General features: G+C 72.2%; 190 protein-coding genes, 6 tRNA genes and 3 pseudogenes (2 of these 199 cut by a window edge). 121 read left to right on the top strand and 78 right to left on the bottom strand.

From position 1 onward, the window contains the following. Positions 1–2,571 carry the 5' portion of a CARDB domain-containing protein gene (locus ACIOC1_RS11220; protein ID WP_391047585.1) on the bottom strand. The gene continues 837 nt to the left of window position 1, outside the view, so 2,571 of the gene's 3,408 nt are visible here — the first part of the coding sequence; its start codon is at positions 2,569–2,571; its stop codon lies beyond the left edge, outside the window. A gap of 544 nt (positions 2,572–3,115) precedes the next feature. Between ACIOC1_RS11220 and ACIOC1_RS11215 the strand changes: the two genes are divergently transcribed. From ACIOC1_RS11215 to obgE, 6 genes are all read left to right on the top strand, one after another. Then, positions 3,116–4,387 carry a hypothetical protein gene (locus ACIOC1_RS11215; protein WP_401853408.1) on the top strand — a complete coding sequence of 424 codons (1,272 nt, stop codon included), beginning with the start codon at positions 3,116–3,118 and terminating at the stop codon, positions 4,385–4,387. Between the two features lie 216 nt (positions 4,388–4,603). Continuing rightward, positions 4,604–5,386, top strand: a complete 783-nt coding sequence (locus ACIOC1_RS11210) for a TIGR03936 family radical SAM-associated protein (RefSeq protein ID WP_355349564.1) — start codon at positions 4,604–4,606, stop codon at positions 5,384–5,386. 216 nt (positions 5,387–5,602) lie between these two features. After that, a complete protein-coding gene (locus ACIOC1_RS11205) occupies positions 5,603–9,799 on the top strand; it encodes a ribonuclease E/G (protein WP_401853405.1) in 4,197 nt (1,398 codons plus the stop codon). 450 nt (positions 9,800–10,249) lie between these two features. Then, the gene (gene rplU, locus ACIOC1_RS11200) at positions 10,250–10,570 is read left to right on the top strand and encodes a 50S ribosomal protein L21 (RefSeq protein WP_355348975.1); all 321 of its coding nucleotides are present in this window, start codon (positions 10,250–10,252) and stop codon (positions 10,568–10,570) included. 14 nt (positions 10,571–10,584) lie between these two features. Further along, the gene (rpmA, locus tag ACIOC1_RS11195; protein ID WP_031514533.1) at positions 10,585–10,839 is read left to right on the top strand and encodes a 50S ribosomal protein L27; all 255 of its coding nucleotides are present in this window, start codon (positions 10,585–10,587) and stop codon (positions 10,837–10,839) included. A 168-nt stretch (positions 10,840–11,007) separates the two neighbouring features. Continuing rightward, positions 11,008–12,450, top strand: coding sequence for a GTPase ObgE (obgE, locus tag ACIOC1_RS11190; protein WP_355348971.1), 1,443 nt, complete (start codon positions 11,008–11,010; stop codon positions 12,448–12,450). A 42-nt stretch (positions 12,451–12,492) separates the two neighbouring features. Here obgE and ACIOC1_RS11185 read toward each other — a convergent pair whose 3' ends face one another. Next, positions 12,493–12,936: a GtrA family protein gene (locus ACIOC1_RS11185; RefSeq protein WP_355348968.1), complete on the bottom strand. Its 444-nt coding sequence runs from the start codon at positions 12,934–12,936 to the stop codon at positions 12,493–12,495. Continuing rightward, the gene (locus tag ACIOC1_RS11180) at positions 12,933–13,928 is read right to left on the bottom strand and encodes a glycosyltransferase family 2 protein (protein ID WP_355348965.1); all 996 of its coding nucleotides are present in this window, start codon (positions 13,926–13,928) and stop codon (positions 12,933–12,935) included. The genes ACIOC1_RS11185 and ACIOC1_RS11180 overlap by 4 nt, the downstream gene beginning before the upstream one ends. 449 nt (positions 13,929–14,377) lie before the next feature. Between ACIOC1_RS11180 and ACIOC1_RS11175 the strand changes: the two genes are divergently transcribed. Further along, complete coding sequence (locus ACIOC1_RS11175; protein WP_401853400.1) at positions 14,378–16,123, top strand: stealth family protein; 1,746 nt, start codon at positions 14,378–14,380, stop codon at positions 16,121–16,123. Between the two features lie 38 nt (positions 16,124–16,161). Here the strand turns inward: ACIOC1_RS11175 and ACIOC1_RS11170 are convergent, their stop codons facing one another. After that, positions 16,162–18,984 carry a stealth conserved region 3 domain-containing protein gene (locus tag ACIOC1_RS11170; protein WP_391160344.1) on the bottom strand — a complete coding sequence of 941 codons (2,823 nt, stop codon included), beginning with the start codon at positions 18,982–18,984 and terminating at the stop codon, positions 16,162–16,164. Then, positions 18,981–19,973 carry a hypothetical protein gene (locus ACIOC1_RS11165; RefSeq protein ID WP_355348956.1) on the bottom strand — a complete coding sequence of 331 codons (993 nt, stop codon included), beginning with the start codon at positions 19,971–19,973 and terminating at the stop codon, positions 18,981–18,983. The genes ACIOC1_RS11170 and ACIOC1_RS11165 overlap by 4 nt, the downstream gene beginning before the upstream one ends. A gap of 334 nt (positions 19,974–20,307) precedes the next feature. On the opposite strand from ACIOC1_RS11165, the gene galE (ACIOC1_RS11160) reads away from it, so the two are divergent. After that, positions 20,308–21,279 carry a UDP-glucose 4-epimerase GalE gene (gene galE / locus ACIOC1_RS11160; RefSeq protein WP_391047568.1) on the top strand — a complete coding sequence of 324 codons (972 nt, stop codon included), beginning with the start codon at positions 20,308–20,310 and terminating at the stop codon, positions 21,277–21,279. A 261-nt stretch (positions 21,280–21,540) separates the two neighbouring features. Further along, the gene (locus ACIOC1_RS11155; RefSeq protein WP_401853397.1) at positions 21,541–23,754 is read left to right on the top strand and encodes a PIG-L family deacetylase; all 2,214 of its coding nucleotides are present in this window, start codon (positions 21,541–21,543) and stop codon (positions 23,752–23,754) included. 98 nt (positions 23,755–23,852) lie between these two features. On the opposite strand, the gene ACIOC1_RS11150 is transcribed toward ACIOC1_RS11155, so the two are convergent. Then, positions 23,853–25,550 carry an FG-GAP repeat domain-containing protein gene (locus tag ACIOC1_RS11150; RefSeq protein WP_401853394.1) on the bottom strand — a complete coding sequence of 566 codons (1,698 nt, stop codon included), beginning with the start codon at positions 25,548–25,550 and terminating at the stop codon, positions 23,853–23,855. Between the two features lie 160 nt (positions 25,551–25,710). On the opposite strand from ACIOC1_RS11150, the gene galE (ACIOC1_RS11145) reads away from it, so the two are divergent. The 6 genes from galE (ACIOC1_RS11145) (at position 25,711) to ACIOC1_RS11120 (ending at position 31,881) form a co-directional block, all read left to right on the top strand. Then, complete coding sequence (gene galE, locus ACIOC1_RS11145) at positions 25,711–26,685, top strand: UDP-glucose 4-epimerase GalE (RefSeq protein WP_355348945.1); 975 nt, start codon at positions 25,711–25,713, stop codon at positions 26,683–26,685. Positions 26,686–26,838: 153 nt separating this feature from the next. After that, the gene (proB, locus tag ACIOC1_RS11140) at positions 26,839–27,999 is read left to right on the top strand and encodes a glutamate 5-kinase (protein ID WP_355348942.1); all 1,161 of its coding nucleotides are present in this window, start codon (positions 26,839–26,841) and stop codon (positions 27,997–27,999) included. Positions 28,000–28,182: 183 nt separating this feature from the next. After that, positions 28,183–28,653 (top strand): hypothetical protein, encoded by a 471-nt coding sequence (locus tag ACIOC1_RS11135; RefSeq protein WP_355348939.1) that lies wholly within the window; start codon positions 28,183–28,185, stop codon positions 28,651–28,653. A 69-nt stretch (positions 28,654–28,722) separates the two neighbouring features. After that, positions 28,723–30,018 carry a glutamate-5-semialdehyde dehydrogenase gene (locus ACIOC1_RS11130; protein ID WP_355348936.1) on the top strand — a complete coding sequence of 432 codons (1,296 nt, stop codon included), beginning with the start codon at positions 28,723–28,725 and terminating at the stop codon, positions 30,016–30,018. 93 nt (positions 30,019–30,111) lie between these two features. Beyond that, positions 30,112–30,546: a hypothetical protein gene (locus tag ACIOC1_RS11125; RefSeq protein ID WP_188283116.1), complete on the top strand. Its 435-nt coding sequence runs from the start codon at positions 30,112–30,114 to the stop codon at positions 30,544–30,546. Positions 30,547–30,612: 66 nt separating this feature from the next. After that, positions 30,613–31,881, top strand: a complete 1,269-nt coding sequence (locus ACIOC1_RS11120; RefSeq protein WP_401853390.1) for a hypothetical protein — start codon at positions 30,613–30,615, stop codon at positions 31,879–31,881. Here the strand turns inward: ACIOC1_RS11120 and ACIOC1_RS11115 are convergent. After that, complete coding sequence (locus tag ACIOC1_RS11115; RefSeq protein ID WP_355348930.1) at positions 31,775–32,908, bottom strand: M48 family metallopeptidase; 1,134 nt, start codon at positions 32,906–32,908, stop codon at positions 31,775–31,777. The two genes, ACIOC1_RS11120 and ACIOC1_RS11115, sit on opposite strands and share 107 nt — an antisense overlap. A 144-nt stretch (positions 32,909–33,052) precedes the next feature. Between ACIOC1_RS11115 and ACIOC1_RS11110 the strand changes: the two genes are divergently transcribed. The 6 genes from ACIOC1_RS11110 to ACIOC1_RS11085 all read left to right on the top strand — a co-directional run bounded on the left by ACIOC1_RS11110 (position 33,053) and on the right by ACIOC1_RS11085 (position 37,268). Further along, positions 33,053–33,199, top strand: a complete 147-nt coding sequence (locus ACIOC1_RS11110) for a hypothetical protein (protein ID WP_401305065.1) — start codon at positions 33,053–33,055, stop codon at positions 33,197–33,199. A 2-nt stretch (positions 33,200–33,201) separates the two neighbouring features. Continuing rightward, positions 33,202–33,804, top strand: a complete 603-nt coding sequence (nadD, locus tag ACIOC1_RS11105; RefSeq protein WP_355348927.1) for a nicotinate-nucleotide adenylyltransferase — start codon at positions 33,202–33,204, stop codon at positions 33,802–33,804. 31 nt (positions 33,805–33,835) lie between these two features. Then, complete coding sequence (locus tag ACIOC1_RS11100) at positions 33,836–35,830, top strand: LCP family protein (RefSeq protein WP_401853386.1); 1,995 nt, start codon at positions 33,836–33,838, stop codon at positions 35,828–35,830. Positions 35,831–35,962: 132 nt separating this feature from the next. Beyond that, entirely contained in the window at positions 35,963–36,397 is a 435-nt protein-coding gene (gene rsfS, locus ACIOC1_RS11095; protein ID WP_355348921.1) for a ribosome silencing factor, read from the top strand. Beyond that, a complete protein-coding gene (locus ACIOC1_RS11090; RefSeq protein ID WP_401715847.1) occupies positions 36,394–37,047 on the top strand; it encodes a histidine phosphatase family protein in 654 nt (217 codons plus the stop codon). Before rsfS ends, ACIOC1_RS11090 begins: the two co-directional genes overlap by 4 nt. Before the next feature lie 148 nt (positions 37,048–37,195). After that, positions 37,196–37,268: transfer RNA gene (locus ACIOC1_RS11085), tRNA-Ala, on the top strand. A 187-nt stretch (positions 37,269–37,455) separates the two neighbouring features. Here ACIOC1_RS11085 and ACIOC1_RS11080 read toward each other — a convergent pair. Beyond that, positions 37,456–37,650 carry a hypothetical protein gene (locus ACIOC1_RS11080; RefSeq protein ID WP_401853383.1) on the bottom strand — a complete coding sequence of 65 codons (195 nt, stop codon included), beginning with the start codon at positions 37,648–37,650 and terminating at the stop codon, positions 37,456–37,458. On the opposite strand from ACIOC1_RS11080, the gene ACIOC1_RS11075 reads away from it, so the two are divergent. Then, a complete protein-coding gene (locus ACIOC1_RS11075; protein WP_401853381.1) occupies positions 37,649–37,870 on the top strand; it encodes a hypothetical protein in 222 nt (73 codons plus the stop codon). The two genes, ACIOC1_RS11080 and ACIOC1_RS11075, sit on opposite strands and share 2 nt — an antisense overlap. A 108-nt stretch (positions 37,871–37,978) precedes the next feature. On the opposite strand, the gene ACIOC1_RS11070 is transcribed toward ACIOC1_RS11075, so the two are convergent. Together ACIOC1_RS11070 and ACIOC1_RS11065 are read right to left on the bottom strand one after the other, a co-directional pair. After that, complete coding sequence (locus ACIOC1_RS11070) at positions 37,979–39,076, bottom strand: alkene reductase (protein ID WP_401853379.1); 1,098 nt, start codon at positions 39,074–39,076, stop codon at positions 37,979–37,981. 87 nt (positions 39,077–39,163) lie between these two features. Then, positions 39,164–40,531: a glycosyltransferase 87 family protein gene (locus tag ACIOC1_RS11065; RefSeq protein WP_401853377.1), complete on the bottom strand. Its 1,368-nt coding sequence runs from the start codon at positions 40,529–40,531 to the stop codon at positions 39,164–39,166. 133 nt (positions 40,532–40,664) lie between these two features. Between ACIOC1_RS11065 and ACIOC1_RS11060 the strand changes: the two genes are divergently transcribed. The 10 genes from ACIOC1_RS11060 (at position 40,665) to ACIOC1_RS11015 (ending at position 55,765) form a co-directional block, all read left to right on the top strand. Beyond that, positions 40,665–40,737: transfer RNA gene (locus ACIOC1_RS11060), tRNA-Ala, on the top strand. A gap of 215 nt (positions 40,738–40,952) precedes the next feature. After that, the gene (locus ACIOC1_RS11055; RefSeq protein WP_355348906.1) at positions 40,953–42,740 is read left to right on the top strand and encodes a hypothetical protein; all 1,788 of its coding nucleotides are present in this window, start codon (positions 40,953–40,955) and stop codon (positions 42,738–42,740) included. A 217-nt stretch (positions 42,741–42,957) separates the two neighbouring features. Continuing rightward, positions 42,958–44,925, top strand: a complete 1,968-nt coding sequence (locus ACIOC1_RS11050; protein ID WP_355348903.1) for a S53 family peptidase — start codon at positions 42,958–42,960, stop codon at positions 44,923–44,925. A gap of 364 nt (positions 44,926–45,289) precedes the next feature. Further along, complete coding sequence (gene leuS / locus ACIOC1_RS11045) at positions 45,290–48,157, top strand: leucine--tRNA ligase (protein ID WP_401853373.1); 2,868 nt, start codon at positions 45,290–45,292, stop codon at positions 48,155–48,157. Positions 48,158–48,319: 162 nt separating this feature from the next. Further along, a complete protein-coding gene (locus ACIOC1_RS11040; RefSeq protein ID WP_355348897.1) occupies positions 48,320–48,886 on the top strand; it encodes a hypothetical protein in 567 nt (188 codons plus the stop codon). Between the two features lie 367 nt (positions 48,887–49,253). After that, positions 49,254–50,099 (top strand): DegV family protein, encoded by an 846-nt coding sequence (locus ACIOC1_RS11035; protein ID WP_401853370.1) that lies wholly within the window; start codon positions 49,254–49,256, stop codon positions 50,097–50,099. A 246-nt stretch (positions 50,100–50,345) separates the two neighbouring features. Beyond that, on the top strand, positions 50,346–51,272 hold the full coding sequence (locus ACIOC1_RS11030; protein WP_401853368.1) for a helix-hairpin-helix domain-containing protein: 927 nt from the start codon (positions 50,346–50,348) through the stop codon (positions 51,270–51,272). Beyond that, on the top strand, positions 51,269–53,782 hold the full coding sequence (locus tag ACIOC1_RS11025) for a ComEC/Rec2 family competence protein (RefSeq protein ID WP_401853365.1): 2,514 nt from the start codon (positions 51,269–51,271) through the stop codon (positions 53,780–53,782). Before ACIOC1_RS11030 ends, ACIOC1_RS11025 begins: the two co-directional genes overlap by 4 nt. A gap of 58 nt (positions 53,783–53,840) precedes the next feature. Then, positions 53,841–54,464 (top strand): helix-turn-helix domain-containing protein, encoded by a 624-nt coding sequence (locus tag ACIOC1_RS11020; protein ID WP_391160306.1) that lies wholly within the window; start codon positions 53,841–53,843, stop codon positions 54,462–54,464. Beyond that, positions 54,461–55,765, top strand: a complete 1,305-nt coding sequence (locus ACIOC1_RS11015; protein ID WP_401715481.1) for an MFS transporter — start codon at positions 54,461–54,463, stop codon at positions 55,763–55,765. Before ACIOC1_RS11020 ends, ACIOC1_RS11015 begins: the two co-directional genes overlap by 4 nt. A 47-nt stretch (positions 55,766–55,812) precedes the next feature. Here ACIOC1_RS11015 and ACIOC1_RS11010 read toward each other — a convergent pair whose 3' ends face one another. Beyond that, on the bottom strand, positions 55,813–56,052 hold the full coding sequence (locus ACIOC1_RS11010; protein ID WP_391047534.1) for a hypothetical protein: 240 nt from the start codon (positions 56,050–56,052) through the stop codon (positions 55,813–55,815). A gap of 60 nt (positions 56,053–56,112) precedes the next feature. On the opposite strand from ACIOC1_RS11010, the gene holA reads away from it, so the two are divergent. Then, on the top strand, positions 56,113–57,099 hold the full coding sequence (gene holA, locus ACIOC1_RS11005; RefSeq protein WP_355348876.1) for a DNA polymerase III subunit delta: 987 nt from the start codon (positions 56,113–56,115) through the stop codon (positions 57,097–57,099). A 284-nt stretch (positions 57,100–57,383) separates the two neighbouring features. Here the strand turns inward: holA and rpsT are convergent, their stop codons facing one another. After that, the gene (gene rpsT, locus ACIOC1_RS11000; RefSeq protein WP_188280821.1) at positions 57,384–57,644 is read right to left on the bottom strand and encodes a 30S ribosomal protein S20; all 261 of its coding nucleotides are present in this window, start codon (positions 57,642–57,644) and stop codon (positions 57,384–57,386) included. A gap of 251 nt (positions 57,645–57,895) precedes the next feature. Between rpsT and lepA the strand changes: the two genes are divergently transcribed. From lepA to hemW, 4 genes are all read left to right on the top strand, one after another. Further along, on the top strand, positions 57,896–59,767 hold the full coding sequence (gene lepA, locus ACIOC1_RS10995; RefSeq protein WP_355348872.1) for a translation elongation factor 4: 1,872 nt from the start codon (positions 57,896–57,898) through the stop codon (positions 59,765–59,767). A 174-nt stretch (positions 59,768–59,941) separates the two neighbouring features. Further along, positions 59,942–61,825, top strand: a complete 1,884-nt coding sequence (locus ACIOC1_RS10990) for an AMP-dependent synthetase/ligase (RefSeq protein ID WP_355348869.1) — start codon at positions 59,942–59,944, stop codon at positions 61,823–61,825. A 161-nt stretch (positions 61,826–61,986) separates the two neighbouring features. Further along, positions 61,987–63,894 carry a SpoIIE family protein phosphatase gene (locus ACIOC1_RS10985; RefSeq protein WP_401853359.1) on the top strand — a complete coding sequence of 636 codons (1,908 nt, stop codon included), beginning with the start codon at positions 61,987–61,989 and terminating at the stop codon, positions 63,892–63,894. Positions 63,895–64,041: 147 nt separating this feature from the next. Then, a complete protein-coding gene (gene hemW, locus ACIOC1_RS10980; protein WP_401853356.1) occupies positions 64,042–65,274 on the top strand; it encodes a radical SAM family heme chaperone HemW in 1,233 nt (410 codons plus the stop codon). Between the two features lie 21 nt (positions 65,275–65,295). On the opposite strand, the gene ACIOC1_RS10975 is transcribed toward hemW, so the two are convergent. Together ACIOC1_RS10975 and ACIOC1_RS10970 are read right to left on the bottom strand one after the other, a co-directional pair. Then, positions 65,296–66,120: a DUF3097 family protein gene (locus ACIOC1_RS10975; RefSeq protein WP_391047525.1), complete on the bottom strand. Its 825-nt coding sequence runs from the start codon at positions 66,118–66,120 to the stop codon at positions 65,296–65,298. A gap of 23 nt (positions 66,121–66,143) precedes the next feature. Then, positions 66,144–66,896 carry an MBL fold metallo-hydrolase gene (locus ACIOC1_RS10970; RefSeq protein ID WP_391047523.1) on the bottom strand — a complete coding sequence of 251 codons (753 nt, stop codon included), beginning with the start codon at positions 66,894–66,896 and terminating at the stop codon, positions 66,144–66,146. 263 nt (positions 66,897–67,159) lie between these two features. Here ACIOC1_RS10970 and hrcA point away from each other — a divergent pair, with 263 nt between their 5' ends. From hrcA to ACIOC1_RS10935, 7 genes are all read left to right on the top strand, one after another. Further along, positions 67,160–68,176 (top strand): heat-inducible transcriptional repressor HrcA, encoded by a 1,017-nt coding sequence (gene hrcA / locus ACIOC1_RS10965; protein ID WP_355348857.1) that lies wholly within the window; start codon positions 67,160–67,162, stop codon positions 68,174–68,176. Continuing rightward, a complete protein-coding gene (gene dnaJ / locus ACIOC1_RS10960; protein ID WP_355348854.1) occupies positions 68,177–69,310 on the top strand; it encodes a molecular chaperone DnaJ in 1,134 nt (377 codons plus the stop codon). Between the two features lie 280 nt (positions 69,311–69,590). Continuing rightward, positions 69,591–70,655 (top strand): nitronate monooxygenase, encoded by a 1,065-nt coding sequence (locus ACIOC1_RS10955; protein WP_391116785.1) that lies wholly within the window; start codon positions 69,591–69,593, stop codon positions 70,653–70,655. Continuing rightward, positions 70,652–71,386, top strand: coding sequence for a 16S rRNA (uracil(1498)-N(3))-methyltransferase (locus ACIOC1_RS10950; RefSeq protein ID WP_391047518.1), 735 nt, complete (start codon positions 70,652–70,654; stop codon positions 71,384–71,386). The genes ACIOC1_RS10955 and ACIOC1_RS10950 overlap by 4 nt, the downstream gene beginning before the upstream one ends. Positions 71,387–71,523: 137 nt before the next feature. Further along, complete coding sequence (locus ACIOC1_RS10945) at positions 71,524–71,868, top strand: hypothetical protein (protein WP_401304461.1); 345 nt, start codon at positions 71,524–71,526, stop codon at positions 71,866–71,868. Between the two features lie 22 nt (positions 71,869–71,890). Next, the gene (locus ACIOC1_RS10940; RefSeq protein ID WP_401853351.1) at positions 71,891–75,229 is read left to right on the top strand and encodes a S41 family peptidase; all 3,339 of its coding nucleotides are present in this window, start codon (positions 71,891–71,893) and stop codon (positions 75,227–75,229) included. A gap of 377 nt (positions 75,230–75,606) precedes the next feature. Next, positions 75,607–76,083 (top strand): NUDIX domain-containing protein, encoded by a 477-nt coding sequence (locus tag ACIOC1_RS10935; protein ID WP_401853348.1) that lies wholly within the window; start codon positions 75,607–75,609, stop codon positions 76,081–76,083. 252 nt (positions 76,084–76,335) lie between these two features. Here the strand turns inward: ACIOC1_RS10935 and ACIOC1_RS10930 are convergent. Together ACIOC1_RS10930 and ACIOC1_RS10925 are read right to left on the bottom strand one after the other, a co-directional pair. Continuing rightward, positions 76,336–77,079, bottom strand: a pseudogene (locus tag ACIOC1_RS10930) (transposase); the annotation flags it as partial. Between the two features lie 116 nt (positions 77,080–77,195). Next, a complete protein-coding gene (locus ACIOC1_RS10925) occupies positions 77,196–77,849 on the bottom strand; it encodes a hypothetical protein (protein WP_355344482.1) in 654 nt (217 codons plus the stop codon). Between the two features lie 243 nt (positions 77,850–78,092). On the opposite strand from ACIOC1_RS10925, the gene ACIOC1_RS10920 reads away from it, so the two are divergent. Continuing rightward, on the top strand, positions 78,093–78,368 hold the full coding sequence (locus ACIOC1_RS10920) for a hypothetical protein (RefSeq protein ID WP_391160286.1): 276 nt from the start codon (positions 78,093–78,095) through the stop codon (positions 78,366–78,368). A 26-nt stretch (positions 78,369–78,394) separates the two neighbouring features. On the opposite strand, the pseudogene ACIOC1_RS10915 reads toward ACIOC1_RS10920, so the two are convergent. Next, positions 78,395–79,371, bottom strand: a pseudogene (locus ACIOC1_RS10915) (transposase); the annotation flags it as partial. 415 nt (positions 79,372–79,786) lie between these two features. Further along, positions 79,787–80,812: a hypothetical protein gene (locus ACIOC1_RS10910; protein WP_401853346.1), complete on the bottom strand. Its 1,026-nt coding sequence runs from the start codon at positions 80,810–80,812 to the stop codon at positions 79,787–79,789. Between the two features lie 620 nt (positions 80,813–81,432). Between ACIOC1_RS10910 and ACIOC1_RS10905 the strand changes: the two genes are divergently transcribed. From ACIOC1_RS10905 to ACIOC1_RS10895, 3 genes are read left to right on the top strand one after another with little or no spacing between them, the layout of a single operon-like run. Then, complete coding sequence (locus ACIOC1_RS10905) at positions 81,433–81,789, top strand: histidine triad nucleotide-binding protein (protein ID WP_355344491.1); 357 nt, start codon at positions 81,433–81,435, stop codon at positions 81,787–81,789. A gap of 10 nt (positions 81,790–81,799) precedes the next feature. Beyond that, entirely contained in the window at positions 81,800–82,705 is a 906-nt protein-coding gene (locus ACIOC1_RS10900; RefSeq protein ID WP_391160282.1) for a ribonuclease Z, read from the top strand. Between the two features lie 29 nt (positions 82,706–82,734). Then, positions 82,735–83,748, top strand: coding sequence for an adenosine deaminase (locus tag ACIOC1_RS10895; RefSeq protein ID WP_355344496.1), 1,014 nt, complete (start codon positions 82,735–82,737; stop codon positions 83,746–83,748). Between the two features lie 14 nt (positions 83,749–83,762). Here the strand turns inward: ACIOC1_RS10895 and ACIOC1_RS10890 are convergent, their stop codons facing one another. Continuing rightward, positions 83,763–84,563 (bottom strand): HAD family acid phosphatase, encoded by an 801-nt coding sequence (locus ACIOC1_RS10890; RefSeq protein ID WP_401304435.1) that lies wholly within the window; start codon positions 84,561–84,563, stop codon positions 83,763–83,765. Positions 84,564–84,785: 222 nt separating this feature from the next. After that, the gene (locus ACIOC1_RS10885; protein WP_401853341.1) at positions 84,786–86,099 is read right to left on the bottom strand and encodes a 6-phospho-beta-glucosidase; all 1,314 of its coding nucleotides are present in this window, start codon (positions 86,097–86,099) and stop codon (positions 84,786–84,788) included. 153 nt (positions 86,100–86,252) lie between these two features. Between ACIOC1_RS10885 and ACIOC1_RS10880 the strand changes: the two genes are divergently transcribed. From ACIOC1_RS10880 to ACIOC1_RS10865, 4 genes are all read left to right on the top strand, one after another. Then, positions 86,253–87,383: a PfkB family carbohydrate kinase gene (locus ACIOC1_RS10880; RefSeq protein ID WP_391047496.1), complete on the top strand. Its 1,131-nt coding sequence runs from the start codon at positions 86,253–86,255 to the stop codon at positions 87,381–87,383. 229 nt (positions 87,384–87,612) lie between these two features. Continuing rightward, a complete protein-coding gene (locus tag ACIOC1_RS10875) occupies positions 87,613–89,736 on the top strand; it encodes a PhoH family protein (protein WP_401853339.1) in 2,124 nt (707 codons plus the stop codon). Between the two features lie 13 nt (positions 89,737–89,749). Then, on the top strand, positions 89,750–90,244 hold the full coding sequence (gene ybeY, locus ACIOC1_RS10870; RefSeq protein ID WP_355344834.1) for an rRNA maturation RNase YbeY: 495 nt from the start codon (positions 89,750–89,752) through the stop codon (positions 90,242–90,244). Positions 90,245–90,263: 19 nt separating this feature from the next. Then, positions 90,264–91,556: a CNNM domain-containing protein gene (locus ACIOC1_RS10865; protein WP_391047492.1), complete on the top strand. Its 1,293-nt coding sequence runs from the start codon at positions 90,264–90,266 to the stop codon at positions 91,554–91,556. 65 nt (positions 91,557–91,621) lie between these two features. On the opposite strand, the gene ACIOC1_RS10860 is transcribed toward ACIOC1_RS10865, so the two are convergent. Beyond that, on the bottom strand, positions 91,622–92,518 hold the full coding sequence (locus ACIOC1_RS10860) for a LysR family transcriptional regulator (RefSeq protein ID WP_401853335.1): 897 nt from the start codon (positions 92,516–92,518) through the stop codon (positions 91,622–91,624). Between the two features lie 107 nt (positions 92,519–92,625). Here ACIOC1_RS10860 and ACIOC1_RS10855 point away from each other — a divergent pair, with 107 nt between their 5' ends. Next, a complete protein-coding gene (locus tag ACIOC1_RS10855; protein WP_401715454.1) occupies positions 92,626–92,979 on the top strand; it encodes a YybH family protein in 354 nt (117 codons plus the stop codon). A gap of 11 nt (positions 92,980–92,990) precedes the next feature. Here ACIOC1_RS10855 and ACIOC1_RS10850 read toward each other — a convergent pair whose 3' ends face one another. Next, positions 92,991–94,472 carry an MFS transporter gene (locus ACIOC1_RS10850; RefSeq protein WP_401853331.1) on the bottom strand — a complete coding sequence of 494 codons (1,482 nt, stop codon included), beginning with the start codon at positions 94,470–94,472 and terminating at the stop codon, positions 92,991–92,993. 163 nt (positions 94,473–94,635) lie between these two features. Between ACIOC1_RS10850 and ACIOC1_RS10845 the strand changes: the two genes are divergently transcribed. Next, positions 94,636–95,460, top strand: coding sequence for a helix-turn-helix domain-containing protein (locus ACIOC1_RS10845; protein WP_391160609.1), 825 nt, complete (start codon positions 94,636–94,638; stop codon positions 95,458–95,460). Between the two features lie 135 nt (positions 95,461–95,595). Here ACIOC1_RS10845 and ACIOC1_RS10840 read toward each other — a convergent pair whose 3' ends face one another. Continuing rightward, positions 95,596–95,790: a hypothetical protein gene (locus ACIOC1_RS10840; RefSeq protein WP_355344517.1), complete on the bottom strand. Its 195-nt coding sequence runs from the start codon at positions 95,788–95,790 to the stop codon at positions 95,596–95,598. A 139-nt stretch (positions 95,791–95,929) separates the two neighbouring features. Between ACIOC1_RS10840 and ACIOC1_RS10835 the strand changes: the two genes are divergently transcribed. Continuing rightward, positions 95,930–96,280, top strand: coding sequence for a cytidine deaminase (locus ACIOC1_RS10835; RefSeq protein WP_355344520.1), 351 nt, complete (start codon positions 95,930–95,932; stop codon positions 96,278–96,280). Between the two features lie 68 nt (positions 96,281–96,348). Here ACIOC1_RS10835 and ACIOC1_RS10830 read toward each other — a convergent pair whose 3' ends face one another. Together ACIOC1_RS10830 and ACIOC1_RS10825 are read right to left on the bottom strand one after the other, a co-directional pair. Beyond that, positions 96,349–96,687: a P-II family nitrogen regulator gene (locus tag ACIOC1_RS10830; protein WP_355344523.1), complete on the bottom strand. Its 339-nt coding sequence runs from the start codon at positions 96,685–96,687 to the stop codon at positions 96,349–96,351. After that, entirely contained in the window at positions 96,684–98,009 is a 1,326-nt protein-coding gene (locus tag ACIOC1_RS10825; RefSeq protein ID WP_391047480.1) for an ammonium transporter, read from the bottom strand. Before ACIOC1_RS10825 ends, ACIOC1_RS10830 begins: the two co-directional genes overlap by 4 nt. 212 nt (positions 98,010–98,221) lie before the next feature. Between ACIOC1_RS10825 and era the strand changes: the two genes are divergently transcribed. Then, entirely contained in the window at positions 98,222–99,163 is a 942-nt protein-coding gene (era, locus tag ACIOC1_RS10820) for a GTPase Era (protein WP_355344525.1), read from the top strand. A 47-nt stretch (positions 99,164–99,210) separates the two neighbouring features. Here era and ACIOC1_RS10815 read toward each other — a convergent pair whose 3' ends face one another. After that, positions 99,211–100,254: an Lrp/AsnC family transcriptional regulator gene (locus ACIOC1_RS10815; protein WP_355344528.1), complete on the bottom strand. Its 1,044-nt coding sequence runs from the start codon at positions 100,252–100,254 to the stop codon at positions 99,211–99,213. A 177-nt stretch (positions 100,255–100,431) separates the two neighbouring features. On the opposite strand from ACIOC1_RS10815, the gene ACIOC1_RS10810 reads away from it, so the two are divergent. Beyond that, positions 100,432–101,907, top strand: a complete 1,476-nt coding sequence (locus ACIOC1_RS10810) for an MFS transporter (RefSeq protein ID WP_355344531.1) — start codon at positions 100,432–100,434, stop codon at positions 101,905–101,907. A 300-nt stretch (positions 101,908–102,207) separates the two neighbouring features. Next, a complete protein-coding gene (locus ACIOC1_RS10805; protein WP_355344534.1) occupies positions 102,208–103,023 on the top strand; it encodes a transglycosylase SLT domain-containing protein in 816 nt (271 codons plus the stop codon). Positions 103,024–103,190: 167 nt separating this feature from the next. On the opposite strand, the gene ACIOC1_RS10800 is transcribed toward ACIOC1_RS10805, so the two are convergent. Both ACIOC1_RS10800 and ACIOC1_RS10795 read right to left on the bottom strand, forming a co-directional pair. Next, on the bottom strand, positions 103,191–103,454 hold the full coding sequence (locus tag ACIOC1_RS10800) for a protealysin inhibitor emfourin (RefSeq protein ID WP_401853658.1): 264 nt from the start codon (positions 103,452–103,454) through the stop codon (positions 103,191–103,193). A gap of 8 nt (positions 103,455–103,462) precedes the next feature. Further along, the gene (locus ACIOC1_RS10795) at positions 103,463–104,581 is read right to left on the bottom strand and encodes a M4 family metallopeptidase (protein ID WP_401853325.1); all 1,119 of its coding nucleotides are present in this window, start codon (positions 104,579–104,581) and stop codon (positions 103,463–103,465) included. A gap of 303 nt (positions 104,582–104,884) precedes the next feature. Here ACIOC1_RS10795 and leuA point away from each other — a divergent pair, with 303 nt between their 5' ends. From leuA to ACIOC1_RS10765, 6 genes are all read left to right on the top strand, one after another. After that, entirely contained in the window at positions 104,885–106,648 is a 1,764-nt protein-coding gene (leuA, locus tag ACIOC1_RS10790) for a 2-isopropylmalate synthase (protein WP_401853322.1), read from the top strand. 173 nt (positions 106,649–106,821) lie between these two features. Further along, positions 106,822–107,538 (top strand): TerB family tellurite resistance protein, encoded by a 717-nt coding sequence (locus ACIOC1_RS10785; protein ID WP_391047470.1) that lies wholly within the window; start codon positions 106,822–106,824, stop codon positions 107,536–107,538. Positions 107,539–107,893: 355 nt separating this feature from the next. Further along, on the top strand, positions 107,894–109,117 hold the full coding sequence (locus ACIOC1_RS10780) for a sensor histidine kinase (protein WP_401853655.1): 1,224 nt from the start codon (positions 107,894–107,896) through the stop codon (positions 109,115–109,117). Further along, complete coding sequence (locus ACIOC1_RS10775) at positions 109,114–109,806, top strand: response regulator transcription factor (RefSeq protein WP_355344548.1); 693 nt, start codon at positions 109,114–109,116, stop codon at positions 109,804–109,806. Before ACIOC1_RS10780 ends, ACIOC1_RS10775 begins: the two co-directional genes overlap by 4 nt. 70 nt (positions 109,807–109,876) lie before the next feature. Continuing rightward, a complete protein-coding gene (gene recO, locus ACIOC1_RS10770) occupies positions 109,877–110,626 on the top strand; it encodes a DNA repair protein RecO (RefSeq protein WP_355344550.1) in 750 nt (249 codons plus the stop codon). 29 nt (positions 110,627–110,655) lie between these two features. Continuing rightward, on the top strand, positions 110,656–111,486 hold the full coding sequence (locus tag ACIOC1_RS10765) for an isoprenyl transferase (RefSeq protein WP_188280782.1): 831 nt from the start codon (positions 110,656–110,658) through the stop codon (positions 111,484–111,486). 382 nt (positions 111,487–111,868) lie between these two features. On the opposite strand, the gene ACIOC1_RS10760 is transcribed toward ACIOC1_RS10765, so the two are convergent. The 4 genes from ACIOC1_RS10760 to ACIOC1_RS10745 form a co-directional block, all read right to left on the bottom strand. Further along, positions 111,869–112,282, bottom strand: a complete 414-nt coding sequence (locus ACIOC1_RS10760) for a Fur family transcriptional regulator (protein ID WP_355344554.1) — start codon at positions 112,280–112,282, stop codon at positions 111,869–111,871. Between the two features lie 65 nt (positions 112,283–112,347). Then, positions 112,348–113,247 (bottom strand): metal ABC transporter permease, encoded by a 900-nt coding sequence (locus tag ACIOC1_RS10755; protein ID WP_355344557.1) that lies wholly within the window; start codon positions 113,245–113,247, stop codon positions 112,348–112,350. Continuing rightward, positions 113,247–114,056, bottom strand: coding sequence for a metal ABC transporter ATP-binding protein (locus ACIOC1_RS10750; RefSeq protein WP_401853316.1), 810 nt, complete (start codon positions 114,054–114,056; stop codon positions 113,247–113,249). The genes ACIOC1_RS10755 and ACIOC1_RS10750 overlap by 1 nt, the downstream gene beginning before the upstream one ends. 14 nt (positions 114,057–114,070) lie before the next feature. Continuing rightward, positions 114,071–115,060 (bottom strand): metal ABC transporter substrate-binding protein, encoded by a 990-nt coding sequence (locus ACIOC1_RS10745; RefSeq protein WP_355344563.1) that lies wholly within the window; start codon positions 115,058–115,060, stop codon positions 114,071–114,073. A 172-nt stretch (positions 115,061–115,232) separates the two neighbouring features. On the opposite strand from ACIOC1_RS10745, the gene ACIOC1_RS10740 reads away from it, so the two are divergent. Continuing rightward, positions 115,233–116,615: a glycine--tRNA ligase gene (locus ACIOC1_RS10740; RefSeq protein WP_355344566.1), complete on the top strand. Its 1,383-nt coding sequence runs from the start codon at positions 115,233–115,235 to the stop codon at positions 116,613–116,615. Between the two features lie 76 nt (positions 116,616–116,691). Here ACIOC1_RS10740 and ACIOC1_RS10735 read toward each other — a convergent pair whose 3' ends face one another. From ACIOC1_RS10735 to ACIOC1_RS10725, 3 genes are all read right to left on the bottom strand, one after another. Further along, positions 116,692–117,276, bottom strand: coding sequence for a TetR family transcriptional regulator (locus ACIOC1_RS10735; RefSeq protein ID WP_401304393.1), 585 nt, complete (start codon positions 117,274–117,276; stop codon positions 116,692–116,694). 106 nt (positions 117,277–117,382) lie between these two features. Beyond that, positions 117,383–118,384 (bottom strand): aldo/keto reductase, encoded by a 1,002-nt coding sequence (locus ACIOC1_RS10730; protein ID WP_391047457.1) that lies wholly within the window; start codon positions 118,382–118,384, stop codon positions 117,383–117,385. 199 nt (positions 118,385–118,583) lie between these two features. Next, positions 118,584–120,062 carry an MFS transporter gene (locus ACIOC1_RS10725; protein WP_401853312.1) on the bottom strand — a complete coding sequence of 493 codons (1,479 nt, stop codon included), beginning with the start codon at positions 120,060–120,062 and terminating at the stop codon, positions 118,584–118,586. Positions 120,063–120,307: 245 nt separating this feature from the next. Here ACIOC1_RS10725 and ACIOC1_RS10720 point away from each other — a divergent pair, with 245 nt between their 5' ends. The 13 genes from ACIOC1_RS10720 to ACIOC1_RS10660 all read left to right on the top strand — a co-directional run bounded on the left by ACIOC1_RS10720 (position 120,308) and on the right by ACIOC1_RS10660 (position 136,846). Next, positions 120,308–121,246 (top strand): helix-turn-helix transcriptional regulator, encoded by a 939-nt coding sequence (locus ACIOC1_RS10720; RefSeq protein ID WP_401853309.1) that lies wholly within the window; start codon positions 120,308–120,310, stop codon positions 121,244–121,246. 349 nt (positions 121,247–121,595) lie between these two features. Then, positions 121,596–122,390, top strand: a complete 795-nt coding sequence (locus ACIOC1_RS10715) for a DeoR/GlpR family DNA-binding transcription regulator (protein WP_355344578.1) — start codon at positions 121,596–121,598, stop codon at positions 122,388–122,390. A gap of 59 nt (positions 122,391–122,449) precedes the next feature. Next, positions 122,450–123,634 carry a sugar ABC transporter substrate-binding protein gene (locus ACIOC1_RS10710; RefSeq protein WP_401853306.1) on the top strand — a complete coding sequence of 395 codons (1,185 nt, stop codon included), beginning with the start codon at positions 122,450–122,452 and terminating at the stop codon, positions 123,632–123,634. Then, on the top strand, positions 123,631–125,205 hold the full coding sequence (locus ACIOC1_RS10705) for a sugar ABC transporter ATP-binding protein (protein WP_401853304.1): 1,575 nt from the start codon (positions 123,631–123,633) through the stop codon (positions 125,203–125,205). The genes ACIOC1_RS10710 and ACIOC1_RS10705 overlap by 4 nt, the downstream gene beginning before the upstream one ends. Next, positions 125,202–126,269, top strand: a complete 1,068-nt coding sequence (locus tag ACIOC1_RS10700; protein WP_401853302.1) for an ABC transporter permease — start codon at positions 125,202–125,204, stop codon at positions 126,267–126,269. Before ACIOC1_RS10705 ends, ACIOC1_RS10700 begins: the two co-directional genes overlap by 4 nt. Before the next feature lie 50 nt (positions 126,270–126,319). Next, the gene (locus tag ACIOC1_RS10695) at positions 126,320–127,264 is read left to right on the top strand and encodes a 2-deoxy-5-keto-D-gluconate 6-phosphate aldolase domain-containing protein (protein ID WP_401304372.1); all 945 of its coding nucleotides are present in this window, start codon (positions 126,320–126,322) and stop codon (positions 127,262–127,264) included. 89 nt (positions 127,265–127,353) lie between these two features. Continuing rightward, complete coding sequence (locus tag ACIOC1_RS10690) at positions 127,354–128,811, top strand: FGGY family carbohydrate kinase (protein WP_391160244.1); 1,458 nt, start codon at positions 127,354–127,356, stop codon at positions 128,809–128,811. After that, positions 128,808–129,695: a shikimate dehydrogenase family protein gene (locus ACIOC1_RS10685; protein ID WP_391047439.1), complete on the top strand. Its 888-nt coding sequence runs from the start codon at positions 128,808–128,810 to the stop codon at positions 129,693–129,695. Before ACIOC1_RS10690 ends, ACIOC1_RS10685 begins: the two co-directional genes overlap by 4 nt. Continuing rightward, complete coding sequence (locus ACIOC1_RS10680) at positions 129,695–130,726, top strand: alcohol dehydrogenase catalytic domain-containing protein (RefSeq protein ID WP_401853298.1); 1,032 nt, start codon at positions 129,695–129,697, stop codon at positions 130,724–130,726. The genes ACIOC1_RS10685 and ACIOC1_RS10680 overlap by 1 nt, the downstream gene beginning before the upstream one ends. Beyond that, positions 130,723–131,775, top strand: coding sequence for a cyclase family protein (locus tag ACIOC1_RS10675; protein ID WP_401853296.1), 1,053 nt, complete (start codon positions 130,723–130,725; stop codon positions 131,773–131,775). The genes ACIOC1_RS10680 and ACIOC1_RS10675 overlap by 4 nt, the downstream gene beginning before the upstream one ends. Positions 131,776–131,924: 149 nt before the next feature. After that, positions 131,925–133,385, top strand: a complete 1,461-nt coding sequence (locus tag ACIOC1_RS10670; protein WP_401853294.1) for an aldehyde dehydrogenase family protein — start codon at positions 131,925–131,927, stop codon at positions 133,383–133,385. Positions 133,386–133,515: 130 nt separating this feature from the next. Beyond that, on the top strand, positions 133,516–133,758 hold the full coding sequence (locus ACIOC1_RS10665; protein ID WP_401853292.1) for a hypothetical protein: 243 nt from the start codon (positions 133,516–133,518) through the stop codon (positions 133,756–133,758). Between the two features lie 172 nt (positions 133,759–133,930). After that, positions 133,931–136,846 (top strand): FAD-binding and (Fe-S)-binding domain-containing protein, encoded by a 2,916-nt coding sequence (locus ACIOC1_RS10660; protein WP_401853289.1) that lies wholly within the window; start codon positions 133,931–133,933, stop codon positions 136,844–136,846. Between the two features lie 73 nt (positions 136,847–136,919). Here ACIOC1_RS10660 and ACIOC1_RS10655 read toward each other — a convergent pair whose 3' ends face one another. The 3 genes from ACIOC1_RS10655 to ACIOC1_RS10645 all read right to left on the bottom strand — a co-directional run bounded on the left by ACIOC1_RS10655 (position 136,920) and on the right by ACIOC1_RS10645 (position 139,868). After that, positions 136,920–137,735 (bottom strand): DeoR family transcriptional regulator, encoded by an 816-nt coding sequence (locus tag ACIOC1_RS10655; protein ID WP_391047428.1) that lies wholly within the window; start codon positions 137,733–137,735, stop codon positions 136,920–136,922. A 121-nt stretch (positions 137,736–137,856) separates the two neighbouring features. Next, positions 137,857–138,450: a MarR family winged helix-turn-helix transcriptional regulator gene (locus ACIOC1_RS10650; protein WP_401853286.1), complete on the bottom strand. Its 594-nt coding sequence runs from the start codon at positions 138,448–138,450 to the stop codon at positions 137,857–137,859. Further along, positions 138,447–139,868 carry an MFS transporter gene (locus ACIOC1_RS10645; RefSeq protein WP_401853284.1) on the bottom strand — a complete coding sequence of 474 codons (1,422 nt, stop codon included), beginning with the start codon at positions 139,866–139,868 and terminating at the stop codon, positions 138,447–138,449. Before ACIOC1_RS10645 ends, ACIOC1_RS10650 begins: the two co-directional genes overlap by 4 nt. 154 nt (positions 139,869–140,022) lie before the next feature. On the opposite strand from ACIOC1_RS10645, the gene dusB reads away from it, so the two are divergent. Then, positions 140,023–141,180, top strand: coding sequence for a tRNA dihydrouridine synthase DusB (gene dusB, locus ACIOC1_RS10640; protein WP_401853281.1), 1,158 nt, complete (start codon positions 140,023–140,025; stop codon positions 141,178–141,180). 412 nt (positions 141,181–141,592) lie between these two features. Further along, on the top strand, positions 141,593–144,316 hold the full coding sequence (gene ppdK / locus ACIOC1_RS10635) for a pyruvate, phosphate dikinase (protein ID WP_355344623.1): 2,724 nt from the start codon (positions 141,593–141,595) through the stop codon (positions 144,314–144,316). Between the two features lie 272 nt (positions 144,317–144,588). Here the strand turns inward: ppdK and ACIOC1_RS10630 are convergent, their stop codons facing one another. From ACIOC1_RS10630 to ACIOC1_RS10605, 6 genes are all read right to left on the bottom strand, one after another. Next, positions 144,589–145,311, bottom strand: coding sequence for a DUF4230 domain-containing protein (locus ACIOC1_RS10630; protein WP_401853279.1), 723 nt, complete (start codon positions 145,309–145,311; stop codon positions 144,589–144,591). Between the two features lie 113 nt (positions 145,312–145,424). Then, the gene (locus ACIOC1_RS10625) at positions 145,425–146,342 is read right to left on the bottom strand and encodes an oxidoreductase (RefSeq protein WP_401853276.1); all 918 of its coding nucleotides are present in this window, start codon (positions 146,340–146,342) and stop codon (positions 145,425–145,427) included. A 400-nt stretch (positions 146,343–146,742) separates the two neighbouring features. Next, a complete protein-coding gene (locus ACIOC1_RS10620; protein WP_355344686.1) occupies positions 146,743–147,669 on the bottom strand; it encodes a DJ-1/PfpI family protein in 927 nt (308 codons plus the stop codon). Then, the gene (locus tag ACIOC1_RS10615) at positions 147,666–148,274 is read right to left on the bottom strand and encodes a cysteine hydrolase family protein (RefSeq protein WP_401853273.1); all 609 of its coding nucleotides are present in this window, start codon (positions 148,272–148,274) and stop codon (positions 147,666–147,668) included. The genes ACIOC1_RS10620 and ACIOC1_RS10615 overlap by 4 nt, the downstream gene beginning before the upstream one ends. A 243-nt stretch (positions 148,275–148,517) precedes the next feature. Beyond that, the gene (locus tag ACIOC1_RS10610; protein WP_401853270.1) at positions 148,518–149,960 is read right to left on the bottom strand and encodes an endo-1,4-beta-xylanase; all 1,443 of its coding nucleotides are present in this window, start codon (positions 149,958–149,960) and stop codon (positions 148,518–148,520) included. 319 nt (positions 149,961–150,279) lie between these two features. Further along, positions 150,280–151,389: a LacI family DNA-binding transcriptional regulator gene (locus ACIOC1_RS10605; RefSeq protein WP_355344695.1), complete on the bottom strand. Its 1,110-nt coding sequence runs from the start codon at positions 151,387–151,389 to the stop codon at positions 150,280–150,282. Positions 151,390–151,628: 239 nt separating this feature from the next. Between ACIOC1_RS10605 and ACIOC1_RS10600 the strand changes: the two genes are divergently transcribed. Next, a complete protein-coding gene (locus tag ACIOC1_RS10600; RefSeq protein ID WP_401853268.1) occupies positions 151,629–152,348 on the top strand; it encodes a hypothetical protein in 720 nt (239 codons plus the stop codon). 8 nt (positions 152,349–152,356) lie between these two features. Here the strand turns inward: ACIOC1_RS10600 and ACIOC1_RS10595 are convergent, their stop codons facing one another. From ACIOC1_RS10595 to ACIOC1_RS10585, 3 genes are all read right to left on the bottom strand, one after another. Beyond that, entirely contained in the window at positions 152,357–152,839 is a 483-nt protein-coding gene (locus ACIOC1_RS10595; RefSeq protein WP_401853266.1) for an OsmC family protein, read from the bottom strand. A 23-nt stretch (positions 152,840–152,862) separates the two neighbouring features. Next, positions 152,863–153,498 (bottom strand): GntR family transcriptional regulator, encoded by a 636-nt coding sequence (locus ACIOC1_RS10590; RefSeq protein WP_401853265.1) that lies wholly within the window; start codon positions 153,496–153,498, stop codon positions 152,863–152,865. A 308-nt stretch (positions 153,499–153,806) separates the two neighbouring features. After that, a complete protein-coding gene (locus ACIOC1_RS10585) occupies positions 153,807–154,532 on the bottom strand; it encodes a vancomycin high temperature exclusion protein (protein WP_401853653.1) in 726 nt (241 codons plus the stop codon). 140 nt (positions 154,533–154,672) lie between these two features. On the opposite strand from ACIOC1_RS10585, the gene ACIOC1_RS10580 reads away from it, so the two are divergent. The 4 genes from ACIOC1_RS10580 to ACIOC1_RS10565 all read left to right on the top strand — a co-directional run bounded on the left by ACIOC1_RS10580 (position 154,673) and on the right by ACIOC1_RS10565 (position 158,933). Next, positions 154,673–155,104 (top strand): gamma-glutamylcyclotransferase, encoded by a 432-nt coding sequence (locus ACIOC1_RS10580; protein ID WP_401853264.1) that lies wholly within the window; start codon positions 154,673–154,675, stop codon positions 155,102–155,104. Positions 155,105–155,536: 432 nt separating this feature from the next. Beyond that, positions 155,537–156,787 (top strand): deoxyguanosinetriphosphate triphosphohydrolase, encoded by a 1,251-nt coding sequence (locus ACIOC1_RS10575; RefSeq protein ID WP_401853652.1) that lies wholly within the window; start codon positions 155,537–155,539, stop codon positions 156,785–156,787. A gap of 341 nt (positions 156,788–157,128) precedes the next feature. Then, positions 157,129–158,391, top strand: a complete 1,263-nt coding sequence (locus ACIOC1_RS10570; protein WP_355344716.1) for an FAD-dependent oxidoreductase — start codon at positions 157,129–157,131, stop codon at positions 158,389–158,391. A 53-nt stretch (positions 158,392–158,444) separates the two neighbouring features. Next, on the top strand, positions 158,445–158,933 hold the full coding sequence (locus ACIOC1_RS10565) for a GNAT family N-acetyltransferase (protein ID WP_401853261.1): 489 nt from the start codon (positions 158,445–158,447) through the stop codon (positions 158,931–158,933). Between the two features lie 36 nt (positions 158,934–158,969). Here ACIOC1_RS10565 and ACIOC1_RS10560 read toward each other — a convergent pair whose 3' ends face one another. After that, on the bottom strand, positions 158,970–160,898 hold the full coding sequence (locus ACIOC1_RS10560; protein ID WP_401853259.1) for a glycoside hydrolase family 9 protein: 1,929 nt from the start codon (positions 160,896–160,898) through the stop codon (positions 158,970–158,972). Positions 160,899–161,049: 151 nt separating this feature from the next. On the opposite strand from ACIOC1_RS10560, the gene dnaG reads away from it, so the two are divergent. Together dnaG and ACIOC1_RS10550 are read left to right on the top strand one after the other, a co-directional pair. After that, entirely contained in the window at positions 161,050–162,993 is a 1,944-nt protein-coding gene (dnaG, locus tag ACIOC1_RS10555; RefSeq protein WP_355344725.1) for a DNA primase, read from the top strand. Positions 162,994–163,113: 120 nt separating this feature from the next. After that, positions 163,114–164,292 (top strand): sigma-70 family RNA polymerase sigma factor, encoded by a 1,179-nt coding sequence (locus ACIOC1_RS10550; RefSeq protein WP_391160217.1) that lies wholly within the window; start codon positions 163,114–163,116, stop codon positions 164,290–164,292. Between the two features lie 23 nt (positions 164,293–164,315). Here ACIOC1_RS10550 and ACIOC1_RS10545 read toward each other — a convergent pair whose 3' ends face one another. From ACIOC1_RS10545 to ACIOC1_RS10525, 5 genes are all read right to left on the bottom strand, one after another. Next, entirely contained in the window at positions 164,316–166,121 is a 1,806-nt protein-coding gene (locus tag ACIOC1_RS10545; RefSeq protein ID WP_401853649.1) for a phosphatidylglycerol lysyltransferase domain-containing protein, read from the bottom strand. 207 nt (positions 166,122–166,328) lie between these two features. Next, a complete protein-coding gene (locus tag ACIOC1_RS10540; protein WP_401853647.1) occupies positions 166,329–168,248 on the bottom strand; it encodes an ABC transporter ATP-binding protein in 1,920 nt (639 codons plus the stop codon). Between the two features lie 50 nt (positions 168,249–168,298). Continuing rightward, positions 168,299–170,032 carry an ABC transporter ATP-binding protein gene (locus ACIOC1_RS10535; protein ID WP_355344731.1) on the bottom strand — a complete coding sequence of 578 codons (1,734 nt, stop codon included), beginning with the start codon at positions 170,030–170,032 and terminating at the stop codon, positions 168,299–168,301. 204 nt (positions 170,033–170,236) lie between these two features. Beyond that, entirely contained in the window at positions 170,237–171,682 is a 1,446-nt protein-coding gene (locus ACIOC1_RS10530) for an FGGY family carbohydrate kinase (RefSeq protein ID WP_355344733.1), read from the bottom strand. A gap of 116 nt (positions 171,683–171,798) precedes the next feature. Beyond that, a complete protein-coding gene (locus tag ACIOC1_RS10525) occupies positions 171,799–172,098 on the bottom strand; it encodes a YtxH domain-containing protein (protein WP_355344861.1) in 300 nt (99 codons plus the stop codon). Positions 172,099–172,308: 210 nt separating this feature from the next. Here ACIOC1_RS10525 and ACIOC1_RS10520 point away from each other — a divergent pair. The 3 genes from ACIOC1_RS10520 to ACIOC1_RS10510 all read left to right on the top strand — a co-directional run bounded on the left by ACIOC1_RS10520 (position 172,309) and on the right by ACIOC1_RS10510 (position 172,689). Beyond that, a tRNA-Asn gene (locus tag ACIOC1_RS10520) sits at positions 172,309–172,381 on the top strand. 5 nt (positions 172,382–172,386) lie between these two features. Then, positions 172,387–172,459 (top strand) — tRNA-Asn (locus ACIOC1_RS10515). Positions 172,460–172,615: 156 nt separating this feature from the next. Continuing rightward, a tRNA-Ile gene (locus ACIOC1_RS10510) sits at positions 172,616–172,689 on the top strand. Positions 172,690–172,926: 237 nt separating this feature from the next. Here ACIOC1_RS10510 and ACIOC1_RS10505 read toward each other — a convergent pair. The 4 genes from ACIOC1_RS10505 to ACIOC1_RS10490 all read right to left on the bottom strand — a co-directional run bounded on the left by ACIOC1_RS10505 (position 172,927) and on the right by ACIOC1_RS10490 (position 175,335). Continuing rightward, positions 172,927–173,193 (bottom strand): DUF4235 domain-containing protein, encoded by a 267-nt coding sequence (locus ACIOC1_RS10505; protein WP_391047392.1) that lies wholly within the window; start codon positions 173,191–173,193, stop codon positions 172,927–172,929. Beyond that, positions 173,190–173,831, bottom strand: a complete 642-nt coding sequence (locus ACIOC1_RS10500; RefSeq protein WP_401853256.1) for a DUF3618 domain-containing protein — start codon at positions 173,829–173,831, stop codon at positions 173,190–173,192. Before ACIOC1_RS10500 ends, ACIOC1_RS10505 begins: the two co-directional genes overlap by 4 nt. Beyond that, complete coding sequence (locus ACIOC1_RS10495) at positions 173,828–174,268, bottom strand: phage holin family protein (RefSeq protein WP_355344864.1); 441 nt, start codon at positions 174,266–174,268, stop codon at positions 173,828–173,830. Before ACIOC1_RS10495 ends, ACIOC1_RS10500 begins: the two co-directional genes overlap by 4 nt. Positions 174,269–174,408: 140 nt before the next feature. Next, entirely contained in the window at positions 174,409–175,335 is a 927-nt protein-coding gene (locus ACIOC1_RS10490) for a hypothetical protein (RefSeq protein ID WP_401853254.1), read from the bottom strand. Here ACIOC1_RS10490 and ACIOC1_RS10485 point away from each other — a divergent pair. Both ACIOC1_RS10485 and ACIOC1_RS10480 read left to right on the top strand, forming a co-directional pair. Beyond that, on the top strand, positions 175,312–175,512 hold the full coding sequence (locus ACIOC1_RS10485; protein WP_401853252.1) for a hypothetical protein: 201 nt from the start codon (positions 175,312–175,314) through the stop codon (positions 175,510–175,512). The genes ACIOC1_RS10490 and ACIOC1_RS10485 overlap by 24 nt on opposite strands. A gap of 175 nt (positions 175,513–175,687) precedes the next feature. Beyond that, complete coding sequence (locus ACIOC1_RS10480; RefSeq protein ID WP_355344748.1) at positions 175,688–175,864, top strand: hypothetical protein; 177 nt, start codon at positions 175,688–175,690, stop codon at positions 175,862–175,864. A 74-nt stretch (positions 175,865–175,938) separates the two neighbouring features. On the opposite strand, the gene ACIOC1_RS10475 is transcribed toward ACIOC1_RS10480, so the two are convergent. The 3 genes and pseudogenes from ACIOC1_RS10475 to ACIOC1_RS10465 all read right to left on the bottom strand — a co-directional run bounded on the left by ACIOC1_RS10475 (position 175,939) and on the right by ACIOC1_RS10465 (position 178,911). Further along, positions 175,939–176,781, bottom strand: a complete 843-nt coding sequence (locus ACIOC1_RS10475; RefSeq protein WP_401853249.1) for a helix-turn-helix transcriptional regulator — start codon at positions 176,779–176,781, stop codon at positions 175,939–175,941. Between the two features lie 140 nt (positions 176,782–176,921). After that, on the bottom strand, positions 176,922–177,890 hold the full coding sequence (locus ACIOC1_RS10470) for an SDR family oxidoreductase (RefSeq protein WP_401853247.1): 969 nt from the start codon (positions 177,888–177,890) through the stop codon (positions 176,922–176,924). A gap of 215 nt (positions 177,891–178,105) precedes the next feature. Next, positions 178,106–178,911, bottom strand: a pseudogene (locus ACIOC1_RS10465) (SDR family NAD(P)-dependent oxidoreductase). Positions 178,912–179,158: 247 nt separating this feature from the next. On the opposite strand from ACIOC1_RS10465, the gene efeU reads away from it, so the two are divergent. From efeU to ACIOC1_RS10445, 4 genes are all read left to right on the top strand, one after another. Then, on the top strand, positions 179,159–181,279 hold the full coding sequence (gene efeU, locus ACIOC1_RS10460; protein WP_401853245.1) for an iron uptake transporter permease EfeU: 2,121 nt from the start codon (positions 179,159–179,161) through the stop codon (positions 181,277–181,279). A gap of 131 nt (positions 181,280–181,410) precedes the next feature. Next, complete coding sequence (efeB, locus tag ACIOC1_RS10455) at positions 181,411–182,661, top strand: iron uptake transporter deferrochelatase/peroxidase subunit (RefSeq protein ID WP_401853644.1); 1,251 nt, start codon at positions 181,411–181,413, stop codon at positions 182,659–182,661. Between the two features lie 149 nt (positions 182,662–182,810). After that, entirely contained in the window at positions 182,811–184,325 is a 1,515-nt protein-coding gene (locus tag ACIOC1_RS10450; protein ID WP_401853242.1) for an aldehyde dehydrogenase family protein, read from the top strand. Between the two features lie 154 nt (positions 184,326–184,479). Further along, positions 184,480–185,493, top strand: coding sequence for a hypothetical protein (locus ACIOC1_RS10445; RefSeq protein WP_401853239.1), 1,014 nt, complete (start codon positions 184,480–184,482; stop codon positions 185,491–185,493). A 28-nt stretch (positions 185,494–185,521) separates the two neighbouring features. On the opposite strand, the gene ACIOC1_RS10440 is transcribed toward ACIOC1_RS10445, so the two are convergent. Beyond that, positions 185,522–186,028, bottom strand: a complete 507-nt coding sequence (locus ACIOC1_RS10440; RefSeq protein WP_401853238.1) for a MarR family winged helix-turn-helix transcriptional regulator — start codon at positions 186,026–186,028, stop codon at positions 185,522–185,524. Between the two features lie 149 nt (positions 186,029–186,177). On the opposite strand from ACIOC1_RS10440, the gene ACIOC1_RS10435 reads away from it, so the two are divergent. Further along, positions 186,178–187,188, top strand: a complete 1,011-nt coding sequence (locus ACIOC1_RS10435; protein ID WP_355344771.1) for an NADP-dependent oxidoreductase — start codon at positions 186,178–186,180, stop codon at positions 187,186–187,188. A 118-nt stretch (positions 187,189–187,306) separates the two neighbouring features. Further along, complete coding sequence (locus tag ACIOC1_RS10430) at positions 187,307–187,735, top strand: organic hydroperoxide resistance protein (protein ID WP_355344774.1); 429 nt, start codon at positions 187,307–187,309, stop codon at positions 187,733–187,735. Positions 187,736–187,794: 59 nt separating this feature from the next. Here the strand turns inward: ACIOC1_RS10430 and ACIOC1_RS10425 are convergent, their stop codons facing one another. Next, a complete protein-coding gene (locus ACIOC1_RS10425; protein ID WP_391047366.1) occupies positions 187,795–188,430 on the bottom strand; it encodes a TetR family transcriptional regulator in 636 nt (211 codons plus the stop codon). Between the two features lie 149 nt (positions 188,431–188,579). Here ACIOC1_RS10425 and ACIOC1_RS10420 point away from each other — a divergent pair, with 149 nt between their 5' ends. Further along, a complete protein-coding gene (locus ACIOC1_RS10420; RefSeq protein ID WP_401853235.1) occupies positions 188,580–191,135 on the top strand; it encodes a beta-glucosidase in 2,556 nt (851 codons plus the stop codon). 549 nt (positions 191,136–191,684) lie between these two features. Further along, positions 191,685–192,455 (top strand): EI24 domain-containing protein, encoded by a 771-nt coding sequence (locus ACIOC1_RS10415; RefSeq protein ID WP_355344783.1) that lies wholly within the window; start codon positions 191,685–191,687, stop codon positions 192,453–192,455. Between the two features lie 79 nt (positions 192,456–192,534). On the opposite strand, the gene ACIOC1_RS10410 is transcribed toward ACIOC1_RS10415, so the two are convergent. Beyond that, on the bottom strand, positions 192,535–193,257 hold the full coding sequence (locus ACIOC1_RS10410; protein ID WP_401304291.1) for an SGNH/GDSL hydrolase family protein: 723 nt from the start codon (positions 193,255–193,257) through the stop codon (positions 192,535–192,537). Between the two features lie 453 nt (positions 193,258–193,710). Between ACIOC1_RS10410 and ACIOC1_RS10405 the strand changes: the two genes are divergently transcribed. Together ACIOC1_RS10405 and ACIOC1_RS10400 are read left to right on the top strand one after the other, a co-directional pair. Further along, positions 193,711–194,205, top strand: coding sequence for a DUF3145 domain-containing protein (locus ACIOC1_RS10405; protein ID WP_188285125.1), 495 nt, complete (start codon positions 193,711–193,713; stop codon positions 194,203–194,205). A 56-nt stretch (positions 194,206–194,261) separates the two neighbouring features. After that, positions 194,262–195,155 carry an NAD(P)-dependent oxidoreductase gene (locus ACIOC1_RS10400; protein ID WP_401853231.1) on the top strand — a complete coding sequence of 298 codons (894 nt, stop codon included), beginning with the start codon at positions 194,262–194,264 and terminating at the stop codon, positions 195,153–195,155. 201 nt (positions 195,156–195,356) lie between these two features. Here the strand turns inward: ACIOC1_RS10400 and fabF are convergent, their stop codons facing one another. From fabF to ACIOC1_RS10375, 5 genes are all read right to left on the bottom strand, one after another. Beyond that, positions 195,357–196,625: a beta-ketoacyl-ACP synthase II gene (fabF, locus tag ACIOC1_RS10395; RefSeq protein ID WP_355344792.1), complete on the bottom strand. Its 1,269-nt coding sequence runs from the start codon at positions 196,623–196,625 to the stop codon at positions 195,357–195,359. Positions 196,626–196,704: 79 nt separating this feature from the next. Further along, entirely contained in the window at positions 196,705–196,953 is a 249-nt protein-coding gene (locus tag ACIOC1_RS10390) for an acyl carrier protein (RefSeq protein ID WP_355344795.1), read from the bottom strand. Positions 196,954–197,023: 70 nt separating this feature from the next. Beyond that, positions 197,024–198,034: a ketoacyl-ACP synthase III gene (locus ACIOC1_RS10385; RefSeq protein ID WP_355344798.1), complete on the bottom strand. Its 1,011-nt coding sequence runs from the start codon at positions 198,032–198,034 to the stop codon at positions 197,024–197,026. A gap of 13 nt (positions 198,035–198,047) precedes the next feature. Then, positions 198,048–198,998, bottom strand: coding sequence for an ACP S-malonyltransferase (locus ACIOC1_RS10380; RefSeq protein WP_355344801.1), 951 nt, complete (start codon positions 198,996–198,998; stop codon positions 198,048–198,050). An 89-nt stretch (positions 198,999–199,087) separates the two neighbouring features. Continuing rightward, positions 199,088–200,293 (bottom strand): helix-turn-helix domain-containing protein, encoded by a 1,206-nt coding sequence (locus ACIOC1_RS10375; protein WP_355344804.1) that lies wholly within the window; start codon positions 200,291–200,293, stop codon positions 199,088–199,090. 368 nt (positions 200,294–200,661) lie between these two features. Here ACIOC1_RS10375 and ACIOC1_RS10370 point away from each other — a divergent pair, with 368 nt between their 5' ends. Beyond that, complete coding sequence (locus tag ACIOC1_RS10370; RefSeq protein WP_401715243.1) at positions 200,662–201,378, top strand: pirin family protein; 717 nt, start codon at positions 200,662–200,664, stop codon at positions 201,376–201,378. 18 nt (positions 201,379–201,396) lie between these two features. Here ACIOC1_RS10370 and ACIOC1_RS10365 read toward each other — a convergent pair whose 3' ends face one another. Beyond that, positions 201,397–202,215 (bottom strand): serine hydrolase, encoded by an 819-nt coding sequence (locus tag ACIOC1_RS10365; protein WP_391160190.1) that lies wholly within the window; start codon positions 202,213–202,215, stop codon positions 201,397–201,399. Positions 202,216–202,359: 144 nt separating this feature from the next. On the opposite strand from ACIOC1_RS10365, the gene ACIOC1_RS10360 reads away from it, so the two are divergent. Together ACIOC1_RS10360 and ACIOC1_RS10355 are read left to right on the top strand one after the other, a co-directional pair. Further along, the gene (locus ACIOC1_RS10360; RefSeq protein ID WP_401853226.1) at positions 202,360–202,869 is read left to right on the top strand and encodes a MerR family transcriptional regulator; all 510 of its coding nucleotides are present in this window, start codon (positions 202,360–202,362) and stop codon (positions 202,867–202,869) included. Continuing rightward, complete coding sequence (locus ACIOC1_RS10355) at positions 202,869–203,891, top strand: aldo/keto reductase (RefSeq protein ID WP_355344816.1); 1,023 nt, start codon at positions 202,869–202,871, stop codon at positions 203,889–203,891. Before ACIOC1_RS10360 ends, ACIOC1_RS10355 begins: the two co-directional genes overlap by 1 nt. Positions 203,892–203,953: 62 nt before the next feature. Here the strand turns inward: ACIOC1_RS10355 and ACIOC1_RS10350 are convergent, their stop codons facing one another. From ACIOC1_RS10350 to ACIOC1_RS10340, 3 genes are all read right to left on the bottom strand, one after another. After that, a complete protein-coding gene (locus tag ACIOC1_RS10350) occupies positions 203,954–204,706 on the bottom strand; it encodes a DUF4429 domain-containing protein (RefSeq protein WP_391047353.1) in 753 nt (250 codons plus the stop codon). 38 nt (positions 204,707–204,744) lie between these two features. Then, a complete protein-coding gene (locus ACIOC1_RS10345; protein WP_355344822.1) occupies positions 204,745–205,098 on the bottom strand; it encodes an MmcQ/YjbR family DNA-binding protein in 354 nt (117 codons plus the stop codon). Positions 205,099–205,175: 77 nt separating this feature from the next. Further along, the gene (locus ACIOC1_RS10340) at positions 205,176–206,342 is read right to left on the bottom strand and encodes an alpha/beta hydrolase (protein ID WP_355344870.1); all 1,167 of its coding nucleotides are present in this window, start codon (positions 206,340–206,342) and stop codon (positions 205,176–205,178) included. A 404-nt stretch (positions 206,343–206,746) separates the two neighbouring features. On the opposite strand from ACIOC1_RS10340, the gene ACIOC1_RS10335 reads away from it, so the two are divergent. Continuing rightward, the gene (locus ACIOC1_RS10335; protein ID WP_355344825.1) at positions 206,747–207,013 is read left to right on the top strand and encodes a small hydrophobic protein; all 267 of its coding nucleotides are present in this window, start codon (positions 206,747–206,749) and stop codon (positions 207,011–207,013) included. Between the two features lie 112 nt (positions 207,014–207,125). Here the strand turns inward: ACIOC1_RS10335 and aceE are convergent, their stop codons facing one another. Continuing rightward, the gene (aceE, locus tag ACIOC1_RS10330; RefSeq protein ID WP_355344828.1) at positions 207,126–209,873 is read right to left on the bottom strand and encodes a pyruvate dehydrogenase (acetyl-transferring), homodimeric type; all 2,748 of its coding nucleotides are present in this window, start codon (positions 209,871–209,873) and stop codon (positions 207,126–207,128) included. 411 nt (positions 209,874–210,284) lie between these two features. Here aceE and ACIOC1_RS10325 point away from each other — a divergent pair, with 411 nt between their 5' ends. From ACIOC1_RS10325 to ACIOC1_RS10300, 6 genes are all read left to right on the top strand, one after another. Then, positions 210,285–210,725 carry a DUF3052 domain-containing protein gene (locus tag ACIOC1_RS10325; protein WP_188285110.1) on the top strand — a complete coding sequence of 147 codons (441 nt, stop codon included), beginning with the start codon at positions 210,285–210,287 and terminating at the stop codon, positions 210,723–210,725. 200 nt (positions 210,726–210,925) lie between these two features. Then, on the top strand, positions 210,926–211,408 hold the full coding sequence (locus ACIOC1_RS10320) for a redoxin domain-containing protein (RefSeq protein ID WP_391047347.1): 483 nt from the start codon (positions 210,926–210,928) through the stop codon (positions 211,406–211,408). Positions 211,409–211,516: 108 nt separating this feature from the next. Next, entirely contained in the window at positions 211,517–212,092 is a 576-nt protein-coding gene (locus ACIOC1_RS10315; protein WP_188285108.1) for a TerD family protein, read from the top strand. A 118-nt stretch (positions 212,093–212,210) separates the two neighbouring features. Further along, entirely contained in the window at positions 212,211–212,786 is a 576-nt protein-coding gene (locus ACIOC1_RS10310) for a TerD family protein (protein WP_355349942.1), read from the top strand. Between the two features lie 55 nt (positions 212,787–212,841). After that, positions 212,842–214,035: a DUF475 domain-containing protein gene (locus ACIOC1_RS10305; protein ID WP_401304272.1), complete on the top strand. Its 1,194-nt coding sequence runs from the start codon at positions 212,842–212,844 to the stop codon at positions 214,033–214,035. 70 nt (positions 214,036–214,105) lie between these two features. Next, positions 214,106–214,837: a Tellurium resistance gene (locus ACIOC1_RS10300; protein ID WP_391047344.1), complete on the top strand. Its 732-nt coding sequence runs from the start codon at positions 214,106–214,108 to the stop codon at positions 214,835–214,837. Positions 214,838–214,864: 27 nt separating this feature from the next. Here the strand turns inward: ACIOC1_RS10300 and ACIOC1_RS10295 are convergent, their stop codons facing one another. Further along, positions 214,865–215,779, bottom strand: a complete 915-nt coding sequence (locus ACIOC1_RS10295; protein WP_355349950.1) for a TerD family protein — start codon at positions 215,777–215,779, stop codon at positions 214,865–214,867. A gap of 163 nt (positions 215,780–215,942) precedes the next feature. Between ACIOC1_RS10295 and ACIOC1_RS10290 the strand changes: the two genes are divergently transcribed. From ACIOC1_RS10290 to ACIOC1_RS10280, 3 genes are all read left to right on the top strand, one after another. Further along, complete coding sequence (locus ACIOC1_RS10290; protein ID WP_401853219.1) at positions 215,943–217,109, top strand: HpcH/HpaI aldolase/citrate lyase family protein; 1,167 nt, start codon at positions 215,943–215,945, stop codon at positions 217,107–217,109. Positions 217,110–217,220: 111 nt separating this feature from the next. After that, positions 217,221–219,824 carry a phosphoribosyltransferase gene (locus tag ACIOC1_RS10285; protein ID WP_401853216.1) on the top strand — a complete coding sequence of 868 codons (2,604 nt, stop codon included), beginning with the start codon at positions 217,221–217,223 and terminating at the stop codon, positions 219,822–219,824. Continuing rightward, the gene (locus ACIOC1_RS10280) at positions 219,821–220,639 is read left to right on the top strand and encodes an HAD family hydrolase (RefSeq protein ID WP_391047340.1); all 819 of its coding nucleotides are present in this window, start codon (positions 219,821–219,823) and stop codon (positions 220,637–220,639) included. Before ACIOC1_RS10285 ends, ACIOC1_RS10280 begins: the two co-directional genes overlap by 4 nt. Before the next feature lie 307 nt (positions 220,640–220,946). On the opposite strand, the gene ACIOC1_RS10275 is transcribed toward ACIOC1_RS10280, so the two are convergent. Beyond that, positions 220,947–221,573, bottom strand: coding sequence for a nucleoside/nucleotide kinase family protein (locus tag ACIOC1_RS10275; protein WP_401853215.1), 627 nt, complete (start codon positions 221,571–221,573; stop codon positions 220,947–220,949). Between the two features lie 54 nt (positions 221,574–221,627). Here ACIOC1_RS10275 and ACIOC1_RS10270 point away from each other — a divergent pair, with 54 nt between their 5' ends. Continuing rightward, entirely contained in the window at positions 221,628–222,287 is a 660-nt protein-coding gene (locus tag ACIOC1_RS10270) for an O-methyltransferase (protein WP_355349965.1), read from the top strand. A gap of 25 nt (positions 222,288–222,312) precedes the next feature. Here ACIOC1_RS10270 and ACIOC1_RS10265 read toward each other — a convergent pair whose 3' ends face one another. After that, the gene (locus tag ACIOC1_RS10265) at positions 222,313–222,849 is read right to left on the bottom strand and encodes a DUF4383 domain-containing protein (RefSeq protein WP_401304258.1); all 537 of its coding nucleotides are present in this window, start codon (positions 222,847–222,849) and stop codon (positions 222,313–222,315) included. A 234-nt stretch (positions 222,850–223,083) separates the two neighbouring features. Here ACIOC1_RS10265 and ACIOC1_RS10260 point away from each other — a divergent pair, with 234 nt between their 5' ends. Continuing rightward, entirely contained in the window at positions 223,084–223,317 is a 234-nt protein-coding gene (locus tag ACIOC1_RS10260) for an FmdB family zinc ribbon protein (RefSeq protein WP_391047336.1), read from the top strand. A 139-nt stretch (positions 223,318–223,456) separates the two neighbouring features. On the opposite strand, the gene ACIOC1_RS10255 is transcribed toward ACIOC1_RS10260, so the two are convergent. After that, positions 223,457–224,698, bottom strand: a complete 1,242-nt coding sequence (locus ACIOC1_RS10255; protein WP_355349974.1) for a hypothetical protein — start codon at positions 224,696–224,698, stop codon at positions 223,457–223,459. Positions 224,699–224,847: 149 nt separating this feature from the next. Between ACIOC1_RS10255 and ACIOC1_RS10250 the strand changes: the two genes are divergently transcribed. The 3 genes from ACIOC1_RS10250 to ACIOC1_RS10240 all read left to right on the top strand — a co-directional run bounded on the left by ACIOC1_RS10250 (position 224,848) and on the right by ACIOC1_RS10240 (position 228,677). Beyond that, a tRNA-Val gene (locus ACIOC1_RS10250) sits at positions 224,848–224,919 on the top strand. Positions 224,920–225,321: 402 nt separating this feature from the next. Further along, the gene (locus ACIOC1_RS10245; protein ID WP_401853641.1) at positions 225,322–227,325 is read left to right on the top strand and encodes an MMPL family transporter; all 2,004 of its coding nucleotides are present in this window, start codon (positions 225,322–225,324) and stop codon (positions 227,323–227,325) included. 17 nt (positions 227,326–227,342) lie between these two features. Beyond that, positions 227,343–228,677, top strand: coding sequence for a sensor histidine kinase (locus ACIOC1_RS10240; RefSeq protein WP_401853212.1), 1,335 nt, complete (start codon positions 227,343–227,345; stop codon positions 228,675–228,677). A 1,079-nt stretch (positions 228,678–229,756) separates the two neighbouring features. Here ACIOC1_RS10240 and ACIOC1_RS10235 read toward each other — a convergent pair. Beyond that, positions 229,757–229,990: a hypothetical protein gene (locus tag ACIOC1_RS10235; RefSeq protein ID WP_355349979.1), complete on the bottom strand. Its 234-nt coding sequence runs from the start codon at positions 229,988–229,990 to the stop codon at positions 229,757–229,759. Positions 229,991–230,096: 106 nt separating this feature from the next. On the opposite strand from ACIOC1_RS10235, the gene ACIOC1_RS10230 reads away from it, so the two are divergent. Then, positions 230,097–230,686, top strand: partial view of a DUF4239 domain-containing protein gene (locus ACIOC1_RS10230; RefSeq protein ID WP_401853209.1) — the 5' portion only. 169 nt of this gene lie beyond the right edge of the window; 590 of the gene's 759 nt are visible here — the first part of the coding sequence; the start codon lies at positions 230,097–230,099; the stop codon falls past the right edge of the window.

Genomic DNA, 230,686 nt, shown 5'->3' with positions numbered 1-230,686 from the left:
GTTGCCGTCACCGCCGCGGATCCGGCCGGAGCCGAAGATCGCGATGTCGGAGATCTGCGTGTTGTTGTCGATGTCGAAGCCGAAGTTGCCCTCGTGCGGGTGGTTGATGCTGCCCACGGCGTCCTGCGGCTGGATCAGCGAGTAGAGCTGCGAGTACCACATGCCCGCGCCGCGGATCGTGACGTTGCTGATGCCGACCTGGTTGTACTGGCCGCGGTGCAGCGGGTCCTCGGTGAGGATCTTCTTCTCCTGGCGCCACTGGCCCGCCGGGATCCACACGCAGTTGATGAGGCCGTTCTGGTTGGCGGTCACGGCCCGCTGGATCGCGGCGGTGTCCTCGATCCCGTCGTCCGGGATCGCGCCGTACTCGGTGATCGACGTGCACTCGGCGGGCTTGGCCTTCGGCGGCGCCACCTGCTCCAGGTCGATCAGGTCGATGACGTAGAACGACGCCGTGTCGGTCGCGTCCCGCTGGAGGCGGAATTTGGTGCCCACCGGATACGTCGTCGACAGCAGCGCGTTGGACTCGTCGAACAGCCGACGGGCGTCCGCCTGCGGCGAGTTGGTCAGCGCCTCGGGGCCGTCGGTGTTGCCGTACAGCCAACTGTGCTTCGAGGACAGGGTGATCTTCCGGTTGAACGTGTTGTTGATGTAGAGGCTGATCGTGGCCTCGATGCCGCCGCCGTTCGCGGCGTCGGGGATCGAGTTGCGCACCACGATCGAGTTGGTCGGGTTGGTGGAGGTGAACTCCACGAACTGACCGGTGGTGTTCAGCCGTACCGACTTGCGGCCCGAGGACTCGGTCGCGAAGTTGGTGTGGCCGAAGGTGCGCAGCGGGTCGGTCTCCAGGAGCGTGCCCTGGTAGGTGGCGGCCTCGGCCTCGTACTCGGTGTACGGGACGGCGGCGCCGCGCCCGACCACGATCGAGCGGGAGAAGGTGTTGTTGGTCTCGTTGGTCTCGGCGACGACGTTGGTGGCGTCCGCGGTCGCGACGAGGGTGGCGCCGCCGCTGGTCGCGGTCCAGGTGCCGGTGACGTTCACGGTGACGGTCGCGCCCGCGGCGATCGCCGGGGTGCTGGTGTCGAGCGTGGTGCCGCCCACGGTGAGGCGGGTGACGGTGGCGACGCCCGTCGAGGTGGTGCCGCGGTTGTGCACCGAGACGGTGAAGGAGACGGCCGCGCCGACCGCGGGGCTGGCCGGGTTGGAGGTGATGCCGAGCACTTCGAGGTCGGGGCCCGGCGCCTGCGCGACGACCAGCTTCGTCGGTGAGGCGAGGCTGTTGTTGTCCTTGCTCTGCTCGATGACGGTGCCATTGGGGTCGACCACGGCCGAGACGGTGTAGCTGCCCACCGCCCGCTTGCCGACGGCGACCTGGACGGTGGCGGACGCACCGGCGGCGAGGGCGGCCACCGGGGCGCTGCCCGCGACGACACCGCCGACGCTGACATTGACGGTGGTCGCGGGCGACGCGGCGCTGCCGATGTTCTTCACGGTGGCGCTGACGTTCACGGTGTCGGTCTCGACCGGGGCGGTCGGGGTCCACGACAGCGCGGTGACGGTCAGGTCGGGGTTGGGCGCGGGTACGCCGATGACCTGCACCTCGGCGACCTGGCCGCCCGGGGCGCCGGAGTTGGAGAAGAACCCGAGCTGGAGGTCGGCGGCCCGGCCGGTGACCGGGATGGTCACGGTGTTCTGGTTGCTCGACGGGCTGAAGGCGTAGTCGGCCCTGGCCTTCAGCGAGGTGAAGCCGGTCGCGCTCTGGCCGCGCCCGAGCACCTGGATGTTCTGCGTGCGCGGACCCCACGCGGCGTCGGGGTTGAGCTTGACGACGACGGAGGTGATGTCGGCGTCGGAGCCGAGCTTGACCGTCAGCGTCGACGGGAAGCCGTTGGACTCCCAGTAGCTGCCGACCTGGCCGTCGTTGGCGTTGGACGCGACGAAGGACTGGGCCGTCGAGGACGCCTCGATCGGCTTGCCGCGCGCCAGGTCCTTGCCCGTGCCGTCACCGGGGCCGGGATCGCCGGGGCCGGGGCCGCCGGGGTCGGTGACCGTCGTGCCGTGGATCTCCAGCTCGGATATCTGCGCGGCCGGCCACGCGGTGTTGGCGGTGATGTTCAGCCGTACGTAGCGGACCGTCGCGGCGCTGAAGTCGACCGTCACGGTGTTGGCGGAAGCCGGGTTGAAGGTGCGGCCCTGCGCGGCGGACAGCGTGCTGAAGGCGGCGCCGTCGGTGCTGCCCTGCACCGCGATGGTCTCGGTGCGCGCCTCCCAGCCGGCCGGCAGCTTGAGCACCACCTGGTCGACGGCGGCACCGCTGCCGCCGAGGTCGATCTGCACCCACTGCGGGAAGGTGTTGTTCGGTCCTTCCCAGTACGTGCCCTGGTTGCCGTCGGTGACCGCGGAGGCGGGGTATCCGCCCACCGCGCCGCTCGACGAAGCGGCCTTCCCCGAGGCGAGGTTGGGCCGGTCGGCCGCGGCGGCGGCCCCGGACAGTGGCAGGAGCCCGATGGCGATCAGACCGGCGGTGACCAGGCCGGTGATCAGCCGACGGCTGAGCTGTTTCCGTTTCATGTGTCCTCTGTTCAGTCGGAACGAGAGAGCGCGGACGACGCGCGGGACGCGCGGGGTTCGCAGGACGCGAGGCGGCTCCTGCCGTGAAGTTGCATACAGATGTGAAGAATTGAGAGAGCATTGACCAGCTTTTTGCGAGTCACATGTTGCGATCGTGTCACCGGCTTGTCAACGGTTTACGCACGTCATTCGATTTGTTGACAAGACCCGCGCATCCCCAACACATGCGCGCCGCCGACGACTTGACGGGGCGGGACCTGCGCAAGGTCCCTGGCCCGCGCCGTGGCGGAGCGTTTTCGCGCGGTGCCGCGAGCCGCGCTTCGAGGCGTGCGTGGAGCCGTACTCGCAGGAGTGCTCGCCGGAGCACGTCGAGCCGCGCCCCGGCCCGTGTGCGCGGCCGTGCCACGCGGCCGTGTCATGCGGCCGTGTCATGCGCCCGGCCGCCGCCGCGCGACGTCTCCGGGCGGTATCCGCCGGGTGCCGATCCGGCTGCGGACACCGCGCGGTACGCCAACCCGCCAAGCCCTGCGGGTAGGTTCACCGCATGGCTCTGGAACACCCGCGGGGGAGCGGCGACGGCTGCCTGACCGTCGCCATACGTATGCCGGTCCGTCTCGTCGCCTTCGCCGTCGTGCTGCCGCTGCGCCTGCTCTGGGACGCGCTCGCGACGGCCGGGCGCGCGACCTCGGCCGGACTGCGCTGGACATGGCGCCGCCTGCTGCTCCCGCCGCTGCGGGTCCTCGGCGCCGCGCTCGCTTGGGCGGTGCGCACCCTGGTGGTGATCCCGGCCGCCTTCCTGACCCGCTACCTGGTCGTCGTCCCGCTCGTCACCCTGTGGCGGTACGTGCTCGTGCCGCTGGGCCACGCCGCCGCCTGGACACTGCGGATGCTCGGCGCCGGCACGGGACTGCTCGCGCACTGGCTGCTCGTCGTCCCCCTGACCGCCCTCTACGCGTACGTCCTCGCGCCCGTCGGCCGCGCCGTCCGCTGGACGCTGCTGACCCTCGGCGCGGGCCTGGGCGCGGGCGCCTCCTGGCTCGGCCACTACCTCCTGGCCGTGCCCGCCCGCTGGCTCTGGCACTCCCTGCTGGTGCCCGTCGCCCTCGCACTCGCCGCGGCCGTCGTCTTCTTCGTGCGGTACGCGCTGGTGTGGCCGCTGGCGGCGCTGTGGCGGTACGTGCTCACGCCCGTCGGCCGCGGCCTCGCGTGGACGCTGCGGATGACGTGGCTCGGCCTGCTCTGGCTGGTCAGAACCCTTGTCGTGCTGCCGGTCGGCTTCGTGTGGCGGCGCGTCGTCGTCCCCGTCGCACGCGAGATCGGCGCGGCGCTCGGCCACGCCTGGCGGGTGACCGGCTATGTCTCGCGCGCCGTCGGCCGCGGCATCGCGTGGCTGGCTCGCGTGCTGATCGCGGTCCCCGCCGCCTGGGTCTGGAGCCGGACCGGCGCTCCCGTACTGCGCGCGGTACGGGCCGCGGGCCGCTGGTACCGGCACGCGGTCTGGCAGCCGGTCAAGGACGCGGTCGCCGACGCCCGCCGCTCGCTGCGCGAGTTGCGCGCCGAGACCCGCAGGGCGCTCTTCGGAGATCCGGTCGGCGCCGCCGAGCGGCGGCTGCCGCCGCGGCGGGCCGGGTACGAGCCGGGGGCGTTCGGCCCGGCACCGGCGACGGACGCGGCCGACGTATCAGAGGCGCCCGATCCCGCCGACGCGCTGGTGGCAAGCGCGCACGCCACGCGAGCGCTGCCCCGGCCGGCGGCCCGCCACCGTAAGCAGCCCGGCCCCGACCTCGCCAAGCGGCGTCCGCCGACCCACCGCTGAGCGGGGGACCGGCACCGGTTCAGGGCGTTCCCCCGAGACTGTCGACCCCGGGTTGTCCACAGGGCGGGGGTCACCCGTCAACAGCAACGCGCGACGCGGCGTAACCTTGTAAAAGACAAGCGGGCCCGGTGACGGGCTCCCGGGACACGAGTACGCACGAGGGACTGAACGACACTGGGCAAGCGACAGCCCGAAGGTCCGCCGCCCGCACCGGCGGTGCAGCGCATTCGACTGCGCTACACCAAGCGTGGCCGCCTCCGGTTCACCAGCCACCGCGACTTCCAGCGCGCCTTCGAGCGGGCCCTGCGCCGCGCCGAGGTGCCGATGGCGTACTCGGCGGGCTTCACCCCGCACCCCAAGGTGTCGTACGCCAACGCCGCACCCACCGGCGTCGGCAGCGAGGCGGAGTATCTGGAGATCGCCCTCGCGCGCAGCGTCGACCCGGAGAAGCTGCGGCTGCTGCTCGACGAGTCGCTGCCCGCGGGACTCGACGTCATCGAGGCGGTCGAGGCCCGGACCTCGGGACTCGCCGAACGCCTCGAGGCGTCCGTCTGGCAGGTCAGGCTCGACGGTGTCGACCCGGCCGAGGCACGACAGGCCGTCGCGGCGTTCCTCGCCGCGGAGACCGTGGAAGTACAGCGCAAGACGAAGAACGGCATCCGCACGTTCGACACCCGCGGCGCCGTCACGCGCCTGGAAGTCGTGGACGACACGCCGGACAACGGCGCCGGGCACGACGCGGACATGTCCGAACAGGGTGCCGATAGGCCGCAGGACCGCGCCTGTGCGATACTGCGGCTGGTTGTACGGCACCTGACACCTGCCGTACGGCCCGACGACGTACTGTCCGGCCTCCATGCGACGGCCGACCTCGCGCCGCCGGTCCCCGCAGCGGTGACCAGGCTGGCGCAGGGGCCGCTCGACGAGGAGTCCGGCACGGTCACCGACCCGCTCGCGCATGATCGCGACGCTGTGACGGTACCTGCCGGGTCCGCGTAGCCACGTCGTCACGCGTCGCCGACGCACCAGGGAGCCACCCGGGTCCGGCGCCGCAGACCACATGAGACTTTCGTCGACCCGCCGACGCGGTGCCGACGAGCGACACAGCAGCTCCCGTGCGGCGCCCGCGCCCCCGGACAGCGGCACCGCGACCAAGCGGCCCGCCGCACCGGACATGGACGCGGCGCCCGGGAGCTCGACGGGAGCATTGCCCGAATGCACGACCAGACCGACTCCAACGAACCCACCCCCACATCCGAGCCCGCCGCCGAGGCCGCGCCGCCGCGCCGCCGCCGGGCCGCCTCCCGCCCCGCGGGCCCCCCGACCGACGCCGCCGGCGGCTCCGCCCCCGCCGAGCCCGCGGCCCAGCCCCCGGCTCCGGCCTCCGACGACGCCTCCGCGTCCGAGGCAGCCGCCCCGCCGCGTGCCCGCCGTCGCGCCACGCGCAAGGTCGCCGCTCCGGCCGTGACCGCCGGTGACGAGGCCGCCTCCGACGGTGCCACGGCCGCCCCCATGAGTTCCGAGACCGCCGAGAGCCTGGCTCCGGCCTCCGACGACGCCTCCGCGTCCGAGGCGGCCGCCCCGCCGCGTGCCCGCCGTCGCGCCACCCGCAAGGTGGCCGCCCCGGCCGCGTCCACCGCCGACGAGACCGCTGCGGGCGATGCCCCTGACGGCGGTACGGACACCGCCGCGGCGTCCGGCCCCGCCGCTGACGACACCGCCGCCTCCGACGAGGCCCCCGCCGCGCCGCCGCGCGCTCGCCGCCGGGCCACGCGCAAGGTGGCGGCCCCGGCCGCCTCGACGGCGGACGAGCCCGCCTCGGGCGATGCCCCTGACGGCGGTACGCCCGCCCCGGTGACCGCCGAGCCCGCCGCCGAGGCCCCCGCTGGGGACGCGGCCCCGCCGCGCGCCCGCCGTCGCGCCACGCGCAAGGTGGCGGCCCCGGCCGCCTCCACCGCCGACGAGACCGCTGCGGGCGATGCCCCTGACGGCGGTACGCCCGCCGCGGTGACCGCCGAGCCCGCCGCCGAGGCCCCCGCCGCCGCCGAGGCCCCCGCTGGGGACGCGGCCCCGCCGCGTGCCCGCCGCCGTGCCACGCGCAAGGTGGCCGCGCCCGCCGAGGCGCCCGCCGCCGACGGCACCGCGGGCGAGATCGCCGAGGCCCCCGCACCCGCGGCGCCCGTGGCGCCGCCCGCCCCGGCCGCCGAGCCGGAGCCGCGCGCCCGGCGGTCGCGCAAGCGCACGGCCGGAGCCCCTGCGGCGACGTTCTCCGCGGGCGACGGCTCCCGGCGGCTGAAGCCGGGCGCGCTGGCACCGCGGGACGAGGCCGAGGCCGAGAGCGACACCGTCACCGCCAGTGCGCACGACACGCCGGAAGAGCGCTTCGAGTACACCGGGAAGGCGCTCCAGGACGGCGACGAGTGGAACGTCGAGGTCGACGACGCGTACGAGATCCGCGGCTACGGCCAGACGGTCGAGGAGGCGAACGCCAACGCGGTGGCCGCCCTCGCCGAGGCGTTCGGCATCCCCGTCGCGTCCATCACCCTTGAGGTCAGGACCGAGGAGCGCCCGGCGCGCGGACGCCGCAGGGCGTCGCGTCCGCCGACGGCCGTCTTCCAGCCGCCGGTCTTCCAGGCGCCCACGGCCGAGCCCGTGGCGGCCGGCGCCGTCGCGGAGGAGCCCGCCGTCGCCGACGAGGACGAGACCGAGGAGCGGGACAGCGGCCCGCGCCGCCGCCGCCGTCGCCGTGGCGGCTCCGCCGCGGAGCCGGTGACCGCCGAGGCGGCCACCGCCGTGGACGTGGACGAGGCCGACACCGACGCGGACGACGAGCAGGACAACGACGCGGACGCCGACGGCGAGCACGACGGCGATGACCGCCCGTCCCGCCGTCGCCGCCGCGGCGGACGCCGCCGTCGCCGGGGCGAGTCCAGCGAGCACGAGGACACCGCGTCCTCCGACGACGAGGACGAGTCGTCCGAGGGCGACGACGAGGAGGACTCCGCCGACGAGTCGGCGCACGACGACGACCACGGCTCGGGTTCCAGCACCAGCCGTCGCCGCAGGCGCCGTCGCCGTCGCGGTTCCGACTCCGGCGCCGACGACTCCGCCAACGGCGGCGACGACCCGGAGCGCACGGTCGTCAAGGTCCGCGAGCCGCGCCAGAAGTCGGAGTCCGGTGGCGGCACCGGCGCCGACGAGGTGCAGTCCATCAAGGGCTCCACGCGCCTGGAGGCCAAGAAGCAGCGCCGCCGGGAGGGCCGCGAGCAGGGCCGCCGCCGCGTGCCGATCATCACCGAGGCGGAGTTCCTGGCGCGCCGCGAGGCCGTCGAGCGCGTCATGGTGGTCCGGCAGAACGGCGAGCGCACCCAGATCGGCGTGCTGGAGGACAACGTCCTCGTCGAGCACTACGTCAACAAGGAGCAGGCCACCAGCTACGTCGGCAACGTCTACCTGGGCAAGGTGCAGAACGTGCTGCCGTCCATGGAGGCCGCGTTCGTCGACATCGGCAAGGGCCGCAACGCCGTCCTGTACGCGGGCGAGGTCAACTTCGAGGCGCTCGGCATGGGCAACGGCCCGCGCCGTATCGAGTCCGCCCTCAAGTCCGGCCAGCCGGTCCTCGTCCAGGTGACGAAGGACCCGATCGGCCACAAGGGCGCCCGCCTGACCAGCCAGGTCTCGCTGCCCGGCCGCTACCTGGTGTACGTGCCCGAGGGCTCGATGACCGGCATCAGCCGCAAGCTCCCCGACACCGAGCGGGCCCGGCTGAAGACCATCCTCAAGAAGATCGTCCCCGAGGACGCGGGCGTCATCGTCCGCACCGCCGCGGAGGGCGCCAGCGAGGACGAGCTGCGCCGCGACGTCGAACGCCTCCAGGCACAGTGGGAGGACATCCAGAAGAAGGCCAAGAGCGGCAACGCGCCGACGCTGCTCTACGGCGAGCCGGACATGACCGTCCGCGTCGTCCGCGACATCTTCAACGAGGACTTCTCGAAGGTCATCGTCAGCGGTGACGAGGCGTGGAGCACGATCCACGAGTACGTCACCCACGTCGCGCCCGACCTGGCGGACCGGCTGTCGCGCTGGACCTCGGAGATCGACGTCTTCGCGACGTACCGCATCGACGAGCAGCTTCTGAAGGCGCTGGACCGCAAGGTGTGGCTGCCGTCCGGCGGTTCGCTGGTGATCGACAAGACCGAGGCGATGGTCGTGGTCGACGTCAACACCGGCAAGTTCACCGGGCAGGGCGGCAACCTGGAGGAGACCGTCACCCGCAACAACCTGGAGGCGGCCGAGGAGATCGTCCGCCAGCTCAGGCTGCGGGACCTCGGCGGCATCGTCGTCATCGACTTCATCGACATGGTCCTGGAGTCCAACCGCGACCTGGTCATGCGGCGGCTGCTGGAGTGCCTGGGCCGGGACCGGACCAAGCACCAGGTGGCCGAGGTCACCTCGCTCGGCCTGGTGCAGATGACCCGCAAGCGGGTCGGCCAGGGCCTGCTGGAGTCCTTCTCCGAGACCTGCGTGCACTGCAACGGGCGCGGCGTCATCGTCCACATGGACCAGGCGACCACCACCGGCGGTGGCGGCGGCAAGCGCAAGCGGCGCGGCAAGTCCGGCAACGGCGGCGCGGCGGGCGACGGTCACGACCACGAGCACGAGAACGAGCACGTGCTGGAGTCGGACGAGGGCGACTCGGTCGACTCGGCCGACGAACTGCCCGAGCTGGAGCCGATCGAGGTCGGCGAGGCCGAGTTGGTGCCGACCGTCGGCGACCCCGAGGAGGAATGGTTCGGCACCGCGGCCGAGGCCGAGGCCGCTGCCCACGGCAGCCGTGGCCGCTCCCGGCGGCGAGGTGCCCGTAAGGCCACCTCGCCCGCGGGCGCACCGCCCGCGGCCGACCACGAGCCGGAACCGGCCGTCGTGGTCGTCCCGGTCAGCGAGCCCGTCATCGAGCAGGCGCCGGCCGTCGAGCCCGAGGTCTCCACGGAGCCCCCGGCCCGCGCCCGTCGTCGCGCCACCCGCAAGGTGACGGCTCCCGCCGGGTCTCCCGCGGTCTCCGAGGACGCCGCCGTCGTGGTCGTCCCCGCCGAGGCCCCCACGGCCCCGGTCGAGGCCGCGCCCGAGCCCGAGGTCTCCACGGAGCCCCCGGCGCGCGCCCGTCGTCGTGCCACGCGCAAGGTGACGGCTCCCGCCGGGTCGCCGTCGGGCGCCGACGACGCGGCCGTCGTGGTCGTCCCGGCCGAGGCGCCGGCCGCCGATGCCGCTGACGCGGAGCCCAAGAAGCGGGCGCCGCGCAAGGCCGCCACGAAGAAGGCTGCCGCCAAGAAGACGGCGACGAAGAAGGCCGCGGCCAAGAAGACGACCACGAAGAAGGCTGCCGCCAAGAAGTCGGCCGCGCCCTCCGAGTAGTCCGGCCCCGCGTGGCCCGCGCCCTGCCCCGGGCGCGGGCCACGCGCGTCCACCCTGCGGGTGGGCTGTGCCCCGCCGGGGGCGCGGGGAACTGCGCGCTCGGCCACCGGCGGTGGCGCGGCCCAGGAACCGGCAGCAGCGGGGCAGATGCGGTGGTCTTCGGGCTGACAGCCCGGTGGGGGCCGGCCGCGCAGTTCCCCGCGCCCCTAAAAACATGCCCTTGCGCGATGGCAGCGCACTTTGCCGGTGCCGTGACGGGGCGCGCGACCGTTCACGGGTGCGGGAGGGCGGATTTGACCGGGCCGGAGGCCCTCCGTAGTCTTGACCTTCGGCGTTTGTGCGCCCACTTCTGAGCAAATCCCTCCCGGTCCGCCGGGAGAGGCCCCCCGCGCACCATCGGGACGGCTGGCATCAGGGGTCCGATTTCAAGAGCGAGAGAGTGAGATCCGCGTGTACGCAATTGTGCGTAGCGGTGGTCGTCAGCACAAGGTGGCTGTCGGCGACATCGTTGAGGTTGACAAGATTCCCACGGGCAAGGTGGGCGACGCGATCGAGCTCTCGACGCTGCTCGTCGTCGACGGCGACGCCGTCACCAGCGACCCGTGGGTGCTGGCCGGTGTCAAGGTCGAGGCCGAAATCGTGGACCACCACAAGGGCCAGAAGATCGACATCCTGCGCTACAAGAACAAGACCGGCTACCGCCGTCGCCAGGGTCACCGCCAGCAGTACACGGCGCTGAAGATCACCGGCATCCCCACGGCTGCGAAGTAAGGGACTGAGGAGAGATGGCACACAAGAAGGGCGCATCGTCCACTCGGAACGGTCGCGACTCCAACGCTCAGCGGCTCGGCGTCAAGCGCTTCGGCGGCCAGGTCGTCAACGCCGGTGAGATCATCGTCCGCCAGCGCGGCACGCACTTCCACCCCGGCTCCGGCGTCGGCATCGGCAAGGACGACACGCTGTTCGCCCTCTCCGCCGGTGCGGTCGAGTTCGGCACCAAGCGTGGGCGTCGTGTAGTGAACATCGTTCCGGCCGCCTGATCCAGGCACCGTAGAGCGACACAGTTTCACCTCCGAGGGCGGACCTCGCTTCCCGACCAGGGAAGCGGGGCCGCCCTCGGCGTGTTACGTCTTGGAACGCGTGAAAGCGCGCGTACCGCACCACCCCGTGCACATCCGCACCACCCCGTACGTATCTGGAGGAATGCCATGACCACCTTCGTGGACCGCGTCGAGCTGCATGTCGCCGCGGGTAACGGAGGCCACGGCTGCGCCTCCGTTCACCGGGAGAAGTTCAAGCCGCTGGGCGGCCCCGACGGCGGGAACGGCGGCCGGGGCGGCGACGTGATCCTCGTCGTCGACCAGGACGTCACGACGCTGCTCGACTACCACCACAGCCCGCACCGCAAGGCGACCAACGGCAAGCCCGGCGAGGGCGGCAACCGGTCGGGCAAGGAGGGTACGGACCTGGTGCTGCCGGTGCCCGACGGCACGGTCGTGCAGGACAAGGACGGCAATGTGCTGGCCGACCTCGTCGGCCAGGGCACCACCTTCATCGCGGGCCAGGGCGGTCGCGGCGGCCTCGGCAACGCGGCGCTGGCCTCGGCCCGCCGCAAGGCGCCCGGCTTCGCGCTGCTCGGCGAGCCCGGTGTGGCGCGGGACATCGTCCTGGAACTGAAGACGGTCGCGGACGTGGCGCTGGTCGGCTACCCGAGCGCGGGCAAGTCCTCGCTGATCTCGGTGCTGTCGGCCGCCAAGCCGAAGATCGCCGACTACCCGTTCACCACGCTGGTGCCCAACCTCGGTGTGGTGACGGCCGGTTCGACCGTCTACACGATCGCGGACGTACCGGGTCTGATCCCCGGCGCCAGCCAGGGCAAGGGCCTCGGCCTGGAGTTCCTGCGGCACGTCGAGCGCTGCTCGGTGCTCGTGCACGTGCTGGACACCGCGACGCTGGAGTCCGACCGCGACCCCGCCAGCGACCTCGACATCATCGAGGAGGAACTGCGGGCGTACGGCGGCGGGTTGGAGGACCGGCCGCGGCTGATCGTGCTCAACAAGATCGACGTGCCCGACGGGCGCGACCTCGCCGAGATCATCAGGCCGGAGCTGGAGAGCCGCGGCTACCAGGTCTTCGAGGTGTCGGCCGTCTCCCACGAGGGGCTGCGCGAGCTGTCGTTCGCCCTGGCGAAGATCGTCGCCGAGACGCGGGCCGCCAAGCCGGTGGAGGAGTCCACCCGCGTCGTCATCCGCCCGCAGGCCGTCGACGACGCCGGGTTCACCGTCACCCACGACGGCGAGAGCCTGTACCGCGTGCACGGCGAGAAGCCCGAACGCTGGGTCCGCCAGACCGACTTCTCCAACGACGAGGCCGTCGGCTACCTCGCCGACCGCCTCAACCGCCTCGGCGTCGAGGACGCCCTCCTCAAGGCCGGCGCCAACGCCGGCGACGCCGTCGCCATCGGCCCCGACGAGGACGCCGTCGTCTTCGACTGGGAGCCCAGCATGGCCGCAGGCGCCGAAATGCTCGGCCGCCGCGGCGAGGACCACCGTTTCGACGCCCCCCGCGCCGCCGTCACCCGCCGCCGCGACAAGCAGGCCGAGCGCGACGACGCCGAAGAGGAGTACCACGGCTTCGACCCGTTCAAGTAAACGCGCGACCGGCCCCCTGGGAAGGGGGCCGGTCGGGGTGGGTCAGGCGTCCGCGTGGGCCGGGGAGGGGCGGTTCGGGTCGGGCTCGGCGAGCGCGGACGGCGGGGTGAGAATCCGGCGGCTCAGCAGGTAGGTGAAGGGGATGGCGGCTGCCGCGGCGGCCAGCGGGGCGATCTTGTCGTTCATGCCCGCCCACTCCACGAGGGCGTAGACGCCGACGCTCGTGACCACGTAATTGGTCAGGTTGGTCAGCGGGAAGAGCAGGAACTTCCGCCAGGTGGGCCGCGTCCGGTACGTGAAGTACGTGTTCAGGAAGAACGACCCGATCATGCTGAGCACGAACGCCAGGGTGTACGCGGCGAAGTACGGCATCCACGGGTGCAGGGCCAGGTAGAAGCCGTAGAAGGTGGCGGTGTTGACCCCGCCCACGAGGGCGAACCGCACGATCTGGAGCAGTTGCGGTGAGCGGGTGCCGGCCAGGCTCAACGGATCTCCATCCGGGGCAGCGACGCGCTCGTCGGTGCGGCGCCGGCCTGCCGTGCCACCCCGAAGGCCCGCGGCGCGTTCGTCTCCTTGACCAGGAAGTGCGGCCGTCGCTTGGTCTCGTAGTAGATGCGCCCAATGTACTCGCCTATCAACCCCAGCATCAGCATCTGGAGCCCGCCCAGACCGACGACGGCGACGAGCAGCGTCACATAACCGGGCGCGTCGGGCCCCTTGATCATCGCCATGACGGTGACGACCACGGCATACGCCGCCGCGACGGCACTGAGCGCCATTCCCAGATAGATGGCCAGCCGCAACGGCCGGTTGTTGAACGAGATCAGCCCGTCCATGCCGTAATTGATGAGCGCGCCGAAGTGCCACTTCGTCTCGCCCGCCTCCCGCGCGGCATTGCGGTAGTCGAAGGTGACGGTGTCGAAGCCGATCCAGGAGAAAAGGCCCTTGGAGAAGCGGTTGTACTCCGGCATCGCGAGCAGCGCGTCGACCGCGCGCCGCGACAGCAGCCGGAAGTCCCCGACGCCGTCGGTCAGTTCGACGTCCACCCACTTGTTGATCATCCGGTAGTAGAGCCGACTGGCGGCCGTGCGCAGCTTCTTGTCGCCCTCGCGGGTGCGCCGCGCGATCACCTGGTCGTGCCCGGCGCGGTGCAGCTCCAGCATGCGCGCGATCAGCTCCGGCGGGTGCTGGAGGTCGGCGTCCATCACGACCACCGCGTCCCCGGTCGTCTCCTTGAGCCCGGCCAGGATGCCCGCCTCCTTGCCGAAGTTCCGGCTGAAGGACACGTATCGGGTGCTCGCCTCGCGGTTCTCGGCCAGGGCCCGCAGCCGCTCCAGGGTCCGGTCGGAGCTGCCGTCGTCGACATAGCACAGCTCGTAATCGACGGAGAGCGCCGTGAGGGTCTCCCGGATGCGTACGTCGAAGAGCTCGATCACGGCTTCTTCGTTGTAGCAGGGAACTACGATCGACAGTCGCATGAGATCACTTTCGGCGCCGTACGCGGATGCAGGGCGGATGCGGTGCGGATTCAGGGCGAGCGCTGGGTAAGTGCTGAGTGAGTGCTGAGTGAGTGCTGGGCGAGTGCGGTCCCGGCGGACGGATCCGCACGTGATCCCGCACGCTCTGCGTCAGCGTAGGACGGCCCGTGGCCCTGCTTTGGGCGCCGAACAAGGCGTCGGAGAAAGTTACGCGAAGCGCCCTTGCGGCTCAATGAAGAATTCACCCAACGATGGGCAACCGAATTCCTGATTCCGCATTACGTGTAACGTCGCACGCGGCCGGAGTTCCGGACAGGTATACCGCACGCGGCCCCTTGGAGAACGCAAGGCATACTTGAGGTATCGGCCCGGACCACCGTACGGGCCGTCGTCGTACGTCAACGGCCCGCGTCGCGGCGGGCCCCGCAATCGATGAGGAGCCGCCCGCCGTGCGTAATCCCGAGGCACCCCGACTGCTGGGGGTCTACCGACGAGCAGTACCGGAGAGCGCCCGACGGAAGATCGCCTCCCGCGTCGACTCGGACTTGCGCAAGCAGGTGAAGCTGCGCATCGCGGGCGCGACCGCCGCCGCCGAGCGGGCCAGGGCGGCCAGGGTCGGCAAGCGCCACCAGGCGCTGGTGGACCGTCCGGACCGCACGGTGATCACGATCAACCGCGAGGCGAAGGTCGCGCTGATCGTCCCCGGCGTGACCCCGCTGGCGGCCCGCAGGGCCAACCTCGACGCGGTCCTCGGCTGCCTGTCCGCCGCCGGTCTCGACCACTTCTGCGTACGGGGCCGCTCGCACACCGCCTCGGCCGTGGCCGTCCACGAGAGCGACCGGGAGGCGGTGCTCGCCGCGCTGACCGCGCTGTGCGCCGAGGAGCCCGGCTACGTGACCGCGGTCAAGGGGAACTCCCCGGTGCCCGAGGAGTCGCTGCCGGGCTACGAGCAGCCGTCCTGGCGCCGTCTGGCGGGCGCCGGGGTCTTCCGCCTCACCTGGTACCGCACCGACGAGAGCAAGGGCCTGGCGCTCGGCACCCGCTACGGCTGCGACATCGAGTTCTGGCGCGAGGAGGACGGCGCGCTCGTGGCGCCGCGCCCCGGCAAATTCGCCGAGGCCATCCCCGCCGACGCCAAGACCGTGCAGGCGCCCGAGGCGTTCTTCACCGACCTCGCGCCGCGCGACACCGGCGCGGGCCCGCGCTTCGAGGTCCGTACCCGCGAGCACTTCGCGATCCACACCACCGACGAGATCCGCTTCCCGGTCGATGTCGTCTACACCTGGGTGGACGGCGCGGACCCGGCGTGGCTGCGCCGCCGCGCGGACTTCACCGGCGCGGCGTACCACGACGAGGCGGCCAACGCGGCGCGCTACCTCAGCCGTGACGAACTGCGGTACTCACTGCGCTCGTTGCACATGTACGCGCCGTGGGTCCGGAAGATCTTCCTGGTCACCGACGACCAGACGCCGTCCTGGCTGAAGACCGAGCACCCCGGCATCGAGGTGGTCAGCCACCGGCAGATCTTCCGCTCGCCCGGCTCGCTGCCGACCTTCAACTCGCACGCCATCGAGAGCCAACTGCACCACATCGAGGGCCTGTCGGAGCACTTCCTGTACTTCAACGACGACGTGCTGCTCGGCAACGAGGTGACGCCGCAGGACTTCTTCCTCGCCAACGGCCTGACGAAGTTCTTCCCCTCACCCGCGCTGGTGCCGCTGGGCGAGAAGACGGAGGCCGACCCGCCGGTCGCGGCGGCCGGGAAGAACAACCGGCGGCTGATCGAGGAGCGCTACGGCGCCGTCCTCGTGCAGAAGATGAAGCACATGCCGCACGCCCTGCGGCGCAGCGTCCTGGACGAGATCGAGGACGAGTTCGCCGCCGAGTACCGGCACACCGAGTCCAGCCACTTCCGCAGCATGGACGACATCTCCGTCGCCTCGTCGCTGCACCACTACTACGCCTTCCACACCAGGCGCGCGATCCCGTCCAACGACCTGCCGTACACCTACCTGGACCTGACCCACCCCTGGACCGAGACCCGGCTCGGCCGGCTGCTCGCCAACCGCGACAAGACCGTCTTCTGCATCAACGACACGGTCTCCACGGAGAACGACGCGACCGGCCAGAAGGACCTGATCACCCCGTTCCTCGACGCGTACTTCCCGGTGCCGAGCCCCTTCGAGAAGGAGTAGCCCGGCACCGGGCGGGCTGTCGCCGGCGCCTGCCCCGTTCAGTCCCGCTCGAAGCGGGACTTCACGGGGTAGTAGGCGTTGAGGAAGGCGTACATCACGCGCGCCTGCTCCTCGGCGGGCACCTCGGCGTCGGGCGACTCGCCGATGCAGAAGACATCGTAGTTGCGGGACGCGAGCAGTCGGCCGAGCACCGAGTGGTGGTCGTAGTTGCCGACGTTGACGTAGCTGCACGAGATCCTGCCGGGCGCGCAGCGGCCGGTCAGGTAGCCGTAGTGGTGGTGCAGCGACGACGTGATCGACAGGTCGCTGTTGCCGCGGAAGGGGTTGGCCGCGGTCCTGGCCACCTCCTCCGGGAACCTCTCGCCGATCTCCGCGAGCACGCTGCGGCGCAGCGCGTGCGGCGTGTGCAGGAAGCTCTGCGTGGCGGTCCGTCCGAAGGCGTCCTCCAGCAGTTTGCGGTTGTTCTTGGCCGCTGCGAAGTAGCCCTCGTCCTCGTCCGACGGCTCGGTCGGCGGTACGGCGGTCGGCGACCGGAAGAAGTTCGCCATGCCGTTGCTGAGGAAGAACAGCTCGGGTGTGACCGGGCGGCCCATGAAGACGTCGTCGTTGAGATAAAGGAAGTGCTCGGACAGGCCCTCGATCCGGTGGATCTGGCTCTCGATGGCGTGCGAGTTGAAGGTGGGCAGGCAACTCGGGTCGGCGAAGATGTCCCGGTGGCTCACCACCTTCACATCGGGGCACGACGTGTCGAGCCAGGGCGGCACCTGGTCGTCGGTCACCAGATAGATGTTGCGCACCCAGGGCGCGTACATCTCCAGCGACCGCAGTGAGTAGCGCAGTTCGTCACGGTTGCGGAACCTCACGTCGCCGTTGTCGACGTCCGTGTTCTCCGAGACCGGCAGTCCGCGTCGGCGGCGCGCCTCGTTGCGGCGGTCCTGCCATGCGGTGTCGTCGCCGTCCACCCAGGTGTAGACGACGTCGATGGGCTGGTCGACATCCCACATCAACTGCTTGGTGAACTGCGAGAGCGTCGGGTAGTCCCGCTCGCCCACCCGCAGCTTCGCGGTGGGTTCGAGGGACGGCAACCGGCGCCCAAGCAGCGTCGTCGCCCGTGGGGTGGAACGCCAGCCGTCTTCCTCGTCGACGGACCAGAACTCCACGCTGCAGCCGTACGCGGGCCCGTAGCGCAGGGTACGGCTGCCGGTGACCACCGGCTTGAAGATCCGCAGCCCGGCCACCTCGCCGACGTCCCGCAGCCGTTCCGCCAGCACCGCTCCGGGCGCGGCGCCACGCGGGGAGATCAGCTCGGCGTAGACCGCCTTGCCGTGCAGGGCGGTGGCCAGCGCCTCAAGCACCCGGGGCCGTTCCTCGACCGGTACCGCGAGCCGGTGCTGGACGCCGTCGGCCCGCAGCAGGACGTACGGAATGCCGACGTCCTCAAGGACGGTGGCGCTGATCTCCAGGTTGGTCGCGAGCATTTGGGGCCCGTTGACGTCGTCGCGGACCTCGGCGAGCCGCCCCGCGGAGCGCACCAGCTTGCGGTCCTGCGCCTGGATCATCACCTCCCGGGCCTTCTGCTCGTCGGTGGAATTCGCCAGCGGCGAGACGGGCGCGGCCACGGTGAAGTTGCGCGTGCCGCCCGCCACCACCCGCAGCGCCGCCCGGTCGGCACGTCGTCCCAGGCGCTGCGGGTTGTCGCGCTCGGCCACCAGCCGGGTGAACAACTCCTCCCAGCGGGCGGTGATGTCCTCACCGCTGAAGCGCTCGTAGACGCCCTCGCGCGCCGCCTTGCCGAAGGCGTGCCGAGTCTGCTCGTCACCGATCAGCCGGGCCATCGCCTCGGCCAGCAGGTCGATCTCACCGGGCGGCACCAGCAGCCCGTCCACGTCGTGCCTGATGATCTCGGCCGGGCCGGTGACGATGTCGTAGGCCACTACCGGCACACCGGCGGCGAACATCTCCAGGAGCACCAGCGGGAAGGCTTCGTTGCGCGAGGGCAGGACACAGAGCCCGGCCTTGGCCCACTCCTCGTCCATCTGCTGCGAGCGGCCCACCAGTTCGACCCGCAGTTGCAGGCCGAATCCTTCGACGAGCTGGCGCAGCCGCACTTCCTGGGGGCCGTCGCCGAATATCCGGAGCTTCCAGTCGGGGAAGTCGCCGGAGATCTGGTGGAACGCCTGGATGGCGTGGTTGAGCTGTTTTTCCGGGGTCATGCGGGCGGCCAGCACGATGACCTTGTTCTGGAGGTCGGAGCGCGGGCGGTAGCCGTCGGACACCGCGTTGGGAATGGTGACGAGCTCGGGCGCCGCGTCGCCGAGCGAGTCGGCGAACCAGTCGTTCGTGCGCTCGGTCAGCGACACCAGGGCGTCGATCCGCGGGCCGTACACCAGCAGCGGTTCACCGGCTACGCCGCGCAGTTGGGAAGCGCGGTGCTCTTCGTGCACGGTCACCACACGGGCCGGAGCCAGTTCCGCGGCGGCGGCCATCAGGGCCGGGGAGGTGGTGATCAGCACATCGCAGTCGAGCGCGGGCAGCGCGGCGGTCATCTCGATGTCGGAGAGCTGGTCGAAGGTGTTCTCCCAGACCGGCTTGATCAGTTCGCTGGGCAGCGACTGCAGCGTCCTGCACGCTTCCTCGTCCAGCGTGCTGCGGCGTACCGGACGCCCGTAGGCGCCGGTCCTGTCCACCAGGTAGCGCCGCTTGATCTGCTTCGCCTCCGCGAAGAACGGCTCCAGGCGGGTCTTGAAGACACTCAGCACTTCGACTTCGTGCCGGGCGGAGAGATGGATCGCCTGGGTGTAGGCGGCCATTTCCGTGCCGCCCATCTCGTCGCCCCAGGTGAGCAGAAATGTGATCTTCATGCGTCCTCGTTGGTTCCGATGGCCGCGCAGGCCACCGCAAGGGCACCGGCAGGCGTGAGATAGACGTGCGCACGGGTCAAGGAACCGTCGTCCAGGGCGATGATGCGAAAGGGAGTCCGGAAGACCTGCTTGGGATGACGCACCTGGGTGAGCCGCTTGGCGACCTTCAGCTTGGCGCGCCCCCCGCGCAGTTGGACGTCCCAGGTGCGCTGGACGCCGGGACCGTCGGTCATGGCTCGCAACGGCAGGTCGAAGGTGAAGTTGTCGCCGTCCCAATCGAGCGCCGCCGAGACGGATTTGTTGGCTCCCCGGCGTACGACCTCGGCGGTGTACTCGGTCACCGGGTGCCGTGCGGCCAGCAGTCGGCCGTGCACGGTCACCCGGTCCCAGAGCAGGTCGAATCTGACGAGTTCGGCCTGGTGGGCGGGGGCTGTGACCTTGAGCATGGCGCGGCCGTCCACCGAGCGCACCGGCCGGAAGACCGCGCCGCTGGACTCGGACGGCGACGTCGGAAGCATCGGGCCGTGCACCGCGGCGAACGCCAGGGCGGCCAGGTCGGATCTGGTCTCACGACCGCCCTCGTCCGTGACGACGACACAGAACCGCCAGAGCCCCGCACTGAGCAGCAGCCCGCGCCCCGTGTCGTTCTCACCTTCGGTGTACCGCAGCGGTACCGTCGCGGTGAGCAGCAGGGACGTGTCGGACTCCGGCTCCAGGGCGAGGTCGACACTGACCCGATGGTTGCCGTGGATCAGTTCGAGGCGGGCCGCGGAGGGGTCGGCGGTGTGCCGGGAGACGGGCACCGCGAGGTTCAGCGTGCGGCCGCCGAGCACTGAGAGGTGGACCGGGGTGATCATCGGTCGCGGTCTGATGCCTGTACCGAGCGCGGGCACAGTGTTCATCCGCTCGACCTTGCGGCGGGCTCGTACCGCCAGGGTGCGGGCGCGCTTTACCGCGCCCACCGCGTAGGGCAGGAGCGAATCACTCACGGCGCACGTGTCTCCCATTCTCATTGGTCAGCCAACGCATCCTGTCAAGGATGCCAAACATCAGCAAGTTGGCCGAATGTTGCAATTCCTGACCATGGCTGTTCACCTGCGGGCCAATCGAATGTGTGAAGTGGATCACTGGTTCCGCCGGAGCCGTGTCTCTGCCACCCGCTGTGAGTCGAGGCGGTGGAAATGATCGCACAGCGGGTGAACGCGGCGGGAACGCCGAGTCGATTCCCGGAGTCGTCCGTGCGGTCCCGCTTGCCGTGCGCGCCCTGAGCGGCGGCTCGGTCCGGCAGGTCTTCCCCGTGGTCGCCGTTGGTAGGGTTCGGCCATGACCTGGATGATTACCGGCGGCGCTGGTTATATCGGTTCGCACGTTGTCAGGGCGCTCGTTGCCGATGGACAGCAGGTGGTCGTCGTCGACGATCTGAGCACCGGAGATCCCGAACGCCTGCCGGCCGGTGTGCCGTTGGTGCGCGGCACCGTCCTGGACCGGGCGCTGCTCGACCGGACGCTGAGCGAACACGACGTCCGGGGCATCGTGCACATCGCGGCGAAGAAGCAGGTCGGAGAGTCCGTCGAGCGCCCGCTGTGGTACTACCGGGAGAACGTCGAGGGTCTGCGGACCGTACTCGAGGCCGCCGTCGAGGCGCGGGTGCAGCGGTTCGTCCTGTCGTCTTCCGCGGCCGTATACGGAATGCCCGACGTGGACCTGGTCACCGAGCAGACCCCGTGCGAGCCGATGAGCCCGTACGGCGAGACCAAGTTGGCCGGCGAGTGGCTGGTCACCGCGGTCGGGCGGGCGCACGGGATGGCCACCGCGTCGTTGCGCTACTTCAACGTCGCGGGCGCGGCCGCGCCCGAGCTGGGCGACCCGGGGATCTTCAACCTGGTGCCGATGGTCTTCGACCGGCTCTCCCGCGGCCGGACTCCGCTGATCTTCGGCGACGACTACCCGACGCCGGACGGCACCTGCATCCGCGACTACATCCACGTCGAGGACATCGCGTCCGCGCACGTCGCCGCCGCCCGCCGGCTCACCGAGGACTCGAAGGCGGCCCTGGTGCTGAACATCGGCCGGGGCGAGGGCGTCTCCGTGGCCGAGATGGTCGGCATCATCCAGGAGATCTCGGGTCACACCGGGATCGCCCCGGAGGTCACCGCGCGTCGGCCCGGCGACCCGGCCAGGGTCGTGGCGTCCGCCGACGCGATCGGCAGGGAACTGGGCTGGAAGGCCGTCTACGACGTGCGCGAGATGGTGGCCTCGGCCTGGGCGGGCTGGCAGTTGCGACACCCGGAGTAACCGGGGCGCGCCATTCCGATTCGGGGAGTCGGACTCACTCACGGTGAGTCCGGCTTCCCTTTTTCATGCGGCTGACCAGCCGGTTCCGCAGGTCAATGCATTCCGGCCTTTTCGGCTTTTGCTTCCGGTACTTGCCTGACCCGGACATGTGATGACGGTCACATCAAAGCGAAGAAACCCCGGCTCGAAATTGTCCCTCTTGTGCAGCGGGTGGTCGAAATGATCACACGAGAGGTGAACGGAGCCGGAACGTTGGACCGAATGCTGGAACAAGCAAGCAGGGGTCCCGGACGCCGGGTCGTGGTGGGTTCGATGGCGGGCGCACTCGCGGCGGCCACGGTCGCGGGTTGTACGGGTCGGAGCACCGCGGCCAAGCCGAGGATGACGGGAGCGCCGGTCGTCTTCGGGCCGCCCCCGACCGGCGGTGTACTGCCCGCCTCCGCGCGGGTCACCTTCGGCGCCCCCGCCGCACCGCTCGTGATGCAGGTGGTCGCGCACCCCGACGACGACCTGTACTTCATGAATCCGGACACCGCCGCCACCATCGACCGTCATGTGCCGGTCGTCACGGTCTACGTGACCAGCGGCGACTCCTTCGGCGTGAACCGCGCCCCCGGCCACCCGCGCCCGCTGGCGAACGTACCCGCGTACGTCTCCGCGCGGCAGCAGGGGCTGCGGCAGGCGTACGCGCGGATGCTCGGCGCGGAGATCTTCACGCCGTGGACGCGTACCGCGCTCGCCCTGCCTCACGGCGGCGCCGCCGAGGTCAACACCCTCGAACACGACGGCAGGCGGGCCGAGTTGGTCTTCCTGCGGATCGACATGCACACTCCGGTGCGCGGCGGCGGCACCTTCGGCATCGACAAGCTCTGGGCCGTGGACGGGACGGTACGGACCGTACCGCTGCCCGACGGCCCGGTACGCGCCGCCCACACCTTCGACCGGCAGACGCTGATCGACGCGCTCGCCTTCCTCTTCACCACCTTCCGGCCGACGCTGATCCGCACCATGGACCCCGACCCGGACATCCAGGTCCACAACGCGCGGTACCCGCGCGACAGCGACCAGGTCGGCTACTCCGACCACCGTGACCACACCGCCACCGCGCTGTTCACCTGGCGGGCCATGGCGCAGTGGACCGAGAAGGCCGCGGCGAGCGGCGGCCCGGTCCCGACCTTCCTCACCGAGGCCTACCGCGGCTACTACAACCAGCGCTGGCCGCACAATCTCCCGCAGGCCACCGTCCGCTTCAAGGCGGACGTGCTCGATGTGTACGGCGGCGCTCCGGGCTGGAAGTGCGGCGACACCGGCGGCTGCGGTGACTACAGCGTCGGCCAGGGCGACGCGCTGAAGTCCCCGCGCGGCTGGGTCCGCAGCACCCACTACCGCTACCCGACCTCTGGTCCGCAGGCGGTGGCCGCCAAGGACGGCAGGCTCACCGTGTACGGCGTGCTCGGCACCCGGGCCGCCCGCTGGACCGAGACCGCGCCGGCAAGCGGACACTGGAATGCGCCTGAGGACCTCGGCGGGGGCCCGCTGACCCCCGCGCTCAGCGTCGTCACCGACAAGCACGGCCACCATCTGCTGTTCGGCCTGCGCTTCTCCGGTCTGTCGGCCGCGCCGGGCGACAACACCCGGGAGGTCGTGGTGCTCGACCAGCAGGTGGGTGCCTCGGGCAAGTCCGCCGGCGAAGACGGCGACCGGGCGATCCGGGGCTGGCGCAGCCTCGGCAGCCCCGAGGCGAATCCGGTCCGCGGCCGCAGGGTCGGGCCGCCGACCGCTGTGATCGGCAAGGACGGCCGGATCCACGTCTTCGTCCGCAACGCCTCCAAGGGTCTGAGCACGCGGGTCCGCGACGCCTCCGGTCAGTGGTCGCCGTGGCAGCAACTCGCCGGCGGCCAGGTCCAGGAGGGACTGACCGCGACCGTCGACCACGACGGCCGGATCCACGTCTTCGCCGCGGGCCACCAAGGGGTCCACCAGTGGACTCAGTCCACCCCGAGCGCCGAACTGGTCGGCCGTCCCCTGCGGCACACCGGCGTGCCCGGCGAAGTGCCCGAAGCGGTGACCGCGGCGGACGGTTCGCTGCTGCTGGCCTTCCGCAGGCCGGAGACCGCCGAGATCGCGGTCGAACGTCTCACCGCGGGACGGCATGGTCGCTGGATTCCGGCCTCCGCCGTGCGCGACGCGGGCTTCGGCCCGGTCGCCCTGCTCAGCGGCCGGGGCGCGGAGACCAACCCGCTGCTGGCCGTACGCGCCGACTTCGGCAACGCGCTGCTGGTGCACGGTGAATACGGCAAGGGACCGGCCGCCGCCACAGCCAGTACCCCGACGGAGCCCTTCGCGGTCGGCCGCCCCGACGTGCTCGTCGCGGGCACCGACCGTACGGCCCTGGTCTCCTTCACCGTGAACGCCACCCCGGGCGTCACCCGCGTCCACGGCACCGGCACGTTCACCCAACTGGCCACGAGATAGCACGGGTTGTCGGCCGTGACGCGCGAGGGCGCCCGCACCTGGAAGGTGCGGGCGCCCTCGTCCGTCCACTCAACAGGCGGCGGACACCACAGGACGTCTCAGAACAGACGGCTGTAGCCGTTCCAGCCGCCGCCCTGCTTCACCGGAGCCTTGAACTGGCCCGTGCCGGTGGAGCTGTAGCTGAACAGATTGCCGCTGGCGTCCACACCGAGCAGGTCGGCGCGGCCGTCACCGTCCATGTCGCCCGGCGACGCCAGCTTGTTGTAGCGGTTCCAGCCCGTGCCGATCTTGACGCGGGTCTCGAACGGGCGGGAGCTGACGCCCGTCCCCTTGTACAGGTAGAGCGTGCCGTCGCCGGTGCGCGCGACGATGTCCGCCAGGCCGTCACCGGTGAAGTCACCGGCGCCCACGATGGCGTTGTACGCACCCCAGCCGGGACCGACCAGCAGGCGGCCGGTCAGCGCCGCGCCGTTGCCCTGGCCCCGGTAGAGGTACAGGTTGCCCGAGGTGTCACGGGCCAGCAGGTCGCCCTTGCCGTCACCGCTGAGGTCACCGGGGCCGACGAAGAGGTTGTAGCCGCCCCAGCCGGTGGCCAGCGGGCTGCTCACGTCGGAATCCAGGTTCCACAGGTTGGTGCCGTCCCGGAACAGCAGGTCGGCGTACCCGTAGTCGCCCAGCGACGAGGCCAGTGCGAAGGTGCTGTACCCCCCCGAGCCGCCCGCCACCTGCTGGCGCGCGGCGAGCGTCCCGTTGTTGTTGGTGTAGTACCAGTAGAAGGTGCCGCCGGTCGACAGACCGTAGAGCTCCTTCTTGCCGTAGGCCGGGTTGGAACCCGCGCCCGCGAACAGCTCCACGTTCCAGTCTTTGTAGCCGCCCTGCTTGGGCGCGAAACCGCCCGCGCCGTTCTGCCGGTAGATGTAGAGAGTGCCATTTGTGGCCCTCGCCAGGACCGAGCCGTCACCGGTGCCGACGAGCTGGTTGTACGCGTTCCAGCCCGTGCCGATGGCGACGCGGGCCGCGTACGGACCGGCGGCGTTGCCCGTACCGGCGTAGAAGTACAGCGTGCCGTCCGTCTTACGGGCGATCAGGTCGCTGATGCCGTCGCCGTTCATGTCACCGGGGCTGGTGAGCTGGTCGTACTGGTTCCAGCCGGAACCGACGAGCACCTTGCCCTTGAACGGAGCGGAAGCGTTGCCGGTGCCCTCGTACAGATAGAGCTGACCGGCCGGCGTGCGCGCGACGATGTCGGGCTTGCCGTCCCCCGTGATGTCGTCGGTCGCGACCAGCTTGTTGTAGACGTACCAGCCGGTGCCGGTCCACCGCGCGGCGCCGTTGGGGAAGCTCCCCGCCCCGAAGTACGACAGGCGGCCCGAGTTGGTCAGCGCGAGGATGCCGGTGCCCTGCCCGTCCAGGCTGCCCGGGGTGAGGACGTCCTTGTACAGGGTGCCGTCGCTGCTGGCGCCGAGGTCGCCGTCGTCGTCGTTGTCCTTGGTGAGCAAGTTGTAGTAGTGCCGGTTGTTGCCCCGGTAGAGCTGGTCGGCGTAGCCGTCCCCGTCCGGGTCGTACCGCAGCGGCCCCGCCGCCGCCTTCGTGGAGTACTGCTTGGCCTGCTTGGGCAGCGTGAGCGTCGGCGCGGGCCCGCTGGGCGCCGTCGGCCGGGTGATCCTGTGCTGCGGGCCGCTGTCGGCCTGCGCGTTCGTGCTCAGCGCCAGAGCGCCGAGAGCGAGGACGCCGGTGGTGCACACCGCGACGAGGCGGCGGCGCTTGGAAAAGCGCACCGGCTGTGCTTCGGACACAATCCCCCCTGGGATGTGAGTGTGATGAATGCCGAACCCGATGCGAAGACCCGTCCGGTTCGGACGCGGCGAGTCTAGGTGAGGGGTCCGACAGACCTTAGACCGCGTGCCGATCAAGCGCCCCTGAATTCACCGCGGCAACGCCGACTAGACTGGGGCGATGACCTGGCTGATCACCGGCGGAGCCGGATACATCGGATCGCATGTCGTCAAATCGATGGTGGACGGCGGAGAAAAGGTGGTCGTCCTCGACGACCTCACCGCCGGTGACACCGAACGGCTGCCGTCCGGAGTTCCGGTGGAGCGCGCCAGCGTCCTGGACCGGGCCGCGCTCGACCGGGTGCTGGCCGCGCACGCGGTCGAGGGCATCGTGCACATCGCCGCCCGCAAGCAGGTCGCCGAGTCCGTCGAGCGACCGCTCTTCTACTACCGGGAGAATCTGACCGGCCTTCAGACCCTGCTGGAGGCGGCGGTCGACGCGCGCGTGCGGCGCTTCGTCTTCTCCTCCTCCGCCGCGGTGTACGGCATGCCGGACGTCGAACTGGTCACCGAGGACACGCCCTGCGCGCCGATGAGCCCGTACGGCGAGAGCAAGCTCGCGGGGGAGTGGCTGATCGCCGCGGCCGGCCGGGCGCACGGCATGGCCACCGCGTCGCTGCGGTACTTCAACGTGGCGGGCACCGCCGCGCCCGAACTGGGCGACCGCGGCGCCGCCAACATCGTCCCGCTGGTCTTCCAGCGGATCTCGCAGGGCCGCCGCCCGCTGATCTTCGGCACCGACTACCCGACGCCCGACGGCACCTGCGTGCGCGACTACGTCCACGTCCAGGACGTGGCCGGCGCGCACCTGGCCGCCGCCCGCCGCCTGACCCGCGACCCCGAGGCGTCGCTGGTGCTGAACATCGGCAGCGGCCAGGGCGTCTCGGTGGCCGAGATGGTCGACCTGATCCGCGAGGTCTCCGGTCACACTGAGCTGGAACCCGAACTGGCCCCGCGCCGCGCGGGCGACCCGGCCCGTGTCGTGGCCTCCGCCGAGGCGATCGGCAGGGAGCTGGGCTGGACCGCCCAGTACGACGTGCGCGCGATGGTCACCTCGGCCTGGGCGGCCTGGCAGCTCCAGCACCCGCCGCGGTAGCCGGTCCTCCGGACGCGATCCGGAAACGGGCCGGAGAGGGACCGGAGACGGACCGGAAACGGACCGGAGACGGCCGGGGGCCGGGGCGCGCGACGGCACCGGCCGGAGCGCCGGTTCGGGACAGGCGTGACAGCGGCGATACGAGGGACGTACGTGACAACGGCACGGCAGGACGTGGTGGAGGCCCGCAGGGTCGTGGTCAAGGTCGGCTCGTCGTCGCTGACCACGGCCGCCGGGGGACTGGACGCCGACCGGGTGGACGCGCTCGTCGACGTCCTGGCCTCGGTCCGCGGCTCGGGCACCGGCGCGAGCGCGGGACCGGGCGGCCGGCCGGACAAGGAGATCGTCCTGGTCTCCTCCGGCGCCATCGCCGCGGGACTCGCCCCGCTCGGCCTGGCCAGCCGCCCCCGCGACCTGGCAAGGCAGCAGGCCGCCGCCAGCGTCGGCCAGGGCCTGCTCGTCGCCCGCTACACCGCCTCCTTCGCCCGGTACGGCGTCCGCGTCGGCCAGGTGCTCCTCACCTCGGACGACGTCAGCCGCCGCGCCCACTACCGCAACGCCTACCGCACCCTCGACCAGCTGCTGGCCATGGGCGCCCTCCCGGTGGTCAACGAGAACGACACCGTCGCCACCGACGAGATCCGCTTCGGCGACAACGACCGGCTCGCCGCCCTCGTCGCCCACCTCGTCCGCGCCGACCTGCTGGTCCTGCTCTCCGACGTCGACGGGCTCTACGACGGCGACCCGCGTACGCCGGGCGCGACCCTGCTCACCGAGGTCGCCGGACCCGAGGACCTGGCGGGCGTCACCATCGGCAGCGCGGGCAAGGCCGGGGTCGGCACCGGCGGCATGGTCACCAAGGTCGAGGCCGCCAGGATCGCCGCCGAGGCGGGCATCCCCGTCGTCCTCACCTCCGCCGTGCACGCCGCCGACGCGCTGGCCGGGCGCCCCACCGGCACCCACTTCCACCGCACCGGCAAACGCTCCGCCGACCGGCTGCTGTGGCTCGCGCACGCCTCCACCCCGCGCGGCGCGCTGCGGCTGGACGCCGGGGCGGTCCGCGCGGTCACCGAGCGGCACAGCTCGCTGCTGCCCGCCGGGGTCACCGCCGTGGACGGCGACTTCGTCGCGGGCGACCCCGTCGACCTGCTCGACGAGGCCGGGCACGCGGTCGCCCGCGGGCTGGTCAACTTCGACGCCCGCGAACTGCCCCGGCTGCTCGGCCGCTCCACCCGCGACCTCGCCGTCGAACTCGGCCCCGCCTACGAACGCGAGGTCGTCCACCGTGACGACCTGGTACTTCTGCGCCCCTGAGCCCCCGGAACCCTCGACTCCCCGGTCAATGTCCGGGGATCTCCTCAGGACCTTGGTTCGGGCCTTCTTGCCGAAAACGCCCCCGCGGCCCGCCGGAGCCTGGTCAACTTTGATGCGGAGGAGTCGTCAGCGCCTACCGGTGCGGACGGCGCTCGCGGAACGCAACCCACAGGGAGGCCGCCGGTGAGACGAGGGCGCCCAGGGCCATTGACCAGGGGTACGGGGGAACGCACGCTGGTCAGCGTCGGCAACGACATCAGTGACGACATCGACGGGGACCCCGAGCGGGAAGCGCTCCCCGCCGAACGGGCGATATCCCGGCTGTGGCACGTCACGCTCAGCGTCTCGGGCCCCGAGACCCCGCTGACCGAGGTCAGACGCGGTCTTGAGCAGCTCGCCCACGACCACCCCTTCCTGCTCACCAGCCGGTACGCCACCGACCACGCGGAGATCCGCTACTGGGAGGAGGCCCGCGACCTGCACGACGCCGCCGCCATCGCGCTGCGGCTGTGGGGCGAGCACCGCTCGACGGCGGGCCTGCCGCCCTGGGAGACCGTCGGCCTGGAAGTCATCGACCGCGCGACCTACCACCAGCGCGTCGCGGAGGGCTACGGACCGCCGCCGGCCGTCCCGGTGGGCGTACACCCGTTCTAGGGCCCGTCCCCGCGGAGCACTGTCGCGGGACCTGCCAACCGGCCGGTGGCGGGCCGGTACCCTGCTTCCATGACCCACCCGCCGCTGCCCTCGCCGCTGCCCAAGTCCCCCGTGCTGCTCGCCGCGTACCGCGCGCGGGCCGCCGCCGCGGACCTGGCCCCGCTGCCGCGGTCCGTCAAGGACGACGCCCTGCTGGCCATCGCGGACGCGCTGATCGTCCGCACGCAGGAGATCGTCGCGGCCAACGCCGAGGACGTGGCGCGGGCCCGCGCGGCCGGGACCGGCGACACCGTCGTGGACCGGCTCACCCTCACCCGTGAGCGGGTCGCGGCCATCGCCGCCGACGTCCGGCACGTGGCGGGGCTGCCCGACCCGGTCGGCGAGGTGCTGCGCGGCTCCACCCTGCCCAACGGCCTGGAGCTGCGGCAGGTCCGCGTCCCGCTCGGCGTCGTCGGCATCATCTATGAGGCCAGGCCCAACGTGACGGTCGACGCCGCCGCGCTCTGCCTGAAGTCGGGGAACGCGGTGCTGCTGCGCGGCTCCTCCTCCGCGTACGCCTCCAACACCGCTCTCATCACCGTGCTGCGCGACGCGGTCGGCGGCGCGGGACTGCCCGCCGACGCCGTCCAGCTCGTGCCCGGCGAGAGCCGCGATTCCGTCACCGAGCTGATGCGCGCCCGCGGCATGGTCGACGTGCTGATCCCGCGCGGCGGCGCCGCCCTGATCCGTACCGTCGTCGAGGGTTCGACCGTTCCGGTGATCGAGACCGGCACCGGCAACTGCCATGTGTACGTGGACGCCGAGGCCGACATCGACATGGCCGTGGAGGTGCTGATCAACTCCAAGGCACAGCGCCCCAGCGTCTGCAACTCGGCGGAGACCCTGCTGGTGCACCGCGACATCGCCGACCGCTTCCTGCCGCGCGCGCTGGACGCGCTCGCCGAGGCCGGGGTCACCGTGCACGGCGACCCGCGGGTGCAGGCGCTGGCCGAGAGCAGCGGCAGCAAGGCCACCGTCGTGCCCGCCACCGCGGAGGACTGGGAGACGGAGTATCTGTCCTACGACATCGCCGCCGGGGTCGTGGAGAGCCTGGACGCGGCCGTGGAGCACATCCGGCTGTGGTCCTCCGGCCACACCGAGGCGATCGTGACGTCCTCGCAGGCCGCCGCGCGCCGCTTCACCCAGCGGGTGGACGCCGCCGCGGTGCTGGTCAACGCCTCGACCCGGTTCACGGACGGCGGCCAGTTCGGCTTCGGCGCCGAAATCGGCATCTCGACCCAGAAACTGCACGCCCGCGGCCCCATGGGACTGCCGGAACTGACCTCCACCAAGTACGTCGTCACGGGTGACGGACACATCCGCTGACACCCGCCGACACGCGGAAGTGTCCTCCGGACGGCCCACAGACAGTCCGGATTCCCCTGCCCAAAGGACCAACTTCCGCATTACTCTGGACAGATGCCGGACGATGACGAGTTCGCCTCCGTAGTCCTCGACGAAGAATTCGTACGGTCCGCTCTGTTCCATGAGCCCTCGGCCAAGGAACGGATGCTTGCCGTCGCCGAAGGTCCCGCGCTACCGCCCGGCTGGCCGGGTCGGAATCGAGCCGGTGCTCACGCCGCTGTCCCCGAACTGGACGAAGCGGGAGTACCGGATTCCGACGACCTCTACCCGGCCGGACGGCCGTACCGCGGGAGCAGTACCCGCTGGCACCGTCCGGTGGCCTGGGCCCTGGCCGTGGTCATGGGCATAGGGGTGGTCGCCCTGACCTTCGCCGCGGTCTACCGCGGCGCGGGCGGCGCGACCCGACCACCGGTGGTCCCCCCGCCGTCCAGCGGCCCGGTCGGCACACAGAGCAGTCTGCCTCCGGTCGCCGCGAACCGGCTTCCCTGATCTCCTGTCATAAGTTGACCGGTACCAGGGCGTTTATTCGCACGCCCAGAGACTTAACCTTGTGATATGAGCGGGCCTGGAAATCCTCCTGAGGGCACGCCCGAGGGCGTTCCCGGAGGCGGTGAGGACGAGTACCGATCCGTCGTGTTCGACGAGTCGTTCGTCCGGGCTGCCCGGATCCAGGAGTTCTCCGCCCAGGAGCGGCTGGACGACGCCGACCGGGCGGTGCGCGTCCGGCACGCGCTGCCGCGCGGCCTCGCCCGGCAGGCGGTCGCCCTCATCACGCTCATCGTCGTCGCCTTCGGCTTCGCCATCTACATGGGCGTCAGGCACCCCTACAAGGGCCGCGGCCAGGACGCCACGGAACAGCTCAGGGCCACCGTCATCCCGCTGGTCCCGTCCGGCAAGGTCGCCTCGGTCTCCGCGACCGAGCCCTTCCGCGGACAGCGCGCGGAGGCGTACCGGGTCGGCGCCGAGGGCATCACGATGCCCGCGATCCACCGGATCGGCGACTACGGCGTGGGCGAGGTGACGCAGGCCTTCAGCACCGCGAAGCTCTATCTGACCGACTCGTCGATCAATCAGGAGACGGTCACCGGCGGCGATGTGAGCAGTGTCCGCGCCCTGCTCGACCCCGGACAGCTCGACCAGTTCGACAGCAGCCTGACCCGGCCGTACACCGACGGCACCCACGAGGCGACCGGCTGGCTGGTCCGCTTCGACCCGGCGGCGCGGGTGCGGCTGGTCCGGGACGGCATCCGCGTGCAGGGCACCCTGGACGCCACCGAGACCGGCGACGACGAGCTGGAGATCGCCGCGGACCACACCTTCGTCTACGCGCTGTACCGGCCGGGATTCGCCGACAACGCCGTGTCGCTGTTCACTGTGCGCCGCCAGATGCGATTCCGCTTCAGCCACGCCGACCTGCGCCAGCGCCAGATCCAGGTCGTCCAGGCCGATGTGGCGGCGGGACCGCTGGCCTGCGGCGCGGCCGTACAGAACTACTTCCGGCCGATACTGGCCGGCCAGTCGGCGCCCGGCGCGGTCGCCGGAGCCGATCCGTACCGCCACGACCGGCCGGTCGGCGCGGTCTGCGCCCCGCTGACCGACGCCACCACCGGGCAGCCGCCGGCCACCGCGAGCACGACGGCGCCGGGCGTGCTGCCGAACGCCACATGGCTGCCGCGGGGCGCCGCGGGCGCGCCCGGCGGGCCGGGAAGCCCCTCGGTCAGCCCATCCCCGGCTGCGGCTCGGACGGCGGCCCCGAGTCCTCGGGCGAGTCGCCCGAGCCTTCTGACGCCCCCGCCGCCCCGTTCGTCGAGCCCGAGCCTGTGAAGCGGTCGCGCAGCTTGCCGCCGATGTCGCCCGCCCCGGACGAGATGTCCCGGATCAGCCCCATCAGCGGGTCCTTGCTGCTCTTCACCGTATCGGCGTAATGCGTCGCGGACTCCTTGAAGGAGTCGTACACCGAGGTGTCCTTGTCCTCCTCGCGCCGCGGGTAGTGGCCGTCCATCAGCCGCTGGTAGTCCCGGCTGCCCGCCCACTTGCGCAACTCGGCGGCGCGCACCGTGGTGAACGGGTGACTGCGCGGCAGCACGTTGAGGATCTTCAGCACCGAGTCGCGCAGATCGCCCGCCGCCTCGAACTCGTCGGCCTGCTTCAAGAACGCGTCCACGTTCATCTCGTGCAGATGGTTGCCGCCCGCGATCTTCATCAGACCGCGCATCGACGCCTGCACGTCCTGACCGACCAGCAGACCGGCGCGGTCCGCGGACAGTTCCGACTTGCGGAACCACTCGCGCAGCGCGGTGACGATCGCCAGGATCGCCAGATTGCCCAGCGGGATCCACGCCACGCGCAGCGCCAGGCTGGTAAGGAAGAGCAGTATCGTCCGGTACACCGAGTGGCCGGACAGCGCGTGGCCCACCTCGTGGCCGACGACCGCCCGCATCTCCTCCTCGTCGAGCAGCTCGACCAGGCCGGTGGTGACCACGATGATCGGCTCGTCCATGCCGATGCACATCGCGTTGGGCTGCGGGTCCTGCGTCACGTACATCGCCGGGACCTTTTCCATGTCCAGGATGTAACAGGCGTCCCGCAGCATCGCGTTGAGATGCGCGAACTGCTCGTCGCTGACCCGCACCGAGTCCGACAGGAACAGCAGCCGCAGCGACCGCTCGGGCAGCAGACCGCTGAGCGCCTTGAAGACCGTGTCGAAGCCGCTGAGCTTGCGGAGCGCCACCAGCGCGGACTTGTCGGCCGGGTGCTCATACGCCCGCGACGAGATGCCGGGGAAGCGCTTGCGGTTGCGCCCCGGCAGGTTCTTCTGACCGTCCTGCGTGTCGTTCGGTCCATTCGGCACGGACATACTGGCCCAACCCCCTGATAGCCAACCGGTACATACTCTGGACGCGCGGAGCCTGCGCGAAGTTCCCTTCCGCCCGCCCGTACGATGTGCCGAGAGTCTTCTCCCCCGTCCCCGATATCGCAAAGGGTCCCGCTGATCATGTCGTCCACCGCAGCCTCCGCCCTGACCACACTCGCCGAGGGGGGCGGCAACCACAACAGCCTCAGCCCGTACGTGACCGGCTTCGGCGCACTGGCCGCCCTGCTGCTCCTGCTGTGGATCGTGACCCGCTTCAACCGGGACTGACCATGCCGGACGCGAAGCACCGCATCGGGGTGATGGGCGGCACCTTCGACCCCATCCACCACGGTCACCTGGTCGCCGCCAGCGAGGTCGTCAGCCTCTTCCACCTCGACGAGGTGGTCTTCGTGCCGACCGGCCAGCCGTGGCAGAAGAGCGACCAGAAGGTGTCGGCCGCCGAGGACCGCTACCTGATGACGGTGATCGCCACCGCGTCCAACCCGCAGTTCTCGGTGAGCCGCAGCGACATCGACCGCGCGGGCAAGACGTACACCATCGACACCCTGCGCGATCTGCGCGCCGAGCACCCGGGCGCCGAGCTGTTCTTCATCACCGGTGCCGACGCGCTCTCCCAGATCTTCTCCTGGCGGGACGCGGAGGAACTGTTCTCTCTCGCGCACTTCATCGGGGTCACACGCCCCGGGCATACGCTGTCGGACCCGGGCTTCCCCGAGGGCGGTGTCTCGCTCGTGGAGGTCCCGGCGCTGGCGATCTCCTCCACGGACTGCCGCCAGCGGGTGGCCAAGGGGGATCCTGTCTGGTACTTGGTTCCGGACGGTGTAGTGCGCTACATCGACAAACGCGCGCTGTACCGGGACGCGACCGGGTAGCTCCGCAACGAACCACGTGAAGGGGTTCCTCGTGAACGACGCAAACCCCCGTTGGCAGCAAGCCGAGGGCGGTCCTGAGAACGAGAGAGACCCTTACGCGCAAGACCCCTACTACCAGCAGCAGTCCTACGGTTACGACCCGTACGCACAGCCCCATCCCGCACAGCAGCAACAGGGGCAGCAGCCGCAGCAGCAGGCCGCTCAGCAGGCACCGCCGCACGTCCCCCAGCAGCAGCCGCACCCCGGTTACCAGGACCCGTACTACGGCGACCCCTCGCAGACCTACGCCGGCCAGCAGCAGGGCTGGATCCCGCAGCAGCCCCAACAGCCGTACTACGAACAGGGACCGGGCCCCGGCGGCTACGGCCAGGGCCAGGGCCACGCGCCGGGCCAGAGCCAGGGACAGGGCCAGGGTTACGGCGCGGGGCAGCCGCAGGCGTACGACACCGGGCAGCACACCGTCTACGAGACCGGCCAGCAGCCCCCCGTGTACGACACCGGCCAGCACGCGGTCCACGACACGGGGCGGCAGCAGCCGGTCTACGACACCGGTCAACAGCAGCCCGTCTACGACACGGGCCAGCAACCGGTCTACGACACCGGCCGGCACGCCGTGTACGAGACCGGGCAGCAGCCGCCGGTGTACGAGACCGGGCAGCAGCCGCCCGTGTACGACACCGGGCAGCAGCCGGTCTTCCACGAGGAGCCCGGGACGCGGCACGCGCCGGGCGCCGCGGGCGGGGCGAAGGGGCCCGACGGGCAGTATCTGACCGAGCAGTTCGCCTTCATCGACGAGGACTCGGAGGAGTCGGAAGAGGTCATCGACTGGCTGAAGTTCTCCGAGTCGCGCACCGAGCGCCGCGAGGAGGCCAAGCGGCGCGGCAAGAACCGCAAGGTCGGCCTGATCCTGCTGGTCGTGCTCGCGATGCTCGGCGGCGTCGGCTATCTGTGGCAGGCGGGCAAGCTGCCCGGCCTCGGCGACTCGAAGGGCCCGGCCGCGGCGGCGGGCGGCGCGCAGAAGCGCGACGTCATAGTCGTGCACCTGATGCCGGTCGACAAGGGCGCGCCCGCCACCGCGCTGCTGGTGGACAACGAGACCAAGGGCCGCGGTACGACGGTCCTGCTGCCCAACTCCCTCAACGTCACCACCGAGGACGGCACGTCGACCACCCTGGACAAGGCGGTCGGCGACGGCGTCGGCCCGACCAGGGACGCCCTCAACTCGCTGCTCGGCTCCGACATCAAGGGCACCTGGCGGCTGGACACCCCGTATCTGGAACTGCTGGTCGACTCGCTCGGCGACGTCTACGTCGACACTGACGCCGAGGTGAAGGGCACCGGCAAGGACAAGGACAAGACGCTGGTCCGGCAGGGCAAGCAGACCGAGCTGACCGGCCAGGCGGCCGTCGCGTACGCCACCTACCTCGCGCCGGGCGAGCCGCAGACCAAGCAGCTCAGCCGCTTCGGGCAGGTCATGCAGGCGCTGCTGAAGAAGATGCCCAGCGACGCGGCGTCCGCGACCAAGACCGTCCAGTCGCTGGCCCAGATCCTCGACCCGTCACTGACCGACCAGCAGCTCGGCGCGTCGCTCGCGCAGCTCGCGGAGCTGGCCAAGACCGGCGCGTACGACACGGCGATGCTGCCGGTGCAGAAGGACGGCACGCTCACCGCGAAGACCAGCGACAGCGTCGTCAAGGACATCCTCGGCGGCACGGTCAAGACCTCCGACGCGACCGCGCAGGCCCGCGTGCAGATCAAGGACGCCACCGGCGACAAGAAGTCGGGCCCGATGGCGCAGGCCGCGATCGTCAACGGCGGCACGTACACCTATGTGCCGGGCGGCACGGCGGACAAGTCCCAGGCCCTCTCGCAGATCATCTACGGCGACGACGCGCGGCTGGCCGCGGCCAAGGACGTCGCGTCCACCCTGGGGCTGCCCGCGAGCGCGGTGAAGAAGGGCACGGTGCCGGCGACCGCGGACATCTCGGTGGTGCTCGGCAAGGACTACAAGCAGACGGGCCAGTGAGCGCCCGCCGCGGGCTCCGGCTGCCGGTGACCGAGCATGGTGACCGGCGCGCGGTGATCGAAAAGGGGTCGGGGGCTGTCCGAGGGTCGTGAGACCCTTGGGTGACCAGCCCCCGACCCGAAAGTCTCCTCAGTGACCGCCACGGACCGTTCCATCGAGCTGACCCGTACCGCCGCCCAGGCCGCGGCCGACAAGCTCGCGCACGACATCATCGCCTACGACGTCAGCGACGTCCTCTCCATCACCGACACCTTCCTGGTGGCCTCCGCGCCCAACGACCGACAGGTCAAGGCCATCGTCGACGGCATCGAGGAGACCCTGGCCAAGGAGCTGGACGCCAAGCCGGTACGGCGCGAGGGCGAGCGGGACGGCCGCTGGGTGCTGCTCGACTACATCGACATCGTGGTGCACGTGCAGCACTCCGAGGAGCGGGTCTTCTACGCCCTGGAGCGGCTGTGGAAGGACTGCCCGGAGATCGAGCTGCCGCAGGACGCGGTCGCGACCCGCGGCAAGGGCGCCGAGCACGCCCAGGCGCAGGAGGCGCAGGACGAGGGAGACCTGAACTGAACGGGAACAAGGGCGGCCGTGGCCGCCGGATCGTGCTCTGGCGGCACGGCCAGACGGCCTGGAATCTCGAACAGCGCTTCCAGGGCAACACCGACATCGAGCTGACCGCCGAGGGCATCGCGCAGGCGCGCCGCGCCGCCCGGCTGCTCGCGGCGCTGCGGCCGGACGCGATCATCGCCTCCGACCTGCGCCGGGCCGCGGGCACCGCCGCGGAGCTTGCCGCGGTGACCCACCTGCCGGTCACGCACTACGAGGGTCTGCGCGAGACCTTCGCCGGAGCCTGGCAGGGCCTGACCCACACCGAGATCGTCGAGCGCTACGGCGAGCAGTACGCGGCCTGGAAGCGCGGTGAGCCGGTGCGGCGCGGCGGCGGCGAGCTGGAGACCGAGGTCGCCGACCGGGCCGCCCCCGTGGTGCTGACCGCCGCCGACAAGCTCGCCGACGACGGCGTCCTCGTCGTCGTCAGCCACGGCGGCACCATCCGCACCACCATCGGACGGCTGCTCGGCCTGGAGTCCACGAGCTGGGAGTCGCTCGGCGGCCTGACGAACTGCTGCTGGTCCGTCCTCGGCGAGGGCGCCCGCGGCTGGCGTCTCCTTGAGCACAACGCGGGCACCCTGCCGGAACCGGTCCTCGGCGACGACACCTGAGCGCGCGCCGGACCGTGCTCGCGGCGGCCTCCGGACGGCCCTCGACCGGGTCCGGGACGCGTCCGCGCGCGGCGGTGCAGCGGATTTCGTTTCCGGCGCGCTCACCGGCTATGCTTCTTCTCGTCGCCGGGGAAACCCGCGCTGACGCGGGGCTGTAGCTCAGTTGGTAGAGCGCTTGCATGGCATGCAAGAGGTCCGGGGTTCAATTCCCCGTAGCTCCACAAGGTTGAGGGCGGAGTGTGCTCGCGGAAAACGCGAGTCACTCCGCCCTCTGTCGTTTCTGCGCGGCTGCGCCTCGCACCGCGGGGGCTTCGCCACCCGGAGCCCCGTGAGGTCGGCCGGGCCGGGCGCCGAGGCGGGAGTACCCGGGGACAGGGTCCACCCGCGACGTACGAGGGTCCTGTTCCCTCACCGGGGGAGCGGGATCTCTCCGTTCCGGCCCTCCCGCGTGGCCTGCTCGGCCTTCTCGCGCAGGATCTCGGAGAGCGGGCGGCCGTGCTCGGGGCAGCCGACGACCGGGTCGGGGATGGCCCGCAGGCGCTCGATCCGGCGGGTGTCCTGCGCGCCGAGCGGGGTGTAGACGACGACGCGGTGCTCGGCCATGCCGTCGATGCTCAGCGAGCTGGACGACAGATTGACGGTGCCGACCGCGTGGTGCCGGAAGACCTTGACCCGCCTGCCCGGCGCGGCCACGGGCGCCGGGACCCCGGGGGCGGCGGGCGCGGTGCGGCGCGGTCTCGACCTGCCGGGCCTGGTCGTGCTCGGCGCCGCGGTGACGCTGCTCACCGTGCCGCTCGTCCTCGGGCCCACGCCTACGCCGTGACGTCGGCGGCCATGGCGGCGGTGTCGTCGGTCGGCGCCGTGGTCGCGGTCGAGTGGCGGCGGAGCGGGCGGCGCCGGGCCTGAGGCCCGGGGCCTGTGCCGGTGCGTCCTACGCGTCCTGCGCGGCCTCCGCGTCCTCCGCGTCCAGGAACGGGTAGTCGGTGTAGCCGCGCTCGTCGCCGCCGTAATACGTGGCCCGGTCCGGGGTGTTGAACGGTCCGCCCGCGCGGAGCCTGCGCGGCAGGTCGGGGTTGGCGAGGAAGAGTGCGCCGTACGAGAGCATGTCGGCGGTGCCGTCCTCGATCAGCGCCAGCTCCTCCGGGCCCGAAGGGCGGCCGACCGTACGGGCGTTGAGGATGAGGGCGCCGGAGAAGCGTTTGCGCAGCTCCAGGGTGAGCGCCCGGTCGTCGTTCTCGATGAGGTGCAGATACGAGGGGCCGACCGCTTCGATCGCCTGGACCAGCGCGACATACGTCGGTCCCGGCTCCGGCTCGTGGAGGTCGCCGAGCGGATTGCCGGGCGAGACGCGCAGGCCCGTACGGTCGGCGCCGATCGCCCCGGCCACCGCCGTGACCAGCTCGACCGCGAACCGTATCCGGCGCTCGGGGGAGCCGCCCCAGTCGTCGGTGCGGACATTGGAGTTGGGCGCGAGGAACTGGTGCGCCAGATAGCCGTTGGCCGCGTGCACCTCGACGCCGTCGAAGCCCGCCGTGATCGCGTTGCGGGCCGCGGCGGCGTGGTCGGCCACGGTCTGCCGGATGCCGTCCTCGGTCAGCTCCTCGGGGACGACGAACTCCTTCGGCCCGTCCCGCGTGTACACCGTGCCCTGGGCGGCGACGGCCGAGGCGCCGACCGGTACGAGGCCGTCGGGCAGCAGGGAGGGGTGGCCGATCCGGCCGGTGTGCATGAGTTGCGCGAAGATCCGGCCGCCCGCCGCGTGCACGGCGTCGGTGACCCGGCGCCAGGCGGCGATCTGCTCGTCGCTGTGCAGACCGGGAGTGTCGGGATAGCCCTGGCCGACGGGGGAGGGCTGGGCGCCCTCGGTGACGATCAGCCCGGCGGAGGCGCGCTGCGCGTAGTAGCGCACGGCGGCGTCGGTCGGGGCGAGTCCGGGACCGTACGCCCTGCTGCGGGTCATCGGTGCCATGACGATACGGTTCGGCAGCCGCACACCGCCGAGGTCGAGGGGGTCGAACGCGGTGGTCAAAGCGGTCTCCAGGCTCGTCCGGCGGCGGGGCTCGTAGTCGGCCGAAAGCCACCGTAACCGCGGATCCGCCCCGGAAATGTTGAGGATTCATGAACTTCCGGCCGGAGCGGCCGGAGCGGCCGGAGCGGGGGCGGGAGCCGTGACCAGGGGCGGCGCGGGGTCGGGAGCCGCCTCCGGAATCGGCGCCGGACGACGGCTTTCGGCGGTTGACACGCGCCTGGAGGGCATGGTGTACAGCGCGCGGACGGCCAGCGTGCCCGCCAGCGCCAGGAACGCCACGGCCGCCAGCGGATAACCGGCCGACAGCAGTATCTGCGGGCCGCTCTGCCGCAGCTCCAGCCGTCCGGGGCCGTGCGGCACCGCCCACAGCGCGAAGGAGCAGAAGAGACCGCAGGCCGCGGCCGTCCCGGCCGCCCACCGCCAGTCCCCGCGGCGCAGCGCCTCAGACCCGAGCAGCACCAGTATCGGCACCGCCCACACCCAGTGGTGCGACCACGACACCGGACTGACCAGCAGCGCCGTCATGGCGCAGGCCACCGCCGCCCACGCGGGCCCGTACGGCAGCCGGTCCCCGGCCAGCAGCGCCGCGACGGCCACCGCGAGCCCGGCCAGACCCGCCACGGCGGCGCCCGCCAGCCAGACCGTCCCCGGGTCCCCGGTGTGCTGGAACCGGGCGACCACCCCGCGCAGCGACTGATTGGCGGTGTCCTCGCCGAAGCCGATCCGGTCCGGCGCGAGCACCACCCCGGTCCAGAACCGCCGCGAGTCGTACGGCAGCGCGAGCGCCGCGACCGCGACCGTACCGGCGAAGGTGCCGCCCGCCACCAGCGCGCGCCGCGCATAGGGCGCGCCGCTTCCCTCCCGGCGCAGCGCCGCCGCCCCCGCCACGGCCAGGAAGACGGCGAAGAGCGCGGGCGTCAGCTTGATCCCGGCGGCGATCCCGATCCCGGCCCCCGCCCAGCGGTGCGCGGCAGGGCGGGTCAGGTCCCACAGCACCAGCACCGCGAGCAGCAGATTGACCTGCCCGTAGCGCAGGGTCGTCCACACCGGCTCGCACCACACCGCCGCCGCGGCCACGGCGAGCACCACTGCGGCCCGCGGCGCGCGTACCGGACGGCCGGCCAGCCGCAGCGACAGCGCGACCAGCGCCACCAGCAGCAGCAGATTCCCGGCCGTCGCCGCCGTCCGCATCGCTCCGGGCCGCAGCCACGTCAGCGGCACGAACAGCAGCGCGGCGAACGGCGGATACGTCGTCGGCAGCCGCGCGTACGTCGCCCGCATCGCGTACAGGTCACCGCCGCCGCGTACCGTCAGGCCCTCGGCCCGGTACACCATGAGGTCGATCATCGACACGTGCGCGCCGCGCTGCGCCGCCCAGAACCCGGCGAAGGACGCGAGGCAGCCGACCCCGGCCGCGGTCACCGCCGCCGCCCGCCGCCGCCGTACCGCGCCCACGCCACCACGCTCCTCCCGCCGTCACAGAACCCCGAGGTCGGAGGCCCGCCACCGGCCGGAAACGAGTTGGCGGTCCCGGCCCGCGGCCGTGTAATGTATCCCGAGTCGCCGGGCCCACCGCCCGACACCACGCGGGGCTGTAGCTCAGTTGGTAGAGCGCTTGCATGGCATGCAAGAGGTCCGGGGTTCAATTCCCCGTAGCTCCACGAGTGAGAGAGCGAGACCTGTCCGCAGAAGGCGGACGGATCTCGCTCTTTTCCGTTGCGCGGCGGCCGGCTCCTGCGGCCCCCGCGGGGCGCGGCTTCGGACCGGCCGCGGGACCGGTCTGCTCTGACCGGCCGCGGGATCCGTCACCCGACCGGCCTGACGGCTGGTCAACTACCCTGGGCGCACAGGGCGGAAGCGACGGGGGAGAGACCTCTTGGACCAGCTGGACTGGCAGTTGATCGACCGTGAGTTCCTCGCCGGTCGGCGCGAGGCCTCGCGGGAGAGTCTGGTCCGCTACTTCGACGGTGCCCTGCCGACCTGGGAGACGGTGCTGGCGGACGTGCCGCGCCGCGAGGCGGTCTCGCGTATCACCGGGAATCTGCTGTACGAGCGCGGCTCGGCGAGCACCGTGCACCTGGTGGTGGGCCCCAGCGGCGAGGGCAAGTCGACGCTGATCCGGCAGGTCGCCGTCGATCTCGCGAGCAGCCACGAGGACTGGCGGGTGTACTGGCGGGACTCCGGCGACACCCTGGACCTGAAGTGGATCGCGGAGCTGGACCCGGACCGCAACACGCTCTTCGTCTCGGACGACGCGGAGAAGATCGCGACCGGCTGCTTCGACGTCCTGCGGCGACTTGAGGGCCGCTCGGACCTGCACTTCCTGCTGGCCGCGCGGGACACCGACTGGCGGGCCGTCAGGGCCGACTCGCTGCCGTGGAACACGCTGAACGTCACGCCGAAGCGGATCGCCCTGCGCGGCCTCGGCAAGGACGGCGTGGACGCGCGGGAGATCGTCGAGGCGTGGACGCGGTCGCAGGCGCTCGGCCAGCTCGCCTCGTACAACCAGGTCGAGGACCGCGTGGCGGCGCTGCTCGCGGCGGTCCGCGGCGAGGAGGCCAGCCTGGAGGACGGCGCGCTGCTCGGCGGCATGCTCCGGGTCCGCGTCGGCGACCGGCTCGACGGCCATGTGCAGCAGATGCTCGGACGCCTGGTCCACTACCCGTTGAGCAACGGCCGCACGCTCGCGTACGCCTTCTTCATGATCGCCGCCCTGCACGGCATCAATGTGCGGGAGATGTCGCCGCGGCTGCTCGCCGAGGCGCTCAACATCGACGTGAGCCGGGTCGAGGAGGAGATCGTCATCCCGCTCGGTGAGGAGGCGGCGGCGGCCCGCGCGGGCGACCGGCTGCTCGTCAGGCACCGCGCGGTCGCCGAGTCGGCGCTGCGCGTCGCCCGCAGCCTCGGCGTCGACATGAAGGACATCTACGCGCGCCTGACCCGCGTCGGCATCCGCGTGGCGACCCGGCCCGGAAGCGGCCTGGACGCCAAGGAGTTCCGGTACATGTCGCAGAAGCTGAGCAGCTCGCCCGAGTACGCGATCGGCTCCGCCCGCGCGGCCGTGGAGGAGGAGCCCGACGACCTGCGCCGGGTGGTCAACCTCGTCGTGGTGCTGCGGCACAACGCCATGAACGACGAGCTGACGGCGGTCGCGCAGGAGCATGTCGGCCGGATCCGTACGATGGTCAACTCCCGTGAGGCGGCCCGGCGGTTCTTCTACGAGTGGTCGATCGCGGAGGGCAAGTCCGGCCGTCCCGAGATCGCCTGCTGGCTCACCGCGGTGTCGCTGGCAGATCTGGCGTGGGCCGATCCGCTGCGCGACGAGCGGGACGTCGAGTGGCGGATGGCCGGTTTCGTACCGGGGTTCAAGGCGCTGGCCGCGCGCACCGGGGACGAGCGGTTCGCGCGCGGGGTGCGCGCGGTCGAGACGCTGCTGCGCGGCTGGCCGGTCAGCCCGCGTACCGAGCGGGACATGGTCATGTACCGCTCCTACGCCAAGAGTCAGGGCGTGCCGGAGATGGACCGCGACACCTGCCGTACGGAGTTGACGGCCGCGGTCGTGGCCGCCTGGCGATTGCGGTCGCGTGAACTTCCCGACGTTCCCGCGGGATCGACCTTGCGCTTCCACCGGCTGTTCCAGAAGCTGGACGAGCACCCCGCCTGACCGGGCGGGCGGCCCCGACGGGCCCCGTGCCCGATCGGGCACGCGACCTGAACGGCCATACGCACGACGGGCGGTGGCTACCGTTCCTTGACCCGCTCTTGGGAAAACCATGCCCCTGACATGAACCGATCAGCGAAAGAGTGTCGCTCTGCGGTACGAGCCGTACGGATAGCGGCGACACCGCACTTCGCGACAACTCGCTTCGCATGGGGGTTTCATGAGATTTGAGCGCAAGAGAACGCGTGTGGGACTGGTGGCGGCCGCCGCGCTGCCCCTGGTCGCCGGCGCGCTCGCGCTTGGCACCCAGTCCGCCACGGCCGACCAGCCCAGCGGACGCCAACTCCTCTCCGGCACCAAGCCGCAGTGGGCCACCACCCAGGCAGACAAGGGCGCGACCGCGAACACCGGCAAGGTGTCCGTCCGCGTCTATCTGGCCGGACGGGACGCGAAGGGCCTCGCGGCCTACGCCAAGTCCGTCTCGGATCCGAACTCGGCTGACTACGGTCACTATCTGACCACCGCGCAGACCCAGTCGCGCTACGGTGCGACGAAGGCCCAGATAGCCGAGGTCACCGACTGGCTGAAGTCCTCCGGCCTGAAGGTGACCGCGACCTCCCAGCACTACATCGCCGTGACCGGTGACGTGGCCGCCGCGGAGAAGGCTTTCGGCACCCAGCTCCACAACTACTCCAAGGCGGGCCACACTTACCACGCCCCGGCGACCACGGCGTCCGCGCCCGCCTCGCTCAAGGGCGCGGTGCTGACCGTCACCGGCCTGGACAACGCACCCAAGAAGTCCAGCCACGACGACACGCTGCCGCCTCCGGACGCGGTCTTCAAGAACGCCGGACCCTTCTCCACGTACTTCGGCTCGAACACCAACAACAAGCTCCCCAACGCGTACGGCACCAAGGCGCCTTACGCGATCAAGGGCTACACCGGTGAGCAGCTCCGTGCCGCGTACGGTGCCGGCAAGTACACCGGCAAGGGCGTGACGGTGGCCATCACCGACGCGTACGCCTCGCCGACCATCGCCGCCGACGCCTCGCAGTACGCCAAGCGCAACGGCGACCAGAAGTACAAGAAGGGCCAGCTCTCGCAGGTCCTGCCGAGCGAGTTCACCAACACCGACGAGTGCGGCGCGTCCGGCTGGTACGGCGAGGAGACGCTCGACGTCGAGGCCGTGCACGCGGTCGCCCCCGACGCGAACATCGTCTACCTCGGCGCGGCCTCCTGCTACGACGACGACTTCCTCGACACCCTCAACAAGGTCGTGGACGGCCACCTGGCCGACATCGTCTCCAACTCGTGGGGCGACGTCGAGGCCAACGAGACCCCGGACGTGGCCGCGGCCTACGACCAGGTCTTCCAGCAGGGCGCTGTCGAGGGCATCGGCTTCTACTTCTCCTCCGGTGACAACGGCGACAACGTCGCCTCCACCGGTGTGAAGCAGGCCGACACCCCCGGAAACTCCGACTGGGCCACCTCCGTCGGCGGCACCTCGCTGGCGGTCGGCAAGAACGACAAGTACAAGTGGGAGACCGGCTGGGGCACCGAGCGCGCCCCGCTGTCGGCCGACGGCAAGTCCTGGGTGGGCTTCCCCGGCCCGTACACCTCGGGCGCGGGCGGCGGCACCAGCAAGCTGTACGCGCAGCCGTACTACCAGCGCGGCGTCGTCCCCGACTCGCTGGCGCTCGCCAACGGCGGCACCGTCAAGCAGCGTGTCGAGCCCGACATCGCCGCGGTCGCCGACCCGAACACCGGCTTCCTCGTCGGTCAGACCCAGACCTTCCCCGACGGGTCGCTCCAGTACAGCGAGTACCGGATCGGCGGCACCTCGCTCGCCGCGCCGGTGATCGCGGGCGTCCAGGCGCTGTCGCAGCAGGCCCGTAACGGCATCGCGATCGGCTTCGCCAACCCGCTCATCTACAACAAGTACGGCACGTCCGCGTACCACGACGTGACCGACCACCCGCTGGGCCAGGGCCAGGGTCTCGCCGTCGTGCGTGTCGACTTCGCGAACGCCTTCGACGCCTCGGACGGCACGATCACCTCGCTCCGTACCCTCGGTGCGGACGCGTCGCTGCACGCCACGGTCGGCTACGACGACGTCACCGGCGTCGGCACCCCGGGTGCCGACTACGTGAAGTCGTACCTGCCGCCGAAGAAGAACGGCAAGCACTGAACGGTGTGACGCGGTTCTGAGAACGGTGTGACGCGGTTCTGGTCCGACGCGCCTCCGCGTTTCGGACATGGTTCTACGCCGATCCGGCGCGGATCCGAGGCGTGCGGACGCGCTTCGGAAGCGTTTCGGACGCGGTGAAGCGGGGCCCGTACCGGGGAGCGATCCTCGGTGCGGGCCCCGCCCCCGCTGCGGTAACCTGATGCCATGCGAGCTGTGAGCCTCCTGCTTAGCGAGCCGCGCTGACCGAGAACCCCGTCAGTGCGGCACCCCTCCTGCGCGAGGGGCTTTTTTGTTTCCGCAGGCAGCGACGGGCAGCAGGCTTCCGGGCCGCAGCCGTCAAGACATCGATGGAGTACCGAGGACGATGAGCGAGATCACCCCGGCCGCCGAGACGGCTGCGCCCCACCGCTACACGGCCGAACTGGCCGCGGACATCGAGGGCCGCTGGCAGGACTTCTGGCAGGCCCACGGCACCTACGAGGCGCCGAACCCCAGCGGCGACCTGGACGGCGACCCCGAGACGGCCGCGCGCCCCAAGAAATTCATCATGGACATGTTCCCGTACCCCTCGGGCGCGGGACTGCACGTCGGCCACCCGCTGGGCTACATCGCGACCGACGTCTACGCCCGCCACCAGCGGATGACCGGCCACAATGTGCTGCACACCCTGGGCTTCGACGCCTTCGGCCTGCCCGCCGAGCAGTACGCCGTACAGACCGGCACCCACCCGCGGGTCACCACCGAGGCCAACATCGTCACGATGACGGCGCAACTGCGGCGGCTGGGCCTGGGCCACGACAAGCGCCGCTCCTTCGCCACGATCGACCCGGAGTACTACCGCTGGACCCAGTGGATCTTCCTGCGGATCTTCAACTCCTGGTACGACGAGGAGGCCGCCCGCGCCCGCCCGATCAGCGAGCTGGTCGAGCAGTACGAGGGCGGCGTCCGCGCGACCCCCGACGGCCGCGCGTGGGCGGAGCTGACCGTCGCCGAGCGCGCCGGTGTCCTGGACGGCCACCGGCTGGCGTACGTCGCCCAGTCGCCGGTCAACTGGTGCCCCGGACTGGGCACCGTGCTGGCCAACGAGGAGGTCACCGCCGACGGCCGTTCCGAGCGCGGCAACTTCCCCGTCTTCAAGGCCAATCTGCGCCAGTGGATGATGCGCATCACCGCGTACGCCGACCGGCTGCTGGACGACCTGGACCTGCTGGACTGGCCCGAGGCCATCAAGCAGCAGCAGCGCAACTGGATCGGGCGCAGCGAAGGCGCGCGCGTCGACTTCCCCGTGGCCGGCGCCGACCGCCCGATCACGGTCTTCACCACCCGTCAGGACACGCTGTTCGGCGCCACCTATATGGTGCTGGCCCCCGAGCACGACCTGGTGGACGCGATCGTCCCCGACGCCTGGCCCGAGGGCACCCACCAGGTGTGGACCGGCGGCCACGCCACGCCCGCCGAGGCCGTCGCCGCCTACCGCAAATTCGCCTCCTCGAAGTCCGACGTGGAGCGGCAGGCCGACGCCAAGGAGAAGACCGGCGTCTTTACCGGCGCCTTCGCCGTAAACCCCGTCAGCGGTGAAAATGTCCCCGTCTTCATCGCGGACTACGTGCTGATGGGCTACGGCACCGGCGCCATCATGGCCGTGCCCGCCCACGACGCCCGCGACTTCGCCTTCGCCCGCGCCTTCGAACTGCCGATGCGCTGCGTCGTGGCCCCCACCGACGGCCGCGGCACCGACCCTGCCCAGTGGGACGACGCCTTCGGGTCGTACGACGCGACGATCGTCAACTCGGCCGGGTCCGGGGTGTCCCTGGACGGCCTGGGCGTGGTCGAGGCGAAGGCCGTGATCACCGCCTGGCTGGCCGAGCGCGGCATCGGCGAGGGCACCGTCAACTACCGGCTGCGCGACTGGCTGTTCAGCCGTCAGCGCTACTGGGGCGAGCCCTTCCCCGTCGTCTACGACGAGGACGGCGTCGTGCACGCGCTGCCCGACTCGATGCTGCCCGTCGCCCTGCCCGAGGTCGACGACTACAGCCCCCGCACCTTCGACCCCGACGACGCGGACACCTCCCCCGAGCCGCCGCTGTCGCGCAACGAGGACTGGGTGACGGTCGAGCTGGACCTGGGCGACGGCGTCCGCACGTACCGCCGCGAGACCAACACCATGCCCAACTGGGCCGGTTCCTGCTGGTACGAGCTGCGCTACCTGGACCCGCACAACAGCGAGCGGCTGGTCGACCCGGCCATCGAGCAGTACTGGATGGGCCCGCGCGAGGGGCAGCCCGCGGGCGGCGTCGACCTGTACGTCGGCGGCGCCGAGCACGCGGTGCTGCACCTGCTGTACGCCCGTTTCTGGCACAAGGTGCTGCACGACCTGGGCCACGTCTCGTCCGTGGAGCCGTTCCACCGGCTGTTCAACCAGGGCATGATCCAGGCGTTCGTCTACCGTGACGCGCGCGGCATCGCGGTGCCCGCCGTCGAGGTCGAGGAGCGGGACGGCGGCTGGTTCTACCAGGGCGAGCCCGTCAGCCGTGTGCTGGGCAAGATGGGCAAGTCCCTGAAGAACGCCGTGACGCCCGACGAGATCTGCGCCGAATACGGCGCCGACACCCTGCGCCTGTACGAGATGGCGATGGGCCCGCTGGACGTCTCCCGCCCCTGGGACACCCGCGCGGTCGTCGGCCAGTACCGGCTGTTGCAGCGCCTGTGGCGCAATGTCGTGGACGAGGGCACCGGCGCGGTGACCGTCTCCGAGGCCGAGCCCGACGAGGCCACGCTGCGCGCGCTGCACAAGGCGATCGACGGTGTCACCGGCGACATGGCGGGCCTGCGCTTCAACACCGCCATCGCCAAGATCACCGAGCTGAACAACCACCTGACGAAGACGGGCGGCCCCGTGCCGCGCGCCATCGCCGAGCCCCTGGTGCTGCTGATCGCGCCCCTGGCGCCGCACATCGCCGAGGAGCTGTGGAGCCGCCTGGGCCACACCTCCTCCCTGGTGCACGAGCCCTTCCCGGTCGCCGACCCCGCCCTGGCGCAGGACGAGGCCGTGGTGTGCGTCGTCCAGATCAAGGGCAAGGTCAGGGCGCGGTTGGAGGTTCCTCCGACCATTTCCGACACCGAGTTGGAGGCCCAGGCGCTGGCCGACCCGGCCGTCGTCGCGGCGCTGGGCGGTGCGGCGGTGCGCAAGGTGATCGTGCGGGCGCCGAAGCTGGTCAACATCGTGGTGTGAGGCGGCGGCTTCTTCGCAGGGGGCGCCGCCTCGCGGAGGGCGACCCTTAAGGGGCAGGTTGGGGGATCGGCCGGATCCCGCGGCCTGCCCCTCCCGTTTACGGTGGAGACGTCTACGGTGGATGGTGGAGTGTCCGCCGTTCGAGGTTGGAGGAGAGCGCCCGTGGAAATCGCAGGCTTCGTCGTCCTGGTGCTCTTCCTCGCTTTCGTCACGCTCGGGGTCGTGGCCACCGTCAAGACGGTGCGCGCCGCGCGCCGCGGTGTCGCCCGCGCCTCGGCCCAGGCGCGCCGCGCCATCGAGGACACCCAGCTCAAGGCCCGCCGCTACACCACCACCGGCCCCGCGGGCCAGGTCGCGCAGCTCCGTATCGACCTGCGCACCGCCATCGACAGCACCTTCCGCGCCCTCGAACACGACCCGTCGCTGACGGAGGCCGCCGGTCTCATGGCCCGCCTCAACGACCACGCCCGCACCCTCGACCGCGAGCTGGCCCTCCTGGAGCGCGAGCCCGACCGCGCCCGCCTCGCCGCGCTCCTCCCCGACCTCTCCACCCGCGCCCACCGCATCACCCACTCCGCGGACTCCCTGCGCTGGGCCGCCCAGGACCGCGCCCACCAGTTCGCCTCCGACGACCTCACCGCACTCCGCCACCAGATCGACATCGAATCGGCCGCCCTCCGCCACTGGGAGCCGGCGGCTCCGCCGAAGCTGAGCCCGACTGCGGAGTAGGCCCTTTGGCGGGGTGCGAGGGGTGAGCTGTTGGCGGGGTGTCAGGGGTGAGCCGTTGGCGGTTGTGGCAGGCGTGAGCCCTCGGAGGGCCGCCAGGGGTGAGCCTTTTTGGCGGGCCGCCAGAAGCCGAATGCGGCCCGTTCGGCGTGTGCGGCCGAGCCCGAGCCTGGCGGGGGTGCCAGAGGCGACGTGTCAGCCCGTCCGGCGTGTGCGGGCGGGCCCCGGGGCTGGGGCGGGGCGCCGGAAGCGAACCATCAGCCCGTCAGGCGTTTGTGGGCACCTCCCGGCGGCAGCCGGGGGAGACCGGCCCGTCCGGCAGTGAGGGCCCGAGTACCGCCCCGACCTGCGCACCGGTAACCTCCCCGTCATGTCCCCGCATGTCGCCATCGTCACGGATTCCACGGCCTACCTCCACCCCGAGGCCGTGCGCCGGCACAACATCTCCGTCGTGCCGCTCACCGTGGTCATCGGCGACGAAGCCCTCGAAGAGGGCACCGGAATCTCCGCCCCCGCCGTGGCACGAGCCCTCCAGCGGCGACATCCGGTCACCACCTCCCGTCCGTCCCCGGCCGAATTCGCCGCCGTCTACGAGGCCGTCGCGGACGCGGGCGCGGAGGCGATCGTCTCGCTCCACCTGTCCGGCGAGTTCTCCGGCACCTACGACGCGGCGCTGCTCGCGGCGAAGGAGGCGGCGGTACCGGTGCGGGTGGTCGACACCGGAATGGTCGCGATGGCGCTCGGCTTCACCGTCCTCGCGGCGGCCGAGACGGCGGAAGCGGGCGGCACCCCGGACGACATCGTCGCCGCCGCCGAGAAGCGGGCCGACGCCACCTCCGCGTACTTCTACGTCGACACGCTCGACTATCTGCGCCGGGGCGGCCGGATCGGCGCCGCCCAGGCGCTGTTCGGTTCCGCACTCGCCGTGAAGCCGCTGCTGCGCCTCGTCGACGGCCGGATCGAGCTGATGGAGAAGGTCAGGACGGCCTCCAAGGCGATCACCCGGCTGGAGGAGATCGTCGTCGAGCAGGCGGGCACCCGCCGCGTGACCCTTGCCGTCCACCACCTCGCCTCCGCCGACCGCGCGGCGGCCCTCGCGGACCGGCTGCGGGAGCGGGTGCCGGGCCTCGACGACCTGGTGGTCAGCGAGGTGGGCGCGGTGATCGGCGCGCACACCGGGCCGGGGCTGCTCGGGGTCGTCATCTCGCCGCACTGAGCGGGGTGGGTGCCCGTTGGGGGCATGGGGCTTCGGCGGCGTGGGCGGCCTGCGCGGTGTGAGCGGTGTGCGCGGCCTGCGAGGTGCGCGGCCTGCGCGATGCGCGCGGTGTGAGCGGTCGGCGGGGCCGTCGGCCGGGGGCCTGAATCACTCTCACGGGTGACGGAGTTATCCACAATCGCCGAGTTGTCCACAGATTCAGACCAAGATCATCTTTCGGCGGTGATCGGGTCCAGCATCGGACCCATGAACTCTCTGGAACCGATCCGCACCGCCATCCGTCCGCAACGAAAGTCCGGCCCCGACCCGGCCGAGGTGCGCGAACGCGCCGCCGCCCTGTTCGGTACGGCGGTGGAGCGCGGCGCGCGGGAAGGGCCGCCGGGGGCGCGGTCGGAACCACCGGAACGGTCGGGGCCGTCGCCTGCGCCCACGCCTGAGCCCTCGGCCAAGCCCTCGCCTGAGCCGCTGCCGCTGCCTCTGTCCGAGCGGCCCGCGGTGGCCGAGGAACCGACCGGTCCGGTACGACGCCTGCGCACCTGGCTCTTCGTCCGCTGCGGGCTGGAGTTCAAGACGGTGCTGGCGTTGGTGGCCGTACTGGTCATCGCGGGTGGCCTCGCGGTGCAGCACTTCGTGGCGGGCCGCCCCCGGACGATCGCGGTGCCGCCGCCGCTGTCGTCGTCGGGGAGGCCGCTGACGGCCATGGGCGCCTCGGCCATGGCGTCGGCGGCCACGACCACCCCCGCGCCGAAACTCACCGTGGACATCGCGGGCAAGGTCGCCAAGCCGGGGCTACGGCGGCTTCCTTCCGGCTCCCGCGTCGCCGACGCCCTCTCCGCCGCCGGCGGCGCCCTCCCCGGCACGGACACCAGCACCCTCAACCTCGCCCGCCCCCTCACCGACGGCGAACAGATCCTGGTCGGCATCGCCCCGGCCCCCGGTGCCCCGGCCGATCCCGGCGACCCCGCAGCCGCCGACCCCGCCTCCCCGGTCAGCCTCAACTCCGCCACCGCCGCCCAACTCGACGCCCTGCCCGGCGTCGGCCCCGTCCTCGCCCAGCACATCCTCGACTTCCGCACCCAGCACGGCTCCTTCACCTCCGTCGACCAACTGCGCCAAGTCCCCGGCATCGGTGACCGCAAATTCACCACCCTCAAGCCCCTGGTCCACCCATGACCCGCCCCGTGCCCGGCAACGACGACCCGGAGGGCGCTGGACCCGCGGCGAGCGAGCGGGCCGCTGTGCACGCGGCGGCGGCTTCGCGGCTCGGGGCCGCGAACCCACGGCAGGAGGGGCCGCCGGACTGGCGGTTGGTGGGCCCCGCGGTCGCGGCGTGGGGCGGGGCGGCGGTCGGGCCGGGGCTGGGGACGCGTGTCGGGATCGGGGTGGTGCTGGTGGCGCTCCTCGCGGGCGCGGCGCTGTTGGTGGCGGCAGGCGTGAGGGGCGGCGGGCGGCGGGAGTTGGGGGCGGCGCTGGCGGCGGTGGTGCTGTGCGGGGCGGTGGGGGCGGGCGCGGCCGTGCTCGGGGAGGCGGACCGATATCGGGGGCCTGTGCCGGGGATGGCCGAGCGCGGGGCGGTGGCGGAGGTCGAGCTGCGGGTGACAGGCGACCCGACGGAGGCCCGCCCACGGGTACGGGGAGCCGCCCAGGCGCCACGGACGGCCGTCGTCGGGGGAGAGGCGTTACGGGTCGGCGGCACGCGCGTCCGGACGCCGGTGGTGGTGCTGGCCGAGGGGGACATCGGGCGGTGGCTGATGCTGCTGCCGTCCACGACGATCGCGGTCACGGCCCGGCTGGCCCCGGCGGACCGGCCGGGGGACAGGGCCGCCGCCCTGCTCAAGGCGCAGGGACCGCCGCGCGTCCTGGCACCGCCGAGCCTGCCGCAGCGCGTCGCGGGCCGACTCCGCGCGGGCCTGCGGGAGGCGAGCCGCCCACTGCCCGCGGACGCCAGAGCGCTGCTGCCGGGGCTGGTCGTGGGCGACACCACGGGCCTCACACCCGACCTGAAGGCCGCCTTCCGGGCCACCGACCTCACCCACCTCACGGCCGTCTCCGGAGGCAACCTCACGATCGTCCTGATCCTGCTGATCGGACCGCCGGGTGTGGCGATCAGGGCCGAACGACGCGGCCTGGCCTCCTCCTTGGGGCTGCCGCTCCGGCTGACGGCGCTGCTCGGCACGGGCCTGACGCTCGGATTCGTACTGGTCTGCCGACCGGACCCGAGCGTGTTGCGGGCCGCCGCCTGCGGGCTGATCACGCTGCTGGCCATCGGCACCGGCCGCCGCCGGTCCCTGCTCCCGGCGCTGGCCGCGGCGGTGCTGCTGCTGGTGCTGTACGAGCCGGAGCTGGCCCGCTCCTACGGCTTCGCGCTGTCGGTGCTCGCCACGGGCGCGCTGTTGACGCTGGCGCCCCGCTGGAGCGAGGCGTTACGGGCCAGGGGGGTGCCGCCGAGGCTGGCGGAGGCGCTGGCGGCGGCGGGGGCCGCGCAGGCGGTGTGCGGCCCGGTGATCGTGCTGCTGTCGGCTCGCCTCAGCCTGGTCGCGGTGCCGTGCAATCTGCTGGCGGAACCGGCGGTGGGTCCGGCCACGGTCCTCGGGTTCGGGGCGCTGGCGCTCGCCCCGGTCGCGTTGCCCGCCGCCCGCGCGCTGGCGTGGCTCGCGGGCTGGCCGACCGGCTGGATCGCGGCGGTGGCCCGGCACGGCGCGGCGCTGCCGGGCGCCGAGGTCGCCTGGCCGGGCGGCTGGGCGGGCGCGGCGCTGCTGGCGGTGCTGACGGCGGCCGTCGTGGTCGGCGGCGGGGTGCTGCGGCGCAGGCCGTGGCTGTGCGTGGTGTGCGCGTTCCTGCTGCTGCTCGCGCTGGTGCGGCCGGTGGAGCTGCCGAGGTTCGTGGCGGGCTGGCCGCCGGGCGGCTGGCGGTTCGCGATGTGCGACGTCGGGCAGGGCGACGCCCTGGCGCTGTCGGCGGGTCCGGGCGCGGCGGTTGTGGTGGACGCGGGGCCGGAGCCGGACAAGGTCGACCGCTGCCTGCGCGATCTGCGCGTCACCTCCGTGCCGCTGCTGATCCTGACGCACTTCCACGCCGACCACGTGGACGGTCTGCCGGGGGTGCTGCGGGGCCGCAGGGTGGGCGCGATCGAGACGACGGTGCTGGGCGAGCCGCCGCGGCAGGCCGTGGCCGTACGGCGGGAAGCGGCGGCGGCCGGGGTGCCGATGGTGCTCGCGGCGGCGGGGGAGCGGCGCGGTCTCGGCCCGCTGGAGTGGCGGGTGCTGTGGCCGCCGCCCAGTGCGGCGGCGCTGCCCGACAACGGGCCGAACGACGCCAGTGTGGCGCTGCTGGTCCGCACCGGAGGTCTGACGCTGCTGCTGATGGGCGACCTGGAACCGGCCGCGCAGGAGCGGCTGTTGGCGCAGGCGCCGGATCTGCCGCGGGTCGATGTCCTGAAGGTGGCGCACCACGGTTCGGCGTATCAGGACGAGGAGCTGTTCGACCGGGTGCGGCCGCGGCTCGCGGTGATCTCGGTCGGCGCGGACAACCCCTACGGTCATCCGGCGGCCCGGACGGTCGCGGCGCTGCGGGCGCTGGGGGCGGTGGTGCTGCGGACGGACACCGACGGGTCGATCGCGGTGGCCGAGGACGGGCGGGGGGAGCTGCGGACGAGCGTGGCCGGGAAGGGGGCAGGGATGTAAAGGATTCTTTGTAAAGGAGTGCTTGTAAGGGAAGCTTTCTAAAGATAGCTTTAGATACATGGAGGACAAGCCGATGGAGTCCAAGGTCCAGCTCACCGACCCGCGCGCCCTGCGCGCCTACGCGCACCCCACGCGGATGTCGCTCGTCGGGCTGCTCCGCCGCGAGGGGCCGTTCACGGCGACGCGGGCCGCGGAGCTGACCGGCGAATCCGTCGCCAGTTGCTCGTACCACCTGCGGATACTCGCCAAATACGGCCTGGTGGAAGAGGCACCGCCAGGACCCGGGCGGGAGAAGCCGTGGCGGGCGACGGCCGAGTTCACGAGTTGGCCCGGCTACTCCGAGGACACGGCGGTCGCGTCGGCGGCCGAGGCGCTGACGGTGGCCGTCGCCGAGAACTACTTCCACCGGATGACGCGGGCCATCGAGACGCGCGGCGCACTGCCCCGGAAGTGGCAGGAGGCCGAGCGCTTCACGGACACGTCCCTGTATGTGACGCCCGACGAACTGACCGCGCTCGGCGAGGAGATCGACGCGCTCCTGGCCCGGTACGCCGACCGGATCAACGACCCGGCCCGCCGCCCCGAGGGCGCCCGGCGGGTGCCCTACCTCCAGATCGGCTACGTCGACCCCGAGCACCCCGAGGACGGCCGCCCTCCGGAACCCGACCCCGAGGAGAGGTGAGCGCCGTGGTGCCGGAACTGCTCAGGCAGCGCCCCTTCCGGCGGTACTGGACGGGCCAGACCGTCTCGCTGCTCGGCGACCAGATCACCTTCCTGGCCATTCCGCTCGCCGCCGTCCTCGTGCTGCACGCCGACGCGGCCCAGATGGGCTGGCTGTCGATGGCGGGCCTGCTGCCCGCGCTGCTGTTCTCGCTCCCGGCCGGGGCCTGGGCCGACCGACGCGGTCGCCGCAGGCAGACCATGATCGCCGTCGACCTGCTGAGGGCGGCCCTGATGGTCTCGCTCCCGGTGGGTTACGCCCTCGGGGTGCTCACCCTGGCGCAGCTCTACGCGGTCGCCTTCGCCGTCGGCACGCTCGCCGTCGTCTTCGACGTCTGCAACGCCACGCTGTTCGTGTCGCTGGTGCGCCCCGAGGAGTATGTGCGGGGCAATTCGCTGACCAGCGGCAGCCGGGCCTTCTCGTTCGTGGCGGGCCCCAGCGTCGGCGGCCTGCTCGTGCAGGTGCTCGCCGCACCGCTCGCGCTGCTCGCCGACGCCTGCTCGTATCTGGTCTCGGCCGTGCTGCTCGCGCGGATAGACCCGGTGGAACCACCGGCCGCGCCGCCGCGCAAAGGGCACTTCACGGCGGGGCTGCGCTTCATCGTCCGCTCCCGCGTGCTGCGCCCGCTCGCGGCGGCGGCTGCGACGGTGAACTTCTTCAACTTCGTCTTCCACACCCTGGTGATCCTCTACGCCGTCGAACAACTCGGCCTGAACGCGGGGCTGTTGGGCATGGCCATCGGGGCCGGCGCGGTCGGCAGCGTGATCGGCGCGGTGCTCACCGGACGGATCGCCCGGTCGATCGGGGTCGGGCCGACCCTGGTCCTGGGATTCATAGGGTTCCCCGCGCCGCTGATCCTGATCCCGTTGGCGACCGGGCCGACACCGATGCTGCTCGCCGCCTTCTTCGCCGCCGAATTCGCCTCCGGCTTCGGCCTGATGCTGCTCGACATCGCCAGCGGCTCCTTGCAGAGCGCCGTCATACCCGACGCCCTGCGCTCACGGGTCAGCGGCGCCTTCCGCACCGTCAACTACGGTGTCCGCCCGCTCGGCGCGCTCGTCGGCGGCACCCTCGGCAGCGCGATCGGACTGCGCCCGACGCTGTGGATCGCCACCGTCGGCGGCCTGCTCAGCGTGCTGTGGCTGCTGCCCTCGCCGATACCGCGCATACGCGAACTCCCCGACGAGGAGCCCGACCCGGCGGCGGAAGCGCAAGCGGAGACGGAAGCGGCGGCGGATCGGAAGGCGGCGGCAGCGACGTAGGCCCGCGCACGCCGCCCCGCGCAGGCCGCCCCGCGTACCCCGCCCCGCTACTCCAGCCAGCCCTCGAACTGCGCGGCCAGCGCGTCCAGCGCCGACGTGTCGAGACGGGCGTCGCTGTCCTCGACGACCACCAGCCACTGGGCGTCCTCGGCGTCGTCCTCGCCCGCGAGGGCGTCCCGGACCAGGTGCGGCTCCTCGCGCAGGGCGAAGCGCGCGGTCAGCAGCTCGGCGACCTCCTCCGCGGCGTCGCGGTCGGGCAGCACCAGCACATGTCGTACGTCGCTCACCGCACCAGTGTCCCCGACGCGGTGCGGCGATGTCCGACCCCCGTGGGATGCTGGGCGGCGATGGCCAGGAAGACTGCTTCAGACGACCCGCTCGCTCCGCTCACGCTCGCCGTGGGCCAGGAGGACCTGCTGCTCGACCGCGCCGTGCGCGAGGTGGTCATGGCGGCCCGCGCGGCCGACGCGGACACCGATGTGCGGGACCTGGCCCCCGAGGCGCTCCAGCCGGGCACACTGGCGGAGCTGACCAGCCCGTCGCTGTTCGCCGAGCGCAAGGTCGTGGTGGTGCGCAACGCGCAGGACCTGTCGGCGGACACGGTCAAGGACGTCAAGGCGTATCTGGCCGCGCCCGTCGAGGAGATCACGCTGGTCCTGCTGCACGCGGGCGGCGCCAAGGGCAAGGCGCTGCTGGACGCGGCGCGCAAGGCCGGGGCGCGCGAGGTGGCCTGCCCGAAGATGACGAAGCCCGCGGACCGGCTGGCGTTCGTGCGCGGCGAGTTCCGTACGCTGGGCCGCTCCGCGACGCCCGAGGCCACCCAGGCCCTGGTCGACTCGATCGGCAGCGACCTGCGGGAGCTGGCGAGCGCCTGCGCGCAGCTCGTCGCCGACATCGAAGGCACCATCGACGCGGCCGTGGTCGCCCGCTACTACACCGGCCGCGCCGAGGCCACCGGCTTCGAGGTCGCCGACCTCGCCGTCACCGGCCGTACCGCGGAGGCGCTGGAGCGGCTGCGCTGGGCGCTGTCCGTCGGCCAGCCGCTGCCCGGCATCACCTTCGCGCTGGCCTCCGGCGTCCGCGCCATCGGCAAGCTCGCCTCCGCGCCGCGCGGCGCCAACCCCGGCCAGCTCGCCAGGGACCTCGGCATGCCGCCGTGGAAGATCGACCGGGTCAGGCAGCAGATCCGCGGCTGGTCCGCGGACGGCGTCTCGACCGCCCTGCGGGCCGTCGCCGAGGCCGACGCCGCCGTCAAGGGCGGCAGCGCCGACCCCGCCTACGCCCTGGAGAAGGCCGTCGTCACCATCGCCCAGGCGTCCCGCGCCCGCTCCTGACCGGAGACCGGACCGCGCGCCCCTCGGACAGCGGCCCTCGGACAGCGACCCTCGTGGAGCGGCAGCACCCCTCCGACAGCACCCCTCCGACAGCGGCCCTCGGACAACAGAACCGCCCGTCCGGGACTCCCGGACGGGCGGTTCACGTCAGTGCTCTCACTGAGTGCGGTCGCGCCCGCGTGGCGAACGCAGATCGTGCGCGACCGCGGTGGTGCGAAGTGCGGGTCCGGGCGGTAGAGGGGCCGCTGGGTCCGGTTGCCCGCGATGAATCGAAAGAGCGGAGATCAGAGAGCGGAGACCGACTGAGCCAGCGCCGACTTCTTGTTGGCGGCCTGGTTCTTGTGGATGACGCCCTTGCTGACGGCCTTGTCGAGCTTCTTGGCGGCGAGACGAGCGGCCTCGGTGGCCTTCTCGGCGTCACCGGCGGCCACGGCCTCGCGGGTGCGACGGATCGCGGTCTTCAGCTCGGACTTGACGGCCTTGTTGCGCAGGCGCGCCTTCTCGTTGGTCTTGTTCCGCTTGATCTGGGACTTGATGTTCGCCACGAAAGAGCCTTCTCAGGTTCGATTGATACTTGGGTTGCTGCTTGGGGTGTGCTGCTCGGGGTTTGCCGCTTGGTACTGAAACGAGCAGATGCCTCGGGTTAGAGGGCACGAGGCACAGTGCTCCAGGCTACCAGCCGTTCACAGGACGGCCCAAACCGGTGCCGGTGCCGCAACCATGGGACGATAGCCCTTACGCCAGCCCCGCTCGCCCCGAGCAACCAGCCCGCCCGACCCGAGAAAATGGACCCTGCGTGCCCGCGACCCCTTCCCATGTGCCGGAGCCGAGCCGTACCGACCCGGCGTTGATCCGCAACTTCTGCATCATCGCGCACATCGACCACGGCAAGTCCACCCTCGCCGACCGGATGCTCCAGCTCACCGGCGTCGTCGACGCACGCCAGATGCGCGCCCAGTACCTCGACCGGATGGACATCGAGCGCGAGCGGGGCATCACGATCAAGTCGCAGGCCGTCCGGCTGCCCTGGGCGCCGACCACGGGCGACGGCACCGGCAGCACGCACATCCTGAACATGATCGACACCCCGGGCCACGTCGACTTCACCTACGAGGTCTCGCGGTCGCTCGCCGCCTGCGAGGGCACGGTCCTGCTGGTCGACGCGGCGCAGGGCATCGAGGCGCAGACCCTCGCCAACCTCTACCTGGCGATGGAGAACGACCTGACGATCGTTCCCGTGCTGAACAAGATCGACCTGCCGGCCGCCCAGCCGGAGAAGTTCTCCGAGGAGCTGGCCAACCTCATCGGCTGCGACCCCTCCGATGTGCTCAAGGTCTCGGCGAAGACCGGCGTCGGCGTGGACGCGCTGCTCGACCGGGTGGTCCAGGACGTGCCGCCGCCGGTCGGCGTCGCCGACGCGCCCGCCCGCGCGATGATCTTCGACTCGGTCTACGACTCCTACCGGGGCGTGGTCACCTACGTCCGTGTCATCGACGGCCAGCTCACCAAGCGTGAGCGGATCAAGATGATGTCCACCGGCGCCACCCACGAACTGCTGGAGATCGGCGTCTCGTCGCCCGAGATGAAGCCGCACGACGGCCTCGGCGTCGGCGAGGTCGGCTATCTGATCACGGGTGTGAAGGACGTACGGCAGTCCAAGGTCGGTGACACCATCACCACCTTGAACCGCGGCGCGACCGAGGCGCTGGGCGGCTACAAGGACCCCAAGCCCATGGTGTTCTCCGGCCTCTACCCGCTGGACGGCTCCGACTACCCCGAGCTGCGCGAGGCGCTGGACAAGCTCCAGCTCAACGACGCGGCGCTGGTCTACGAGCCGGAGACGTCCGCCGCCCTCGGCTTCGGCTTCCGCGTCGGCTTCCTCGGCCTGCTGCACCTCGACGTGATCCGCGAGCGCCTGGAGCGCGAATTCGGACTCGACCTGATCGCGACCGCGCCCAACGTGGTCTACCGCGTCGTCATGGAGGACCGCACCGAGCACACGGTCACCAACCCCAGCGAGTTCCCCGAGGGCAAGATCGCCGAGGTCTACGAGCCGGTGGTCAGGGCGACGGTGCTGGCGCCCACCGAGTTCATCGGCGCGATCATGGAGCTGTGCCAGAACCGGCGCGGCTCGCTGCTCGGCATGGACTACCTCTCCGAGGACCGGGTCGAGATCCGCTACACCCTGCCGCTGGCCGAGATCGTCTTCGACTTCTTCGACAACCTGAAGTCCAAGACCCGCGGCTACGCCTCGCTCGACTACGAGCCCACCGGCGAGCAGAGCGCCGACCTGGTCAAGGTCGACATCCTGCTGCACGGCGACAAGGTGGACGCCTTCTCCGCGATCACCCACAAGGACAAGGCGTACGCGTACGGCGTCCGGCTGGTGGCCAAGCTGCGCGAGCTGATCCCGCGGCAGAACTTCGAGGTGCCGATCCAGGCCGCCATCGGCGCCCGCGTGATCGCCCGCGAGACCGTCCGCGCCATCCGCAAGGACGTGCTGGCCAAGTGCTACGGCGGTGACATCTCGCGTAAGCGCAAGCTGCTGGAGAAGCAGAAGGAAGGCAAGAAGCGGATGAAGATGGTCGGCAACGTGGAGGTGCCGCAGGAGGCGTTCATCGCCGTCCTGTCGACCGACTCCGAGGGCGAGTCGAAGGCGAAGAAGTAGAAGAAGCAGGTGAGGGGCGGGGTCCGGGGCCGAAGCGGCAGGGGATGAGGCGAACGGGGCATCCGGGGCAACCGGCGGGCCTTCCCCTCTTACGCGCCGGGCGTCGGCCCTCTACCCTGATCCGACGTAGGTTACTGGTGAGTTAAGAACACAGGCGCGGGCCCGGAGGTTGTCGTGACCGACACACAGACGTTGATCGAGAATCGGCCGCCCTCCGTGGCGACGCTCTTTCTGGAGCGCGTGACGGCGACCCCCGACGCGGAGGCGTACCGCTTCCCCGTCCCGTCCGAGAGCGGCCAGGGCCCCGACACCTGGCAGGCGCTCACCTGGGGCGCCGCCGCCGAGCGGGTCTACGCCATCGCCGCCGGCCTGATGGACCTCGGCATCCGGCCCGAGGAGCGGGTGGCGATCTCGTCCAACACCTCGGTCGACTGGATCCTCGCCGACCTGGGCATCCTGTGCGCGGGCGCGGCCACCACCACCGTCTACCCGAGCACCAACGCCGACGAGACCGCGTTCATCCTCGCCGACTCCGGCAGCCGCGTCCTGATCGCGGAGAACGCGGCGCAGCTCGCCAAGGCCCGCGAGCGCCGCGCGGAGCTGCCCGAGCTGACGCATGTCGTGGTCATGGACGCGGCCGGGGCGGCCGACACGGACGGCGACGGCTGGGTGCTGTCGCTCGACGAGCTGATCAAGCGCGGCGCCGCCTACCTGGAGCGGCACCCGGCCGCCGTCACCGACGCCGTCGCCGCCATCACCAAGGACCAGCTCGCCACCCTCATCTACACCTCCGGCACCACGGGCCGCCCCAAGGGCGTCCGGCTGCCGCAGGACTGCTGGGCGTACATGGCGCGCGCCATCGAGGCGATCGGGCTGCTCGACGAGAACGACGTGCAGTACCTGTGGCTGCCCCTCGCGCACGTCTTCGGCAAGGTGCTGACCGCCGGGCACATCACCGTCGGCCACGTCACCGCCGTCGACGGCCGCGTCGACAAGATCATCGAGAATCTGCCGGTCGTCCAGCCGACCTACATGGCCGCCGTGCCGAGGATCTTCGAGAAGGTCTACAACGGGGTCGCCGCCAAGGCCAGGGCGGGCGGCGGCGCCAAGTACAAGATCTTCCTGTGGGCGGCCGAGGTCGCCCGCGAGTACGCCAAGGCCGCGCAGAACAGCATGCGGCTGACCGGCGTCCCGACCGTGCCGGTCGGCCTGCGCACCAAGCACGCGATCGCCGACAAGCTCGTCTACGCCAAGATCCGCGAGGCGTTCGGCGGGAAGCTGCGCGCCTGCGTGTCCGGCTCGGCCGCGCTCGCCCCCGAGATCGGCTACTTCTTCTCCGGCGCCGGAATCCACATCCTGGAGGGCTACGGCCTCACCGAGTCCAGCGCCGCCAGCTTCGTCAACCCCGGCGAGTCCTACCGCACCGGCACCGTCGGCAAGGCGCTGCCCGGCCTGGAGGTCCGGATCGCCGAGGACGGCGAGATCCTGCTGCGCGGCCCCGGCATCATGCAGGGCTACCACGGGCTGCCGGAGAAGACCGCCGAGGTGCTGGAGTCCGACGGCTGGTTCCACACCGGCGACATTGGCGAACTGTCGCCCGACGGCTTCCTGAAGATCACCGACCGCAAGAAGGACCTGATCAAGACCTCGGGCGGCAAGTACATCGCGCCCGCCGAGGTCGAGGGACAGTTCAAGGCGGTGTGCCCCTTCGTCAGCAACGTCCTGGTCGTCGGCGGCGGCCGGAATTTCTGTACGGCGCTGCTCGCCCTCGACGAGCCCACCATCCTCGTCTGGGCCGCGGAGCACGGCCTCGAAGGCCGCTCGTACGCCGATGTCGTCGGCACTGACGAGGTCCGCGAACTCATCGCCGGCTACGTCCAGCGCGTCAACGACAACCTCCAGCGCTGGCAGCAGATCCGCGAATTCCGCGTCCTGCCGCGCGACCTCGACATCGAGCACGGCGACCTCACCCCGAGCCTGAAGCTCAAGCGCCCGGTCGTCGAGCGCGAATTCGCCCCGCTGATCGAGGAGATGTACGCCGGAGCGCGCGAGGCGTAAGCCTCCGCGAGCGGCGCGCAGGGTACCCCTCGCGGGCGCGCCGCGCCCGGAGTTGGCCGGGCGGGGACCGATTCGGGGGACCCCGGGGGTCACGCGGCGCGTTCGGACGGGTTCGGTGTGTCACGGTGTGTGCGTTGTCGCCGCATCCTCGGGAGCCGCCTGTGAGGCTCGACCCGCCACGCCCCCGCGAGGGCACCGGCACCCGTACCGCCAGCACCCGTACCGGCGCCGGTATCAGCACCGGCACCGCTGCCGGGACCACGCTGCCCGGCAATCAGCTCGCGGCGGGCGCCGCCCGGCGCTTCCTGCGGGCCGCGCTCGCCGACTGGACGAGCCAGGGCCTGCCGGAGGCCGCCGCGTTCACCGAACAGGTCGTGGACGACGCGATCCTGCTGGTCAGCGAGCTGGTGACCAACGCGGTGATCCACGCGGGCACCACCGTGGACGTCCTGTGCCGACTGGAGACGAGAGCGCAGGCGGCGGCGGAGGCGTTCGGGGACAGCGGGTCGCGGGAGCCCGGTCTGGTGATCGAGGTGTCCGACCAGTACCCGGCACGGGTGCTGCGCGGCGACGACCGGCCGGACCCCGGCGACCACAGGGAAGGCGGTCGCGGCCTGCAACTCGTCGCCGCCCTGTCCGACGCCTGGGGCATCAGCTACCGCCGCGACCGTAAAACCGTCTGGTGCCGCCTCGACCTCACCGGCCCGCCCCCGCCTGACGGGAGCGAAGATGAGAGCGAGGAACCGCTACGGCGCGGCCTGCGGGCCGCCGAGATCCTGGCGCCCGCGCCCTCCGGCTCCGCCCGGAAAGCGGACTCCGACTGGATCAACCGCGGCTCCCTGTCCTTCCTCGCCGAGGCGTCCGACCTGCTCGCGGGCCAGCTCGACGAGGACAACGTGGCCGTGCTGGCGACCCAGCTCCTCGTGCCGCGGCTCGCGGACTGGTGCGCGGTCTGGCTCTACGGGACCGGCGGCCGGCCACGGCTGTCCAGCGTCTGGCACGGCGCGGAGCACCGTATCGACGGCCTGCGCGCCGTACTGGAGAAAACCCCGCCCCCGCCGGGCCTGCGTTCCGGCACCCGCCTCGGCGGCGCCATGCCGTGGCCCTGGCCGGCCACCGACGACATGTGGGAGCACGGCGGCGCGCTGGCCGTACCGCTGGTCGCCGCCGGGCGCTGGCACGGCACGCTGCTGCTCGGCCGCACCGGCCTGCTCGGTCTGCCGGGCGAGGTCGTCGGCCTGGTCGAGGACTTCGGGCGCCGGGTCGCGCTCGCCGTGGACACCGCGCGGCAGTACGCCCGCCAGGCGATGATCAGCACCGTCCTGCAACGCGGCCTGCTGCCGCCCGCCGCGGGCCGCATCCCCGGCGTCGACCACGCCGTGGTGTACGAGCCCACGGCCGGCGACTGGGTCGGCGGCGACTTCTACGACCTGTTCCCCGCGGGCGACGGCCGCTGGTGCTTCGCCCTCGGCGACGTCTGCGGCAACGGCCCCGAGGCCGCCTCGCTGACCGGTATCGCCCGCCCGGTCCTGCGGCTGCTGGCCCGCGAGGGCTACGGCGTCCCCGATGTCCTCGACCGCCTCAACAAGGCGCTCGCCGACGAGGCCGCCACCGCCCTGATCGGCGAGACCGGCGACTGGGAGGGCGGCCAGGCCCGCTTCCTGTCGCTGCTCTACGGCGAGATCGTGCCGTACGCCACAGGCCGCGGCGCCCGCTGCACGCTCGCCTCGGCAGGCCACCCGCTGCCGCTGGTCCTCACCCCGGACGGGCGGGTACGCGAGGCCGCGAGCCCGCAGATGCTGCTCGGCATCGGCGACGACTCGCGGTACGACTGCGAGTCCTTCGACCTCACCCCCGGCGAGACACTGCTGTGCGTCACCGACGGCGTCACCGAACGCCGCCGCGGGCACCGGCAGTTCGACGACGACGACGGCCTGGCGGCGGCGCTCGGCGGCTGCGTGGGGCTGAACGCCGTCGCCGTCGCGGAACGCATCCGGCGCGCGGTCCACGAGTACGACGACGCGCCGCCCGCCGACGACCTGGCGCTGCTGGTCCTCCAGGCGAGGTGAGCGCGCCGGGACCGGCGTCCGAGCGGGGCCGGGACCGGGACCCGAGCGGGGCCGCAACCGGCATCCGAGCGGGATCGGGACCGCGACCCGAGCGAGGCCGGCGACCGTGCGGATTCGGGCACCTCGCGCGTACCGGATACTGGACAGATGCCTTCCGTACTGCCTGATGGTGAGCCCGTGCCCGCGGACGGGACGCTGCCCGCGCACGCGCTCGACGGGGCGGCGGACCGGCCGCTCGGCTTCTACCTGCACGTGCCGTACTGCGCGACGCGCTGCGGCTACTGCGACTTCAACACCTACACCGCCACCGAATTGCGCGGCTCGGGCGGCGCCCTGGCCTCCCGCGAGAACTACGCGGACGTGCTCACCGACGAGATCCGGCTGGCCAGGAAGGTCCTGGGCGACGACCCGCGCCCGGTCGAGACGGTCTTCGTCGGCGGCGGCACCCCGACGCTGCTGCCCGCCGCCGACCTCGTCCGCGCCCTGGCCGCGATCCGCGACGAATTCGGCCTCGCCGACGGCGCCGAGATCACCACCGAGGCCAACCCGGAGTCCGTCGACCCCGGCTACCTCGCGGAACTGCGCGCGGGCGGCTTCAACCGGGTGTCGTTCGGGATGCAGAGCGCGCGGCAGCACGTACTGAAGGTGCTGGACCGCACCCATACCCCTGGGCGGCCCGAGGCATGCGTCGCCGAGGCGCGCGCCGCCGGATTCGAGCACGTCAACCTCGACCTGATCTACGGCACGCCGGGGGAGTCCGACGACGACTGGCGCGCCTCCCTGGACGCGGCCGTCGCCGCGGGTCCCGACCACGTGTCCGCGTACGCGCTGATCGTCGAGGAGGGCACGCGGCTCGCCCGGCGGATCCGGCGCGGCGAGGTGCCCATGACCGACGACGACGTGCACGCCGACCGCTACCTCATCGCGGACGAGCGGCTGGCCGCCGCGGGCTTCACCTGGTACGAGGTCTCCAACTGGGCCACCACCCCCGCCGGGCGCTGCACCCACAACGAGCTGTACTGGACCGGCGCCGACTGGTGGGGCGCGGGGCCCGGCGCCCACAGCCACGTCGGCGGCGTGCGCTGGTGGAACGTCAAGCACCCCGGCGCCTACGCGCAGGCCCTCGGCGAAGGACGCTCACCCGGCGCCGGGCGGGAGATCCTCACCGCGGAGGACCGCCGCGTCGAGCGCGTCCTGCTGGAACTGCGCCTCGCCGACGGCTGCCCCCTCGCCCTCCTCGCCGAGGAGGGCGCCCGCGCCGCCGCCCGCGCGGTAACGGACGGCCTCCTGGAGGCCGGTCCTTACGCGGACGGCCGCGCCGTCCTCACCCTGCGCGGCCGACTCCTGGCCGACGCCGTCGTCAGGGACCTGGTCGACTAGGAGCCGCCCCGGGGCGGCTCCTTACGGCGCCGCCACGAAGTCGATCAAGTGCTCCACCGCGCCCAGCAGCTCCGGCTGGAGGTCCTTGTAGGTGTGGACCGAGGCCAGGATTCGCTGCCACGCCTCACCCGTCGTCATGTTCCAGCCGAGGCTGCGGCAGACCCCCGTCTTCCAGTCCTCGCCGCGCGGGACGCGCGGCCACTCCCGGATGCCGACGGAGGACGGCTTCACGGCCTCCCACACGTCGATATAGGGGTGGCCGACGATCAGGACGTCCGCCCCGGTGACCGCCGCCGCGATACGGGACTCCTTGGAGCCCGGCACCAGGTGGTCGACCAGGACGCCCAGGCGGGCGTCGGGCCCCGGCGAGAAGGACTCGACGATGGCCGGGAGGTCGTCCACCCCCTCCAGGTACTCGACCACGACGCCCTCGACGCGCAGGTCGTGCCCCCAGACGCGTTCGACCAGCTCGGCGTCGTGCCGGCCCTCGACGTAGATCCGTCCGGCGCGCGCCACCCGCGCCTTCGCGCCGGTGACCGCGATCGAGCCGGAGGCGGACAGCAGGGGCCCGCGCGGGCCGGGCGCCTGCGGGCGGACGAGGGTGACCTGCTTGCCGTCGATGAGGAAGCCGCGCGGCTCCATCGGGAAGACGCGGTGCTTGCCGAAGCGGTCCTCCAGCGTGACCGTCAGCCCCTCGGCGGTCTTCTCCACCCGCACCACGGCCCCGCAGAAACCGGTGCCGACCTCCTCGACCACCAGATCCCGCTCCGCGGCCACCTCGGGCGCGGGCGTACTCCGCTTCCACGGGGGAGTGAGGTCGGGGTCGTCGTAACTCCTGCTGCGCATGAGGGAGATCGTAACCAGGGCGGCTACGCGACGGACCCGAAGCGGGCCGCCAGCGCGTCGCGCTGGGCCCGTACGAAGCGGGCGTCGACCACCGCGCCGTGGCCGGGCACGTAACGGGCCGTCTCGCCGCCGAGGGCGAGCAGCGCGTCCAGGGTGCCGGGCCAGCGGTCGGGCGCCGCGTCGTCGTCGGCCTGCGGCTCGCCCGACTCCTCGACCAGGTCGCCGCAGAAGACCACGGCGGGATCGCTCGGGGTGGCGCCCGGCACGACCACGACCAGGTCATTGCGGGTGTGGCCGGGGCCGGGGTGGACCAGCAGCACCGGACGGTCGCGGCCCAGGTCCAGGGCGTACTCACCGCTGACCGGGTGGCCGGGCAGCACCAGGGCCTCGGCGGCCCGCGCCGCCTCCGCCGGGTCGGTGCCGAAGGCGACCGCCGACTCGCGCAGCGCCTCCCGCTCGCGCCGCAGCAGCGCGGCCAGCGACGTCTGCCCGTACACCTCGGCGCCGGGGAAGGCCGCCGTGCCGAAGACGTGGTCGAAATGGCCGTGGGTGAGCGCGACATGGGTGACGGTCCGGCCGGTCAGCGCCTCGACCTGGGCCCGCAGCTCGGCGCCCTCCCGCAGCGTGGAGCCGGTGTCGACCAGCAGCACACCGTCGTCGCCGACCACCAGTCCGATGGTCACATCCAGATGCGGCAGCCGCCGCCGCGCGACACCGGGAGCCAGCTGCTCCCACCCCGTGCCCTCCACCGGCTCCGCCGGTTCCGCAGATCTCACGTGACCGACGCTATCGCCGCCGCGCCCGCGCCGCCCGTCGTCCGCCGCCGTCCCCTGCCGCCCGTCGCCGACCGCCGCTCCGTCGCCTCGTACCGCCGCCCATCCCGCCACACTTCGCCCACCCGTACGGTGCCCTTGCCTCGCCCTCGCTACCTCGCCGTACACTTGCTGCGGGGCGGCTGGCACTCGAAACGCAGGAGTGCCAGGCCAGGGCGGTTTTAAGGACCGGTAGACGGACGAGGCCATACGGCTGGAGGTGCGCGATGCTGAGCGAACGCAGGCTCGAAGTGCTGCGTGCCATCGTCCAGGACTATGTCGGGACCGAGGAGCCGGTCGGCTCCAAGGCGCTCACCGAACGGCACCGGCTGGGCGTCTCGCCCGCCACCGTGCGCAACGACATGGCGGTCCTGGAGGACGAGGGATACATCGCCCAGCCGCACACCAGCGCTGGCCGCATTCCCACCGACAAGGGCTACCGGCTCTTCGTCGACAAGCTCGCGGGCGTCAAACCGCTGTCGTCGGCCGAGCGCCGCGCGATCCAGAACTTCCTGGACGGCGCGGTCGACCTCGACGACGTCGTGGGCCGTACGGTACGGCTGCTCGCGCAGCTCACCCGGCAGGTCGCCGTCGTGCAGTACCCGTCGCTGACCCGCTCGTCGGTCCGGCACGTGGAACTGCTGCCGCTGGCGCCCGCCCGCGTGATGCTCGTGCTGATCACCGACACCGGCCGCGTCGAACAGCGGCTCATCGACTGCTCCGCGCCGATCGGCGAGACCGTGCTCGGCGACCTGCGCGCCCGGCTCAACAGCCGGGTCGTCGGCCGCCGCTTCGCGGACGTGCCCCCGCTGGTCCAGGACCTGCCGGACGGCTTCGACCCGGACGACCGCCCCGCGGTCACCGCCGTGCTCGCCACGCTCCTCGAAACGCTCGTCGAGGAGACCGAGGAGCGGATCATGCTCGGCGGCGCGGCGAATCTCACCCGGTTCAACCACGACTTCCCGCTGACGATCCGGCCGGTGCTCGAAGCCCTCGAAGAGCAGATGGTGCTCCTCAAACTGCTCGGCGAGGCCAAGGATTCGGGCATGACCGTACGGATCGGTCATGAGAATTTTCACGAGGGGCTCAATTCCACTTCGGTGGTGGCGGTCGGCTACGGTTCGGGCGACGAGGCAGTCGCCAAACTCGGCGTGGTCGGACCGACCCGCATGGACTACCCCGGAACGATGGGAGCGGTACGCGCAGTGGCACGTTACGTCGGACAGATCCTGGCGGAGTCGTAAGTGGCCACGGACTACTACGCCGTTCTCGGCGTGCGCCGCGACGCAGGCCCGGACGAGATCAAGAAGGCGTTCCGCCGGCTCGCCCGTGAGCTGCACCCGGACGTCAATCCGGACCCCAAGACGCAGGAGCGGTTCAAGGAGATCAACGCCGCCTACGAGGTGCTCTCCGACCCGCAGAAGAAGCAGGTCTACGACCTCGGCGGCGATCCGCTGGCCGCCGGTGGCGGAGGCGGCGCGGGCGGCTTCGGCGCGGGCTTCGGCAACTTCAGCGACATCATGGACGCCTTCTTCGGGCAGTCGCAGCAGCGCGGGCCGCGCTCGCGCACCCGGCGCGGCCAGGACGCGATGATCCGGCTGGAGATCGAGCTGGACGAGGCCGCGTTCGGCACCACCAAGGACATCCAGGTCGACACCGCCGTGACCTGCGGCACCTGCAACGGCGAGGGGGCCGCGCCCGGCACCGCCGCGCAGACCTGCGACATGTGCCGCGGTCGCGGCGAGGTCTCCCAGGTCACCCGGTCCTTCCTCGGCCAGGTCATGACGTCCAGGCCCTGCCCGCAGTGCCAGGGCTTCGGCACCGTCGTGCCCACCCCCTGCCCCGAGTGCGCGGGCGACGGCCGGGTCCGCTCCCGCCGTACGCTCACCGTCAAGATCCCCGCGGGTGTCGACAACGGCACACGTATCCAGCTCGCGGGCGAGGGCGAGGTCGGCCCCGGCGGCGGCCCGGCCGGTGACCTCTACGTCGAGATCCGCGAGGTCCCGCACCCGGTCTTCCAGCGGCGCGGCGACGACCTGCACTGCACGGTCACCATCCCGATGACGGCCGCGTCCCTCGGCACCAAGTGCCCGCTGGAGACGCTGGACGGCCTGGAGGAGATCGACATCAGGCCCGGCACGCAGTCCGGCCAGTCCATCCCGCTCCACCAGCGCGGTGTCACGCACCTGCGCGGCGGCGGGCGCGGCGACCTCGTCGTGCACGTCGAAGTCCTCACCCCCAGCAAGCTCGACGCCGAGCAGGAGAATCTGCTGCGGCAGCTCGCCGTGCTGCGCGGCGAGGAGCGGCCCCTGGGGCAGTTCGCGCCGGGCCAGCAGGGCCTCTTCTCCCGTCTCAAGGACGCCTTCAACGGGCGGTAGCGCGCCCGCGCTCCGCGCGAGGATTCCCCTGCGGGGGGGGTGAGCCGGTCTTTTCAGGGGCGCGGGGAACCGCGGACCGGCCGAATGGCTCCCGCGGGTCACCACCGGCCCCAGAGGGGCGGATCGGCATGTCCTCGGACCACCGGCCCGGCGGGGGCTTGTCGCGCGGTTCCCCGCGCCCTGAAAAACGAGGCACCGCCTCACGTGAGGCGGACGCGGGGGCCACGCCCCGCACGGGGTACCGCACCTCGCCGGGAGGCGGCATGGCACGATGAACGGCATGTCCGCGTTGACCGATCTCTCGTCGTTCTCGGCGTATCCGATCATTCAGGCGCCGATGGCCGGAGGCGCGTCGAATCCGCAGCTCGCCGCGGCCGTGGGGGCGGCGGGCGGCCTGGGCTTTCTGGCCGCCGGGTACAAGACCTCCGAGGCGATGTACGAGGAGATCCGGCAGGTCCGGCATCTCAGCTCGCACCCGTTCGGGGTGAATCTGTTCATGCCGCAGCCCGCGACGGCCGATCCGTCCGCGGTCGCGGTGTACGCCGAGCAGCTGGCGGGGGAGTCCGCCTGGTACGGGACGCCGCTGGGCGACCCGGACAGCGGGACCGACGACGCGTACGACGCGAAGGTCGCGATCCTGCTGGAGGACCCGGTCCCGATGGTGAGCTTCACCTTCGGGTGCCCGGAGCGCTCGGTGCTCGACGCCTTCGCGAAGGCCGGTACGTACACCGTCGTGACGGTGACCTCGCCGTCCGAGGCGCTGGCCGCGCAGTGGTCGGGGGCGGACGCGGTGTGCGTCCAGGGCGTGGAGGCGGGCGGCCACCAGGGCACGCACCGCGACGACCCGCAGCTCGACGGCGCGGGTTTCGGGCTGCTGTCGCTGGTGCCGCAGGTACGCGAGGCCGTGCAGCTGCCGCTGATCGCGGCGGGCGGGCTGATGCGCGGCGGGCAGGTCGCGGCGGTGCTCGCGGCGGGCGCGGACGCGGCGCAGCTCGGCACGGCGTTCCTGGTCTGCCCGGAGTCCGGGGCGAGTCCGCTGCACAAGCGGGCCGTCACCGATCCGGTCTTCGCCCGCACCGAACTGACCCGCGCCTTCTCCGGGCGGCCCGCGCGCGGGCTGCTCAACCGCTTCATCCGCGAGCACGGGCCGTACGCGCCGCCCGGATACCCGCAGATCCACCACCTCACCTCCGGGCTGCGCAAGGCCGCCGCCGCGGCGGGCGATCCGCAGGGCATGGCCCTGTGGGCCGGTCAGGGCCATCGGCTGGCCCGTGACGTCTCCGCCGGGCGCCTGGTCGAACTCCTCGTCGAAGAACTCCACGCCGCCCGGGAGGCGCTCGCATGACGGCCCCCGTCTTCCTCGTCGAACCCGCCGCGCTGGACGGCTCCCCGTCCACCGTCACCCTCACCGGGCCCGAGGGGCGGCACGCGGTCTCCGTGCGCCGCCTCACGCCCGGCGAGGCGATCGTCCTCACGGACGGGGGCGGGCGCGGTGCCTACGGGGTGGTCGCCGCCGTCTCCGGCAAGGACGTGCTCGACGTCGAGGTACGCGAGACGCGGGTCGAACCCGAGCCCGCCGTGCGGATCACCGTCGTCCAGGCGCTGCCCAAGGGGGACCGCGGGGAGCTGGCCGTCGAGACCATGACGGAGGCCGGGGTCGACGCCGTCGTTCCCTGGGCGGCGGCCCGCTGTGTCACCCAGTGGCGCGGTGACCGGGGCGCCAAGGCCCTGGCGAAGTGGCGGTCCACCGCGCGGGAGGCCGCCAAGCAGGCGCGGCGCCTGCGATTTCCCTCCGTGGCGGACCTGATGACGACCCGTCAGGTCGCCGGGCTGTTGGCCGGCGCCGAATTCGCCGGGGTCCTCCATGAGGAGGGCTCGGCCGCGCTGGCCTCCGCCGCGCTGCCCGCGTCCGGGTCCGTCGTACTCGTCGTCGGGCCGGAAGGCGGGGTCTCCGCCGAGGAGATCGCCACGCTCGCCGCCACCGCCTACCGCCTGGGCCCCACCGTCCTGCGCACCTCCACCGCCGGGGTGGCCGCCGCCTCCGTCCTCCTCGCCCGCACCGGCCGCTGGTCCTGACCTTCCGACCCACCCGGCCTTACGGGCGGGGCAGCCACCCGTAAGGGGAAGGTCCTGCCTTCGGGGGATTTACGGGAGGGCGGTCGCGGGCGGAGGTTGGGGGGATGGGACGAATGGGGACATGGGGAGCCGGGGGGATGGCCGTGACGGCCGCCCTCATGGCGATGACGATCAGCGGATGCGACCCGGCGGACGGGCTGGGGGCGAGCGCGGTGTCGGCGACGACCGACCAGTTGGCGACGCGGGCGCTCAAGAAGGACAACATTGACGTGAGTTGGCTGTCGTGCAGCGCGACGACGGGCAGGACCGAGGACGACGTCGACTGCCTCGGCCGGACCGACCACGACGAGAAGATCACCGTAAAGGGCACGGTGACCAAGCAGTTGGACGACAAGTGCGTCCAGGGCCACCTGACCGCGGTGGTCGGAAAGAAGACCGTCTTCGACGTACGAGGTCTCGGAAACTGCTCGGCGAAGACATGATCGCCGTCGCTAGGCTGGCGTGGTGACCGACCACGACCAGCACGTGACGCGGCAGCCGCGCCCGAGCGCGCCGCAGCCCTCCTACCTCCGACACCCGCACCCGCACGGCGACTTCCTCGCGTTCGCCGCCGAGGACGACGTGTGGGTCGCGCCGCTGGACGGCGGCCGGGCGTGGCGGGTGAGCGCGGACAACATGCCGGTCGGACGGCCCAGGGTCTCGCCCGACGGCGAGTGGGTGGCGTGGACGTCGACCAGGGACGGGGCGCCCGAGGTGCACGCCGCGCCCCTGGAGGGCGGCCAGGCCAGCCGGTTGACGTACTGGGGCAACGTACGGACGGCCGTGCGGACGTGGACGCCGGACGGCGAGCTGGTCGCGGTCACGCCGTACGGCGAGGCGTCCTCGCGGCGGACATGGGCGCGGGCGGTGCCGCTGGACGGCGGGCCCGCGCGGACCCTGCCGTACGGCCCGGTCGGCGATCTCGCGTACGGCCCGGACGGCGCGGTGCTGATCCAGTCGCCGACGATGAGCAGGGAAGCCGCGCACTGGAAGCGCTACCGCGGCGGCACGGCGGGCAAGTTGTGGATCGACCGCGCGGGCGACGGCGCCTTCGAGCGGGTGCACCAGGACCTCGACGGCAACATCGAGTGCCCGATGTGGGTCGGCGACCGCATCGCGTTCCTGTCCGACCACGAGGGCGCCGGAGCGCTCTATTCGAGCCTGCCCGACGGCACCGGCCTGCGCCGCCACACCCCCGCGGACGGCATCGACGGCTTCTACGCCCGGCAGGCCGCCACCGACGGCGCCCGCGTGGCGTACATGGCCGGGGGCCGCGTCCACCTGCTGGACGACCTGACCGACGCCGACGCGGCACCGCGCGAGATCGAGGTACGCCTCGGCGGCCAGCGCGCCGACCTGCGGCCGTACCCCGTACGCGCCGCCCGGTACCTCGGGGACGCGCGCCCCGACCACACCGGCCGGGGCAGCGCCCTGGAGATCCGCGGCACCACGCACTGGCTGACCCACCGCGGCGGCCCGGCAAGGGCGTTGGCGGCCGACCCCGGCGTCCGTACCCGGCTGCCGCGGGTGTTCGGGCAGGGCGGCGCCGACGGCGAGCAGCAGGTGGTGTGGGTCACCGACGCGGACGGCGAGGACGCCCTGGAGGTCGCCCCCGCCGTCGGCCTGCCGGCCGGCGCCGCGCCGCGCAGGCTCGCCGCGGGCCGCCTGGGCCGGGTGCGGCACATGGAGGTCTCGCCGGACGGCCACCGCATCGCCGTCGCCTCGCACGACGGCCGGGTGCTGCTGGTCGAGACGCAGACCGGCGAGGTGCGCGAGGTGATCGCGGGCGACTCGGGCGACGCGTCCGGCCTCGCCTTCTCACCCGACTCGGCCTGGCTCGCCTGGTCGCAGCCGGGCCCCGGCGAACTGCGGCAGTTGAAGATCGCCGCCACCGCCGACCTGTCGGTGGCCGACGCGACCCCGCTGCGGTTCAACGACTTCGCGCCCGCCTTCACCGCCGACGGCCGCCACCTGGCGTTCCTGTCCGAGCGCGCCTTCGACCCTGTCTACGACGCGCACGTCTTCGACCTGTCCTTCCCCAACGCCTGCCGCCCGCACCTGATCACGCTGTGCGCGACGACGCCCTCGCCGTTCGGCCCGCAGCGCCACGGCCGCCCGTACGACGCCGACGAGGACGACCAGGACGGCCCGGCCAAGGAGGAGCAGGACGGCGCGGGGAAGGAGAGCGGCGGCGAGGGCAAGAAGGACGACCGGCCGCGTACGCCCGTCACCCGCGTCGACCTGGAGGGCCTGGCCGACCGGATCGTGCCCTTCCCCGTCGAGGCCGGGCACTACTCGGGGCTGCGCGCCGCCAAGGGCGGTGTGCTGTGGCTGCGCCACCCGCTGGTCGGCGCGCTCGGCGCGGCCCTGGCCACCCCGGACGCCCAGCCGCCCAACACCGTGCTGGAGCGGTACGACCTGGCGCAGCTCCGTATCGAGGAGATCGCCGACGACGCCGACGCCTTCGCGGTCACCGGCGACGGCGCCAAAGTGCTGCTCACCAACGGATCGCGGCTGCGGATCACGCCCGCCGACAGCAAGTCCGACGCGGACGACGAATCCGGCGGCTCCGTCACCGTCGACCTGACCCGGGTCCGGGTCACCGTCCGCCCGCAGGACGAGTGGCGGCAGATGTACGACGAGACGCACCGGCTCATGCGCGACAACTTCTGGCGCGCCGACATGGGCGGCGTCGACTGGGCGGCAGCGGGCGAGCGCTACCGGCCGCTGCTCGACCGGATCGCCACCCACGACGACCTGATCGACCTGCTGTGGGAGCTGCACGGCGAGCTGGGCACCTCGCACGCCTACGTCATCCCGTCCGGTGGCCACTTCGACCCGCTGCACCGGCAGGGTCTGCTCGGCGCGGACATCTCCCGTACGGAGGACGGCGGTTGGCGGATCGACCGGGTGCTGCCCGGCGAGTCCTCCGACCCGTACGCCCGCTCCCCGCTGGCCGCGCCGGGCGTCGCCGTCCGCGCGGGCGACCTCCTGCTGGCGGTGGACGGCCACCGGGTCGACCCGGTGACGGGACCGGGGCCGCTGCTGGTCGGCACCGCGGGCAAGCCGGTGGAACTGACCGTCGCCCCCGCCGCGGGCGGCCCCGCACGCCATGTCGTGGCCGTACCGCTCGCCGACGAGGAACCGCTGCGCTACCACGACTGGGTCGCCGACCGCCGCGCCCACGTCCACCGCGCGTCCGGCGGGCGGCTGGGCTATCTGCACGTGCCCGACATGGTCGGCAGCGGCTGGGCGCAGCTCCACCGCGACCTGCGCGTCGAGGTCGCCCGCGAGGGCCTGGTCGTGGACGTCCGCGAGAACCGCGGCGGCCATACGTCGCAGCTCGTCGTGGAGAAGCTGGCGCGCCGGGTCGTCGGCTGGGACCTGCCGCGCGACGCGCACCCGGTCAGCTATCCGCAGGATGCCCCGCGGGGGCCGATTGTGGCTGTCGCCAACGAGTTCTCCGGGTCCGACGGGGATATCGTCAACGCCGCGATTCGGGCTCTCGGCATCGGGCCTGTGGTCGGTACCCGCACCTGGGGCGGGGTCATCGGTATCGACAACCGATACCACCTGGTCGACGGGACGGCTGTCACGCAGCCGAAGTACGCCTTCTGGTTGGAGGGGTACGGCTGGGGCGTCGAGAACCATGGGGTTGATCCGGACGTCGAGGTTGTTCACGCTCCGCAGGATTCGGTTGGCGGGCGGGATCCGCAGCTTGACACTGCCGTGGGCATGGCGCTTGCCGCGCTGGAGGAGTCTCCGGCCAAGAGGCCGCCGGCGCTGCCGGGTATGGGCGGTTGATCGGGTCGGCGGTGGTTGGCCCTTCGGGCCTGGTTTTTCCCGCCCGCCCACCCGTGCGGGTGTTTTCTTCGTCTGCGGGTGCCGCTTGTGCCTGGGTCGGTGCCGGTCCGGGGCACCTCCTCGAAATGCGGCTGCCTGGCCCTGTGTATCCGGTGCCGTTCTTGTCACCGCATTTCTGCGGGGGCACCCCGGCCCGTCCCCTCCCGGTACGTCGGCGTCCGACGGTCCGGTGGGGGTTGCCGGGGAAGGGGGTGGCCCAGGAGCGGAGGACCCGAGGTCCCCGCATGCCTCATCTGTCCGTGTCGGTCCGTACGAAGGGAACCCCGATGTCCCGGCCTGGAGACCGACCCCCGGCGCTGCCGCCCGCTGTCGACTCCATGACGTTGCTCGTCGCGGCCGTCATCGTCCACGACACCGTTGCCGACCGGGTCCTGCTGCTCCAGCGCGGTGAGCGGTCCAAATTCGGCCAGGGCATGTGGGACCTCCCGGTCGGCAAGAGCGACCCGGGGGAGCCGGTCACCGCCACGGCCGTGCGCGAGCTGTACGAGGAGACCGGCCTCACCGTCGACCCCGGCGACCTGACCCTCGCCCACGTCGTGCACGGCGCGTGGGGCGTGGAGTCCCCGGCCGGATTCCTCACCGTGGTCTTCGCCACCCGCACCTGGCACGGCCAGCCGGAGAACCGCGAGCCCGGCAAGCACAGCCAGGTCCGCTGGACGCCCGTCACCGACCTCCCCACCCCCATGGTCCCGTCCACCGACCTCGCCCTCCGCTCCTACCTCGACGGCGGCCTGGCCATCTCCCTCCACGGCTGGCCCCCGACACCCCCACCCGATCCCCGTCCTCCCTCATAACCCTCCACCCCTCCCCGCCCGGCCCGCACCCCCCGCCTGCCCTGGGCGGACGGCCAGTCGCGCAGGGCCCGGACCCCACCCAGAGGTACCGACGAAATGGGCCTTACCGAGTGACGAAACGCAGGCATGGGCCGGTCGTTGGTGCGGCTCGCCGGTTGCGAGGACTCTTCCCACGTCGTGGCGGGTGGCGATGGTGCTGTTCTTCGAGGCAGGAGGGCGTCCTGGTCCTGGTCGGGTCGGTTTGGGTGCACGGGGCAGCTCGCCGTCGTGGTCGAGCCAGGCCGCCCGTTTCGTGAGGCGGGGATGGAGCCGGTCCCAGGCCCGGGCGGTGGCCTTCCCGTAGAGTCGGGTCTCGGTGACGGTCACCGCGTGTTCCTGGCCCCAGGTGTCGGGCTGTCCGAAGACGAACTCACCACCATGTTTGGGCGGTCGCCCGGCTGTGACCAGTTCCTCCACGACTCGGCGGAGCTGGGCGACCGTGACGGCGCAGACGTCGGCGCCGGGTTCGAGGCGGACCGCGTCCAGAGGTGCGGTCCACGAGGTCCGGCCGCTCTCCAGGGCGACGACGATCGAGTAGCCAGCCGGGGATCATCCGGTGCTCGTCCTTGCCCCGTCCGTAGGTGTGGCAGAACGAACGGTCCGGCGCGGTGCCGGCGTCCGGCCGCAGCCACGGGCTCACGTCCACCGCCAAGATCAGGCGGCCGTCGGCCGCCCGCGGCAGCTCGGCCAACCGCCGTCGCAGCCGGTCCCGTCGACTGCACCGTTGTTCAGCGCGGCATAGGGGGAGCCGTGTCCGCGTCGGTGCTCGGGCGCCAATGACAGGTCCACCAAGGTCTTGACCGGTCCGTCCGTGCACAGCAACGCGTCCGCCAGCTCGAACAGCGCGTCACCCCGCGCGGTGAGGGAGTCGTAGAAATCGCCCCGAAAGCGTGACAGTCTCGCGAATGCCTGCTGGCGGGCGTCCTGGTGGAGCAGACCCGGCACTGCGGCCTCCATGTCGAACCCTGTTCCCCGTAGCTGAGTTCAGGATTATGCGAAGGCCGACCTTTCGTCCGGAGAATCGCCGTTTGGGTGGAAGCCGCCCCTCTTGAAGCGCTCAGGCGCTGACGTCCTCAACCACCTCGCAGTCCCCAGTCGTCCAGGCCCGAATAGATCAGCGCGGTGCGTGCTCTGGGAAAGGAGAGGGATTCAGCCTCACCCGTGTACATCGCCACCAACGATTCGCTTCCCCGCCACCACGTGTCGGCCAGGCCCCGCACCTCTATTACCGGCTCGTAGGCGTCCAGGTCGATGCCGTCGACATCATCGCCCGTGACCTTGGTGATCTGCTTTGCCCACATGGATGCGTGGTGAGTCAGCGCGAGCGACTCCACCCAGCCCTCGACGGTCGCGTGGAGTGGCGTCCAACGGTCCGCATGGATGCCGAACTCATCATTTGGTCCGATCATGAACGAGTAGGGGACGGCGGTACGCTGCGGTCCGGCTTCGAACCACCACCCTTCGGAGGCAGAGCCTTCCGGCGAGTCCGGATCGAAGAACTTGGGGCCGCCGTCGTACTGCGATGCAGGCGGCAGGAGCAGACCGCCCCAACGTTCTTGACACGCCGCCATCCGGTCGATCGTCGCTGCTGGAATAGCTCGCTCCAGCCACCACTGCCTGTGCGCCTCGACGGATCGGAGGTCTACTTTGACGCCGTGCGAGCTGACGAACGACCGGGCGCGTGGCGTCAGGCCATTGGGCACGCTGTTGAAAAGATTAAGGTCCACCAGGGTGACGCTACCGAGCCGCGATACAGGATCCGGGCCCAGGGCCCGCCCGCCAGCAGTAGCGATGCCCACTGGCGTGACCACAACACTCTCGGGCACACCGCAATACCGGTTCGAGCTTCCGGGACACCGACTCGATGATCCCCCGGACATTAAATGGCAAGCTCAGCTTGTTCTTTATGGTCTGAGCCGCTTTGAGAGTGCGTGACACGACTCGTTCAGCTGCTGAGTAGGGTTGTGGTCATGGCCAAGGGGATGGGGCGGCGGCCCAAGGCGGATCTGGACAGCGGCATCGAGGACGTGACGCTGTCCATCCTGGAGTGGCTTGGCGAGCAGGGAGTCGGTGCCATGATCCGGGTCGACGCGGAGCGCATGCGTGACGGTCAGCCGGCGTGGACGTTCGCTGCTTCAGGTGGGCCGCTGGGCGGTGGGATGAGGGCGGACGGGGCCTCGGTCGCCGAGTGCATGGACGTGGCACTGCTTCGATTGCGCGAGGCCGGGCTGGCTGTTCCATTCTGACGTTGTACTCCGTCTCTGAGCTGATCGCGTTCGATGATGCTTTCGGGGCGTCTGGTGGTCTTGCCCACGTCGTAGCGGGTGGTGGGGTGCCGGTTTTTCGAGCCGGGTGGCCTGCCGGGGCCCGGCTGGCTTGGTTTGGGTGCACGCGCCGGGCAGGGCAGGTTCGGGCGGAGGTTCCTGAACCCCCGGCGGACTCGGGCCGGGGTGAGTCGGCCGGGCCCGGCGGGCTTCTCCCAGGGGTGGCGTAAGTCGGCGGCGGCCTCGCGCAGGAGGCGGATCTGGGTGTGGGCGGCGATGATCAGCCAGGTCCAGCGCTCGCCGGCCTCGGGGGTTCGCAGCTTCGGACGGGTCCACCCGAGGGTCTGTTTCATCAGCCTGAGGAGGTGCTCGATGTCGAACCTCCTCAAGAACGCCTGCCAGCGCACGTCGACGTCCTCGCTGTTCAGGCCAGTGGCGGACGACCAGAGCCAGAGCGGGAGTGGGTCGCCTCCGCCGGGCAGGCGGTCGACCTGGAGGCGGATCAATGTGCCTTCGATGACGGGGAGTTCGCCGGTGTGGTCGATCCGGGCGGGGCGGGTGGTCAGACGGGGGTGGATGCCGGCTTGGCGAAGCGGAACTCCTTGCCGTGCTTCGGGGGTCGCCCGCCCTGGGGGTAGGACAGGGCGTACTTCTTGAGCGAGGGCGTCGGCCGTCGCATGACGCGGTCGGAGCGCATCCGCCCCAGCACCTCGACCGGGAGGCCGGCCAGGAGGTGGGCCATGCGCGGGGCGTCGTAAGCGGCGTCGAAGACGATGAGGATGTCGCGATCGCCGAAGTGCCAGCGGCCTATCTCGATCAGGTCCGTGACGACCCGGCGGAGTTGGGCGGCGATGACCTCGGCGACGTCGTCCTCGGGTCCGAGACGGACGGCGTCCAGGAGCTGGCACCAAGACGTCCGGCCCGATTCGAGGGCGGCGACGAAGGAGTACGGCCAGCCGGGGATGAACTGGTCCGAGGACCGTCCCACGCCGGTGTTCGGCCGTCAGCGTCAGATTCACCGGCGTGGTCACCGGCCCGTCCGCGCACAGCACCGCGTCGGCCCGCCCTCAGCCCGGTCGGCCCCGCTCAACTCCGCGGCCACACGCTTCCGAAACCGCTGATCCTGCCGCCACTTCCTACCGCGGCAGGCCGACGAACGGAACCTCGTCCAAGCCGGAGCCACCGACGGCAACCGTCTCCCGCAGCCCCAGCCCAGGACCCAGAGCTACCCAAAACCGAGGCTCAGACACAAGCGCTCACCTGCGCGGAACTCCATGCGTCGGAGGTCACGTTCCTGCAGGTCAACAAATCTGTCGGGTGTCCGGGACCGCGAGCTTCGCGGACATCCTGCATCACGGTATGCCCCCACGGTGACGCACCGGCAGCACGCTGCGGGCGGGCTACGTCATCAACTCGATGTGCGGATGTTCGGCATTCGCCGTGCAGACGAACAGATGCTGCCGGTAGCCGCTGCCTATCTGGACCCCGGTCGCGTTGTAGCCGCGGTGGCCCGGGTACGGTCCGGCACCGGGGTGGGGGTGCGGAGACCAGCTGTTCCCGGCGTCGTCCCCTTCCTCGAACGTGGCGACGGTCATCAGGACCTCCATACGGGTACCGCACTCGGAGCAGCGTTCCGGGTCGGGGTCGGTGGAGTCCCAGGCGGGCCAGCCGCCGACCTTCCAGCCGGGTGCGTTGGACAGCGCGCAGTCGTAGTACGTGTCCGGGTCCATGTCCTCCTCCGCCGCCTGCGGCACGTCCCACTGCCTGATCCGCTCCCGCAGTTCTTCGCTCAGCTCCAGATGGTCGGGATACTCGGTGATCTGCTCCGGTTCGAGCACGCTCGGCTCCGGCAGATAGCCGTCGAACTGCACTGCGGGCGGCTCGGGGGGCGTGTCGAGGACGTCGGTGACAGCGGCTGCCGAACGCCAGACGAGCAGGGTCCTGGGCATGATCGGATGATCGAAGGGGCACCACAGCACCTGCAGAAGGTCCTTGCCCTCCGGCGGCCGCAGATCGGGCACGTCGCGTGCGTACAGTTGCGCGACGGGCAGCATCTCTATGGGGCCGTCGTACGACTGGACCGCCAGCCACATTGGACGCGTCCGAGGGGGCCGGATCCGTTCAAGGGCTTCCCGTTCCTCGGCGTTCAGGTCCCGGCCGTACGCGCCGGCGAAGATCCGGCGTTCCTGCCGCAGATCCGCTGGGGACCGGACCGGGTTGACGCCGTCCACCACATGCGGTTCCTCGCAGTACGGCCACGGCTCGTCGGCGGGCCACAGCAGCGGCCCGCCGATCGAGCTGTCGTGCCGCGTCGGCGCACCGGGACGGGGGTGCAGGCGGGTCGCCGTGCGGGCCAGTGGGGCCAGTTCGGGAAAGACCGCGACAACGTCGATCGGCCGTGGCGGAGTGACGGGAGTGACATTCATGGCCGCAATCTTGCCAATCTCCTCTGACAACGGCCTTCGTGGCCCGCCCCGCGAAGAGCTCCGGCACGGGTGCCACCCGGGAGAAGCCCTACCACCGGTCCGCCGCCGGAAGATGGCCCGCGAACAGGTCCACGATCGCCGCGTGGCTGTCCGTCCACGCGCGCGATTCGTCGCCACGTACCACTTCCATTCGGGTGCTATGAGATACCTTGGCGCGCCGCAAACCCGGCCGGGAGCTGCATCCACAGAGCTCGGGCTCCCATCCACCCCCTCGGCCCACCCCCGCCGGACCGTTGGACGCCGACGTACCCGAGCCCACCCCCCTTCCCCGGCCACCCCCACCGGACAGGCGGGCGCCGACGGACCGGAGGGGTCGGTGCGGGGTGCCCCCGCAGGGGGACGAACGGGCAGGGGCAGAAGCAGGCGCAGGTGGCCGCAGGTTCGTCGCCCGAGGAGGTGCCCCGGGCCGGGACCGACCAGGCACAGGCGGCACCCGCAGACGAAGAAAGCACCCGCACGGGTGGGCGGGTGGGCGGGAAAGACAAGCCGCACAGCGGCGACCCGCAAGCGGCGGATAGCATGCACACGACCCGTATCCGTACGAAAAGGGGGCCGCCACCATGGCGGGAGAGCCGCAGGCCAACTGCCTGTTCTGCAAGATCGTGGCCGGCGAAATCCCCGCGACGATCGTGCGTGAGACCGAGACCACCGTCGCCTTCCGCGACATCAGCCCCCAGGCCCCGACCCACGTCCTGGTGATCCCCCGCGTGCACTACCCGGACGGCGCCGCCCTGGCGGCGGCCGAACCCCTGGTGGCCGCCGACGTGCTGCGCGAGGCGGGCGAGGTCGCGGCGCAGGAGAAGGTCGACACGACGGGCTACCGGATCGTCTTCAACACCGGCCCCGGCGCCGGACAGACCGTCTTCCACGCGCACGCCCACGTGCTCGGCGGGCGCGACCTCCAGCGGCTGGTCTGAGGTCCGGCCTTTGTCGGTACGCGAACTGGTCGTCCTCGGCACCGCCAGCCAGGTGCCGACCCGGCACCGCAATCACAACGGGTACGTCCTGCGCTGGGACGGCGAGGCGATCCTCTTCGATCCCGGCGAGGGCACCCAGCGGCAGATGCTGCACGCGGGCGTCGCGGCGCACGACCTCACCAGGATCTGCGTCACGCACTTCCACGGCGACCACTCGCTGGGCCTGGCGGGTGTGCTCCAGCGGATCAGCCTCGACCGCGTCCCGCACCCGGTCACCGCGCACTACCCGGCCAGTGGGCAGCGCTTCTTCGAGCGGCTGCGGTACGCCACCGCCTACCACGAGGCCGCCGACCTGCGCGAGGCGCCGGTCGCGGCCGACGGGGTGCTCGCGACGACCCCCGCCTTCACGCTGGAGGCGCGCCGACTCTCCCACCCGGTCGAGTCGTACGGCTACCGGCTCGTCGAACCCGACGGCCGCCGGATGCTCCCCGAGCGGCTGGCCGAGCACGGTGTCGCGGGTCCCGACATCGCCCGGCTGCAACGCGACGGCGGTCTCAACGGCGTCACGCTCGACCAGGTCAGCGAGGTGCGGCGCGGCCAGCGCTTCGCCTTCGTCATGGACACCCGGCTGTGCGACGGGGTCCACGCCCTCGCCGAGGGCTGCGACCTGCTGGTCATCGAGTCGACCTTCCTGGACGAGGACGCGGGACTGGCCGCCGACTACGGCCATCTGACGGCCGGTCAGGCCGCCGCCGTCGCACGGGACGCGGGCGTACGGCACCTCGTCCTCACCCACTTCTCGCAGCGCTACGGCGATCCCGCCGTCTTCGAACGGCAGGCGAGGACGGCCGGTTACCAGGGCGAGCTGACCGTCGCCCACGACCTGATCCGCGTCCCGGTCCCGCGCCGCCGCTGAGCCCGAACCCCCTGAAAGCGAACCCCGCCATGCCCCCCATCCCCAAGGCCGAACTGCACCTGCACATCGAGGGCACCCTGGAGCCCGAGCTGGCCTTCGAACTCGCCGCGCGCAACCGGGTCGCGCTGCCGTACCCGACGGCCCAGGCACTGCGGCAGGCGTACTCCTTCACCGACCTCCAGTCCTTCCTCGACCTGTACTACGCGCTGATGGCCGTCCTGCGCACCGAGGAGGACTTCGCCGAGCTGATGGGCGCGTATCTGGCGCGGGCGGCGGAGCAGGGCGTACGGCACGCGGAGGTGTTCTTCGACCCGCAGGCGCACATCGCGCGCGGGGTGCCGATCGGGACGGTCGTGGAGGGCCTGGCCGGGGCGCTGGAGCGCGAGGGGCGGCGGCACGGGATCAGCGGCGGCCTGATCATGTGCTTCCTGCGGGACGAGTCCGAGCGGTCGGCGCTGGACACCTTCGAGGCGGCGCGCCCGTACTTCGGCTCGGGCGCCGGCCCCGGCCTCATCACCGGCGTCGGCCTGGACTCGGCGGAGGTCGGGCACCCGCCCGCGAAGTTCCGCGAGGTGTACGAGCGGGCTGCGGCGGCCGGGCTGCGGCGGGTCGCGCACGCGGGGGAGGAGGGGCCGCCCGCGTACATCGGCGAGGCCCTCGACGTGCTGGGCGTGGAGCGGATCGACCATGGCATCCGCTGCCTTGAGGACCCGGCGCTGGTGGCCAGGCTGGTCCGCGAACAGGTGCCGCTGACGGTCTGCCCGCTGTCCAACGTCCGGCTGCGCTGCGTCGGTTCACTGGCCGCCCACCCGCTGCCGCGCATGCTCGCGGAGGGCCTGCGCGTCACCGTCAACTCCGACGACCCCGCCTACTTCGGCGGCTACGCGGACGACAACTTCGCGGCGGTGCGCGCCGCCCTCGCTCTCACCGAGGAGGACGAGCGCACCCTGGCCCGCAATTCGTTCCTCGCCGCCTTCCTCGACCACGACGAGCCGCGCAGGGCGGCGTGCCTGGCCGAGGTGGAGGCGTACGCGTTCGGCTGACGCCTCTTCGCGTCCTACGGCAGGAAGTACATCGGGTTCGGCAGCTTGAAGGACTTGTCCGCGTAGCCGCCGGTCAGGTCGCTGTACTGGTCGCCGAAGTTGCCGACGATGTTGTAGCCGAGCGACTCGATGTGCTTGCGGGTACCGGACTTGTACTCGATGGTCGTGCACGTCGAGCCGCACGGCAGGTACGACGGCGGGCTGGCCGCGTTCTTCAGGTAGAGGTGTGCGGCGTCGGCGGCCGGCTTGTAGCCGACGGCGGCCAGATTCCGTACGGTGTCGGCGCGTTGGGCCTCCGGGCGGCCGGTGACCCAGAAGACCGTGATGCCCTGGTCCGCCGCCCAGTTGGTCAGCTTCTCCATGCCGAAGACGGCGTCCATGTTCTTGTTCGCGATGTACGCCGAGTTGCTGGCGGGCGTGTAGGCGAAGCCCACCTCCAGCTCGTAGTTGTACGTGTTCAGGCTGGTGTCGTCGACGTCCAGCACGATGGCGGGCTTGGCCGCGTGGCCGCCGTGGCCGCCGTGGCCGACCTCGTGGGCCAGATACTGCTTGGCCTTGGCCTCGATGCCCGCGACCTGCTTGGCGTAGTTGCTGCTCGGCGACGCGAAGTGCTCGCCCGAGGCGTCCACGGTGTCGCCGTAGTACGCCTTGATCTCACTGACCACGTCGGTGAGGTTGGGGATCTGCTTGTCGCTGCGCGGCACGGAATCGTGGGCGCCGGCGACGCCGACTCCGTAGACCGTGGCGCCCAGCGACGCCGCGACCACGGCGACGGCCAAGGTGCGGGTGCGGGCGGAGAGTCGGGCTCGGGGCATGACGGTGCTCCTTCAACGCTCGGTTGGTGCCGGTGAACCTAGACCCGTCGATCCTGGCTGGTCAAGGGAGGTCTACGCGCGTGGCACCGAGCGCGGGTTCCGTCAACTCGTTTCCCTTGAGTTAACCCGCAGTTCAGAGGCCGTTGCGCCGGGCGGGCCGGGCGGGCCGGATGGGCCGGATGGGCCGGGCGGCCCGGATGGGGCCGGCCGGGCGCCCGCCCGTCAGCGTCGGCCGTCGTCGGGGAGCGCCGCCGCCAGGATTCGCGCCGCGACCGCCGGGGAGTCCACCAGCGGGTGCAGCGCGAGCGCCCGCAGCGCGGCCCGGCGCGAACCGGTGGCCGCCGCCTCGATCGCCGCCCGCTCCACGGCCTTCAGCTCCAGCATCAGCCCCGCCTGGTGCTCGTCCGGCGCCGCCACCGGCAGCGGCCTCGCCCCGAACGCCCCGACCTCGCACGGCACTTCGACCACGGCCTCCGGGTCGAGGAACGGCACCGCCCCGCCGCCCGGCACATTGAGGATCAGCGTCGTCCGCTCGTCCCGCGCGATGGCCCGCATCAGCGCGAGCGCCACCCGGTCGTAACCGCCGCCGTCCAGATCGTGCGGGTCGCGCTCCCAACCGCCGGACGCGGCACGGCTGTCCGCCATGTACGTCTCCTCGCGCTCCAGCCGGGTCCGCTCCCACAACTCCTGCGCCCGGCCCGGCTGTTCATCGGCCGCGACGAAGAACGCGCCCTGCTGCCGGTCCAGGAACTCACCGCGCGTGGCGTCCGCGGCGCGCACCGCGGCCAGCGACTCGCGCCGGAAGTAGTAGTAGTGCAGATACTCGTTGGGCAGCGCGCCCAGCGCGCCCAGCCACTCGGGGCCGAAGAGCCGGCCCTCCTCGAAGGTGCCGAGTGCCGCCGGGTCGGCCAGCAGGCCCGGCAGCAGGTCCGTACCGTCGACCGTCAACTTCCGCAGCCAGCCGAGGTGGTTGAGGCCCACGTAGTCGTAGCCGAAGCCCGGTCCGTCCGGGTCCGCGCCAGCCGCCCGCGCCGCCCGCCGCACCAGCCCCACCGGCGAGTCGCAGATCCCGATCACCCGCGGGCCCAGCACCCGGCTCATCGCCTCGGTCACCATCCCGGCCGGATTCGTGAAGTTGATGACCCACGCGTCCGGCGCCACCGCCTTGACCCGTTCCGCCACCGCCGTCGCGACCGGCAGCGTCCGCAGCCCGTACAGCACCCCGCCCGCGCCGACCGTCTCCTGGCCCAGCACGCCCTCGGCCAGCGGCACCCGCTCGTCCGAGACGCGGCCCGCGGTACCGCCGACGCGGATCGCCGAGAAGACGAACCGCGCTCCGCGCAGGGCGTCGTCCAGGTCCGTCGTCGCCCGCACCGGCGGGCCGCCCGGCATCGTCGCCAGCACCGCCGTGATCACCCGCAGCCGCCGCGGGTCCGTGTCGTACAGCACGACGTCACTGACCGTGGGGTCGTCGAGCAGGGCTCGGTACACGAGGGGGACGCGGAAGCCGCCGCCTCCCAGAATCGTCAGGCGCATGCGCGGTGACCTTCCGTCCTGCCTGGCTGATGTCGTCCCCCGGATCTTCCCCCGGCGGGGGCTCGCCGCGCCCACCGGCCCCGCGGTGCGGCAACCGACATCAGGTGGCGGTACGTGCAGCCCCGGGCGCGGACGCCGTGGCACAGTGACGGGATGGACGACATGCCCGTTCTCGACCCCCTCGGCACGCTCCGCGCGGCGGGCGACCCGGCGACCGACGTCTACCTGACCGGCACCGTGTTCCTGGACATCATCTTCACGGGACTGGACAGCGCGCCCGTACGCGGCACCGAGTCGTGGGCGCGGGGGATGGGTTCGAGCCCCGGCGGGATCGCGAACATGGCGACGGCGCTGGCGAGGCTCGGGCTGCGGACGACGCTGGCGGCGGCGTTCGGGGACGACGTGTACGGCGACTACTGCTGGGACAGCCTGTCGTCGGGCGAGGGCATCGACCTGGCGCCGTCGCGGCGCATCCCCGGCTGGCACTCGCCGGTGACGGTGTCGATGGCGTACGAGGGCGAGCGGACGATGGTCAGCCACGGGCACGAGGCGCCGCCCGCGCAGGAGTCGGTTCCCGCCTGCCCGCCGCCCGCGCGGGCGGCGGTGGCGTCGCTCGGGCACCACGGCAGGGCGGGCGACCAGGAGCGGGACCAGGAGTGGATCGGGGCCGCCGCCGCCTCGGGGACGAAGGTCTTCGCGGACGTCGGCTGGGACGAGACCGGCCGCTGGGACCCGGCAGACCTGGATGGGCTACGGCACTGCGCCGCGTTTCTGCCGAACGCCGAGGAGGCCATGCGGTACACCCGGACGGCCTGCCCGCGCGAGGCCGCCAGGGCCCTGGCCGAACGGGTGCCGCTCGCGGTGGTGACCCTCGGCTCCGAGGGCGCCTTCGCCGTGGACTCCGGCAGCGGAGAGACGGCCGAGGTGCCCGCCCTGATCGTGGAGGCCCTGGACCCCACGGGCGCGGGCGACGTCTTCGTCGCCGGATTCGTGACCGGCACGCTCGCCGCCTGGCCGCTGGCCGACCGGCTGGCCTTCGCGTCGCTGTGCGCGGCGCTGTCCGTGCAGGAGTTCGGCGGCTCGCTGTCCGCGCCCGGCTGGGCCGAGATCGCCGCCTGGTGGCAGCAGACGAAGGCGCGGGCGCGGGCCGCCGCGGACCCGGGCCCCTGCGACCCCGCCTCCCCGCTCGGCCGCTACGCCTTCCTCGACGCCCTGCTGCCCACCGACCCCCGGCCCTGGCCGCTGCGCCGCGCGGTCCCCACCGTCGGCTTCCGCCCCGCCTGAGCCCCGGCCCGCGGGCCGCTCCCCGCACCCCCGCGAGCCGCTCCCCGCACCCCCGCCCGGACCCTCGCCCGCGCTCCTGCCCACGCGGCTCCCCGTGCCCCTTCCGCCGCGGGCACACCGCCAAATCCCCTCGGCGGGCGCGGCGCGGCGTCGTACGCTTGGAACCCCCAGGCCCCTCCGGGCCTGCCGATCAGCAGAAAGCGGGATGAGCAGGCCCTAGCGCCGGCCCATGACTCAGACACCGACCAAGCAGCAGCCGCAGCCGCCGCAGCAGGCGCGCGCCCACTTCGTCGTACCGGCCAAGCACCCCATGGTGACCGTCCTGGGATCGGGAGACGCTCTCCTCCGCGTGATCGAGCAGGCGTTCCCGGCCGTCGACATCCACGTCCGAGGCAACGAGATCAGCGCCGTCGGCGAAGCCCCCGAGGTGGCCCTGGTCCAGCGGCTCTTCGACGAGATGATGCTGGTGCTGCGCACCGGCCAGCCGATGACCGAGGACGGGGTGGAACGCTCCATCGCCATGCTCAGGGCCAACGGCACGGCGGTCGACCCGGACGCGGAGACGCCCGCCCAGGTCCTCACGCAGAACATCCTGTCCAGCCGCGGCCGCACGATCCGCCCCAAGACGCTCAACCAGAAGCGGTACGTGGACGCGATCGACACCCACACCATCGTCTTCGGCATCGGCCCCGCGGGCACCGGCAAGACCTACCTGGCCATGGCCAAGGCCGTCCAGGCCCTCCAGTCCAAGCAGGTCAGCCGGATCATCCTCACCCGCCCCGCGGTCGAGGCCGGCGAACGCCTCGGCTTCCTGCCCGGCACCCTCTACGAGAAGATCGACCCGTACCTGCGCCCGCTCTACGACGCCCTGCACGACATGCTCGACGCCGACTCCATCCCCCGCCTGATGGCAGCGGGCACGATCGAGGTCGCCCCGCTGGCATACATGCGCGGCAGGGCGCAGCCGGTCTTCACGAAGGTGCTGACACCGGACGGTTGGCGTCCGATCGGCGACCTCCAGGTCGGTGACCTCGTCGTCGGATCCGACGGCGAACCGACCCCGGTTCTCGGTGTCTACCCGCAGGGCGAGAAGGACATCTACCGTGTCACGGCCCAGGACGGGGCTTCGACACTGGCCTGCGGGGACCACTTGTGGACGGTCAGGACGGCTTCGGACAAGCGCCGCGACAAGCCGTGGCGAGTCCTGGAGACCAAGGAGATGATCGGCAGCCTCCGCGCGGCCCACGCCCGCCGGTATGAGCTTCCGTTGCTCACGGCGCCGGTGTGCTTCCCGGAGCGCGACGTCCCGATGGACCCGTACGCCCTCGGTCTCCTACTCGGAGACGGGTGCCTCACCGGCTCCACCACACCGTCGTTCGCCACCGCCGACCCGGAACTCGTCACCGCTCTGGAAGCCGCGTTGCCCGGCGTGACCGTCCGGCACATGGGCGGGCCTGACTACACGCTCAACCGTGTCAGGACACCCGGCGATGTCATCACCACCGTGAACCCGGTGACCGCGGCGCTGCGCACCCTTGACCTCCTCGGCAACACGTCGGGCTCGAAGTTCGTGCCGGACAGTTATCTCAACAACTCCGCCGAGATCCGGCTGGCCCTGCTCCAAGGTCTGCTGGACTCCGACGGAGGGCCGGTCACTCAGTCGGATCGCACCTGCCGTATCCAGTACACGACGACATCGATCCTGCTCAGGGACGATGTCATCGCGCTGGTCCAGTCGCTCGGCGGAGTCGCGTACACCCGTCGACGTGCGGCCGAGGGCCGGAAGCCCGGAAGGGCCGGGGGACGGGACATCCAGCACCGCCGGGACGCCCACATCATCGACATCCGGCTCCCCGAGGGCATCGAGCCCTTTCGGCTGGCCCGCAAGCGCGACACGTATGACGCGGCCGGCGGGGGTGGCCGCCCCATGCGGTTCATCGACAGCATCGAGCCCGCGGGCCGTGAGGAAGCGGTGTGCATCCAGGTGGCGGCGGCCGACTCGCTCTACGTCACCGAGGACTATCTGCTGACGCACAACACGCTCAATGACGCGTTCATCATCCTCGACGAGGCGCAGAACACCAGCGCCGAGCAGATGAAGATGTTCCTCACCCGGCTCGGCTTCGACTCGAAGATCGTCATCACCGGTGACGTGACGCAGGTCGACCTGCCGAACGGGACGAAGAGCGGGCTGCGGCAGATCCAGGACATCCTCACCGATATCGAGGACATCCACTTCTCCCGGCTGACGAGCACGGACGTGGTGCGCCATAAGCTGGTCGGACGCATCGTGGACGCCTACGAGCGCTACGACGACAGCATCGCCGGCGCGACCGGTGCCAACGGAAAGTAACCACTTCACCATCATGGCGATCGACGTCAACAACGAGTCCGGCTGGGAGATCGACGAGCGGGCGGTCCTGGACGCCGCCCGCTACGCCCTTCAGCGCATGCGAATCCACCCGCTCTCCGAACTGTCGGTGATCGTGGTGGACGCCGACGCCATGGAGCAGCTCCACATGCAGTGGATGGACCTGCCGGGGCCGACGGATGTCATGTCCTTCCCGATGGACGAGCTGCGTCCGGGGAAAGAGGACGAGGAGCCGTCGCAGGGGCTGCTCGGCGACATCGTGCTCTGCCCCGAGGTCGCCAAGAAGCAGGCGGAGGAGGCGCCGACGAAGCACTCCATGGACGAGGAGCTGCAACTGCTCACCGTCCACGGCGTCCTCCACCTGCTGGGCTACGACCACGAGGAAGCCGACGAGAAGGCCGAGATGTTCGGTCTGCAGAAGGCCATTCTGGACGGCTGGCGCGACGAGCAAGGGGCCGAGGGCCCGTCGCCCGCGCCCACCACCCACTGACGCCGACGGTGACTTCCGCATGATCGTCTCCGCTGTTGTCCTGGTCGTCGTCGCCTGGCTCGCCGCCTGCGCCGAGACCGCCATCGCCCGCGTGTCCCGCTTCCGCGCCGAGGACGCGCTGCGTTCCGGCCGCAAGGGCGCCGCCAATCTGCTGGCCGTGGCCTCCGACCCGACCCGTTACCTCAATGTCGCCCTGCTGCTGCGGGTCGGCTGCGAGACGGCCGCGGCCGTCCTGATCACCGTCGTGTGCGACCGGCACTTCGACAGCACCTGGGAAGTCCTCGCCGTCGCGATCGGCGTCATGGTGCTCGTGTCGTACGTGGCCGTCGGCGTCTCGCCGCGCACCATCGGCCGCCAGCACCCGATGAACACCGCGACCGCCGCCTCGTACGTCCTGCTGCCGCTGGCCCGCGTCATGGGCCCGGTGCCGGGGCTGCTGATCCTGCTGGGCAACGCGGTGACGCCCGGCAAGGGCTTCAAGCGCGGCCCGTTCGCGAGCGAGGCCGAGCTGCGCGCGATGGTGGACCTCGCGGAGTCCGAGTCGCTGATCGAGGACGAGGAGCGCCGCATGGTGCACTCGGTCTTCGAACTGGGTGACACCATCGTCCGCGAGGTGATGGTGCCGCGGCCCGAACTGGTCATGATCGAACGGTTCAAGACGATCCGTCAGGCCATGACGCTGGCGCTGCGCAGCGGCTTCTCCCGTATCCCGGTGACCGGGGAGAGCGAGGACGACGTCGTCGGCTTCGTCTACCTCAAGGACCTGGCGCGCCGGGTGCACATCAACCGGGAGTCGGAGTCCGAGCCGGTCTCGACGCTGATCAGGCCCGCGTCCTTCGTGCCCGACACCAAGAACGCCGGGGACCTGCTGCGCGAGATGCAGCAGGAGCGCAACCACGTGGCCGTGGTGATCGACGAGTACGGCGGGACCGCCGGGATCGTCACCATCGAGGACATCCTGGAGGAGATCGTCGGCGAGATCACCGACGAGTACGACCGCGAGACGCCCCCGGTCGAGGAGTTGGGCGAGGGCTCGTACCGCGTCACGGCCCGCCTGGACATCGGCGACCTCGGTGACCTGTACGGGGTGGAACTCGACGACGACGACGTCGAGACGGTGGGCGGGCTGCTCGCCAAGTCCCTCGGCCGGGTCCCGATCCCCGGTGCCACCACGGTGGTGCCGCTGCCGGAGGACGGGTCGGGCGACCGCGGTACGGCCGCGCTGCGGCTGACGGCCGAGGCGCCCGCGGGCCGCCGCAACCGTATCCACACCGTCCGGGTCGACCCGGTCGCGGAGGTCCCGGCCTCCTGAGATCCCCGGGCTCCTGAGACCCCCGGGCTCCTGAAACCCCCGGGCTCCTGAGGACGGTCGGCCGGTCAGGGGCGGGTGCGCTCGGCGAGGAAGCGGCGGGCGTGGGCGAGGAACGCCTTGGCGGCGGGGGACGCGCCCGCGTGCTCCCGCCAGGCCAGCGCCAGCCGGGAGCGGACCGCGGGCCGGGTCAGCGGCAGGACGCGCAGGCCGGGGCGTGAGGCGGCGAGACCGGCCGGCAGGAGCGCGACGCCGAGGCCGCGCTCCGCGAGGGCGGCGAGGACTTCCGGGTTACCCGCCTCGAAGGCGATCCGGGGCGTGAAGCCCGCCGCCGCGCACGCGGTGTCGACGGCGGCCCGCAGCCCGGTGCCGGTGGGCAGGACGATCAGGGGCCGCCCGTCGAGCGCCTTGACGGGCATGGCCCGGCGCCCGGCCAGCGGGTCGCCGGGCGCGACGGCCGCCACCAGCGCGTCGTCGATGACCGTCTGCGTCCCGATGCCCTCGGGCGGTTCCCCGGCGATCCCGGCGAAGGCCAGGTCGTAGCGCCCGTCGCGCAGCCCGGCCAGCAGCCGGTCCGAGGTGTCCTCGCCGAGCGTGATCTCCACGCCCGGATACGCGTCGTGGAAACCGGCGAGCATCCCCGGCACGTCCATGTCGGCGCCCAGCGAGGTGACGGTGCCGATCGCGACCCGGCCGCGTACCAGCCCGGTCAGCTCCTGCGCCGCCAGCCGCGCCCCGGCGACGGCGTCGAGCGCGGCCCGCGCGTACGGCAGCACCGCACGCCCGGCCTCGGTGAGCCGCACGGTACGGCCCGAGCGGTCGAACAGCGGCTGCCCCAGCTCCCGTTCGAGCTGTCTGACCTGCGCGCTGATCCCCGGTTGCGCCACGTGCAAGGCGGTCGCCGCCCGGGTGAATCCCGCCTCGTCGGCCACCGTCACGAAGTATTCGAGCTGCCGCAGTTCCATAACCGGACATGCTAGCTCGCAGAAGATCCAGATCTTGGAATTATGGACGGGGGCCGTCGAGAATGGACAGCGGGGGAACCGAGGAGCACACGAGGGAGCGCCACACCATGACCGAGAACCGCGCTTGCGCCACCCACCCGGAGGACATCGCCCGGCTGTTCGTGGAGCGGGTCAACTCCGGTGACCTGGAAGGGATTCTGGAGCTCTTCGAACCGGACGCGGTGGTCGCCTTCCCGATCGACCGCCCGTCGCGGGGCACGGCGGCGCTGCGCGAGCTGTACGCGGGGCTGCTCGCCGCCGAGCCGGTCTTCGAGGTCGAGGAGCCGCTGCCCACCTTGATCAGCGGTGACCTCGCGCTGACCTCCACCCGCCCGAAGGACGGCACGGGTGGCCGGGTCCAGGTCGCCCGCCGCCAGCCGGACGGCCGCTGGCTGCGCGTCCTGGACCGCCCGGAGAGCTGAGCCCTGGCCGCTCAGACCCCGGCGGTACGGCTTCGGCCGAGCCCCACCGCGACCATGACCGCCACCGCGAGCAGCACGGCCGCGTCCACCGCCAGCGCCAGGTGGATACCGGACAGCAGGTGCGCCCGGCTGGACGCCAGCGCGGAGAGCAGCGGGATGCCGACCGTCAGACCGATCTGCTGACTGCTCGTCACCAGTCCGGTGGCCAGGCCCTGTTCGTGGTCCGGCAGCCCGGACGTCGCGGTGATCCCGTACGAGACGATCACCCACAGGTGGCCGACGCACGCCAGCGTGACCCCGGCCATCGCCAGCCACGTGCAGGAGGAGCCGGGGCCGAGCAGGACCAGCACGGCGGTCAGCGCGCCCTGCACGACCAGACCGGCCAGCAGCGTGCCGCGGGTGCCGATCCGGCCGATCACCCGCGCCGCGGTCATCCCCGTGACGGCCGCGGCCACGCCCTGGACACCGAAGACCAGGCCGGTGCGGAACGCCGACAGGCCGCGGATCTCCTGGAGGTAGAGGGTGAGCAGGAAGACCACCGTGCTCATCATCGAGAAGGTGGCGAGCCCGGCCAGATTGCCCCAGGCCACCGTGCGTCGGCGCAGCATCGGCAGCGACACCAGCGGCTCGGCGGCCCGCGACTCCACCGCCACGAAGGCGGCCAGCAGCGCGACGCCCAGCACCAGGGCGGCGATCACGTCGGCGCCGCCGAAGCCGCGCTGCGCGGCCGTGGACAGCGCGTAGATCACCGCGAGCAGCCCGCCGGTCACGGTGACCGCGCCGGGTACGTCGATCCGCGGGCGGCGCGGGTGCCGCGACTCGGTGAGCAGCGCGGGCGCGGCGGCCAGGACGAGGACGCCCGCGGCGGCCAGCAGCGCCATCGTGGACCGCCAGCCGAAGGCGTCGGTGAGCGTGCCGCCCATCACCATGCCGATGGTGAAGCCCAGCGACAGCAGCGTGCCGCTGATCCCCAACGCCCGCTCCCGCAGCGGCCCTTCGGGGAAGGTCGTGGTCAGCAGCGACATGCCGGTCGGCACCACGGCCGCCGCGCCCAGGCCCTGAACGGCCCGCGCGGCCAGGAAGGCCGCCGGGTTCCAGGCGAGGGTGGCCAGCAGCGAGGCGGCGGCGAAGACCGCGAGACCGGTCAGGAACAGCCGGCGCCGCCCGTACAGGTCGGCGATCCGGCCGAAGAGCAGCAGGAATCCGCCGGACGGCAGCGCGAAGGCGGTCACCGCCCACTGGAGATTGGCCCTGCTCATACCGAGGTCGGAGCCGAGGACGGGCAGCGACACGTTCAGGATGGAGAAGTCCAGGGAGATCATGAACTGGGCGGCGCAGAGCACGAGGAGCACCAGCTTGGCGCGTATGCCGAGGTGTTGGGGAGCCGGGGCGCGCAGGGCGCCCGTCGTGCCCGAGGCGGGGCCCGAGGCGGGGCCCGTGCCGGGGCCCGAGGCGGACGTGCTCGAAGGGGACGCGGTGGTGTCGGTTGCCATGCGACCACCTTCCGGCGATCCCCGGGCCGGTGGGGAGCCGCCCTTTATGCTGGTGGCCGGACCACCAGCCAGGCCGCAGGCCGAGGGGGAGCGAGTGGAACAGACCGTGTCCGCGCCGTTGTCGTCGAAGCCGCACCGCCGCCGGGAACTGCGGGACTTCCTGATGGCCCGCAGGGCCCGGATCTCGCCCGCGCAGGCCGGACTCCCGGACGGCGGCGCCCGGCGCCGCACACCGGGGCTGCGCCGCGAGGAGGTCGCCGTGCTGGCCGGGGTCGGCGCGTCCTGGTACCAGTGGCTCGAACAGGGACGCGACATCACCGTCTCCCCGCAGGTCCTCGACGCGGTCGCGCGCGTGCTGCGCCTGACCGGTCCGGAGCGGCGCCATCTGTACGTGCTCGCCGGGCTCAATCCGCCGCTGCCGGAAGCGGTGCCCGACGCCGACTTCTGCGAGGGGCTCTACCGGCTGATCGAGTCCTGGTCGCCGTTCCCCGCGCACATCATGGACGCCTACTGGAACATCCTGGCGTTCAACGAGCCGGCCCGGCAGACCTTCGCCTTCACCGCGCGCGACACCAACTGCCTGGTCAGCTTCTTCACCGACCCCGTCTACCGGGGCCGCGCCGACCGGCACGCGACGCTGGCGGCGACCATCGTCGCCCAGTACCGTGCCGCCGCCTCGGAGTACCCGGACGACGAGGGCTTCCACCGGATCGTCTCCGAACTGGCGGCGGTCAGCACGGAATTCGCCGAGCTGTGGGCGCTCGGCGACGTCCAGCCCAGCGGTCAGCTCATCAAGGAGCTGAGCCACCCGCTCGTGGGCGACCTCCACTTCGAGAGCACCCAACTGCGCATCCCGGCCCGCCCCGACCTCACCATCGTGATGCACAATCCGCTGCCGGACACCGAAACCGCCGCCAAGCTCCAGTGGCTGGCGTCACCGGAGCAGCGGCGCGGGTCGTTCCGCTCGGTGGACGAGCGGGCGAGCTGACCGCTGGGGCCTGAGGATTTCCGGGCCCGCGGGTCCCTCGGACGGCTCCGGATCGTCGGGGTCTCGGGCACTCGGGACCTCGGGCTCTCGGGCACTCGGGACCTCAGGCTCTCGGGACCTCGGGCACTCGGGACCTCAGGTGCCGAAGGTGCCGATCATCGAGACCAGGTTGGCGCTGGCCGCCTGGATCGACGTGGCCAGGCTCGTGTCCGCCAGATAGAACCCGAAGGCACCGCAGACGAGAGCGTGGGTCGCCTTCATCGAGCCCTTCCGCTTCAGGAAGAAGGCCGCGACGGCGAGGACGATGACGAAGGGCAGGTGCAGAAGCATCGAATCACCTCAGACGAGGAGGACTGCACGACCCACGCTAAGGGCGGTTCGCTGTCCGCGCATCTTCGGCCACCCAGGGTGACGACACCGGGGCCCACCTCCGCGAAGGCGCGTGCGGGGCGGCGGATAAGGTCGGCGCATGAGCGATGCGACCGTGGACCCGGAAGACCGGAAACTCATCACGTTGGCCCGGTCGGTCCGTGCCCGTAACGGTGCGCCGGAAGGCGCGGCGGTACGGGACGAGATGGGCCGGACCTATGTGGCGGGCCCCGTGGCGCTGGCGTCGCTGAATCTCAGCGCGCTCCAGACGGCGGTGGCGATGGCGGTGGCGAGCGGGGCGACCTCGCTGGAGGCGGCCGTCGTGGTCACGGCGGAGACCGCCGCCGCGGACCGGGACCGCGCCGTCGTCGGGGACCTGGGCGGCCCGGCCACGCCGGTGATCCTCGCGGCCCCGGACGGCACGGTCCGGAGCACGGTCACCGCGGGCTAGGGGTCGAAGGGGCCGTTCGTGATCCGCCGGACAGGCCCTGGGGCCTGTCCGGCGCGCCGGGACGCACGCTAGAGCGCGTCGGGTCCGCGCTCCCCGGTCCTGACCCGTACGGCCGTCTCGACCGGCACCGCCCACACCTTGCCGTCACCGATCTTGCCGGTGCGGGCCGCGGCCACGAGCGTCTCGATGACGGCCTCGACGTCGGCGTCCTCGACCAGCACCTCCACCCGGGCCTTGGGGACGAGGTCGACCCGGTACTCGGCGCCGCGGTAGACCTCGGTGTGGCCGCGCTGGCGCCCGTAGCCGCTGGCCTCGGTGACGGTGAGGCCGTGCACGCCCATCTCCTGGAGTGCGGTCTTCACGTCGTCCAGTTTGAACGGCTTGATGACCGCGGTGACCAGCTTCATCCGAGGGTGCTCCTGTCCGGGACGTGAGCAGCGGCCTTGTGCGCGGGGAGCGACGTGCCGTGCGTCAGTACGCCGTGATCGTAGGCGGTCTCGGCGTGCACGGTCAGGTCGAGGCCGGTCCGTTCTTCCTCCTCGCTCGCCCGGAAGCCCATCAGCCGGTCGATCGCCCGCCCGATGCCGTACGTCACGGCGAAGGCGTACGCCCCGACCGCCGCGACCGCGACGGCCTGTCTGCCGAGCTGGCCGAGGCCGCCGCCGTACAGCAGGCCCTCGGGGCCGCCGGTCATGGTGGCGGTGGCGAGCAGGCCGATGAGCAGGGTGCCGACCACGCCGCCGACGAGGTGGACGCCGACCACGTCGAGCGAGTCGTCCACGCCCCAGCGGAACTTCCAGCTCACGGCGTACGAGCAGAGCACCCCGGCGCAGAGCCCGACGACCAGCGCGCCCACCATGTCGACGCTGCCGCAGGACGGGGTGATGGCGACGAGACCGGCGACCGCGCCGGACGCGGCGCCCAGGGTGGTGGCGTGCCCGTCCCTGCGCTTCTCGACCAGCAGCCAGCCGAGCAGCCCGGCGCAGCCCGCCGCCTGGGTGTTGACGAAGGCGGCGGCGGCCAGGCCGTTGGCGCCGAGCGCGGACCCGGCGTTGAAGCCGAACCAGCCGAACCAGAGCAGGCCCGCGCCGAGCAGCACCAGCGGCAGATTGTGCGGGCGCATCGAGTCCTTGCGGAAGCCGAGCCGGGGCCCGAGCACGATCGCCAGCGCGAGCCCGGAGGAGCCCGAGCACACCTCCACGACGGTGCCGCCCGCGAAGTCCAGCGCGCCCAGTTCGCCGACGATCCACCCGCCGGTGCCGAACACCCAGTGCGCGACGGGTACGTATACGGCCAGCGTCCACACCAGGACGAACACCACCCACGCGCCGAACCGCGCGCGGTCCGCGACGGCGCCGCTGATCAGCGCGGCGGTGACGATCGCGAAGGTGAGCTGGAAGGCGGCGAAGAGCAGGGTCGGCACATGGCCGGTGACGGTCGTCGGGGTGATGCCGTGCATCCCGAGGTGGTCCAGGCCGCCGATCAGGCCGAGGCCGCCCGCGTCGGGGCCGAAGGCGAGGGTGTAACCGGCGGTCAGCCAGACCACGGTGACCAGCGCGATCGACACGAAGCTCATCATGAACATGTTGAGGACGCTCTTGCTGCGGACCATGCCGCCGTAGAAGAGCGCGAGGCCGGGGGTCATCAGCAGGACCAGCGCGGTGGCGGCCAGCAGCCAGGCGGTGTCGCCCGCGTCGACCGCGGGTTGACCGGCGGACAGGAGCAGCACGGGGGAGTCCCTTCCATGGACGGCTGGGGAAGAGCGTCACGGGCGCGTATTTCCGGTTGTGGGCATACGTGTTTCCGCCGTGTTTCGTGTTGCGCGAGGGTTTCCGGCGGATCACCGTGCCGTCACCCGCGGGCCGCCGGAGAAGGGCCCCGGCGGGTGCCGTACGGGCGGGGGCGGGCTCAGGCACCCCCGTCTTCGGGGAGAATGGGCGCATGAGCGCTCGTACCCAGCCCGCAGACACCCCGCACCGGTCCGGTTTCGCCTGTTTCGTCGGCCGCCCCAACGCCGGGAAGTCCACCCTCACGAACGCTCTGGTCGGCCAGAAGGTGGCGATCACCTCCAACCGGCCGCAGACCACCCGGCACACCGTGCGCGGCATCGTGCACCGGCCGGACGCCCAGCTCGTGCTGGTCGACACCCCGGGGCTGCACAAGCCGCGCACGCTGCTCGGCGAGCGGCTCAACGACGTGGTGCGCACCACCTGGTCGGAGGTCGACGTGATCGGCTTCTGCCTGCCCGCCGACCAGAAGCTCGGCCCCGGCGACACCTTCATCGCGCGCGAGCTGGCCGGGATCAAGAAGACGCCGAAGGTCGCCATCGTCACCAAGACCGACCTGGTCGACGGACAGACGCTGCGCGAGCAGCTGCTCGCCGTGGACAAGCTCGGCCGCGACATCGGCATCGAGTGGGCCGAGATCGTGCCGGTCTCCGCGACCGGCGGCGACCAGGTCGAGCTGCTGGCCGACCTGCTGGTGCCGCTGCTGCCGGAGGGCCCGCTGCTCTACCCCGAGGGCGACCTCACCGACGAGCCCGAGCAGGTCATGGTCGCCGAGCTGATCCGCGAGGCCGCGCTCGAAGGCGTACGCGACGAACTGCCGCACTCCATCGCGGTCGTCGTCGAGGAGATGCTGCCGCGCGAGGGCCGCCCCGAGAACCGGCCGCTGCTCGACATCCACGCCAACCTCTACATCGAGCGGCCCAGCCAGAAGGGCATCATCATCGGCCCCAAGGGCGCCCGCCTGAAGGAGGTCGGCATGAAGTCCCGCACCCAGATCGAGGCCCTGCTGGGCACCCCGGTCTTCCTCGACCTCCACGTGAAGGTCGCCAAGGACTGGCAGCGCGACCCGAAGCAGCTCCGCAAGCTCGGCTTCTGACCCGCGGCCGGCTCGCGGTTCGCCGACCGTGGGCCGCCCGCGGCGGGTCAGGTGCGGTCGGCGTCCGCCAGGCGGGTCCTGGCGCTGGGGGCGGGCAGGGGGCTCGCGCCCTTGATCGTGCGGTGCAGGGGTGAGGTCTCGGTGCGCCGGATGCCGGGCAGCTCGGCGACGGGCCCGGTCAGATAGCGGTAGAGCGCGCTGGCGTCCTGGCAGTTCACGGAGGCGTAGACGTTGGCCGTGCCGGTGGTCGCCGCCGCGAAGGCGATCTCGTGGTGGGCGGCGAGCGCCGCCCCCACCTCGGCCAGACGGGCGGGCTCGACCTCCAGCCACAGCCCCGTCCGCAGCGCGGGCTGGAGCGCGCGCCGGTCGAAGTCCAGGTCGTAGTAGAGGACCCCGGCCGCCCGCAGCTCCGACATGCGCCGCCGTACCGTCGTCTGCGACCAGCCGGTGACCTCGGCCAGTTCGGCGGCGGGCGTCCGGCCGTCCACCGCGAGCGCGTCGAGCAGCGGCTGGTCGTCGGGGGCCAGCGGATACGGCGCCGTGCTCTCCGGGGCCGGGGCCTGCGCGTCCGCCACGACCAGCGCCCGCGCCTCGTCCGCGCTCAGCCAGCCCGCCTTGGTCACCGGGCTCAGATCCTGCCCGAAGAAGACGTGCAGCATCGCCTGCGCGGTCACCTGCACCACGCGCGGTGTGCGCGGCAGCTTCTGGAGCAGCAGCGAGTCGTCCCCCTGGGGGAGCGCGGCCTGCACCAGGCAGAAGATCTCGGTGCCGCCCGAGATGAGGCTGACCCAGCGGGTGTCGGTACGCCGGGCCAGCGCCTCGCTGACCGAGGCCGCCGCGTCCGGGGTGCACCGCACCCGTACGAACCACGGCGTCACACCGATCCGGTGCGGGTCGGTCAGGCCCACCACCCGCAGCAGTCCGCTGGAGCGGAGGCGGCCGTAGCGGCGGGCCACGGTCTGGTCGGAGACGCCGAGCACCTCGCCGATCCGGCGGAACGGCGCCCGGCCGTCGATCTGGAGGGCGTGCACGACCCGGTGGTCCAGCTCGTCGAGTCCCTCCAGCATGTCCCATGTCGTGTCGGATTCCATCGGGCAAGGCTAGGGGATGTCGGATTCCGCCGCCAAGGCGTCGCTGACTGTGGCGCGGACCGGGCGTCACGGATCGTGGGAACCGCTGCACCCCACGATCCGCACGATCCGCCGGACTCGCGGACCCCTTGAGGTCCGCCAGGCCCGCGAGGTCCGCTCCCGAACGGAGTTCCACCCATGCGCAAATGGCTGCCCCTCGTGGCGATCTGCCTGGGCGCCTTCATCCTGCTGGTCGACGTCACCATCGTGAACGTCGCCCTGCCGAGCATGGCGTCCGACCTCGACGCGTCCTTCACCTCCTTGCAGTGGGTGATGGACATCTACGCGCTCGCCCTCGCCGCCCTGCTGATGGTGGCGGGCTCGCTCGCCGACCTCTTCGGACACCGGCGGATCTACGCGGCCGGGCTCGTCGTCTTCGCCCTCGCCTCGCTGGCGGCTGCCCTGTCGCCGAACACCGCCGCGCTGATCACCGCGCGGGCCGTGCAGGGCGTGGGCGGCGCCGCGATGTTCGCCACCTCGGCCGCGCTGGTGTCCGCGACCTACCACGGCCGCGACCGCGGCACCGCCTTCGGCGTCTGGGGCGCGGTCAACGGCGCCGCCGCCGCTGCCGGGCCCATCCTCGGCGGCCTGCTCACCCAGGGTTTCGGCTGGCAGGCGATCTTCCTGGTCAACCTGCCGATCGCGGTCGTCGCCGTCGCGCTCACGCTGAAGGTGCTGCCCGCCGGGCGGCGCGGCGCCGGACGCCTGGACCTGCCGGGCGCCGCCGCCTTCACCCTCGCGGCGGCCTCGCTCACGTACGCGCTGATCCGCGGCGGCGAGCACGGCTGGACCGAGTCGCTGACCCTGACCGCCTTCGCGGTCGCAGCCCTGGCCGTCGTCGGCTTCGTCGTCGCCGAGGCCAGGTCCGCGCACCCCATGCTCGACCTGGCGCTGCTGCGCCGCGCCAGCTTCTCCGGCCTGCTCGGCGGCGCCCTGCTCTACCAGGCGGCGGCCTTCAGCGGCCTGGTCTACCTCTCGCTGTGGCTCCAGAACGTCCTCGGCCTCAGCCCGATCCGCGGCGGTCTGGCCCTGATGCCGCTGGCCGGGGCGTCCTTCCTGGCAGCCGCCGTCGCGGGCCGGCACATGCACCGCGTCGCGCCCCGGCTGCCGATCGCCGGCGGTCTCGTCCTGATCGCGGCGGGCTGCGCGGTGCTGTGGCTGTCCGTGCACGCCTCGTCCGGGCAGTCCGCCCTCTTCGCGGGCCTGGCGGTCGTCGGTGTGGGCGCGGGGCTGGCCACCCCCGTCCTGGTCTCGGCCGCCGTGGAGGCCGTGCCCCCGCAGCGCGCGGGCATGGCGGGCGCCGCCGTGAACACCTTCCGCCAGCTCGGAATGACGCTCGGCATCGCGGTATTCGGCGCCGTCTTCACCTCGCGGCTGCGCGACACGACCGCGGGCGGCGGCTCGCTGCGGGCCGGATACGCCTCGGGCCTGGACCGCATTTCCCTTTACGCGGCGGTCGCCGCGCTGGCCGGAGCCGTGCTCGTCCTGGCCACGCTCCGCCCCGCCGCTGCCGCCTCTGCTCCCGCTCCGGCCGCTGACGGTGACGCCTCGGCCGAGGCTGAGGGAAAGCCCCAGGTCAGCGCGGTGGAGGAGGTCGCCACCGGCCGGAAATGACGGCTGGCGACCGCTTCATCCGATTCACCCGCTTTTGAGTGACCGGCGCCACATATGACGGACACATAAAGTGCCCCCTCTTTCACGCACCGCGACAGAGGGGGCACCCCCTTGTGATCCCCTCGATAGGACGCAGGTCACATACGAAGCCGCTTAGTACACCGCGCCTCCCGTATTGACGGGAAAACGCCTCCTCCCGACCCCGTCTACGAATGCAATCCGTAGACGGGGTCTTTGACCTCTGAATTGCCCGCCTCTAACAATTCACTGGTCCGCTACGGAGGAAGAGGTAATTCCCGAATGCAGCTCCCCACGATCCCGAAGAAGCTCCCTACGTTCACCGCGTTCAACCGGATGCCGAAGAAGCACAAGATCACGGCCGCCGGCGCTGTCGCCGCTGCCGCGGTCGTGCTGACCGTGACCGGTCTGGAAGCGACCGCAGGTGCCGGTTCGGCGACCGCGGCGAGCAACCCGGCCGGGTTCTCGGTCTCCACCGGTACGCAGGTCAAGGACCTGAACGCGCAGACCGGCCTCGCGTCGCAGAAGTCCATCAGGGACGCCGCGCAGAAGAAGACCGACCAGGCCAACGCGGCGAAGAAGGCCGAGGCCGCCAAGCAGGCCGACGCCGCGAAGAAGAAGGCGGACGCCGAGGCCGCCAAGAAGAAGGCCGCGGCCGACGCCGCCGACCGCGCGAAGCAGAAGTCCGCCGCGAACCGCTCGACCAAGCGCGCTCCCGTCGCCGCGCCGAAGAAGGCCGCCGCCGCCACGCCCGTGAAGGCCGCCGCCAAGTCCTACTCGAACAACCTCGACGGCTGGATCAAGCAGTCGCTGGACATCCTGCACTCCAAGGGAATTCCCGCCAGCTACAACGGGATTCACAAGAACATCATCCGCGAGTCCAGCGGTAACCCGAAGGCCATCAACAACTGGGACATCAATGCCCGGAACGGCATTCCCTCCAAGGGCCTGCTCCAGGTGATCGACCCGACCTTCAAGACCTACCACGTGTCCGGTACTTCGTGGGACATCTACGACCCGGTCGCCAACATCACCGCCGCCTGCAACTACGCGGCCGACCGCTACGGCTCGATGGACAACGTGAATTCCGCGTACTGATCGCGCACTTCACCACCCACCGCACCCCGGAAGGGCGGCGAGGCCCCACGGCCCCGCCGCCCTTCCGGCGTCAGCGGCGCCCGCCGGTCCGGCCGGCCAGGTGCCTAGACGCCCGTGAGAAGCAGCGGGTCGGTCACCGGGATTCCAGGTCTTCGGACGGGGGCGGCCTACGCGCCCTCGCCCAGGACCGCCTCGATCAATTCGCGTTGGGCGGGGGTCAGGTGGGGGTCGGCGCAGTGGGCGGTGCGGCCGTCGGCGGTGATGGCGTAGGTGAAGCCGTCGGGGACCGGGGGGCCCGAGGGCGGGGGAGCGGCCAGGACGGCCTCGGCCAGGGAGGTGAGGCGGGCCGCGTCGGGGCGGCCCGCCGTGTCGAGGGCGGCGTGGCGGGGGATGCCCGCGAAGCCGCCGGAGCGGACCACCTCGATACGCATGGGCTGTGTCACGCCTCCTGCGGCTGGCCGGGCTGCTGGCGGGGGACCTCGGCCGCGGGGGCGGCGGCCGGAGCGACGCCCACCCGGGACCAGGACGAGAGCACCGCTTGGTGCTGCTCGCCTTCACCGTAGCGGGCCTTGGCCGCCGCGGCGGTGGCCGCGGCGAAGTCCGCGAACTGGGCGTGCGGCGACAGCGAGCCGCCGGTGAGGGTGTCGTACCAGATCTGCCCGGCCTGCTCCCAGGCGTTGCCGCCCAGCTCGGCCGCCAGGAGGTAGAAGGCGTGGTTGGGGATGCCCGAGTTGATGTGCACGCCGCCGTTGTCGCGCGAGGTGGTGACGTAGCCGTCCATCGTGCCGGGCTGCGGGTCCTTGCCGAGCCGCGGGTCGTCGTAGGCGGTGCCGGGCTCCTTCATCGAGCGCAGCGCGTGGCCGTCGACGCCCGGTGCGAGCAGCCCGGCGCCGATCAGCCAGTCGGCCTGCTCCGTGCTCTGCCCGAGCGTGAACTGCTTGATGAGGCTGCCGAAGACATCGGAGACGGACTCGTTGAGCGCGCCGGACTGCCCGAAATAGTCCAGGTTGGCGCTGTACTGGGTGACGCCGTGCGTCAACTCGTGGCCGATCACGTCCAGCGGAAGGGTGAAGTCCAGGAAGATCTCGCCGTCGCCGTCCCCGAAGACCATCTGCTGGCCGTTCCAGAAGGCGTTGTTGTAGCCCTGGAGGTAGTGGACGCTGGCCACCAGCGGCAGGCCCGCGTCGTCGATCGAGTGACGCCCGTACGCCTTCAGATACGTCTCGAAGGTCGCGCCGAGCGCGTCGTACGCCCGGTTGACGCTCGCGTCCTTGGACGGCTTGGCGCCCTCGGCGCGCACCTTGCGGCCCGGCAGCGTGTCCTGGTGCTTGGCGTCGTGAACGGTCCGTCGCGGCTGGTCGGAGGCGGCGGCCCCGGTGACGGCGGTGGCGCCGATCACCGTGGTCAGGCGGCGCCTGGTGCGTTGCAGCGCGTCCTGCTCCAGGGTGCGGCGGGCGGGTCCCGAGACCCCGGAGTCCTCGGAACGGGACAGCTTGTCGAGCACGTGCGGCGGCACGATCGTGCAGAAGACGGCGTTGGGCGCATGCGTGGCAGTCATGGCGGCAATGTGGCACGCGTCACAGTCGCTGTCACGGGTTGCGACGATGATTGACGAAAAGGAGCGAAGGATCATGGTTTGAGTGGACAGAACCGTGCATCTTGCATGCTGAGAGGATCTTCGTACCGGCTACGTGATTCCGTCCGCCTCGGTTATGGTCGTCCCATCATGCGTTTCGGGCTGCTTCTCCTTAGCTGCCGCGGCGAGGGCCTGTAGTCGTAGGCCGACCCCCTCCCCGCGGAGTTCAGGCGTGCCATCGCCGTCGGCCGACACTCAGCCGGACCCCCGAGGAGCCAGAGCCCCATGACAACCCCCAATCGCGTCGGCCGTCCCACGCCCATTACCACGGCCACCGCGCGCCAGCGCCCCAGTGTGATGCCGGTCCACAAGTACGGCCACTACGAGGCCGTGGACATCGCCGACCGCACCTGGCCGAACGCCCGCATCACCCAGGCGCCCCGCTGGCTCTCCACGGACCTGCGCGACGGCAACCAGGCGCTGATCGACCCCATGTCGCCCACCCGCAAGCGCGAGATGTTCGACCTGCTGGTCCGCATGGGCTACAAGGAGATCGAGATCGGCTTCCCGTCCTCGGGCCAGACCGACTTCGACTTCGTACGCTCCCTGATCGAGGGCGACGCGATCCCCGAGGACGTGACGGTCTCCGTCCTGACCCAGGCGCGCGAGGAACTGATCGAGCGCACCGTCGAGGCCCTGCGCGGCGTACCCCGCGCCACCGTCCACCTGTACAACGCGACCGCGCCGGTCTTCCGCCGCGTCGTCTTCCGCGGCAGCCGTGACCAGGTCAAGGCGATCGCGGTGGACGGCACCCGGCTGGTGATGGAGTACGCCGAGAAGATCCTGGGCGACGACACCGTCTTCGGCTACCAGTACAGCCCGGAGATCTTCACCGACACCGAGCTGGACTTCGCCCTGGAGGTCTGCGAGGGCGTGATGGACGTCTGGCAGCCCGAGCCGGGCCGCGAGATCATCCTCAACCTGCCCGCCACCGTGGAGCGTTCCACCCCCTCCACGCACGCCGACCGCTTCGAGTGGATGTCGCGGAACCTGTCCCGCCGCGAGTACGTGTGCCTGTCCGTGCACCCGCACAACGACCGCGGTACGGCCGTGGCCGCCGCCGAACTGGCGCTCATGGCCGGCGCCGACCGGGTCGAGGGCTGCCTGTTCGGGCAGGGCGAGCGCACCGGCAACGTCGACCTGGTGACGCTGGGCATGAACCTGTTCAGCCAGGGCGTCGACCCGCAGATCGACTTCTCGCAGATCGACGAGATCCGTCGCACCGCCGAGTACTGCAACCAGATGGAGGTCCACCCGCGCCACCCCTACGCGGGCGACCTGGTCTACACCTCCTTCTCCGGCTCCCACCAGGACGCCATCAAGAAGGGCTTCGAGGCGATGGAGGCCACCGCCGCCGCCGAGGGCAAGACCGTCGACGACATCGAGTGGGCGGTGCCGTACCTGCCGATCGACCCCAAGGACGTCGGCCGCTCGTACGAGGCCGTCATCCGCGTCAACTCGCAGTCCGGCAAGGGCGGCGTCGCGTACGTGCTGAAGAACGGCCACAAGCTGGACCTGCCGCGGCGCATGCAGATCGAGTTCTCCCGGATCATCCAGGCCAAGACCGACAGCGAGGGCGGCGAGGTCACCCCCGCGCAGATCTGGTCGGTCTTCCAGGACGAGTACCTGCCCACCAGCGACAACCCGTGGGGCCGGGTCGCCCTGCGCTCCGCCCAGACGTCCACCTCCAGCGACGGCACCGACGCCCTCACCGTCGAGGCCGTGGTCGACGGCGTCGAGACCACCCTGAGCGGTACGGGCAACGGCCCGATCTCGGCCTTCGTCGACGCGCTGGCCGGGGTGGGCATCGACGCCCGCGTCCTGGACTACTCCGAGCACACCATGAGCGAGGGCGCCTCCGCGCGGGCCGCCTCGTACATCGAGTGCGCGATCGACGGAAAGGTGCTGTGGGGGATCGGCGTCGACCCCAACACCACCCGCGCGTCGTTGCAGGCGCTGGTCTCGGCCGTCAACCGGGCCGCGCGCTGACGGGATTGACCCGGTTCACCCGGTCCGTCCGAGGGGCGAAAACCCCCGGGCGGACCGGTTCGAGCACCCTCGCAAGGCAATTGCCCCTTACGCGGTACTGACTGCGACCGCCGACTGTGGCTAACATCACGGCAGTGCGGCAGCGTTGCCGAACGGCCGGAGGGTGCAGCGTGATGAAGCTGAGGCTGTGTATCTGGGGTGTGCGAACGGCGTGGCACACCGAGGACGACGGTGAGTTCTTCTGCCCTGATTGCGGCGGCGACCGTGCCTACCACCGCAGAACCGGCACCCGCAGACTGACCGTGCTCAATGTGCCGGTCCTGCGCCGGGGCCCCGCGGGCACCGTCATCGAGTGCACCGCCTGCCACCGGCAGTACGCCTCCGACGTCCTGCTGCGGCCCACCACCACCCGCTTCTCCGCGATGCTGCGGGACGCCGTGCACACCATCGCGCTCGCCGTCCTCACCGCGGGCGGCGCCACCGGCCGCCCGGCCCGCGAGGCCGCCGTCGGCGCCGTGCGCTCCGCCGGGTTCTCCGACTGCACCGAGGACCAGTTGCTCGGGCTGCTCGCCGCCATCGTCGCCGACGAGGGCCGGTACGGCGCCTCGGGCTCGGGGGGTGCCCCACTCGGGCCCGACTCCTTCGCCGACGAGGTCGACGGGTGCGGGAGCTGGCTGTCCATCGAGCTCCACGAGGCGCTCGAGCCGCTGGCCGACCACCTCGAGCCGCTCGGGCGCGAGCGGGTTCTCCTCCAGGGCGCGCACATCGCCCTCGCCGACGGGCCCTACCTCCCTGCGGAACGCGAAGTCCTCGAAGCCGTCGGCCGCTGTCTCTCCCTGCCCCTCACCGACATCGACCGCCTCCTCGCCGGAGCCGCCGCGGCCCTCTGACCTGCGGTCCGCCCGCGCGTGGGCGCCCTGGCGCAGGGCCTGTCCTCAAGGTGCCCCTTCTCAAGGTGCCCCCCAGCGCCCCTGGCAGGGCACAGGCCCTGCGTGAAGAGGGGCGTACTCCTGGGGGAGTAGCCCCCGGATCGGTCCTGGGCGGGACGAGGAAGGCGAGCCCGGCGGAGGAAGCTGACGGTAGGAGAAGACCTCGGCTTTCGGAGGAGCCCATGAACGTCACCACACGTCCGTGGGCGGTACCGCGGCTCAGGGCCGTACCGCTGGCCCGTCTGCGCCCCGCCGCGACCCCGTGACCTGGCTCGGCGCACCCCGCGTCCGGGAGGATGGGTCCGTGGCGCTCACCATGGACCTTCTGCGCGCCCCGCGCATCCCGGCGGCGCCGGGACCGCGGGTCGCCCCCGCCGACGTGGCGTTCGCCGCGCTCGTGTTCGCCGTGGAGGCGTTCCTGGCGTGCTGTCTGCCGGAGGAGCCGGCCAGCGGGCGGCCGGACCTGGCGGGCTGGGCGCTGCTGGTGGGCAGCGCGCTGGTGCTGGTGTGGCGGCGGCGTTCGCCGCTGGTGTGCATGCTCGGGATGCTGGCGTTCGTGGCGCCGTACCACTACCTGGAGAACATCCAGGTGGCGCCGATCCCGTCGAGCATGGTGGCGCTGTACGCGCTGGCGGTCGCGGGGCCGCCCCTGCGTACGTTCCTGCTGCTGCCGACGGTGATCGCGCTGATGGCGGCCATCATGTCGACGATCAGCGCGCCGCACGCGGGCACCGACATGCTCAAGAGCGCCGGCTGGATCGTGGCGGTCGCGGTGGCGGGCGAGGTGGTGCGGATGCACCGCAACTACGTGGCCGCGATCGTCGGGCGGGCCGAGCGCGCCGAGCGCACCCGCGAGGAGGAGGCGGCCCGCCGGGTCGCGGAGGAGCGGCTGCGGATCGCCCGCGACCTGCACGACCTGCTCGCGCACAGCATCACCCTGATCGGCGTGCAGACGTCGGTGGCCGCGCACATCCTGGTCGCCGACCCCGACCGGCTCGACCGTACGGCGGTGGCCGCCGCGCTCGACACGATCGCCGACACCTGCCGGGAGGCCCGCGCCGAGCTGCGGACCACGCTGCGGGTGCTGCGCGCGGACGGCGACGGCCCGCTGCCCGACCTCGCGGGGATACCGGCGCTCGCCAAGGCCGCCGAGGCGGCGGGGGCCAGGGTGGACCTGGGCGACGCCGTGGGCGTCGCGCCGGTGCCGCCCGCGGTGGGCGCCGCGGCCTTCCGGATCGTCCAGGAGTCGCTCACCAACGCGGTACGGCACGCGGGGGTCCCGAGCCCGCTGATCACCGTACGGGTGGACCGCCGGGAGACGGCCCTGCACCTGCTGATCGAGGACGACGGCTCCTGCGGCGGCCCCGCGCCCGCGAACCGCGCCGAGGGGCGTACCGAGGGCTTCGGCATCGCCGGGATGCGCGAGCGCGCCCGCAGCGTCGGCGGCACCCTCACCGCGGGGCCGCGCCAGGACCGTACGGGCTTCGCGGTCAGCGCCGTGCTGCCGCTCGCCGTCGATCACCAGGGAGACCACAGATGACCTCGCCGCCGCCGATCCGCGTGCTGCTCGCCGACGACCAGACGCTGGTGCGGGCCGCGTTCGCGATGCTGGTGGAGTCCGCCCGCGACATGGAGGTGGTCGGGCAGGCGGCGAACGGCCTGGAGGCGGTCGAGCAGGCCCGCAGCGCCCGCGCCGACGTCATCGTGATGGACATCCGCATGCCGGAGCTCGACGGCATCGAGGCCACCCGGCGGATCGCCGCCGACGACGACCTGGCGGGTGTGCGCATCCTCGTACTGACCACCTACGACGACGACCAGCACGTGGTGTCGGCGCTGCGCGCGGGCGCGTCCGGCTTCCTGGTCAAGGACACCAGGCCCGCGGAGCTGCTGGACGCGATCCGTACCGTGGCGGCCGGGGACTCGCTGCTGTCACCCGGCCCCACCGCGCGGCTGATCGCCCGGGTGCTGCGGCTGCCGGACCGGCCGCTGGTCAGCGCCCCGGCCCCGGCCGGGCTCGGCGGGCTGTCCGAGCGCGAGCGCGAAGTCCTCACGCTGGTCGCGCGCGGCCTGAACAACGCGGAGACCGGTGAGGCGCTGGGCCTGAGCCCGCTCACCGCCAAGACGCACGTGAGCCGGATCATGGGCAAGCTCGGCGCCCGCGACCGCGCCCAACTCGTCATCACCGCCTACGAGTCCGGCCTGGTCGCGCCCGGCGCCGACCGCTGAGCCGGGGCCCGGCGGCGGCCGGTCGGCCGTCCGTCGCCGTACCGCTCCCGCCGTACGCGAGAATGGGCCCATGAGTCTGTTCCGCGACGACGGCATCGTGCTGCGCACCCAGAAGCTGGGTGAGGCGGACCGGATCATCACGCTGCTCACCCGGCGGCACGGACGGGTACGGGCGGTGGCCCGCGGTGTGCGCAGGACGAAGTCGAAGTTCGGCGCGCGCCTGGAGCCGTTCAGCCACGTCGACGTGCAGTTCTTCGTCCGCGGCGGGGAACTGGTCGGCCGCGGTCTGCCGCTGTGCACACAGGGCGAGACGATCGCGCCGTACGGCGGCTCGATCGTCACCGACTACGACCGCTACACCGCGGGCACCGCGATGCTGGAGACCGCGGAGCGCTTCACCGACCACGAGGGCGAGCCCGCCGTGCAGCAGTATCTGCTGCTGGTCGGCGCGCTGCGGACGCTCGCGGCGGGCGACCACGAGCCCCGGCTGGTGCTCGACGCCTTCCTGCTGCGGTCGCTGGCCGTCAACGGATACGCGCCCAGCTTCGACGACTGTGCCAAATGCGGTATGACCGGTCCCAACCGGTTCTTTTCGGTCGGCGCGGGAGGAGTCGTCTGCGGCGACTGCCGGGTGCCGGGAAGCGTCGTACCCTCACGGGAGTCACTGGAACTGCTCGGCGCGCTGCTGGGCGGCGACTGGGAGACCGCGGACGCCTGCGAGCCGCGCCACTGCCGTGAGGGCAGCGGGCTGGTGGCGGCCTACCTCCAGTGGCACCTGGAGCGCGGACTGCGCTCCCTGCGGTTCGTCGAGAAGACCTGAGCCGAGAAGGCATGAGGAGAAGTACCACCATGGCACGTCACGGGATTCTGGCCCGTTCCCGAAGCTCGTACCGGACACCCGACCCGCACCCGTCGGGGGCGCGTCCGCCGAAGCTCCAGAGCGAGCTGGTGCCCAAGCACGTGGCCGTCGTCATGGACGGCAACGGCCGCTGGGCCAAGGAGCGCGGCCTGCCGCGCACCGAGGGCCACCGGGTCGGCGAGGGCGTCGTCCTGGACGTGCTGAAGGGCTGCCTGGAGATCGGCGTCAAGAACCTCTCGCTGTACGCCTTCTCGACCGAGAACTGGAAGCGCTCGCCCGAGGAGGTGCGCTTCCTGATGAACTTCAACCGGGACGTGATCCGGCGGCGCCGCGACGAGATGGACGAACTCGGCATCCGCATCCGGTGGGTCGGGCGCATGCCCAAGATGTGGAAGTCCGTCGTGCAGGAGCTCCAGGTCGCCCAGGAGCAGACCGTCGACAATGACGCGATGACGCTGTATTTCTGCGTCAACTACGGGGGGCGCGCCGAGATCGCCGATGCGGCGCAGGCCATCGCCCGTGATGTCGCCGACGGGCGGCTCGACCCGTCCAAGGTCAACGAGAAGACCTTCGCCAAGTATCTCTACTACGCCGACATGCCCGACGTGGATCTCTTCCTGCGTCCCAGTGGTGAGCAGCGCACCTCCAACTATCTGCTCTGGCAGAGCAGTTACGCCGAGATGGTCTTCCAGGACGTGCTGTGGCCCGATTTCGACCGGCGCGATCTGTGGCGGGCCTGCGTCGAATACGCCTCGCGCGACCGTCGCTTCGGCGGGGCCATCCCCAACGAGGCCCAGCTCGCCGGCGACCAACGCGCCTAGCCCTTCCCGGGCGGGGTGACCCGATCCTTCCCGGGGCCGCCCCCGGACGGTTCCTCCGCCCCGGACGGCGGCCCGGCATTCCCGGCCGCGCGGTGCCCTTGCGCAGGGCCTGCTTGTGGGGGCGCGGGGAACTGCGCGACCAGCCACGGCGGTGGCGCGCCGTTGAAAACCGGCCCCAGCGGGGCAGTTGCTGTGTGTTTTCGGGCTGAAAGCCCGGTGGGGGCTGAGCGCGCAGTTCCCCGCGCCCCTAAAGACACGTGGCCGGCGCCCCGGTGGAAGAGCCGTCCGGGGGCCGCGCCCGGGAAAGACCGGCCTACCGCCCCGGTGGAAGAGCCGTCCGGGCGGGGTCGGGGAAGGGCGGGGGAGGCCCTTGGGGGGTGGGCTAGGGCTGGGGGTGCTCGACGCAGTCGGAGCAGGTGCCGAAGATCTCCATGGTGTGGGCGACATCGGCGAAGCCGTGCTCGGCGGCGACGGCGTCGGCCCACTTCTCGACGGCGGGCCCCTCGACTTCGACGGCCTTGCCGCAGACGCGGCAGACGAGGTGGTGGTGGTGGCCGCCGCCGGAGCAGCGGCGGTAGACGGACTCGCCCTCACCGGTCCGGAGGACATCGATCTCGCCCGCGTCGGCCAGCGACTGAAGGGTCCGGTAGACCGTGGTGAGCCCGACGGAGTCGCCGCGGTGCTTCAGGATGTCGTGCAGATCCTGCGCGCTGCGGAATTCGTCGACCTCCGAGAGAGCGGCCGACACGGCGGCCCGTTGCCGGGTGGAGCGGCCACGTACGGGATGGGTGGTCACCGGTGCCTCCTTCTGGGTCGCTTCGTGCACCTGTCCGGACGGCCCATTGTGCCAGGCCGTTCCGTTCAGGCGGGTACCTCGTCGGCGGCGCCGCGGGCGGCGGGCACCTCCACCTCCAGGGTGCACCGTTCCCGCTCCGCCGCGGCCCGCCTGGCGCGTTTCCTGGCCAGCGGAGTGGCGAGCGCGGTGAGCACGATGAAGAGCCCGATGGTGATCAGGACGATCGTCGCACCGGACGGCACGTCCACGTAGTACGAGGTGACGGTGCCGGACAGTGTCACGGTGACGCCGATGGCCACCGCGCTGACGAAGGTGACCAGGAAGCTGCGGGTGACCTGCTGCGCCGCCGCGACGGGGATCACCATCAGCGCGCTGACCAGCAGCAGCCCGACCACGCGCATCGCGACCGTGACGGTGAGCGCGGCCGTGACCGCGACCAGCAGATTCAGCAGCCGCACCGGCAGCCCGGTGACCCGCGCGAACTCCTCGTCCTGCGACACCGCGAAGAGCTGCCGCCGCAGGCCCACGGTCACCAGCATGACGAAGCCCGCCAGCAGGCACATCGTGGTGATGTCGGACGGCGAGACGGTGGTGATCGAACCGAACAGGTACGTCTCCAGGTTGGCGTTGGAGCCGTTCGGCGCGAGGCTGGTCAGCATCACACCGCCCGCCATGCCGCCGTAGAAGAGCATGGCCAGCGCGATGTCGCCGCGCGTCTTGCCGTACCAGCGGATCAGCTCCATCGCGACGGCGCCCGCCACCGAGACGGCGGTGGCCATCCAGACCGGGTTGGACTGGAGGAGGAAGCCGAGGCCGACGCCGGTCAGCGCGACATGGCCGATACCGTCGCCCATCAGGGCCTGCCGTCGCTGCACGAGGTAGATCCCGATGGCCGGCGCGGTGAGGCCGACCAGCGCGGCGGCGATCAGGGCCCGTTGCATGAAGGCGTAGTCGAGGAATTCCATCAGCTCAGCAGTCCCGTCCTGACCGGCGCGGCCGAGGTGTCCGCGTGCGGGTGTACGTGGTCGTGGCCCGGCAGGGCGTGCTGTCCCAGTGCCCGCGGCGGCGCGCCCTCGTACGTCACGCAGCCGTCGCGCAGCACGACCGCGCGGTCGATCAGCGGTTCCAGCGGCCCCAGTTCGTGCAGGACCAGCAGGACGGTGGTGCCCGCCGCGACCTGGGCGCGCAGGGTCGCCGCGAGGATGCGCTGGCTGTCGAGGTCCACGCCCGCCATCGGCTCGTCCATGATGAGCAGGTCCGGCTCCCCGGCCAGCGCGCGGGCGATCAGCACCCGCTGGTGCTGGCCGCCGGAGAGCGCGTCCACGGAGTCGCCCGCGCGGTCGGTGAGGTCCACGACGGCGATGGCCCGGTCCACGGCCGCCCGGTCGGCGCGGCGCATCGGCCGCAGCCGGGTACGGGCCAGCCGCCCGGCCGAGACCACCTCGCGTACGGTCGCGGGCACGCCGCCGGCCGCCGTGGTGCGCTGCGGCACGTACCCGATCCGCGCCCACTGCCGGAAGCGGCGCAGCGGCGTACCGAACAGCTCCAGCGAGCCGCCGGTCAGCGGCACCTGGCCGATGACCGCGCGCACCGCCGTGGACTTGCCCGAGCCGTTGGCGCCGAGGAGCGCCACGACCTCGCCGCGCCCGACGGTCAGGTCGATGCCGCGCAGTACGGGGCGAGCGCCGAGGGCGGCGGTGGCGCCGCTGAGCGCGATGACCGGGTCCGTGACCGCGCCGGTGTCCCCGGCCGCTTCGACGGCTTGCTGGTCCATGGCGGTGACCTCCGTCACTTCGCGCCGAGCGCCGCGCGCAGGGCCGTCAGATTGCTCCGCTGCACCTGGAAGTAGTCGGTGCCCTTGGACTTGTCGGTGATGCCCTCGATCGGGTCGAGGACGTCGGTGCGCAGCCTCAGGTCGCCCGCGAGGGTCTTCGCGGTGGCGTCGCTGACCAGCGTCTCGAAGAAGACGGTCGACACGTGCTTGCTCTTCACCAGGTCGTGCAGCGCCTTGACCCGCGCCGCGCTGGGCTCGCTCTCCGGGTCGATGCCGTTGATGGCCTCCTCGACCAGCCCGTACCGCTCGGCGAGGTAGCCGAAGGCGGCGTGCGTGGTGACGAAGGTGTCGGAGGCGCGGTTCTTCAGGCCGTCGCGGAATGCGGTGTCCAGGGCGGTGAGCCGGGCGACCAGCGCGTCGGTGTTCTTGCCGTACGCCGCCGCGTTCGCCGGGTCGGCCTGCTCCAGCGCCTTGCCGACGCCCTTGGCGACCTCGGCGTACTTCACCGGGTCCAGCCAGATGTGCGGGTCGGCGCCCGCGCCTTCCTCGCTGCCGCCGCCGGTGCCGTTGTCGCCGGTCGTGTGGTGCGTGCCGTCCACCTCGGTGCCGTGGGACTCCAGCGGGGTCAGCGACGCGGCGTCGACCTTGTGCTTGACGCCGGAGAGCTTCACAGCGTCGTCCACGGCGGGCTGGAGGCCCTTGAGGTAGACGATCACATCGGACTGGCCGAGCCTGCCGGTCTCCTTCGGCGTCAGCTCCAGGTCGTGCGGCTCCACACCCGGCTTGGTGAGGTCGGTCACCGCGACATGGTCGGCGCCGATCTGCGCCGCCAGGTACTCCAGCGGGTAGAAAGCGGCCGTGACCTTGAGTTTTCCGCCGCTCTTGGAGTCACCCGAGGTGTTCTCGGAGGCGTCGGCGCCGGAGCAGGCCGACAGTGCCAGCAGGCCGAGCACGGCCGCGGCGGCGACGGAGACGGCGGATATCGGGCGGCGATGGATGTTCATGACTGTCATTTTCATCTGATGTGGAAACGATTGTCAATATCCGTAGGGCGGGGTCCGCGATCCGCTCCCGGCCGGGTTCCTGGAGCCGGGTTCCGGAACGGATTTGATAAGGGGACCGCACCCGCCGGTAATCTGAGGCAACTGACCGCTTCGTCGTACTGAAGAGAGCACCGTGGCCGCCGACAAGATCGACACCATCGTCAGCCTGAGCAAGCGCCGTGGCTTCGTTTTCCCGAGCAGTGAGATCTACGGCGGCTCCAAGGCCGCCTGGGACTACGGGCCGCTGGGCGTCGAGCTGAAGGAGAACATCAAGCGCCAGTGGTGGCGCGCCATGGTGACCTCCCGTGAGGACGTGGTGGGAATCGACTCGTCGGTGATCCTCGCCCCCGAGGTCTGGGTGGCCTCCGGCCACGTCGCCACGTTCTCCGACCCGCTCACCGAGTGCACCTCCTGTCACAAGCGCTACCGCGCGGACCACCTGGAGGAGGCGTACGAGGCCAAGCACGGCAAGCCCCCGGCCAACGGCCTCGCCGACATCAACTGCCCGCACTGCGGCACCAAGGGCGCCTTCACCGAGCCCAAGCAGTTCTCCGGCATGCTCCAGACCCACCTCGGCCCGACCCAGGACGCGGGCTCGGTGGCGTACCTGCGGCCCGAGACCGCGCAGGGCATCTTCACCAACTTCGCCCAGGTGCAGACCACTTCGCGCAAGAAGCCGCCGTTCGGCATCGCCCAGATGGGCAAGTCGTTCCGCAACGAGATCACGCCGGGCAACTTCATCTTCCGCACCCGCGAGTTCGAGCAGATGGAGATGGAGTTCTTCGTCAAGCCCGGCGAGGACGAGAAGTGGCACGAGTACTGGATGCAGGAGCGCTGGAACTGGTACACGGGCCTGGGCATCCGGGAGGAGAACATCCGGTGGTTCGACCACCCCAAGGAGAAGCTCTCCCACTACTCCAAGCGCACCGCCGACATCGAGTACCGCTTCAACTTCGGCGGCCAGGAGTTCAGTGAGCTGGAGGGCGTCGCCAACCGCACCGACTACGACCTCTCCTCGCACTCCAAGGCGTCCGGCCAGGACCTCTCCTACTTCGACCAGGAGGCGGGCGAGCGCTGGTTCCCGTACGTCATCGAGCCCGCGGCCGGTGTCAACCGCGCGATGCTGGCCTTCATGCTCGACGCGTACAACGAGGACGAGGCGCCCAACGCCAAGGGCGTCATGGAGAAGCGCACCGTGATGCGCCTCGACCCGCGCCTCGCGCCGGTCAAGGTCGCCGTCCTGCCGCTCTCCCGCAACCCCGAGCTGTCCCCGAAGGCCAAGGGCCTGGCCACCGCGCTGCGCGCCAACTGGAACATCGAGTTCGACGACGCGGGCGCCATCGGCCGCCGCTACCGCCGCCAGGACGAGATCGGCACGCCGTTCTGCGTGACCGTCGACTTCGACACGCTCGAGGACAACGCGGTGACGGTCCGCGAGCGCGACACGATGAAGCAGGAGCGCGTGTCGCTCGACCAGGTGGAGACCTACCTGGGCAGCCGACTGCTGGGCTGCTGACGCCGGTTGCACACGGGCGGGGCCGCGCGATCCGGACGGACCGGATCGCGCGGCCCCGCCCTCGTCGTCCCGTGCGTCAGTCCGCGCGCAGTCCGCGCAGCACCAGCTCGCACACCGCCGTGAACTCGGCGTCGACGCCCGGCAGGGTCCACTCGGCCGCGTGCGCCGGGTCGTGGAAGCGGCAGGTGGCGTCCCAGACGGCGCGGGCGGTGGCCGCCCGGTCGCAGGGGGCGAACTCACCGCGCCTGACGCCGTCCGCGACGATCCCGGCGAGCTGGTCGATCGTCTCCTGCACGTGGCGGCTGACGGCGCCGCTGTTGTCGCGCGCCAACACCTGGAAGGTGGCGAAGAGTTCCGGGTCGAGCCCGGCCTTGCGCCGCTTGGCCGCGAAGAGTTCGGCGAGCCAGCGCGGCAGCCGCTCGGGCGCCGGCCCGTCCTCCGCGGCGATGTCCGCGAGCGCCGCGTGCGCCTCGGCCAGCCACTTCTGGGTGACCGCCTCGCGCAGCTCCGCCTTGCTGCGGAAGTGCCGGTAGACGCTGCCGTGGCTGACCCCGAGCGCCCGCGCCACATCGACCACCGTGGCCTTCGCGGGGCCGTAGCGGCGCAGCACGTCCTCGGTGGCTTCGAGGACGCGGTCACGGGTCAGGGGCTCCGGCGGCATGGGAGAGGCGGCCTTTCGGCGGGTCGGGACACGGCTTCTGCGACGGCGACGGCCGCCGTGATCGCCGGGGCCGTCGCCGTCCAGTGTGCGGCAGGGCGCCGCCGGCTCAGCGCTCGCTGTCCAGATGGGTCATCTGCCGGGGGTCGTAGCGGGTGCCCGCGACCTCCGCGGCCGGGACGGCCCGCTCGATGTCGGCGATGTCCGCGGCGTCCAGCGTCAGGTCGAGCGCGGAGAGCGCCTCGGTGAGCCGGTCCCTGCGGCGGGCGCCGATCAGCGGCACGATGTCGTCGCCGCGGGACAGCACCCAGGCGATGGCGGCCTGCGCGACCGTGACGCCCTTGCCGTCCGCGACCTCGCGCAGCGCCTCGACCAGGCCGAGGTTGCGCTCCAGATTCTCCCCGGAAAAGCGCGGGTTGTAGCTGCGGAAGTCGCCCGCCTCCGTGCCGCTGCCCCGGGTCCAGTGCCCGCTGAGCAGCCCGCGCGAGAGCACGCCGTACGCCGTCACGCCGATGCCGAGATCGCGGGCGGTGGGCAGGATCCGGTCCTCGATGCCGCGCGAGAAGAGGCTGTACTCGATCTGGAGGTCGGCGATCGGGGCGACGGAGGCGGCCCTGCGCAGCGTCTCCGCGCCGACCTCGGACAGCCCGATGTGCCGGACGTGCCCGGCCTGGACCAGCTCGGCGATGGCGCCGACGGTCTCCTCGATCGGCACGTCCGGGTCGACGCGGGCGATCCGGTAGATGTCGATGTGGTCGGTGCCGAGCCGGTTCAGGGAGTACGCGAGGAAGTTGCGGATCGCGACCGGGCGGCCGTCGTAGCCGCCGAAGCCGCCCTCGACATCGCGCAGCGCGCCGAATTTGACGCTGATGACGGCCTGGTCGCGGCTGCCGGGGCGGGCCCGCAGGGCGTCGCGGATCAGCAGTTCGTTCAGGCCCATGCCGTAGAAGTCGCCGGTGTCGAGCAGGGTCACGCCCGCGTCCAGCGCGGCGTGGATGGTGGCGACGGACTCGGCGTCGTCGGAGGCGCCGTACGCGCCGGACATGCCCATGCAGCCGAGGCCGAGGGCGGAGACGACGGGTCCTGTGGTGCCGAGGGTGCGGGTGCGCATCGGTGGGGGTCCCCTTCGGGGTCGTCGGCGGGACGGGTGTGCGCCTCCACCGTCACATGTGGACTGACAGATATCAACATCTGTCAGTCCACATGTCGTGCGACCGTGCCCCTGGGGGCCGTCCTCGGCCCGGGGCGGTGGGCCGGTCCTCTCGGGGGCGCGGGGCCCGGCGCCCCCGTTCGGGCCGGTGTGCCCGCCGCTAGACGATCCTGCGCGGCAGCCGGGTGCTCAGCGCGACCGTCGCGACCACCGCCGCGAGCTGCGCGACCAGCGCCCAGACCAGGGCGTCCCGTACGCCGATCGAACCGGACAGGGTCAGGAACAGGGTGCCGAGAGTGGCCACGCCCAGCGCGAGGCTGGACTGCTGGGTGGTCGCCATCGCGCCGCTGCCGACCCCGGCCTGCGCGGCCGGCACCTCGCTGAGCACGATCCGGAGCACCACCGGCAGGACGAAGCCCTGGCCGAAGCCGATCACGGCCATGCTCGGCGCCAGCTCCGCGATGCCCAGACCCGTACCGCCGTAGTGGAAGGTCGCGGCCAGCGCCACCAGGCCGACGCCCTGGACCAGCGAGCCCGCGGTCACCACACGGCGGCCGAAGCGGGCCACCATCCGCGGACCGAGCAGCGAGGCTGCGAAGAAGGCGGCGCACAGCGGGGCCAGCGCGGCCCCCGCCTCCAGCGCCCCGAAGCGCAGCCCGTCCTGCATGGCCACCGCCACGACGAACATGAAGCCGCCGAAGCCGAGGCAGAAGGGCACGATGAGCAGCAGACCGCTGCGCACGCTGTGGACGCGCAGCAGCGACGGCGGGATCAGCGGATTGCCGCCGTCGCGCTCACCGCGCCGCTCGACCGCCACGAAGGCCGCCGCGGCGAGCGGGAAGACCGCGAGCAGCACCCACGACCACAGCGGCCAGCCGGCCGCCCGGCCCTCGGTGAGCGGCAGCAGCAGGGTGATCAGCGTGACCGCGAGCAGTGCGGTGCCGGGCTTGTCGATACGGGCCGGGTGCGCGGACCGCGTCTCCGGCACCGACTTCAGCGCCAGCGCCAGCGCGACGGCCGCCACAGGCACGTTCACCAGGAAGATCGCCCGCCAGCCGCTGCCCGCGATGTCCGCGGAGACCAGCACGCCGCCGAGCACCTGGCCGACGACGCTGGCGATGCCCGCGGTCGCGCCGTAGTAGCTCAGCGCCTTGCCGCGGGCGCCGCCCGAGGTCGCGGACTGGATGGTGGCCAGCGCCTGCGGCAGCAGCAGCGCGGAGGCGGCGCCCTGGGCGACGCGGGCCGCCACCAGGGTCCAGGCGGAGGGGGCGACACCGCAGGCCAGCGAGGTGACGGCGAACAGGCCGAGGCCCCACAGGAAGAGATTGCGGCGGCCGAACATGTCGCCGAGCCGCCCGCCGAGCACGAGCAGCACCGCGTAGGCGACGCCGTAGCCCGCGACGACCATCTCCAGGACCGCGGGTCCGGCGTGCAGGTCGCGGTCGATGGTGGGCAGGGCCACGTTGACGATGAAGAAGTCCACCATCGGCAGCGCCGCGCCGAGCAGCACGGTCAGCAGGCCGAGGGAGCTGAGGCCGGGGGCCGGGGCGGGGGAGTGCGAGCGGGTGGGGACGGAAGAGTTCCGGGCGGGCGCCCCGATGCGGGTCACGCGGGGGAGCACCTGAGCCCGGGAGGTCATGGTGGGTTCCATTCGGTCGGTCACATGGTCCACACTGGACCCGTTCTCAGGGTGGTACCAGAGAGCGTTTATCCAGGTATACGCACCACCTGGCAACCGGCTGCCGGATCGGGCACTCTGGGAATATGACCGCAGACGCCAGCGCTTTCCCGCCGAGCACCGTGACCCCGGGCCCGGGCACTGTCGCCCCGGATTCGGGCGCCGTTTCCCCGGATTCGGTCCCCGTTCCCGCGCGGACGGGGACCGTGTCGCCGGACTCGGCCGCCGCCCCGTCGGGTCAGGGGAACGTCTCGCTGGACGTCTCCGGGGCCGATGTGCCCGAGGCCGCCGCCGCGGAGAGCCGCCGCCAGGAGCTGGCGTCCTTTCTGCGCAGCCGCCGGGAGCGGATCTCGCCGGACCAGGTCGGGCTGCCGCCCGGCCGTCGGCGCCGGACGCCCGGACTGCGCCGCGAGGAGGTCGCACAGCTCGCCGCCGTCGGGGTCACCTGGTACACGTGGCTGGAGCAGGCGCGGGAGATCCAGGTCTCCGGGCAGGTCGCCGACGCCATCGCGCGCGCCCTGATGCTCGACCACAACGAGCGCAAGCACCTGTTCACTCTCGCCGGGACCGCCGACCCGCACCCGCACCTGGAATGCCCCGGCATGTCACCCGCGCTGCTCGCCATGGTCGACCAGCTCGCGCCGCTGCCCGCCGCGGTCGTCAACAGCCGGTACGACGTGATCGCGTACAACCGCACCTACGGCCGGCTGGTCAGCGACCTGGACGCGCTGCCCGTCGAGGACCGCAACGTCATGTGGCTGTCGTTCACCGACCCGTTGTGGCGCGAGCGGATGGTCGACCGCGAGGAGAGCATCCGGCTGATGGCCGCCAAATTCCGCGTCTCGATGGCCCAGCACCTGGCGGAGCCCGCCTGGCGCGAGCTGCTCAAGCGGCTCCAGCAGAGCTCGCCCGACTTCCGCGAGATGTGGGAACGGCACGAGGTGCTCCAGCCCGACGGCCACATCAAGCGCTATCTGAACCCCGAAGTCGGCCTGCTCTCCTTCGACTTCACCCACCTGTGGCTCGGCCCGCAGCAGGGCCCCCGCCTGACCACGTACACCCCGGCCGACGACCTCACCCGCGAGCGCCTCAACCGGCTGCACGCGCTGGTCTCCGCGCGGGAGCGGCAGCCGATCGCGGGCTGATCCGCGAGCGAGCCCCGGCCTTCCGGCCGCCGGCAGATCCGCTTTCCGGCCCCCCTTCCGGCCCCCCGTGCCTCCTCGGCACGGGGGGCCGGACGCGTCTGCGGATTTGGAATATCCACACAGATCCATGCTGGGTGTGGCGTTTCCATAGGGAGCCTATGGGAGGGAATGCCCGCTTCACGCTCCTCCAGGTAATCAACTCGTCACTCTATGGTCATGTTTGGTCGCTCATCGGCCACGGAATGTCTCATTCGGACACTCTTCCTCGCGCAGCCTCTTGTGGCATTGCGTGGATACAGGTATGAATTCCACACGAAGCAAAAGTGAGGTTGGCACGGAAGGGCCCGCGATGAGCGTTAACGGCACATCCGCGCACTTCGCGGAGGAACGTCGGCGAGCGCTGCTCGACCAGCTCAAGGCCAACGGGCGGCTCGAAGTCGTCGCCGCGGCCGACCGGCTGGAGGTGACGTCGGAGACGATCCGCCGCGATCTGGTGCTGCTGGAGCGCCGCGGTCTCGTCCAGCGGGTGCACGGCGGAGCGATCCTCCTCGACCGTGAGCACCTCGTCCCCGACCTCCAGTCGCGCAGGCGGCTGATGGCGGTGGCGAAGGACCTGATCGCCCACGCCGCGGTCAAGCACATGCCCGACGAGGGCGCGGTGATCATCGACGCCGGGACCACCACCGGCCGGATGGCCGAGATATTTCCCGGCGGTCCCTCGCTGGTCGTCATGACCAACAGCCTCCAGGCGGCGATCGCGCTCGCGGGCAAACAAGGACTCAGCGTCCACACCCTCGGCGGCCGCGTCCGGGCCAACACCCTGGCCGAGGTCGACGCCCCCGCGCTCGGCGCCATCGCGCGCGTCCACGTCGACGTCGCCTTCATCGGCACCTACGGGGTCTCGCCCCGGCACGGCTTCTCCACCCCCGACCCGGCCGAGGCCGCGGTCAAGGAGGCGATGATCCGCGCCGCCAAGCGGACCGTCGTCCTCTGCGACAGCAGCAAGATCGGCAAGGACCACTTCGCCCGGTTCGCCGACACCTCCCAGCCCGATCTCCTGATCACCGACGCCGACGCCCCACCGGAACTGCTGCGGGCCCTGGAGACCTCCGGGCTGGCGATCGAAGTGGTTCCGATCCCATGACAAGCGATCCCGCAGACACCGCCGCCACGGCGACGTGTACCACCGCAAAGGAGCGAGGTATGCCTTCCACAGTCCTCACGTCAAGGGCGAGGGCAGCGGTCATCGCTGCCGCGTGCATCGGGCTCGGGCTCGCCACCGCGTGCGCGCCCTCCAACGACGGCTCCGGCGGTGACAGCGGCGCGGCCGACTCCGGGCAGAGCCAGGACGTCAGCCAGTTCGTCACCGCGGTGCAGGCCGCGCAGAAGGGTCCCGAGTCCTTCGCGGGACCGACCGACAAGCCGGTCACCGTACCCAAGGACATCAAGGTCGCGATCATCCCGTGCGGTGTCGCCATCGGCGGCTGCAACACCCCCGCCGAAGCGGTCAAGGGCATCGTGAAGACCCTCGGCTGGAAGCCCACGATCTACGACGGCCAGTCCAACGCCCGTACCCAGAACAACATGATCCTCAACGCCGTCTCCAACCGGGCCGATGTGATCGCCACGGTCTCCATCGACTCCAAGCTCGTCCAGCAGGGCCTGGAGGCAGCCAAGAAGGCCGGGATTCCGGTGATCTCGATGAACAACGGCACCGGCTCCCCCAACCCCAAGCCCGAACTGGAGCCCGGCCAGATCGACTTCGACCTCGACGTGGCACCCGACTACGGCGCCAACGGCCGGATGCAGGCGGACTGGGTGATCGCCGACTCCAAGGGCACCGCCGTGGTCCAGCCGGTCATCACCAGCGAGTACCTGTCCAACACGGTCACGTACAACGCCTTCGTCGCCGAGATGAAGAAGTGCGCGGCGTGCAAGGTGCTCAAGCCGGTCAACTTCACCACCGACGAGATCGCCTCGGGCGCCCTGGGCACCCGTACCGTCTCGACCCTCCAGCAGCACGCGAACGCCACCTACGTCTACACCGGCTTCGACGCCGCCGCCGCGGCGGAGGTCAACGCGATCAGGCAGGCCGGTCTCGGCGCCAAGGTCAAGCTGGTCAGCGCGGTCGGCGACCCGATCAACCGGCAGTTCATCCGCGAGGGCGACATCCAGGGCGCGACCGTCATCGAGATCCCCTCGCTGTACGGCTACGCGACCGTCGACCAGATGATCCGCACGGTGCAGAAGCAGCCCGCCGTCGAACCGGCCAACGAGGGCGCGATCACGGTCCTGCTCACCAAGGACAACATGATCGGCAACAACGACCAGTGGAAGCTGCCGTTCGACGTCGCCGCCGAGTACCACAAGCTCTGGGGCACGAAGTGACCACCCGGGCAACCGATGAGGTCATGGCGGCGCGCTCGCTGTGCAAGACCTTCGGTGCCACCCAGGCCCTGTGGGACGTCTCACTCGGCCTGGTCCCCGGCGCGGTGCACGCGCTGGCCGGGGCGAACGGCTCGGGCAAGTCCACCCTGATCAAGATCATGAGCGGGGTGTTCGGCCCGGACAGCGGCCACCTGCTGGTGGACGGCGCCCCGCAGGAGTGGTCGTCGCCGATGGACTCCCGCGCGGCGGGCGTCGGCGTCGTCCACCAGGAGGCGCCGCTGGTCGACACGCTCAGGGTCGCGGACTGCGTCGCGCTGCTCGGCGGCTTCGAGGGCGTCCCCGCCCTCGGGCTCAGCCACCGGGCGCTGGTACGGCGCGCGCAGCGGCTGCTCGACGAGCACGAGGTGCCGGTCGACGCCCGTACCACCTGCGCCGAACTCGGCCCCGCCGAACGGGCGATGGTGTCCCTCGCCGTCGCCACCGGACAGGGCAGCCGCATCCTCGTCCTCGACGAGGTCACCGCCTCGCTGCGGCAGGACGACGCGGAACAGGTCCTCGGCCTGGTCCGCAGGCTCGCCGACCGGGGCACGGCGGTCCTCATGGTCACCCACCGGATCGGCGAGATCACCCAGTACGCCGACCGCCTCACCGTGCTGGCGGCCGGCCGTACGCAGTACGAGGGACCGTCCGCCGAGGTCAGCGCGGCCCGGATCATCGAGTACATGCTCCCTGAGCAGCGGCTGGCCGCCGAGCAGGCGGCCGGGGCCGGGCACCGCAAGGAGCCCGCCGCCCCCGGCTCCCGCGAGGCGTACGGCGCGGGGGTGCCGGCCGCGTACGGCGCGGACCGGACTCTGATGGAGATCCGCGGGCTGACCGGCCACCGGCTCGACCCGCTGGACCTCGACATCCGCGCGGGCGAGATCGTCGGCGTCACCGGCCTGCCCGACTCCGGCGTGGACGAACTGCCGTATCTCCTCGCGGGCGGCGTGCCGCCCCGCTCGGGCACCGTCCGCTTGCGGGGGTTCGAACCCACCCGCGCCTGGACCGCTTCCACCGCCCGCAGGCAGGGCGTGGCGCTGCTGCCCAGGGACCGGCTCTCGCACGGCGGCGTCGCCGTGCTGAGCGTCGCCGACAACATCGCGCTCCCCTCGCTGCGCCGCTTCTGGCACCGCGGGTCGGCGCTGCGCGAGGCGATCGGCCGGGTGATCCGCGAACTCGACGTACGGCCGCGCGACCCCTCCGCCTCCCTCGGCAGCCTCAGCGGCGGCAACCAGCAGAAGGTGCTGCTCGGCAAGTGGCTGTCGACCGACCCGAAGGTCCTGGTGCTCGACGAACCGACCAACGGCGTCGACCCGGGCGCGCGGCTCCTGATGTTCGAAGCGGTCAGGAAACGCGTGGACCAGGGCATGGGCGCGGTCCTGTTCTCCTCGGAGTTCGAGCAGCTCACCGCGTACTGCGACCGGATGGTGGTGCTGCGCCCCGGCGCCGGGGCGCAGGAGATCCCCGTCCCCGACAACCCCGTCAAGCTGGCCAGGATCGTGGCGAGTCCACAGGAGGACGGTCCGAGATGAGCAGAGAAGATCTCGACACAGTGAAGCCCGACGCGCTGACCGGGGGCGCCGTGACCGCCGACCGGCAGCCGACCGCCGGGCGGTCCCACGGCGCCGGCCTCCTGCGTACGATCGGCGAAGCCCTCATCCAGCGCTACGCCCAGATCGTGCTGCTGGTGGTGCTGATCGTGGTGTTCAGCATGGCCACCCCCAACTTCGCCACCCGGCAGAACTGGACCTCGCTGCTGGTCAGCCAGTCCGTGATCGCGCTGATGACGCTGGCGGTGCTCTTCCCGCTGATCGTCGGCGAGTTCGACCTGTCGGTCGGCTATCTGCTCGGCTTCTGCGCGATGCTCGGCGCCTATCTGACCGGCCAGGGCTGGCCGGTGACCGCGGTGTTCCTCGCGATGGCCGGCTGCGGGGTGGTGGCCGGTGCCTGGAACGGTGTGCTCAACGTGGTGTTCGGCATCAACTCGTTCATCGCGACCCTGGGCATGGGCATCGTGCTCTCCGCGATGACCCTGATGCTCAGCAACGGCGCCATCCTCACCACCGTTCCCGGCCTGGCCAAGACCCTCGGCCGCGGCTACGCGGTGCAGGTCGCCTGGGCGGTGTGGATCGTCGCGATCGTGGCCGTCATCTGCTTCTACCTGCTCCAGCACACCCCGGTCGGCGCCCGGCTGTACGCGATCGGCGGCTCCGAGCGCGTGGCGTTCCTGGCCGGTGTGCGCACCGGCCGGTACAAGATCCTCGCCTTCGGCTGCGCCGGCGGGCTGGTCTCGCTGGCCGCCGTGCTCCAGCTCGGCCAGGCCGGTTCCGTGACCCCCAGTCTCGGCCCCGACCTGCTGCTGCCCGCCTACGCCGCCGCGTTCCTGGGCGTCACCACCTACCGTCCGGGCTTCTACAACGTGCCCGGTGTGATCGTCGCGATCCTGCTGCTCGCCGTCGGTTTCAACGGCTTGAGCCTGCTCGGCGTCCCGTTCTGGGTGCAGCCGCTCTTCAACGGCCTCGCCCTGCTGGTCGCCGTCCTCGCCGCGCGCTTCGTCGCCCGCCGCAGGACCGGTGAACGCCGGGGTCCGGCATGACCCGCCCGCCCGGTCGGCCGCTGCCCCACCCCCTCTCGAAAGGACACACGATGACTGACGTCCCCCATCCGCTCCTGGTCCTGGCCATGGACCACCGGGCGGTGATGCGCGGGCTGTTCGGTGACGCGGTGCCGGCCGCCGAACGCCGGGAGGCGTTCGGCCGGGTGAAGGACCTGGCCTTCGACGCGCTGGTCCGCACGATCGCCGAAGGCGGCACCGACCCGGCCAACCTCGGGGTGCTGATAGACGAGGAGTACGGCGAACGGACCATCCCCCGCGTACGGGAGGCCGGTTGCTGCCTGGTGCTGCCCGTTGAGGAGAGCCGGTCCCCGGTCTTCGACATCAACACCGGCGAGTTCGTCCTCACCGGCGGCGACGACTTCGCCGCCCGCCTGGACGCGCTCGGCCCGGACATGGTCAAGGCGCTCATCGTGCACAACCCCGAACTGCCCGCCGGGCGCAGGGCCCGGCAGACCGCCCGCGCCCGCCAGGTGCTCGACTGGTGCCTGGCCAACCGGCGGCCCTTCATGCTGGAGATGCTGGTCCCGCCGACCGACGCGCAACTCGCCGCGGAAGGCGGCGACAAGGAGCGCTGGCAGCGCGCGCACCACACGGAACTGCTGCTGCGGACGGTCTCGGAGTACCAGGACGCGGGCGTGTGGCCGCACGTGTGGAAGCTGGAGCCGCTGGCCGCCGAGGCCGACTACGCGGTGGTCGCCGACCACTGCCGGGCCGGGGCGCCGTACCCGACCTCCCTGGTGCTGCTCGGCGGCGGCGCGGACATGGACGCGGTGGCGGAGTGGGTGCGGCAGATCCGCGGGGTGGACGGCTACATCGGCTTCGCCATCGGCCGCAGCCTGTGGATCGACGCCTTCGACGGCTATCTCCGCGGGGACCTCGACGAGGAGCAGGTGGTCGCCTCGATCGCCGGCCGGCTGCGACGGCTGGTCACCGCGTACTCCCTCGGAGAGGACGTGCCGAGCGCGGCGCGCTGACCGGACCGTGCCGTGGCCGTACGGACGGGTGCGCGACCGGTAGACAGGACAAAGCGGCGGATTCCGGATCTTCGGCTGAGGAGGCTGTGATGGCAAGGACGGCATGCGTCGTCGGCGTGGACATCGGCACCACCACGGTGAAGGTGTGCGCCACCGACGAGCGCGGCCACGAGCTGGCGGTGGTCAGGGCCGACACCCCGTGGCGGCTCGCCGCCGGGACGACGGTGCTCGGGCACGAGGACCTGTCCGGCGCGCTGGACGGCCTCTTCCGGCAGCTCGCCGACCGCCTGCCCGGCCGCCACGCGCTCGCCGTCGGCTTCGCGGGCATGGCCGAGGCGGGGTACGCGCTCGCCGCCGACGGCACACCCGTCGCACCGGCCGTGGCCTGGTTCGACACCAGCGGGGCGGACGAACTGGCCGCTCTCCTCGCCGAACAGGGCGACGGCTTCACCGCCACCACCGGCCTGCGGCCCACCACCCGCGCCTCGGCCGTCAAGGTGGCGTGGCTGCTGCCCCGACTGGACGGACGGTCGGCGTCGTCCGCCGGGCCCCGGACGGTTACGTCCACCGCTTCCGGTACGAGGTCCGGCCCGACCGGCAAGGCCGTGAGCTGGCTGAACGTACCGGAGTGGGCCGCCCATTGGGCGGGCGGCCGGGCCACCGCCGAGTGGTCGCTCGCCGCGCGCAGCGGCTTCATGGACGTCACCGCCCGCGAGTGGTGGAAGCACGGCGTGGACCGGGCGGGGCTCGACCCCGCCGCGATGCCGGAACTGCTGCCCGCCGGGTCGCCCACCGGCACCGCGCGGGCCGGTCTGCCGCTGGTCGGCGGCGCGGTCGTCACCGTCGCTGGCCACGACCACCTGGCGGGCGCGATCGGCGCCGGGGCCGTACACCCCGACGACTGCTTCGACAGCCTCGGCACCGGGGAGGCGCTGATCCGCTCCCGGCCCGCCGCCAAGGACCCCGGCCCGCTGACCCGGGCGGTGGCCGCCGGATTCGAGCGCGGCCCGCACATCGTCCCCGGCCGCGACTACCTCTTCGGCGTCCTCGGCACCGGACGCCTGCTGCGCGCCCTGCTCGACGACCGGCTCGGCGCCGAACGGACCCTCGCCGACGTCGACGCGCTCGGCAGGGCCGCGGCCCGCCTGCCCGCGACCGGCCGCGCGGCCGAATTCGCCGTCACCCTCGGCAGCGCGGCCCGGCCGATGGCCCCGCTCGACCCGGCCGCCGTGGTGGCCGCCCTCCACGGACTGCCGGACGCCGAGGCGTGGGCCGTACTGGTCGAACTGACCTCCTGGCGCTGCCGCGACGCGATCGGCCTGCTCGACGCGCTCGGCGGCCCCGGCAACGCGCTGATCGCCGCGGGCGGCTGGTACACGTCCGGCTACATCAGGGCCGTCCGCGCCCGCGTGCTCGGCTCGGTCCGGCTGCCCGTCGGCGCCGAGGCCGGCGCCTGCGGCGCCGCCCGGATGGCGGCGCTGGCCTGCGGACTCATCCCCGACCTCGGCACCTGGATCGACGACTGGACGGAGTTCACCGCATCATGACGTCCCACCCCATCACCGGGCACACCCGGATCTACGCGCACTTCGCCGACCCGGTGGCCCATGTGCGCACGCCCGAGGTGATGAACCGCTTCTTCCGCCAGCGCGGCATCGACGCGGCCGTGGTGCCGTACCAGGTCGGGGTCGAGGACCTGGCGCAGGCGGTCGCCGCGGCGCGCGCCTGGAAGAACCTGGCGGGCATCGGGGTCACCATGCCGCACAAGGAGCACATCGCCGGGCTGCTCGACGACCTCACCGAGGACGCCGTCAGGGCCGGGGCGAGCAACGTCATCCGCAGGCTGCCCGACGGGCGGCTGCTCGGCGGGCAGTACGACGGCCCCGGCCTGGTCGCGGGGCTGCGCGCGCACGGGGTGCGGCTGGAGGGCGCGCGGGTGCTGCTGCTCGGCGCGGGCGGCAGCGCGCGCGCCGTCGCCATGGCGCTGGCCGCCGCGGGCGTCTCGCACCTGGCCGTCCGCAACCGGACCACCGCCCGCGCCGTCGCCCTGGCCGAGCAGGTCGGCCGCCACTACCCGGCCGTGCGCTGCGAGGTGCGCGAGCGGGACTCCGCCGCCGACGTCGACGTCCTGGTCAACACCACCTCGGTCGGCATGCGCGCCGCCGATCCGCTGCCCGTCGACCTCGCCGCGCTCAGCCCCGCCACGGCCGTCAGCGACATCATCATGAAGCCCGCCAGGACCCGGCTGCTCGACCACGCGCGGCGCGCGGGATGCACGGTCGTGCCCGGCGTCCACATGCTCCTCCACCAACTCGGGCCGACCGCGGACTTCCTCGGCCTCGAACCGACCCTCGAACCCTCCGGCGAACCCGATCCGCCGGACCTCGCCGATCCGCTCGCGCACGCGAGCGATGCCGCGGAGGTGGCGTGATGCGTGCTCTCACCCTGCGGGGCGCCCATGACGCGGCGCTCGGCGAGACCGACGAGGAAGCGCTCGACGCCGACGACGTACGCGTCGCGGTCGCGCGGGTCGGCCTCTGCGGCTCGGACACCCACTTCTACGCGCACGGGCGGATCGGTGCCTTCCGGCTCACCGGGCCGCACGTGCTCGGCCACGAGGCGTCCGGCACCGTCCTGGAGACCGGTGACCGGGTGACCGACCTCGCCCCCGGCGACCTGGTCGCCGTCGAACCCGGCCTCTGGTGCGGCCGGTGCCGCGAGTGCCTGGCCGGTACGTACAACCTCTGCGCGCGGATGCGCTTCCTCGGGATGCCGCCGCACGCCGGGCTGGCGCGCGAGCGCGTGGTGCTGCCGCGCCGCGCGGTGCACGCCGTCCCCGCCGCGATGACCGCCACGCGGGCGGCCCTGCTCGAACCGCTGTCGGTGGCCGTATGGGCCGTCGGACGGGCCGCCGTACTCCCCGGCGAGCAGGTGCTCATCGCGGGCGCGGGCCCGATCGGCACCCTGGTGGCGCGGGTGGCCCTGGCCGAGAAGGCGGGCCGGGTGATCGTCGCGGACGTCGACGAGCGCCGACTGGCCCGGCTCGCGCACTCCACGCCCGGCGTGGAGACCGCTCACGTCGGCGCCGACCCCGGCACCGCCTTCCAGGACGTGGCCGCCGACCTCGACTGCTACCTGGAGTGCTCGGGCGCGCCCACCGCGCTGGACGACGGGATGACCCGGCTGCGGCCGCGCGGCCGGGCCGTACTGGTCGGAGTGCCCGCCGCGCCGACGATCACGCTGTCGTCCACCCTCATCCGCTACCGCGAACTCACCCTCACCACCGTCCACCGCTACGCCCACACCTGGCCGCGCGCCATCGAGCTGGTCTCCAGCGGCGCGGTCGAGGTCGACGACCTGGTCTCCGACCACTACGCGCTGGAGGAGGGGCCGAAGGCGCTGGCCGACGCGGCGGCGGGCAAGGTGGCCATGAAGGCCATGATCTCGGTGGACGCGTCATGACCGGCACGCGGGGCGAGGAGCCCGACGGGGGCCGGGAGGACGGGACATCCGGTGCGGCCTCGGCTTCGACGGCCGGGGTTTCCGGTGCGTCGGCCGTGCACGACTCGGCTTCGGGTACGTCGGCCGTGCACGACTCGGCTTCGGGTGCGTCGGCCCTCACCGGCACCACCGGCACCACTGGGGCCGTCGTCGGCGAACTGGGCGCCGTGGCGCGGCAGACGCCCGAGCGGGTCAGGGACGCCGCCGCGCTGGTGACCCGGGGCCGGGTCTTCTCGCTCAACTGGGACCTGGCCCTGCCCGACCCGCCGATCCTCGGCAGGGGCCGCCACACGCACACCCGTATCGACCTCGGCAACGGCTTCGACGACCGCCTCGACTCCTTCTACCCGCAGGGGTCCTCGCAGTGGGACGGGCTGGCGCACGTGCGCGGCCCCGACGGCACCTATTACGGCGGCCACCGGGCCGCCGACATCGCGGCGGCGGCGGGGCCGCTGGGCATCGAGCACTGGGCGCGGCGCGGCATCGCGGGCCGCTTCGTCCTGGCCGACCTGGTCGGACATGGGCGGCACGGCGGCGACTGCTCCCGCCGGGTCGCCTACACCGCGGCCGACGTGACGGCCGCGCTCGCCGCGCAGGGCACCCAACCGCGGCCCGGCGACGTCCTGTTGCTGCACTTCGGCTGGACGCGCTGGTACGAGGGGCTGGACCGGGCGGCGCGCGAGGCGCTGGCGGCGGAGGGCTTCTTCGCCTCGCCGGGCCTGGCCGTCGATCAGGAGACCAGACGGTGGCTGCGCGGCCTGGAGCTGTCCGCGGTCGCGGCCGACTGCCCCGCGGTGGAGGCCATGCCGTTCGACATGAGCGGGCCCGAGACCTTCCTGCACCACACGCTGATCGCCGAACTAGGGCTCGCGGTGGGCGAGTTGTTCGACCTCGCCGCCCTGGCCGAGGACTGCGCCCAGGACGGCGTCCACGAGGGGCTGTTCACCGCGGCCCCGCTCCACCTCACCGGCGCGGCGGGCTCCACTGCCAACGCCCTCGCGCTGAAGTGACGCGGGGACCCGTACGACCCGAAGGAGCTGACGGCGCCGGGGCCACCGAGGCCACCGAGGACCCTACGCCACCGACGACCCGACGCCACCGAGGACCCGACGCCACCGACGACTTCCGACGGCCCCAACGGCCTTGAGAACCACAGGAGATGACCGACAGCATGGACGTCCTGGAGATTCAGTCCCTGGTGGGCGGGCGATGGACCGGCGCCCCGACGGCGGTACGGGACAATCCGGCCGTCCCCGGTCAGCGGGTCAGCCTCAGCGCGGACCTCGACGCCGCCACCGTGGAGCGCGCGCTGGACGCCGCCCACGCCGCCGCCCGCGACTGGGGACGCACCCCGGCCCCCGCCCGCGGCCGGATTCTGGAGCGGGCCGCCGCGCTCCTCGACGACCGCGCGGACGAGGCCGCCCGGGACATCACCCGCGAGGAGGGCAAGACCCTCGCGGAGGCGCGCGGCGAGGTCGCGCGGGCCGCCGACATCCTGCGCTTCCACGGCAGCGAGGGCTGGCGGATCGGCGGCACGACGTACCCCTCGGCCGCGGGCACCGACCTGGTCTACAGCCGACGCGAACCGCTGGGCGCGGTCGCGGTCATCACCCCCTGGAACTTCCCGATCGCCATCCCCGCCTGGAAGTCCGCGCCCGCCCTGGTCAGCGGCAACGCGGTGGTGCTCAAACCCGCCCAGATAGCCCCCGCGGGCGCCTGGCACCTGGCCAGGGTGCTCCAGGAAGCCGGCCTGCCCGACGGGGTGTTCACCCTGCTGACCGGCTCCGGCGCCCGGATCGGCGCCCAACTCGTCGCGTCGCCGCGGATCGACGCGGTCACCTTCACCGGCTCGGTGGGCGTCGGCGCGGGCATCTACACCGCCGCCGCGCCGCGCCGCATCCGGGTGCAGCTCGAACTCGGCGGCAAGAACGCCGTCGTGGTCTGCGACGACGCCGACGCCGCGGTGGCCGCGCGCATCGTCGCGGCGGGCGGCTTCGGCCTCACCGGCCAGGCGTGCACCGCGACCAGCCGGGTGATCTGCCTGCCGGGCGTCAAGGACGCCTTCCTCGACGCCCTGCGGGAGGAGGCCGCGGCCTACCGGCCCGGCGACGGACTGACCGACGGCGTACGGATGGGCCCTGTGGTCAGCGGCGCCCAACTCGCCACCGATCTGGGCTACGTGGACAAGGCCCTGGCCGAGGGGGCCAGGACCGTGGTCGGCGGCGCGGACCCGGACGGCCTGCTGTTCGGCCCCACGGTGCTGACCGGCGTGCGGCCCGCCGACACCGTCGCCCAGGAGGAGGTCTTCGGCCCGGTGGTCGCGGTGCTCGACGCCACGGGCCTCGACCAGGCCATCGACCTGGTCAACGACTCCCGCTTCGGCCTGACGGCCGGTGTGGTCACCAACAACCTGGACACCGTGCACCGGTTCAGCTCCGAGGTGCGGGCCGGAGTGATCAAGGTGAACCGGCCGACCAGCGGGGTCGAGCTGAACGTCCCCTTCGGCGGGGTCGGCGACTCCTCCACCAACACCTACCGCGAGCAGGGACAGACCGCCGTGGACTTCTTCACCTGGACCAAGAGCGTGTACCAGGCGTCAGCGCCCGGCAGCGCGTCATGACCGGCCCGCGGGCGGACGCGGAGGGGAAGCCGCCACGTCCGCGGGCCCGGGGGGGAGGCCGACCGGCCGCACCAAGGGGGGAGCGGCCGGTCGGCCCGATGTCCTGGCCGACGAATGTCCTGGCCGACGAATGTCCTGGCCGACGAGTGACCGGACGCGCGTGCGCCGCCGCGCCCGACACGGCGCGCACCGGCGAAAACGCCCGGCCGACCGCGCAGGCGACGGCGCGCGGGCGCCGTACATCCACCCGGACGAGCGGGTGGACCGCGGCGCGGGGGAGCCGGTCTGCCCGGCCGAGGCGGTCTACTACGGGGACGGCCCGCCCGACGACCGGCGCGGGCACCTCGCCGCCGACCGGGACTCCGCCGCGTGACGGGGTCGCCGGGCGGCGCCGAAGAGGTGGGCGGGACCGGTACCGACGCCCCGCCGGCCGCGGGGTGCCGCCGTCGTGGTGACGGCGGCGGGACACGACCTCGCGGCGACGACCTCGTGGCCCCGCCGTCCGGACGCGGCGGGGAAGCGACGACAGGAACGGAACGAACGCGATGGACAAGCCGAACGCACCCCACGGGCCGGGCGACGCGGCGGGCGGCGCCCGCCGCCTGCGCGAACTGCTCGGCCCCAGCGTGCGGTTGGACGCGGGCACCCGTGCGCTGTACTCCTCCGACGCGTCCAACTACCGGGTGCCCCCGGTCGCCGTCGTGCGCGCGGAGTCGGCGGCGCACGCCGTCGACACCGTCGCCCACTGCCACCGGCTCGGGCTGTCCGTGGTGGCACGCGGCGCCGGAACCTCGGTCGCGGGCAACGCGATCGGCCCCGGCGTGGTCCTCGACCTCACCGCGCTCGACGCGGTCGCCGAGATCGACCCCGAGCGCCGTACCGCGACCGTGGGCGCCGGTACCGTCCAGGCCCGCCTCCAGCGCGAGGCCGCGCCGCACGGCCTGCTGCTCGGGCCCGACCCGTCGACCGCGGACCGCTGCACCATCGGCGGGATGATCGGCAACAACGCCTGCGGCGCGCACGCCGTGGCCTGGGGCAACACCCGTGACAATGTGGTGTCCGCCCGGCTGCTGCTGGCCGACGGCCGCCAGGTGACGGCCGATCAGCACGGCACGTCGGACGCGGAGTTGAACACCCGGCTGCGGCAGACGGCCGACGCGCACCTCGCCGTCCTGCGGACCGAGTACGGCCGCTTCCCGCGCCAGGCGTCCGGCTACGCGCTGGACGCGCTGCTGCCCGAGCGCGGCTTCGACGTGATGAGTTCGCTCGTCGGCTCGGAAGGCACCCTGGCGCTGGTGCTCGACGCCACCGTACGGCTGGTGCCCGGGCCCGCCGCCCGCGCGCTTGCGGTGCTCGGCTTCCCCGACATGCCCTCCGCCGCCGACGCGACCCCGGCGCTGGTGGCCCTGGGCCCGCTGGCCGTCGAGGGCATGGACCGGCGGCTGGTCGAGGTCGTGGTCCGCCGTAAGGGGGCCGCCGCCGTGCCCGCGCTGCCGCGCGGCGCGGGCTGGCTGCTGGTGGAGACCGGCGGCGCGAGCCTCGCGGAGGCGGAGCACGCGGCCCGCGCCGTACTGGCCGCGTCCGGCGCGGTGGACGGCCAGGTGGTGACCGACCCCGGCCGGATCGCCGCGCTGTGGCGGATTCGTACCGACGGGGTGGGCCTGGCGGGCCGCACGCCCGGCGGGGCCGACGCCTGGCCCGGCTGGGAGGACGCCGCCGTACCGCCGGAACGGCTCGGGGCCTACCTGCGGGACCTGGACGCGCTGCTCGGGCAGCACCACTACGACGGCCTGCTGTACGGGCACTTCGGCGACGGCTGTGTGCACGGCCGCTTCGACTTCGGTCTGCGGGACGAGGGCGGCGCGGCCCGGATGCGGGCGTTCCTCGAGGACGCCGCCGACCTGGTGGCCGCGCACGGCGGCTCGATGTCGGGCGAGCACGGCGACGGCCGCGCCCGCGGCGAACTGCTCGCCCGGATGTACTCGCCCGCCGCGCTGGGCGCCGCCGCCGCGGTCAAGGCGGTCTGGGACCCCGGCGCCCTGCTCAACCCCGGTGTGCTGGTCGACCCGGCGCCGCTCGACGCCGACCTGCGGGTCCGGCCGCAACTGCCCGTCGTCACCGGCGCGTTCGCGTACCCGCACGACTCCGGCGACCTCACCCGCGCCGTCCACCGCTGCGTCGGGGTCGGCAAGTGCCGCGCCGACCTCACGACCTCGGGCGGCGCGATGTGCCCGTCGTACCTCGCGACGGGGGAGGAGCGGCACTCCACCCGCGGCCGGGCCCGGCTGCTCCAGGAGATGATCAGGGGCGACCTGGTGGACGGCGGCTGGGCCGACCCGGCGGTGCACGAGGCACTGGACCTGTGCCTGTCGTGCAAGGCGTGTTCGAGCGACTGCCCGGCGGGCGTCGACATGGCCACGTACAAGGCGGAGGTGCTGCACCAGCGCTACCGGCGCAGGCTCCGCCCGGTGACGCACTACTCGCTGGGCTGGCTGCCGCGCACCGCCGGGCTCGCCACCCGGCTGGCCGGTGTCAGCAACGCGCTGCTCGGCAACCGGTGGGTCGGCGCGCTGGTCAAGCGGCTCGGCGGAATCGACGGACGGCGCGGGCTGCCCCGCTTCGCCCGCCGCACCTTCCGGGCGTCCTTCCGCGCCGACCGCGCCGACCGCGCCGCCCGAGACGCCCGAGACGCCCAAGGCCCGCGCACGTCCCGCCCCCGCGTGCTGCTGTGGGTGGACAGCTTCACCCAGTCGTTCTCGCCCGAGGTCGGCACGGCGGCCGTTCGCGTACTGGAACAGGCCGGATACGCCGTCGAGTTGACCGGCCGTCAGGTCTGCTGCGGGCTGACCTGGATCTCCACCGGCCAGCTCGACGGCGCGCGCCGACAACTGCGCCGTACGTACACGGCACTTGAACCGGCCGTCGCCGACGGTGTGCCCATCGTCGGCCTCGAACCGTCGTGCACGTCCGTGCTGCGCCGGGACGGCGTCGAGCTGCTGCCCGACGACCCCAGGGCGCGGCGGGTGGCCGATCTCACCGTCACCCTGGCCGAGTTGCTGATCCGTACGCCCGGCTGGAGCCCCCCGGACCTGTCGGGCGTCCGGACCGTCGCCCAACCGCACTGCCACCAGCGGGCGGTGATGGGCTGGCGGGCGGACGAGGAACTGCTGCGCACGGCGGGCGCCGACGTCACGGCGGTCGGCGGCTGCTGCGGGCTCGCGGGCAACTTCGGTGTGGAGCGCGGCCATTACGACGTCTCGGTGGCCGTCGCGCGGACCGCGCTGCTGCCCGCGCTGGAGACGGCGGAGCGCACCGGCCCGGTGCTGGCCGACGGATTCTCCTGCCGCACCCAGATCGACGACCTCGCGGCCGGCGCCGGAGCGGTCCATCTGGCCCAACTGCTCGCGTCCGCGCTCGACGCGTCCGACGGCCGGGCGGTGAAGGACGGCGACGACGGTTAAGACGGTTAAGGGGGGACGGTCAGGGGGCGACGGTTCGGCGGCCGACGGCTGTGCGGGCGACGCCGTGACGACGTCAGACCGGCTCGGCCACCTGCACCTCAAGGCCGGCGCCGCGCAGTTCCGCGAGCTGCGTGGCGCTGATTCCCGAGTCGGTGATCAGCAGGTCGGGGCCGTCCACGGGCGCGAAACGGGAGAACAGCGCGGTGCCGATCTTCGAGTGGTCGCACAGCACCACGACCCGCCGGGCGGAGGCCATCATCGTCCGCTTGACGGCGCTCTCGGAGACGTCCGAGGTGGAGAAGCCGTGGTCCACCGTTATCCCCGAGGTGCCCAGGAACGCGACGTCGACCTTGACCTCGTCCAGCGCCCGCAGCGTCAGCATCTCGACCTCGGCGAGCGTGTCGTTGCGGACGCGCCCGCCGGTCGTGTAGACGGCCGCGCCCGGCTTGCCGGTCATCGTGACGGCGATGGGCAGTGAGTTGGTCATCACCACCAACTGCGGCCCGCCTGCGTAGAGATCGGCGAGCCGTCCGGTGGTGCTGCCCGCGTCGATGAGCACCGCGCCGCCGGTCGGCATGTGCGCGAGCGCCGCCGCGCCGATCGCCGTCTTCTCCTCGGCCATGATCCGGGTGCGCTGGGCGAGACCGGGGATGCCGTGCTCGTTGTCCAGCAGGATCGCGCCGCCGTGCACCCGGCGCAGCGCGCCGGTCTGCTCCAGCTCCACCAGGTCCCTGCGCACCGTCTCCGCGGTGACCTGGAACCGCTCCGAGATCTCGACGACGGTCAGCCTGCGCCGCTCCCTGAGCAGCTCCACCAGGGCCCGTCGGCGCTCGGTGGGGAACGCGGGCCTGGCCTCCTCGGCAGCGCGGTCATCGGCTTCTGGCGTCACCGTCCAGACCTTAGACCATCACCCCCTCGGGGACAGGGACAGTCGGCCGGTCGAGGCGGCGGCTGAAACGGTGGCCGCGGCGGCGGCTGAAGCCGCGGTCGAAGCGGTGGTCGAGGCGGGCTCAGTCCTGGGCCGCCAGGGCCGCCACGATGCGGTCGAGCGCCGTCAGATCGGCGGCCGACAGGGCGCTCAGCGACTCCGGCGGGGCGCCCATGATGGCGTTGGCGCGGTCCGCGGCGGCGTGGCCCTCGGCGGTGGCCGTCACGATCTTGGAGCGCCGGTCCGCGGGGTGTTCGTGCCGCTCGACCAGACCGCGCTTGGCGAGGTCGTCCACCACCAACGTCGTGTACGGGCGGTCGGAGGAGAGCTCGGCCGCCAACTCGCTGAGCCGGGCGGGAGAAGCGGCGACCCGGCGCAGCACCTTGACCCGGAAGAAGCTCATGCCCAGCGCTTCCGAGGTCTCCTTGCGGCGCTCGTTGCGCTCCAGTACATAGGTGCGCAGATTGCGCCAGATCCGCTCCGCGGTGGCATCGGCCGTGTCCGCCGGGCCGGTCGCGTCCGTGCGGCCGGTCTCCCCGCCGCCGGAGACAGCGTCAACGGAGACAGCGTCGGCGGAGGCCGTACGACCGGCGGAGACCGTAGGACCGGAGACCGTACCGACGGAAGGACCGGAGACCGTACCGACGGAACTCGTGGCTTCTGGCGTCGTCGTCATGAGGTGCTCACCGGGATTCGGGGGGTGTCGTCTTCTTCGGGCACGAGCAGATCGGCCGCGCGTTCGGCCGTACCACGGGCCCAGCGTCCGGTGGTGAGCGTACCGATGAGCAGGACGGAGGCGCCGCAGCCCGAGATGATCCACCAGGCGGTGGTCTGCATTCCGGCGGCCAGCGCGGCGCCGATCACGGCGACGCCCAGCGACTGGCCGATCTGGCGGCTGGTGGACGCCACGGCCGCCGCGACCCCGGCCTGGGCGCGGGGCATGCCGGACACGGCGGTGTTGGTGATCGGGGCGTTGACCAGGCCGAAGCCGATGCCGAACAGGACGTAGGAGGTGAACAGCAGGGCGTTGGACGACTCGGCGTCCAGCACCGCGAAGATCACGCCGCTGGCCGTCATGGTGAGACCGGCGAGCATCAGCGGCAGGCGCGGGCCGCGCGAGGCGACCAACCGCCCGGACAGCGGCGCGAAGACCAGGCACATCACGGCCATCGGCAGCATGTAGAGCCCGGCGTCGAGGGCGGACAGGCCCCGGTCGTCCTGGAGGTAGAGGGTGTTGAGGAAGAGGAAGCCGCCGAGCGCGGCGAAGCCGCTGACCGCGATGAGGGTCGCGCCGCTGAAGGGCGCGCTGCGGAAGAAGCGCACGTCGATCAGCGGGTCGGTGCGCCGCTTCTCGTACCGCGTCAGGCCGAGCAGCGCGAGCACCGTGACGACGAAGCAGCCGACGATCAGCGGGGAGGTCCAGCCCGCGCCCGAGCCCTCGATGATGCCGTAGGTGAGCGAGCCCAGCAGCGCGATGACCAGCACCTGGCCGACCGGGTCGACGCGGCGCGGCCGGGGCGCGCGGGACTCGGGGATGTAGCGCGAGGTGAGGATCAGGGCGAGCACGCCCACCGGCAGGTTGATCCAGAAGATCGACCGCCAGCCGACGGTCTCCACCAGCGCGCCGCCGACGATCGGTCCGGCCGCCATGCTGATCCCGACGACACCGCCCCACACGCCGATGGCGCGGGCCCGTTCGCGGGCGTCGGTGAAGGTGTTGGTGATGATCGACATCGCCACCGGGTTGAGCATCGAGCCGCCGACCGCCTGGATCATCCGGAAGGCGATCAGCCAGCCGAGACCGGGCGCGAGGCTGCACAGAAGCGAACCGAGCGTGAAGAAGACCAGCCCGATCCGGAAGATCTTCTTCCGGCCGAGCCGGTCGGCCGTGGAGCCGGAGAGCAGCAGCAGTGAGGCGATCACCACCAGATACGCGTCGATCGTCCACTGGAGGCCGGAGACGGAGGCGTGGAAGTCCCGCCTCATCGACGGCAGCGCCACGTTCAGGATCGTGTTGTCCAGGCTGACGATCAGCAGGCTCATGCAGCAGATCCCCAGGATGAGCATCCGACGCCGGTGCGTCAGCTCAGGCATGCGTCCGGGCTCCTCTTGTCGGTTCTTGGCGCTCGTCGCCGGTACGGGGGCGGCGTCATAGGTGCTGACACCAACGATTGTACGACCAGAATCATTTTGATCGTACAACCAATCTCGGCCGAGGGCCGTGCGCGAGTACGCGACAATGGACGGCATGACCGCTGACGCCGCCACGCTCACCCGCCCGGAAACCCTCCGGATCGGCCCGCACGCCGTGTGGCCGCCGGTCGTGCTCGCCCCGATGGCGGGCATCACCAACGCGCCCTTCCGCACGCTCTGCCGCGAGTTCAGCGGCGGCAAGGGGCTGTTCGTCAGCGAGATGATCACGACGCGCGCGCTGGTCGAGCGCAATGAGAAGACCATGCACCTCATCCACTTCGACGCCTCGGAGACACCGCGCTCCATCCAGCTCTACGGTGTCGACCCGGCGACCGTCGGCAAGGCCGTGCGGATGATCGTGGACGAGGATCTGGCCGACCACATCGACCTCAACTTCGGCTGCCCGGTGCCGAAGGTGACCCGCAAGGGCGGCGGGTCCGCGCTGCCGTTCAAGCGCAATCTGCTGCGGGCGATCCTGCGCGAGGCGGTTGGCAACGCGGGCGACCTGCCGGTCACCATCAAGATGCGCAAGGGCATCGACGACGACCACCTCACGTATCTCGACGCGGGCCGGATCGCGGTCGAGGAGGGCGTGACGGCGGTCGCGCTGCACGGCCGCACCGCCGTCCAGCACTACGGCGGCACCGCCGACTGGGACGCCATCGCGCGGCTCAAGGAGCACGTGCCCGAGATCCCGGTGCTCGGCAACGGCGACATCTGGTGCGCGGACGACGCGGTACGGATGATGCGGGAGACCGGCTGCGACGGCGTCGTGGTCGGCCGGGGGTGCCTCGGGCGGCCCTGGCTCTTCGGCGACCTGGTCGCCGCCTTCGAGGGCGGCGCCGCGCCCGCCACCCCCGACTTCGGGCAGGTCGCGCGGGTGATGCGGCGGCACGCGGAGCTGCTGGGGGAGTGGATCGGGGACGAGGCACGCGGTGTCGTCGACTTCCGCAAGCACGTGCCCTGGTACACCAAGGGCTTCTCGGTCGGCTCGGACGCGCGCCGGGCGCTGGCCACGGCCTCGTCGCTGGCCGAGATGGACGAGCACCTCGGCGGCCTCGACCTCACCCAGCCCTGGCCCGCGCACGCCGACGGCCCGCGCGGCCGTACCGCCCCCGGCAAGCGGGTCGTCCTCCCGGACGGCTGGCTCAACGACCCGTACGACTGCGCCGTGCTCACGGAGGACGCCGAATCCGACACCTCGGGCGGCTAACCGTCCGGGAACGCCGGCCGCGCACGGCCGGAGCGGGCCCTGGCCGCCGTCCAGCATGTGAGACGCGAGGCGTGATTCGCGCCACGGTTGATAGGGCTTGCGCTCAAATGAGCGTGAAGTGGGGTGTCGCACCTTCCGAAAGCATGGCACGCGGTGCCACCCCCGCTGTGTCCACGCGGCACGGCGCCACGTGACGCTCCGTAGACCGAGTCGCCGAAGCGACCACCGGAGTGAAACCGTCCGTTCGACTCGTGAACGGAGCGCGAACACCGGTCGGCGGGCCCCCCGCCCGGGAGACACCGGCAGACGGGCGGTTACCGCCGTGTGTCGAGGTCATGGACGCACTGCGGCGCCTTCGACCTGGGTACGCTCCCCGCCGTCAGGGCATCCCGGTCGCGAGGAGTCGAGTCCCGTGTCGGCACGACAGAAGAAGCAGAAGTTCGTCTACGACTTCACTGAGGGCAACAAAGACCTCAAGGACCTGCTCGGCGGCAAGGGAGCGAACCTCGCCGAGATGACCAACCTCGGCCTGCCCGTCCCTCCGGGTTTCACCATCACCACCGAGGCGTGCAGGGTCTATCTGGAAACCGGCGCGGAACCCTCCGCGCTGCGCGACGAGGTGAGTGCGCACCTCGACGCGCTGGAACAGCGGATGGGCAAGAAGCTCGGCCAGCCGGACGACCCGCTGCTGGTCTCGGTCCGCTCGGGCGCGAAGTTCTCCATGCCCGGCATGATGGACACCGTCCTCAACATCGGCCTGTCCGACGCGTCGGTCGCCGGGCTCGCCCAGCAGGCGGGCAACGAGCGCTTCGCGTGGGACTCCTACCGGCGTCTTGTGCAGATGTTCGGCAAGACCGTGCTCGGTGTGGACGGCGACCTCTTCGAGGACGCGCTGGACGAGGCCAAGCGGCACAAGGGCGCGGACAGCGACCTCGGTCTGGACGCGGCCGATCTGCGACAGCTCGTGGACGACTTCAAGGCGATCGTCGCCAAGGAGGCCGGCCGGGACTTCCCGCAGGAGCCGCGCGAGCAGATGGACCTCGCCGTGCGCGCGGTCTTCGACTCCTGGAACACCGAGCGCGCCAAGCTCTACCGCCGCCAGGAACGTATCCCCGGCGACCTGGGCACCGCCGTCACCGTCTGCTCGATGGTCTTCGGCAACCTCGGCCCTGACTCCGGCACCGGCGTCGCCTTCACCCGCGACCCGGCCAGCGGCCACCAGGGCACGTACGGCGACTACTTGCAGAACGCCCAGGGCGAGGACGTCGTCGCCGGTATCCGCAACACCGTGCCGCTCGCCGACCTCGAAGGCATCGACAAGGCGTCGTACGACCAGCTCATCTCGATCATGGAGACGCTGGAGACGCACTACCGCGACCTGTGCGACATCGAGTTCACCATCGAGCGCGGCAAGCTGTGGATGCTCCAGACCCGGGTCGGCAAGCGGACCGCGGCGGCGGCCTTCAGGATCGCCACCCAGCTCGTCGACCAGGGCCTGATCAGCGAGGCGGAGGCGCTGCAACGGGTCAACGGCGCGCAGTTGGCGCAGCTCATGTTCCCGCGCTTCGACGACACGGTCGCCGACAGCGGGAACGTACGCCGGATCGGCTGGGGCATCGCGGCCTCGCCCGGCGCCGCCGTCGGCAAGGCGGTCTTCGACTCGTACACCGCCGTCAAGTGGTCGCGGTCCGGCGAGAAGGTCATCCTGATCCGCCGCGAGACCAACCCCGACGACCTCAACGGCATGATCGCCGCCGAGGGCATCCTCACCAGCCGCGGCGGCAAGACCTCGCACGCCGCCGTCGTCGCCCGCGGGATGGGCAAGACCTGCGTGTGCGGCGCAGAGGAGCTGGAGGTCGACACCAAGCGGCGACGGCTGACCGCGCCGGGGGGCGTGGTGATAGAGGAGGGCGACCTCATCTCGATCGACGGCTCCTCGGGCAAGGTGTACGTCGGCGAGGTGCCCGTCGTACCGTCCCCAGTGGTCGAGTACTTCGAGGGCCGCATGCACGCGGGGGCCGACGAGGCCGACGGACTCGTCCAGGCGGTGCACCGGATCATGGCGTACGCCGACCGGGTCCGCCGGCTGCAAGTACGCGCCAACGCCGACAACGCCGAGGACGCCAACCGCGCCCGCCGCTTCGGCGCGCAGGGCATCGGCCTGTGCCGTACCGAGCACATGTTCCTCGGCGAGCGCCGCGAGCTGGTCGAGCGGCTGGTCCTCGCCGACACCGACACCGAGCGGGAAGAGGCGCTCGGCGCGCTGCTGCCGCTGCAAAAGGCCGACTTCATCGAGCTGTTCGAGTCGATGGACGGACTGCCGGTGACCGTACGGCTGCTGGATCCGCCGCTGCACGAATTCCTGCCCGACATCACGGAGTTGTCGGTACGGGTCGCGCTCGCCGAGTCCCGCAGGGACGCCAACGAGAACGACCTGCGGCTGCTCCAGGCCGTTCACAAGCTCCATGAGCAGAACCCGATGCTGGGCCTGCGTGGCGTACGCCTCGGCCTGGTCATCCCCGGCCTGTTCGCCATGCAGGTACGGGCCATCGCGGAGGCGGCGGCGCACCGCAAGTCCGTCAAGGGCGACCCGCGTCCCGAGGTGATGATCCCGCTGGTCGGCACCGTGCAGGAACTGGAGATCGTCCGTGAGGAGGCGGACCGCGTCATCGCCGAGGTCGAGGCGGCCACCGGCGCCTCGCTCGGCATGGCCATCGGCACGATGATCGAGCTGCCGCGCGCCGCGCTGACGGCCGGTCAGATCGCGGAGGCCGCCGAGTTCTTCTCCTTCGGCACCAACGACCTCACCCAGACCGTGTGGGGCTTCTCCCGCGACGACGTCGAGGCGTCCTTCTTCACCGCCTACCTGGAGAAGGGCATCTTCGGCGTCTCCCCGTTCGAGACCATCGACCGCGACGGCGTCGGCGCGCTGGTCCGCTCCGCCTGCGAGGCCGGCCGCGCCACCCGCCCCGGCCTCAAGCTCGGCATCTGCGGCGAGCACGGCGGCGACCCCGAGTCCGTCCACTTCTTCCACGACGTCGGGCTCGACTACGTCTCCTGCTCGCCCTTCCGCATCCCCGTCGCCCGCCTGGAGGCCGGCCGCGCCGCCGCCCGTCCCCCCACGCCGACCACCTGACCGGGCCGGGCCCGGACCGCCGCCGGACGCCCCTTGCCCTGGGGGCACCCTCACCGACCGGCGACCCGATCCCGACCCCACCCCGCCGGGGGCGACGCTTCGTGCGGAAGCGCCGCCCCCGGCGCTTTCACGTACGCCGGGGCACGGCCCGGCCATGCCGGCACCGCGGCGTCCCACGCCCACGATCCGAGGCGCGCACCCGCGATGAGCACAAAGAAGGTCGCCTGGGCCGCACCGTAGCGGTGCGGCCCAGGCGACCGTTTGAGACGGGGTCAGGAGGACGTGGGGCCGGCCGTGGTGGGAGTCGCGCTGCCGCTGGGCGTCGGGGCGGCCTTCGGGGGCGGGCCGAAGACGACGTTCACGTGCTCGAAGCCGAGCGAGGTCAGCAGGTGCTCCAGCATGAATTTGGTGTTGGTCTCGGCCCGCGCGCCCAACTCGGTCTGCTTGGCGGCGTCCTGGATCTTCTGCGCGGCCAGCTCGTTGAGCTGCTGGGCGTTGCCCGGATTGTCGCCGAAGAAGTCGCCGATCCGGTCGAAGAAGCCGCGCTGCTGCGAGACGACGTAGGAATGCTTGGTGTCCAGCGAGGTCCGCTCAAGTGCCGCGTGCGGCAGGCGGATCGTCGCGGACTTGCGGTCGGCGGAGACCTTCACCGCGTCGTTGCCGACGGAACCGAGATCGACGTACGCGTCGACGCTGCCCGCGCCGACGTACAGCGTGCGCTTGCCGCGCACCGCGGACGGCAGGAATTTGGCGTCCTTCTCCAGGTCGACGACGACCTCGAAGTTGCCGCTCGCGCCCTCGAAGCGGTTCATGTCCTGGATGGACTTCAACAGGACGGGACCGCTGCGGTCCTTGTCCTTCTCCGCGAACGGATTCGGTATACCGGGCAGCAGATTGGCCTTGCCGAGCAACAGGAACAGCAGCGCGAGTACGACCACTCCGATAGCTGTCCGCGCCCACCAGGGCATACGTCCCGCAGCACCACTGATCGCCATGACCGCGTCACCTCCTGAAGTGCCGGGTACCCGCGCTCGGCGATTCCATGAGCCGAACGTGCGCTCGACATAGGTGAGTTGGTACGGCCGGTCCGGGGGTCGCGCCCGGCGGCTCACAGGGCGTACGTGACCCCTGTCAGCCGCTCCGACGCCTCCCACAGCAGCTCGCCGGTCACGTCGTCACGGGTCCTGGGCAGCCGCCAGGCGCGGGCGGGCGCGCCGCGCAGGCCCGGCGCGCGCGGGCCGGTGAAGGAGTCGGGGGCGACACCGGGCGCCGTCGCCGCGTAGAGCGTGGGCAGCGCCCCCCGCTCGGCCGACTGCGCCAGCAGCCGGTTGCCGAAGACGTAGACACGCTCCACGCCCTTGCGGCCCTCCATCAGCGCCCCGCGCGTGTGCAGGTCCGTCGCCGCGTAACCGGGGTGCGCCGCCGCGGCCACGATCCCCGAACCGGCCGCCGCGAGCCGCCGCGACAGCTCGTGCACGAAGAGCAGATTCGCGCTCTTCGACTGGCCGTACGCCGTCCAACGGCGGTACCCGCGGGTCGCGTTGAGGTCGCCGAGACGCACCCCGGCCAGCACGTGCGCCACGCTCGACACCACGACGATCCGGGCCCCGCGGTCCGCCGCCCGCAGCCGTGGCAGCAGCAGGCCCGTCAGCGCGAAGTGCCCCAGGTGGTTCACCCCGAACTGCTTCTCGAAGCCGTCGTACGTCAGGCCGTACGGCAGTGCCATCACCCCGGCGTTGTTGACCAGCAGGTCCAGCGACGGCTCCTCGTACGCCTCCGCGAACGCCCGCACGCTTCCCAGGTCGGCCAGGTCCAGCGGCCTGAACACCGCCTGAGCGTTGGGCACTTCGGCCTGGAGGCGCTTCAGCGCCGCCGTCGCGCGCTCCGCGTCCCGGCACGCCAGCGTCACGCGGGCGCCGCGGCGGGCCAGTTCCCTGGCCGTGCAGTAACCGATGCCGGTGTTCGCCCCCGTCACCACGGCCGTCCTTCCGGACTGGTCCGGAACGCTTTCCGCCGTCCAGCTCATGACGTCCCCCTCCCTCGCACCTGACTACCCGTCAGGGTAGGGCCCTTGGCGGCGTACGGTGCCCCGTAGGGTCCCGTCCTGGACGGTTCCTTCGCGATGGGCGGTGGGCCGGTCTTCAGGGGCGCGGCCCCGGGGCGGTTCCTCTGCGGCGGGCGGCGCGCCGGTCTTTCCGGGGGCGCGGCCCCGGGGCGGTTCCTCTGCGGCGGGCGGTGGGCCGATCTTTTAAGGGGCGCGGGGAACTGCGCGACCAGCCACCGTGTTGCCGCAGGTCACCACCCGCCCCGGCGGGGCAGTTCGGTTGGTCCCGGACCACCGGCGGGTGGGGGTGGGCCGCGCAGTTCCCCGCGCCCCTAACGGGGCACGAGCCGTGCGCAAGGTGAGCGCGAAAGGGGCCACCGCCTCACGCGGAGGCGAGGTCCGGGCGCCGACGGGCGCGGAGGCGCCGGAGCATGCGGGCGTCCTGGAAACCAACGGCGCGGGCCGCGGCTTCGAGCGTGGCCCCCTGCCCGATGAGATGCTCGGCGCGCTCGATGCGCAGCTCCTGTTGGTAGCGGAGCGGCGTGAGCCCGGTGGAGGCGGTGAAGCGCCGCGTGAGGGTGCGCTCGCTGAGCCCGGTGGAGGCGGCGAGGTCGGCGAGGGCGAGGTGGTGGGCGAAGCGGGCGTCGATCAGATCCTGGGCCCGGTGCACGGCGTCGCTGAGGTGCCCGCGGTGCCGGAGCATGGCGCTGGTCTGGAGCTCGTCGCCGTTGCGCCGGGCGTAGACGACCATCTGCCGGGCGACGCGGGCAGCGGCGCCCGGCCCGTGGCGGACGGCGACCAGGTGCAGCGCGAGGTCGATGCCGCTGGCGATCCCGGCGGAGCTGACGACGCGGTCGTCCACGACGTAGAGGACGTCGCGTACGACGGTGGCCCGCGGATAGTCGCGGGCGAGTTCGTCCTGCACGTCGTGGTGGGTGGTGCAGCGGCGGCCGTCGAGCAGCCCGGCCCGGCCGAGCGCGTCCGCCCCCGCGCACACGCTCGCGACGGTGCCGCCGCCCGCGTGGTGCGCGCGCAGCCACTCCAGGGTCGCGGGCGTGAGCGCGCCGTTCTCGTGCAGCGTGTGGGCCCGCCAGCCCGGTACGACGATCAGGTCGTCGGCCGTCAGCGCGGGCGGCTCGGTGGCCGCGCGCAGCGCGACCCCTTGGGCGGTGGGGACGTCTTCCCGCTCGGCGACGTAGTCCAGCCGGTACCCGAGGCCGTAGTCGGCGGCCGTCGAGAACACCTGGGCGGGACCCGCGAGGTCGAGCAGATGCAGGTGGGGCACGAGCAGGAAGACGACCCGGGTCACGATCCGGTCAGCTCCTTGACGGTCGAGACGGTGGCGAAGCGGCCCGCGAGAGCGTACTCGGTGCGCGCGATGATGTCCGCCGGGAGCAGCGTGCGCGGGTCGGCCAGCACCTCGGCGAGCGGGCGGCCCGCCGGTGCGTCGCGGTGCTCGATCGGCTCGGTGGCGGTCGCGTCCACCACGAAGGTGACGTCGTAGCCGAGGTCGGAGGCCAGCCGCGTCGTGGTCTCCACGCACTGCTCGGTGCGGATGCCGCAGGTGATCAGCGAGCGGATGCCGCGCGCGGTGAGGATCTGCTGGAGATTCGTGGTCGTGAAGGCGTTGTGCGCGGTCTTGACGAGCAGCGGCTCGCCCTCGGCTTGGGTCAGCCCGTCGATCAGCCGTACGTGGCCGCTCGCCGGGTCGAAGACCGTGTTCGAGCCCGGCTCGGAGTGCAGCACCCAGATCACCGGGTGCCCCTGCTCGCGGGCGTGGTCGACCAGCCGTGCCACCCGCGTGGCCACCTCGGGGTCGGACGCGGCCTGCCAGCTCTCCCGCTGCCGGAAGGACTCCTGGACGTCGATGACGATGAGCGCGGTCGCGCTCGCGGGGTTCGTGTTGTCAGCCATGACTCGATCGTGCCTCCGGCGCGGGCCCGCGGGTAGACCCGATCATGCCCCGCTGCGGAACGATCCGGTCACCCGGCGGGGCACCGGGGTACGCCCCCGCGTCGGACTCGCCCGCGGACCGCCCGACGCCGCCCCGCCCCTCGACATCGCCGCGTTCGGCGAGCGGGCGGTGTCTCGACGACGACGCGGTGGCGGTGCCGGTGCATCACGTCGTCGAGGAGTAGCCGCCCGCTCGCCTGGCTCTCAACTCACCGTGCAGGCGGCGCCGTTGAGAGTGAAGCCGGTCGGCTTCGGGTTACTGCCCGACCAGTTGGCGTTGAAGCCGAAGTCCACCGTGCCGCCTGCCGCGATCGTCCCGTTGTAGGACAGATTCGTGGCCGTCGCCGCGGTGCCGCTCTGGGTGACCGTCGCGTTCCACGCCTGCGTGACCGTCTGGCCCGGCGCGAAAGTCCACTTCAGCGTCCAGCCGTTGACCGGCGCGGAGCCGTTGTTCTTCACCGTCAGATTCGCGGTGAAGCCGGTGTTCCACTGGTTGACCCCGTATGACACCGCGCAGCCGCCACCGCCGGGCGGTGTGGTGGGCGGAGTGGTCGGGGGCGTGGTGGGCGGTGTGGTCGGCGGTGTGGTGGTCGTGCTGCCGCCGAGCGCCGTACGGACCGCGGTGTAGGCGGGCTTGGGCTGGTAGTTGTCGTCGTACAGCAGAGCCGCGCCCTGGCCGGGGAAGACACCCGGGATCCACGAGGTCGCGTCGGAGACGCCCCACACCGTGATGCCCACACAACGCGACACGCCCAGGCAGGCGTTGACCACCGAGGTGTAGTCATTGGCCTGCTGTTGGAGCCTGGCGGCGTCCGACGGGGTCTGCATCCGGATGTCCAGCTCGGTGATGGCCACGTCCACGCCGAGGTCGGCGAAGCGCTGGAGGTTGGCCTTGAAGGTCGACGGCACCTGGCCGAGGATCAGGTGCGCCTGGAAGCCGACGCCGTCGATCGGAACGCCCTGCTGCTTCAGCGACTTGACCAGGTTGTACATGCCGTCGCTCTTGGGGCCCGTGCCCTCGACGTTGTAGTCGTTGAGGTAGAGCTTGGCGCCCGGGTCGGCGGCGCGGGCGGCCGTGAACGCGTCCGCGATGTACGACGAGCCGAGCTGGTTGTACCAGAGGTCCTGGCGGAAGGTGCCGTCCTCGTTGAACGGCTCGTTGACCACGTCCCAGTGGACGACCTTGCCCTTGTAGTGCGTGGCCTCGTCGGTGACGTGCTTGATCAGGATGTTGTGCAGCTCGGTGTTGCTGAAGCTGCCGGAGGTCAGCCAGTTGGGGAGCTGGCTGTGCCACACCAGATTGTGGCCGCGGACCTGCATGTTGTGCGCCTGCGCGAAGTTGACGATCGAGTCGCCCGGCGCCCAGTTGTACGTGCCGCGGCTCGGCTCGACGGTGTCCCACTTCATCTCGTTGCCGGGAGTGACCATGCCGAACTGGGCGCCCGCGATGGGCCCGCTGGCACCCGTGGCCTCGCTCGCGGTCAGGGCGGTGCCCATGTAGATGCCCTTGGCCGCGGCCAGGTCGCGCAGCGGCGGGTCCGCGGCGTGCGCCGACGGCACGGTGACGGCGATCAGCGCCGCCGTCGCCGCCAGCAGCGCCGCGCCGGATCCGCCGATGGCGGATCTGAGGGCTCGCTTGGAGAACATGTGTGAATACCTCTTCCAAGTGGGGGATTGGAGCAGGCAGTTCGGTACGCGTGGTTGCGAGCGATGCGCGTGGGACGAGGGAGGAACGCATCGAATGTTTCGATACGAATTCCGACTGCGGCGCAGACCCTACGGGCACCCCACCCGGCCGTCAACACCCCCGGCAATCACCGCACTTCGGACGGGGGCGGTGCGCGTACGCCTCGGCGTGCGGGCGTGCGGGCGTGCGGGCGTGCGGGCGTGCGGGCGTGCATGCGGGCATGCGGGCGTGTGAGTGTGCGGGCTCGCGGGTGGTGAGCGCGCGGGCGCGCGAGGACGCCTAGGCGGGGGACTGCGTGCTGCTGCGCTCCACCAGCCGGGTCGCCAGATCCACCCGCAGGGTGCTCGGCTGCTTGCCGCGGCTCAGGTCGAGCACCAGCCGGGCGGCGGCCTCCGCCATCTCGGTCAGCGGCTGCCTGACCGTGGTCAGCGGCGGGCTGATCCAGCGCGACAGCGGCAGGTCGTCGAAGCCGATCACGCTCACGTCGCCCGGAATGCTCAGCCCCAGCTCGCGCGCCGCCTCGTACAGTCCGAGCGCCTGGAGGTCGTTGCCGGTGAAGACGGCCGTGGGCCGCTCCGGCAGCCGCAGCAGTTCGAGTCCCGCGGTGTAACCGGCCTCGTGGTGGAAGTCGCCCGCCCTGACCAGCGCCGGGTCGAAGGCGACCCCCGCGGTCTCCAGCGCGGCGCGGTACCCGTCGATCCTCGCCCGGCTGCACATCATCCCCGCCGGGCCGCCGATCACACCGATCCGCCGGTGCCCCAGCTCCAGCAGGTGCCGGGTGGCGGCCACCCCGCCCTGCCAGTTGGTCGCCCCGATCGCGGGCACGTCCTCGCCGGGGTCGCCCGCCGGGTCCATCACCACGAACGGGATGTCCCGGCTGGTGAGCTGCGCCCGCTGGGCCGGGTCGAGCCCGGACAGTACGAGGATGACGCCGGTCGGACGCCGGGCCAGCACCCCGTCCACCCACGTCTGACCGGGGCTCAGGCGGCCCGCCGACTCCGAGAGCACCACGCTCAGGCCCTCGACCCGCGCCACGTTCTCCACACCCCGGATGACCTCCATCGCCCACGCGCTCTCCAGCTCGTGGAAGACCAGGTCGAGCAGCGGCGCGGGCTGCGCGTTGCCGCGCCGCCGCTGGTAGCCGTGGAGGCGCAGCAGCTCCTCCACCCTGCTCCGCGTGGCGGGCGCGACATCGCCGCGGCCGTTGAGCACCTTCGAAACAGTCGGAGCCGAGACGCCCGCGGCCCGGGCGATCTCGGCGAGGGTGGCCGCGCCGGCGCTGCCGCCCGCGTTTCCGCCCGCGCTCGCGCGGCCCGCCGCTCCCGCCGCGCCGTTCGACGGCGTGTCGGGCTGGTCGGCTGTCCTGGACGGTACGTCTGCGGCGCTCATGCCTGCGATCGTAGCCCGCCGCCGCCCCATCCGTCCGACCCCGGGGTGCCCCCTGTTTCCCCGGCAACAATCGGTAACCGACTCGAATCATTCTCCGTGTCGTCTCTCACCGCTTACCTGTGCCCCTCGGGGCGCGGGGGAGCCGCACGGCCAGCCGTGACGCCGCGCGGCCGGAAACGGGGGTGGCATGGCCGATTCCGGGCGGGCGGCAGGGGGAGGCAGGGTGCGACGGTGACGGGATGAGCTTCTTCCAGGACGTGCCAGAACCGCCGACCGCGCCGGAGCCGGAGCCCCGGCCGCGTCCCCCGTGGGAACGGTCCGTCTACGTGCTTCCCGCGTCGGTGCCGGGTGACGTGGTGCTGCTGCGCTCGGACCGGGCGGCGGTCTGGATCGGCGGGCTGCGGGCGTACCCCAACGGCTTCGTGTTCCACCTGCGCGCGGTCCTGCGAAGGACCCCGGCCAACGGAGCCTGGTTGGGCAATCCCCTCGACGGCCGGTCCAACCCGCTGCGTGCGCCCGAGCCGCAGAGCAATCTGCGGCTCGGCCTGCGGTACGCGGACGGCCGACGCGTCGCGACGCAGGGCGGGATGCCGGTGCCCTGGCCGGGCGACGACGACACGGAGGCGATCCGCCTGATCAGCCAGGGCGGCGGCGGCAGCGGTCTGACATGGGAGGCGACCTTCTGGACGTATCCGCTGCCGCCGGACGGCCCGGTGACCGTCTTCACCTCGTGGCTCGACGCCGGGGTGCGTGAAGCGTCGGTGGAACTGGACGGCGCGGCGATCCGGGCGGCGGGCGGCCGGGCGGTCCGCCTGTGGCCGCAGGACGAGGACCCCGAGGACGAGGACGGCTACAGCTACGTGACGAGGACGCTGACGGTCGGCGACGCCGAAGCGGACGGGGACGACGACCCCGAGACCGCCCCCGAGGCCGCACCCGGCACCGCACCGGGCGCGTAACCGGACGCTCATGGGGCCGAGACCGTCACCGACGGCTCGTGCCGCACCGGGAAGTTCACCGAGTTGGCGATGAAGCACAGCCGTTGGGCCTCCGCGTGGAGGGCCTGGGCGGCGGCGGCCATCGCGGGGGAGGCGACCTCGACGGCGGGCCGGAGCACGGCTTCGGTGAAGTGGCCGCCGCCGTCGCCGGTCTCCCGCATCGTGCCGGTCGCGTGGTCGGTGTAGCCGGTGACGACCACGCCGTTGACGGCGCAGACGTGGAGGTACGACAGCAGGTGGCACTGGGAGAGCGCGGCGAGGAGCAGCTGCTCGGGGTTCCAGCGGTCGGCGTCACCGCGGAAGGCGCGGTCGGCGGAGCCGGAGATGGCGGGGAGTCCGGCCGCGGTGACCTCGTGCGTACGGTCGTAGTCGCGGTAGGAGCTGGTGCCCGTGCCGCGGTTGCCGGTCCAGACGACCTCGGTCTCGTAGGAGTGCTGACGGGCTGACGGCATGGCTCGACGTCCCTTCGGGTCGCTCAGTCGGTGAATCGGGCGCCGCAGGTGTCCAGGACATGGCGGCGGGCCGCCTCGGCCGCCTCGCGCGCCCGGCCCCCGGTGATCGCGGCCAGCAGCTCCCGGTGCTGGGCGTTGACCTGGGCGGGCCGGTGGGGCGGGTCGAGGGAGGCGCGGGTGGAGACGAGGATCTGGTCCCACAGCCGGTCGAGCGAGGCGAGCGCCACGGGGTTCGCGGCGAGTACGGCGATCCGGCCGTGGAAGCGGCGGTTGTGGGCGACGGCCTCGGCGAGGTGCCCGGCCAGCGTGGCCTCTTCCGTACGGTCCGCCTCGCGGACCAGCTCGGCCAGGTCGGCGGGGGCGATCCGGCCCTCGGCCTGGCGCCCGGCGGCCAGCTCGGCGGTGAGCGCCTCCAGGGCGGCCCGCACCTGGTAGGCGTGGCGCAGCGCCTCCGCGTCCAGCGCGACCACGCGCACACCGCGCCCCGCCGAGTGGACCAGCCCGTCGGCGACCAGCGCGCGGAACGCCTCGCGCACCGGCGTCCTGCTCATCTCCAGCGACAGCGCGACCTCGGTCTCGGTGAGCCGCTGGCCCGGCGCGTAAGCGCCGTCCAGGATCAGGTCACGCAGCCGCGCGCGGGCGGCATCGGTCTGCTGCACCCGGCCGAGGCTAGCCTCTGTATGCATTGCATGCAATGCATACAGAGGGCCGGGGCGTACTTCTCCGCCCGGACCCGCAGCGGCCCCGCCGCGACCCGGTCCAGCGCCTCTTCCCAGTTCGCGGGCGCCGACTCGCCGTCCGCGCCCCGTACCAGCGGCCCGGTCAGCCGCACCGCCGTGGACAGCACCTCGGTCGAGGCGCGGCCCTCGCCGCACAACGCCCCCCGGTCGAGGCGCGGCCCTTGCCGCACAACGCCCCCCGGTTCACCGCGAACGCCGTCCGCTCCGCCACCTCCGGCCCGTCCGCCTCAGCGCACGGCGCCGCCCGCGGTGAGGGCGCGTGCGACCCCCGGCTCGCGCGGCCCCAGGAAGTGCGGGTTCGGGCGAATCACCACGTCCGCCGCCGCCTTGCCCGCGGCCAGCAACTCCCGTACGCCGCCCGCGTACCAGGTGGCGTCGTGCGGCTCGTCGACGGCGATCCCGTAGGCGTCGATCCCGGCGGCCTCGCAGAGCGCCAGGGCCCTGCGTATGTGGAAGTCCTGGCTGACCAGGACGGCCCGGTCGACCCCGAAGACGCGCTTGGCGCGGCTGCACGAGTCCCAGGTGTCGAAGCCCGCGTAGTCCAGGACGACCTTGTCGGCGGGCACGCCGTGCGCGGCCAGGTAGGTGCGCATGGCACCCGGCTCGTTGTACGACGTACGGCTGTTGTCGCCGGTGACCAGCACCACGCGTATCCGGCCCGTGCGGTACAGCGTCGCCGCCGCGTCCAGCCGGTGCGCCAGATACGGCGACGGCTTACCGTCCCAGAGCCCGGCGCCGAAGACCACGGCCACCGGCTCCTTCGGCACGTCGTCAAGCGTGCGGACGCGCCCGCCGTCGGCCAGCCGCAGCCACGTCGCGGGCAGCAGCGCCAGCACGCACACGGCCACGCTCCACCGCAGCAGCCGCCGCCACCCCCGCCGCGTGCGCGGCAACCGCGCCCATGACGGCTTCCACCCCCGGACCCGCGCCCCCCACGTCCGCGCCCACGTCATACCGTCCACCCCCTGACCCGCCATCGCCCCCGCCCCTCGCCGACCCGTGCCCCCTCCGTGACCGACGCCGGACACCCCCGCCCGGTTGCGTCATGGATCACAGTAGGACCCACCACTGACAACACCCCCGGAGCGCCCGCGTGACCGACCCCCGCCTTCCCTTCTTCCTCTACGGCACGCTGCTACCCGGCGGGCGCAACCACGGCGTGCTGCGCGGCCGGGCCCTGACCTGGACACCGGCCGAACTGCCCGGCGCGCTGCTCTTCCACGGCCCCGGCTACCCGTACGCCGTCCCCGACCCGGCGGGCGAGGGCGTCGTCCACGGGGCGCTGACGGCGGTCGGCCCCGAGGCGTACGCGGACGTCCTCGCCGACCTCGACCGGCTGGAGGAGTACGCGCCGGGCGCCCCCGCCAACCTCTACGAGCGCCGCCGTACGCACGTGCTCACGGCGGGCGGACCGACCCCCGCCTGGGTGTACTTCGCGGCCGACCGCACCGCCCGTGAGCTGCTGCTCTCCGGCGAGCGGGTCTCCGGCGGCCGGTGGCCGCACAGCGGACCCGCGGCCGGGTGAGAGCACCGAAACCGGCTGTCGCGCCCGCGCGAACGACGAGGCAATCCGGCGCGCGCCTCGTACTTCACCGCACCCGGCCGCTTCGCCGCGCAGACCTCGGCCGCCGCGCCCTGGATCGCCGCGGCCCCGCTCGGCGCGCACGACGTGATGGCCGAACTCGTACTGCGCCGGTACGACGAAGCCCTCCGGTACGACGAAGCCCTCCGCTACGACGGAACGTTCCTGGGCGCCGACGCCCGCCGTCGGGGCAGGTCAGCGCGGGCCACGGCGGCCCGGGCGCCGGTCGCGCGCCCGGTCCGCCACCCGCGCGTACGCCGCCGGTCACCGGGGCCGGTTACCGTCACGGGTATGGAAGAGAAGGACCGGTCACAGCGGGCGGCATCCGCGCACCTGGGCCCGTACGAGCGGTACGGGCCCTACGGCGAGGCCGATATGGGGCGGTATGTCGCGGAACCGGACAAGAGGCCGGGCCGTACGGCGTTCCAGCGCGACCGGGCGCGGGTGCTGCACTCGGCGGCGCTGCGCAGGCTGGCCGGGAAGACGCAGGTCGTGGACCCGGGCGTCAACAGCGCGGCGGCGATCGACACCAGCCCGCGCACCCGGCTGACGCACTCGCTGGAGTGCGCGCAGGTCGGCAGGGAACTGGGCGCGGCGCTCGGCTGCGACCCCGACCTGGTGGAGACGGCGTGCCTGGCGCACGACCTCGGGCACCCGCCGTTCGGGCACAACGGCGAGCTGGTCCTGGCCGAATTCGCCGAGGACTGCGGCGGGTTCGAGGGCAACGCGCAGAGCCTGCGGCTGCTGACCCGGATCGAGCCGAAGAAATTCGTGCCGGACCCGGCGGGCGGCGACGCGCTGGTCAGCGTCGGCCTCAATCTCACCCGCGCCGCGCTGGACGCGGCGACCAAGTACCCGTGGGCGCGCGGCGGCCACCCCACCACGCCCGGCAGCCCCAAATTCGGCGCGTACGAGGACGACCTGCCGGTCTTCGGCTGGCTGCGGAAGGACGCGCCCGACGGCCGCCAGTGCTTCGAGGCGCAGGTCATGGACTGGGCCGACGACGTCGCGTATTCGGTGCACGACGTGGAGGACGGCCTCCAGGCCGGGCACATCGACCCCGGCGCGCTGACCTCTGCCCCCGAGCGCGCCGAGGTGTTCGGCTGCGCCGCCGCCCGCTATGTGCCGCCCGGCACCGACCCGGCCGAGCTGGCCGCGGCCCTCGACCGGCTGCTCGACCAACCCTGGTGGCCGCACGGCTACGACGGCACCGCGCTCGCCCAGGCGCGGCTCAAGGACGCCGCCTCCCAGCTCATCGGCCGCTTCTGCCTGGCGGCCGAGAGCGCCACCCGCGAGCGCTACGGCACCGGCCGCCTCACCCGCTACCGCGCGGAGCTGGTCGTGCCGCGCGAGCAGCGGCTCGAATGCGCCGTTCTCAAGGCGGTCGCCGACCGGTACGTCATGCAGCGCGCCGCGCAGGCCAAGCGCCGGGCCGAGCAGCGCGTGGTGATCGGCGAGCTGGCGCAGCGGCTGCTGGAGCGGGCCCCCGAGGGCCTTGACCCGCAGTTCCGCGGGATCTTCGACGCCGCCCCCGACGACCGCGCCCGCCGCCGCGCCGTCGTCGACCAGATCGCCTCCCTCACCGACGCGGCGGCCACCGCCCTGCACGCCCGGCTGCACGCGTAACCGCCGGAAACGGGGCGTCCGGTACGCCGGGATACCCGCCCGGCATATGGCCGGATGCCCACTGGGCAGAAGAAGCACGAGGGGATGGACGGCGCGGCGCTCTTCCGGACGGCCCTGACGTGCGGGACGCTCGTATGTACGCACAAGCAGGACGCACAGGCAGGACGCACGAGCACGACGCGCCCTTAGACGCACCGCACGACGCACGAACAGAACGCACAAGCACCACGCACAAGCACCACGCACAAGCACCACGCACAAGCACCACGCACGCAGCACCGCACGACACGTACCCGTACGCTCGCACACGTACCGATCGCCGACCCGCCTGGAGGGCCACCGTGGTGGACGCACACGAAACCTTCGTGATCGTCGGAGCAGGGCTCGCCGGGGCGAAGGCGGCCGAAACGCTCCGGGCCGAGGGTTTCACCGGCCGGGTGATACTGATCGGCGACGAGCGCGACCACCCCTATGAACGCCCGCCCCTGTCCAAGGGCTATCTGACCGGCGCCGACGAGCGCGACTCGGTCTTCGTGCAGAACACCTCCTGGTACGCCGAGCACGACATCGAGCTGCACCTGGGCCAGCCGGTCGTGCACCTGGACCCGGCCGCCAAATTCGTCCGCCTCGGCGACGGCACTACGCTGATGTACGACAAGCTGCTGCTCGCCACCGGCTCCGAGCCGCGCCGCCTGGACATCCCGGGCACCGACCTGGCCGGGGTGCACCACCTGCGCAGGCTCGCGCACGCCGACCGGCTCAAGCACGTGCTGACCAGCCTCGGCCGGGAGAACGGCCACCTGGTGGTGGCGGGCGCGGGCTGGATCGGCCTGGAGGTCGCCGCCGCGGCCCGCGGCTACGGCGCCGAGGTCACCGTCGTGGAGTCCGCGCCGACCCCGCTGCACTCGGTGCTCGGCCCCGAACTGGGCGCGGTCTTCACCGACCTGCACGCCGAGCACGGCGTCCGCTTCCACTTCGGCGCCCGGCTCACCGAGATCACCGGCCAGGACGGCATGGTGCTCGCCGCCCTCACCGACGACGGCGAGGAGCACCCGGCGCACGACGTGCTCGCCGCGATCGGTGCCGCCCCGCGCACCGCGCTGGCCGAGAGCGCGGGACTCGACCTGGTCGACCCGGCCGAGGGCGGCGGCATCGCCGTGGACGCCTCGCTGCGCACCTCGAACCCCGACATCTTCGCTGCGGGCGATGTCGCCAACGCCGAACACCCGCTGCTCGGCGGCCGGTTGCGCGTCGAGCACTGGGCGAACGCGCTGAACGGCGGCCCCGCCGCGGCCCGCGCCATGCTCGGCCGCCCGGTGTCGTACGACCGGGTTCCGTACTTCTTCTCCGACCAGTACGACCTGGGCATGGAGTTCTCGGGGAACGCGGCGCCCGGCTCGTACGACCAGGTGGTGTGCCGCGGCGATGTGGGCAAGCGGCAGTTCATCGCCTTCTGGCTGAACGAGGGGCGGGTGCTGGCGGGGATGAACGTCAATGTGTGGGACGTCACCGAGCCGATCCAGCAGCTCATCCGCTCCGGCCGCGCGGTCGACCCCGAGCGGCTGTCCGACCCGGCGGTGCCACTAACCTCGTTCCTGGACTGACCAGGAGCTTCCTTCCTGGACCGGCCGGACCGACCAGGAAGGGACACCCCGCCGTGCCCGTCACCCGTACCGCCGTCGTGCCCGTCGAGGAGATCTTCGCCCTGCGCTGGGCGGTGCTGCGGACCGGCCTGCCGCGCGAGACCGCCGTCTATCCGGAGGACTCGCGCGACGGCACGTTCCACATCGCCGCCTACGACGAGGAAGGCGCGGTACGGGGCTGCGCCACCTTCTTCCCCGAGCCGCTGTCGGGGGACGACGCCCTCGCGGACGCGGATACGGCCGGGGCGTCCGCGTACCGCTTCCGCGGCATGGGCAGCGCGCCCGAGGTCCGCGGCCAGGGGTTCGGCGGCGCGGCCCTGATCGCGGGCCTGCGCGAGGCCGCGGCCCGCGGCGCCGAACTGGCCTGGTGCAACGGCCGTACGTCCGCCGCCGGTTTCTACGAGCACTTCGGCTTCACGGCGATCGGCGAGGAATTCGTCGTGGAACCGATCCGCCCGCACTACGTGTTCGTCACCAAGGACCTCGCGCGGGGTCCCGCGTAGGCCGTCGCCCAGCGCCTCTCCGCCTGTTACCGAACGCTACTTCGACAGGTAGAAGGCCAGCAGCCCCGACGCGTCCATGTCCAGCGCCGGCTCCGAGCTCTGCCACGACCGCACGTCGTCCACGTACCGGCTGCCGCGCCCGTTGAAGGCGCTGTACGGGTCCGCGCCGCCGGGCGGGCACGGCCGCATGCCGTCCAGGTAGTCGCCGAGGCCGTCGCTGAACTGCTCCGCGCCGTTGGGCCCGTTGACGATCGCGCCCACCTCCAGCGGTCGTGAACCGGTCAGGCTCCCCGCGAGGTTGCCCAACTCGCCCGCCGTGCAGCGCGGGAAGGTCTGCCCCTGGCCGACCATGAAGGACGTGCCCCAGGCGTTCGCCCCCAGCAGCCAGTCGAGTTGCTGCACCGCGAAGCGGTCGAACGAGGTGTCGCCGGTCACCGAGCGGTACAGCCGCGTGGTGGCCGCGAGACCCAGCGTGTGCGAGTCCGCGTCGAAGTCGTCGTAGACCGCGCCCGCGTGGAACGGATCGGCCGCCGCCCGCCGTTGCCCGGAGGCGATCTGGCCCTTCACGTAACCGACCAGGTCGGCGTACGTCACCGCGAGGCCGCGCGGGTGCCCGGCCGCCCTGATCGCCCGCGCCAGGTCGAGGTCGGCGAGCGCGCTGGTGTCGTACATGTTCAGCGTGTCGGCGCCCGCCTCGCTCTGGTGCGCCTTCGCCCAACTCGCCGCCTGCTTCAGCCAGTCCGCGCCGCGCCGGTCGTGCAGCCGCTGCGCCGCCAGCGCCAACTCGGCCCCGCCGAAGGCCAGATCGTCCTTCCAGCTCGTCTCGGGGTAGTAGCCGTACGGCACGGTGGTGACGAGCGTGCCAGGGCGGGTGTCGGCCAGGCCGTAGATCTGCGCCGCGGTGTTCAGATACGCGCGGGCCTTGGCGGGCGCGGTGGCCGCGTACCGCTGGGCGGCGAGCGCGAAGTCCGCGGCGAGCCGGCCCGCCTGGTTGGGGCTGAGCTTCGCGCCGGGGGCGCCCGCCCTGAACACCGGGCGGTTCTTCAGGAACGGGTGCGCGGAGTCCTTGTCGTCCTTCTCCGGCAGCCGCCACACGTCGTGGTCGCCGACGACGCTGCCGCTGTCCGTACCGGAACCGAGGCCGACCTGGATGTACAGCGTCTTCGTTGTGCCGTCCCACATCTTGTCGAGCCAGTCCAGGCCGTGCTGCGCCTCGCCGCCGAGGGCCGAGGCGGGGCCCGCGCCGGTCTGCCGGGCGGCGATCTGGAGCGCGGCGACGGCGTACGAGGTGGTCTCGGTGAACTTCAGGTAGTCGCCCGCGTCGAACCAGCCGCCGGAGACGTCCACCGGGGCCGCGCCCGCGATCTTCTTCGGGGCGGCCTTGATCGTGTCGCCGTCGGGGTCGGTGAACGACGGCCACGCGTAGACGGCGGCGTGCGCGTCGTTGAGATGCGACGGCTTGCGCCGCAGCTGCCCGGGGATCGTCCTCGCGCCGTCGCGCTGGGCCTGGAAGAAGGCGGTGGCGTCGGCGGCGGGACGGCCGAAGACGGCCTTCGCCGAGCCGATGGTGAAGGCGGGGGAGGAGGCGGTGGCGGTGCCGCCGACCACCAGCCGGTAGGTGCCGGGCGTGCGCACCGCGCTGAAGTCGATCAGGTAGACGGCCGGATACGCGCTGTTCCAGCGGCCCAGGCTCGCCCCCGTGCTGCCGTGCGCGACGACCCGGCCGCCACGCCCCACCAGCTTCCACGACGCCTCGCCGACCGCGCTCTTGGCCAGCAGGAACGCTTCTTTGGCGCCGCTTCCCGCGTAGCCGACCTGGTTCACCCGGACCTCGCCGGTGGTCGCGGCCTGGGCGGTGTCCGCGCCGCCCGCCAGCGACAGCGCCGCCAGCACGGCGGTCGCGGTGACAGCCGTCGCCGCGGCGGTGGTCCATCTGCGGAGCGGCCTTCTGCGAAGCTCGGGCATGCGGCTGTGTCTCCCCACGACTTCGGAACCCCAATAGGAAAGGTTCCTAACGATTGGCGAAGCTAGTCCTCACCCCCGCCCGGGTCAAGACCTTCGTCGCCACCCACCGCCCGGCGCTCCGCTGTCCCACCAGCGCCGTAGACTTGCGCGAGTGGCGGGCAGGATCAGAGACGAAGACGTGAAGGCGGTACGGGACGCGGTCCCGATCGACGCCGTCGTCTCCGAATACCTCCAGCTCAAGAACGCCGGCGGCGGCAATCTCAAGGGCCTGTGCCCCTTCCACGACGAGAAATCCCCCTCCTTCCAGGTCAGCCCCTCCAAGGGCCTCTACCACTGCTTCGGCTGCGGGGAAGGCGGGGACACCCTCGCGTTCGTCATGAAGCTCGACCATCTGTCGTTCACCGAGGCCGTCGAGCGCTTGGCCGGGCAGGCCGGGATCACGCTGCGGTACGAGGAGGGCAGCCATGTCCCCGGGCGGCAGCAGGGCGAGCGGATCCGGCTGGTCGAGGCGCACAAGGCCGCCGCGCAGTTCTATGTGGAGCAACTGGGCGGGGCGGAGGCGGAGATCGGCCGGAGGTTCCTGGCCGAGCGCGGCTTCGACCAGGCGGCGGCGGAGCACTTCGGGGTGGGGTACGCGCCCGCCGGGTGGGACCACCTGGTGCGGTATCTGCGGGGGAAGGGCTTCACCGACAAGGAGCTGATCACCGCGGGACTGGCCTCCGAGAGCCGCAGGGGCGGGGCGATCGACCGCTTCAGGGGGCGGCTGATCTGGCCGATCCGGGACATCACCGGCGAGGTCATCGGCTTCGGCGCGCGCAAGCTGCGCGAGGACGACCAGGGGCCGAAGTACCTGAACACCTCCGAGACGCCGCTCTACAAGAAGTCCCAGGTGCTGTACGGCATCGACCTGGCCAAGAAGGAGATCGCCAAGACCGGGCGGGCGGTGGTCGTCGAGGGGTACACCGATGTGATGGCCTGCCATCTCGCCGGGGTCACCACGGCCATCGCCACCTGCGGCACCTCCTTCGGCGGCGACCACATCAAGATCCTGCGCCGGCTGCTGATGGACAATTCGACCGCCGAGGTGGTCTTCACCTTCGACGGCGACGAGGCGGGCCAGAAGGCCGCGCTGCGGGCGTTCGAGGACGACCAGAAATTCGCCGCCGAGACGTCGATCGCGATCACGCCCGGCGGGATGGACCCGTGCGAACTGCGGCTCGCCGAGGGCGACGCGGCCATCCAGCGGCTGATCGACGGCCGCACCCCGCTGTTCGCCTTCGCGCTGCGCTCCATCGTGTCCCGCTACAACCTGGACACCGACGAGGGCCGGGTCGCGGCCGTGGACGCGGGGGTCGCCGTGGTCGCCGCGATCAAGAACCAGGCGCTGCGCGACCGTTACGCGATCCGGCTGGTCGGCATGGCCGGGATCGGCACGCAGTCCGAGGAGCAGTCGATCATCCGCCGGGTCCGCGCGATGGCCAGGGCCCGCGCGGCGGGCGGCGGCAGCACCGACAACCGCCCGCAGTACGGCCGCCAGGGCCAGGGCGGTCCGTACGCGGGCGGCGACCGGCAGTCCTCCGGCGTCCCCGCGCAGAACGCGCCGCGCGGCCCCCGCCTGGACCTGCGCAGCCCCGCCCACCGCGTCGAGCGCGAGCTGCTCAAGCTCGCCCTCCAGTACCCGAAGCTGGTCTCCCCGGCCTTCGACGCGTACGGCGAGGACGAGTTCACCGGACCGCCCTACGCCGCCGTGCGCCGGGTGATCGCCGAGGCGGGCGGCGTCGAGGCGGCCGACGGCGACTATCTCGTACGGGTCCGCGAGGCCGCGCCCGACGACACCGTACGGATGATGGTCACCGAACTGGCCGTCGAGCCGGTGATGCACAAGTCGCCCGAGTTCTACGCGGGCGAGGTGCTGGTCCGGGTGCGGATCAACGCGGTGGAGCGGCGCGTGGCCCAGGTGCACGCCACGCAGGCGCGGTTCGCCGCCCAGGGCGTCCCGCAGGACTCGCCCGAGGTCACCGCGTCGCTGGGCGAGCTGTGGGCGCTCCAGCAGTACGGCCAGCGGCTGCGCGAACAGGGCGCGGCGGGGCTGTAGCCGCCGCGGGCGTACACCCGGGCATATGCCTTGCGTCACCGCACGGACCTGAGCGGTGACCTTGTGTGAAAAAGGGAGCGCACGCCCCTCGTAGCGGAGCCGCGTCGTGGGCCACACTGGGTGACGGCGCCCAGGGCCTGTCCGGCAAGACGCGCTGCGAGCCCGAGGACGCGCTCACTTCTGGAGGTCGCTTCCGTGCAGACCCAGACCCAGATCCACACCCAGATCCAGACCCTCACGACCGCGGCCGAGGTGGTGGCGATGGAGCCCCAGGCGGAACCGCCAGGGAACCTCACGGGGTCGCGGGTGCCGGAGCAACGCGTGGTCACCGACGAGCGGGACGACGAGGACGCGGTGCCGGTACGGCCGCCGCGCGAGGAGTCCGCGGGCCCGTCCGCCGACCTCTTCCGGCAGTATCTGCGCGAGATCGGCCGTATCCCGCTGCTCACGGCGGCCGAAGAGGTGGACCTGGCCCGCCGGGTGGAGGCCGGACTCTTCGCCGAGGAGAAGCTCGGCGCCTTTCCCGACCTGGACTCGCAGCTCGCCGTCGACCTCGACCGCCTGGTGGTGCTCGGCCGGATGGCCAAGCGCCGCCTCATCGAGGCCAATCTGCGGCTGGTCGTCTCGGTCGCCAAGCGGTACATCGGCCGCGGCCTGACCATGCTCGACCTGGTCCAGGAGGGCAATCTCGGGCTGATCCGGGCGGTGGAGAAGTTCGACTACGCGCGCGGCTACAAGTTCTCGACGTACGCGACCTGGTGGATCCGCCAGGCGATGTCGCGGGCGCTGGCCGACCAGGCCAGGACGATACGGGTCCCCGTGCACGTGGTGGAGCTGATCAACCGGGTGGTGCGGGTGCAGCGGCGGCTGCTCCAGGAGCGCGGCTACGAGCCGAGCACCGAGGAGGTCGCCGCCCAGCTCGACCTGCCGGAGGAGCGGGTCAGCGAGGTGCTGCGGCTGGCCCAGGAGCCGGTGTCGCTGCACGCGCCGGTCGGCGAGGAGGAGGACGTCGCGCTCGGCGACCTCATCGAGGACGGCGACGCCGCCTCGCCCGTGGAGTCCGCGGCCTTCCTGCTGCTGCGCGAGCACCTGGAAGCGGTGCTGTCCACGCTCGGCGAGCGCGAGCGCAAGGTCGTCCAGCTCCGCTACGGCCTCGCCGACGGCCGCCCCCGCACCCTGGAGGAGATCGGCCGCATCTTCGGCGTGACCCGCGAACGCATCCGCCAGATCGAGTCCAAGACCCTCAACAAGCTCCGCGACCACGCCTTCGCCGACCAGCTCCGCGGCTACCTCGACTGAGACCCCCCGGAGCCCCCCGGGCCTTAGCCGTCCCTGCGCAGCCGCGCCAGCGGCCTCGGCGCCACCACGAACCCCTCGGCGCGCGCGCTCGCCAGCCCGATCCGCGGCAGATGCGCGCTCTTGGCGAAGAGCAGGAAGCGCGGCTCCCAGATGGGCCGGTACTTGGCGTTCGCGCGGTACAGCGACTCCAGTTGCCACCAGCGGGAGAAGAACATCAGGGCCGAGCGCCACAGCCGCAGCACCGGGCCCGCGCCCAGCCGGGCGCCGTCCTCGAACACCGACCGGAACATCGCGAAGTTGAGCGACACCCGCTCCACGCCGACGTCGGCGGCGCGTTCGATCAGGTCGAGGACCATGAACTCGACCAGGCCGTTCTCGCTGTCCCGGTCGCGCCGCATCAAGTCCAGCGACAGCCCCTTCGGGCCCCACGGCACGAAGCTGAGCAGCGCCTTCAACTCGCCCTCGCCGTCGAGGCATTCGATCATCACGCAGTCGCCGTCGGCCGGGTCGCCGAGCCTGCCGAGCGCCATCGAGAAGCCGCGCTCGGTGGCGCCGTCCCGCCAGCGGTCCGCCGCCTCGATCAGTGCGGCCGTCTCGTCGGCCGGGATGTCGCGGTGCCGCCGGATACGGGTGGTGTAACCGGCGCGCCGCACCCGGTTGTACGCCTGCCGCACGCCGCGCATCGCCCGGCCGTCCAGGGTGAACTCGTCGGTCTCCACGATGGCTTCGTCGCCCAGTTCCAGCGCGTCCAGGCCGTGCCGGGCGTAGACGGTGCCGCCCTCCTCGCTGGCGCCCATCACCGCGGGGATCCAGGCGTGGTCGCGGGTCTCCACCAGCCAGGCGTCGATGGCGCCCGGCCATGCCTCGACGTCGCCGATCGGGTCGCCGGAGGCCAGGGCCACACCGCCGACCACGCGGTAGGCGACGGCGGCCTTGCCGCTGGGCGAGAAGATGACGGACTTGTCGCGGCGCAGCGCGAAGTAGCCGAGCGAGTCGCGGGCGCCGTGCCGGGCGAGCAGTTCGCGCAGCCGGTCCTCGTCGTCGCGGCTCTGGAGGTCCCGGCCGCGCGGGGAGCGGAAGAGCGCGTAGAGCACGGCGAGCAGCAGGCCGAGGCCCGCCAGGTTGAGGCCGCTGCTGACCCACGGGCTGATGTGCAGATTCGGCTCGATGTCGGAGTCGCGGCTCAGCGTCGTCAGCCGCAGCGCCACGTACCAGACGCGGTCGCCGACGCTGGCGCGCTCCGGGCCGACCGCCGTGACCAGGGTCGTGCCGACCAGGACCGACAGCAGCGCGCCGACGCCGAGGACGGCGAGCGCGAGCTGCGGGTTGGTGCGGTCGCCCTTGCCGTGGAATTCGCGGCGGCCGAGCGCGCCGAAGCACAGCACGGTCAAAGTGAGCGCGGTGGAGACCCAGTTGAACGGGTGCCGCCGCAGGTCGTCGTAGCACAGCGCCCACACCGACAGGGCCGCGTAGCCGCCGCACAGCGCCATGAAGACGATCCAGGCCACGCGCTTGTGCCGGGCCAGCATCATGGCCATGAAGAGCGTCGCGGCGGCCGAGCCGAAGCCGGCGAAGAGCATGAACGGCGTGAACAGCTCACCGGTGTTGTGGTTCGACATCTCCTGACGGATCGTCAGGGACACGGCGGACAGCAGATCGACGACGCCGATCACCCGCAGGTACCAGATCGGCACCCGCGCGCTGCGCCGCGCCAGCGTCGAGGTCTCGCGCCGCGCGGGGCAGCGCACCGGGTCGGAACCGCCCGGTCGCCCCTGCCGCGGCCCCTCGCCCGTACTCGTACCCGTACCCGAATCCGTGCTCGTACCCATACGGGTACTCGTACCCGCCCGCGTGCCGGTACCCGCGACCGACGCCGCGGTGGTGGCGCTGCTCATCACTTCTGCCCTTCCGGAGGTACGGCGGCACAGGCTACCAACGCCGCGCGCCGCCGTACCCGCTGGCTCCTCGGGTTTTCCGGCCCCCCGCTCCGGCCGGTCGGCCGGGACGGAACACCCGTCCCGGCCGGCCCTCGTACCTCAGTCGACCTCCGCCACGGCCTGCGCGAACTGCGCCGCGTACAGCCGCGCGTACGCGCCCTTGGCCGCCAACAGCTCCTCGTGCGTGCCCTGTTCGACGATCGCGCCGGACTCCATCACCAAGATGACGTCGGCGTCGCGGATCGTGGACAGCCGGTGCGCGATCACGAAGCTGGTACGGCCGTGGCTGAGCTTGGCCATCGCCCGCTGGATCAGCACCTCGGTACGGGTGTCGACGGAGCTGGTCGCCTCGTCCAGTACCAGGATCGTCGGATCGGACAGGAACGCCCGCGCGATGGTGATGAGTTGTTTCTCACCCGCGCTGACCCCCGCGCCCTCGTCGTCGATCACCGTGTCGTAGCCCTCGGGCAGCGTGCGGATGAAGCGGTCCGCGTGCGCGGCGCGCGCCGCCTCCTCGATCTGCTCGGCGGTCGCCCCCTCGCTGCCGTAGCCGATGTTCTCCGCGATCGTGCCGCCGAACAGCCAGGTGTCCTGGAGGACCATGCCGATCGAGGAGCGCAGCTCCTCGCGGGAGAGCGTGGCCACATCGGTGCCGTCCAGGGTGATCCGGCCGCCGGACACCTCGTAGAACCGCATCAGCAGATTGACCAGCGTGGTCTTGCCCGCGCCGGTCGGGCCGACGATCGCGACGGTGTGGCCCGGCTCCACCTTCAGCGACAGGTGGTCGATCAGCGGCTTGTCCGGGTCGTAGCGGAAGCTCACGTCCTCCAGCGCTACCCGGCCCCGCACCGGCACCCGGGGGACGTCCCGCTTCGCCGGCTCCGCCGACTGCTCCTCGGCGTCGAGGAGTTCGAAGACCCGCTCGGCCGACGCGATGCCGGACTGGATCAGGTTCGACATGCTCGCCACCTGCGTCAGCGGCTGGCTGAACTGCCGCGAGTACTGCACGAACGCCTGGACGTCACCGATGGACAGCGCGCCCGACGCGACCCGCAGGCCACCGACGACGGCCACCAGCACGTAGTTCAGATTGCCGATGAACATCATCATCGGCTGGATCGTGCCGGAGATGAACTGCGCCTTGAAGCCCGAGCGGTACAGCGCCTCGTTCTGCTCCTCGAAGGCCGCCGCCGACTCCTCCGCGCGCCCGAAGACCTTCACCAGCGAGTGGCCGGTGTACATCTCCTCGATGTGCGCGTTGAGCTTGCCGGTGGTCTTCCACTGCTGGATGAACTGCGGCTGCGCGCGCTTGCCCACCCGCGTGGCCACCAGCAGCGTCACCGGCACGGTGACCAGCGCGATCAGCGCCAGCAGCCAGGAGATCCAGAACATCATGGCCAGCACGCCCACGATGGTCAGCAGCGAGTTCACCAGCTGGCCCATGGTCTGCTGCATCGTCTGGCCGATGTTGTCGATGTCGTTGGTGGCCCGGCTCAGCACCTCGCCGCGCGGCTGCCGGTCGAAGTACGACAGCGGCAGCTTCGCCAGCTTGTCCTCGACGTCGGAGCGCATCCGGAACATCGCCCGGTTGATCACCTTGGTCGCGGTGCGCATCTGGAAGACGCTGAAGACGGCCGCGGCCACGTACACCGCGAGGACCACCAGCAGCACCTTGCCGATGGCGTCGAAGTCCATGCCCTGGCCCGGCGTGAAACCGATGCCCTTGAGCATGTCGGCGACCCGGCCGTCACCGTGCGCGCGCAGCGTGTCGAGCGCCTGCTGCTTGGTGCCGCCGGGGAACCGCCGGCCGATCACCCCGGCGAAGATCAGGTCGGTGGCGTGACCGAGGATGCGCGGCCCGGTCACCGCGAGCGCGACGCTCGCCGTGCCGAGGACCAGCACCAGGCAGAGCAGGAAACGGTCGGGACGCATCAGACCCAGCAGCCGCTTCAGCGACCCGCCGAAGTCCATCGGCTTCTCGACCGGGCCGCCGCTCATGAAGCGCGCGGGCCCGCCCATCGGCCGCGGCGGGCGCTGCGCGGCGGCGGGCTTGTGCTCGTCGTCGCTCATCAGGCGGCCTCGGCTTCCGTGAGCTGGGACAGGACGATCTCCCGGTAGGTCTCGTTGTCGGTCATCAGCTCGGTGTGCGTGCCGGTGCCGACGACCCGGCCCTCGTCCAGGACGACGATCCGGTCCGCGTCACGGATGGTGGACACCCGCTGGGCGACGATCAGCACGGTCGCGGCGGCGGTCTCGTGCAGCAGCGCACGGCGCAGCGCCGCGTCCGTCGCGTAGTCCAGCGCCGAGAAGGAGTCGTCGAAGAGGTAGATCTCCGGCTTGCGGACCAGGACCCGCGCGATGGCCAGGCGCTGCCGCTGCCCGCCGGAGACATTGCTGCCGCCCTGCGCGATGGGCGCGTCGAGCCCGCCGTCGAGCCGCTCCACGAAGTCCTTGGCCTGCGCCACCTCCAGCGCGTGCCACAGCTCCTCGTCGGTGGCGTCCGGTTTGCCGTACCGCAGGTTGGTCGCGACGGTGCCGGAGAACAGATACGGCTTCTGCGGTACGAGGCCGACGGTCTCGGCCAGCAGCGCGGGGGCCAGCTCCGCGACGTCCTCGCCGTCGACCAGCACCCGGCCGCCGGTCGCGTCGTACAGCCGCGGGATCAGGCCGAGCAGCGTCGACTTGCCGCTGCCGGTGGAGCCGATGATCGCGGTCACCTCACCGGGCCTGGCGACCAGGTCGACCCCGCGCAGGACGGCCGCCTCCGCGCCGGGGTAGGCGAACTCCACGCCGGTCAGCTCCAGGTCGCCGTGGCGGCGCAGAGTCAGCACGGGCGCGGTCGGCGGGACGACGCTGGACTCGGTGCCCAGCACCTCCTCGATGCGCTCGGCGCAGACCTCGGCGCGCGGCACCATCATGAACATGAAGGTGGCCATCATGACCGACATCAGGATCTGCATCAGATAGCTCAGGAACGCCGTCAGGGCGCCGATCTGCATCCCGCCGCTGTCGATGCGGTGCGCGCCGAACCACAGCACGGCGACGCTGGAGATGTTCACCACGCCCATCACCAGCGGGAACATCAGCGCCATCAGCTTTCCGGTGGCCAGCGACACATCGGTCAGACTGTCGTTGGCCTCGGCGAAGCGGCGCTGCTCGTAGTCGTCCTTGACGAAGGCGCGGATCACGCGGATACCGGTGATCTGCTCGCGCAGCACCCGGTTCACGGTGTCCACGCGGGTCTGCATCGTGCGGAACAGCGGGCGCATCCTGCGGATGATCAGGCTGATCACGATGCCGAGCAGCGGCACCACGGCCAGCAGCAGCGACGACAGCGGCACGTCCTGGCCGAGCGCCATGATGATGCCGCCGACGCACATGATCGGCGCGGACACCATCAGCGTGAACGTCAGCAGCACCAGCATCTGCACCTGCTGCACGTCATTGGTGGTGCGGGTGATCAGCGACGGCGCCCCGAACTGCCCGACCTCGCGGGCCGAGAAGCTCTGCACCCGGTCGAAGACCGACGCGCGGATGTCACGGCCGACCGCCATCGAGGTCCGGGCGCCGAAGAAGACCGCGCCGATCGCGCAGCAGACCTGGACGACGGTCACCCCGATCATGACGCCGCCCAGCCCCACGATGTAGCCGGTGTCGCCCTTCACCACTCCGTTGTCGATGATGTCGGCGTTGAGCGTGGGCAGGTAGAGCGTGGCTATGGTCTGCACGAGTTGGAGCAGTACCAAGAGACCGATGGGTCGCTTGTACGGGCCCAGGTGGGCCCGCAGGAGTCTGATCAGCACACTGAAACCTCGGTGTCGGCGGTACGGGCGCCGCGTACCCGGCGGGACGTACGCAGGCGGCGGAAGGCGCGTACGGAGACGCAGCGCGGGGGAGGGGACGTTGCCCCGGCCCGCCGAGCTTTGCCCGCCCTTTGCCCGTCTTGATCGGCGGAGGATCTTATCTTCCGACACCGCCGGGCCGCATGGGATTAAAGCGAGATGGGATTAAAGCGAGGCAAAGGCCCCCGGGTGAGTCTGCTCGCGCACCGCGACGTACTGCTGACGCACCGCTGACCCCACGGCCGAGTCGTCGCCCGGCTCCAGCAGTTGCGTGGCCGCCTCGGCCCACGGCGGCGGCTCGGTCTGCGACTGCGAGCCGAGCACCGCGCCCAGCGACCAGGCGGCCTGCCGCGCCGCGCCCAGCGCCGCGTACTCGGCGGCCGGCGGTACGACGACCTGCGTGCCGAACAGCGCGGGCGCGATGGCGCGCACCGCGGGCAGCTCGCCCGCCGCGCCCAGCAGGAACACCCGGCGCACCTCGACGCCCTTGTTGCGCAGCACGTCCAGCGCGTCCGTCAGCCCGCACAGCATGCCCTCGAAGGCGGCCCGCGCCAGGTGCTCCGGCTTCATCGAGTCGCGCCGCAGCCCGGCCAGCGTCCCCGCGGTGTGCGGCAGATCGGGCGTCCGCTCGCCCTCCAGATACGGCAGCAGCACCAGTCCGTACGCGCCGGGCGTGGACTGGAGCGCCAGTTCGGACAGCCCGGCCAGGTCGGTGCCCAGCAGATCGGCGGTGCCGCGCAGCGTACGGACGGCGTTGCGCACCTGCACCACCGGCAGATGGCGGCCGGTCGCGTCGGCGAAGGCGGTGACCGTACCCGTCGGGTCCTTCAGCGCCTCGTGGTGCACGGCGAAGACGGTGCCCGCCGCGCCCAGGGAGACCACCGCGTCGCCGGGGCCGAGGCCCAGGCCCAGGGCGGCGGCCATGTTGTCGCCGGTGCCCGCGGAGATCAGCAGGCCCTCGGGGGTCTGTCCCGCGGGTTCGGCGGGGGCCAGTACGTCGGGGAGCGCCACCTGGTGGCCGAGCGCCCGCTCGACCAGATCCGTGCGGTACTCGCCGGTGGCCGCGGACCAGTAGCCGGTGCCCGAGGCGTCGCCGCGGTCGGTCGTACGGCGCGCGGGCCGCCCCAGCAACTGCCACACCAGCCAGTCGTGCGGGAGCATCACCTGGGCTATGCGCGTGGCCGTCTGCGGTTCGTGCTGCGCGATCCAGCGCAGCTTCGCCACCGGATACGCGGCCTGCGGCACCGAGCCGACCGCCTCGGCCCACCCGGCCGCCCCGCCCAGCTCGTCGGTGAGGTCCACGGCCTGCGCCTGCGCCCGCTTGTCGCCGCGCAACAGGGCTGGGCGTACGGCCACCCCGCCCGCGTCCAGGGCCAGCAGCCCGTGCTGCTGCCCGGAGATGCCTATCGCCTGCACCCCTTCGAGGACGCCGTCCTTGGCCGCCTCGCCCAGCGACAGCAGCCACGCCTGCGGGTCGATCTCGGTCGGCTTCTCGCCGTCGTCCAGAGGGTGCGGCGCATGGCCCTGCCTGAGTACCGCCCCGGTCTCGCTGTCGCACACGACGACGGTCGTACCGGTGGTGGAGCTGTCTATGCCCGCGACTTTCCCCATGGACGAGATGATGCCCCACGGGGGGCGGGTACGGGGTGACAGCTGTGCATCAGGTTGCGTCAGGTGTTCGAGAAACGGGCGGGGTGCGGGCGGGATGCGGGCGGGGATGCCCTTCCTCAGGTGTTGGAGGTGCCCCAGTCGTCCTCGGGCGGCGCGCTGCGGTCGCGCAGTGCCTTCACCCGCTCGGTCACCGACTCCGGCAGCCGGTCGCCGACCTTCGCCGTCACCGTGTCCGCGGCCTTCACCGCGGCGTTCCTGCCGGTCTGCGCGGCGCTCTCCGCCGCGTTGCGCACCGCCGGGTTCTGCGCGACGCGCTGCGCGCTCTTGCGCAACTGCTCGTACCGCTCGCGCCCGGCGCGCGCGCCGAGCACATAGCCGACGACGGCTCCACTGATGAACGTCAGCCGGTAGCGCATGGGCTCCACCCTCTTTCCGTCGGACACGTCAGGCATAGGACAAGTCGGGCCAAGGTGCCGTGTGCTGCGCGCCTACCCTGTGCACCCGGGTGACAACCCTGGCGCAACTGGTTGGCGGAGCACCCCCTCACTTGCGCTAATGTATGTGTCGCAGCGAACGCGCGCCGTCCGGGGACACCCTGACGAGTGCATTCGGTGCACGCAGAGCGATCCCCTGTAGCTCAATTGGCAGAGCAGCCGGCTGTTAACCGGCAGGTTACTGGTTCGAGTCCAGTCGGGGGAGCTCGGTCCCCTGTAGCTCAATTGGCAGAGCAGCCGGCTGTTAACCGGCAGGTTACTGGTTCGAGTCCAGTCGGGGGAGCGCCGGATCAGGACCCCGTTGGGGTCCTTTTTCATGTCCCGGGGAACCAACTCCCCGCCCCCGCGAGTCCACCCAATGACGCGTCTGTGACCCGCGAGGGCGACAGATCGTATGAGCAGCTATGCTGCGGCAGACGGCGCGCGAGGCGCACCGTACGGGGCGGTAGCTCAGCCGGTTAGAGCAGCGGACTCATAATCCGTCGGTCGTGGGTTCGAGTCCCACCCGCCCCACCCTGCGCCGTGCCGCGAAGCCGGCACTTCGCGGACGGTCTCCGGGGGCGGCGATCATGGCGCCGACACCCCCGCGCGAGCATCCGTCCGAGTGGCGTCCGCGGCACGTCCTTGACGGGGCCGGGTGTGGTCGCCCTGGCGGCCTTGTGGCACAACTCGGCGGGGGACAGGGCTGATCGGCGTGAGACCGCGCGGGCGCGGCCCCGCTTTCCGCGTGCGCGGGGCGCGGGTCGCGGGTCAGGCCGGCCAGGTGCCGGTGAGCCGCCGGGTGGCGGTGGCGCCGCTCCGGCTGACCGCCGCCTTCACGACGGCGAAGATCAGCCCGTGCAGCGCGGCCGCGATCAGGACCTCCTTCCAGGCGCGCTCCTCGTCCAGCGCGTCCGGGGTGTCGTCGTCGTGCCCGACCACCTTCCACATCTGCTTGAAGGCGGCTCCGGCCAACGCGCCACTGGCCACGCTGAGCAGCAGGCCGACCGGGCGGTAGACGATCTTCGCGGCGTTCACTTGCGGCCCCTCTTCCAGCGGACGGTGAAGAACACCACGGCGGCGCCGATCGCCGCGGCGACGGCCGCGCCGGGGCGGCGCTTGACGGCGTCGGCGGCCTGCTGGGTCTTCTCGGCCAGGGGCTCGGGGGTCTTCTCGCTGACCTTGGCGGCCACCGCCGCGGTGCCCTCAGCGATCTTGGCCGACGCGGCGGCGGCCTTCTCCCGCACCGGTTCCGGCGTCTTGTCCCGGACCAGCGCGCCGACTTCGGCCGCCTTCGCCCGGGCCGAGGCCGACGCGTCTGCCGCCGTGTCCTGAGCGGTGTCCTGGGCCTCGTCCTTCGTGGTCTGGGCGCGGTCCTTCAGCTCGGCGACCTTGCTCTGGACCTTGTCCTTGACCTCGGCGGCCTTGTCCTTCGCCTGGGCGGCCTTGTCGCCGACCTCGTCCTTGATGTCGGCGGCCTTGTCCTTCGCCTGGGCGGCCTTGTCGCCGACCTCGTCCTTGATGTCGGCGGCCTTGTCCTTGGCGCGGGCCTTCACGTCGGCCTTGGCGGCCAGTTCCTCCACCGTCTCGCCGAGCTGCTCACGGGTGCTCTCCACCTGGGCGCGCAGTTCCTCGGGGGTGGACGGGTCCTTCTCGTCATGCGGGTCGATGGTCATCGCTTCGTCTTTTCCTTGATGGTGGCGACATCGGCCTTGACACCGGCGATCGCCTGCTCGGGAGCCGGCGGCGTCGCGCGGCTCACTTCCTTCTTCCCCGCCAGCGCCAGCGTGGCGGCGAGCGCCAGCAGCGCCACCGCGACGATCAGCGCCGACAGCCACACCGAGAACGTGAGGGCGAGCGCCGCGACCGCCGTGGCGGCCAGCGCCTCCAGACCGATGAAGGCCAGCAGCCCCGCACCGCCGAACAGCCCGCCGCCCATGCCGAACCGTTTGCCCTTCTGGGCCATCTCGGCCTGGGCGAGCCGCATTTCCTCGCGCACGAGCTGCGACATCTGCTGTGTCGCGCGCGACACCAGCTCACCGACCGACGGCTCGCCCGAGCCGTCCGCCGCTCCGGAGCCGTCCCCTGCCGCCCGAGTTCCGACGGGATCCATCACCACTCACCGGTCCTTCCGTCTCCTATGCGCCCGGCTACCCGGGCCGGACGGGCGCACACGCGCTTCGGCAGGCGGCCGCGTGCCGGGCACATCGGTTCGGCTCAGGCGGGGGACGTACGGGGAAGGCGCGGGCACCCTCAGGCGAAGGTGTTCTTGTAGAAGAGGCTCGCGTCGAAGCTGGGGTCGGTCGTGGTGCCGGTCTTGCCGGAGAAGCCGAAGGCGAGGCGGGGCTGGCCGTCGGCCACCCAGATCGCGCAGCCCTGCGGCTCGCGGCCCGGGATCGTCGCCCCCGCGGTGGTGTGGAAGACCTCGCCGTGCCCGCCCCCGGCGTCGTTCATGCTCACGGCGGCGAGGTAGGACGGGCCGCCCGACCTGCCGTAGAGGAGGTAGGCGTACTCGCCGTACAGGGTGACGCCCTGGAAGGCGGCGTCGTCCGGGATCTTCAGTTGGGCGTTGGTGGGCAGCGCGCGTTCGGCCTTCCTGTCGTCCTGGGAGAGCCGTCCCGCCACCGCGTCCGCCAGCGGGAAGACCACCAGCCGCCAGGGGTTGGGTGAGGTGGACTGGGTGGCGTAGCGGACCAGCAGCATGTTGTTGACCGGGTCGATCGCGGGGCGCGGCAGGCCCGCGTAGGTGTTGATGGTGGGCGTACGGTCCTGGATCGGGATCACCGACGGGTTGCCGTAGGTGAGGGTGATGCCCTCGGTGTAACGGAACCGGGTGAGCCGGTAGCCGCTGTCCTCGTACGCCCCCTTGGCGACGTTGTAGTTGTCGCCCTCGATCCACAGGTACGGCGCGGAACCGGCGCCGGTGGGTTCGACGGCCATCGAGGAGCCGTGGCCGAACTGGTGCAGCGCCATGGTGCCGAGCACGTTGCCCGCCTGGTCGGTGCGGACGATCCAGATGTCGCCGTAGTGGATGTGCGCCTTTGACGGGTCCCCGTCGTCGGAGTCGTTCTCGTTGTCCCCGGGGCGGTGCTGGGCGAAGTAGATGTGGCCGTTGACGTTGTCGTAGGCGAAGGACTGCATGGCCCAGGACGTCTCGTGCAGCGGCTTGCGCCAGGACACCTGGTCCCCGCCGCCCTCCAGCGAGAAGGGCGGGGTGACCGGCAGGTCGGCGGCGGCCGGTCCCGCGGCGGCGAGGACTCCGGCCGCGCCGAGCGCCCCGGCGGCCGTGAGGCCCGCCCCCGCGCGCAGCCCCCGGCGGCTCTCACGCTGCGCTACACGCTCTGCCCCGAACGCTGACCGGCGCTGACCGAACGCCGACCGAGGGCTGACCGGCGCTGAAAGGCGCTGACCGGGGGCGCGGAGGGGCCGGCCGCGCGTCTGCCCCGGAGTGGGATGGATTACACCCGGGGGGTCCGGGGGATGGGCTCGGCGTATACCGGGCGTTTATCGGATCGTGGATATGTTTGCGCCCATGCCCAGCACGCCTCCGGCTCCCGATTCCGCGTTCGCCGACGCGGCCGAGCTCAATGCCCGGATACGTCGGCTCAGCGCGGGTCGCACCTCGTGGACCCCGGACGAGCTGACGGAACTGGCCCGCCTCCAGGCGGAGTGGCAGCTCGCGGTGGAAGGCGAGTCGGAACAGGTCTGACCCCGGACCGCGGCGGTACGGGGCCGGACCCGTACCCGTACCCGTACGTGACGTACCCGTACGTGACTCCCTGACTACGCCGTCGCGCCGCGCTCGCCCAGCGACGACAGCAGCTGGAGCTTCTCGTAGGAGTCGGTGCCGGGGGTGGCGGTGAAGACCAGGAGGGTCTGGGACTGGGCGGGGTCCTGGAGGACCTGGCAGTGCAGGTGGAGGATGCCGACCTCGGGGTGACGGATCCGCTTGAGGTCGTCGGGGTGGCGGACGCCGATCTCGTGGGCGCTCCAGAGGGTGGCGAATTCGGGGCTCACGGCGAGCAGGGCGTCGACGAGGGCGGCGGCCCGCGAGCCGGGGCCCTGGCGGGAAAGCGTCTCGCGCAGCCCGGCGGTGAAGATCCGGCTGTGGGTGGGGTGGTCGGCCTCGGGGTAGATGCGGCGGGTGACGGGGTCGGTGAACCAGCGGTAGCCGAAGCTGCGGGCCATCCCGGTGTGCCCGGTCTCGTCGCCCAGCAGGGCGAGCGCCATCCGGGTCTGCGTCAGTGTCTCGCCGAGATCCGTCATGACCTGCGCGGGAGTGTCGTCCAGACGCCCGAGAATCCGCATCAGGCCGGGGCTGACGTGGTCGCTGCCCGATCCGCGCTCCGGGGCGCTGTGCCCCGCCATCCGGAAGAGGTGGTCGCGCTCGTCGAGCGAGAGATGCAGGCCGCGCGCGATGGCGCCCAGCATCGGCGCGGACGGCTGCGGGCCGCGGGCCTGCTCGATCCGGCCGTAGTAGTCGGTCGACATGCCGGACAGCGCGGCGACCTCCTCGCGCCGCAGCCCCCGCGTACGCCGCCGCGGCCCGCGCGGCAGCCCCACGTCCTCGGGTTGCAGCGCCTCACGCCGGGTGCGCAGGAAGTCCGCCAGCTGTTCTCGGTCCATGACCCCAGTCTCCCGCCTGTCCGGTCGCGGTCTTCCGCCTGTACGTCCCCGGTCTTCCGCCTGTCCGGTCCCGGTCTCCCGCCTGTACGTCCGCGCCCTCCCGCCCGTACGGCCACGGCTTCCCCCCGTACGTCCGCGGCTCAGCTCTCGGCGGCCACGCCGTCCGGGAAGCGCACCCCGGCCAGCTCCTCCGACACCTGCCAGACCCGCCGCGCCTCCTCCTCGCTCCGCGCCGACCGGTACAGCGGCTGCTCCACCACGGGGCCGGTCAGATGCCCGAGGCCGCCGGGACCGTAGAAGGCGCCGCCGACCGCCCCCGGCGCGGTCGCCGCGTACAGCACCGGCCGCAGCCCGTCGTCCACGGTCTGCACGAACAGCCCGAGCCTGGACTGCCAGCGGAAGGCGCGGTCCATCCAGGTCGTCCGCTTCGCGCGGCCCAGATTCGGCCCGGCCGTCTGGAGATTGGTCGAGGTCAGGCCCGGATGCGCGAGGGTGCTGGTGATGCCCCAGCCGCCCGCGACGCTGCGCCGGTGCAGTTCCAGGCCGAACATCAGCACCGCCAGCTTCGACTGGCTGTAGACTTTCATCGGCGCGTAGCCGCGCTCCGCCTGGAGGTCGTCCCAGGCCAGCGCCCCCTGGCGGGCGCCGATGCTCGACTGGGTCGCCACCCGCGCGCCGCCCGCGGCGCGCAGCAGCGGGAGCAGACGCGCGGTCAGCGCGAAATGCCCGAGGTGATTCGTCGCGAACTGCAACTCCAGGCCGTCCGCGGAGGTCTGCCGGGTCGCCGGGGTCATCACCGCCGCGTGGTTGACGAGGATGTCGACCGGCCTGCCCTCGGCGACCAGCGTCCGGCCGAGCGCGGCGACCGACTCCAGCGACGCCAGGTCCAGCTCCCGCGTCGACACCCGCGCGCCGGGCACCTCGGCCCGGATCCGCTCCACGGCCGCCGCGCCCTTCGCCGCGTTCCGCACCGGCAGCACGACCTCCGCGCCCGCCCGCGCCAGCCGCCCGCCGAGCCCCCGCCCGATCCCGTCGCTCCCGCCCGTGACGACGGCGAGTTTTCCGCTGAGATCGGGCACCGCGGTGTCCAGCGCGTTCTTACGTGTCATGACGGTTCGCTCCTGACGGTGAGTGGGGGCGGGCGATGCCGCATTCGCGGGGGCGGGCGAGCGCTTTCCAGCGGAGGGGGGAGGGGGGAGAGGAACACAAAGGGACGGCGTGCGGATACGTATCCCGTGCGGCGGGCGAGGGAACCGCCCGGTCGGAGGAGCAACCCGCCCGGCTGGAACGGGAACCCGTCGGGTCAGAGCGGGAACCCGTCGGGTCAGAGCAGGAACCCGCCCGACGCCTCGATCCGCTGTCCCGTGATCCACCCGGTCCCGTCGGACAGCACCGCGGCGATCACCCCGCCGATGTCCTCGGCGGTCCCGACCCGGCCGAGCGCTGCCTGGCCGGAGAGCGCGGCCCTGACGCCTTCGTCGTCCCGCATGAAGCCCCCGCCGAAGTCGGTGCCGGTGGGGCCGGGCGCGACGGCGTTCACGGTGATGCCGCGCGGACCCAACTCCTTGGCCAGATAGCGGGTGAACACCTCCACGGCGCCCTTCATCGACGCGTACGCCGACAGTCCCTCGCTGGTGAAGCGGGTCAGCCCGGTGGAGAGGTTGACGATCCGGCCGCCGTCGGCGAGCAGCGGGACCAGCCGCTGGGTGAGGAAGTACACGCCCTTGAAGTGGACGTTCAGCATCGTGTCGAAGCCCTCCTCGGGGCTTCGAGGAAGGGTTCCGTCACGGCGGAGCCCGCGTTGTTGACGAGGTAGTCGAAGTCCGACCGCCCCCAGCCCTCCTTGAGCAGCCGCCGCACCTCGTCGGCGAAGTCCGCGAATCCGGCGGTCCGCGCGGTGTCCAGGCGGAGCGCGTACGCGGTGCGGCCGAGCGCCCTCGCCTCGGCGACCACGGCCGCCGCCTCGTCCTCGTGCGACCGGAAGGTGATGATCGGATCGACGCCGTCCGCGGCGAGCCGCAGCGCGGTGGCGCGGCCGAGCCCGCGGTTGGCGCCGGTGACGATCGCGATCCTGGCCGGTGCGGCGCTGTCCGTGGTCGTGCCGGTGGTCGTGTCCGTGTGCGTGGTCATGACTCCAGCGTGGGCGGCGGCGACGGCCGGATGAAGGCCCCACTTGTCCAGGGATCGCCGATCCCACCTTGAGCGGGGAGCGGCCCGCGCGGCCCGCGCACATTCGGTGTCACCTGGTGTCACCTGGTGTCCTTTTTACCCAATACGGAACCGGAGCATAGAGACTTCGCGGGCCCCGATCCGCAGGATAGGTATGCCTAAGTCAGGCCAGGCACACCTAAGCACGGGTCCGGGAGGACGAACATCGATGTGGGACGACGCGTTTCCGAGCTTCCTGATCGGACTCAGGGAAGGTCTCGAAGCCGGGCTGATCGTCTCGATCCTTGTGGCCACCCTGGTGCGCGGCGACGCCAAGTCCCGGCTCCCGCAGGTGTGGACGGGCGTCCTGGCCGCCATCGCCCTGTCGATGAGCTTCGGGGCGGTCCTCACCTTCACCGCCGCGAATCTGTCGGCGACCGCGCAGGAGGCGTTCGGCGGCACGCTCAGCGTCGTGGCCGTCGCCTTCGTCACCGCGATGGTCTTCTGGATGCGCCGCTCGGCCCGCAATCTGTCCGGTGAGATCCGGGAGAAGGTGACGGCCGCGCTCGCCATGGGCGGCGGCATGCTGATCCTCACCTCCTTCCTCGCGGTCGGCCGCGAGGGCCTGGAGACCGCGCTCTTCCTGTGGACCACCGCCCGCGCCGCGGGGGAGTCCGGCGGCCCGCTGGCCGGCGCCGCGATCGGCCTGGTGCTGGCCGCGGGGCTCTGCTGGGGCCTGTACCGGCGGGTGCTCAAGATCAATCTGAGCCGCTTCTTCACCGTGACCGGCGCCGTCCTGATCGTCATCGCCTCGGGCGTCCTCGGCTACGGCCTGCGCGACCTCCAGGAGGGCGGCGTGATCGCCGGGAAGACGGCGTACGCCTTCGACCTCAGCGCGCACATCGACGCCGGTTCCTGGTACGCCGCCCTCCTCCAGGGCGTCCTCAACCTCACCCCGGCCATGACCTGGCTCCAGGTCGCCGCCTACGTCGGCTACCTCGCGATCGTCATGACGCTGTTCGTACGCGGCCTGCGCAAGCCCGCGCCCGCGCCCGTATCCAAGAGGGCGGCCGAGGCACCGGCGTCCGAGCCGACCGCGGCGGAGACGGCGCCCGCTTCCGCACCGGACCCCGCTTCCGCACCGGCCCCCGCCCCTGTGCCCGCTGTCACGGCGGCGCCCGCCCGCACCCGCTCCCGTCCCGTATGGCTGCTCCCGGCCGCCGTCGTCGCGATCCCCGCCGTGATCGGCGGCCTGGTCGTGGCCTTCGGCGACGGCAAGCCCGCGGGAGCGCAGACCGTCGCCGTCTCGCCGACCGAGTGCGGCAAGGGCTTCAGCGCCCCCAAGCCCGGCCGCCGGACCTTCTCGATGCGCAACACCGGCGACAAGGCGTCCGAGGTCTATCTGATCAACCCCGCCACCAACGCCGTCTACGGCGAGATCGAGGGCCTGGCCCCCGGCACCACCCGCGACCTGGTCGCCACCGTCGGCAGCGGCGAATACGCCTGGCGCTGCGTGCCGACCAGCGGCAAGGCGGTCACCTCGACGTCCGTACGGGTCTCCGGCGGCAGCACCACCAAGGCCGTCCTGCCGCTGGCCGCGTCCGAACTCCAGCCGCCGCTCGCGTCGTACCGCGCCTATGTGAACACCGGGCTCGGCACGCTGGTCGGCCAGACCGGCACACTGACGGCCGACCTCGCGGCGGGCGACCTCACCGCGGCGCGCGCCGAGTGGCTCACCGCGCACGACACGTACTCCGCGCTCGGCGCCGCCTACGGGACCTTCGCCGACTTCGACGCGAGGATCAACGGCCGCAAGGACGGGCTGCCCGGCGGCGAGAAGGACCCGTCCTTCACCGGCTTCCACCGCATCGAGTACGGGCTGTGGCACGGCGAGTCCGCGGCCTCGCTCAGGCCGCTCGCCGTCCGGCTCGGCGCCGACGTGGCGGGCCTGCGCAAGGCGTTCCCCACGCAGGACTTCGACCCGTCCGACCTGCCGCTGCGCAGCCACGAGATCCTGGAGAACACCCTCCAGTTCGAGCTGACCGGCGACACCGACGAGGGCAGCGGGACGAATCTGGCGACCGCGAACGCCAACCTGGCCGGTACGAAAGAGCTGTTGGCGGTGCTGCGGCCGCTGATCACCCGGCGGGACCCGCGGCAACTGGCCCTGATCGACGCGGACATCGCCCGCCTCCAGAGGCTGCTCGACGGCGCGCACAAGGGCGCCGCCTGGACCCCGGTCGGCTCGCTCGACGCGGCGGCCCGCGCGACGATCGACGGCGCGACCGGTCAGCTCCTGGAAGACCTCGCGCCCGTCCCCGACCTGCTCGAAATCCGGAAGTCCGCATGAGGCGCGAGGACCGTACGGCGCCAGGACCCGAACAACTCCCCGAAGGGAAGCAGCAGATGCCCGCCGACTCCACCCGACCCGAAGGCCACGAGGGCTACGGGGGTGACGCGGCGGGCGGCGGCACCTGCCCGATGGGCGCGGGCCGCAGGTCCTTCGTGAAGACCGCGCTCGGCGCGGGCGCGGGCGCGGCGGCGCTGGCGGGCGGCGGCCTCGCGCTGAGCACGGCGGCCGGCGGGAGCAGCGCCCAGGCGGCCGACGCGGGTCAGCGCGGCCAGGCCGCTGCGGTGGACTTCCACGGCGCGCACCAGGCGGGCGTCATCACCCCGCAGCCCGCCGCGGCGACCTTCGTCTCGCTGAACGTCATCGCGGACACCAGGGCCGAACTCGCCGACCTGTTCAGGACGATCACCGAGCGGGCCCGCTTCCTCACCGCGGGCGGCACCCCCGACGACCTGGGCGTCGGCGCGCCGCCGTCCGACAACGGCATCCTCGGCCCGACCGTCCCCGCCGACGCGCTCACCGTCACCGTCGGCGTCGGCTCCTCGCTCTTCGACGACCGCTACGGCCTCGCGGGCGCCAAGCCGCGCCGCCTCACCCCGATGAGGACCTTCCCCAACGACAACCTCCAGGCCGCGCAGTGCCACGGCGACCTGTCGTTGCAGATCTGCGCGGGCAGCACGGACACCGTCCTGCACGCGCTGCGCGACATCGCCCGGCACACCCGCGGCGGCATGCAGATCAAGTGGCGCATGGACGGCTTCCAGAACGCGCCCCGGCCGACCGGCGCGCAGCGCAATCTGCTCGGCTTCAAGGACGGCATCGCCAACCCGGACGTCCGCTCCGGCCGGGAGATGGACCGGCTGGTGTGGGTGACGGACGCGCTCGGCGAGCCCGCGTGGGCGGCGGGCGGCAGCTACCAGGCGATCCGGATCATCCGGATGCTGGTCGAGTTCTGGGACCGGGTCTCGCTCACCGAGCAGGAGTTGATGTTCGGCCGCCGCAAGGACACCGGCGCGCCGCTGGACGGCGCGAAGGAGACCGACACCCCGCGCTACGCCAAGGACCCGCAGGGCAACGCGATCCCGCTGGACGCGCACATCAGGATGGCCAACCCGCGCACCGCCAGGACCGACGACTCCCGCATCCTGCGCCGCGGTTACAACTACGACCGGGGCGTGGACGCGGTCGGCAACCTCGACATGGGGCTGGTCTTCTGCTGCTACCAGCAGGACGTACAGCGGCAGTTCGAGGCCACCCAGACCCGGCTGATCGACGAGCCGCTGGTCGACTACATCTCCCCGGTCGGCGGCGGCTACTTCTTCGTGCTGCCCGGCGTCCGCGACACCAAGGACTGGCTCGGCCGCGGCCTGCTCTCCGCCTGAGCCTCCGCCCGACCCTCCGCCTGACATTCCGTCAGCACGCCGTCGGGCCGGGCGGATCAGGTGCCGTCCGCCTCTCCTCATCTGACGGTCCGTCAGGCATGCTGTGCCCGTGCCGGATTCCGGTGGGACCGGCGGCCGAGGAGGCGGGCATGGCGGTGGACAGGGCGGCGGACGGGCCGACGGATACGTCAACAGGTACGGACGGGACGGCGATCGAGGACGCGCTGTTCATCGGCGGGCGGTGGACCGCCCCGGAGCGCGGGCACTACGACGTCCTGAACCCGGCCACCGAGCGCGTGGTCGGGCGGGCGCCGGAAGCGAGCCCGGAACAGGCGCTCGCGGCCACCGCCGCCGCCCGGCAGGCGCTCGACGGCTGGTCGCGCACCCGCCCCGAGGAGCGCGGCCGGATACTGGAGCGCGCCGGGCGGATCATCCTGCGCGAACTGAAGCCGTACGCGGCCCTGGCGGGCGCCGAGAGCGGCGCCACCGCCGCGACCGCCCGCGGCATGCAGGTCGGCGTGGCCGCCGCCCGCTTCCTGCGATACGCGCGCGGCGCGCTCGAACCCACCGAGACCGCGCTGCTCCCGCAGCTCAACGAGGCGTCCGCGATGGGCGCGGGCGGCGTCTTCGGCGCGCTGGCGGTCCGGCAGCCGGTCGGCGTCGTCGCCTGCGTCACGTCCTACAACAACCCCTGGGCGAATCCGGCGGGCAAGGTCGCGCCCGCGCTCGCGATGGGCAACACCGTCGTGGTCAAACCCGCCCCGCAGGACCCGCTGTCGGTCTACCGGATGGCGGAGGCGCTGACCGAGGCCGGGCTGCCGCCGGGTGTGCTCAACGTGGTGACCGGCTCGGGCGCCGACGTCGGCGAGGCGGTCGTCGGGTCGCCCGACACCGACATGGTGAGCTTCACCGGCTCCACGGCCGTCGGGCAGCGCATCGCGGAGACCTGCGGGCGCGGTATGAAACGGCAGTTGATGGAACTCGGCGGCAAGGGCGCCGCGCTGGTCTTCGACGACGCCGACCTCGACTCGGCCGTCGCCGGGATCGGCACCACCTTCAGCTTCTACAGCGGCCAGATCTGCACCGCCCCCACCCGCGTACTGGCCCAACGCGCGGTCTACCCACGGCTGGTGGAGCGACTGGCCGAGTACGCGCGACGGCTCGTCGTCGGCGACCCCGCCCAACCCGCCACCGTCGTCGGCCCGGTCATCTCCGCCGCCCACCGCGACCGCGTCGAGGCGTATGTCGCGCTCGGCCGCAAGGAGGGCGCCACCCTGCTGGCGGGCGGTGAACGCCCGCCGCTGGAAAGGGGGTTCTACGTCGCCCCCACACTGCTGGCCGACTGCGCGCCCGACATGCGGGTGGTCCGCGAGGAGATCTTCGGGCCCGTCGTCGTGGTGCTGCCGTTCGACGACGAGGACGAGGGCGTCGCGCTCGCCAACGACAGCGACTACGGCCTGATCGACTACGTGTGGTCCGCCGACGTGCCCCGCGCCTTCCGGGTCGCGCGGCGGCTGCGCGCGGGCGGCGTCGGGATCAACACCGTGGGCCGCAACATGGAGGCGCCCTTCGGCGGCTTCAAGCGCAGCGGCGTCGGCCGGGACGTGGGGTCGTACGCGCTGCACGCCTACAGCGAGACGCAGAGTCTCGTCTGGCCCGGCTGAGCCGCCGCCGGGCATCGGCCCGACGCTGTACAGACCGCCCCGACCTGGCCTGAGCTGCGGCGACTTGTCCGCAGGGGAGTTTCCCGGCGAAGCCGGGACAAGCGGAACTCCGGGGTTCCGCCGCACCGCGACGGTCCCTTACAGTCCATCCGCCATGAACTACTGCCACACGTGCCGACGACACCTCAACGGCGCCTTCTCCTGCCCCGGATGCGGCGCGATCGCGGACCGGTCGGGGCTGCCCGACGAGGCCGACACGGCGCAACTGCCGCCGGTCACCGAGGAGGCCGCCGCAGCGGACGGCGCCGACCCGGCGCCGCCCGCGAGCGCGGCGACACCGGAGGCCCCCGTCGAGGGCTCCCTCGTGGACGACCTCCTCAGGGACTCGGGCCTCGGCCCGGACGCGGGCCCCGCCGCCGTCCCGGCCGCCCCCGCCCCGACCGCCGCCGAGCCCGAGCCCGGCGGCGCGGGCACGGGTACCGGCAGTGCCGTCGCAGTCGGCCCCGGCGTCGGCGAGGGCCCGGACACGGACCCCGGCACGGCGGGCGACGACAGCGCGTACGGCGGGACGTACACCGCCCCGTACGCCGACCCGTACGTCCCCGCGTACGGCGAAGCCCCGCGACGGGACGCCCCCACTGCCCTGGCCGACAGCCTGCTCGGAGCCGGTGGCGGCGGCTACCGCGAGGACCACGACCTGCGCGGGACCGCCAGGCGCCGCCGCGGCCGTCACCAGCGGGCGGCGATCCTCGGCGTCGGCGCGGTCGCGGTCGTCGGCTCGCTGACGATGTTCGGCGTCGCGGCCTTCTCCGGCGGCTCGCCGAGCCCGTCCACCGATCCCGGCCCCGGCGTCTCCGCGGTCTCCCCCTCGCCCGACGCGCCCCGGCCGTCCACCGGCGTGAGCGGCACCCCCGGCGTCCCGAAGGGCGGCGGCCGAACCAGCGGCAGCGCGTCGCCCTCGGCGTCCGACAAGGCGTCCGGCTCGCCGTCGGCGTCGGCCTCGCGTTCCGAGAGCGCGCCCGCGTCCAGCCCGGCGGGGAAGCCCTCGCGCACCGCGAGCGCGTCGCCGACGAGGACGACCGCCGCGCCGCCGACCACGACCGCGCCGCCGTCCTCGCCCGCGACACCGTCGCCGACGTGCACGCATGTGCTCTGGTGGTGCCAGTAGGGTCCCCGCGGGGACGGATCAGCGGGCCTCAGCCGTCGCCCTCGCCCGGCTCGCGGCCCGTGCCCGGGGCGTCACCGAGACTGTGGTCGCGGTGCGCGCCGTCCGCCGGGTCGTCGCCCAGCATCTGCCGCAACAGGTCGCGCAGCATGGTGCGTTCCTGTTCGGAGAGCCCGGCGAGCGGTTCACGGGCGAAGTCCAGGGAGTCGCGGAGTTTGTCGGCGACGGCGTGGCCCTCGGCGGTGGCCGCGGCCAGCTTGATCCGGCGGTCGGCCGGGTCGGTACGGCGCTCGGCCAGCCCCCTGACCTCCAGCCGGTCGATGATGCCGGTCACATTGGACGGCTCGCACTTCAGCCAGCGGGCGATCCGCCGCATGGGCAGCGGCCCCGAATTGAGCAGCGCGAGCACCTTGGCCTGCGCGCCGGTCAGCCGGTGGCGGGCGGCGGCCGACTCGTACTCCTGGTGGTAGCGGGCGGCGACGGTGCCGATCAGGCCGACGACCTCGACGGTCAGGGGATCGCTTCGGCGACGTGTCATGACCAACAGTTTACCCAAATGTTTGACATCATGAAACATCAAGGTCCATGGTTAGTTCAGCACCTGAATCATTTCCATGGTTGATCAGCGGTTGATCAGTGATCGACGCCGACCAGTGGTCGAACCGTCGCCGAAGGAGGACTTCCCCCATGCCGAAGAGCCGTGAATGGCACCTGGTCGCCCGCCCCAAGGGCTGGCCGGTGCCGGAAGACTTCGCGCTGGTCGAGACCGACGTCCCCGAGCCGGGCCCCGGCCAGATCCTGGTCCGCAATCTGCACCTGTCGGTCGACCCGTACATGCGCGGCCGGATGAACGAGGCGAAGTCGTACGCGCCGCCGTACGAGCTGAACCAGCCGATGCACGGCGGCGCCGTCGGCCGGGTCGTGGCCTCGCGGGCCGAGGACTTCGCGGTCGGCGACCATGTGCTGCACGGCCTCGCCTGGCGGGAGTACGCCCTGGTGGACGCCGCGCGCGCCGTCCGGGTCGACCCGGACCAGGCGCCGCTCACCGCGTATCTCGGAGTCCTCGGCATGACCGGGCTCACCGCCTACGCGGGTCTGCTGAGGGTCGCCGAATTCGCGCCGGGCGAGGTCGTCTTCGTCTCGGGCGCGGCGGGCGCCGTCGGCGGCCAGGCCGGACAGATCGCCCGGCTCAAGGGCGCCTCGCGGGTCATCGGCAGCGCGGGCTCCGCGGAGAAGGTCCGGATGCTGGTGGAGGAGTACGGCTTCGACGCCGCCTTCAACTACAAGGACGGCCCGGTGGCCGGGCAGTTGAAGGCCGCCGCGCCCGATGGCATCGACGTGTACTTCGACAACGTCGGCGGGGAGCACCTGGAGGCCGCGGTCGGCGCGATGCGGGTGCACGGCAGGGCCGCCCTGTGCGGGGCCATCGCGCAGTACAACGCGACGGAGCCGGTGGCGGGGCCGCGCAATCTCGGCCTGATGGTCGGCAGGCGGCTCACCCTGCGCGGCTTCCTCGTCACCGACCACGAGGACCTTCGCCCCGAGTTCGTCCGCGAGGCCGCCGGCTGGCTGCGTGACGGCCGGCTGCGGTACCGCGAGACGGTGGTGGAGGGAATCGAGAACAATCTGGAAGCGTTCTTGGGCGTGCTGCGCGGTGACAACACCGGAAAGATGATCGTCTCTCTTCCGGCGGAGTGACCCGCCGTCCGGCCGCCGACCGACCGGCCGGGCTCGACACCCGGCCGGAAATTCAACAAAATGTTGCAGGCGTGCTCGCGTGCCTTGCGGGCCGCCCGCCCCTCAGGAGGACACTTTCATGAGCATCCAGCCCGTAGACGTCCTGTACACCGCCGTCGCCACCGCGGAGAACGGCCGTGACGGCCGCGTCGCCACCGACGACGGCAAGCTCGACGTCATCGTGAACCCGCCGACCGAGATGGGCGGCGCGGGCAACGGCACCAACCCCGAGCAGCTCTTCGCCGCCGGGTACAGCGCCTGCTTCCAGGGCGCGCTGGGCGTCGTCGCCCGCCAGGCCAAGGCCGACATCAGCGGCTCCCGCGTGACCGCCAAGGTCGGCATCGGCAAAATCGCCTCCGGCGGCTTCGGCCTCACCGTCGAACTGGCCGTCTCCATCCCCAACGTGGACGACGTCACCGCCAAGGACCTGGTGGAGAAGGCGCACCAGGTGTGCCCGTACTCCAACGCCACGCGCGGCAACATCACGGTGGACCTGAGCGTCGTCTGAGTTCTCCGCCGCTCACCCGGTCGGCCCCGGTAAGGACCGCGCTCCCAGGAGCGCGGTCCTTACGGCTGTCCGGCCGTCCCCGGCTCGGACGGCGACGGCTGTCCGGCCGTCCCCGGCTCCGACGGCGGGGCCAGCAGCGCCAGGAAGTCGCGGAAGGCCGCCGACATGTCGACCGCGCCGGGGTCGAGGAGCCACTGCACCTGGAGGCCGTCCATAACCGCCGCCAGCAAGGTGGCCGCCCGCTCGGGGGTGAGGCCGCCCGGCAGCCGGTCGCCGTACTCGGCGCGCAGCGCCTGCGCGCCGCCCTCGCGGACCCGCGCGTAGCGCTCGCGGAAATACTCCTGCGCCGGGTGCCCCTCGGTGACGCTGTCGCCGACCAGCACCGTGAACGCCTGGACGATACCGGGCCTGGTCGCGTTGTACTCGACCAGCTCCGCCACCACCTCCAGCGGCCACGACCGGCCGTGCAGCGCCGCCGACGCCATGTCCCACTGGTCGCGCGCCTCCAGCACGGACACCAACAGGGCGTCCTTGGTGGGGAAGTAGTGCATCAGCCCCTGCTGCGTCAGCCCCACCCGCTCGGCCACCGCCACCAATGTGGCACCCCGGTAGCCGCGCTCGGCGATCACCTCCGTCGCGGCCTGGATGATCTCCGCCCGCCGGTCGCCCCGCCGTTCACTCCTGGTTCCCGCCACGCCACCCCGCCCCCTTCCCCTGCCGCTCGGGAGCCTTTGCCGCTCGGGAGCCTACAAGATTACGAAATGGCATCTATCCCTACCGTACGACAGGTAGCGTGGGCGCGGTGGGACGGGAGCGGTACGGGACAGGCGGAAGGGGACGGAAGATGACGGCGATCAGCGGGGCGGCGGCCGGAGCAGGGGACGAGGGCGTACGCGCGGACGCGCGCGGGGACGCGGAGCGCGAGCGGGCGGTCGACGCGGCGCTCGGCAAGCTCGACCTCGACGCCAAGGCGCGGCTGCTGGCGGGCCAGGACATGTGGACGCTGCCCGCGCTGCCGCAGATCGGCCTCGGCTCGCTGGTGATGTCCGACGGCCCGATCGGCGTACGCGGCAAGCGCTGGACGGCGGGCGACCCGTCGACCGCGCTGCCCAGCCCCACCGCGCTCGCCGCGTCCTGGGACCCCGAACTGGCCCGCCGCGCAGGCCGGTTGCTCGCCCAGGAGGCGCATCGCAAGGGCGTCCACGTCCTGCTCGCGCCGACCGTCAACCTGCACAGGTCGCCGCTGGGCGGACGGCACTTCGAGGCGTACAGCGAGGACCCGTATCTCACCGGCGCCATCGGCACCGGTTATGTGCGCGGTGTCCAGGACGGCGGAGTCGGCGTCACCGTCAAGCACTTCGTCGGCAACGACGCGGAGACCGAGCGCTTCACCGTCGACAACCGGATCGCGCCCCGGCCGCTGCGCGAGCTGTACCTCGCGCCCTTCGAGGCGATCGTCGCGGGCGCCCGCCCCTGGGGCGTCATGGCCGCCTACAACGCCGTCAACGGCACGACGATGACCGAGCACGACCCGCTGGTCAACGGCGTGCTGCGCGGCGAGTGGGGCTTCGACGGCGTCGTCGTCTCCGACTGGCTGGCCGCCCGCGACACCGTCGGCGCGCTCCTGGGCGGCCTCGACATCGCCATGCCGGGACCGGTCACCGTCTACGGCGAGGCGCTGGCCGCCGCCGTACGCGCGGGGGCCGTCGAGGAGGCGGCCGTCGACACCGCCGCCCGCCGGGTCCTGCTGCTCGCCGCCCGCACCGGCCTGCTGGAGGGCGCGCCGCCCGCCGTCGCCGTGGCCGACCGGCCCGCCCCGGCCGACGGCGACGCGCTGGCCCGCGAGATCGCCCGCCGCGGCTTCGTGCTCGTACGCAACGAGGTACGCGGCAACGCGCCCGTGCTGCCGCTCGCGCCGACCCCGCTCGGCGGCGGCATCGCCCTCATCGGCGCCGCCGCCCGCGACCCGCGCGTCCTGGGCGGCGGCTCCGCGCAGGTCTTCCCCGACCACGTCGTCTCGCCGCTCGACGGCCTGCGGGCCGCGCTGCACGCGGGCGTCGCCCTCAGCCACAGCGTCGGCGCCGACCCCACCGAGGAACTGCCCGTCGCCGGGCCCGGATTCGCCCTCACCGCCGTCGCCCGCGACGAACACGGAGCCGAACTGGGCTCGGAGGAGCTGCCCAACGGCCAGCTCCAGTGGCTCGGCGAACTGCCGGAAGGCGTCGCGTACGAGGCGCTGCACACCGTCGAGACCCGCGGCTGGTTCACCCCGCGGGTCAGCGGCGCGCACCGCTTCGGCACCCGCGGCACCGGCGGCTTCACCCTGACCGTCGGCGGACACGTGCTGTTCGACGGCGTCGAGGGCAGTGAGCACGAGGACCCGTTCGAGGCGTTCCTCGGCACGCCCGCCGAGCACGGGACCGTCGAACTGGCGGCGGGGGAGCGGGTCGAGATCAGCCTCGTGCACGCCGTGCCCAAGAGCGTCGAACTCCCCATCCTCGCCGTCGGGTTCGCCCTGCTGCACGGCGAACCGGCCCGCGACCCGGAGGAGTTGCTGGCCGAGGCCGTCGAGACCGCGCGGGCCGCGCACACCGCCGTCGTCGTGGTCGCCACCACGGAACGCGTCGAGTCCGAGGGCTTCGACCGGCGCGATCTGCGGCTGCCCGGCCGCCAGGACGAACTCGTCGCCCGCGTCGCCGCTGTCAATCCGCGGACCGTGGTCGTGGTCAACTCCGGCTCCCCGGTGGAGCTTCCGTGGCGCGAGGACGTGGCCGCCGTGCTCCTCGGCTGGTTCCCCGGGCAGGAGGCCGGGGCCGCCCTCGCCGACGTCCTGCTCGGCGTGGAGGAGCCGGGCGGGCGGCTGCCCACGACCTGGCCGGTACGGCTCGCCGACGCGCCCGTCAGCCGGGTCACGCCGCAGGATGGCGTACTCGCCTACGACGAAGGGGTGTTCATCGGGTACCGCGCGTGGGAGCGGCAGGCCGTCGCGCCCGCCTATCCGTTCGGGCACGGGCTCGGGTACACCGACTGGGAGTACGAGTCGCTGGTCGTCGCCGAGAGTTCGGAGCCGGACGTGCTGGTCACCGCGACCGTGCGGGTGCGGAACGCCGGGGCGCGGGCCGGACGTGAGGTCGTCCAGCTCTACCTCGACGGGGCGTCGTCCGAGGGGGCGACCTCGGACGTCGCGCGGCCCGGGCGGTGGCTGGCCGGATTCGCTTCCGTCGCCGCCGAGGCGGGGGAGGCCGTCGAGGTGACCGTCCGGGTGCCCCGGCGGGCCGCCGAGGTCTGGGACGAGGACACCGCCGCGTGGCGGCTCGTGCCCGGTGCCTACGCCGTGGTCGCCGGCCGCTCCATCGCCTCGCCCCGTCTCACGGCCCCGCTCTCCGTCCCCGCCCCCTGACCCCGCCCTCCCCCTGCCTTCGCCGGGGGGACCCCCACCCGTGCAGGCGGGCAATTCGGCTGCCGGCCTCCCTGCGGGGGTCCCCACCGTCGCCGACCGCGCGCCGTGCGATTCGGGCTGCGGCCAACGGCCGCCCCGCAGGGGCTCTCGTTGTTGGCGACCGCGCGCCGTGCGATCCGAGGTTCGGCGGTTGGCCGTCCCGTGGGGATCTCGCCTTCGGCGACGGCGGTCCGTGTGGTTCGGGCTACGGCCAACGGCCGCCCCGCAGGGGCCCCCACCGTCGCCGACCGCGGCCCGTGCGATCCGAGATTCGGCGGATGGCCGTCCCGCAGGGATCTCCCGTCCGGCGACCGCGCCCCGTGTGATTCGGGCAGCGGCGCGGATGGCCGTCCCGCAGGGGATCTCGCCTTCGGCGAAGGCGAGTTGGGCGCTGCGCGTGGTGGCTGGCGGGCGGGTTGGGCCGAAGGCTGACCCGGCGGCGGTGGGTGTCGGGTCGCGCTTGTATGCCTCGCGGCGGCGGCCGACGTGCTTGTCCTCTAAGCTCCGCGCATGCGGGAGATCTGGGGTGGAGTGCGGCTGCTGTATCTGGGCCAGAAGTGGGCCGCAGGCCACGGGCGGGAGTGGCGGCTGGGGATGGTGCCCGCGCTGATCACGTTGGTCGGGTACGCGGCGGCGCTCGTGGCGCTGCTGGTGTGGACGGACGACATGGTCGCGTGGGCGACGCCCTTCGCGGATCACTGGGCGTCGCCGTGGTCCGGGGCGTTCCGGGGGCTGTTGGACGCGGTCGTGGTCGGGGGCGGGCTGCTGCTGGCGGTGATCTCGTTCACGGCGGTGACGCTGCTGGTCGGGCAGCCGTTCTACGAGACGGTCGCGGCGCGGGTGGACCGGGCCGAGGGCGGGGCGCCCGAGGGGCCCGAGCTGGGGCTGTGGCGGGAGTTGTGGGTCTCGACGGTGGACAGCGTCCGGGTCCTGGTGCGCGTCGCGGCCTTCGGGATCGTGCTGTTCGCGCTCGGCTTCGTGCCGGTCCTCGGCCAGACCGTGGTGCCCGCCGTCGGCTTCTGCGTCTCCGGCTTCTTCCTCACCCTGGAACTCGCCGCGGTCGCGATGCAGCGCCGCGACGTACCGCTGCGCGAACGCATCCGCGTCCTGCGGGCCCGGCTGCCGCTGGTCCTCGGCTTCGGCGTGCCGCTCGTCCTGGCCTTCCTCGTTCCGCTGGTGGCGGTCTTCCTGATGCCCGGCGCCGTCGCGGGCGCGACGCTGCTGGCCAGGGAAGTGCTGCCGCCGGGCGAGCCCGCCGAGGAGGGCCGGCCCGACGACTGAGGGCCGCCCCCCCCGCACCGTCCCCGCCCCCCCGCCGCCGAAAAGGCCGGATCCCTCCGTGAAATGACCGGTTCCGCCCCTACGCCGGACTCGCGCCGAAGGCGACTCGGGCCAGAATCCTGGCCAGTTGGGCCTGCCCCCGCTCGTTGGGGTGGAACCAGTCCCAGCGGCTCAGGTCGTCCGTGCCGAAGGGGTACGCGAAGACCGCGCCACCGTCGTACCGGCAGCGCTCGTACTGTCCGCAGACCTGCCCGAGCACCTTGTTGTACGCGATCACGCGGTCCCGTACGGTGTCGCGGCGCTGTTCGGCCGCCGCGCTGTGCGAGTCCGCGTCGCGCAGCATCGAGGGGCACAGGCCGAGCTTCCAGACCTGCTTGCCCAGGACGTTGGTCCGCCCGACCGACCACAGCCGTTTGAGGTCGGGGATGCTGGCCACCAGCACCTGCGTTCCGGGCAGCACGCGGTGCAGATACGACAGCGCGCGGGCGAAGTCGGCCCGGAAGTCGGCGATCGAGGTCATCGCGGCGGCGGTGGCGGTGCACGCGTCGTTCGCGCCGATCAGCACGGTGACCATGGCGGGCCGGTGGGCCGCCGCGGCCTCGGCCTGGGCGGGCAGGTCGGCGACCAGGGCGCCGGACTGGGCGAGATTCCAGCTCCTGGTGGCGGGCACGGTCGCGGCCAGCCGGTGCGTCACGCTGTCGACCTTGTCGCGGTCGCCGGTGGACCACGACACGTCGGGGCAGTCCGACAGCGGCGAACAGGCGTCGAAACCGCGGGTGATGGAGTCACCGAGCGCGGCCACCGACGGCGGACGGACGTTCCAGGGGCGGGTCGGCGAGGGCTTCGGGGACGGGTCGCGCGGCCCCGAAGCGGAATGCGAGGTGTGTGCGGAGGGTTCACCCCGACCGCCGTCGGGCGGAGACCCGCTGACGGTGCATCCGCCCAGGAGAACGGCCCCTACGGCCAGTGCGAGGCCACGGCGCAGCATCGGTCGCATCCGGTGCTCCCCTCCGACGAGTGGGTGACATCTCGTACCAGCACGACGGTACGTGACTCCCTCAAGGACGCCGCACGGTAGCTTTTTCCCTGACACCCGGGCGAAAAGACGGGAGATCGGCGACTGCCGGGCGTCAAACGTAGATTGTTGTCCTGATTGTGGTGAATAGTGCAGAATGTCTAATGTTGCCCCGAGAGCAGCCAGTTCGGGTGTGAGGCCGCTGGGGAAGGCGAACCTCGTCCCACACTGGAGGTACCGGTGACGACACGTGGAGTTCTGTACGTGCACGCCGCACCGCGCGCGCTCTGCCCACACGTCGAATGGGCAGTCGCGGGCGTCCTAGGCGTGCGCGTCACACTGGACTGGATCCGGCAGCCCGCCTCGCCGGGTACCTGGCGCGCCGAATTCTCCTGGCAGGGAGAGCCCGGCACCGCGTCCAAACTGGCGTCCGCGCTGCGCGGCTGGCACCAACTGCGCTTCGAGGTCACGGCGGAGCCCTGCGCGACCGCCGAGGGCGAGCGCTACAGCGCCACCCCCGAGCTGGGCATCTTCCACGCCGTCATCGGCATGCACGGCGACATCCTGATCCCCGAGGACCGGCTGCGCGCCGCGATGCAGCGCGCCCGCATGGGCGAGGCCGACCTGGAGAGCGAGCTGTCCGGGCTGCTCGGCAAGCCCTGGGACGACGAGTTGGAGCCCTTCCGCTACGCGGGCGAGGGCGCCCCCGTCCGCTGGCTCCACCAAGTGGTCTAATCCCGTCGGCGGTACGTCGGCGCCCCGAGCGGGGTCGCGCGGCATAGCCTGCCGGTATGTCCGACACTCTCACCGTCGCGGTCCTCGGCACCGGAATCATGGGCGCCGGGATGGCCCGCAATCTGTCCGCCGCCGGGCACGAGGTCCGTGCCTGGAACCGCACCCGCTCCCGCGCCCAGCCGCTCGAAGCCGACGGCATCCGCGTCACCGACGACCCGGCCGACGCCGTACGCGACGCCGACGCCGTGATCACCATGCTCTTCGACGGGCCCTCCGTCCTGGAGGTGATGCGCGCCGCCGCGCCCGCCCTGCGCGAGGGCGTCGTATGGGTCCAGAGCAGCACCGTGGGGCCCGACGCGCTGGCCGAACTGGGCGCGCTGGCGGCCGAGACCGGGGCGCACTTCCTCGACGCGCCCGTCCTCGGCACCCGGCCGGTCGCCGAAGCCGGGGAGCTGACCGTACTGGCCGCGGGCCCCGCCGCCGCCCGCCCGGTCGCGGAACGGGTCTTCGACGCGGTCGGCCGCACCACCATCTGGCTCGGCGACGACGGTACGGCCGGGGCCGCCAGCAGCCTCAAGCTCGTCCTCAACACCTGGGTGCTGGCCGTCACCCACGGCACCGCCGAAGTCATGGCGCTTGCCAAGGGGCTCGGCGTCGACCGCGACCACATCCTCGAAGCCATCGGGGGCGGCCCCCTCGACCTGCCCTACCTCCGCGCCAAGTCCGCCGTCATCCTCAGCGGCGACTTCGCCCCCAACTTCACCGTGGACGCCGCCGCCAAGGACGCCGGACTCATCCTCGGCGCCGCCGACCGGCACGGCATCCGCCTCGACCTCACCGCCGCCGGGGCCGACCGCTTCCACCGCGCCTCCGCCCAGGGCCACGGCGACGAGGACATGGCCGCCTCGTACTTCGCGAGCTTCCCCGCCCCCGACCCCGAAGCGAAGTAGCGGACCTCTTTTTTGCCGCCGTCTCGCCTCCGGGCGCTTGGATCCGCCCTTTGCTCGCCGGCGAACCCCACCGCGCCCTGTGGCTCGCCGGCTACCGGCGGGCCCCGCCGCGCCAGTGCGCCCGGCGGTCCGACCTCACACGTGTGCCCCTGCCGGACCGACCGGCAGGGGCACACGCGTCACAGCTCAGCGGGCAGCGCCTCAGCGGTTCCAGGAGCGGAGCGCCAGCACCACGTTGTGGCCGCCGAAGCCGAAGGAGTCGTTGAGGGCGGCGATGGTGCCCTCGGGCAGCGGGCGGGCCTCGGCGCGGACGATGTCGGCGTCGGCCTCCGGGTCCGGGTCGTTGAGGTTGATCGTCGGCGGGGCGATGCGGTGGTACAGCGCGAGAACGGTCGCGACCGTCTCGATACCGCCCGCGCCGCCCAGCAGGTGACCGGTCATGGACTTGGTGGCGGAGATCGCCATGTGGTCCACGTCGTCGCCGAAGACCTGGCGCAGCGCCTTGATCTCCGCGACGTCACCCTGCGGGGTGGAGGTCGCGTGCGCGTTGACGTGCACGATCTCGGCCGGCTTCAGGTCGGAGTTGTGCAGCAGATTGGTCAGCGCGGCGGCGATGCCACGGCCCGACGGCTCCGGCTGGGTGATGTGGTGCGCGTCGGCCGAGATGCCCTGGCCGACCGCCTCGCAGTACACCCGGGCGCCGCGCGCGGTGGCGTGCTCCTCGGACTCCAGGATGATCACGCCCGCGCCCTCACCGAGGACGAAGCCGTCCCGCCCGGAGTCGTACGGCCGCGACGCGCCCTGCGGGTCGTCGTTGTTCTTGGACATCGCCATCATGTTGCCGAAGGCGACGATGGGCAGCGGGTGGATGGCCGCCTCGGTACCGCCCGCGACGACCACGTCGGCACGGCCGGTGCGGATCATCTCGATGGCGTAACCGATGGCCTCCGCGCCCGAGGCGCAGGCGCTGACCGGGGTGTGCACACCGGCCCGCGCGTTGACCTCGATGCCGACGTTCGCCGACGGGCTGTTCGGCATGAGCATCGGCACGGTGTGCGGGGAGACCTTGCGGACGCCCTGCTCCTTGAGCACGTCGTACTGGCCGAGGAGCGTGGTCACGCCGCCGATGCCGGAGGCGACGACCGTACCGAGCCGGTCGGGGTCGACCGCCGGGTCCTCGCCCGCCTTCGCGGTGAAGCCCGCGTCCGCCCACGCCTCACGGGCCGCGATCAGCGCGAACTGCGCGCTGCGGTCCAGCTTGCGGGCCAGCGGGCGGGGCAGCACCTCACCCGGTTCGACGGCGATCTGCGCGGCGATCCGCACCGGCAGATCCGCCGCCCAGTCCTGGTCGAGCGTGCGGACGCCGGACCGGCCGGCCAGCAACGCCTCCCAGGTCGACGCGCTGTCGCCACCCAGCGGTGTGGTTGCTCCGATACCGGTGACGACCACGGTGCGATTGGTCGGACTCACAGGAATTGTCTCTCCACGTCTAGAAGGGCGGGCGACAGTCGCGTCGTCCCGGTAGGGCTTTCTGGCGGGCGGGGCCCGGTCAGACCTGGGCGGCCAGGATGTAGTCGACGGCGTTGCCGACGGTCTTGAGGTTCTTGACGTCGTCGTCCGGGATCTTCACACCGAACTGCTCCTCGGCCGCCACGACGACCTCGACCATGGACAGCGAGTCGACGTCCAGGTCGTCGGTGAAGGACTTGTCGAGCTGGACGTCCTCCTGCGGGATACCGGCGATCTCGTTGACGATGTCGGCGAGACCGCTGACGATCTCTTCCTTGGTGGCTGCCATTGACGGCGCTCCTTGATGTGTTGCTGGGTGAGCGGCGTGCGGGACTGCGGCGCCGCGAGGGTGTGTGTGACTAAGGGAGAGTAACCACAGTTGCCGCGTAGACCAGACCCGCCCCGAAGCCGATGACCAGCGCGGTGTCGCCGCTCTTGGACTTGCCCGTGGCGAGCAGCCGTTCCATCGCGAGCGGGATCGAGGCGGCCGAGGTGTTGCCCGTGGTCTCCACGTCACGGGCGACCGCGACGTGGTCCGGCAGCTTCAGAGCCTTGATCATCGAGTCGATGATCCGCATGTTCGCCTGGTGCGGGATGAACGCGTCGAGCTGGTCGGCGGTGATCCCGGCGGCGTCCAGCGCCTCCTGGGCGACCTTGGCCATCTCGAACACGGCCCACCGGAAGACCGACTGGCCCTCCTGCGTGATCGCCGGAAAACGGACTTCCCCGGCGGGCGTGTCCCGGTAGACCTCCCAGGAGACGGTCTGCTTGATCGTCTCGGACTTCTCGCCGTCGGAACCCCACACCGTGGGGCCTATGGCGGGTACGTCCGAAGGGCCGACGATGACCGCGCCCGCGCCGTCGCCGAACAGGAAGGCCGTGGCACGGTCCTCCTTGTCGGTGAGGTCGCTGAGCCGCTCCACGCCGATCACCAGGACGTGCTTGGCGGTGCCGTCGGTGACCATGCCCTTGGCCAGCGTCAGGCCGTAGGTGAAGCCCGCGCAGCCCGCCGAGATATCGAAGGCGGGCGGCATGCCCGCGCCGATCCGGTGGGCGATCTCGGTCGCGATGGCGGGGGTCTGCTTGAAGTGCGAGACGGTGGCGACGATCACGCCGTCGATGTCGGACGCGCTGATCCCGGCGTCCGCGATGGCCTTGCCGCCCGCGGCCAGCGACATCTCGGCGACGGTCTCGTCCGGACCCGCCCAGTGCCGGGTGGCGATCCCGGACCGGGACCTGATCCACTCGTCCGTCGAGTCGATGTGCTCCAGAATGACCTCGTTGGGCACCACGCGGGTCGGCCGGTAGCCGCCGACACCGAGGATCCGCGCGTACGGCGCGCCCTTGCTCGGCCTGATCTTCGCTGTCATCTCTGCACGGCTCCTATTCGGCTGCGTCTACGGCTTCGGCGGGGGTGCCGTATTCGGCGACGAGGGCGCGGGCCGCTTCCAGATCGTCCGGCGTCTTCAGCGCGAGGGTTCGCACCCCGGGCAGCGCCCGCTTGGCGAGGCCGACGAGCGTGCCACCGGGCGATACCTCGATCATCGCAGTGACGCCGCGTTCCTTGAAGGTCTCCATGCACAGATCCCACCGAACCGGGTTGGACACCTGCGCGACGAGCCGCCGTACGATGTCCGCGCCGGACGCCACGAACCGGCCGTCGGCGTTCGACACATAGGGCAGCGCCGGGTCCGTGACGGCCAGCGAGGGCGCGAGCGCCTCCAGGGTCGCCACGGCCGGGGCCATGTGCTCGGTGTGGAAGGCGCCCGCCACCTTCAGCGCGATGACGCGGGCCTTCTCCGGCTTGTCCGCGGCCAGCGCCGCGAGCTGTGGCATGGTGCCGGCCGCCACGATCTGGCCGGCGCCGTTGATGTTCGCCGGGGTCAGACCGAGACCGGCGAGGTGGGCGAGGACCGTGTCCGGGTCGCCGCCGAGCACCGCGGACATGCCCGTCTCGGTGACCGCGGCGGCGTCCGCCATGGCCCGGCCGCGGGCCGCGACGAAGGTCATCGCGTCCTCGGCGGACAGCACCCCGGCCAGTACGGCCGCGGTGATCTCACCGACGCTGTGACCCGCCACCGCGTCCGGGGTCAGCGGGGAGGCCCCGCCGGTCAGTTCGCCCGCGGACAGCAGACCCGCGGCGACCAGCAGCGGCTGTGCCACCTTGGTGTCGCGGATCTCGTCCGCGTCCGCCTTCGTGCCGTAGTGGGCGAGGTCGAGGTTCGCCGCGGCGGACCAGCCGGACAGGCGGTCGGCGGCACCGGGGAGTTCGAGCCAGGGGGCCAGGAAGCCGGGCGTCTGCGCGCCCTGGCCGGGAGCGACGAGTACGAGCACCTTCACACTCTCTCTCGCGGACGGGGATGACCGCCCGTGGGGACAGGGACCAAGAACTGTCAGGCGATTTGTATGTGTCCAACAAAAGCTCAGTGCGTCCGGTCGGCGTCGGACAGTCGCCCCAGGATGAGCGCGATGCGCAGGGTGAACGCGGAGCGTACATCGGAGGGTGACCAGCCGGTGACATCGGTCACACGTCGGAGCCGGTAGCGAACGGTATTGGGGTGCACGAAGAGCATGCGGGCCGCACCTTCGAGGGATGACGCCTGCTCCAGATAGACACTCAGCGTCTCCAGCAGCGCCGAGCCCGCTTCCTCCAGCGGTCTGTAGATCTCCTCCACCAACTGTTCACGAGCGTAGCGGTCGCCCGCCATCGCCCGCTCCGGCAGCAAGTCGTCCGAGAGCACCGGGCGCGGCGCGTCCGGCCACGCCGCGCACGCCTTGAGTCCGGCCGCCGCCGCCTGCGCGGAACGCGTCGCCGTCAGCAGGTCGCCGACGACCGGGCCCGCGACGACCGGGCCCGCCGCGAACGGGCCGATCAGCGCCTTCGCCACCCGGATCGGGTCGTCGTCGCCGCCGGCGACCACGACCAGGCGCTCGCCGAGCACCCCGGTCAGCACCTGGAGCTTCGCGTGCCGGGAGGCCCGCCGGATGGCCTCGACCGTCAACTCGCTGTCCCCGGTGGGCGCGGTGCCGAGCACCACCACGATCTTGTCCGGCGAATTCCAGCCCAGCGCGGCGGCCCTGGACAGCACGCCCTCGTCCGCCTCGCCCGACAGCACCGCGTTGACCACCAGCGACTCCAGCCGCGCGTCCCACGCGCCGCGCGCCTCCGCGGCCTGCGCGTACACCTGCGCCGTCGCGAAGGCGATCTCCCGCGCGTACACCAGCAACGCCTCGCGCAGTACGCCCTCGTCGCCCGGGGCGGCGACCTCGTCGATCGCCGCCTCCATCACCTCGATGGTGGTCCGCACCATCTCCACGGTCTGCCGCAGCGAGATCGCCCGGGTCAGCTCGCGCGGCGCCGTGCCGAACACGTCGGTGCTGATCGCCTGCGGCGCCTCGGGGTGCCGGAACCACTCCGTGAACGCGGCGATGCCGGCCTGGGCCACCAGGCCGATCCACGACCGGTTCTCCGGTGGCATCGCCCGGTACCACGGCAACTGCGCGTCCATCCGCGCGATGGCGTTCGCGGCGAGCCTTCCGGCGGATTTCTCCAGCCGCCGGAGCGTGGCGGCATGGCTGCCGCGGCCTGTCTCTGCGGGAGGTTGCGGGCTTTGCGAGGGCTCGGGCACGAGGACAAGCCTGCCTTATCCCCTGCGGGGCGCGCTCCAGGGGTACGGCGATCACCCCCACCGTCCTCGCCCCGGCCCCGGTCCCGTACGTCCACCTTGCGCAGGGCGTGGCTTTTAGGGGCGCGGGGAACTGCGCGACAAGCCCCCACCGGCGGGTGGTCCGGAGACATCCGAACTGCCCCGCCGGGGCGGGTGGTGACCTGCGGGAGCGCGGCGGCTGGCCGCGCAGTTCCTCCCCCAACCTCCGGCCGGGGGTGCCACCAGCGCCCCAGACGGGGCACAGGTCGTGCGGACAGCGGGCCCACGCGGCGGCAGCCGCACGGGCAGGCCCACGGCCCGGCGGGGTGGGGTCTGGGTATCGTGGGGCGGTGATCGACGTGCGGCGGGCCGCGAGCAGGATGCGATCGGTGCCGGAGAAGGGCATCGTGACGCGGCACGCGTTCTCGTTCGGGGGTCACTACGACCCCGGGAACGTCCGGTTCGGCCTGCTGCTGGCGTGCAATGAGGAGAGCCTGGAACCGGCCGCGGGGTTCGGGGAACACCCGCACCGGGACACGGAGATCGTCACCTGGGTGGTGGAAGGCGAGCTGGAGCACCGGGACGAGGGCGGCGCGCCGCACCGCCTCGGCCCCGGCGGGCTCCAGCGGCTGAGCGCGGGCGGCGGCGTACGCCATGTCGAGCGCAACGCGGGCGGGACGCGGCTGACGTTCGTTCAGATGTGGCTGCACCCCGACACGTTCGGGGAAGCCCCGGCCTACGCGAGCGTGAGCGACCCGGCCCCGCCGGGCCCCGGTCTGACGCTGCTGGCCACGGGCGCCCCGGACGCGCCCCCGCGGGCGCTGCGGCTGCGGCAGCGCGCCGCCGCGCTGTACGTGGGCCGCCCGGTGACGGCGGACAGCGCGCCGCTGCCGTCGGCCCCGTACCGCTATGTGCATGTCGTCCGCGGTGGTGTGCGGCTCGGTGACGAGCTGCTGACGGCGGGGGACGCGGCCCGGATCACCGGCGCGGACGCGCTCACGGCGCGGTGCGAGGGCCCGGCGGAGTACCTGGTGTGGGAGATGCACGCCGAGCCGTCGTACGGCTGACCGCCCTCCCCGAAAGCCCTAGCGCAGCTCGGTGAGGACGGCGTCGGTGAAGCGCGGCCACAGCGGCACCGCCCACTCCCCGAAGTCGCGGTCGGTGAGCGCGACGCAGGCGGCTCCGGCGACCGGGTCGACCCACAGGAAGGTGCCGGACTGGCCGAAGTGGCCGAAGGTCGCGGGGGAGGAGAGGGCTCCGGTCCAGTGCGGGGACTTGGCGGCGCGGATCTCGTAGCCCAGGCCCCAGTCGTTGGGATTCTGGTGGCCGTAGCCCGGCAGGACGCCCTTGAGGCCGGGGAAGACCACCGAGGTGGCGGTGGCCACGGTGGAGGGGTGCAGCAGCCGCGGGGCCTGGAGCTCGGCGGCGAAACGGACGAGGTCGTCGACCGTGGAGACACCGTCGGCGGCGGGGGAGCCCGCGCCGGACAGACCGGTGGCGGTCATGCCCAGCGGTTCGAGCACGGCCTGCCGCAGATACTCCGCGAAGGGGATGCCCGCGGCCTTGGCCAGGTGCTCGCCGAGCACGTCGAAGCCCGCGTTGGAGTACAGCCGCCGGGTTCCGGGCGGCGCCGTCACCCGGTCCTCGTCGAAGGCGAGCCCGGACGCGTGCGCGAGCAGGTGCCGCACAGTGGAGCCCTCGGGACCCGCCGGGTCGTCCAGTTCGAAGACGCCCTCCTCGTACGCCACCAGCGCCGCGTACGCGGTCAGCGGCTTGGTGACCGAGGCGAGCCGGAACCGCTGTCCCGTCGGCCCGTGCGACCCGGCCACCGTCCCGTCCTGCCGCACCACGGCCGCCGCCGCGTTCGTCACCGGCCACTGCTCGATCAGGCGCAAGCTCTCCATGCGTGCGAGCTTAAAGCGTGTCCGTGCCGCGCTTCTGGGCGGGACCGGAGCGAGGCCGGGGCGGGGCAGGAGCGGGACCAGAGCGGGCCCGGCGCGCGGAGCCCACTTGCTTGGAGTGCACTCCAAGGTCTTAGCGTGGAGGGTATGACGGTCGTGCAGGTGGCGAAGAGCAAACCGAGTAATACGACGAGCTGCGCGGATGACGACGGGCACCTGCGGCCCGACGGCCAGGACCAGTACACGATCAGCGAGGTGGCCGCCTTCACCGGCCTCAGCGCGCACACCCTGCGCTGGTACGAGCGGATCGGCCTGATGCCGCACGTGGACCGCTCGCACACCGGCCAGCGCCGGTTCACCAACCGCGATCTGGACTGGCTGGCCTTCGTCGGCAAGCTGCGGCTGACCGGGATGCCGGTCGCCGACATGGTCCGGTACGCCGAGCTGGTGCGCAGCGGCGACCACACGTTCCCCGACCGGCAGGCGCTGCTGGAGTCCACCCGGCTGGACGTGCTCCAGCGGATCGCCGAGCTCCAGGACACCCTGACGGTCCTCGACTTCAAGATCAGCACGTACGCGTGCTCCACCGTGCAGGACCCCGCGCCGCGGACCCCCGCCGTGCGGCACCCCGCAGCGCAGGAAAGGACAGGCGCCTGATGAGCGACGACACCTCACGTATCGCCACCACGACCCTCGGCACCGGAGGACCCGCGGTCGGTGTCCAGGGGCTGGGCTGCATGGGCATGAGCGAGTTCTACGGCGACACCGACGAGGCCGCGGCCCGCGAGACGCTGGAGACGGCGCTGGGCGTCGGCGTCACCCTCTACGACACCGCCGACATGTACGGGATCGGCGACAACGAGGAGTTCCTGGCCCCCTTCGTCAAGGCGCACCGCGACGAGATCGTCCTGGCGACGAAGTTCGCCAACGAGCGCAAGCGCGACGACTCCTCGTACCGGGCGATCCGCAACGACCCGCCGTACATCCGGCAGGCCGTCGAGGGCAGCCTGCGCCGCCTCGGCACGGACGTCATCGACCTGTACTACATGCACCGGCGCGACCCGGCGGTCCCGCTGAGCGAGTCGGTCGGCGCGATGGGCGAGCTGGTCACGGAGGGCAAGGTCCGCTGGCTGGGGCTGTCCGAGGTGACCGGCGCGGAACTGCGCGAGGCGCACGCGGTGCACCCGATCAGCGCGATCCAGTCGGAGTGGTCGCTGTTCAGCCGGGACGTGGAGCAGTCCGCGGTCGGCGCGGCGGCCGAACTGGGCATCGCCTTCGTGCCGTACTCGCCGCTCGGCCGCGGCTTCCTGACCGGTTCGTTCACCGACGCGGCCACCGAGCTGGGCAGCGGCGACTTCCGGCAGAGCCAGCCGCGCTTCACCGGCGAGAACGCCCGGCGCAACGCGGACCTGCTGGCCCCGGTCCGCGCCGTCGCCGAGGCGCACGGCGCGACCCTCGGCCAGATCGCGCTGGCCTGGGTGCAGCAGCGCGCCGCCGTGCACGGCCTGCCGGTGGTGCCGATCCCGGGCACCCGCAAGTCCGCGCGCGTGCTGGAGAACACCGCGGCCACCCGGATCACGCTCACCCCGGCCGAGCTGGAACTGCTCGAACCGATCGCCGCACAGGTGGCGGGCGACCGCTACCCGGACATGAGCAGTACGTCGGCGGCGCGCGAGTAGCCGTACGGATCCAGCCACACACGGCGCCCCCTCGGCGCCTCCCGCCCGCGTACGACCGCGCCCTACGGCTGCGGCCGTACGCGGGCGGACTTGATCGCGGCGAGCACCGCCGCGGCGAAGGGCAGCGACTCGTGCACGGGTCCGTAGCCGAGGCCGAAGACGACGGCGGCCGGGTCCTGGTCGGCCTCGCCGGGCTGCTCCTGCCGGTCGGCGTCGCGGCGCAGCAGCCGCAGATGGCCGTGGAGGAGTTCGGGCGAGCGCCAGTCGAGGCCGCTGAGCTGTTCCACCGGGAAGCTCTGGTCGCCCGCTTTCCACTTCGCGGACGACGCGCCCGTCCAGAACCAGCGGAAACTGACGGTGCGGCCGTCGAACAGCGCCTTCGCGTCGTACGCCTTGAAGGAGCGCGGCGCCGCAGGTGGGGCCACGAGGAAACGTTCCGCCGGGCCGTCGTCGAGGCTGTGCCGCACCTGGGGGCCGAGCAGGGGGCGCAGCTCGTCCCGGTAGTACTCCGCGAGCGTCCGCGACTGCGCGGGCAGCACCAGACGGTACGGGTCCGCGCTCTCCTTGAGCTGGCCGCCGGCCGCCTCGATCACCGGATCGGCGCCGGGCCTGGGCAGCGCCCGCAGGACGACGGTGCCGCGCCGCCCGTCCAGCAGTTCGATCCCGTCCAGCGCCTCATGCGGAATCCGGCGTTCCCCGAGGGCCTGGAGAAACCTCACGCCCCGTACGCCTCTGCTGTACCGGATCACCACCGCTTCTGGTTCGAACTCCCATTCAGCGTTGTTTCCGGCCAGCACATCACCCATACGGGCCATCGTAAGCGGCCTCCCGCTTGGCGGTACCCCGTCAGGAACTATGCGCGTCCCGCGGCCTCGTCGAACTCCTTGACCAGGCGGCGCGGAGCCGTGCGGCGCCAGGCCTCGGTGAGGAGTTCCGCGAGCTCGTCCGGGTCGACGGAGTCCAGGGCGGCGCGCACCCAGCCGAAGCGGCCGACGTAGGGGGCGGGCGAGAAGGTGCCGGGGTCGGCGGCGATCAGCTCGGTCTGATCCTCCTTGGACGCCTTCAGCGACACATGGGCGCCGTCGGGGTTGCCCATGGCGAAGATCTTCTCGCCGACCCGGAAGGTGTGCTCGCTGCCCCAGGTGATCTGCCGGTGCGCCCGCGGCAGCGCCAGGGCGCTGTCCGCGAACTCCTCGAAGGTGGCCATGCGGCCAGCGTAGGGCGGCCCTGTGACAGCCCGCCCCCGCAGCCCGCCACCGGACGGGCCGAGGCCCGGCCCGGCCCTCAGGCGAGCCCCGAGGTGCAGCCCTCGTCCGCGTCCTGGCAGGCGACCGCCGCGTAGTTGCCCAGGGCGATCTGCGTGAAGTTGGCCAGGCTGGTGGTGCCGGGTGCGAAGTAGCCGGGGTGCCCGCTGGCTCCGGCGGCGCTGATCACCCGGGCGCCGAAGGAGTCGTTGACCGGGTCGGCGCCGTGGCCGAGCCCGGCGATCTCCAGGTGCGGCACATCGCTGATCCAGTCGGAGCTGTCCCGCGCCGCCCACACGTGCGCCGACGTGTGGAGCTGCGAGGCGCGCTGCACGCGCATGCCGGGACTGCCGAAGACCGTGATGTCGGAGACCGAGCGGCCCGGCAGGTCGGGGGCGGCCACCCCGCACAGCACCGAGCCGTAGGAGTGGCAGAAGAGCGACACCTCGGCGTGCTGCGGCAAGGCGCTGAGCAGCGCGTTCAATCGGGTGGCGCCGCGCTCGGCCATGTTGCCCGTCGAGGCGTCCAGGCCGAGCCCCGTCGGCGTGGTGTAGTCCGCCCACGCGATCACGGCCGTCCGCACGCCGGGGTCGGCGGCGCGCTCCGCGTCGTACAGCGCCGTCGCCATGCCGACCGGGGCCGCGTACGACTTGGTGGCGCGCTCGAACGTGAGCAGGTTGGTGTCGACGCCGGGGACGACGACGGAGACCCGCTTGGCGGCCTTCAGGTCGCCGAAGACCTCCGCGACCCGGCCGGAGCCCGTCGGGTCGAAGGAGAGGATCTGCCGGTGGCCGCTGAGCAGCGAGGTGTAGCGCGCGGCCCGCCGCGCCGCGTCGATCCGGCCCGCCACGGTGAACTGGTCGCTGTGCGAGCGCGCGGTCTCCGCGGTGCGGGCCTGCTCGATGGCCGCGTGGTTGGCCCGGTAGCGCAAGGTGAGCGGCGCGCCGTTGAGATTGCCGACGATCAGCGGGTACCGCTCGGTGAGCGCGAGCCGCTGGCCGCCGGTGAGCGACGCGAAGAAGCGCGCGATCGTCCGGGCGCCGCTGTCGGGGTCCGGCAGCTTGTGCGAGGCGATGGTGCCGTGCCGCCAGGACGACAGGGCGGCGGCCCGCGGGTCGCCGGCCCCGCCGGGGCGCAGCGCCGTCCAGCCGGTGGTCGCCAGCATGATGAAGACGACCGACAGGGCCAGCAGGGCGCGGATCGACATGGGGCTCAGTCGCGCTTCGAGAAGGCTCACTCGCAGATGCCTCGCGGATTCGTCCCGGGTTCAACCGGGCGGCGGGGATATGGGGGCGGGAGGTGGGGCGTCAGGTGCTGTGGGGCAGTACGTGCGGACAACGGCGTCCCTGGGCGCGGCTCCGCGGTCCAGCGTAGAAGACCCGGACGGGTGGCCGGGTCAAGGGTGAGTCAGATCACGTTTGGAAACGGAATGATCTGACCGGAGGTTACGCGGCTGCCGCCAGTCGGACGCACCCCCCGGTGACCGCCTCCCGCCGGAAGGCACTCACAAGGCGATACGCGGCCGGTAGGCGGCCTCCGCGCGGCATAGCGGTGCCCGCAGCGGGCAATCGAACCGGCAGGACCCGAGGACGGGACCCCGAGGAGGGAACCATGGCTCGACGTTTCGCCACGACCGAACGCTCCCGCGGCACCCGAGTCGAAGTGGAGCGCACCGGCGGCAGGCTCGGCATCATCGGAGTCATCAGCGCGGTCGTGGGCTTCTTCGTCCTGGGCATCGTGTTCGGCCCCGTGGCGGTCGTCTGCGGCTGGCTCGCGATGGGCCGCCGCTGGAGTGGCCGCAAACCCCTGCTGGCCCTGATCGCGCTGTTCCTCGGCGCGCTCGACACACTCATCGCGCTGCTCTACGTGGCCCAGTAGCCCCGCCCGCGCCGCGCGGGCGTACGAACGGCCTCCGGGCCGAGAGGGAGAGCCCTCTCGGCCCGGAGGCCGTTGTCGTGCGGAGCCCGGGCGAACCCGAGGCGGAGCCGAACTACGCGTCGCCGCCCGCCGCGCCCGGGTCGGCCGAGGCCACGTCCAGGAGCTGGTAGCGGTCGACGGCCTGCTTCAGCACGGACCGGTCGACCTTGCCGTCGCGGGCCAGCTCGGTGAGGACCGCCAGGACCACCGACTGCGCGTCGATGTGGAAGAAGCGACGGGCCGCGCCACGGGTGTCCGCGAAGCCGAAGCCGTCCGCGCCCAGCGAGGAGTACGTGCCGGGCACCCAGCGCGAGATCTGGTCGGGCACCGCCCGCATCCAGTCCGAGACGGCCACGAACGGCCCCTCGGCCCCGGACAGCTTGCGCGTCACGTACGGCACGCGCTGCTCCTCCTCCGGGTGCAGCAGATTGTGCTCCTCGATCGCGACGGCCTCGCGCCGCAGCTCGTTCCAGGACGTCGCGGACCATACGTCGGCCCGTACGTTCCAGTCCTCGGCGAGGATGCGCTGCGCCTCGACCGCCCACGGCACCGCGACACCCGACGCCATGATCTGCGCGGGGATCGTACCGGCCTCGCCGGTCTTGAAGCGGTAGATGCCCTTGAGGATGCCGTCCACGTCGACGTCCGCGGGCTCGGCCGGGTGCTGGATCGGCTCGTTGTAGACGGTGAGGTAGTAGAAGACGTCCTCGCCCGGCTTGCCGTCCGCGGTCTCGCCGTACATCCGGCGCAGACCGTCCTGCACGATGTGCGCGATCTCGTAGCCGAAGGCGGGGTCGTACGCGACGCAGCCGGGGTTGGTGGAGGCCAGGAGCTGCGAGTGGCCGTCCGCGTGCTGGAGGCCCTCACCGGTCAGCGTGGTGCGGCCCGCGGTCGCGCCCAGCACGAAGCCGCGCGAGAGCTGGTCGGCCATCTGCCAGAACTGGTCGCCGGTGCGCTGGAACCCGAACATCGAGTAGAAGACGTAGACCGGGATCAGCGGCTCGCCGTGCGTGGCGTACGCCGAGCCCGCCGCGATCAGCGACGCCGTACAGCCCGCCTCGGAGATGCCGTCGTGCAGCATCTGCCCGGTCGGCGACTCCTTGTACGCCAGCAGCAGCTCGCGGTCGACCGACTCGTACTGCTGACCCATCGGGTTGTAGATCTTCGCGCTCGGGAAGAACGCGTCCATGCCGAAGGTGCGGTACTCGTCGGGGGCGATCAGCACGAAGCGCTTGCCGATCTCCTTGTCCCGCATCAGGTCCTTCAGGACGCGGACGAACGCCATGGTGGTGGCGATCGACTGCTGGCCCGAGCCCTTCTTCGCGGTCGCGTACGTCTTCTCCGGCGGCAGCGGCAGCGGCTTGGCCCGCACCACGCGCGTGGGCACGTAACCGCCGCACGCCTTGCGGTGGTCGTGCATGTACTGGATCTCTTCGGAGTCCCGGCCGGGGTGGTAGTACGGCGGGTAGCCCTCGTCGAGCCGCTGGTCGGTGATCGGCAGGTGCAGCCGGTCGCGGAAGCGCTTGAGGTCGTCGACCGTCAGCTTCTTCATCTGGTGCGTCGCGTTGCGGCCCTCGAAGTTCGGACCCAGCGTCCAGCCCTTGATGGTCTGCGCGAGGATCACCGTCGGCTGGCCCTTGTGCTCCTTGGCCGCCGTGTAGGCCGCGAAGACCTTGCGGTGGTCGTGGCCGCCGCGCCCGAGGTGCAGGATCTGCTCGTCGGACATGCCTTCGACCATCTTGCGCAGCCGCTGGTCGTCGCCGAAGAAGTGCTCACGGATGTACGAACCGGTCTCGGTCGCGTACGTCTGGAACTGGCCGTCCGGGGTGGTGTTCATCTTGTTGACCAGCAGACCGTCGCGGTCCTGGGCCAGCAGCGGGTCCCAGGAGCGGTCCCAGATCAGCTTGATGACGTTCCAGCCGGCGCCGCGGAACTGCGACTCCAGCTCCTGGATGATCTTGCCGTTGCCGCGCACCGGGCCGTCGAGGCGCTGGAGGTTGCAGTTGACGACGAAGGTCAGGTTGTCCAGGCCCTCGCGGGCGGCGATCGAGAGCTGGCCGAGCGACTCCGGCTCGTCCATCTCGCCGTCGCCGAGGAACGCCCACACGTGCGACGTGGAGGTGTCGGCGATGCCGCGCGCCTCCATGTAGCGGTTCATCCGGGCCTGGTAGATCGCGCCCAGCGGGCCGAGGCCCATCGAGACGGTCGGGAACTCCCAGAAGTCCGGCATCAGCCGCGGGTGCGGGTAGCTGGAAAGGCCGTTCGGCGCCTTCGACTTCTCCTGGCGGAAGGCGTCGAGCTGCGCCTCGCTCAACCGGTCGAGCAGGAAGGCGCGGGCGTAGATGCCGGGGGAGGCGTGGCCCTGGAAGAAGATCTGGTCGCCGCCGAGGCCGTCGTCCTTGCCGCGGAAGAAGTGGTTGAAGCCCACGTCGTAGAGCGAGGCGGAGGAGGCGAAGGTGGCGATGTGGCCGCCGACGCCGATCCCGGGACGCTGGGCGCGGGAGACCATGACCGCCGCGTTCCACCGGGTGGCGTTGAGGATCTTGCGCTCGATCTCCTCGTTGCCCGGGAAGAACGGCTCGTCCTTGGTGGCGATGGTGTTCACGTAGTCGGTGCTGCGCATCTCGGGCACCGCGACGCGCTTCTCGCGCGCGCGCTCGATGAGGCGGAGCATCAGATAGCGGGCCCGCTCACGGCCGCGCTCGTCGATGGCCGCATCGAGCGAGTCGAGCCATTCCGCCGTCTCCTCGGGATCGAAATCCGGGACCTGGCTGGGAAGGCCGCCAATGATGATCGGGTTGCGATCGGATCCGGAAGCCACGCTGTTCCTTCGCTGCTAGGTGGAGCTCTGCTGGGTCGCGCCGCCTCCATCGTGTACCGCGTCGTTCGATACGTCATCTCTACCGAGCGGTAACCGCAGCTCATGAGCCGCGCGGCCCCAGGGCCGGTGGTCGGCCGGGAGCCTCCCGGCCTGAGGTTGGGGGAGGCCAAACCTGAACTCTACGCCCAGTCGCTCGTACGACCGACTCGCGGCTCCAATCACGCACAACACCGGCAAACCGCCGTGATGTGCGTCACCATTGAGTGTGCGGGTTGCGGTGACACGGTCGAATCGTCACCGTTTCGACGGTCTCGTACGCCGGGTACTTGCGCGATCCGCCCAGCCCGTGTGGACTACCGCCAATAACCCGCACAGGCGCGGGCAGATTTTCCCCATGACAGGAGGCAAAGCGTGAGCGCGACCGCGGACCACGCGGAGGAGCGGACCAACCCGGCGAGCCGGCTTGGTTTCGAGCCCGGACAGGTGGTCCAGGAGCTCGGGTACGACGAGGATTGCGACCAGGAGCTTCGAGAGGGTATCGAGGAGCTCACGGGCGAGGAGCTCGCCGATGAGGAGTACGACGACGTGCCCGACGCCGTCCTGCTGTGGTTCCGCGAGGACGACGGCGACCTCACCGACGCACTCGTCGACGCCACGTCGACGGTCGACCCCGGCGCCCCGATCTGGCTCATGACCCCGAAGACCGGGCGTGACGGCCACGTCGAGCCCAGCGAGATCGGAGAGGCCGCGCAGACCGCGGGCCTCGCCCAGACCAGCAGCGTCAACGCCGCCAAGGACTGGACCGGCAGCCGTCTCGTGACACCCAAGACGGCCCGCGCGGGGAAGCGGTAGCTTTCCCGGCACCGGCGGCCCGCCGCAGGGGTTGCGCCCCGCGGCCGTCCGCCGCCCGTCACACGCTGGCCGCGCGGTTCCCCGCGCCCCCTCGGGGGAGCGGGGAACCGCGCGCTTGGCCCACCCTGTGTCGCGGCCCTGCGGCGGTCGCGACGGCCGCGCCGGGTCCCGCGCCTCCCCCGAGAAGGGACGCCCGCGCGATGAGCGAGATCAGCGCAGCCCACGAGATCCCCGCGGTCGGCGCCCCGGCACCCGACTTCGCCCTGCCCGACCAGCACGGCCGTACCGTGCGCCTGGCCGACTTCCGCGGCCGGAAGAACGTCGTGCTGCTCTTCTACCCCTTCGCCTTCACCGGCGTGTGCACCGGCGAGCTGTGCGCGCTGCGCGACGAGCTGCCCGCGTTCCAGAACGCGGACGTGCAACTGCTCGCCGTCTCCTGCGACTCGATGCACTCGCTGCGGGTCTTCGCCGACCAGGAGGGCCTGGACTACCCGCTGCTGTCCGACTTCTGGCCGCACGGCGCGGTCTCCCGCGCCTACGGCGTCTTCGCCGAGGACAAGGGCTGCGCCCTGCGCGGCACCTTCGTCATCGACAAGGAGGGCACCGTGCGCTGGACCGTCGTCAACGGGCTGCCGGACGCCCGCGATCTTCACGACTACGCAAAGGCGCTCGAATCGCTGTAGACCTCGGGAACCCGTCACTAAGCTCGGCACGTTGATCCGGCACCAGCGCAGGATCTGTGCACGCGTACGCCACGCACACAGCACGCACGAACCGATTTGGGAGGACTCGTGGGAGTCAGCCTCAGCAAGGGTGGCAACGTCTCGCTGACCAAGGAGGCGCCGAATCTCACGGCCGTCGTCGTCGGTCTGGGCTGGGACGCCCGCACCACCACCGGCAACGACTTCGACCTCGACGCGAGCGCGCTGCTCACCAGCGACCAGGGCAAGGTGCTCTCCGACGCGCACTTCGTCTTCTTCAACAACCTCACCAGCCCCGACGGCTCCGTGGTGCACACCGGTGACAACCTCACCGGTGAGGGCGAGGGCGACGACGAGGTCATCAACGTGAATCTGGCCGGTGTCCCGGCCGATGTCGCGAAGATCGTCTTCCCCGTCTCCATCTACGAGGCCGAGAGCCGCCAGCAGAGCTTCGGCCAGGTGCGCAACGCCTACATCCGGGTGCTCAACGCGGCGGACCAGCGCGAGCTGGCCCGCTACGACCTGACCGAGGACGCCTCGACCGAGACCGCCATGGTCTTCGGCGAGCTGTACCGGCACGGCGCGGAGTGGAAGTTCCGCGCCATCGGCCAGGGCTACGCCTCGGGACTGCGCGGCATCGCCCAGGACTTCGGCGTCAACGTCTGATCGCGGTGCGGCGCCCGGCCACCGGGCGCCGCCCGTCCCTGGCGGACCCAGGACCCAGGGCCCACCCAGCACCCAGGACCCACCCAGCACACCCTGCGACGGGGAGGAACGAAACACGATGGGCGTCACGCTCGCCAAGGGAGGCAATGTCTCCCTCTCCAAGGCCGCGCCGAATCTCACCAAGGTGCAGATCGGTCTCGGCTGGAGTTCCCGCTCGACCACCGGAGCCGACTTCGACCTGGACGCCAGCGCGCTGCTCTGCGGCAACGGCCGGGTCCTGGGAGACGAGTTCTTCGTCTTCTACAACAACCTCAAGAGCCCGGAGGGCTCTGTCGAGCACACCGGCGACGAACTGGTCGGCGGCACCGGCGGTGACGACGAGACGATCCTGGTGGACCTGAGCCTCGTCCCCGAGCGCGTCGACAAGATCGTCTTCCCGGTCTCGATCTACGACGCCGACGCCCGTTCCCAGACCTTCGGCCAGGTCAGCAACGCGTACATCCGGGTGCTCAACCAGGCGGACGGCGCCGAACTGGCCCGTTACGACCTGACCGAGGACGCCTCGACCGAGACCGCGATGATCTTCGGCGAGCTCTACCGCTACAGCGGCGAGTGGAAGTTCCGTGCGGTAGGTCAGGGGTACGCCTCCGGACTGCGCGGCATCGCCCTAGACTTCGGGGTCAACGTTTCGTAAAGCCGCGTACCTCGCGGGGGTCCTCGTGATCATCAGGGAAATAGGTAGGTAGCTCGTGCTCCTCAGAACATTCGGCTGGTCGTTCGGCATCACTGCCGCCGGCCTCGCCCTGGCCGGCGTCCTCTGGGGCTGGAAGGGCCTGGCCATTGTCGCGATCCTGTCGGTCCTCGAGATCTCACTCTCGTTCGACAACGCGGTGATCAACGCGGGCATCCTCCGCAAGATGAATGCCTTCTGGCAGAAGATGTTCCTCACCATCGGCGTGCTGATCGCCGTCTTCGGCATGAGGCTCGTCTTCCCGATCATCATCGTCGCCATCACGGCCAAGCTCAGTCCGTGGGAAGCGGTCAGGGTCGCGATCAACGACCACGACCGCTACGAGGCGCTGGTCACCGGCGCGCACCCGGCGATCGCCGCCTTCGGCGGCATGTTCCTGCTGATGATCTTCCTCGACTTCATCTTCGAGGAGCGGGAGATCACCTGGCTGGGCTGGCTGGAGAAGCCGCTGGCCAAGGTCGGCAAGCTGGACATGCTCTCCGTCGTGGTCGCGCTGGTCGCGCTGCTCGTCGCCGCCACCACCGTCGCCACCGGCGTCCCGCTGCACGGCGGTCACGGCACCATCGACAAGGGCGAGACGGTGCTGCTGGCGGGCGTCGGCGGCCTGCTCACGTATCTCATCGTCGGCGGTGTCTCCAGCTTCTTCGAGGAGCGGCTGGAGGACGACGACGAGGACGGCGCGGACGACGAGGACGGCGCGGAAGCGGGCGGAGCGGAGCCCGTCGCGGCGAAGAGCGGCAACGGCGTCAGCACCGGACAGGTCGTGGGCCTGGCGGGCAAGGCCGCGTTCTTCATGTTCCTCTACCTCGAAGTCATCGACGCGTCCTTCTCCTTCGACGGTGTCGTCGGCGCCTTCGCGGTCAGCAACGACATCTTCGAGATCGCGCTGGGTCTCGGCATCGGCGCGATGTACATCAGGTCGCTGACCGTCTTCCTGGTCCGCAAGGGCACCCTGGACGACTACGTCTACCTGGAGCACGGCGCGCACTACGCGATCGGCGCGCTGGCCGTCATCCTGCTCGTCACGATCAAGTACGACGTCAGCGAGGTCATCACCGGTCTGGTCGGCGTGGTGCTGATCGCCGCTTCGTACTGGTCCTCGGTGGTACGCAACCGCCGACTCGGGGAAGACTCCGGGCAACCGGACGGTGACAAGGACGACGACAAGGCGGAAGTCGCGAGCGGGGTCTGACCCCGGTCGCGCCAGCGCTGCCCCCGCCGTCCGGCGGGGGCAGCCTCATGTCAGGGGAGGGCGAGGGCAGATGGCCTGGTGGAGTTTTCTGCGGCCGAGCGGCGGGCAGCAGTTCGACGTCGCGAACGCGCACACCGTGGAACTCACCAAGCGGCACCCGATGGTGTCGCTGACCAAGCAGGGAGCGGCCGTCGGCAACCTCCGGGTCAACCTCTCGTGGTCGATGCGGACATCCGACACCGGTGGCTGGGCCACCTCCAACGGCGGGTTCTTCCGCCGCCAGCTCGACGTCTTCAAACCGCGTGTGGTGCAGGCGGCCGGACCCGCCATGGTCAATGTCGACCTCGACCTGGCCTGCATGTACGAACTGGCCGACGGCAGCAAAGGAGTTGTCCAGCCGCTCGGCAATCTGCTGGGCGACCTGGACGCGCCGCCGTACATCCAGATGAGCGGCGACGACCGGTTCGGCGGCACCTCGGGCGAGACGCTGTACATCAACTTCGACAAGCGGGACGAATTCCGGCGGCTGCTGGTCTTCGTCTACATCTACGACGGCACGCCCGCCTTCGACCGCACGCACGCGAAGGTCGAGATCTTCCCGACCTCGGGCCCGCGCATCGAGATCCCGCTCAACGAGCGGGAGCCGCAGGCCCGTTCGTGCGCCGTCGTGCTGATCGAGAACCGCAAGGGCGAGCTGGTCGTGCGCCGCGAGGTCAGGTACGTCTACGGTTTCCAGGCCGAGATCGACCGGCTCTACGGCTGGGGCCTCCAGTGGGGCCGCGGCTACAAGTCCAAGGTCTGACCGCGTCCGGCGCGCTGTCCGCGCGGGTCAGCTGCCCGACTGGAACTGGGGTCCCTGCGGCGGCAGTTGGAAGCCGCCGTCGTTGGCGGCGGCGGCCACCGGCTGCGGGTAGCCGTACGCCGGGTAGCCCTGCTGCGGCTGCTGGTGGACCGCGGGGGCCGTGGTGGCCGCCACGGGCTGCGGGTAGCCGTAGGCGGGCTGTGCGGGCACGTGGCCGGGCGAGGGAGCCTGGAGCGGGTATCCGTACGCACTGGTGGGCGCGGGCTCCGGCTCCTGGGCGTACGGCGCGGTCTGCTGGGACACCGGCCCGGCCGTGGGCGGCGCCGCCGGGGAGACGGTGGGCGGCGCGGTCGTGGCCGGTACGGCGGTACGGTCGGAGTCGCCGCCCTCGACGTCGTCCACCGCGATGCCGAATTCGGTGGCCACGCCGACCAGACCGGTGTCGTACCCCTGGCCCAGGGCGCGGAATTTCCAGCCGCCGTCCTTGCGGTAGATCTCGCCGCAGTTCAGGGCGGTCTCGTAGCCGGTGTCGGGGCGCACCTCGAAGGTGATGACGGGCGCGTGCTGCGGCCCCGTGGTGTCGTAGAGGAGCACGCACAGGTCCTGGACCTGCGCGAAGGGGCCGCCGTCGCAGGAGGCGACGATCACGACGCGGTCCACGTCGGAGCCGAGGGCGGCCAGGTCGACCTCGACGGTGTCGGTCAGGCTGCCGGAGACGCGTTTCTTGGGCAGGTGACGGGCGAGCCCCGAGGGGTGGCGCGGTTCGTTGTAGAAGACGAAGTCGGCGTCGGAACGGACCTTGCCGTTGGAACCGAGCAGCAGCACGGAGGCGTCAACATCGGGGGAACCGGACGCCGGGGTCCAGCGCAGTACCGCCCGGATTCCGGGGGCGTCCAGTGGGGTGTTCGAGCCCTTCACCATCACGTGCGTCATACCGGTCATCCTGCCCTCCCCGTGGCGTGCGCCACAACGCCGGGCGGGACGGTCACGCGGTGGACCCGCCGCGGTTACCTGTTTTTCACGTGTGGAGGGAACCTCTACCCCATGCTCGCACGTACGATAATCGGCCAGATATCATCGGGCTCACTACCTCGAAATGGGGCGTATGCGACACTTCGGGCACCTCGCTCCTGAAGCCAGGAGCGAACTGTTTCACCGCGAGCCGCAGGAGTTCACTGCCGACTCGCCCGCACGCATGCTCGCGGTCGCCCTCGGCGCCACCCTCTACAGCCCCGCCACCCGCCCGCAGCTCGCGGACGACGTGGTGAAGCAGGCCGCCCGGGGTGTGGTGTCGATGGTCCTGTGCCTGGAGGACTCCATCGACGACCGCGACGTCGTCGCAGGTGAGGCCAATCTCGTCCGGCAGTTCGCCGATCTCGCGACCCGGCCGGAGGCGGCGCTTCCGCTGCTGTTCATCCGGGTCCGCACGCCCGCGCAGATCACCGACCTGGTGACACGGCTCGGCCGCACCGTGGAACTGCTGTCCGGATTCGTGCTGCCCAAGTTCACCGAGGAGACCGGCGTCCCCTTCCTGGAGGCCATGGCACACGCGGAGGCCGCCAGCGGGCGGCGCCTTTTCGCCATGCCCGTACTGGAGTCCCCGCAGCTCCTGCACCTGGAGAGCCGGGTCGAGACGCTCTACGGGATATCCAGGACGGTCGACAAATACCGCGAGCGGGTGCTCGCCCTGCGCCTGGGCGTCACCGACTTCTGCTCCTCCTACGGCCTGCGCCGCGCCCCCGCGATGACCGCCTACGACGTGCAGATCGTCGCCTCGGTGATCGCCGACGTGGTCAACGTCCTCGGCCGCGCCGACGGCAGCGGCTTCACCGTGACGGGACCGGTCTGGGAGTACTTCAGGCACCACGAGCGGATGTTCAAGCCGCAACTGCGCCGCAGCCCCTTCACCCCCGAGGCCGAGGACCTGCGCGACACCCTCATCGAGCGCGACATGGACGGACTGCTCCGCGAGATCGAGCTGGACCGCGCCAACGGCCTCCAGGGCAAGACCTGCATCCACCCCACCCACGTGCCCGTCGTGCACGCGCTGAGCGTCGTCACGCACGAGGAGTTCTGCGACGCGGCCGACATACTCGACGAGGACCGCTCCGGCGGCGGCGTCATGCGGTCCGCGTACACCAACAAGATGAACGAGGTGAAGCCGCACCGCGCCTGGGCGGAGCGCACCATGCGCCGCGCCGAGGTTTTCGGCGTCGCCCAAGAGGACATCGGCTTCGTGGAACTGCTCGCGGCGAGCCTGCCGCAGTCCTGAGCGCGGTCCCGGAACAGCCTCCAGCGCAGTCCTGAGCACGGCCAGGCGCCGCGCCCAGCCCTGAGCACGGCCCCCGCGCCGCGCTCGCACCGAACGGAAGAGAAGCACCGCATGGCAACGCACACGCCCTGGCCGGGCCAGTGGGTCGCGGACCGGCTGGGCATCGGCCTGGTGGGCGAGGGCCTGCACGGAGTGCTCGGCCTCGCGCTGCGCCGCAACCCCAAGCGCGCCCACCTGCTGGTCTCCAACATCCTCGGCAAGCACGTCCCGCAGGACCCGCGAGCGGTCTACGGCTCCGCGTACGCGCTCGGCGAGCGGGTCCGCGACCTGCTCGGCCCGGACGCGGTCGCCGACGCCGTGGTCCTCGGCTACGCCGAGACCGCGACAGGGCTCGGCCACTGCGTCGCCGACGGCGTCGGCGGTGTGCCGTACCTGCACTCCACCCGGCGCGAGGTCGCGGGCGTCGCGGCGGGCGGCGGCTTCCAGGAGGAGCACAGCCACGCCACCGGGCACCTGCTGCTCCCCGAGGACCCGGCGCTGCTGGCGGGCAGCGGCCCGCTGGTCCTGGTCGACGACGAGTTCTCCACCGGCCAGACCATCCTCAACACCATCCGTGACCTGCACGGACGCCACCCGCGTGAGCGGTATGTGGTGGTCGCCCTCACCGACATGCGGTCCGCCGCCGACCAGGCGCGGCTGGAGGACTTCGCGGCGGAACTCGGCGCCCGCGTGGACGTCGTCGCCCTGGTCGCGGGGGCCGTCACGCTCCCCGAGGGCGTGCTGGAGCGCGGACAGGCCCTGGTGGCCGCCCACGAGACGCCGCCGCCCGCGCCCGCCGACTACTACGACCTCACGCACGTCGAGCTGGACTGGCCGGCCGGGGTGCCGGACGGCGGCAGGCACGGCTTCCTGCCCGAGCACCGCGCCGCCCTGGAGGCCGCGCTGCCCGCGATGGGACAGCGGCTGGCCGCCGCGCTCCCGCCCGGCGCCCGCCGCGTCCTCGTCCTCGGCAACGAGGAGCTGATGTACGCCCCGCTGCGGCTGGCGGAGGCGCTGCGACGGCACACCGCCGCAGCGGACGCGGGCCTTGAGGGCCTGGGGCGGCACACCGCCGCAGCGGACGCGGGCCTTGGGGGCTCGCGGGCGGCCCCTGGCGGCGCTCTCGATGTGCGCTACTCCACCACCACCCGCTCGCCGGTGCTGGCCGTCGACGACCCCGGCTACGCCATCCGCAGCCGGATCGTGTTCCCCGCCCACGACGAGCCCAGCGACGGCCCCGGCGACCGGTACGCGTACAACGTGGCGGGCGCGGGCTTCGACGCGGTCGTCTGCGTCATCGACTCCGCGGGCGAGACCCCCGAGCTGTACGGGCCCGGCGGCCTGATCGCCCAGCTCGCCGCGCACACCGACCGCGTACTGGTCGCCGTCGTCCCCACCTACCGGCCGCGGCCCCGGCTGCACGCCCGGTTGCGGTCCCGGCTCACCGCCGGAACCGAGTCCCGTCCCCGACCGAACGGACACGCCGCACCGATGAGCCCCGCCCCTGTGAGCGCCACCGCCCGACCGCTGCCCGAGCCCCTGCGCGGCCCCGCCTTCTCGTCGTACGCGGCGGACGAGGTCGGCTGGCTGCTCAAGGACCTGTCGGAGGTCGAGCTGGAAGCGCCGACCGAGGAGCGCGAGGAGGCCATCCAGAGCGGCGGCGCGCACTACGCCGAGTCGCTGCCCGTCGAGTACCAGCCGAGCGCCGCGTACCAGGACCTGTTCAAGGCCGCCCTCGACGGCTCCGCCGAACGCATCGCGCGCGCGGTCGGCGCCGTCACCGAACTCGTGCTCGCCGAGCGCGGCCCGGACGCCGTCCTGGTCTCGCTGGCCCGCGCGGGCACCCCGGTCGGCGTGCTGATGCGCCGCTGGGCCCGGCACGCGCACGGCCTGGACCTGCCGCACTACGCCGTCTCCATCGTCCGCGGCCGGGGCATCGACCGCAACGCGCTGAGCTGGCTGGCCGCCCACCACGACGCGGCGAACGCCGTGTTCGTCGACGGCTGGACGGGCAAGGGCGCCATCACCCGCGAACTGGCCGAAGCCGTCAAGGACTTCGACGGCGAAGGCGTCTTCGACCCGGACATCGCGGTGCTCGCCGACCCCGGCGGCTGCGTGTCCACCTACGGCACCCGCGACGACTTCCTGATCCCCTCCGCGTGCCTCAACTCCACGGTCTCCGGCCTCATTTCGCGCACCGTGCTGCGCGCCGACCTGACCGGGCCCGACGACTACCACGGCGCGAAGTTCTACCGCGAGCTGGCGGGCGCCGACGTCTCCGGGCTCTTCCTCGACACCGTCACCGCCGCCTTCGACCGGGTCGGCGACGCCGTCGCCGAGGACGTCAAGTCGCTGCGCTCCGCCGACCGTTCACCCACCTGGGCGGGCTGGGCCGCGGTCGAGCGGATCAGCGAGGAGTACGGCATCGGCGACGTGAACCTCGTCAAGCCCGGCGTCGGCGAGACCACCCGCGTGCTGCTGCGCCGGGTGCCCTGGAAGATCCTCGCCCAGCGCGGCGTCGGCGCCGACCTCGACCACGTCCGCCTGCTGGCCGCACAGCGCGGCGTACCGGTCGAGGAGGTGGACGGACTGCCGTACTCCTGCGTGGGTCTCATCCACCCCCGCTACACCCGAGGGGCCACCGGGACCGACGGCAAGGCGGTGGACGCGAAGTGAGTACCCGTCAGAACCGCACGCTGGTCGCCAGCGACCTCGACCGCACCCTGATCTACTCCACGGCGGCGCTCGCCCTCACCATGGCCGACGAGCACGCGCCGCGCCTGCTCTGCGTCGAGGTGCACGAGGCCAAGCCGCTGTCCTACATGACCGAGACCGCCGCCGCGCTGCTGGTGCGACTCGCCGCGGAGGCCGGGCAGTTCGTGCCCTCCACCACCCGCACCCGCAAGCAGTACCGCCGGATCAGCCTGCCCGGACCCCAGCCGCGGTACGCCATCTGCGCCAACGGCGGCCACCTCCTGGTCGACGGCCGCACCGACCACGACTGGAACGCCGAGATCCGCCGTCGTCTCGCCGACGGCTCCGCGCCGCTGGACGAGGTACGCGCCCACCTCGCCGCCACCGCCGACCCCGCGTGGCTGCGCAAGGAGCGCATCGCGGAAGACCTCTTCGCCTACCTCGTGGTCGACCGCGAACGCCTCCCCGCCGGCTGGGTCAAGGAACTCGCCGCCTGGGCCGAACCCCGCGGCTGGACCGTCTCCCTCCAGGGCCGCAAGATCTACGCCGTGCCGCTGCCGCTCAGCAAGTCCGCCGCCCTCGCCGAGGTCGTCCGCCGCACCGGCGCCGACCGCGTCCTCGCCGCCGGCGACTCCCTCCTCGACGCCGATCTGCTCCTCGCCGCCGATGAGGGCTGGCGCCCCGGCCACGGCGAGCTGGCCGACTCCGGCTGGACCGCCCCCCACGTCACCGGCCTCCCCACGGTCGGCGTCGCCGCCGGCGAAGAGATCATCCTGCGGATGCGCAACGCCCTCTAACGCCGCCCCCGCCCAGGGCCTTGTTTTTAGGGGCGCGGGGCTGGTGCGCTGCCGTCGCGCAGGGCCCTGTTTTTTTGGGGGTGCGGGGCTGGTGCGCTGGCGTTGCGCAGGGCCTGTTTTTTAGGGGCGCGGGGAACTGCGCGACCAGCCCCCACCGGGTTGTCAGCCCGGAAACAACAGCATCTGCCCCGCTGAGGCCGGTTTTCGAAGGCGCACCACCGCCGTGGCTGAGCGCGCAGTTCCTCGCGCCCCCAAAAAAGCGCGTGGCCGGCGCCCCGGCGGAGAGGAACCGCTCCGGGGCCCGGGGTCAGTGCCCCGGGGCCACCACCCGGGTGCAATAGGCGCGGGAGCGCTCTACGCGTCGCGCGTTGGGCCGCTCGCTCGCAGCGATAAAGGCCCGGGCCTCCAGCTCGCTGCGGCCCCCGCGCACGTGCCGTCGCAGCAGCCGCCGCTCACGCAGCTGACGCGGCGCGTCGACGTACCAGAGCTCGTCCAGCAGGTCACGGACCTGCCCCCACCCGGCACCGTCGTCGGCGAGGTAATTGCCCTCGGTGACCACGAGCCGGACACCGGGCGCGACGACCAGCCCGGCGGCCACCGGCTCGTCCAGGCGCCGGTCGAAGTCGGGCGCGTAGACCGGGTGTTGACGGTCACCGCGCAGCCGCCGCAGCAAGTGGACGTAGCCGTCCACGTCGAACGTCTCGGGCGCGCCCTTGCGGTCCCGCAGCCCCAGCCGGTCCAACTGCGCGTTGGACAGATGGAACCCGTCCATCGGCACATACGCGGCCGTCCCCGCGCCCACCCGGTCGTTCACCCCGGACACCAGCCGCCGCGCCAGAGTCGACTTCCCGGCGGCCGGGGCGCCCGCCAGCCCCAGCAGAGCCCTCCGGCCTGGAATGCTGGGGACCAAGGCGACCGCGTCATCCACGAGCATTCCGTCACCCTAGGGCCCGGACGGGCCCTGAGCGCCGCACCAGGGAGAAGACCCTTGTCCGAAACGAAGAACCCGCAGCTCACACCCGAGCTCTACGGATACGTCCTCGCGCACAACCCGCCGCTGGACGCCGTCCAGCGGGAACTGGTCGAGACCACGCACGCCCGCCTCGCCGATGTGGCCGGGCTCCAGACCGCTGAGGAGCAGGGCCCGCTGCTGGCCTTCCTCGTCCGCCTGACCGGCGCCAAGCAGATCGTGGAGGTCGGCACCTTCACCGGTTTCTCGACCCTGTCGATGGCCCAGGCCCTGCCCGCCGACGGCAGGCTCATCGCCTGCGACGTCTCCGAGGAGTGGACCGCCGTCGGCCAGGACGCCTGGGCCAAGGCGGGCGTCGCCGACCGCGTCGACCTGCGGATCGCCCCGGCCATCGACACGCTCAAGGCGCTGCCCGGCGGCCAGTGGATCGACCTGGTGTTCCTGGACGCCGACAAGGGGTCCTACACCGACTACTGGGAGGAGCTGGTGCCGCGCATGAACCCCGGCGGCCTGCTCGTCGTCGACAACACGCTCTTCCACGGCGAGGTCGTGGACGAGGACGCGACCGGCGGCGCCGCGGCCATCCGCGCGTTCAACGACCACGTACGCGCGGACGACCGGGTGGACGATGTCCTGCTCACCGTCGCGGACGGCCTGACGCTGGCTCGTAAGAAGTAGTCACTCCGGCAGGACCGTCACGGGGTCAGTGCTGCGGCAGTCCGCGGGGAGGCGGCCGCCGGGTGGTCACCGCCGCCCGGGCCTCCTCCTCGCGGGCTGCCTGCTCGGGGTGGCGCTTGCGCCAGTACGGATTGTCGTGCGGCAGCCCGCCGGTCACCCGCCCGTACATGCCGAAGAACATCAGCATCACGCCGACCGCGAAGCTGAACAGCACGTTCGACATCTTGAACGCCAGAAGGTTGCTGCCGGTGTCCAGCAGGGCGAGATTGACGAACCCGCTGAGCAGGAAGGCGACGCCGACGACGATGTTGAGGGTCGAGGCGAAGTTGCCGCCCTTCACCATCCCGGCGAAGAGCAGCACGCCGATGACGATGGAGATCGTGCTGAGCGCGCCGTTGGAGTTCAGCCCGGCGATCCGGTCGCCCGCCTTGGACAGGAACGACACGCCGTTGAGGAGTCCGAGGATCCCGAAGACGACCAGGATCAGGCCCATCAGACCGGCGCCGAAGCGGTACATCTGGCTCAGCTTGTGGTCCACGGGCAGATGATCGTCGAGTCGCATATGACCGGCCTCCTTCGCTGAAGGGGAATCGAGGCCGCCGCTCCTCCAGGATAGGCCGGGGTCCGGAATCCGGCGCTCCGCGCGGGTCACCCTGGGTCACGGGCCGGCGGCAGGGGGCTTCCGGCAGCGGGCGGCAGTGCGCGAAGTCCGGCGCATCGTTCCCGGACCCCGGCGACGCCGGGTGACCTGTGGATGAACGCCCTCCGCGGGCCGCGTCCCCGCTACCCTGGGCCCATGCCTCGCTACGAGTACCGCTGCAAGACCTGTGGCTCCACCTTCGAGCTGCGCCGCCCCATGTCCCAGTCGGACGCCCCGACCGTCTGCCCCAAGGGTCACGACGACACCGTGAAGCTGCTCTCGACGGTCGCGGTCGGCTCCTCGTCGTCCTCGTCCTCGTCGTCGGCCGGTCCCGCCCCGGCGAGCGGCAACGGCGGCGGCGGATGCTGCGGTGGCGGCTGCTGTAGCTGAACGGACGGGACGGGGGTCAGTACGGGCGGCGGTCGGATCGTACGTATGCCGGTCCGGCTGTACGAACGCCGGTCCGGTCGTATGAACGCCGGTCCGGCCGCACCGCCGGTCGCCGGAGCAGGAGACCGGCCAGGGGTGCTCAGCGCCCGGCCGCGCGGTCCTCACGGATGTTGGCCACCACGCGGTTCGCGGTCTCGCGCACCGCGGCGGTCTCGGTGAGGAACGCCCAGTAGTCCGGGTGCCTGCCCTCCAGCGCGGCCACCGCGCGGTCGAGGCGCGCCACCGCGTCGTCCAGCGGGCGGGCGTGCCGCGGCTCCGGCGTCGAACGCCCCTGCATGGCCAGCCGCTGCGCGTCCCGGATCGCGAAGCGGGTCTTCTCGACCTCGCCCTTCGGGTCCTTGCTCACCTCGTTGAGCTGCCGCAGCCGGTCACCGGCCGCGGACACCGCGCCCTCCACGTCGTCCATCAGCGCCCTGACCGTCGCCAGCCGTGACGTGGCGTCCGGCCAGCGCTGCTCGTCCCGCGCCTTGCGCGCCTCGGCCAGCGCCGTCTCCGCCTGCCGTACCGCCTGCGCGGCCCGCTCGGGCACCTGCTGGAGGTCCTGCCAGCACGCCAGCGAGAACCGCCGCCGCAATTCGCTGAGCACCGGGTCCACGCCCTCGGCCCGCGTCGCCAGCGCCTGCACCCGCGTGCGCAGCGACACCAGCCGCTTGTCCATCTCCCTGGCCTGCTCGGGCAGCCGCTCCGCCTCGGTCCGCACCGCGTCCGCCTTGCGGCGCACATCGTCGGCCCGCTGGACGGTCTCCTGCACGCCGTGTTTGCTCGCGCCCTCGTTCAGCCTGGTCAGCTCGGGTGCCAGCGCGGCCAGCCGGGCCGCGAGGTCGTCCGCCTTCAGCCCGACCGCGCGGACCCCGTCCAGCGCGTTCGTCGCCGCCAGCAGCGACTGCTTGGCCCGCTCCACGGCGGGCGCCAGCCGGGCGAGTTGCGTCTCCGCCTTGCCGAGCAGCGGCGCGAGACCCGCGGAGAAACGCTCCAGCTCGGTCTTGGCCCTGTCCAGCTCGTCCTTGGCCTTCGTCAGCTCGGTGCGCGCCCGCGCCGCCGTGCCCGCGTCCAGCTCGTCCCGGTCGATGTCGTGCGCGTCCACGGTGTTGATGTAGGCCGCGCTCACCTGGTCGATGCGCTCGCCCAGCGACCGGAATCCGGCCAGCGCCCGGCGCGCCTCGGGGGAGTCGTCCACCGCCGAGATCGTCTCTATCGAGATCTCCAGATCGCGCTGCGCCGTGTCCAGCTCGTAGAACGCCTGTGACGCGGCGTCCTTCGCCGCCTGCGCCTCCGCACGGTGATTGTCGCCGCGTCGCCACCACGAACGTGCCGTCGTCACCGTGACACTCTCTCCCCGCAGATCGCCGCCGACCACCGTCGGACCCATCCTCCCACCAGGCCGCCCCGAACACACCGCCCGGTCCCCACGGCCCCGTGGTTGCTGATCACGCCCCAGGGCAGGGTAACCTGTGACGTCGAACTCACCGAGGGCGTGTAGCTCAGTGGTAGAGCGCCGCCCTTACAAGGCGGATGTCGGCGGTTCGAAACCGTCCACGCCCACCCTCGGAAGACCCCGGGCCCCTGTCCAGCGTCCTTGGACAGGGGCCTCTTCCCTGTCCCGCTCCGTGTGCCGCCCTGGCCCCTGCTGTTCGAGGCGGCGAAGACGGCACTCCCCGATCACCTGCGCTGACACCGGGCCGGGGACACCGGCCGACCGGCCCGCGTCCGTACTCCCGTGGATGTAACGGCGCGGCCCGTACCGCCCGCGGGGGTACGGCGATGTCCGCCGCTGGCGCGACGTTCCGTGGCTGTCACGCCTTGACGATGGAGGCGATCAGTCGTTCGTCGCAAGGGGAGGCCGGGATGAGGACCGCGGAGCAGGTCAGCGGGGTACGTGACGGGGGCGCCGCGCCGCCGGGCGCAGGGGCGGGCGGGGGCCGGGCGCGGAAGCTGCCGTGGCTGATGCTCGCGCTGTGGGTCGGGGTGCTGGCGGTCGCGATACCGCTGTCCGCCAGGCTCGGTGACGTCCAGCGCGACAGCGTCGTGGACTACCTGCCGAACAGCGCGGACTCCACGCGGGCGGCCAAGATCCAGGCGTCGCTGCCCGGCGGCGAGACGACCGACATCGTCGTGGTCTACCACCGCGACGGCGGCCTCACCGCGGCCGACCGGGCCACCGCCGCGCGGCAGACCGCCGAGATCGCCCGTGCGAACCGGCTCACCGGGGACGCCCCGCGGGCCGTGCCGTCCAAGGACGGCACCACGCTGATGTACCCGATGTCGACCACGGCGCCGGGCCAGGACTCCCAGGCCAGAACCGACTTCGTGGACGGGGTCAGGGACGTCGCCAAGGGCGGCTCGGGGCTGACGGTGAAGGTCGGCGGACAGGGCGCCCTGGACACCGACAGCGCGGAGGTCTACAGCGCGCTCGGCGGCCCGCTCCTCTACACCACGGTCCTCGTCGTCGCCGTCCTGCTGATCCTCATCTACCGCAGCCCCGTGCTGTGGCTGATCCCGCTGATCTGCGCGGGCGCCGCCGACGTGCTGTCGATGGCGGTCACCTACGGCCTCAACCAGGCGTTCGGCGTGACCGTCAGCGGCCAGAGCTCCGGTGTGATGACCATCCTCGTCTTCGGCGTCGGCACGGACTACGCGCTGCTGCTCGTGGCCCGCTACCGCGAGGAACTGCGCCGCACCGAGCGCCCGTACGACGCCATGCGCACCGCCCTGCGCAAAGCCGCGCCCGCGGTCCTGGCCTCCGCGGGCACCGTCGCCGCGGGCATGCTCTGCCTGCTGGCCGCGGACCTCAACAGCAGCCGGGGCATGGGCCCGACGGCCGCCGTGGGCGTCGTCTGCGCGCTGCTCGCCATGGTGACGCTGCTGCCCGCCGTCCTCGTCGTCCTCGGCCGCCGCGTGTTCTGGCCGCTGATCCCCGCCCACGGCAGCGAGCCGAAGCAGCGGCGCGGCGCCTTCGTCGCGATCGGCGACGGCGTCGGCCGCAGGCCGGTCGCGGTGCTCGTCGGCGGTGTGCTGCTGCTCGGCGCCCTCGCCGTCGGCGTGCTCAACCTGCCCGGCAGCGTCAAGCAGCAGGACATGTTCAGCAGCGAGCCCGACGCGATCACCGCCATGCGGATTCTCGGCGCGGCCTACCCCGACCAGGGCAGCCGTCCCGTCGCCGTCATCGCGCCCGCCGACCGCGCCGAGGCCGCGCGGGCCGCCGCCCGCTCCACCCGAGGCGTCACCGACGTGCGCGCCGGGCGCACCGCCGACGGCTGGAGCGAATTCTTCGTCACCACCGCGGGCCCGCCGCAGACCGCGGCCGAGACCGCCACCATCAAGGCCCTGCGCGCCGGACTCCCCGGCTCCTACGTCGGCGGCCCCAGCGCCCAGCAGCTCGACCTCCAGCACACCAACCAGCGCGACCGCGGCATCGTCATCCCGATCACCCTCGCCGCCGTCCTGCTCATCCTCGTCCTCCTGCTGCGGTCCCTCGTCGCGCCGCTGCTGCTCGTCGCCGCGGTCGTCGCCGTCTGGGGCGCCGCCCTGGGCATCGGCGGCCTCGTCTTCGGCCCGGTCCTCGGCTTCCACGGCACCGATCCAGGACTCGCGCTGCTCTCCTTCGTCTTCCTCGTCGCCCTCGGCGTCGACTACGGCATCTTCCTCATGCACCGCATGCGCGAAGAGGCGCTCAACGGCGCAGGCCCACGCGAAGCCACCCTCGGCGCACTCCACTCCACGGGCGGCGTCATCACCTCGGCCGGTGTCGTCCTGGCCGCGACCTTCTCCGTCCTGATGAACATGCCTCTCGTCCAGCTCGCGGAACTCGGCTTCGTCATCGCGGTGGGCGTCCTGCTCGACACCTTCCTCGTCCGCACCTTCCTGGTGACCTCGGCCGCGCTGCTGCTGCGCCGCCGGGTCTGGTGGCCCGGCGCCCTGAGCCGCCCGGCGCCGGGCGAACGGGGGTGAGCCCGCGAGGGCGCCGCGTGACGCGCCAGGACGCGGCGCTCGCGGCGGGGCTGGCGGCGCTGTCGGTGCCGCTGGCCCTGCTGACGCCGGGGACGCGTCCCGACGCGCTGGGCTGGACGCTGCTGGTCTGGTGCCAGATCCCGCTGCTGTGGCGGCGGACGCACACGACGGCCGCGCTGGTGGTGACGGTCGCGTTCCTCGGGCCGTACCACGCGCTCGGGTATCCGCACGCGGCGCCGGTGCTGGGCTCGATGACGCTGCTGTTCACGGCGGCGGCCACGAGCCCGGTGTGGCGGGCGGCGGCCATCGGGACGGTGGTCGTCGGCGGCACGGTGGCGGCGGACTGGGTCTCGGACGCCGGGGGAGCGGTGGACACGCTGCGGACCTCGGGCTGGATCGCGGCGGTGCTGGTGGCGGGCGCGACCGTGCGCGTGCACCGCCAGTTGGTGGCCGCGACCACGCAGCGGGCCGAGCGCGCCGAGCGGACGCGGGAGGAGGTGGCGGCCCGGCGGGTGGCGGAGGAACGGCTGCGGATCGCCCGTGACCTGCACGACCTGCTCGCGCACAGCATCACGCTGATCGGCGTGCAGACGGCGGTGGCCGCGCACGTGATGACGGTGGCGCCCGAGGAGTTCGACCGGGCGGCGGTGTCCAAGGCGCTGGACGGCATCGCGGACACCTGCCGCGCGGCCCGCGTCGAGGTGCGCACCACGCTGGAGGTGCTGCGGTACGGCGAACGGGCCGCCGACGAGGGGCCGTTGCCCGGTCTGGCCGCGCTGTCGGACCTCGCCCGCCCGGCCGGGGCCCGGCTCAACGTGCTTACGGCGCGAGGTGCTTCCTCCGGCGGCGCGGACCCGCACATCCCGCCCGCCGTCGAGGCCGCCGCGTACCGCATCGTGCAGGAGGCCCTGACGAACACCACCCGGCACGCGGGGGCCGGGGCGCGGGCCGAGGTGACCGTGCGCGTCGGCCCCGGCTCGCTGCTGGTCGAGATCACCGACGACGGCGGGGCGGCCGTCGGCACGGGGCCCGGGCCCGGCCTCGGACCCACCTTCCACCTCGGCCCTCACGTCAGCCCTCACGTCAGCCCTCACGTCAGCCCTCACGTCAGCCCTCACGTCAGCCCTCACGTCAGCCCTCACGACGGCCCTCACGACGGCCCGGCCCACGGGCCCGACCTCGGCCCCGGCTTCGGTCTGATCGGCATGCGCGAACGCGTCCGCAGCGTCGGCGGCACCCTGACGGCGGGCCCCCTCGCCGGAGGCGGATTCCGGGTCGCGGCCGACCTCCCGCTGACCCCCCGCGCGCACGCGTGTACGGACGGGACCGCCGCACCGCAGGACCCCGCCTGACGCGCCCCGCCGCGCGGGGGACCGGCACCCGCGACCGCTCCCAACTGGTCCTCAACCGCTGCGAGTCGGGCCCGGTCACGCCCGCGCGGCGGCCGGTGCGGGCGGCGCTGATTCGCGCGGAAAATCGAGGGTTTGACGCCTTCGTTACTCCTTTGGGGGAACGGTCGCGGGAAGCGTCGGCACGTGCCGCGCGCATGCTGACCATGAAGGGTGACCACTTCTAGGGGGAGGCGCGTCCGCGGTTGGACGGCGCTGCTTGTCGTGACGATGGCGGCAGGATCGTGGGGACTCGGCGCGGTGGCCTCGGCCGAGCCGCGCGCGCGGTGCCCGGCGGGAGCGGGCCACGGCAGAGCGGAGTCATGCCCCGCCGAGCCGTCCCGTCACCCGTCGCACCACGCGTCACCCGTACCGTCCGAGGCCGCGTCGCCCGCGCCGTCGCACCGCGCGTCGCCCGGTCCGGAACCGACCCGGACATCGACACCCACACCCGCACCGACACGGACGCGGCCCTCCCGGCCCGATCCCGGTCCCACGTCCCCGCCCACCCGGGCACCCACACCCAATCCCGCTCCCACGACCACACCCGCGCCCGCGCCCGAACCGACGCGTACGGCCGCGCCCACGTCTGTTCCCACCCACAGGACCGATCCCGAGCCCACGGCCGCGCCGACGACCTCGCCCGCGCCCAGCCGTGTGCCCGACCGCCACGAGCCCGTACGGCACCAGCCGACGCACCACGAGCCCGTATGGCACGACCCCGGTCATCACGGCCCGGACCACGCTGACCCGGATCACCACGACCCCGGGCACCACGACCCCGGACGGCACCGGCCCGATCATCACGGGCCCGGTTACCACCACCCCGACCCGTATGTGCCCTGGTGCGGGTACTGGCCGGACCAGTGGCCCTGGACGTGGCTCTGCCACCGCCACCACCACCATCCGAAGCCGTGCCCTACCCCGACACCGACCCCCACGCCGACTCCCACCCCCACCCCGACTCCCACGCCCACGCCCACACCGACCCCGACCCCCACGCCCACGCCGACACCCATTCCGACCCCGACTCCCAAGCCGAGTCAGAAAGCGGCGGTGACGCCACGTCCCAGACCCGCGCCGAAGCCCCCGGCGCCCGCACCCGTACCGCAGCCCGTACCCACCGCCGCACCCGTACCGGCTCCCGCGCCGGTGCCGCGGTCCCAACCCGCGCCGCCCGCCGCCCCGGTGGCGGTGCACTGGCCGGAGAAGGCGCCGGCGCCGGTCGCGGCGCCGAAGGAGCACCGCCGGTCGCTGATGATCACGATGATGCTCACCACCGTGCCCGCCGTGCTGGCCGTCGCCGTCCTGCGGCCCGGCTCCTCCGGCTCCAACTCCGGTCGCAGCAGGAACAACTGAACGTGAAACAAGGGGGATTTCCGCATGTCGCAGTGGTTGGCGCTGGTGATCGCGATGGCCGCGGTCTGCGCTGTGGTCCTCGGCGTGGTCGTGCTGCGTACGCGCAAGGTCCACGAGGACGACGATCCGTCGGAGACACCCGACGTCATCGAGTACATGGTCATGATGATCGGCGTGGTCTACGCGATCGTGCTCGGTCTGGCCATCGCCGGCGTCTGGGAGGGGAGGAGCGGGGCACAGGCCGAAGTCCTCGCCGAGGCACAGGCGTTGCACGAGGTGAGCGCGCGGGCGCAGGTGTATCCCGTTGACGTACGCGACCGGATCCGCGCGGACGTGAACGCCTACGCGGCGTTCGTGGCCGACAAGGAGTGGCCGTACATGAAGAACCACGGCGAACTGGATCCGCGGGGCAACGCGTTGCTCGACACGCTCCGCAAGGACGTCTCGCAGTACGCGCCCACGTCCGACCTCGGCGCCCAGGCGTACCAGCCGCTGGTCGACGAGGTCGCCGCCGTCGACGAGGCCCGCACGTCGCGCAGTCAGAGCGTGGGCGCGACGATGCCGGGGATGGTGTGGTTCGGCCTGATCGCCGGCGCGCTGGTGACGGTCGGACT

The sequence above is a fragment of the Streptomyces sp. NPDC088197 genome (assembly GCF_044741185.1).
Lineage (GTDB): Bacteria > Actinomycetota > Actinomycetes > Streptomycetales > Streptomycetaceae > Actinacidiphila.
Note: the sequence above shows the minus strand (reverse complement) of the source record. Positions and strands in the feature narration are given on the sequence as shown.

Bases quoted from the DNA above. Each gene is read 5' to 3' on its own strand.
- ACIOC1_RS11215 (WP_401853408.1), top strand. From the start codon at position 3,116: ATGGCTCTGGAACACCCGCGGGGGAGCGGCGACGGCTGCCTGACCGTC.
- ACIOC1_RS11205 (WP_401853405.1), top strand. From the start codon at position 5,603: ATGCACGACCAGACCGACTCCAACGAACCCACCCCCACATCCGAGCCC.
- rpmA (WP_031514533.1), top strand. From the start codon at position 10,585: ATGGCACACAAGAAGGGCGCATCGTCCACTCGGAACGGTCGCGACTCC.
- obgE (WP_355348971.1), top strand. From the start codon at position 11,008: ATGACCACCTTCGTGGACCGCGTCGAGCTGCATGTCGCCGCGGGTAAC.
- ACIOC1_RS11180 (WP_355348965.1), bottom strand. From the start codon at position 13,928: ATGCGACTGTCGATCGTAGTTCCCTGCTACAACGAAGAAGCCGTGATC.
- ACIOC1_RS11170 (WP_391160344.1), bottom strand. From the start codon at position 18,984: ATGAAGATCACATTTCTGCTCACCTGGGGCGACGAGATGGGCGGCACG.
- galE (WP_391047568.1), top strand. From the start codon at position 20,308: ATGACCTGGATGATTACCGGCGGCGCTGGTTATATCGGTTCGCACGTT.
- ACIOC1_RS11155 (WP_401853397.1), top strand. From the start codon at position 21,541: ATGCTGGAACAAGCAAGCAGGGGTCCCGGACGCCGGGTCGTGGTGGGT.
- galE (WP_355348945.1), top strand. From the start codon at position 25,711: ATGACCTGGCTGATCACCGGCGGAGCCGGATACATCGGATCGCATGTC.
- ACIOC1_RS11130 (WP_355348936.1), top strand. From the start codon at position 28,723: ATGACCCACCCGCCGCTGCCCTCGCCGCTGCCCAAGTCCCCCGTGCTG.
- ACIOC1_RS11125 (WP_188283116.1), top strand. From the start codon at position 30,112: ATGCCGGACGATGACGAGTTCGCCTCCGTAGTCCTCGACGAAGAATTC.
- ACIOC1_RS11120 (WP_401853390.1), top strand. From the start codon at position 30,613: ATGAGCGGGCCTGGAAATCCTCCTGAGGGCACGCCCGAGGGCGTTCCC.
- ACIOC1_RS11110 (WP_401305065.1), top strand. From the start codon at position 33,053: ATGTCGTCCACCGCAGCCTCCGCCCTGACCACACTCGCCGAGGGGGGC.
- nadD (WP_355348927.1), top strand. From the start codon at position 33,202: ATGCCGGACGCGAAGCACCGCATCGGGGTGATGGGCGGCACCTTCGAC.
- ACIOC1_RS11075 (WP_401853381.1), top strand. From the start codon at position 37,649: ATGCCGTCGATGCTCAGCGAGCTGGACGACAGATTGACGGTGCCGACC.
- ACIOC1_RS11080 (WP_401853383.1), bottom strand. From the start codon at position 37,650: ATGGCCGAGCACCGCGTCGTCGTCTACACCCCGCTCGGCGCGCAGGAC.
- ACIOC1_RS11050 (WP_355348903.1), top strand. From the start codon at position 42,958: ATGAGATTTGAGCGCAAGAGAACGCGTGTGGGACTGGTGGCGGCCGCC.
- leuS (WP_401853373.1), top strand. From the start codon at position 45,290: ATGAGCGAGATCACCCCGGCCGCCGAGACGGCTGCGCCCCACCGCTAC.
- ACIOC1_RS11035 (WP_401853370.1), top strand. From the start codon at position 49,254: ATGTCCCCGCATGTCGCCATCGTCACGGATTCCACGGCCTACCTCCAC.
- ACIOC1_RS11030 (WP_401853368.1), top strand. From the start codon at position 50,346: ATGAACTCTCTGGAACCGATCCGCACCGCCATCCGTCCGCAACGAAAG.
- ACIOC1_RS11025 (WP_401853365.1), top strand. From the start codon at position 51,269: ATGACCCGCCCCGTGCCCGGCAACGACGACCCGGAGGGCGCTGGACCC.
- ACIOC1_RS11020 (WP_391160306.1), top strand. From the start codon at position 53,841: ATGGAGGACAAGCCGATGGAGTCCAAGGTCCAGCTCACCGACCCGCGC.
- holA (WP_355348876.1), top strand. From the start codon at position 56,113: ATGGCCAGGAAGACTGCTTCAGACGACCCGCTCGCTCCGCTCACGCTC.
- hemW (WP_401853356.1), top strand. From the start codon at position 64,042: ATGCCTTCCGTACTGCCTGATGGTGAGCCCGTGCCCGCGGACGGGACG.
- ACIOC1_RS10975 (WP_391047525.1), bottom strand. From the start codon at position 66,120: ATGCGCAGCAGGAGTTACGACGACCCCGACCTCACTCCCCCGTGGAAG.
- hrcA (WP_355348857.1), top strand. From the start codon at position 67,160: ATGCTGAGCGAACGCAGGCTCGAAGTGCTGCGTGCCATCGTCCAGGAC.
- ACIOC1_RS10955 (WP_391116785.1), top strand. From the start codon at position 69,591: ATGTCCGCGTTGACCGATCTCTCGTCGTTCTCGGCGTATCCGATCATT.
- ACIOC1_RS10950 (WP_391047518.1), top strand. From the start codon at position 70,652: ATGACGGCCCCCGTCTTCCTCGTCGAACCCGCCGCGCTGGACGGCTCC.
- ACIOC1_RS10945 (WP_401304461.1), top strand. From the start codon at position 71,524: ATGGCCGTGACGGCCGCCCTCATGGCGATGACGATCAGCGGATGCGAC.
- ACIOC1_RS10935 (WP_401853348.1), top strand. From the start codon at position 75,607: ATGACGTTGCTCGTCGCGGCCGTCATCGTCCACGACACCGTTGCCGAC.
- ACIOC1_RS10920 (WP_391160286.1), top strand. From the start codon at position 78,093: ATGGCCAAGGGGATGGGGCGGCGGCCCAAGGCGGATCTGGACAGCGGC.
- ACIOC1_RS10910 (WP_401853346.1), bottom strand. From the start codon at position 80,812: ATGAATGTCACTCCCGTCACTCCGCCACGGCCGATCGACGTTGTCGCG.
- ACIOC1_RS10905 (WP_355344491.1), top strand. From the start codon at position 81,433: ATGGCGGGAGAGCCGCAGGCCAACTGCCTGTTCTGCAAGATCGTGGCC.
- ACIOC1_RS10895 (WP_355344496.1), top strand. From the start codon at position 82,735: ATGCCCCCCATCCCCAAGGCCGAACTGCACCTGCACATCGAGGGCACC.
- ACIOC1_RS10890 (WP_401304435.1), bottom strand. From the start codon at position 84,563: ATGCCCCGAGCCCGACTCTCCGCCCGCACCCGCACCTTGGCCGTCGCC.
- ACIOC1_RS10885 (WP_401853341.1), bottom strand. From the start codon at position 86,099: ATGCGCCTGACGATTCTGGGAGGCGGCGGCTTCCGCGTCCCCCTCGTG.
- ACIOC1_RS10880 (WP_391047496.1), top strand. From the start codon at position 86,253: ATGGACGACATGCCCGTTCTCGACCCCCTCGGCACGCTCCGCGCGGCG.
- ACIOC1_RS10875 (WP_401853339.1), top strand. From the start codon at position 87,613: ATGACTCAGACACCGACCAAGCAGCAGCCGCAGCCGCCGCAGCAGGCG.
- ybeY (WP_355344834.1), top strand. From the start codon at position 89,750: ATGGCGATCGACGTCAACAACGAGTCCGGCTGGGAGATCGACGAGCGG.
- ACIOC1_RS10865 (WP_391047492.1), top strand. From the start codon at position 90,264: ATGATCGTCTCCGCTGTTGTCCTGGTCGTCGTCGCCTGGCTCGCCGCC.
- ACIOC1_RS10860 (WP_401853335.1), bottom strand. From the start codon at position 92,518: ATGGAACTGCGGCAGCTCGAATACTTCGTGACGGTGGCCGACGAGGCG.
- ACIOC1_RS10855 (WP_401715454.1), top strand. From the start codon at position 92,626: ATGACCGAGAACCGCGCTTGCGCCACCCACCCGGAGGACATCGCCCGG.
- ACIOC1_RS10850 (WP_401853331.1), bottom strand. From the start codon at position 94,472: ATGGCAACCGACACCACCGCGTCCCCTTCGAGCACGTCCGCCTCGGGC.
- ACIOC1_RS10845 (WP_391160609.1), top strand. From the start codon at position 94,636: ATGGCCCGCAGGGCCCGGATCTCGCCCGCGCAGGCCGGACTCCCGGAC.
- ACIOC1_RS10840 (WP_355344517.1), bottom strand. From the start codon at position 95,790: ATGCTTCTGCACCTGCCCTTCGTCATCGTCCTCGCCGTCGCGGCCTTC.
- ACIOC1_RS10835 (WP_355344520.1), top strand. From the start codon at position 95,930: ATGAGCGATGCGACCGTGGACCCGGAAGACCGGAAACTCATCACGTTG.
- ACIOC1_RS10830 (WP_355344523.1), bottom strand. From the start codon at position 96,687: ATGAAGCTGGTCACCGCGGTCATCAAGCCGTTCAAACTGGACGACGTG.
- era (WP_355344525.1), top strand. From the start codon at position 98,222: ATGAGCGCTCGTACCCAGCCCGCAGACACCCCGCACCGGTCCGGTTTC.
- ACIOC1_RS10815 (WP_355344528.1), bottom strand. From the start codon at position 100,254: ATGGAATCCGACACGACATGGGACATGCTGGAGGGACTCGACGAGCTG.
- ACIOC1_RS10810 (WP_355344531.1), top strand. From the start codon at position 100,432: ATGCGCAAATGGCTGCCCCTCGTGGCGATCTGCCTGGGCGCCTTCATC.
- ACIOC1_RS10805 (WP_355344534.1), top strand. From the start codon at position 102,208: ATGCAGCTCCCCACGATCCCGAAGAAGCTCCCTACGTTCACCGCGTTC.
- ACIOC1_RS10800 (WP_401853658.1), bottom strand. From the start codon at position 103,454: ATGCGTATCGAGGTGGTCCGCTCCGGCGGCTTCGCGGGCATCCCCCGC.
- ACIOC1_RS10795 (WP_401853325.1), bottom strand. From the start codon at position 104,581: ATGACTGCCACGCATGCGCCCAACGCCGTCTTCTGCACGATCGTGCCG.
- leuA (WP_401853322.1), top strand. From the start codon at position 104,885: ATGACAACCCCCAATCGCGTCGGCCGTCCCACGCCCATTACCACGGCC.
- ACIOC1_RS10785 (WP_391047470.1), top strand. From the start codon at position 106,822: ATGAAGCTGAGGCTGTGTATCTGGGGTGTGCGAACGGCGTGGCACACC.
- ACIOC1_RS10780 (WP_401853655.1), top strand. From the start codon at position 107,894: ATGGACCTTCTGCGCGCCCCGCGCATCCCGGCGGCGCCGGGACCGCGG.
- ACIOC1_RS10775 (WP_355344548.1), top strand. From the start codon at position 109,114: ATGACCTCGCCGCCGCCGATCCGCGTGCTGCTCGCCGACGACCAGACG.
- recO (WP_355344550.1), top strand. From the start codon at position 109,877: ATGAGTCTGTTCCGCGACGACGGCATCGTGCTGCGCACCCAGAAGCTG.
- ACIOC1_RS10765 (WP_188280782.1), top strand. From the start codon at position 110,656: ATGGCACGTCACGGGATTCTGGCCCGTTCCCGAAGCTCGTACCGGACA.
- ACIOC1_RS10755 (WP_355344557.1), bottom strand. From the start codon at position 113,247: ATGGAATTCCTCGACTACGCCTTCATGCAACGGGCCCTGATCGCCGCC.
- ACIOC1_RS10750 (WP_401853316.1), bottom strand. From the start codon at position 114,056: ATGGACCAGCAAGCCGTCGAAGCGGCCGGGGACACCGGCGCGGTCACG.
- ACIOC1_RS10745 (WP_355344563.1), bottom strand. From the start codon at position 115,060: ATGAACATCCATCGCCGCCCGATATCCGCCGTCTCCGTCGCCGCCGCG.
- ACIOC1_RS10735 (WP_401304393.1), bottom strand. From the start codon at position 117,276: ATGCCGCCGGAGCCCCTGACCCGTGACCGCGTCCTCGAAGCCACCGAG.
- ACIOC1_RS10730 (WP_391047457.1), bottom strand. From the start codon at position 118,384: ATGCGCACCCGCACCCTCGGCACCACAGGACCCGTCGTCTCCGCCCTC.
- ACIOC1_RS10725 (WP_401853312.1), bottom strand. From the start codon at position 120,062: ATGACCTCCCGGGCTCAGGTGCTCCCCCGCGTGACCCGCATCGGGGCG.
- ACIOC1_RS10715 (WP_355344578.1), top strand. From the start codon at position 121,596: ATGAGCGTTAACGGCACATCCGCGCACTTCGCGGAGGAACGTCGGCGA.
- ACIOC1_RS10710 (WP_401853306.1), top strand. From the start codon at position 122,450: ATGCCTTCCACAGTCCTCACGTCAAGGGCGAGGGCAGCGGTCATCGCT.
- ACIOC1_RS10700 (WP_401853302.1), top strand. From the start codon at position 125,202: ATGAGCAGAGAAGATCTCGACACAGTGAAGCCCGACGCGCTGACCGGG.
- ACIOC1_RS10695 (WP_401304372.1), top strand. From the start codon at position 126,320: ATGACTGACGTCCCCCATCCGCTCCTGGTCCTGGCCATGGACCACCGG.
- ACIOC1_RS10690 (WP_391160244.1), top strand. From the start codon at position 127,354: ATGGCAAGGACGGCATGCGTCGTCGGCGTGGACATCGGCACCACCACG.
- ACIOC1_RS10685 (WP_391047439.1), top strand. From the start codon at position 128,808: ATGACGTCCCACCCCATCACCGGGCACACCCGGATCTACGCGCACTTC.
- ACIOC1_RS10680 (WP_401853298.1), top strand. From the start codon at position 129,695: ATGCGTGCTCTCACCCTGCGGGGCGCCCATGACGCGGCGCTCGGCGAG.
- ACIOC1_RS10675 (WP_401853296.1), top strand. From the start codon at position 130,723: ATGACCGGCACGCGGGGCGAGGAGCCCGACGGGGGCCGGGAGGACGGG.
- ACIOC1_RS10670 (WP_401853294.1), top strand. From the start codon at position 131,925: ATGACCGACAGCATGGACGTCCTGGAGATTCAGTCCCTGGTGGGCGGG.
- ACIOC1_RS10665 (WP_401853292.1), top strand. From the start codon at position 133,516: ATGTCCTGGCCGACGAGTGACCGGACGCGCGTGCGCCGCCGCGCCCGA.
- ACIOC1_RS10660 (WP_401853289.1), top strand. From the start codon at position 133,931: ATGGACAAGCCGAACGCACCCCACGGGCCGGGCGACGCGGCGGGCGGC.
- ACIOC1_RS10650 (WP_401853286.1), bottom strand. From the start codon at position 138,450: ATGACGACGACGCCAGAAGCCACGAGTTCCGTCGGTACGGTCTCCGGT.
- ACIOC1_RS10645 (WP_401853284.1), bottom strand. From the start codon at position 139,868: ATGCCTGAGCTGACGCACCGGCGTCGGATGCTCATCCTGGGGATCTGC.
- dusB (WP_401853281.1), top strand. From the start codon at position 140,023: ATGACCGCTGACGCCGCCACGCTCACCCGCCCGGAAACCCTCCGGATC.
- ACIOC1_RS10630 (WP_401853279.1), bottom strand. From the start codon at position 145,311: ATGGCGATCAGTGGTGCTGCGGGACGTATGCCCTGGTGGGCGCGGACA.
- ACIOC1_RS10625 (WP_401853276.1), bottom strand. From the start codon at position 146,342: ATGAGCTGGACGGCGGAAAGCGTTCCGGACCAGTCCGGAAGGACGGCC.
- ACIOC1_RS10615 (WP_401853273.1), bottom strand. From the start codon at position 148,274: ATGGCTGACAACACGAACCCCGCGAGCGCGACCGCGCTCATCGTCATC.
- ACIOC1_RS10610 (WP_401853270.1), bottom strand. From the start codon at position 149,960: ATGTTCTCCAAGCGAGCCCTCAGATCCGCCATCGGCGGATCCGGCGCG.
- ACIOC1_RS10605 (WP_355344695.1), bottom strand. From the start codon at position 151,389: ATGAGCGCCGCAGACGTACCGTCCAGGACAGCCGACCAGCCCGACACG.
- ACIOC1_RS10600 (WP_401853268.1), top strand. From the start codon at position 151,629: ATGAGCTTCTTCCAGGACGTGCCAGAACCGCCGACCGCGCCGGAGCCG.
- ACIOC1_RS10595 (WP_401853266.1), bottom strand. From the start codon at position 152,839: ATGCCGTCAGCCCGTCAGCACTCCTACGAGACCGAGGTCGTCTGGACC.
- ACIOC1_RS10585 (WP_401853653.1), bottom strand. From the start codon at position 154,532: ATGACGTGGGCGCGGACGTGGGGGGCGCGGGTCCGGGGGTGGAAGCCG.
- ACIOC1_RS10575 (WP_401853652.1), top strand. From the start codon at position 155,537: ATGGGGCGGTATGTCGCGGAACCGGACAAGAGGCCGGGCCGTACGGCG.
- ACIOC1_RS10560 (WP_401853259.1), bottom strand. From the start codon at position 160,898: ATGCCCGAGCTTCGCAGAAGGCCGCTCCGCAGATGGACCACCGCCGCG.
- ACIOC1_RS10545 (WP_401853649.1), bottom strand. From the start codon at position 166,121: ATGGGTACGAGCACGGATTCGGGTACGGGTACGAGTACGGGCGAGGGG.
- ACIOC1_RS10540 (WP_401853647.1), bottom strand. From the start codon at position 168,248: ATGGGCGGGCCCGCGCGCTTCATGAGCGGCGGCCCGGTCGAGAAGCCG.
- ACIOC1_RS10530 (WP_355344733.1), bottom strand. From the start codon at position 171,682: ATGGGGAAAGTCGCGGGCATAGACAGCTCCACCACCGGTACGACCGTC.
- ACIOC1_RS10525 (WP_355344861.1), bottom strand. From the start codon at position 172,098: ATGCGCTACCGGCTGACGTTCATCAGTGGAGCCGTCGTCGGCTATGTG.
- ACIOC1_RS10500 (WP_401853256.1), bottom strand. From the start codon at position 173,831: ATGACCATCGACCCGCATGACGAGAAGGACCCGTCCACCCCCGAGGAA.
- ACIOC1_RS10495 (WP_355344864.1), bottom strand. From the start codon at position 174,268: ATGGATCCCGTCGGAACTCGGGCGGCAGGGGACGGCTCCGGAGCGGCG.
- ACIOC1_RS10480 (WP_355344748.1), top strand. From the start codon at position 175,688: ATGCCCAGCACGCCTCCGGCTCCCGATTCCGCGTTCGCCGACGCGGCC.
- ACIOC1_RS10475 (WP_401853249.1), bottom strand. From the start codon at position 176,781: ATGGACCGAGAACAGCTGGCGGACTTCCTGCGCACCCGGCGTGAGGCG.
- ACIOC1_RS10470 (WP_401853247.1), bottom strand. From the start codon at position 177,890: ATGACACGTAAGAACGCGCTGGACACCGCGGTGCCCGATCTCAGCGGA.
- efeU (WP_401853245.1), top strand. From the start codon at position 179,159: ATGTGGGACGACGCGTTTCCGAGCTTCCTGATCGGACTCAGGGAAGGT.
- efeB (WP_401853644.1), top strand. From the start codon at position 181,411: ATGGGCGCGGGCCGCAGGTCCTTCGTGAAGACCGCGCTCGGCGCGGGC.
- ACIOC1_RS10450 (WP_401853242.1), top strand. From the start codon at position 182,811: ATGGCGGTGGACAGGGCGGCGGACGGGCCGACGGATACGTCAACAGGT.
- ACIOC1_RS10445 (WP_401853239.1), top strand. From the start codon at position 184,480: ATGAACTACTGCCACACGTGCCGACGACACCTCAACGGCGCCTTCTCC.
- ACIOC1_RS10440 (WP_401853238.1), bottom strand. From the start codon at position 186,028: ATGACACGTCGCCGAAGCGATCCCCTGACCGTCGAGGTCGTCGGCCTG.
- ACIOC1_RS10435 (WP_355344771.1), top strand. From the start codon at position 186,178: ATGCCGAAGAGCCGTGAATGGCACCTGGTCGCCCGCCCCAAGGGCTGG.
- ACIOC1_RS10430 (WP_355344774.1), top strand. From the start codon at position 187,307: ATGAGCATCCAGCCCGTAGACGTCCTGTACACCGCCGTCGCCACCGCG.
- ACIOC1_RS10420 (WP_401853235.1), top strand. From the start codon at position 188,580: ATGACGGCGATCAGCGGGGCGGCGGCCGGAGCAGGGGACGAGGGCGTA.
- ACIOC1_RS10415 (WP_355344783.1), top strand. From the start codon at position 191,685: ATGCGGGAGATCTGGGGTGGAGTGCGGCTGCTGTATCTGGGCCAGAAG.
- ACIOC1_RS10400 (WP_401853231.1), top strand. From the start codon at position 194,262: ATGTCCGACACTCTCACCGTCGCGGTCCTCGGCACCGGAATCATGGGC.
- ACIOC1_RS10390 (WP_355344795.1), bottom strand. From the start codon at position 196,953: ATGGCAGCCACCAAGGAAGAGATCGTCAGCGGTCTCGCCGACATCGTC.
- ACIOC1_RS10385 (WP_355344798.1), bottom strand. From the start codon at position 198,034: ATGACAGCGAAGATCAGGCCGAGCAAGGGCGCGCCGTACGCGCGGATC.
- ACIOC1_RS10365 (WP_391160190.1), bottom strand. From the start codon at position 202,215: ATGGAGAGCTTGCGCCTGATCGAGCAGTGGCCGGTGACGAACGCGGCG.
- ACIOC1_RS10360 (WP_401853226.1), top strand. From the start codon at position 202,360: ATGACGGTCGTGCAGGTGGCGAAGAGCAAACCGAGTAATACGACGAGC.
- ACIOC1_RS10355 (WP_355344816.1), top strand. From the start codon at position 202,869: ATGAGCGACGACACCTCACGTATCGCCACCACGACCCTCGGCACCGGA.
- ACIOC1_RS10350 (WP_391047353.1), bottom strand. From the start codon at position 204,706: ATGGCCCGTATGGGTGATGTGCTGGCCGGAAACAACGCTGAATGGGAG.
- ACIOC1_RS10345 (WP_355344822.1), bottom strand. From the start codon at position 205,098: ATGGCCACCTTCGAGGAGTTCGCGGACAGCGCCCTGGCGCTGCCGCGG.
- ACIOC1_RS10340 (WP_355344870.1), bottom strand. From the start codon at position 206,342: ATGTCGATCCGCGCCCTGCTGGCCCTGTCGGTCGTCTTCATCATGCTG.
- ACIOC1_RS10335 (WP_355344825.1), top strand. From the start codon at position 206,747: ATGGCTCGACGTTTCGCCACGACCGAACGCTCCCGCGGCACCCGAGTC.
- ACIOC1_RS10320 (WP_391047347.1), top strand. From the start codon at position 210,926: ATGAGCGAGATCAGCGCAGCCCACGAGATCCCCGCGGTCGGCGCCCCG.
- ACIOC1_RS10310 (WP_355349942.1), top strand. From the start codon at position 212,211: ATGGGCGTCACGCTCGCCAAGGGAGGCAATGTCTCCCTCTCCAAGGCC.
- ACIOC1_RS10300 (WP_391047344.1), top strand. From the start codon at position 214,106: ATGGCCTGGTGGAGTTTTCTGCGGCCGAGCGGCGGGCAGCAGTTCGAC.
- ACIOC1_RS10295 (WP_355349950.1), bottom strand. From the start codon at position 215,779: ATGACCGGTATGACGCACGTGATGGTGAAGGGCTCGAACACCCCACTG.
- ACIOC1_RS10290 (WP_401853219.1), top strand. From the start codon at position 215,943: ATGCGACACTTCGGGCACCTCGCTCCTGAAGCCAGGAGCGAACTGTTT.
- ACIOC1_RS10285 (WP_401853216.1), top strand. From the start codon at position 217,221: ATGGCAACGCACACGCCCTGGCCGGGCCAGTGGGTCGCGGACCGGCTG.
- ACIOC1_RS10275 (WP_401853215.1), bottom strand. From the start codon at position 221,573: ATGCTCGTGGATGACGCGGTCGCCTTGGTCCCCAGCATTCCAGGCCGG.
- ACIOC1_RS10265 (WP_401304258.1), bottom strand. From the start codon at position 222,849: ATGCGACTCGACGATCATCTGCCCGTGGACCACAAGCTGAGCCAGATG.
- ACIOC1_RS10260 (WP_391047336.1), top strand. From the start codon at position 223,084: ATGCCTCGCTACGAGTACCGCTGCAAGACCTGTGGCTCCACCTTCGAG.
- ACIOC1_RS10245 (WP_401853641.1), top strand. From the start codon at position 225,322: ATGCTCGCGCTGTGGGTCGGGGTGCTGGCGGTCGCGATACCGCTGTCC.